The following is a 230,686-nucleotide window of genomic DNA, read 5'->3' as shown; positions in this document are numbered from 1 at the left end:
GGGCGGGTATACGTCCATCCTTAACGGCGACCGCTTTCAGGTGAAGCGTCTGTTCGTAACGCCCGGCAAGAAACTGTCGCTGCAGAAGCATCATCATCGCTCGGAACACTGGATCTGCGTCAAGGGTACGGCAGAGGTGACAGTCGGCGAGGAGGTCACGATCGTGAGGGAAAACGAATCCGTCTACATACCCCAGGGCGAGGTGCACCGGCTCGCCAATCCGGGCAAGATCATGCTGGAGATGATCGAGGTCCAGACCGGTTCCTATCTCGGCGAAGACGACATCATGCGCATCGTCGACGAATTCGGCCGTAACTGATGAAGCTGACTTTGGTCACGGAGGTATTTTCGCAGCAGGATGTGGTGAACCCGAGGCCCAGTTGGTTGAATGCGTCTCAGAAAATTCCGGATATGGGCTTGCGCTGCAACCGGACTCGCTAGGCCTGCAGAAGCCAGAAGAACGCGATATGTGATATCGCGGCATATGTTTTACGGGAACTGGAAGCCGGAACAATGTTCAGTTTTGATGTGGAGCCTGCCATGCCTCATCTTACCAGTGCAAAACGATGGCTGTCTGCTCTGTCAGACAGTGATGTCCACGGCATCGCCCAAAAAATCGATAAGGATGGGATCTATTGCGCGCCCGATTTTCTTTCGGCCGACGATCTCGGCAGACTGCAAGACTTTGTAGCCGCAGCCATTGCTCTTGGAGGGAACCAGTCTGTCTCTCTCGCCAGCAATCAACTCGGCGGGTCCGGGTTGGACGAGCTTGGCAATTGCGACGAATTCAAAGCTCTTTTTTCACGCCTCTATTTCAGCAGTCTTGGACGGCAAGCACCGGAGGTGAAATTCTATCAGATCCTTCGCTGCCTTACGGGAAGGAGCGTTGCCAAACACTCCTTGATGTTTCACTACGATTCTTACGTGATTACCGCGCTGGTGCCCGTGCAAATTCCCCAATCTGGAAAGCGCGGCGACTTCCTGATCATTCCCAATACACGGAAAATCCGGTCGACCTACGTGCTTAATCTCGCCGATAAGGCAATCCTCGACAATGTGTTGATGCAGCGGTTACTTCGCCGCCGCGCTGACGGTGTCAAGATCAACCGCATTTCCATGGTGCCGGGCAATCTGTATCTTTTTTGGGGTTACCGCAGCATTCATACGAATGAGCCGGTCGATGAAGACGCGGTTCGGGCGACGGCGTTGTTTCATTATGCAGATCCGCATGCAGATAGTTTTCTAAAGCGACGACTGCGCCTTCGCTGACAATCGGGATCGCAGAAGTGGCCCTAACGAACCACTGCGATCGCCTTCATGACCAAGGCGGCCCTTGTCGCAGCGTCGAGACTGTGCCGGAAGCTTGCCGTGCTCGCATCGTCGGAGCGCCTCGATTTTCATCATCCGGTCCGCGTCGGAGCGATCGTAGAGGCCATCGCCAGGGTCGTCGCCACGGGAAGAAGCTCGATGACCGTTGGCTTTTCCTTCCAGTGGGCTCGGCCCCAAATGCGGAACTTGAATGTCAGAAAAAGATGCACTATTTTATGACCTATGAAAAGCGCTGCGACATCAGTACCGGATCAGATTATGAAGCGCGTCCGCGCCCGCGGGCGCGGCGGCGTCTTCACGCCAAGTGACTTTTTGGGCATCGCTGGCCGCGCCGCCGTGGACCAAGCACTTTCCCGACTGGTCAAGAGCGGTAAGCTCCGGCGCCTCGCGCGCGGCCTGTACGATTTCCCGAAAGCCCATCCGCAGCTTGGGCTGCTTTCGCCAGCTCCGGACGATATCGCCCAGGCGCTGGCACGGGAGACCGGTTCTCAGTTGCAGATTGCTGGCGCCCGCGCGGCGAACGCACTTGGGCTTACCACGCAGGTGCCAGCGAAGACCACCTACCTCACCGACGGTCCCTCCCGCAAGATCGTCTTGGGAAAGCGCGTCGTCGATCTGCGACATGCCTCGCCCAAGCATTTGATCGCTCCTGGCAGTGCGGCTGGCACGGTCGTGCAAGCGCTTCGCCATGTGGGAGCGATGCGTGCCGGCGACGTTGCGCAGGTTGCAGTGCGCCGCCTGTCAGCCAACGACAAGAAGATGCTTGCGTCCTCTGCGGTTCAGGCCCCAGCCTGGATGAGGCCGACACTCGTATCGATCGCTAACGCGTCAGGTGAGATCGATGGATAGGGTGGCTCTCCTTCCGGCTGATGATCGAGCCGCCCTGTTTGGCGAAACAGGCGCCCTTCGAGGGGTTGACAACACGATCGTCGAAAAGGACTTCTGGGTCTGCTGGACTTTGAAGCGTCTTTTCGGCCTGCAGAAAAAAGATGCAGCCACCCTCGTTTTCAAGGGTGGTACATCCCTTTCCAAGGCATTCGGCGCCATCCGCCGCTTTTCCGAGGACATCGACCTTTCGTTCGATCGAGCGGAGCTCGGCTACACCGGCGACCGCGATCCGGAAAAGGAAGGTATCAGTAAGAAACAAGCGAACAAACTGATTGAAGCCTTGGTGAGTGACGTCGAGCGGCATATTGCCGAGAAGCTTCTTCCGGCGCTCAAGTCCGCGATCGTCGAGCAATTGGGCGAGCCGAGCGAGGGTAAGTGGTCGCTGGAAATAGATGCCAACGACGTGCAGACAGTGAACTTCCACTATCCGCCTGCGCTTGCGAGCTTTGAATATGAAGGCATGGCCTACATCACTCCGCGGGTGAAGCTTGAGCTCGGTGCGCGCGGCGATCCATGGCCGACCGAGCAGAAGTTTATTCATCCCTACGCGGCGGAGGATTTTCCGGATTTCTTCAAAGATCCGGAATGCTCCGTGACTGTTCTTTCCGCGCAGCGGACCTTCTGGGAAAAGGCGACCGCGCTGCACGCCGAGTCGCACCGTCCCGCCGAGACCGCAACGCCGCAGTATTTCTCCCGCCACTATTATGATCTCGCGATGCTCCTCGACACCGAGGAGGGAAAAGCCGCGGCCGGCGATTTCGACCTTCTAGTAACAGTGGTAAAGCACAAGGCGACCTTCTTCCGGTCCAGTTGGGCCAACTATGATACAGCGAGGCCTGGTACTTTGAGACTGATGCCGAGCGAGTCCCGTATCAAAGATTTGCGCGCTGACTATCGCGCCATGGCGCCCATGATGTTTGATGAAAGGCCGCTCTCTTTCGACGACATACTGGCCAAAATTAGAAAGCTCCAAGAAACAATCAATAGCTGATTCAATCCTGCATATTTGGGGGAAGCCCTCACACCGAAGCGGATCATCACCGACAAACTTCGCTCATATGGAGCGGCAAAGCGGGATCTCATGCCTACCGTCGAACATCGATCGCATAAAGGCCTGAACAATCGGGCGGAAAATTCCCACCTGCCGCTGCGGAAACGAGAGCGGGCGATGCAAGGCTTTCGATCCACCGGCGGATTGCAACGGTTCATTTCTGTCTTTTCGGCAATCAGAAATCACTTCGTCCCGTCCCACCAGAAGCACTCCGCAATCGCCATCCACATTCATCGAATCCGCTCTATGGCGCAATGGAAGGCTGTGACCGGCGCGGTCGCTTGATTTCAATCACACCCCTTCGCATGGCTTCAATCGAACAATGTGACATCACCGATCAGCGTGCCCGCCTCGATCAACGGCAGGGACCGCTCCACGGGTCGTTTGTAGAGACGAGACGGAACGTTTTGGTTCACGATGCTGTGGGGAGGCTTGCGGAACCGTTATAGACCGCCGGTATCACGTATCGCGCCGTGACCGGCTGCCGGATCCGCTTCCTGCTTTCCAGAGGCGAAAGGCTTTCGTTTCTCTCAATCTGAGCGGCGTCAGCTGCCAGGATGTCGTCGCGGATGACATGACGGAACCAGGCTGAATAATCGCCCGACCGAAGATGGTGCAGCCAGATTTCGTCATCGACCTCGTCGCTCTGGTGCAAAAACTCGGCTAGGTTGCTGGCCTGGTAGTTGATATCGAGCTGCGGCCCCCGAAAATAGAAGCTCCGCCACTCTCCGACATCGCCTGTCGCATATTTTCCGCGATGCCGGTGATGCGCCTGCTGTGGCTTTTCCTGCTTGAGAACAAGCGGCGGCCGGTTCGTCCGCGGCGACCAGAGCAGGAAGTCGGTGCCCTGCGTCTGAGGTGCATGCGCCGGCCCTGGGATCTTCAGAATGTCTGCCAGATCTTGCAGCAGCCGACCGGCGGAACTTCCCATGGCAATCACCGTCGATGCCTCCGCGAGCGCAGCCGGCGCAAGCCGTGCGGGATCGACCGTGACGAGTATCGCGCCAGCCGCAAGCCGAGGGGCCGCCCTATTGCCGGGATCGTGAGGCGGCAAAAATTGATGTGCTTCATCAACAACGAACCAGTGGGGACGTCCCGAGCTCCGCTGGAGCTTTTTCACGGCCGGAACAAGATCCATGAACATGTGCCTGCGATCGTCGTGGTTGAGCGCCAGCGTGTTCACCACGACGTCTATATTGGCCTGCAACAGAAGCCGAAGAGCTTCTTCGGTAGCGGGTGGGTCCGCAAGTCCGCCGATAGTCACGGCGTGATCAAGGCCGAGATAATCTCCTTCCGGATCGACGACGCAGAATTCGAATCCGCGTTCGGCCATCCGTTCCGTCAGCAGTGTGATGTAGCTGGATTTCCCGCAGCCGGAATTGCCGATGATCAGGATGATGTCCGATGGTTCGATATAGATCTCTTCGCCTTCGAGACTAACGCCGGCGAGGATCGCCCGCTTGGTCAGGGGGAGGAGGAGCCTGTCGTCGCGGATCAGTTTCTCGACCAGTTCCGCGATCCCGTCGCCGTGATCCTTTGACAGGACGAGGTCAGCTTCTTTCTTCAGGGAAGGGACTGCATTGGCGACCGCCGCGGAACAGCCGCAGCAGGCTAGAAAGGCGTGGTCGTTCTCAGCATCTCCCGCACCCACCGTATTGAGGGGCGAGATGCCGAGGGTTGCAAGCGCGTGACGTAGGCCTGAGGCCTTGTTGACATTGGCCGGCAGGACCATGACCGCGCCCTTGTTGAAGATGATCTGCATCTCCAGGCCAAGCTCTTCGATGGCATTCATGACCGCCGTCTCATGCGGTCGCCATGTCGCGATGATTGATCTGCCAACGGAAATGGGCGTCACCTTGCGGTCCGCAAGCATCTGCACCAGCTCGATAGGCGGCGGCGGTGCGAGCCGCGTTTCCTCTTGCGTCCCCGGTTCGAACAGGAGTGCGCCATTTTCTGCGATGACAACGTCGAAGATTTCCAATTGCGTGAATGCATGCTGCAGATCGTTCAGCTCGCGGCCTGTCACCAGAAGCAGCTTTCTTCCGGTCTGGCGCAAGCGCTCCAGCGCTGACACGGTGGCAGGTGTCACATAGCCGTGTTCGGCAATGGTTCCATCAAAATCCACGGCCAGGGCTAAGAAATACATTCGGTCCTCCGGTATTAGGTGGTCCGTCGTGGGCGGCCGCGTTGTGAAAGCAGTGATGCAGGTTCGCCGCACGTGTCACTTGTGACATGCGCTCGTCCGTCGAGCGATCGGGCATCGCATCGAAAGAGGATATGATGCCCGATTGGAAACCGTCTTCACGAAGCCTTTATTTCGATCTGGCGCTCGTTCTTCTTGGCTTCGGCGCTTTTCGGCAGCTTGATGTTCAGGATGCCCTTCTTGAACGATGCTTCTACCTTGTCGGCATCGACGCCGTCAGGGATTTGGAAGGACCGTTGGAAGGAGCCGTAACGCCGTTCGGAGACGTGATATTCCTTCTGTTTGTCTTCTTTTTCCTCCTGCTTTTCACCGCGGATGGTGAGAAAACCATTGGAGAGCATTACTTTGATGTCTTGCTGATCGATGCCGGGAATTTCCGCGCTAACCTCAAAGGCGTCATCCTTCTCCACGACATCAACGGCCGGAGCGACGACCGCCCAGCCGTTTAGGGACGGCATCTCCCGGCCGAACAGGGAACGCCCCAACGGCCGCCAGGAAGAGGGGGCGAAGTCGTCGAACAGACGGTCGGTTTCCGAGCGAAGGGTCTCGAAGGGAGACCAGACGCCCGCCGGACGAACCGATTTTTCTTCGTTCTTGACGGGAAGCTTGCTTGCTGGTTCAGCCATAACCTTCTCCTATTCTGAAAATGGGAGACTGCATCTGAGTATGGTCGAGGACCCGGTGCAGTCCGGTTCTCCGTTCCCGATCAGGAGCGTCGTCATCAAAGGCCGCTAGCCTCGCCGTCACATCGACGCGGATCAAGCACTCATCGCCATTTTGGCGGCTTCGGCATTAAGAATTCCTCAGGATACGGGCGTCGTCTGCTTGTCGTCGTCCCGCTCGACCAGCGCGTCCTTAACGGCCTGTCCGAAATTGCGCAGGATCTCCCAGTCCGTCGCAATTCGTCGCGACGCCGCCTGCCATGCCCTGTCGTCCATGCGGTTGACCAGTGAGCGCGACAACACCGCCCCCCGGTAAAGTGACAGGGTCTTTCCTATCGTGACTTTCCGGTCGAACGCCAGCGCTGTCCGGCGGGCTTTGTTGGCGAGCGCCCGGCGATCGCCGGCTCGACGGGAAAACAGCCAATGCAGGGCGTGTTCGAATTCCGACGTCGAGGCATTGGTAGGAAGAAGCCGACCATTCTGGCGATCCCGAATCATTTCCCGTGCTCCCGGAGCGTCAAGCGCTACGACAGGAACGCCGGCGGTCATCGCCTCGGCGAGCACCATCCCTTGCGTCTCCGATAGAGACGAGAAGGCGAAGACGTCCATCGCGGCATAGGCGTCCGCAAGATCTTGTCCCCGCAGCACGCCCGCAAAATGGACACGATCGGACAGGCCGGACGAACTGAACTGTGCAGCGAGACTATCCTTCATCTCCCCGTTACCGACGACGAGGAAATGGGCATCCGGTTCGCTGATCAGGAACCGTTTTACGGCTTGCGAGAGGTAGGTGAGGTTCTTTTCCGGCGCAAGGCGTCCCACATGCCCGGCGCAGAAAGCCTTCTCAGGGATGCCGGCCGCCGCCCTGCCGCGTGAAAAATCCCCGTTGCCGAAACGATCAGGGTCGATCCCGGACGGGATCACGTGAACGGGAGTCTCGACGCCATTTTTGACCAGGAAAGCCGCCATGCTCTCGCTCGGCGCGATAACTGCATCGCAAAGGTCGCAATAGCCGAGCATCAGGCTCAGCACCAGCTTGCCGAGCGGCGGAACGTCCGTGGCGATGTAGTGGCCATAGAGTTCGTAACGCGTGTGATAGGTATAGATGACCGGCAATTGGCGTTCGGCCGCGACCCTCAGCGCAGCATCTCCCAGAAGGAAGGGGTGATGGGAATGGACGATATCGGGCCGAAATTCATCAAGGACCTCCTGCAACGGTCCGATCAATGGCAGGGGCAGCGAGAAATCCGTCTTGTTGAACCGCTCGATCGCAGGGACCCGCACGACATCCTCTTCCCGCGCGGGCATATCGGGAAATTCGGGCGCGATCACCAGCACGCGATGCCCCATCTCCCGCAGGCCTGCCGAAAGAGAGGCTACGCTGTTTGCCACTCCGCTGACATGCGGCGTGAAGGTGTTGGTGAACATCACGATATTCATGCTGGACGCCGTTGCCGCGCTATAGCCGCCTATCGTGTCAGCGGCGGGCAGCCATCGGCCACAGCAGGTGCAAAGGAAGCGGCAGGCCGTCGATCAGCTTTGCAGTCTGGCCGGGATCGAGTTCCTTCCATAAAAGGTCGAAGACGGCTTCGGTCGTCGTTTTCGGATCGCGCGGAAACTGGGGCGGCAGGCGCTTGTTCACCTCTTCTGCAAACTCCTCGACGGTGCGGGTGTTGTTCTTTTCGGCGGCAAGATGCCAGCCTTCGAAATAGATGCCGCGAACGAGGATCGGCAGTTGAGCGGACAGGTGAACCGCCTGTTCCTCCGTCAACTGGCCGCGCAGTGCCTGAAGCACGGCCCGAAGCGCATTATAGGCCTGTTGCCGGTCAGCAAAATGATGATCGTCCACGAGCCTTTTCAGCCAGATATTCGTCTGCTGGATCGTGTGATCGAGGGCTGCAACCTGGGTATCACTCATTTCAACCTCCATGGTCTGGAAGAACGGCAAGGGACAAGACCGAAGCCGGTCAGGCAGAGACGCGCCAGTTGCGGACGTCCTCGGACGTGACGCGAATGTGGCCGGCCCGGCCGAACTGCTTTTCGTCGAACTTGTTGCTGGCGATCTGGCTGAAGGCCTCGATATATTGCTGCAGCCTGAACTCGTCGGCGCGCGGCGGGTCTGCGATCGCCTCAAGCGCGTTGTAGGAAACCACGACGACCTCGTCGCCGGTCCCGGAATCCATCAGCAGCCGTCCTTCGTCTCCCGACGACGTCAAAAAACCTGACTTTAATTTCAGCGGCATGGCGGCCTCCATAAGGTTGGTATTGGGGCCATGATAACGACATCCGGCAAGCGAACAGTGATCGAGATCAAGCTCAAAGGATTTTGGAATACTCAAGAAAACATTCGCATGCTCTTTTCGAAAGATGTCGTTCGTCGGCCAGGCACACCCGTAGATTATCTCGTGAGCGGGATGATCGTCCTTTCAGTCGAGGCATGGGCGGCCTCCTGTCGCCTGCCGCGCTAGGTTCGTTCATAGCTGACGATATGCGGGTTGCCCGGCGCGGTATGGATGCTATTTGAAGTTGATCGCCCCTCCGGGATCGGCTCTGGATGGGTTGGAAGTCCGTTAAGGCAAGGGCAGGCGGCTGAAGTGATTATGCGTCCCGCGCTCACGTAGACGACCTACGCGTTCGCGGGTCAGAGGATGCGTGCGAAGGAGACGCAGATCAGGCATACGGCGGCCGGGCGAAATGGATTCCCAAAAACGTCCCTCGACGGTCTCCATCTTCATCAACGCCGCGACCAGAGCTTCAGGATCGCCTGTCAGATCTGCGGCAGCCATGTCGGCTTCGAACTCGCGGGTGCGCGACAGCGCCAGTTGCAGCAGGCTGGCGATCGTCGGTGAGACGATCAGCAAAACGATGGTTGGCCACGAAAAATGCATGCGCTCGGCAATAACAAGCGGGATGTTGAACAGCGTAAGCAGGATGCCCGCATTGGCGAAGATGGAGGCCATGCGAGCAAGCATATCGGCGATCGTCGTGATGCGCAGATCGTGGTTGCGCACATGACCGATTTCGTGGGCGATGACGGCCATCAGTTCGCGTCTCGTAAGCAGCCGTATCAAGCCGTTGGAAAGCATGATGGCAGATTTGGACGGCACGCCGACCGTGAGGGCGAGCGGTTTTTGTGTGGGCATGTACCAGAGTTCAGGCGCGTTGGGCAGCGAGGCGTGCACGGATAGCGTACTTACCGCCGCGAACAGGTCGGGCAGTTCGTCGCGGCCGAGGGGGCGGGCGCCGTAGGTGCGGAGGATCGCTTCGGCTGGAAAGGACGGAGCCAGCGCTGAACCGAGTATGACGCCCGAGAAGGCCGCGAACATGCCTTTCCAGCCCCACAAACCGTAGGCACAAAGCGCTGCAATAATGGCCATGCCCAGGATGAGAACAGCCGAATGAAGTGCGGTTCTCAATTGCTTTTTGATGATTTTCCGCCGGTCCATCGCTCTTCCCACTCTTTGCCAGCACGGCAAATCTTAACGGGAGGGCGACCGGGCTGCGTTGAGCGCGGTCAAGATGGCGCAAACGATCCGCCGCATTTTCCACCCCTGGAGGCGGCACCGATTGCGGCGACGGACGCCAGTCGCACTCCGGTTGCGTTGATTAAGGAGGTGCAAGCCAAGGCGTTGAGCAATGTTCCATCTTGCCGCTGATGTTTCATTCCACCTCTGCCGCGTCTGCGAACCTGATGCGCTGTGGGATTTGCTTGCGGCAGGAAGGCAGGCAAACGATCACGATCCTGCATGCCGACCGGGATTGTGAACTTTTTCAATGAGTTCAGTTATAGAGTTTGTACATTTACAGATCGACGCTCAGGGGGCCGGCATCGAGTCGCGGTCCCAGCGGCGACCTATTTCCGGAATACGCGTCGTTATTCCGCATTCGTAGCCGCGTGTAGCGGTACTACGCATGTCGGACTGGCGATTGGGATTTAGTGATATTTCGCATAGCCTTCCCATCATCCCTTCAGAAGCTGGTTGAGACGTTCAAGGGCTGCTGCAAAGCCTTTGAGCGAGACGGAAAGATTGACCGGCTGCGAAGCCTCGAGCGAAATCGCTGTGATGTTCAGTGTCGCGGCAGTCTTGAGGGTCGCGACGTTCGCTGCTGAGAAGTTGACCGGTAGAAGGCATCCGGCGGGGACGCAAGTGGAGAACCTTAGGTTGGGAAGCGGAGGATTGCTATCAATCTTCAGGTTCGCGCCGGCGTCAAGCTGTAATCCGAACGGCATCGCCAGAACGCCTGTGACGCTTCCATCCTTGCTCGGCTGCAGTTCGATTGCGAGAATTCGCTGGCCGTTTTGTTGTTGCTGAAACTGCGACATGGAACAAACTTTGCCGCTTTGAGCGACGCCGCAGGCGACCCTCCAGTCCTGATAGGTCTCCTGCAGTGAGTTGGCGCCGCCCGGCAGGGTGGCCTGCGCCGTCTGGGCAAGAGCTTGATCTTGAAGAGCTGGGAACAGGGACGAGCCCAACAACAACGCTGCGGTGAGGGCGCGTTTGAACGGGTTGTGGATGATCATGTGTTTTGCTTATTCCTTGCGTTTTTTGGGTTCACAGCCGCCTGCATCAATAACGTGCCGTCAGCCTGAGTTTGAAGTCGAAATCACCGGCGCTGAGGCTGCCTTCGTCAACGAGTGCGAATGCCGCTGTGGCGTTGAAATTGAGGTTCTGGGCCAGACTATAGTCGACACCAAAACCGGTTCCGGCAAGCGACAGCTTCTCGTCGGAGATCCTGTCCCATCCGAATCCAAGATCGATGAAGGCGAAGGGCGAAAGCCGGTCGCTGCCAAGCGGCGAAAGTGTGGGGAGCCGCAATTCGTTGCGAAGAATGATGCCGGTGTCGGCTACCGCATCGTTGAGGCCGTATCCGCGCACGCCGTCCAATCCTCCGATCGACAGCCTTTCGGTATCAGGCAAAGACTGGCCCGCCAACTGAAAGACGACGTTGTTGGAAAATCGAAAGCCCGCTGCCAACTCGGTGTCCCGGATAACGCTGCCGGCCAAATAGGCGTAGCTTGTATCGGCGACGGTTCCATTCGAATAGACGTTCCATGCGCGGGCGGTATTGTCTCCGAAGAGACCGCCGGGGTTGGCCTTGATATGGAGATCGATTTCGGTCGATCCGAGATCGTCCGCAAACCTGTGCGTCCAGCCAAAGCCTAATTGGAACACCTCTGCCTGTGCACCTCCGAGGTCTAGCCCGGCGAAGAAGGTATCGCGGGACAGATGCTTGTATTCGACGCCGGCATAGACTTCACCGCCATAAATACCCGGCAGGATGTTGGAAAGCGCACTGCGATAATAAAGCGGAAGTTCGATAATCGTGCTGTCGAAAGTGAAGCCTTCTTCCGTTTGACGCGTGGCGATATAGGATGGGCTGAAATCGATCGCCTGGCGCCCGTCGAGTGGAAGGACGAAGCGAGCCGAATGGCTCAGATAGCGTGCCCGGTCATCGCTATGGTCCGGAAAAAGGCCGCTGAGATCCTCGAAGAGATCTGATGATCCGGTCAGTTGATACGTGCCGAACGCTCCATCGATGCCGGGTATTGCAAGCCCCGCGCCGAGAAAGAAACGGTCATGTCCTGTGGCTTTGGTCCCCGTGTTGGAGTAACCCGCATAGACCTGCCAAGGCTTGCCAGAAGTGACATCCAGAACCAGATCAGAATTTCCGGTCGCCGAACCTGGCGAAAACAGGCCCTGTACGCGCCGGAACGGAGATCGGTTGAGCCAGGCCAGATCCTCGTTAACACTGGCTGAGGAAATCCGCCCGGCTTCAGGGACCCTTACCTGAGCGGCAAGACCGCTCGCGGCTGTGCCCCCCGCACTCCTTGCGGTCACCGAGCCGAATTTGAACTCCATCACCCGAAGATTGACGACACCGGCGGTAATCTCCTGAGGCGGGATCGTTACCGATACGAACGGATAGCCGGCATGCCGGTAGACGCCGGCGATGGTGGATTGGGCATCGGCTATCAGCGACATGGACAGCGGCCGCCCTATGAAAGGTCGAAGGACACGCACTAACTCCGGTTCAAGATTTTTTCCCTCGCCGATGCCGCCGATCACGATACCGCGTGTACGGCCGATGTCTGGCTGTTCTTCGGGCCCGATCAGGCGGATGCCGACGAGATCAGGACCTAAAGGCTGTTCGTCGGCTGCAATCACCGCTTCGTCCGGAAGTGAGACCGTGGGGGCCGCGGCACTGACCGCTGGAGGTAGGTTACGTTCCACCACCGGCGACTGGGCAGCTAGATTGCCTGTTGTGGCGAACAGCGCAACTGCCGCAAACGATGACGACCGGCCGATGAAAGAAGACCAACGAATGCCGGTGATAACAGGTTTGTGAATGATCACCGGAGCGCTCCGACGGTAAGGAACGGGCCGATCGGCAGGTTCGCCGGATGGGGAAGTGATACGCAAGCGCCGCCCATCACCATTCCCGCGGGGCACATAGAGGGGGCGTTGATCCCGGAGGAAGGTTGGCCGCCAAGTCCAAGGGGCTGCGATGGTTCGAAGGCTGGTCTCGGCGGGAGAGGGGGCATAGGTGGTGCCGACGCTGCTGTAATCGTCAACGTTCCCTCAAAGAAGCTCAGCGAATAGTTTCCATCCGCTGAAAGCGTGCCTTGCGTGATGCCGTAGATGCCTACATCGGACGAAGACGTTGCCAAAGTGGCCAGCGTACCGGAGAGCGTGTCAGTACCGACGAGCCCCATGCCGCCGATCGTGTAGGTGAAAGGCGGGTTTGCCTCGCCGTAGACGCGCGACAGGTCGTCAGCCGTGACGGTAATCGATCGTCTGCCGATCGTCAGGTCGCCACCGACGAAGGTCAGATCGTAGTTGGACGATGCCGCAAGCGTGCCTTGCGCAATGCCGTAGGTGCCGACATTGGACGTAGACGTTGCCAAAGTGGCCAATTCGCCGGAGAGCGTGTCGCTACCGACGAGCCCCATGCCGCCGATCGTGTAGGTGAAAGGCGGGTTTGCCTCGCCGTAGACGCGCGTCAGGTCGTCGGCCGTGACAGTAATCGACCGCCTGGCGATCGTCAGGTCGCCTCCGACGAAGGTCAGATCGTAGTTGGACGATGCCGCAAGCGTGCCCTGCGCAATGCCGTAGGTGCCGACATTGGACGTAGACGAAGCGGCCGTCGTGAGCGCGCCGGTCAGCGTGTCGCCACCGAAAAGGCTGCCGGCCGTGATCGAATAGGTCAACACAGGAACGCTATTGCCGTAGGCCATCGTCTGCGCGTTCGCCGTCACCGTCAGCGCAGCTGGCGAGACCGTCAGCGTGCCGGGGAGGTAGGTGATGGCGTAATTGCCAGACGTCAGGCCCGAGGCGGTGATCGAATAACTGCCGACATTCGTCGCTGCCTGCGACGTGCCACCATAGGCAAGTGTGCCTCCGAGGCTCGCCGCTGTATCGCCGCCCACGAAACCGCTGTAGGTCACACCGTTGCCACCCAAATAGGCAACGCCGTCATAGGTCTTGTTTGCATTGTTTGCCGTCACCGTCAGCGCCGCCCTTCCGATCACGAGCGTGCCGGGCGTGAAGGTCATATCATAACCGAATTGGCTCGAATAAAGTCCAGAGAGCGTCAGGCCGGCGCCGGAATAGGTGCCGGCATTGGCGCTGGAAGCCGTGTACGACGCGGTGCCGAATACAAGCGACGTGTCGTAGCCAGAAGGATTATAGACGACCGTACCGACGCTCGAGGAGCTTGCCGAACCGTCATAGGTCTTGGAACTGTTGCCGCCGGTTACGGTGAGGTTCGACATGAAGCTGCGCAGGAGCGGCATGGTAAAACCGTCATAAATGCGCCAGGCCGCGCCTGTGCCGCCCGCGTCGTCGATGTCCCAACCGGCACCTGTGAACGTCGAAAGACTTGACATCTGGACCATTGCCAGTCCCGTTATCCCGCTGGCGGATCCGACCCCGACCCCGAGGTGGGTGCCGGAGGTGGCGGTATTCCAGAAGCTCGCGGTGACAGTGCCGGCATTGTTGCCGATCAACCCGCCATAGGGGGCTGCCGAAGATGGCACCGTACCGGCGGAATAGCTGTTCGCCACGGTTCCGCTATTGACGCCGACGAGGCCGCCGGACGTGGAGCCGCCGGAGATATTCCCTGTGGCATAGGTATTGATGATCGCCGCAGAATTGACGCCCACGAGGCCGCCAGCGGTTCCGGCGACGCCGGCACCGGCCGTGACCGCCCCGGTGGCGAAAGCATTGCTGATATTGCCGGTGGAATTATAGCCTACGAGACCTCCCGCGCGGCCATCGTCGCCCACGCTCACCGACCCGGTGGCGTAGGAGGCGCTTATCGTGCCGCTGTTGGTGCCGGCAACCCCGCCGGCGGTGCTGTCGTCGGCACTGCCCACCGTGGCCGAGGATGCAACGTTGGTGATGGTGCCGTCGTTGATGCCGGCGATGCCGCCAAGGGAACCCGCGGCAATAGAGCCCGTATTGCCCACGCTGCCCGACGTCGCAACGTTGCTGATCACGCCGGCACTTACGCCTGCGACGAGGCCGGCATTGAGACCTCGCACCGAACCTGCGACCGCCAGATCGCTAACAGCGCCACCGCTGCCAATGACCCCGAACAGGCCCGCATCGGTGGTCGGTCTGTTGACGACGAGGCCGCTGATGGTGTGCCCGTCGCCGTCGAGACTTCCGGTGAAGGATGTGGTGGCATCGCCGATGGAGGCAAAGCCCCCGCCCGAATTCCAGCTGGAAGAGCCGGAGGCGTCGATATCCGCGACGAGAACGAAATCCTCTGTAAGCAGGCTCGCCGAGGCGAGGCCCTGCAGGCCGAAGACGTCGACGATCTGGTAAGGCGTCGCCGAGGTGCCGTCGCCGCCCGTGGCGCGCAGGAAGGTGGTGCCGGTGCCGAGGCGGAAGTCGGTGGCGTTGAAGGAGGCGAGTGTGCCGGCGACCTGTCTCCAGGTGCCGGCGGTGAGGGAGAAGAGGCCCACATCGATGGCGCTCGACGTGGTGGCGGTGCCGGCTGCGGAGATGACGAGCGTGCCGTTGGCGGCGCTGACGGCTCCGCCCAGCGTGATGTCGCTGCTGGCGACCGTGGTGAGCCTCAGGCTGGAGGCATCCGACCAGGAGATGGCGTCCGCGATGTCGAGGTCTCCCCCCGCCGACAGTTCGACCGTGCCGCTGACGCCGAAGCTGCCGCCGCTGTCGATCGACAACAGGCCTGCGGAACCGAGATCGGTGTCGAGCGAGTAGTTGCCGGAGGCGTCGAGATAGACGCCGTAGCCGCCCGTCGTGGTGAGCGACGCGAAGGAGGACGGGGAGAGAAAGCCGAGATCGGTGTCGGCATAGCTGCCGAACGTGGCGAGATAGTTGGCCTGAGTTGCCGTCAGCGCGGTCTGGCCCGTAATCAGGTGCGCCGCCATGCCATAGATTGCGACGTTCTGCGCGCCGTTGGCGCCGGCGATATCGGAGAAGGCGCTCCCCTTGGTCGATCCATTGTCGAGATAGGTCAGGACGCCGGTCGAAGCGAGCGAGGAACCGGGGGCGAGCATGATGTAGTAATAGCCGTTGGCGCCAGTGACGGCGCTGCCCATGCCGCTGCCGGCGGATACGGCGGTCACATTCGCACCCGCCAGCGCCGTCGTGCCGGCATCGCTATAGGCGGTGCCCGAAACGGCGACCGGCGTCGCTGCGTATTGCCACTTGAAATACGGATATAGGTTCGCGCCAGTTCCCCATATGGACGAGGAGAAGCCGGCAGGCAGGCTGCCCTGGAGCTGGGCAGTGGTGCGGGCCGTAGCACTGCCGGGGCCGCCAGAGATGCCGACCGACTGTCCGCTGGTCTGGGTGTTCCAGTAGGCGTTGGTGATTGCCGAGGCGCTGTTGTTGTTGTAGCCGGCGAAGCCGCCAACCTGCGCGCCGCCGGTCACGTAGCCGGTCGAATAGGCATTGGTGATGGTGCCGTTGACATAATTCACCCCGACGAACCCGCCGATGTTGGAAGCCGATCCCAGACCGACCACGCGGCCGGTCGCATAGGAATCCGTGATCGTCCCCTCGTTATGCCCGACGAAGCCACCGATGGGACCGGAACTGCCCGTGACCGTGCCGGTGGCGTAGGACTGACTGATGGTGCCGCCGTCGAGGCTATAGCCGTTGGCACCGACCAAACCGCCGATATAACCGTTGCCCGCGCTGGTGCTCGTGCCGGTGACATTGCCCGTGGCGTAGGATCGCGTGATCGTGCCGCCGTTGAGGAGGTAGCCGACAAGGCCACCGACCTGATAGCCGGCACCCGTGACGTTGCCGCTTGCCGAGGAACCGCTCACAGCGCCGCCATTGACCGCTCCGATGAGGCCGCCGGAATTGGCCTCTCCGGTGCTTACTCCCGAAATGGTCGCACTCGCCGATGCCGCCGATACCGAGCCGCCGACCATGTAGCCGATAAGCGCGCCGACGTCGTCATTGCCGATGATGCTGCCGCCGGAGAGCGTCACGTTGCCGATCGTGGCGCCGTTCGTATAGCCGAACAGGCCGACATAATTGGTGCCGGCGCGGTTGATCGTCAGGCCGCTGATGGTGTGGCTCTGGCCGTCGAAACTGCCGGTAAAGAGAAAACTGTTGTCGCCGATGGGCACGAAGCCGGAAGCATGCCACAGGCCGCTGTAGTAACCGCCGACTGCAGTGAATGCGTCCGTCAGGTCTATATCGGCACCCAGCGTGTAGCTTGCCGAAAGGTCAAGCGACATGAGTTGCAGCGCAGCCGGGGTCGCGATCACGGTTGAATATTCGTTGCGCAGTATCGGCCGCGTCTGGCCCGCGATCATCACCCAGGTATTGGTGAAATCGAAGCCGGCATAGGTCGCCTGCGTATAGGCCGAGGCGTTGGAGATGCCCGTGCCGGCGAAGCTCGTGCTCTGCCCGGTGGAATTCACGTCCCAATAGGCGTTCGATACCGTGACCGGGCCCGCCAGCGTTTCCCCGCCGATCAATCCGCCTGTATTGGACGGGCCCGTCACCCTGCCGCTGGCATAGACATTGGTGACAGTGCCGCCCTGATAGATACCGCCTGCAAGGCCGCCGGCATAGTCGCCGGTTGCGGTGACTGAACCCGTGGCGTAGGAATCGGAAATCGAGCCGGCACGCAGACGGCCGACCAGTCCGCCGACTTCGTCCCCGCCACTGACGGTCACGGCCGACGAGGACCCGGAGATAGACCCCTGGTCAAGCCAGCCGACCAGCCCGCCGATCTGGCCCGCCGCGCCCGTCACGCTGCCCGTCGCATGCACATTTATGAGCGAGCCCGCGAGCACGTTGCCGACAACGGCGCCGACCCTTCCGCTGCCGGAGACCGATGCGTTCGACAGGGTCAGGTCCCTGACGGTCCCCCACAAGGCGCCGATCAGTCCGGTGATTGTTTGCCCAGGACGGTTGATGGTCAATCCGTCCACCGTGTGCCCGAGACCGCTCAGTGTATTGGCAAAGGAGGCGATCGGGATGAAGCCGGCGCCGGCGTTCCAACTGGCGGTCGCGGACGCATCAATGTCATTGCCCAGAGCGTAGTTCGTGCCGTCGACCATGGCCTGCAGGCCGGCCACATCGTGGATCAGCGTATAGGCGTTTCCCCCGATGGAGAGGCTCGCCGCCGATCCCGACAGGGTGACGCGAGCACCGTTGTTCAGGCTGTAGCCGGTTCCGTAAGTGAGAACCAGGCCAGCATTGGCACCGGTCGCCGTGATATCCTTATTGATCAGCACGCTGCCGGCGGCGCTCAGCGTCAGAATGGTGTTGGCGCTCCAGGTAATCGGTGTGGCGACCGTGATGTTGCCCGCCTGCGACCCGCTGCTCCCCGTCGTGACGGTGACATTGGCCAGCGCGAGTGCGTTCGTCAGCGTCGTCACATTGAGGACGCTGTCGGCGGCGCTGGCGTCGAAGCCCGACATCCCGCTGCTCGCGGCGCTTGAAATCGTCAGGTCGTAGGGATCGAGGAGCAGGTTGCCGAAGGCGCCGCTCTCGCTCCTGAGATCCGCCGCACCGTCATAGACCAGCACGGCCTTGCCCGATACTTCCGCGTCGCCACCCGAGGCGCTGCCTGCGCCGGTGGCGCTGATGGTGCCGGCAAATGTCGTCTTGTTATCCGACCACACAACGACATTGCCGCCCGCGCCCTGCGTGCCGTCCGCCCGGATGGCAGCGCCCTTGGCGATCGCCACCGTGTCGGCCGTTGCGACCGTCTCGGCCAGGTATTTCGTCGCAGCGTCCTTGCCGCCCTGGTAATCGCCTCCGATCAATACGGTGCCGCCGGTTGCGCCGGAGGCATCCACCGCTGCAGCGGAGCCCAGCTTAATCTTGTCGCCGGTGACGACGACGGTGCCGCCGGAGCCTGTCGTGCCGGTTGCCTCAACCGTGCCGTTGATCGTGACGCTGCCGCCGGAAATGCGGATGTCGCCGCCGCTGTCCGGCCGCGCCTGCGGAACCGGAACGCGCGTCGGCAGGCTGGCGATCGCCGTTTGCGGGCGGGTCGCCTTGAGCTTGCCGGTCACCTGGACCTTGCCGCCTTCCCCCGCCGTCAGGAAGATGCGCCCACCCTCGCTCGTCACGCCGGTCGCCTTGACGACACCGCCGGTATTGCCGGCAAGCGCATAGACATTGCCGCCATTGGCGCGCAATTCCGAATTGGCGGCGGCAATCGCGCCGGAATTCGTCGCTTGCGTATCCGATCCACCGACTACGACCGCGAAGAGGCCGTTCTCGTCGGCCTTATCCTTCGCCAAGATCTCGTAACCGGCCACCAAGCCTACCGTGCCGTTCTCAGCGCTTATGCTACCCTTGTTTTCCACCGCGCGCGCGATCAGCGCGACGTCGCCCGCCTTCGAGCTGATCGTGCCAAGATTAACGACAGAGGCCGTCGACCGGCCCGCAAAGGTCATCGGGCCTCGATCCAGGAAATCTTCATTGGCGACATCGTGAGTGGAGGCAAAGAAACTGCCGCCAGTCGAGATCATGCCACTTTCTCCGACAACGATGCCGGCTCCATTGACAAGATAAAGTGACCCGGTTGCGGTCAGCGACCCGTCGATGCGTGAGCCGAGATTGCCTATGACCCTATTGAGCGTCGCACCCGAGCCGTTATCGAAATGCACCGCCGCACCGGATCCGATCGAGAAGCTACCCCATTCGATAATGCCGGTCGCGCTTGTCTGATTGATGAGCAACCCCGAGGCTGTACCCTCTACAGAGCCGGATCCTCGAATGAAGCTACCGCCGGAAGGAATGACGTCCTGGGAGAACGCAACGGAAGGAACCGCCACTGTTGCCAAGAGCAGGGCCACATGGCGCTGCCATCTAGATTTATGCATTCGATCCCCCAGAGCGGAGCGCGGCGCCCGCTCAAATCAAAATCACGTCAAAATAGATATGAGTCTTCCTGATAAGATAAAGAATCCACCACCCGAGGCAACGCCGACTTCCAAGCTGAGTGAGTAATTTCTAGAGCGAATGCAACAATTTGACGGTGGCTGCCGACCCGCGCTTGTCCTTATTTCCCACATTCGATCGTTTTTCCGTTCTGTCATCGAGTGGATGTCTTGCTCAGAATTTAACGCCGAGTTTGGCGGTAAAACCATGGTCTCGAGCGCCATTTGCGATTTGTCCCTGATAGGCGATAGTGAGGTTGGCGCCGGGTGCGACGTCGACATCGATACCAGCCTCCACCACGGCTGCGTCCCTTGCGATCGGATTGCCTGCCACGGTGAAGGCATCCGAACCGGCGAAGGCATGGGTGACGGTCGGCGTGGTGTCGCCAAACGCACGCCGCCAGCCCAGCATGCCGGTGATGCCGATCTGCATTCGTCCGATCGCAACCTTGTTTTCGGCACGAAGCCCGAGCGTGGTAAAGGTCGTATCGGTTGTTAGGCTGGAGGAGGTGAGGGCGGCCGCACCGCCGGTTTCCCGATAGCCATCTGAGCCGACGCGAACATGGGCAAGATTGACGAATGGCTCCAAGCGGGCGACCTTCGTTTCCATGCCATAGGCGAATTCCCCGAAGGCCTGGAAGGTGGCGGCGTTGTAGTTGGCCCCAAGGCTGTCGGCAAATCCGGTAAAGCCAACAGACCGGTCGGTCTCGATGTCGTTCCAAGTATAGGCGAGGCCGGAGCGGAAGGCAAAATCGCCCGATCGCGAGCCGGCATAAAACCCGACATGATAGTTATCGCCCGAGGAAGACGAGGCGCGATCATTCGTGCTGGAGGACGACTGGCTGTAGCCGGCCAGAAAACCGACCCGCCAAGCATCGGTCAACATGGCGTCAGCTCCGCCGACGAAGCCGCCGACGGAGCGATCGAGATGAGCGGCATTGCCGTTCTCGTCGGTCGATCCCCATGAGCCGAAACCGCTTCCCCAGACGGCGATGCCGGCATCGGCGGAGGCAGGGACGGGGGCAAGTCCATCGGCGCCATAGGCAATGACTGGATCCGTGGAGGCAGCCACTCCCTGAAAGGCCGCCCGCAGGCGGTCGTTGGCGGCGCTGCGGATATGGCGCGAATCCTCAATCAAGCCTGTCGTGACCGAGGCGTGGATCTCACCCGAGATCTGGTCGAAGGCTGCGCGTGCGGTCGTCTCATCGAGCTGGACGATCGCGTCGTAAAGATCATTGCCGAAGGTGAGGCTGTCTGCCCCTTGCGCTGCAGCGATCTGGTTGCGTGTCACGGCAGCCTGTGCAAAATCGATATCGTTCCGGCTCAGCATCAGCGTCACATTATTTGTGCTATAGCCGAGCTTCGGGTCGAGGAAGGCAAACGCGGACGTGACCGCATCAAAGGCGCCGCTTACCCCTTCGTCGGCGGTGATGATCGTGTAGGTGGCGGCCGGATCATAAGCACCTGTCATGCCGATATGGACGACGGTGCCGCCGTTGAGCGTGGCCGATCCGGTCACTTTGATCAAGTCGGTGTCCTTGCCGCCGGGGGCAACTTCCACCTCGTAACGAGAGCCGACATCAAGGACCAGATCTCCATCCACCGTCAGCGTTCCGATCGAGTTACCAGGCGCCAGGGTGGAACCGGGCGCAAGTGTCACCGTCGAGCCGTCGCCCGAGCCGATCGTACCTGAGCCTTGAAGGCGCCCGCCGTTTCCGATCAATGCCGAGCCGCCGAGTGCCTCGTTGACGATCAGGGTCGTGTCAGACACTTCGCTGAAGCCTGTAAAGGCTGCGTTGTCACCGGTGAGCGCGATTCGGCCCCCGCCAAGGAAGCTAACGGTTCCCGATCCCGAAATCGCTCCGTCATAGGTGCCGTCATAGATCTGGTCGAAGGTGAAGCCGGTACCCTGCGCCAGATCGAGGTCGCCTGCGAAGCGGTCTGTCGTCGAAACCATACCACCTTCCTCGATATCCCAGTCGAGCAGGGACACCCCAGTCAGTATAAGCGTGCCAGCTCCACGCTTGATCATCTCGCCCCGGTCACCGCCGAGACCGGCGATGTCGCCGGCAAAGGCGGCATCGGCGTCCTGCTCGAATACCACGGCGCCGGCATTGCCGATCGAACCGCGGATTGCGTCTGCACTACCGGTCAGGGTTCCAGCGCGCACCAGCGTATTGCCCTCATAAAGGTTATTTCCCGCCAGCTTCAATGTGCCGGTACCAGACTTCTCAATCCCTCCCGCTCCCGATATTGCACCGGACAAGGCAAGCTCGCGATCGCCGAAAACGTCGAAACGGCCGATGTCGTCGAGGGTGATCGTACGATTGGAGTTAAAGCCTGTCGCGGTCGCCAGCGTTCCTCCATCAAAGATCAATCCACCCGACGTAGCGCCCAGATTGGCATCCGATGACAGCCATAAGGTCCCGGAGGCAATCCGGGTGCCGCCCGTGTAGGTGTTCTTACCGCTGAGGACCAGGGACCCGGCGCCGGTCTTTACCAGGCGCGACACTCCGCCAAGGGACGCGGATATTCCAGCGGCCATTCCACTGTCCGTTGCACCACCGTCGCCAACCCTGATGATGCTTTCGCCATTTATGCCCAAAAGCGTGACCGTATCGCCTGCGATGCCATACCCGTCGCTTGCAAACTGCATTCCCGTGACGCCGACTGCTCCTGCTGAATTGTCGACAGTCACCGCTCCGGAAGGTCCCTGAAAGATCGCGAAGGTCGGATTGGGTTTGAACGATCCGTTGAACGCACCATCGCCGGAGGTCCAGTTGCGCCCGTCGGCCGACCAGACGCCGGAACCGCCATCTACCGCACCGTTATCGTGCAATGCAGCATTGGCACCATCCCAGAAGCCAAGCTCTGCCCCCGCGGTCGAGATCAGGTTGACCTGACCGCTAACCGCCGTCTGGATCCTCAGATCGTCAGCCACGATCCCTGCCGGTGTCGGGCCGATCCCAAGGCCATGGTCGGTCAAGCTTCCAGCATAGTCGAAAAGCCGGTAGACACCGGCCCCGAACCCGCCCTGATCGGCGACCGCAAGCGTGCCGTCGAGCGTCAAGTTGCCGCCAATGTCGAACAATGCCGAGGTTAGAGTGCCACCGAGGGCGACGTCAATTATCGAACCGTCATCCAAATCGAGATCGCCGCCGATCGACAGCATCGTACCCTGTGCACCCAAAAGAATGCCGCCGTTAGAGAGCGAAAGATCACCGTCAATCGTGCCGGTTCCTGTAACCGTTCCCATGTCAGATGCTGTCACATCGCCGCCGAAACTGCCGTTCACCAGCAGTTGCCCGCCACGAACCGAGGCTGAACCGCCGAACCGATCGGCGACCGTCAAACGGCCCCCCGTGACTTCCGTCACTCCCGTAAAATGGGACCCATTGCCACCCAAGATGGTGTCGCCGCTCTCATGCAGGATCGTTCCGTGTCCACCAATATCCGCAGCGAACTTTACCGACGAACCATCGGCGAGGCCGCTATGATTGAATACCAGCGTGCCGGTTCCTGCTCCGAAGGCAAGTGATGCAACGTCTAGCGTGCCGGCCGCGACCGCGGCATTGCCCGCTGCTGCACCAATGTTCAACGTGCCGATTGAGCCTGCCTGAGCGCCAAGTGTGATTGCGCCCCCTGCGGAGACCTTGCCGTCCTGCTCAATCGTCAGCGTTCCATAGCCCAGATCGCCGATGGCGAGATCCGTGCTGTTGATCCACGTCGAGCCAGCACCCGTCACCGTGGCAGACCCGTTGCTTCCACTGTTCCAGCCCAAAATCCCGAGCGCGCTGGAAACGGTGCCACCTTGCGTTATCGTCAGTTTGCCGGTGCCGACCAGCCCCACGAAAATGCGTTCGCCGGTCCAGGTAGTTTCCTTTCCCTGAACCACGACCTCGCCCGCGCCACCGGAGTGACGAGCGATAAAAGCGTCTTTGTTGATGACCGCGCCACCATGTGCGATCGTCAGGCTGCCTGTGCCCGAACCTCCGATAGTGAGGTCAGCGCTATTGGTCCAGGTCGAGCCAATGCCGGTAACCGTGGCTGTTCCCGTCGCCCCGGTTTCTTTCCCGATAAAGCCGAGGGCGTTTAAAACTTGCCCTCCGTCCTCGACAGATAAAGTGCCCGCACCGTTATTGCCAATCGTGACATCGGCAGCATCGTTCCAGGATGAGCCGATGCCACTGATTGTGATCGCGCCACTTGAACCAGCGAAGTCGCCGATAAACCCGCCGTAGCTGGAGATCCTCCCGCCATTCGTTACGGCAAGTTCGCCGTTGCCGAATACGCCGACACTAAGATTGAGTGCACTCGACCATGAAGAACCGGCCCCTGAAACGGCAGCAGTGCCGACCGCTCCTACCCCGTAGCCGACAAAACTGCCCCAGCCGGTAACGACCGAACCGCCGTCTTCAACGGAGAGCCGACCTGTACCGGAATTGCCAATATTGAGGTCGCCCAGATTGTCCCATTTGGAATGCGCTCCAGTCACGATGACGGTGCCATCGGTTCCAGTGCCGGTGCCGCTGCCGATCACCGCGTAGCCATTGGCGACTGAGCCGCCATCTGCGATCAAAAGCCAGCCGCTGCCACCGGCATCGCCGACAAAAAGACTGTGGGCGGCGGTCCATTGCGAACCGGTGCCGGTGACGGTAACGCGGCCTTCCGCTCCGGACCCGGTGCCGACATAACCGAATCCGCTGCGAACCTGGCCTGCGGCCTCGACAGATAGCGTGCCGGCGCCGCCATCGCCGACAGCGAGATCATCGACCATGGTCCAGGTGGAGCCTGTGCCAGTGACGGTCGCTATGCCAGTGGAGCCGGATTTGGCGCCGATATATCCGTATTTGTTGTTGACGGTGCCGCCGGCCTCGATATCCAGCGTGCCATATCCGAAATGGCCGACATAAAGGTCTTGGCTGTTCGACCAGGTTGATCCGGCTCCAACCACTGTCACCCTGCCTATAGAGTGCGGGCTGAAGCCGACATAACCAATCGTGTTGTCGACAACACCGCCGTCCTCGATCGACAACGTACCATTTCCAGACTGGCCGATGGTCAGCGACCCGGTATTGTGCCAGGTCGAGCCGTTGCCGGTCACGATCGTGGTACCGGTGGAGCCCGAATTGGCGCCGATATAACCGTATGTGGTGTTGACCGTACCGCCGCCTTCGATGTTCAAGGTGCCGGAGCCGAAATAACCGATGGAAACATACCCGTTATTCGTCCAGGTCGATCCGTGACCGATGACGGTTGCCATGCCACTGGACCCTGCCTGATTGCCGACAGAGGCCGAGGTGTTGTTGACAACGCCGCCACCTTCCAGAACCAAGGAGCCGACGCCGACGTCACCGACATGCAGCTCGCCACCGACGTTCCAAACGGGTGACGTCGCTGGAGAGGGATTGACCTCTCCGGACGTCGTCACGCTTTGAGCCGATGCGGGAGCGTTGGCCACCAACCCGGCAAGACAATTCACGAGCGCCGTGGAAGCCAGAAGCGTCCAGGTGCGCGCAGACACGGTCCTTCTTCTCGAAGCTTGCTTGATCATCAAAACTTGATGCCAAGGCCGACCTTTACCGCATGCTGGTCAACATCGACGCTGACCCCTTGCAGTTCCTTTTTTCCAAAGTCGTTGTAACGATATTCGATGCGGCCGAAGATGTTGCCGGTGAAGGCGTAATCCAGACCCGCACCGACCGTGTAGCCGTTGAAGGTTTCTTCGTCCTTGCCCAATCCCGGCACGTCGACGTAACCTTGGGTGGCGGCCCATCCCGCTGTGGCGTAGATGAGAGCGCGATCGAACGCATATCCCACGCGGCCACGCACCGAACCTGCCCAATCGGTGCCGAAATCCGCCCCGAAAATCTCTTGTTCGTTCCAGTTGTATTCGACGTCGCCCTCGATGCCGACCACGAGATCATTGTCGAACTGGTAATTGTAGCCTGCAAAGGCTCCAAACAAACCGCCATTGGCGTCTTCGGAGCTGGAAATGCCGAGGCCGGAGAATTTCCCATTGGCCCAGCCGCCACCGCCCTGGATACCAAGATAGGCGCCCGACCAGGTGTAAGCCGGCGCCTCAAAAGCGACGGAGGGTGCGGGATGTTCGGCAACGACATCAGCAGCCTGTACCGTTGACGCACCGAGCGCAAGGAAAGTGGAAAGAACAAATATTCTCATGGGTGTCGTACTCCGATTGCCGGGAAGCTGGTTGGCTGGAAGAGGTTGTGGATCTGATCGTCGCCTGATGCCGGACGACGAATTTGCGGGACGACGGCTACGCGCCATCGTGGGGCGGGCAACAAGCCATGCGCAGGTTGTGCGATTATCGGCTAAGGCCACCGGGAGTATTGAGCCCGACAGGTCTGTTTGGAAAGACGCGACCTGGCGTCCGGTCAACGAAAGGCGCTCTGGCAATGCCTCGGGTAAGTCTTTCGGCCACACTTCGATTTTCCCCCGGCCCGCCAATCATTGAAAACCATCGCGCTGGCACGCCGTCGTTCTGCGTGGGGGCAGGCGAGGACGCGCCGAGTGCTAGGCGGAGCGAGGCTAAAAAATCAAAATTCTGAAACGAATATAAGAAGCTGCAAGCGCAGTGGGGTAAATCTATCCCAGCGCGCAAACGAGAGCCGATAACATACTCAAAGCGCGCAAGGCGGCGTCACCCATCAAGCACACAGGATCCGTTACCTCCCCATAAGGCGGCGCGAGCGAACCAGCTTTGTGATTCGTTTGTGCCGGATATCCAGTTCCTCTGTGCGACAGCCCGGATCTCGCGTGGCGTGAGTCCATGAAGACGCTGGAAGGCGCGTGTGAAGTTATGGGCGTAGACGAAGCCGTGTTCGAGGCCGATCGCAGCTATCGACTTGTGAGCTTGAGCCGGATCGCGAAGAGCCGAACGCGCCAGCGTCAATCGTCGCCTTTGAAGGTAGGAGGCGACGCCGCCATCGCCGGAAAAGAGGTAGGTGAGCTTGCGTAACGAAATGCCAAAAGCCGCGGCAATGCGGACCGGCGAAAGATCCGTATCAAGTGCGTTTGCATCGATGTAGCGTCGAATTTCACCAAGCTGCACTGCGGCTACGCCTTGCGATGTATCCTCTCTCGCACCGCCGTTGAGGGTGGCGGCAACAAGTTCGGCGGTCGGTAGGGCTAGCGCTGCGGCTTGCTTTTCATCGAGTAGCGGAAGGACCTGCCAAAGAGCGTCGAGGTGATTGCGAAGAAGTCCCACAATTGGCTCATGAGCCGCCAGAACCCTCATATTGTGCTCGTCGGGGCTCATCAACAATGGTGCGAGCAGTGACCGGGGAACGAAGAGGGTCAGATTGGAAAAATCGCTCGCAGATCCCGCGTGGGCTTGCGCGGTATCGTGAATGATCAGGTCTCCCGGTGCGGCGTGTGCTTCCTGCCGTCCGTCTTGGCGGCTCCAATGACCCTTGAGAAAAAACTGTATCTCGAAATGGTCGTAGCCATCCGCGGCAACGCGATAGCTGGAACGGTTCAGCTTTTGGGCGACGCTGATGCAATGGGTCAGCAGCAATTCTCCAAAGCGGAATGTGCAGTGGGTGGTGTGAAATGCTTCCGGTTGGGATATGGTGACGTCATAAAGCGAGCCAGCGGATTGCTGCCAGAATTCAAGAGCCGATTTTAAGGGCATCCCACGCGTGTTCGTCTTGAATAGAAGTGTCGGCCGGTCGCCATTCATCGCCTCATTGTCAGACTTTTCAATCATGCAGCCTCATTTTCAATTGGCAGGGAGATGGGGACCCTGTGATGGCTAAACGGCGACGAGAAAGAATCTTCGCGGTGATACTGCTTCTCTCACAGGCCATCGTCAAAGCTGCCATGCAAGTGACTTCCTATTCCCTCATCTCGCATAAAATAGCGAATGCTTCATAGGGCTTAAGGTCGACATTTTCTCCAAGCGTATCGACCGGCTCATAGTTCCAGATCAGGCATGTTCCCGGATTTGCGAGTTCGCGTGGAAGCGTCAGCTGAACCTTGTGAGGTGCAAAATTGGCGATCACCACCAGTCGGTCCCTGTCGAGCGCGCGGGAATAGACGAATGCATCCGGATGCTGGTCGAGCCAGGACTGATAGAGCCCATAGACGATGACGGGATGCGTCTTCCTGAGTGCGATGAGCTTGCGGTAATGGTTCCAGATCGACCGCTCGTCGGTCATCGCCGCTTCCGCGTTGACGGTCGCATAATTGGGATTAACTTCGATCCAAGGCACTCCTTTCGTGAAGCCTCCATGCGCAGCGGCGTTCCATTGCATCGGTGTGCGAGCATTGTCGCGTGCGCTCTGGTTGGCACCTTTGATGAAATCCTCCGGCGACAGCCCGGCCTCGACATGCAGCCGGTGCATGTTGAGCGTCTCGATGTCGCGATACTGATCGATTGTGGTGAATGGCACGTTGGTCATGCCGATCTCTTCGCCCTGGTAGATAAACGGGGTCCCCTTCATCAGGTGCAGCACGGTCGCCAGCATCTTGGCCGACTGCGAGTGATAACCGGCTGCATCCCCATACTGCGAGACCGCGCGCGGCAGGTCGTGATTGCCCCAGAAGAGCGAGTTCCATCCGTCCTCGGACAGAGCATATTGCCATTTGCTGAGCACAGACTTCAGCTTCACCAGGTCGAAGGCTTTCGGGCGCCACTTACCGTAGATCTCGTCCCATTGCTGGGTGACGTGTTCGAACTGGAAGACCATCGAGAGCTCGCTGCGGTCGCGGCCAGAATAAAGGAGCGCAGATCCCGGCGTGGCGCTCCAGCATTCGCCGACGGTGAGGATGTCGTGGCGTCCGAACGTCCTGCGGTTCATCTCCTGCAGGTATTCATGCAGGCGCGGCCCATCCTTCACCAGCCCCTGGTCGACCTGTTTGCCAATATAATCGATGACATCCATGCGGAAGCCGGCAATGCCGCGCTCAAGCCACCAGTTCATCATTTTGTAGATTTCCCGGCGGACCGCAGGGTTCTCCCAGTTGAGGTCCGGCTGGCGGCGCGAAAACAGGTGCAAATAATATTCGCCGCTCAATGGATCGAGCGTCCATGCTGGCCCACCGAAGGAAGACATAAGATCGTTGGGCGGTCCGCCGTCCGGCCCGGGTCTGCGCCAGATATAGAAATCACGAAACGGATTGCCCGGTCCCTTGCGGGATTCCAAAAACCAAGGGTGTTCGTCGGATGTGTGGTTGACGACGAGATCGAGCATGATACCGATGCCGCGCCTGCGCGCCTCGACAACCAGATGATCGAAATCGGCGAGTGTGCCGAATTCCGGGGCGATGTCCTGGTAATCAGAAATATCGTAGCCGTTGTCATCCATGGGCGACCTGTAGATTGGGGACAGCCAAATCAGGTCAATGCCAAGCGATTTGAGGTAGCCCAGCTTGGAGGTGATACCGGCAATGTCGCCGATGCCGTCACCATTTGAGTCGCAGAAACTGCGCGGATAGATCTGGTAGACCGTCGATACATGCCACCACTTGCGTCCGGCCGGTAAGGCTTCCTGCTCGCTGGCTCGATTCATGGGGTGATCGTGGAACGGATCCATCGGAGGCCTTTCGCAATCGTCTCGTTGAGCCGAACGTCAAGGACGAGTGCTGGTTCCGTCGTTTGGGTGTCTCCCCGAGACCTGCGCACGGAGACGGGCTCGCTTCGCCCGGAACTGACGATAACCAAATCTATCCAAGATAAGCCATCTTGCCGTCTTTGGGGCGGGCATGGTTCCGGGTGCCGAATATCTCCTTGAGCGCCGTCGCACCGGCAAGAAAATCGAGTTCCATGCGGCGGCGGCGGGTTCGTTGCAGGCCATTTGCAATCAGGAAAGCCCCTAGGGGGGAACTTGCCTCGTTTGGAGCCGTTTATGCCCTTTTAACAGGGCAATGACAGGAGATTGCAGGCGTGCCGAACCGGAGCAGCACCTGGTACGAAGAAGCAGTGATCTACTGCATCGATGTCGAGAAGTTCGCAGACGGAAATGGCGACGGTGTCGGTGACTTCGTCGGGCTCACCGAAAAGCTGGCCTATCTTTCCGAATTGGGCGTCACCTGTATTTGGCTTTTGCCCTTCTATCGCAGTCCCGACCGCGACAACGGGTATGATGTCAGCGATTTTTATTCCATCAATCCCAAAGTCGGCACGCTCGACGATTTCTTGACATTTCTGCACGGAGCCGGAGAGCACGGCATTCGTGTGATCATCGATCTGGTCGTTAACCACACTTCCGACCAACATCCTTGGTTTCAGGCCGCGCGGCGTGACGACAAGGCGCGTTATCGCGATTATTATGTCTGGAGCGCTGATCCTCCACCGGTCGCTGCCGGCGCCAAATCGATCTTTCCCGGTGAGGTGGACAGTCTGTGGACTTACGATGAGGTCGCGCGAGCTTATTATTTCCATAATTTTTACGAGTTCCAACCGGAGCTGAATGCCGCCAATCCCCAGGTGCGTGAGGAAATCCTCCGGATCGTGGACTATTGGATTGCCTTCGGGGTCAGTGGGTTTCGGTTGGATGCAGCTCCGCTCATCATCGCGGACAAAGGGCTCGAACATGCCAATCCCCGCGATCCGCACGGTATTCTCAGGCAAATCGGTGGCTATCTGCAAAGCCGCCGGCCAGGCGGCGTACTGCTCGGAGAAGTAAACCTTCCGCCAGAGGCGTCGGACGCATTTTTCGGAGAAGGAGACCAAATCCAGCTTCTGCTCAACTTCATGCTGGCCTGCTATATGTTCGCCGGCTTTGCCAAGCAGGACGCCGCCGCAATCAACCAGGGCCTGAGCCTTCTTCCGGAACCTCCCTTGAACTGTGGTTGGGTCAATTTCCTCCGCAATCTGGACGAGCTCGATTTTTCCCGCGTGCCGCCCGATCTGAAGCAGGCGGTTTTCGACGCCTTCGCGCCGAAAAAGGAAATGCAGGTATTCGGGCGCGGCGTCCGGCGGCGTGTCGCGCCGATGCTGAATGGTGATCAGCGCCGCATCGAGCTGGCATTCAGCATCGTGTTTTCGCTGAAGGGGCCGCCTCTCATCGTTTACGGAGACGAGATCGGTATCGGTGAAGATCTTTCCCAAGCCGGACGGAACTCTGTGCGGGTGCCGATGCAGTGGTCAGGCGAGAGGAATGGTGGCTTCTCAACCGCGAATGTCGGAAAGCTGTGTCAGCCGGTCGTCACCGAAGGGCCGTTCTCATACAAGAACGTGAATGTCGCAGACCAGAACAACGACGCCGGTTCGTTGTTGAACAGGATGAAGCGATTTATCAGCCTTCGCCGAAATCAGCCGATTTTCACGAAGGGCCGGCCGGTGAGGCTGAGTGCGGACGATCCAGCTGTTCTTGTCCACGGGTTCGAAGACGCGGGTGACCTGCTGTTGCTCGTCCACAACCTGGCGAGCCGACCGATCAAAGCCGAGATCAATTTTGGCGGCATGCAGCCCAGATACTTTCGTGATCTGATGGGCGACCTGGAATTCGATGTCGCGAAGAATTCACGACTGGAACTCGAACCTTACGCCTATCGCTGGCTCATTTCCGAAGGCAATGGACAATGACGCTCATCGGCTACCATGCCTCTCATGAACAGTTTCCGCCGAGCGAACTGATCGGCTACGTCCGGACCGCGGAAGCCGCGGGCTTTGGAGCGGTGATGTCTTCGGATCATCTGACCCCCTGGAGCGAGAGACAGGGCCAATCGGGCTTTGCCTGGGCGTGGCTGGGGGCGGCAATGCAGGCAACACAATCCATTCCGTTCGGCATCATCACCGTTCCGTCCGGGTGGCGTTATCATCCCGCAATCACGGCGCAGGCTGCGGCGACGGTCGCCGAGATGTTTCCGAGGCGTTTTCCATGGATGGCAGTCGGCAGCGGTCAGGCCATGAACGAGCACGTGACGGGACAACGCTGGCCGTCGAAGCGGGAGCGGAACGCAAGGCTGCAGGCGGCGATCGGGATCATCCGTGAACTGTGGTCGGGAGAACTCGTCAGCCGCGAAGGACCGATCAGGGTAGACGAGGCGCGCATTCATACTCTTGCCGAAGAAATGCCCCGCATCGTTGCCGGTGCATTGTCGCCCGAGACGGCGGAATGGGCGGGAAGCTGGGCGGATGCGCTGATCACCATCAATCAGCCGCGGGAAAACCTTCGCGATATCGTCGAGGCATTTCGGCGTGGCGGCGGCGAAGGCAAGCCGCTCTACTTGCAGGTGCATATCTCTTATGCCGCCTCCGACGATGAAGCGCGAGCCAATGCCTTCGACCAGTGGCGCAGCAACGCCGTTACCGCTGCGGTCGCCGAGACGCTCCGGCTGCCCGAAGAGTTCGATCAGGCATGTGCCAAAATACGGCCGGAAGATCTGGATGAGCATGTGCGCGTCTCGGCTGATCCGCATCGGCATGTCGAGTGGTTGAGAATGGACGCCGCGATGGGATTTCAGGAAATCTACGTCCACAATGTCGGCCGAAATCAACATGAATTCATCGATGTCTTTGGGCAGGAGGTTTTGCCCCGGCTTAAAGATAGCGGTCCTGAAACCTAAAATCATTGCTGTCCAGGAACTCTTCCCCCTCTCCGCAGTTCGGACAGCCTGCTCGATCGGCAATGGAGGAGAGGGATATGTGGAAATTTCGAAGATCCGGCGCATTCTTCGGGGCATCGTTTACCGGGATAAGCGTCCTGGCGGTCGCAGCCGTTTCCGATCCACTGCCGCCTGATGCTACATACCGGCCATTGCCGACCATGCCATTTTCGGAAGTCCGCAAAATTGACGAGGCGCAGAAGCCGGACGTAATGCGGCGGCAACGCGATCTTCTCGATCGCCGCTACGATCTATCGGACCGGCCGATGCCGGAGGTCATGATGTCTGGCGGGATGAAGCCCGTGCAGGATGGGGTTCGCGTCAAGCTTCCGGCGGATACAAGCTGGGATCAATTAGCGGAGATGACACCGGCCGAGATCAGGGAAAAAAACCTTTTACCGGAAGGATTTTTGCCCCTGCCGCATGTGAAACAGGCGACGGGCGGACAAGTCTTTCCCAACCGTCAGATCGATGAAATCCACGTGCAGGAAATGCGGGATCTTCGCCGGTTCGACGTCGACTTCGATCTTCCCGACAATCTGACGCCGGAGTTTCCTCCGCCCATTTTTTTGACAACGCATCCCGAACTCGGTGACGTGTCGCGAGGACAATTGCTGACGATCAAGAACTTCTACGAGATCATGAACGGCATCATCACGCCGGTGCAGATGGAAGGATTGCGGTTGCTTTTGACCCCTTTTCCGCAGGAGGAGTTCAATCAGACCGAAGATCGCAAGGTTGCAGACCAGAGCACGGGTGTTTCCTGTCTCGATTGCCATTCGAATTTCCATACCAACGCAGCTTTCCACCTGACGCCGGATGTCCGCCCCCAAGCGGATCGTTTCCGGCTCGATACGACAAGTTTGAGGGGATTGTTCAACCAACAGATCCACGGTTCCAAGCGATCACTGCGGTCGGTCGAAGATTTTACCGAATTCGAGCAGAGAACCGCCTATTTCAACGGCGACCATGTCAGTGCGACGCGCAAGGGCGTCAATCTGCCCGATCGGCCGAACCAGGTCGCGATGATGGCGCAGATGCAAAACATCATCGATTTCCCGCCCGCACCGAAGCTCGATCCGTTCGGCCGACTGGATCCGGCTCTTGCCACTGCGCAAGAGTTGTCCGGGGAGCAGATATTCATGGGCAAGGGGCGTTGTGCCGACTGTCACGTGCCGCAGACGGAGTTCATGGACAACAACATGCACGACCTGAAGCTCGAACGCTTCTACAAGATCGGTCAGGTTTTCAACGATTTCGTCACGCTACCCGACGGCCCCATCAAAACCTTCACGCTGCGGGGCATCAAGGATTCACCACCCTATATGCATGACGGACGCCTCATGACGCTTGCCGACACAGTCGAGTTTTTCAATCTGGTCCTGGGAGTCAAGCTGACCGAGCAGGAAAAGAAGGATCTGGTCGCATATCTGCTTACGCTGTGAGGGATAAAGGAGGAGAGCGCCATGTATCGCCATCGTATCATTTTGTTGGGAGGATTGATGTTGCTGAGCGGCAGCGCTGTTGCCCAGATTGGAAACCCAGCCGGAATGGGCGTCGACACGAAGATGTCGAAGCCCGGTGTGCCGGCGCCGCATCAGACCAACAATCAGGACCGGCTGTTTGCGCAACTCATGACCGCAGGCGGACTTGCAGAGGTGGAGTTGGGCAACCTGGCCAGCGGTAAGGCCAAGGCCGATGCGGTCAAGCAGTTTGCCGAGGTGATGGTCCGCGATCACAAGGATGCCAATAGCAAATTGAAGGACCTCGCCGATGCCGCCAAGATCCCGCTTCAGACAGGGCTTGATCCGGATCACCAGGTCGTGCGCGACCACCTGGATAAACTGAACGATGAGGCCTTCGACGTGGCCTATATCAAGGCGCAGATCGTTGATCATCAAAAGACGGCGCAATTGCTGGCATGGGAGATCTCATTGGGCGAGGACGGGGAAATGCAGCGGCTGGCGGCCTCGATGTTGCCCACCGTGCTCGATCATCTCCGGCGTGCCCAGGAAATAAACAGTATACTGACCGGGGCTGCGGTTCGTATTCCGCCGGTCGTGGCGATGAAGGAGCAGAAGCCATAGCCGCAGGAGTGGTCATTTCACTTGCGTCATTCCACGTCGGGAAAGCACGTGGCCGACGGCTCTATGGCGCGTCGTCACATTCGGTTCCCGAACCACGTCGCGTGCGCGACGCAGACGCGTTGGTAGCTTTTAATGTTCCCGCCAGATTCACAGCCCGGCTTGCCGCATGCTTTTGCCTGGGAGAGCCGCTGGGAGTTTCGAAGGCTTTCCGAACGGTGTCGGTGGGGCTTGCAGGACATGATTTCGGCCAGGCTCGCCAAGCGACCTCGTCAATTGTTTTTGAGATCGCGTGAATGAGGCAACCGCTTCTCAGTAGCCCGCCTTCGGCGCTGATAGCGACATCGTCTATGCGTTCGACAGTTGTAGGTTCGCCACGACCTCTGCAACCCGCTTGATCAGCCCGCTAGATCTTTCGGTGACGAGCGCTGCCCCTTCAGGAAAGAAGGTGAGACCCCAGGGCATGTCGAGGTTGGATGCAATCTCGGTCTGACCATAATTTCTTCGCCGGGACACGCTTCCGTCACCTGTGCCATTGGTGACGGAAGCTAGCTGTTATCGACTCAGGGTGGGAATCACTGGGCCGACTAGGCGATGCCTCCGTTCGCGTAGATGGCCTGGCCGTTCACCCAGCGGGCGTTGCCGCTGCACAGAAGCGAAATGACTTGGGCGATGTCTTCCGGTTCTCCCAGCCGCCCATGCGGCGTGCGCTGTACGAAACCTGCAATCTGCTGCTCCGTCTTTCCGTCGGTGAACAAGGTCGTATTGACGACGCCAGGCGCGATCGCATTGACGGATATGTTTCGCCCGGCCAGTTCCTTCGCCAAAACGGTAGCGTAAAGCTCTTGGGCCATTTTCGAGGCTGCGTAGGGTCCGTAGGTTTCTGTACGGAACTTGGCGATGGTGGAAGAAAGAGCAAATATCCGGCCGCCGTCGCGAACACGCCGAGCTGCTTCACGCAACGTGTGGAAGCTTCCGCGTATGTTGACGTCGATCATGTGATTGACGTCCTCGTCCGTCATCTCGGCGAAAGGCGCAAGATGCATCACGCCGGCATTGGCCACGACGACGTCGACGCCGCCGAATGCCTCTTCTGCCGCATCGAACAGCGCTCGCACCGCTGCCGGATCCCGCACGTCCGCCTGTCGCCAGATGGCTTGGCTTCCGTCTGCCTCGATATCTGCGGCCACCCGGGCTGCGAGATCAGTGTTCACGACGCAGTTGACGACCACTCGATAGCCGTCACGGCCAAGCTGCCGCGCGGTTGCTGCACCGATTCCTCTTGACGAGCCCGTTACCAGTGCAACTCCTGGATTGCCGGCAGTCCCCGACGCCGCTCCGGCAGTGGTGGCCGGGGATTGTGCCCGAGCTATGCCTGCTATGGTGGCCGTTGTGGCAAGAACACCGGCTCCGGCCAGCATCTTGCGCCGCGACACTGCAGGGATGACCGGTTCGTTCTGACGATCTGTCATTTTCATCTCCTTTTCGTGGTTGTGTCGACGTTGCGTCGACCGGTAGCGAGGTTCATGGCTCAATCGAGGTCGAAGCCCACGCTTTTCCTGCCTGACCCGCACGGCGGCGGACGTACCGATGAGAGGGCGCCCTCTTTGTTGGGAGATTTTTTACATCGAGGCGGGCTGGGAGACTTGCCGCGGTCTGCGCAAAACTTGCCTAATCCTGCAAGGTTGCTGAAATGCTCGCGCTGACGTGCTAGGTTCACGACAAAAACGGGAGCAAGCGATATGGATGCACTCAAGCAGGCTGTTCGCACGTATGCGCGACATCACGCGAACCGGGAGGGCTTGGCCATAACCCCGGTGCCAGGGCTGCGCATGATGTGCGTTGAAGAGTCTACTGGCGACTTGCACTCCGTCTATCGGCCACTCGTCTGCTTCGTGCTGCAAGGCGCAAAGCGCATGCTTGTGGGGACTGAGGAACGGATAGTCTCTCGTGGACAGTCGGTCATCGTGGCTGCCGACATGCCCGTGGTTGGCCGGATCATCGAGGCGACCCCTGAGGCGCCCTATCTTGCGATTGCCGTGGAACTGGAGATTGCGCTCCTGCGCGAGGTTGCGGCCCAGATCGGCACGGATGCCTCGAAACGTTCATCGGGAACGCAGAAGTTGTTCACGGGCGATACCGAAGCAGCGATGCTGGATTGTGGGTTGAGACTGATGCATCTTCTGGACCATCCGGATGCGACGCCCATCGTGCGGCCCGGCATCATGCGGGAACTGCATTACTGGCTCCTGTCGGGTCCGCATGGTCCCGCACTGCGCACACTTGCAGACCCCGATAGCTATGCCGGTCGCCTGGCTGAAGCTATCGCGATCCTCAGGTCGGAATATCGCGCACGTATTGCTGTCGAGCGCCTGGCAGCCGCAGCGGCTATGAGCCTGACTGCGTTTCACAAGCACTTCAAGATGATGACGTCGCTGACGCCGGGGCAGTACCAGAAGCGACTGCGTCTCATCGAAGCACGGCGCCTCATGCGCGATGAAGGCTTTTCGGCAAGCAACGCGGCGTTCGAGGTGGGATATGAGAGCGTTTCCCAGTTCACCCGCGAATATGGTCGCCTTTTCAAGGTGCCGCCAAAGCAGGACACTTTGCGGGTGCGCCGCAACCCGGCTGCCGAACGTAGACCGGAGGTGCGGGCGGGTGGGCTTACGTAGTCAGCTCGACTTACTCACGCACGCCGTACGGGGTAGCATTGCCATTGTGCCGAAGAGCCCGCTGAACTTTGCACCGGACCTCCAGACAGCTGCTGAGCGTAGGCCATCGCGAACCGTTGCGGTTTGTCCGCACGGACAGATACTCAGGAAGGCGACGGCCTGTTTATCAAAAGCGCAAACGCAGTCGCGAGTGGATGGGCCGATGCGTGCAATCGCGGCAGAGGCCGGCGTGGCGTCGATACCCTTCATCGGCACTTCTTGCGGTGCTCCGACATCATCCAGTGCGAGCAAGCATCTGCGGAGCTAGGCGTTCAGGGCCGCTAGGACCCGGTCGGGCAGGAACGGGTAGTGCCGGAGCCTCGCCCCGCCCGTGAGCCGCGCGACTGCGTTGGCGATTGCCGGCCCCACCGGCGGCAGGCCTACCTGGCCCATGCCTCCAACCGGGCTTCCACTTGTTGGAACCACCGACACCTCGATTTCGGGCGCCTCGGACATACGGATCACTCTATAGGTGTCGAAGTTTCCTTCCTGCACCTCGCCATCGACGATGTTGACCTGCTCGAACAGTGCATGGCCAGTTCCGTTCGTGATCCCGACGATCAACATGCCCTCAATGTGGCGCGGCTGGATCGCGACCCCCGGGTCCACAGCGCACCAAACCTTATGTACCCTGATCACCCCGGTTTCACGATTGAGCGACACTTCCGCAATCTGCGCACAATGAGAGCCAAAGGCATCGGAATAGGCGAGGCCGAGTGCTCGGCCATCGCGCTCCCGATCCCATTCGGCCATCCGGGCGACGGTCTCTATAACGTTGCGCGCCCGTGGCTGGTCCCGCAGCAGCTCCAGCCTGAGTTGCAGGGGATCGGTTCCCCTGGCGGCCGCGATTTCGTCGATAACGCATTCGATACCGAACCGGGTGTAGCCAACCCCGACCGCGAACCAGAAGCCGATGTCCAAGCCGTTATCTTGTCGAATGTACTCGATCCGATGAGCGGGAACGGCGTAGTTGAAATGCGCCCCCTCGGTCACGACGTCGTCGTGACCGCCCGCGTTTGCGAACAATTCGGCGTTGGTTCGAGCGAAGATGGAATCGGCCACAATACGATGCCGCCAGCCGGCGATGTTGCCATCGGCGTCCAGCCCGACCTGAATGTGCTGCGCTTCGAGTGGCCGGAATTTATCATGCCGGATATCGTCCTCGCGGCTCCAGATGACCTTGACCGGGCGTCCCTCCACCTCCTTGGCCAGCGACGCGGCATCGACAATGAAGTCCGCCTCGGCCTTGCGGCCGAAGCCGCCACCGAGCAGGGTCACATTGACCTTGACCTTGTCAGGTGTGGTGCCGATGACCTCCGCGGCAAACCCCTGTGTACCCGTCGGCCCCTGCGTCGGCGCCCAGATCTCCACGGTGTCCCCGGTCACCAGCGCCGTGGCATTCATCGGCTCCATGGTGGCATGGCAGACGAGATCGCTCATGTAGTCGACTTCGATGACAGTCGCCGCATTCGCGATCAGGGCATCTGCGTCACCTTCGGAGAAGGCCTCCACGCCCGTTTGCGAGAGGTCGCCCGCCACGCTGCGATAGTGTTCCAGCAGGCGGGTGCTTGCGTAGTTGCGAACCCGCGACGTCGTGCTCCACGTCACATTGAGAAGGTCCTTTGCCCGCAGCGTCGCCTCGACCGTATCGCCGATGATTCCGACCCCGTAGGAAAGCGGTACAATATGCGTCACGCCCGGCACGGTCCTGGCCGCGGTGTCGTCAATGGCCTCCGGTCGTTCACCCTGGACGGGTGCCCGCAGCACCGCGCCATACAGCATGCCGGGAAGCTGCACATCGATGCCATAGATCGCGGTGCCGTCGACCTTCGCCGGCACGTCGACACGGGGGATGTCACGCCTGCCGATATAGCGCCATTGATCGGCGGGTTTCAGGTCGGCCCCTGTGGCCTGCGGCAAAGGATCGGGAAGTGGACCGGCCGCCGCGATCTCGCCATAGCCGAGCGACCGACCGGATCGTGCATGTACTACGCGGCCTGGTTCCGTCTTGAGCTCGATCGCCGGCACGTTTAGCATTCCGGCTGCACTTGCCAGGATGACCTTTCTGGTCTGCGCGCCGATCAGCCGTAGCAGGTCGTAATAACCACGCGTGGATTCGCTGCCGCCCGTGAGCTGGATACCATAAAAGCCCGGATTGCCGTAGGTTTCCGCGTTGGACGGAGCCTGGACAATGCGGACCCTGTCCCAATCGGCATCCATTTCTTCCGCGATGAGAAGCGGCAGCGTTGTCATGATGCCCTGGCCCATCTCGGAGGCTGGCGACATGATACTGACTATGCCATCGGCCGCGATGGTCACCCAGGCGTTCGGGCGGTAGTCGCCCTCAACGGCTGGCGCCACGGCGGCACCCGATGCATTCCCGGGCAGACCGGCGAATGCAACCGCGACACCGAAGCCGCCCGCCGTGATCAGGAAACTGCGCCGCGAGATCGCGCGGCTGTGAAGCTTGAATGATTGGGTCATGTGTCAGCCCTCCCGTGCAGCGCGCTGAATGGCGCTGATGATCCGCACATAGGTCCCGCAGCGGCAGATGTTGCCATCCATATATTCGATGATCCGCTCACGTGTGGGGTTCGGCTCTGTCTCAAGAAGCGCCGCCGCCTGCATGATCTGTCCGGACTGGCAATAGCCGCATTGCGGCACCTGCTCGGCGATCCAGGCCTTCTGAAGCGGATGGCTGGCATCCGGCGAGAGGCCTTCGATCGTCGTGACCGCCTTGCCGGCGACATCCTCAAGGAAAGTCTGACAGGAACGTGTCGGCTCGCCATCGACGTGGACGGTGCAGGCCCCGCATTGTGCAATCCCGCAACCGAACTTCGTGCCGGTGAGCTTTAGATGTTCCCGGATTACCCAAAGAAGCGGTGTATCAGGTTCGGCTGTGACATCGACCGCGCGCCCGTTGATGGTGAAGGCTGTCATGATTGCTCCAATGAACTTTAATCGGCCGATTGGCCTTCCAGATACTGAATGATCGCCGCTCGCTGGGTTGCATTGGGGATCGCGACAGTCATCCGTGTGCCGCGAACCATGCGGCCCGGCGCCGTGAGAAAGGTGTCGAGGGATTGGCCGTCCCAAGTGATGCCGGAAGACCGCATCGCGTCGGAATAGGCGGCGCCTTCGATGTTGCCGGCAGTCCGGCCGATGACGCCTGACAGGTGCGGACCCAACTTGTTCTGGCCCGCTTCCAGGCTGTGGCAGGTCGCGCAGCGTTGCTGAAACAGGCGCGCTCCATCAGCATCCTGGGCGGCGGCCGGAAAAGGACAGAACAAGCCCGACGATGGCAGAAGGGCTGCCATCAGGGCGCGTCTTTGCCCTTTGCCCCGGTGGTCCCAAAGACCGGATATTTTGCGAAGTATGGTAGAGATCATTGCATCGCCTCCATGGCTAGAGGCACGATAGACAAGCGCGCTGATACGAGCTATTCGTCTCCATCCACAATATCTTTGCGATCGTCCAGGATTACCTCATGGACCCTCTGTCAGACGTGCTTTCGCTCCTGAAACCGCGCAGCTACGTGTCCTCCGGCTTCGATGCGGGCGGCGACTGGTCGATCCAGTTCGGCGATCAGAATGAGCGGATCAAATGTTATGCCGTCGTCTCCGGCGGATGCTGGCTGGCCGTGGAAGATGTTCCCCATGCGGTGCGATTGGAAAGCGGAGACTGCTTCGTGCTGCCGAGCGGCCGTCCATTCCGTCTTGCGAGCGATCTGAGCCTTCGCCCTGTCGAAGCTGGCACGGTCTTTCCGCCGGCCCGGGCCGGCGGTGTCGTCACGGTGAATGGCGGCGGGGATTTCTTTCTTGTCGGCAGCCGCTTTGCCGTCAGTGGGCAACATTCCGGCACATTGCTGCGAACCTTGCCTCCGATCGTGCACATCCACAAAGAGTCGGATCAGGCGGCTCTGCGTTGGTCCGTGGAGCGGATGATGCAGGAACTGCGCGAGCCACAGCCTGGGAGTTTCCTTGTCGCTCAACACCTTGCCCATATGATGCTGGTTCAGGCCCTTCGGCTCCATCTGGCAGACGAGGTGGAAGGCCGTGTCGGCTGGTTCTTTGCCCTCGCGGACAAGCAGATGTCCGCAGCGATCGCCGCCATGCACGCCGATCCTGCCCGTCGCTGGACGCTGCAGGAACTTGCCGAGCGCGCCTGCATGTCCCGATCCGCCTTCGCCATGAAATTCAAGGCAACCGTCGGCGAAACGCCCATGGACTATCTGACCCGCTGGCGGATGCTGCTGGCGGCAGACAGGCTGGCAAATTCGAATGACCCGATCTCAATCATTGCCCTATCGCTGGGTTACGAGTCCGATGCCGCATTCAGCACGGCGTTCAAGCGGAAGATGGGTTGCGCACCGCGACAGTATGGTCGCAATCGAAATCCGGTTCTTGCTTCGTCGGCCGGCGACGGAGCGGCTCGTTCCCAGACAACGGATGGGTATTACTAGTTTCCCTTTTTCGTGGTTCGAATCATATCAAGCGGGCTCGGCCTGGGGGCACAACGCCATGCAGATGATGGCCTAAAGAGCAATCTTGCTGCAATGGGGGCGTGGGGAACTGCGCTCATGGAAAAACACAGGCCGTTTTAAGTTTTTGAGCTGCTTCACGCTGGTTCAAACCAGCGTGGCGCCATCGATCCGCAGCAACGGGAAGGGGGTGATGTAAGATCGAGGAGGTTGGCCAGCCGATTGACCGCAGCGGTGGTGAGAAATCCGACTCTGCGGAATTGAATTTCATGCCGTCCGGTTGGATTCCATCGAATTTCATTGTCCGGAATTTCTTTTCATGACATTTCTTATCCAAGGACAGGATTTCACGGGTCAATATCGAAGTTCATGGCGCATGAGCAAAAGAAGCCATTTTCAGACGCGGTGAGCGTTTTTCACGGGCGCTGGTTGCCCGAGCGAGCGCTCCCTGTCGGCTACGCTGCCCTGATCGACGCTTTCGAACTGCCCGTACCCCTGCCGATCAGCCTTGCCGCCATCGGCCCACGCCACAAGATTTATCAGGCTGACGGGTGGAAGCTTTACACGCCGCGTCACCAACCCGAACCCAATCTCACGGGCCATCTGACCTTCGCGTTGCGTTACGAAGGACTGGATCTGGCCGTGCTCAAGTCCCTGTTTCAGGTGACCGGACCGCAGCCCGTTACCGAGATCGTGCGAGCTGCGCCGACCGGCGCGTATGCGCGGCGTCTCTGGTTTCTCTATGAATGGCTGCTAGACACCAGGCTCGATCTGGATGATGCCGCCCAAGGCTCTTATGCTCCCGTCGTCGATGCCGATCTGCAATGGGCGGTTGATGGGACGACATCGCCGCGCCATCGGCTGAAGAACAACCTGCCGGGAACACCCGCCTGGTGTCCGATGATCTTCCGGACACCCGCCCTGGACGCATTTGTCGCACGTAATCTCGGCGAGGAAGCACGGCGCTTGATTGCAGACGTGCCGGCCGATCTGCTCGCCCGCACCGCCACCTTCCTGCTCCTGAAGGATTCGCGGTCGAGTTTTCAGATCGAGGGCGAAAATCCGCCCCAGGATCGCATCCAGCGCTGGGGGCAGGTGATCGGGGAGGCTGGTCGCCATCCAGTCGACCGGGCCGAACTGGAGCGGTTGCAGCGCATTGTCATCGGCGACGCGCGTTTCGTGCACCTTGGCCTGCGCACTGATGGCGGCTTTGTCGGCGAGCATGATCGCGTGAGCGGCGCGCCAATTCCGGACCACGTCAGCGCCCGCTATGAGGACCTGCCGGATCTGATCGACGGACTGACTGCCTTCGACCGCGGTGCGCGGCAGCTCGATCCGGTTCTCGTGGCCGCCGCGCTCGCCTTCGGCTTCGTCTATATCCATCCGTTCGAGGACGGGAACGGACGCCTGCACCGTTACCTCATCCACCATGTGCTGGCTGAGCGCGGCTTCAATCCGCCAGGGCTGGTGTTTCCCGTCTCGGCCGTCATCCTCGATCGCATCGACGAATACCGGCGCGTGCTGGAGACCTATTCGCGCCGTCTGTTGCCCCATATCCGTTGGCGACCGACCGATCGCGGCAATGTCGAGGTGCTGAACGAGACGGCCGATTTCTATCGCTATTTCGATGCGACGCCCCACGCGGAGTTCCTGTTTGAATGCGTGGCGCGGACAATCGACGTCGATCTGCCCGCAGAGACCGCCTTCCTTAGAGCTTATTATAGCTTTAAGGCCGAGGTCTCGCGGATGATCGACATGCCGGACAGGCTGCTCGACCTCCTGTTCCGCTTTCTGCGCCAGAATGACGGCAAATTGTCGAAGCGGGCGCGGGAACGCGAATTCGCCGCCCTGACGGACGGGGAGGCCATGCGCATTGAGGCCATCTACGCCGATCTTCAACATCCCTGATCAGGATTGTCCCAGCACTGCAAGGCGCCGCGACTCCATTGCCAAGATACTCCCTGGATCAGTTGGGGCATCGAGATCGACCTTCACGGGGTGCGGCTCGGAGCCGCCTTACGCCTCGAGGACGCGCCCAGAACGCTTCGAAGAGGAGCAGGGGTGCTGCCGACTGCGGCCGGCGCACCCTCATTGCAGGCTTGCCTCCTGCCAAGCGAGGTGAAGAATTGGCCCCTCTTGCCTCACCCAAGAATATTAGTGAAGTTGAGGGGGCTGAGATGCCCCCTAATCTTCTCCCAAGGCGATTGCCGATTAGGAAGGTGACACGCATCGCGAACCACTTGCATGATGCGCCGGGTGAACACTAAGGCCACTATTCTCTTGATAGTGGAAATCACTCTTAGGTGGAGAGGTGACGGCCGTTGAAACCTGTCTGGGTCTTCCAGTGTTTTTAGGCGCCTAAAGTTATACGGAAGAGCGGGCGTTGGTTCGATTCCCCAAGAGTCCATGAACGAAATGCGGCGAAATAGCACCGCGCGAAACGCGTAATGACGATATCTTTACGATGCTTGTAAAGATGATGTCGTTACGCTATATAAATGCCTGCAAACAGGAGTTTCCATGCCGACCTCACGCCCGAGTAAAAGTCCAGACGCAAGTGTGCCGCTGAATATGCGCATCAAGCCTGCGACCCGCAACTTGATCGATCGCGCCGCCGAGTTGCTCGGTAAAACGCGCACGGATTTCATGTTGGAAGCTTCCGAGCGCCGTGCCGAGGAAGTGCTGCTCGACCGTATTATCTTCACGGTAAGCCCCGAAATCTTTGCCGAATACCTTGCCCGGCTTGATGCGCCCGCCCCGCTCAATGAGCGTCTAAAACGCACCATGTCGACCAAAGCGCCGTGGGATGAGGCGTGACCCTCAGTGCACCGGCCCCCCTGGCCGATCATCATGAACTGGCCGATTTCAATTCCGGTGTCCCTGAACTGGACGACTGGCTGCGTCGCCGCGCCCGCGCCAATCAAGCAGGCGGCGCATCGCGTACTTTCGTCGTGTGCGAGGGAATCGGCGTTATCGCCTATTACGCGCTCGCCTCGGGCGCGGTAAAACAGCCGGAAGCACCTGGCCGTTTTCGGCGCAATATGCCGGATCCAATCCCAGTCGCTGTGCTTGGTCGCCTCGCCATTGATCAATCCTATCAGGGGCGTGGTATCGGCAGGGCATTAGTGCGCGACGCGGGCCTGCGCTTGCGTAATGCCGCTGAAGTACTCGGCATCCGCGGCGTGCTGGTCCATGCGATTTCCGATGACGCACGAGCCTTCTACGAGGCCGTCGGCTTCCTGCCTTCTCCGTCCGACCCCATGATGCTGATGGTCGGATTGCACGACCTCAACGACGCGCTGAACGGCTAAACGAAACTCATCAAAAATTTCGGTTGAGTCTACTCCATTTCGTCAATAAGTCACTGAAATTACTGATGTAATTCCGACAAGAAATGAGGTGTCGTGGGTTCGTATGCCAGCAATTGCAGCCAGACGTCGATTGACTGTTCTCAGATTGCGCTCCCATCGTGGCGAAGGGCTCGCGGGCTGAAAAAGGCGTTCCGCGACTACGAGCGGAATGACGAGGAGGCATGGCAGTGAAGATTGACCGCCGGATTTCAATCTCATTGCAAAGCGGCATACGAACTGCGATGTGCGCGACATTGGGAACTAGGAGGGGGCGCTGAAACCGGCGCCCCCAAACCGTTGTCGAGACAATTAACGGCTATCCGACAAGCGCATTGTCGGCGCGCTTGATTGCAACGACCGTCGAGCGTGGCAATTTGCCTTCGCCGTCGGGGAAGGGCGCGTCGGGGTGCTGAATGCCGACGAACACCGTCCGCTTGTCCGCCGACCAGGTCATGCCGGTGACTTCCCCGCCCTTCGGGCCGGTCAGGAAACGTTCGATGCGGCCGGTCGCCGGATCTCCGGCGAGCATCTGGTTGTTGCCCTGGCCGAGGAAGTCGCCTTCATTAGTGTCTTCACCATCCGTCTGGATCCACAAGAGGCCAGTCGAGTCGAACATCATGCCGTCCGGGGAATTGAACATGTTGCCGGAGTTGATGTTGGACGAACCGGCATAGGCGTCCTTGTGGACGTCCGGGTTGCCGGCCATCACGAAGAGGTCCCACTTGAACTTGCCGCCGGCATGATCCTCGTTTTCCGGATACCAGCGCACGATCTGGCCGTATGCGTTCTTCTCGCGCGGGTTCGCACCACCGACCGGCATTTCGTCGCCGCCGGCATTCTTCTTCACGCCACGATTGGTGTTGTTGGTAAGCGCGCAATAGGCTTCGATTGCGACCGGGTTGATGGCGACCCATTCCGGACGGTCCATGGTCGTGGCGCCGACCTTGGAGGCCGCCTGGCGGGTAAAGACGCAGATCTCGTCCATTTTCATACCGGTCGTTTCCGGCGTCAGCGCCAGCCACTCGCCGTTGCCGTCATCGACGAACTTGGCAACGTAGAGCGTGCCTTCGTCGAGCAGCTTGGATGTGTCGCCGCCCGGCACGTAGACGCCGTTTGAGACATATTTGTAGAGGAATTCGCCACGCTCGTCGTCACCCATATAGACGACCACCCGGCCATCGCGAGCGATCACGACGGCGGCGTTCTCATGCTTGATGCGGCCGAGCGCGGTGCGCTTGATCGGCGACGAGGAGACATCCGACGGATCGATTTCCACGACATAGCCGGCGCGGCGCGGCTCGTTCGGGTTCTTCGAGACGTCGAAACGGGGATCGAAGGTCTCGTAGCCATATCGCGTTTCGACCGCGATGCCGTAGCGCTTGAAGTCGTCGGGCATGATAAAGTTCGGATCGGTCGAGCCGAAGTAGCCGTTGAAGTTCTCCTCGCAGGTGAGATAGGTGCCCCACGGCGTCTTGCCGGCGCCACAGTTGTTGAAGGTCCCGAGACAGTCCGTGCCGTTCGGGTCGGCTTCGGTCTTGATGAGATCGGAGCCGGCGGCCGGCCCGGCGATCTTCATGGGCGTCAGATGGGTAATGCGGCGGTTGAACGGGCTGTCGAGCACGATTTCCCAGCCGTTTTCGCGTTCGGCGACTTCCATGACGGTGACGCCCTGCAGGTTCTGCAGGATCTTCACGTCGTCGGCGCTCTTCGGCATGCCCTTTTCATTGTGCGGAAGATTGGTTTCGTTGTTCACATATTCATGGTTGACGGCGATGACCTGATGATCGCCAATCACGAACAGTTCCATGCCGTCGGTGTTTTCGCCAAAGACCTTATCCGAGTTTTCGACGCTGACGCCGTTGACAGGATCGATATCCGGAACGTTGGAAAACAGGGGTTGGCCCCACTTTGCGAGCGGCTTCCAGGTATAGCCTTCAGGGACGTGCACGGTGTTGTCCGTGAAGGCCGGGATCGGCTTGAATGCGAAGCGCGAAGCGGCGTCCTGCGCCTGGGCAGAGGTGGGGGACGCCAGATTGCCGAGCGTTCCCATGACGGCGGCGGCCGAACCGACGGCGAGGATACCGCCGAGGAAGCCGCGGCGCGAAATGGCCGATTCGACAACGCGGTCGAAATCGGTCTCGGCCGGGGGCGGATTCTGTAACTCGTCCCATTCGTCCCAAGACAATTTGCTGGTGTCGATATCAGCCATAGCGGTTCTCCTTTGTTGCATTCGGGACAATTCCAACAAAGCCCTTATCTCTTTAAAAACACACCCTTGTGACACGTGAGGGTCCTCTAGCCTCAAGGTTGAAGCTCCTGACCGGCCGCCTCTCAGCGAAAAACCGAGGAAGGACGTGCGCGACGATCTGGCGAAGGGAACGGGTATTTGAGCCGGCATGGTTTACCCGGCGGCCATATGGACTGACTGATGGCGTCAATCCCAGTCCCTCCAACCTTCGCTTGAGCTTTTGCTAATCCGTTCTCTCGATGAGTTCGGTTTTCCGTTGCCTGGCGGATTCGCTTTCCGATCAGCTCCTTGCTGATTTGATCTAACCTGGCGAGGGTTCGGTTCCCTTCACAAGCGTCGCTCGGCCACAAAACAGCGGGTCAACAGCTCCTTCCCCATCCAGGAAAGAGCGCAGGCGGGGCCAAAGTCGCGCTGAGCCACAGTCTACAGGGATAATCCTAATCCAGCGGAGGGAGGTCAGTTGCTCGCCACCGGTGGATTGGCGGGCGCGGTGTCTCGGTCGTTATGTGGCCGTGCTTCGAAAGCTGGTTCGATCAGCGTGATCGTAAGCGTGATTTGTCGCTCTATGGCGATCGCCTCCTGGGTTTCCGTCAGGCGCCAATAACTCCATGTCGCATTCACCAGCGTATAGATGCTGATCCCGAGGTCAAACAACTCGTTCTCGCTCCAAGGGGAGCCTAGCCGCTTGAGCAACTGCACGTAATTGGATGCGAACAATTGCGAATGGGCACGAGCGATGCGCAGCAGGTCCTCGTAATAGTAGGAGGCGTCGACGATGGTCCGGTCAAGTCCGATGCCAAGCTGATAGCTCCATGTGTCGCGCAGGAGATCGGCAAGCTGCGTGCGCCAGGCTTTCCTTTCGATCTTCTGCGATCCTGCTTCGAGGAAACTTCGCACCTGCGCCAGCTTTTCCTCGTAGATCTCTGCGATGATCGCTTCCTTGTTGGGGAAGTAGTCGTAGATCGAACCGACCTTGACGCCGGCCCGTTCGGCAACCGCATTGGTGGTGATCGCACGGATGCCCCGGTCACGCATCACATCATGCGCTGCTTCCATGATGGTTGCCTTGATCTTGCGCGACCGCGCCTGAACCGGGCTTCTCTTCTCCGCCACGCCGTCATTTCCCGTTTATATGCCTTCTGGCCTGGCTTCTTTGCATATTTGGCAAGAAATTTGCACTGCAAAAAACATCCTCTTGCGCCTTTCAAAAATCCGAGTAAATATTCGGATTAGAGGGGCGTGAGGCTCTATATGATCAGGGGCACCACGGAAAACATTCCCTCATAAAAAAGGGGAATTTCATGCTGAATCGCCGTCAATTCACGCTTGCATCGGCCTCGGCCCTGGGTGCGCTGGCAATGGGCATTTCCCAACCGGCTTTCGCCCAGGCCGAAAAAGTGGCGCGTTTTCGCCTAACCATTGATCCCGAGGGCCTTTATAATGTGCAGAGCATCTCGCTCGTGGTCAGTGAGGTGCTCGGAAACTATCTGCTGGAATCGCTCGTCTACCTGGACGAGAAAGGACAAGCGAAGCCCTGGCTCGCTGAAAGCTGGGAGCCAAGCGCCGACGGCAAGGTCATCACCTTCAAGCTGAAGCCCGGCAAGGTCTTTCATGACGGCACGCCTTTCAACGCAGCGGCCGTAAAATTCCATTTCGACACCGTCATGGACCCGAAGAACGCATCACCGTCGCGGGCAATGATCAATCCTCTTCAGAAGGTTGAGACCTCGGACGACATGACCGTTGTCTTCACCTTCTCCAAGCCATTCGCGCCGTTCATCAATCTGCTCGGCTTGTCCTATTTCGGCTTCAACTCGCCAACGGCCGTCAAGGCAGCTGGTTCAGCCTACCCGCGTCATCCGGTTGGAACCGGTCCATTCAAATTCGGTAACTGGACGCCTGGCACCAGCATTGAGCTCGTCCGGAATGCCGAATTCAAGCAATACCGCCCTGACGCCAAGAATCAGGGACCGGCCTATCTCGATCGCATTGTGCTCAACGTGCTGGCCGAAGAGGGCGTCGTCACCTCCGCGCTGCAGACAGGCGAATTGCAGGCGGCCCTTTTGACGGCGGATGCCGTGCGCCCGCTCGAAGGCGACAAGCAGTTCAACATCATAAACGACCAGAACGCCAAGAACCTGATGTTCATGGAGTTCGACTACAAGAAGCCGCCTTTTGACGACAAAGCTTTCCGCGAGGCCGTGAGCTACGCAATCGATCGAGAGTCCGTGTTGGCCGCCGCGTTCGGCGGTAATGGTAAGATCGCGCTCGGCCCGCTGTCGCGCGGTATTCCGGGTTACGATGACACCGTCGCTCAAAAATACGGCACGCCCTACGACCCGGAAAAGGCCAAGGCACTCCTTGATGCAGCTGGCTGGAAGGTTTCTGGCGACATCCGCGCCAAGGGCAGCATGCAGGCCAAATTCACTGTGCGCAGCTATGCCAGCAGCACGACGGAACGCGCCCTTGCCGTCATCCAGGCAAATCTTGCAGATGTCGGCATCCAGGTCGATGTCGGCACCGCCGACTGGGGCACCTTCTATCCGGGGCTGCTGAAACCGGACTGGGACATGGACCTCAACCGTTGGACCTGGCCCGACCCAAGCGTCATGTCGCAACTGTTCCGCTCGCCGGGCCATCGCCAGCTCCTGCCGGCCAATCCCGCCATCGATCAGGCGCTCGATTCTGCCGATGCAGCGCTCGATCCGGCAAAGCGCTTCCAGTTCGTCAGCGATGGGCAAAAGGCAATCCTCGAGGACCGCTTGATCCTGCCGCTGCTGACCGACTGGCCGATAACGGTGGTCCGCAGTGAGCTCGAAGGCTATCGCCTCGACTTCCTCGGCCGGCTCTACGCTTCCGACCTGAAGATCACGGGGTAATCCGCAATGGCGCAGTACGTTGTCAGACGTCTGCTGCTCCTGGTACCGGTGGTGATCGGTATTTTGCTGATCACCTTCCTCATGAAGGCGCTGATCCCGACGGACGCGGTCACCGCGATGTATCAGGGGCAGTTGTCGGAAAAGGAAGCGGCCCAGGCAATCGCCACACTTCGGGCGAAATATCACCTCGACCTGCCGTGGTACCAGCAGTTCTTCATCTATGTCGGCGACCTCATGCAGGGCGATTTCGGCGAGTCCATCCGATTGCGCAAGCCGGTGATCGACGAGATCGGCTATCGCTATGTCAATACGATCCTGCTGACAGCGCTGTCGCTCGTGATCGCGCTGGTATTGGGATTGACGACGGGCATTCTCGCGGCCGCCCGCCGCAATACGTGGCTTGATGTGACGGCGACGACGGTGGGATTGTTCGGCATATCCATGCCGGCCTTCTTCTTCGGCCTGCTGCTGATCCTCGTCTTCTCGGTCTGGCTCAGGATCCTGCCCGTCGTACCACATGGCTGGATGGCGATCATCCTGCCGGCCTTCGCGCTCGGCATCATCGAGGCGGCTCCGCTCTCTCAAGTGGCGCGCAGCAATATGATCGACGTGATGCGGCGCGATTATATTCTGGCGGCACGAGCGCGCGGGCAAAGCGAGACGGCGCTGATCTTCCGCCATGCACTCCCCAATGCTTTGATCGTCGTGCTGACCGTCGTCGGCTTACAGATCGGCAATCTGCTCGGCGGTGCTTTCATCGTTGAGACGATCTTCTCCTGGCACGGCATCGGCGAACTGGCGGTGAATGCTATCCAATGGCGCGATTTCGCGCTCACCCAAGCGATCATCCTGATCAGCGCTGCCACCTATCTCATTATCAATCTCGTGGCCGACATTATGTATGCCTGGCTCGATCCGCGTGTGGAGCTCGTATCATGAGCACCGTCGTCCTCGAAGAACCGATTGTTGCGATCATACCACGCTGGCGGGTCATGGCTGGCAAATTGCTCCGCAACCGTGCGGCCGTTGTCGGTGGCTCGGTGGTGCTTGCGTTACTGCTGCTCGCCGCCTTTGCTGCTTGGATCGCGCCTTACGATCCATTCAAGATCAATCCCGTTCAACGCCTCAAACCACCAAGCTTTCAACATTGGTTTGGGACAGACGAGGTCGGCCGCGATCTTTTGAGCCGCATCATCTTTGGAACGCGCTATTTCCTCCTCATCTGTCTGATCACGGCATCGATCTCGGCAACCATTGGCACGTTGCTTGGACTTATCGCCGGCGCAGGTTCGGCGCTCACTGACAGCATCATCATGCGGATCATCGATATCCTGTTGGCGTTTCCTTACATTCTACTCGTGCTGGTGGTCGTTGCGATCCTTGGCCCGAGCCTTTGGACCGGCATGGCAGCCGTGGGTATTGCAGGCATTCCCGGCTATGCGCGGCTGGTGCGCAGCTCCGTGCTGACGGTGAAGCGTGAGGATTATGTGACGAGCGCAAGGGCGCTTGGGGCAAGTGACGCGGAAATCCTGTTCGGCACAGTCTTGCCGAATGTCATGTCGCCGCTCATCGTCTATCTCGCCTTCGCCACGCCGCTCTCGGCCCTGATCGCTTCTGCGCTCTCTTTCGCCGGGCTGGGCACCCAGCCGCCGGCACCTGAATGGGGCGCGATGCTCGTCAATTCGCGCACGTATCTGTTCTCCGCCTGGTGGGCGGTGGCAGCCCCCGGCATGGCCCTGTTCATCTCGATCTTCGGCATGAACATTCTGGGCAACGGGCTGCGTGACGTCCTTGATCCGCGGAGCTGAGTTATGACAGCAGGAATCAGATCTCCTCATACATTGCTCGATATCAAGGGGCTGAAGACGCAATTCGGTTCCGGACGCAACCCCGTCAACGCCGTCCAAGGCATCGATCTAAAGATCGGCGCCGGCGAGATCCTTGGCCTCGTCGGAGAATCCGGTTCCGGCAAATCCGTGCTGGCGCTTTCCATCCTCAGGCTCATACAATCTCCGGGCCGTATCATCGGCGGCAGTATTCTGTTCGACGGCAAAGATGTGCTTGCCATGTCCAACCGTGAACTGTCCGGTTGGCGAGGCCGCGACATCGGCATCATCTTTCAGCAGCCGCAAAGTTGTCTCAATCCGGTAAGGCGCATCGGCTGGCAGGTCGCAGAGCCTCTGCGCCAACAGGAGAAATTGAGCCGAAAGGCCGCCTGGGACAAAGCCGTGACGCTCTTGCACTCCGTTGGCATTCCAGCACCAGAGGAAAAAGCACTCGCCTATCCGCATCAGCTTTCCGGCGGTCAGGCGCAGCGTGTGATGATCGCTGTCGCGCTCGCGCTGAGGCCTCGGCTGCTGATCGCCGACGAGCCGACAACGGCACTCGATGTCACCATCCAGGCCCAGATCCTCGAGCTTTTGCGTGACAGCTGTCGTGATTTCGGCACCTCGTTGATGCTCGTCACCCATGACCTCGGCGTCGTCGCTCGCCTCGCCGACCGTGTCGCTGTTATGTATGCCGGCCGCATCGTTGAGGAGGGACCGGTGGCTCCGATGCTTACGGCGCCCAGTCATCCCTATGCCCGCGGCCTGCTTGATGCTGCGCCACGGCTAGGCCAGATGGGCGGCCTGCGGCTAAGAGATATCCCTGGCAGCATACCGGATCTTAGCCAGCCGATGCCGGGTTGCGCCTTTGCCCCCCGCTGCGAGCTCCGCGCAAACCTTGGGCTTTCAGCTTGTCTCGGCGAGCTGCCGCCCTTCATCCCGATCTCCGAACACCATTCTGCCCGCTGCTGGGCTCTGCCCCAGGCGGACGGGATATATTCGACCCCGATGACGATGGGAGCCTGATCATGAGCCTGCCTCCACTTCTCGATGTCAACGGATTGCATGTTCGCTACCCCATCCGTAAGGGCCTGTTTGGCGGTGTCGTCGGCCATGTCAGCGCGGTCGATGGCGTCAGCCTGACCCTCAACCGCGGTGAAACGTTGGGACTGGTCGGGGAGTCCGGTTGTGGTAAGTCGACGCTTGGCCGCACTGTCATCGCCCTGCAGAGACCCAGCGCCGGCAATGTGCGGTTCCGCAATCAGGACCTCTTCGCGCTTAGCTCGGCCGAACTGAAGCAGCAGCGCCGCTTTGCTCAACTGATCTTCCAAAACCCACGCGCATGCTTCGACCCGCGCAGGACGGTCGGCTCGTCCGTGCGCATGGGGCTCGATATTCAGGAATTGCTCGACCCCAGCGAACGCGAAGAAGCCGTGGCCGGGATCTTCAGAAAGGTGGGATTGAGACCCGAACATCGGTTCCGTTATCCACACGAGCTATCCGGCGGCCAGTTGCAGCGCATCGGCATTGCTCGCGCGCTGATCCTCAAACCGAGCCTGATCGTTTGCGACGAGCCAGTATCCGCACTCGACGTTTCCGTGCAGGCACAGATCCTCAACCTGCTCAGCGACCTCAAGGCGGAATTCGAACTGGCGCTCCTATTCGTCTCGCACAATCTCGCAGTCGTTGAATATATCGCCGACCGAGTGGCGGTCATGTATTACGGCCGCATCGTTGAAATCGCACCCACTCACGCACTGTTTTCCAGTCCACGCCATCCCTACACGCGTGCTCTGCTCGCCGCGGTACCCACCATGGATATCGCCCGGCGCGACGACCCGGTGCCACGGCTCGGCGACCCTCCGGATCCCGCCAATCTGCCGACCGGCTGTCGCTTCCGCAATCGATGCCCATTGGCCTTCGCCCGTTGCGCCGAAGCGGAACCTTCACTGGTGACGGCAAAAGATGGCCATGGCGTCGCCTGCTGGGCTGCTGAAAGTGCTTCAATCGATGCGGGGCCCATGACGGCCGCGGCATCGAACGGTTAATCGAATACACATAAGGATGGGGAGTAAACTCATGACGGAATGGTTGGATGCAGCGCTCGCCTACGTCGAGCGCTGGATGGGTTTCCAGATGCAGCTGACGGAACAGCCCGGCTGTGTTGTGGCGGTCGCGAAGAAGAGCGAGCTCGTTTTCAGCCGCGCATTAGGGACGGCCGATCTGAGGACCGGCAAAGCACTGACGCCAGAACATCGTTTTCGCGTGGCTTCGCATTCCAAAACCTTCACCGCCACTGGCATCATGAAGCTCCAGGAAGCGGGCAAGCTGCATCTCGACGACAAGATCGGCAAATATGTCCCGGGTCTCGATGCCACGGTGGCTGAAACCACTATTGCGCAATTGCTTTCTCACGCAGCCGGCATCATGCGCGACGGGCGCCGTTCCTCCCATTGGCAAGTCACTGCTCCCTTCTTCGACGATCCGGCGCTGCGCGAAGAATTGGCATTGCCGCTGGTGATCGACGCCAATACCCGCTTCAAGTATTCCAATCTCGGTTTTGGCCTGCTCGGCTTCGCGATCGAAGCAATAACCGGCGAACCCTATATCGGCTGGATCTCCCGCGAAGTCGTTGCGGCCTCAGGCCTGGAGCAGACGACACCGGACATGCCGGTCGCGCCGGGTGCGCCGCTCGCCTTCGGCCATAGCGGTCGTCTGCCCTTTGGTCGCGGCGTGATCAACGGGCACCAGCCGACCTTCGCGCTTGCTGCCGCCACGGGTTTCGTGAGTACCGCAGGTGATCTTGCTCGCTTTTTTGCAAGCCTTGATCCGGCGGCGGAGACAAGCATCCTTTCGCCCGCCAGCCGGCGCGAAATGACGCGGCGGCATTGGCAGGTGCCGCATAGTTGCGAACCACGCTACTATGGCTTGGGCACGATGCTGATGGAAGCCAGCGGCCATGCCTTGATCGGCCACGGCGGCTCCTTTCCCGGTTTCATCAGCCGGTCGGCGACAATCCCGGACTGGGGTATCAGTCTCTCAGTCGTCACCAATTCCATTGATGGTCCGGCAAATGCCTGGCTTGAAGGCATCGTCTCGATCATGGACCGTTTCAGCAAGCATGGCGCCCCGGCGGAGCGCGTTGCAGATTGGGCCAGCCGATGGTGGTCGCTTTGGACCGCTATCGACCTCGTGCCGATGGGGGACAAGGTTTTCATTGCCAATCCCGGCGCCCCTAAACCGTTCACTGATGAGGCTGAACTCGAAATCACCGGCGCGGCCGAAGGAAGAATCGTACTTGCCAACGGGTTCGGCAGTCACGGCGAGCCGGTGAGACTTGGTTTCGATGCGACCGGCAGACCGGACCACCTTTTTCTTGGCGGCGGCGATTGGTCGTCTGATCCGCGACACCTGTCTATCTCTTATGACGGACTGGCCTCAGGTCCGAAATCCACGGCAGCCTGAAGCCGCAATCCCTCTTCAGCCGGTGCTGCACATGCGGCGTCGGCTCGCTACCATCTTTCGCCATCAAGGTTTTCGAACATGCCCGTTATTGAGCGCATCGCTGCTTACGCCCGCGAACTGACCGCCATCCGCCATGATCGTCATCAATATCCGGAAATCGGCTTTGAAGAGGTCCGCACGTCCGGCATTGTCGCCGAACTGCTCGGCAGCTGGGGCATCGATGTTCATCGCGACATCGGCAAAATCAGCATAGTAGGTTTTATGGCGCATATTCTGTCTATGCGCCACATTTCGACCCATATGCGCCATTTAATGGCGTATAGGTTTGATAGTGGCGCTTATATGTGGCTTAATGGCGTATATCCGCAGTTAGATGGCGCATAAAAGTCTATACGCCATCAAGGAGTTAAAATGGCCAAGCCATTGCCAGAGGAGGAGTTGAAGGCAATCGAAGCCATAGTTCGCGCCCAATCGGGCGGTGTTACGCTTGGCCAAATTACAGCGGCGCTTACGGTGAACATTCCGACCCGCACCCTTCAGCGGCACCTTGCGTTCCTAGTTGAGAATGGCCGTCTCCTCCGAGAAGGGGAGCGCCGCTGGACGAAATACTATCCGCCTGCGGAAGCTCGAGGCGAGGCTGCACCCGCTGCTGCCGAAGAAGCGGTGATCCCCTTGTCCGGAGGTGGAAAAGAAGTGCTGGCGTACGTCCGCCAGCCTGTCGAACGCCGCAATCCAGTCGGTTACGACAGGGCGTTTCTGGATTCATACAGGCCGAATGTCAGCACATATCTGGATGAGCGTGAACGAGCACATCTTCAAAGAGTCGGCACAGCTGAAACCGGGGAACAACCGGCCGGCACACACGCCAAACTAATCCTGAACCGGCTGCTGATAGACCTGTCATGGAATTCGAGCCGACTTGAAGGCAACACCTATTCGTTGCTCGATACCAAGCGGCTGATTGACTTCGGTGAGGAAGCCGAAGGAAAAGAGCGTCTCGAAGCTCAGATGATCCTCAACCATAAGGATGCTATCGAGTTCTTGGTGGGTACTGCCGAAGAAATCGGCTTCAACCGCTATACGATTCTCAATCTTCACGCGATGCTGGCCAACAACCTGCTCGCCGATGAAGGTGCAGCAGGACGGCTACGCCATATCAGTGTAGGCATCGAACGGTCGGCATTTCATCCGCTCGAAAATCCTGCCGTTATCGAAGAATGTTTCGATCAGATACTCGCAACTGCGGCGGCCATCACGAACCCCTTCGAGCAGGCGTTCTTCGTGATGGTGCAGCTACCTTACCTTCAGCCTTTCGACGATGTGAACAAGCGGGTTTTGCGGCTTGCTGCGAATATACCGCTCATCAAGCGCAACCTATCGCCGCTTTCGTTTACCGATGTACAGCGCCAGACATACACCGATGCTATACTTGGCGTGTACGAAATGAATCGAATCGACCTGCTCAAAGACATGTTCATATGGGCGTATGAGCGTTCGGCAGCGCGCTATGCTGCGGTGCGTCAATCACTCGGTGAGCCAGATCCGTTCCGCTTGCGCTATCGAGATGCGTTGCGAACCATAGTAGGCGAGATCGTGCGCAACGGTATGAATCGCAAAGCAGCTGTCGCCCATATTGGCTCGTCGGTAACGAAAAACATCGAAGAACCTGACCGCGAGCGGTTTCGGGAGATGGCGGAACGGGAAATTCTCAGCTTGCACGAAGGCAATTTCGCGCGCTACCGCATCCGGCCCTCCGAATTCGCGGCATGGCAGGAAATTTGGGCGGCGGTCCGTTGAAAGGGCAGATTTGGAAGCTAACTGATCCGCTACGCCCTACAAGCGAATCCTCCCATGGACTGTCTTTATTCACTCGTTAAGCAGGCGGATCGCCGCAGGTGCGATGGAAATGCTGACGTGATTGCCCGTCTTGAGTTGATCACTGCGGCTGGAGCGAACCAGGGCTTTGATCGTGATATCGCGATCGACAGTAACCCATAGGTCCAGGTGCGCGCCGAGATTGACGATCTTGGAAATAGTCCCGTCCAAGACGTTGGCACCTTCGGCAGAAGCCTCAGCGCCAATGATCCTGACGTCCTCGGGGCGAATGCAGCAAAATCTCGCCGCCGGTGGGCCGGCTTGATCGCTTCCGACAGCCAGCGAGATATTGCTGTGGTTGATCGTGATCTCCCGCTGATCTCCCGTCGCAGGCACGGCAGACACGGGGAGAATGTTGGATTTTCCGATGAAATCAGCCACAAAGCTGGTGCGGGGCGCATTATAGATATTCTCCGGCTTGTCTTCTTGCGCGATCACGCCGCCTGACATCACGACCACGCGGTCCGACATCGCCATGGCCTCTTCCTGGTCATGGGTGACGTAAACGAACGTCATTGCGAGCTGTTGCTGGATTTCCTTGAGCTCGACCCGCATGGCCTCCCGCAGTTTGAGGTCGAGATTGGAAAGCGGCTCGTCAAGAAGGAGCACCGACGGTCGCGGCGCGATCGCACGGGCGAGCGCCGTGCGCTGCTGTTGTCCGCCGGACAACTCCTTAGGATAACGCGCTTCGAAACCCTCCAGATGAACGCTTTTGAGTGCCGTATTCACAGTCTGGTCGATTTCGGCGCGGGGGGCGCCTTTCATCTTGAGGCCAAAGGCGACATTCTCGGCAACCGTCATATGGGGGAAGAGCGCATAGTTTTGAAAGACCAGCCCGATGTTGCGCTTCTCGGGTGGTACGCCTGCCTGGTTCCTGCCCCTGATCCGGATCTCTCCTCCTGTCGGCTCTTGAAACCCGGCAATCATGTTGAGGGTCGTCGTCTTGCCGCAGCCCGATGGCCCGAGCAGGCTGACGAACTCGCCCTTCGGAATGGACAGGCTGATGTCGCCGACGACGAGGGCGTTGCCGTAGGTCTTGCGGACAGAGATCAGTTCGATGTCGATATCGCTCATTTGCTTCCACCGTGGATCTGTGCGGAAAAGCCGCCCAGTTTTTCGAAGAGGAATATGGTTGTCAGGATGAAGATCAGGGACGCCACATTGACGGCGGCCAGAACCGGGTCGAGGCTGTATTCCATGTAGTTGATGACCGTGATCGGCAAAGTTGTCTGCCCGGGCCGCACGAGGAAGACCGACAGCGGAATGTTGTTGAAGGAAATGATGAATGCAAAGGTCATGCCGGAGAAAAGGCCGGGCTTAATAAGCGGCAGCAGGATGTGGCGGACGCGCTGCCATTTGCTGGCGCCCAGAATCTGCGCCGCCCGATCGAGGTTCTTGTCGAAATTGTAAATGGACGTCGCGATCATTCTCGCCGCAAACGGAAGCGTCAGGACGATGTGCCCGGCAATCAGTCCCGGATTTCCGAGGAGCGTGTAGAGACCGGCCGAAGACAGGAAGAGTACGATCGCCACGCCCTTGACGATTTGCGGTACGGCAAGCGGCGACAGGAGAAAGGCCATGATCGCCTCGCTGCCGGGGCATTTTTCGTATGCGACCGCATAGGCTCCCAGTGCGCCGAGCACACCGCTGACCAGCGAAACGATGACCGCGATCTTGACGCTGAGGATGAACGGGTCGAGCCATTTCGATGCCCACAGCGCGGCGTACCATTTCATGGTCCAGTCGGCCGGCGAAAAGGTCACCATGGACGAGGGGCTCAGCGATGCCGCCACCACGACGAGCAGAGGCAGCGTGATGAAGGCCAGGATGAGGCAGAGCGAAATCCAAAACAGGCCGGAAAGCAGACGGTTCATGGTGCCGGCCTCCTAGACGTTTAGTTTCTTATGGAGGCGGGTCTCCACCCGGCCGCCAGCAAAGGTGATTGCGAGCATCAGAACCAAAAGCACGATCGCCATGACCGCCGCCATGGGCCAGTTGATGTAAAACATGATCTGCTCGGAGATCATCGTCGCCAAAACCTTGAAGCGGGCGCCGCCCAGCAGGGCAGGGGTCGCATAGGCGCTCGCCGCCATGGTGAAGGAGATCAGGAGGGAGCTGACGATGCCCGGTATGGACAGCGGCAGCAGGATGTGACGGATGACCGAAAGGCGCGATGCCCCCAGAATTTGTGCCGCTTTTTCGATATTCGGATCGATGCCCTGAATGCTCGTGAGAAGAGCCAGAATACCGAAAGGAAGAACAACATGGGTGAGCCCCACGACGACGCCGAAAAGGTTCTTCGCCAGGGGAAGCGGTGAGGAAACGAGACCGAGCCAGATGAGGGCGTCGTTGACGAAACCCCTGTCTTCCAAGATGATCAGCCAGCCATAGGTTCGCAGCACCACGCCGGCCAGTTCCGGTGCGATCGCCAACGCGAAGACGATGGCTCTCCAGCGCGATGTCGATCGCGCCAGAAAATAGGCAACCGGGTAGGCCATCACCGTCACACAGATCGCCACGAGCCCTGACATCAGCATCGTGCGGAAAAGGCCGGCGATGATCAGTCCGTCGGTGAGGAAGCGCTGATAGCTTCCGAGGCTGAATTGGGCGGTCTTCGGATCCTGGAAGCTGATGCCGATCATCATGCCGATCGGCACGGCAAAGAAGAGCAGCAGCACGGCGAATGGTGGGAAAAGCGGAACATATCCGCGCAATGCGAACCTGCGGAGTGCCGGCGCCGCAGGTGAATCCGTTGCAACTATCGTCATCAGGCTTGCTTTCAGTTCGCAGCGTGAACGACTTCCCGTTCCCAGCGGTCACCCCATTCCGGAAGCTTGGCGGCCATGATGGAAAGGTCGGGCAGGAGAAGCTTGTCCAGATCCTCTTCGGTGGTGATCTGTTTGGCACGTACGGCATCCGGCACATCGATGTCGCTGCGCGCGCTGCCCACTTTGTAGCCCGTCACCCAGGCTTCCTGGCTGGATTTTTCGAGAAAGAAATTGACGAATTTCATTGCGGCCTCCTTGTTCTGGGTTCCCACCGGAACGTTGAGCGTCGCAATAAGCGGAATTGTCCCCTCGGCCGGCTTGATATAGTCGACCGGCATGCCGGTATCGACGAGCAATTGCGCGCGGCCGTTCCAGAAGGGCATCGCCCATACTTGACCGTCCTTGACGTAGGTCTCCATCACGGCTGAGGACTGCTCGAAACCGACCGACTGTTTCGCAAGCTGCGCCATCGCCTTGAAGCCGGGATCGACGTTGTTCAACAGGTCCCCGCCATTCTTGACGGACAGGACCTGCATGAGGTTTGCCGCCATGATGTTCTGGAACGTCGGCAGGATGACTTTCCCCTTGAGCTCGCTGTCGAACAGGGCGGCCCACGAGCTTGGCGCGGCCTTCAGCTTGTCGGTCCGCCAGAGAAGGGACATGTACTGCAGTTCATGAACCGCACCGCATTCGCCGGCGATCTTGTTGATGGCCGGGCTCAGTTTTTCAAGATTGGGGACTGTCGCGGAGGTGAATTTTTCCAGCAGGCCGTCCTTGCAGCCATCAAGCGATTGAGATGCTGTCATGACGACGACGTCGAAACCTGGCCGACCGTTGGTCGCCTTGATCTTCGCGTAGTCCTGAGAGGACGAGCCTACCGGGTCATAAACGACGCTGATACCGGTCTTGTCTTCGAACGGCTTGATGATCCGCTCCATAATAATAGCTTCATAGGGGCCGCCATAGCTATTAACGATCAGCTGCTCGCAATGGCCGGCCGTGACTGTCGTCAACAATGCCGCCGCGGTGATTGTGGGTGTTTTCATGATTTTTCCCAGTTCCTGTTGGTTCCCGGGATGAATGTCGCGCGTCATCGCGCAGTTCGTCCAATTGAAATTGCATCCGATTTATAAACATCGCCAATCAATAAATGCCAAAGACCTATCAATGGCGATTGCCTGAATGTCGCCGAACAGGAGGGCCATCATCGTTGTCGAGCAATTTTCCTGGCCGGTTAGACGATGCAGCCATGGTTCACTTACAGCCGACGGGAAATGAGTTCTGCGAATTCAACGAAGGGAAGGATCCCAGGGATCGGATTGTCCGCGCGCCAGGCAATTCCCGTGGAAATTTCCTCGCTCAAATCTTCCACACGGCGCAGAACGACTTCGCTATCGACAATGCTCTCGATCCATTCCGGAAGGAAGGTAATCCCCAGCCCGGCCGAAGCCATTGCCAGTGCTGCAGTGGTGCTGGAAACCTTGAAGCTTGAATCCGCTTCGATCCCCGCTTCGATGATCTGGTCATGTATGGCTCTGAAACTTGAAAGCTCGAAGCGCTTCAGCGTGAACACGTCCTGTCCGATGAAGTCCGAAAGTCGCAACGATGGCCTGCGCGCCAGCGGAGAATTCTTTGGGATGACCGCCACGAAGCGATCCGACATGAGCGGGCGGAAACGGATGAAGTTGGCGTTGGTCGGCGGGCGCATGATGCCGATATCATATTCTCCGCGCTCAAGGGCGCGCAGAATCTCCGATGAATCGAAAATCCTGACATCCAGGCGCGTTTTGGGAAAGCGGTTGCGAAAACGCCGCAATATCAATGGCAGAAGCCGATGCGCTGCAGGGCCGATCGCGCCAATCTTGAGTTGTTCGCCGCCAGGCGACATGCCGCCCGCGGCCAGCTTCGACAACAGAACCGCCTCTTCGAGCTTGATCAGCGCTTCGCGGGCAAGAGGCAGAAATGTTGCACCCGAGGGCGTCAGTTCCACGCTTCGGGTCGATCGGATGAAAAGTTGAACGCCAAAAATGGATTCAAGTTTGCGAATTTGCTGGCTGAGCGTCGGCTGGGTCATGTTCAGCCGGGTCGCCGCCCGGCCGAAATGCAGTTCTTCGGCCAGAATGATGAAACACTTCATGCTCCAAAGATCCAGCGACTGGCTCATGCGATACGATGCACCTCCATTTCGATCGAGACTGATTTTCTGACGCGGTTTATCGCGCTGGCGACACCCGGTCGATAATCACTCCAAAGCAAGCAGACCCGCTTTCTAAGCGGCTGTCAAAGTCGAATTTTTCCAGACTGGGCTTGAAAGGCATTGCGGTCCGGCGATTGCTGGTGAAAATCTTGGCCGGCGTCGAGGGCAATCTTCCTGCAATAATCAGCAAGCAGGAACGCGGGGCGCAACTGACCTCGCCCCGCAAGCGGGCGATCATCGAGGCGGAGAAAGGTGTCCTCGTGCTTATGAAGCCTTCATTTTGGTGCCGGAAAGACGTGCTGCTTCCGCTTCGACGACTTTCTGGAGGGTCTCGGGATCGACGGTCTCGCCGGCGGCCAACATGCGGCGATGGACGTTGCCCACGAGTTGGCTGCCAATACGTTGGTCATAGGACAGCGCCATGGACGCCAACTGCCGTCGAATTGCAAGGGGCCAGACCCGGTCCTGCCGCTCCCGTTCGGCGCAGAAAGTGAAATCCGCCTGCCGAGCCCTTATTCGCTTGCTTCTTTGCACGGCCGTTGCGGCTTCGTCGATACAACCGTTCTCATCCAACACAACGGCATAAGCTTCCGCCGCCCGCTCAGGCGAGAGCATGTCATTGTCGATTTCGCCCTGGATTGCGGCAAGGTCGCGTTCCAGAGGGTCGCCGAATCCGCCGCCCGTGGGGCTGGTGATCCGCACCACATCGCCTCGCGACATTTCCAGCACCGAAATTTTCCCGATCGAACGCTCGTCGGGACGACCGGGATTGACGATCGTCGTGCCAAGCAGTCCCTGTTCGCCACCCTTGAAGCCCCAGGGCGCGAAGACAAAGCGATTCATATTGCGCACCGTCATCACGGCGCGGTTGGCGGTGTTTTCAAGTTCCATTTCGAGAGCCGCGCCACTGGCAAAGCGGCCTGCACGGCGGCTGTCCGGAACAATCCGGGTTGCACGCATGATGATCGGCGTTTCGATCTCGACGATTTCGACGGGCACGGCGCGCTGCGAATAACGCACCTCGGTACCGTCGACGCCGTCACTCCCGCGACGGCCGCCACCGCCACCATGAATGGTATTGATGACATTTACCCGATCGCGACCCGTCCGGGGATCGGGTGCCGAAACGACAATGACGCCCGCCATGCCCGCGCCCGCCGCCCCCAGACCTTCAGGCAGCGCCTGGTCGAGGCAGCCCATGATGATGTCGTAAGCGCGTGTTGCGGATGCTGCGCGAGAGCCGCCGGATGCCGGGAAGACCGCGTTCAGCACGCTGCCGCGGGGCGCGTGGGCATGGATCGCCCGCAAAATGCCGGAATTGCGCGGTGTCAGCGGGTCCATCGTCAGGATGAACGTGATGAGGCACTGAACCACGTAGGGATGGGTCGTTTTACCGGTTACCAGATTGTAGGCTGCCGATAGTTGCGGATCGGTACCGGTGAAGTCGACATCGATCTCGCCGTCGTGGACCGTCAGTGTCACGCTGAAATAGGCAAGCTGACCCTCGTGGATCCCTTCGAGATAATCGGAAAAGCTGTAAGTGCCGTTGGGAATGGTCCTGATGACCGCGCGAGCCTTGCCTTCCGCATATGTGATGACGTCGTTCATGCCTTCTTCGACCGCATCGCGGCCATAACGGTCGCACAGCTCGCCGATGCGCCTGTCCATGCTTTTCAGGCCGGAAATCATTGCCTGGATGTCGCCCCAGAGTTCGACGGGGATGCGGCTGTTGTCCTCGAAGATCGATTTGATCGCCTTGTTGAGCACGCCGCCTTCGTAGAGCTTCACCGGCCGGACCCTGAGGCCTTCCTGAAACACTTCCGTGAACGCGGGGGAAATGCTGCCCGGAACGGCACCGCCGATATCCGATGCATGCACGAATGACCAGCCGACGGCGATCAGCTTGCCATCGCGAAAGATCGGATAAAGAAGCGTAACGTCCATCAGATGGGTCACCAGGCCATCGGTTGCGAACGGATCGTTGGTGATGATGATGTCCCCCGGCTTTAAGTTTTCGCGCCCGATCGCGTTGAGTGTCGGTCGCAGGGGCGAACCGATGAAGACGTTCACGCCCGACATCATCGGATAGGCAAACATGTCTCCATCGGCAGTTGCGAGTGCGCATTGGTAGTCCTGAACAAGTTTCACGAAGGTGGTATGCGCGGTGCGATAGACGGCGGCTGATGCCTCCTCGACGATCGCATTGAAACGGTTGCTCATAATGGCTGTTCGGACGGCATCCATAGGTCAGCTCCGGCTCATGAATATTGCGCCATAGGCGCCGACGCGTGCGGTGAAATCAGGCGGCACGACGATTGTCGCTTCGGGCTGCTCGATGACGGCGGGTCCATGGACAGTGTCATTCAAGCTGAGGCGAGCTCTGTCATAGATGCTGACCTGCGGGAAAAACTGCCCCTGAAAACGCATCGGCCGCACGCCCTTCACCGGGTCGCCGCCGTCGAACATCGTCGGAGAAGCAGGCTCGGGGACGGACATGGCCCCCCTTACACGCATGCGCAGATCAACGAACTCGACCGCTGCCGTTCGATCGGCATGGCTGTAGATCCGCTCGTGCTCCCTGTGGAAGGCGTCATGCATCGCTGATAAGTCCTCGCTGTCGACGGCCGAGTTCGGCAGACGGACATCGACCTGGAAGGATTGCCCGACATACCGCATCTCCGCCCAGCATTCGTATGCCTCCGAGACGAGGCGTTCGGGTGGGGATTGTCGCGACAGCCATTCGGCGGCCTGCTCCCGCAGGGCTGCAAACTTCCTCGTGATGAGCGCGCCGTCGATGTCGAGCCCGTGCACGGTTTCCATTGCATCATGGCTGAGTTCAGAGACCAGACCGCCGAGAGCGCAGAAAACGGACGGCGTGGTCGGCACGAGGACGCGGCCGACACCGATTTCCGCCGCAAGGAGAGGGCCCTGGATCGCGCCGGCCCCACCATAAACCAGCAGGGTCAGTTCTTCCGGATCGACGCCCTGGCGCGCAAGATATGGCAGGACGCCAGCCACCATATTCGAACTGGCCACCGCGACGCACATTTCGGCGGCGTTGAGAATGTCGGTGCCTAAGGCTGCAGCGATTGGCGCCATGGCGTGTTCGGCTGCATCCCGGTTCAACTGCATGTTTCCGCCGAGCAGGGCTTGAGGCAGATAACCCGCGACCAGATAGGCATCGGTGAGGGTGGGGGCGCCGCCCCCGCGTCCGAAGCAGGCCGGGCCTGGATAAGAACCGGCGCTTTGCGGCCCTATGCGCAAGACTCCGCCGTCAATCGTCGCGATTGATCCTCCGCCCGCCCCGATTGCCTCAATCCCGGTTACCGGCATGACGACAGGGAAGTCGCCGACTTCAGCGACCGTCGAGGTGAGGGCCTCTCCATCACGCACCAGCGAGATATCCGTGCTCGTGCCACCCATGTCCATGGTGAGGATGTTGCGCTCGCCGATGGAACGGCCAAGATATTGTACGGCGGTCACGCCGGACGCGGGACCTGAAAGAAGCGTGTGGACAGGGTAGTTGCGCGCTTCCGATGCTGCCATCGCGCCGCCGTTCGAACGAGTAACGAAGAGCTGCGAGCCAGGAAGTCTATCAGCGACATAATCCTCGACGGCACCGATATATTCATTCATGCGGCGCCGCACAAACGCGTTGAGCACGCTAACGATCGCGCGCTCATACTCGCCGATGCGCGGCCAGATTTCACTCGAAAGACTGACCTCCGCATCGGCGCCGACAGCCCGTCGGATAGCTCTCTCGACCGCTTTTTCGTGCTGCGGATTGGCATAGCTGTGGAGAAGCGCGACGGCATAACCGGCTGCACCGGCTTTGGCCGCCCGCCGGGCCAGGATTTCCACCGCCGTCTCATCGATTGCCGTTTCGACCGCGCCGCCGCGCAGGAGCCTTTCCTCGACCTCGAACACCATCGCACGTTCGACCAGCGGCTTTGTGCGGTTTTCGAAAATATTGAGCGGGTTGCGCACGCCCATGCGCTGCAGCTCCAGAAGATCCCGGTAACCCTTGGTCACGAAGAATGCGATCTTCGGACCCTTTCGCTCGATCACGGCATTGGTGCTGACAGTCGTGCCATGCATCACCAACGCTGCCTCGCCCGCCTTCGGCGAGAGGCGTTCGAGAAGATTTTCAAATCCCTGCCGGAAGCCATTTTCGAAAGAAGGCGGTGTCGAAGGAACTTTCAGGCTGAAGATCTCGTGCCCACCCTCACGCCATCCACAGAAGTCGGTAAATGTGCCGCCTATGTCGACGCCAATCCTAAGCATAACGCGCGTCTCTCCGCATATTGAACCAGAAGACACATGGATGAAGCCGAGGCGGCTGTCGCCGTTTCGCCTTTCATGAATTTGTCTCCTCGTCGGGGTCAGATAAAAGTGTCGAGGAGGAGACTATGACGACGGTTCTTTGCGAGAGAAGTTGCGATTCCTGAACATTAATTGAAGATTCCAATTAATGCGGGCGTCGGCACGTGGGGCAATCGACAAAGGCCTTTCAGACGTTGCACCCCACGGCCTCGGCATGATGGGCGGCAGGGTATAACCTCTGGGAATGGATATCCCAAAATAGCGACTTTGACACTTATGGAGCCCTGTCCTTAACTCCTGTCAAACAACAAGGAGGCGAACGTGCAAAAAACTGGAAACAGACTGCTGGCAGCTCTTGCGGTGTCATTGATGGCTTCGATTGCCCTTCCACAGACAGGGCTTGCAGAAACGCTAAGAGTCGGAATCAATGCCGCCGACATCACGACGATGGATCCGACCCGGGCGACCGCCACCGCCGACGTGGCTCTTGTCTCCTGGATGTTCAACGGGCTGGTGCGCTTTCAGCCGGGCAGTGCAGATCCGTCGAAGATCGAGCCCGATCTGGCCGAGAGCTGGAGCAGTTCTGCGGACGGACTGGCTTGGACGTTCAAACTGAAGAAGGACGTCAAGTTTCACGGCGATTATGGCATTCTCACTGCAGAGGATGTGGTTTTCTCGCTGACCCGGGCCAAGGACCCGAAAACCTCTTCGTTTTCCAGCGATTTCGCCGCTGTCAAGTCGATCGAAGCTGTTGATCCCATGACAGTCCGCATCACTTTGAACGAACCGGTTCCAGGATTTCTTGGCCTCATCGCCAATTATCACGGCGGCAATATCATCAGCAAGAAAGCTGCGGAAAAGCTGGGAGCCGATTTCAAGAGCCACCCGATTGGCACCGGTCCATTCATGTTCGACCGCGCAATCACGCAGCAGACGGTGCATCTGAAAGCCTTTCCGGAATATTTCCGAGGCGCGCCAAAGATTAGCGACATCCAGTTCGATCTGATCCCGTCCGATTCCAGCCGTGAGCTTGCCTTCCGTTCCGGCGAGCTGGATCTGATCTACGGCAAGCGCGAACAGCGCTGGGTCGATCAGGCCAAGGCTTGGGACGATGCCGTCGTCGATATCTTTGCCCCCGGTGAATACCGGACGATCTTCCTGAACATGGCACATCCGCCGCTCGAAAAGATCAAGGTCCGGGAAGCAATTGCCCATGCGATCAACGTCGACCAGATCGTGCAGTTCGTGGGGGCAGGAGTAGGACCGCGTGGCTGTTCGGTGGTGCCGACGGGTTATCTGGGTGAAGATTGTTCCTGGGCCTACAAGTATGATCCGGCTCTGTCCAGCAAGCTGCTCGAAGAGGCTGGGTTCGCAAAGGGATTGCAGCTCTCCGCCGTCGTTTCGTCGAGTTCGTCACAGCAGCCGATCATGGAGGTCATCCAGGCGCAATTGGCGGAAGTCGGCATCGACATGCAGATGAAGGTCGTCGACCATCCCACTTATCAGGAACAGGTGCGAAAGGATCTCAGCGATTTCGTCTTTTATGGTGCTGCGCGCTATCCGGTGGCAGACAGCTATCTGAGCCAGTTCTATCATTCGGATGCGGCAATCGGAAAACCGACGGCGGTCACAAACTTCGCTCATTGCGATGCGGCTGATGCCGAAATTTCCGCGGCTCGGAAGGCGGTGAGCGACGAGGAGCGGTTGAAGCTCTGGTCTGCTGCACAAAAGAAAATACACGAACAGGTCTGCGGCGTGCCGCTGTTCAGCCTGATGCAGGTCTGGGTGCGCAGCAAGGCAGTCGACTACGGATATGAACTGAAGGGCTCGCTCAATCTTGCGCCACCCATTACCGAACAGACGACACTGAAGCGTTAGCGCGCTCCTGATCCCCGACGCTCCCCGAAACCCGCGACCATCCCCTAATCCAAATGGGGATGGTCGCGGTCGAGGTTGAAGCCCTCGGGCGACATCCTCGACTTTGAAGCCGCCGCATGCACTTCTTCGACGAAGTCGGCGACGAGCTTGCTGTTGCGGGCTCGTATCGGCCGGATGATCTGGTTGTCGATGTTGAGGGTTGGCCGAAACGGCCGAACGGTGACCCGGCCTGCGGCGAACTCCATTGTCAATGGATCGGCGACAGTCACTCCAAGGCCCGCCGCAACGAATTCCGCTATGTTCGGCGCCGTTGACGCCTCGATGACGATCTTGGGTCGCAGCCCTTCAGCCTCGAAGACGGCATCGACCTTCCGACGTGTCAGGCCCGATGGCGCGAAGGCGATGAATGGCTCTTCGGCGAGATCCCTTGGACTGAGCGTCTTTTTTTCGCAAAGACGATGACCGTGCGGCAGCACCACCACCGCCGGAGGGCTTTTTAGCGTTTCCACCTGGATAGAACTGTGTTCAAGGCCGCTGATAACCAGCGCCGCGTCCAGACGGCGCAGTAGAACGGCTTCCGTCAAGAACTGCGAGCTACGTGCTTCCACCGACACGAAAACATCGGGATGACGCGCACGAAACCCCACCAGAACCCGGCTCATGAATGGTCCGGACAATGCGGGCAGCGTGCCCACGACCAACTGGCCGTGCTCTTCCCGGCGAATAGCATCCACAGCGCGCGCCAACTGATGAACGCCGCCGAAAATGCGCTCGACCTCTTCGTAGAGCCGCATTCCGCGGCCGGTCGGGACCAGACGGCCGCTTTCCCGTTCAAAAAGCTGCAGGTCCGTATCCGCCTCCAGATCCTGGATGAGCTTGCTCGCGGCCGGCTGCGATATTCGCAGGATCTCGGCCGCACGGCTGACCGTGCCGGCTTCGATCACCGCCATCAAGGCTTCGAGCTGCCTCAGGCTGGGGTTTCTCATGGTATAACCTGTATGAATAGTGACACAAAGTATTCGACTTTGACTTTCTACCGGCACTTGGCGACCATGACAAGAACTGAGGGAGATCGAATTGGACGCGGACGTCATCATCATCGGCGCAGGAGTGGTCGGCGCGGCACTTGCCTATGGCATTGCCCGGAAGGGGCACAAGGTCCTGGTACTGGATGGGAAGGATCGGGACCTGCGCGCAGCCCGCGCAAACTTCGGCCTCGTCTGGGTTCAGGGCAAAGGTTCCGATACGCCGGCATACACGGATCTTACGCTGCAAAGTTCCGATCTGTGGCCGACCTTCGGGGAGGAACTGGCCGAAGCGGCCGGATCGCGCGTTGATTATTCCCGCCGGGGAGGGCTGGCGTTCTGTCTGAGCGAAGCCGACTACAAGGCTCGCACGGCTCTCATAGAGCGGACGCACAACCGGCAGACGGAAGCCTACACCGAAATGCTCGAGCGGCCTGCGCTCGAGCGAATGTTGCCGGCCGTTACCCTGGGCAATGCCGTCGTGGGCGCAAGCTACTGCAAACTGGACGGCCATACCAACCCGCTGCAGCTCTACGCGGCTTTGCTGGGTGCTGTCTCGGCACTCGGTGGTCAGGTCAGGTTCCGTAATCCCGTCACCGCGATCAAACCCATATCGGGCGGTTTTCAGGTCGATACCCCGCAAGGCAACATCCGGGCTCGGCGCGTCATCGTTGCGGCAGGCCTGGCCACACCCGGCCTCACCGACCCTCTCGGCCTCGTCGTGCCGCTGCATGCCGAACGCGGGCAGATTCTCGTGACCGAGCGCCTGGCACCCATGCTGCCGCTTCCGGCAAGCGGGCTCCGGCAGACCGCGGAAGGTACCGTGATGATCGGTACGACGAACGAGAAGGCGTTCGATACGGGTGTGACGATGCAGTCGGCCATCAAGCTTGCGCGGCGGGCGCAACGTATCATCCCGGCGCTCGGGTCTGTCCGGCTCGTGCGCCAGTGGAGCGGATTGCGGGTACTTTCGCCTGACAAGGCACCGATCTATGCCGAGTCGACCCGCCATGCCGGCCTTTTTGCGGCGGTTTGCCATTCCGGCGTGACGCTTGCGGCGGCGCATGCGGCGATCGTCGGACCTGCCATGGCCGAAGGGCGGTTGCCGCAGAACCTTGCGGCCTTTTCCAATGGAAGATTCAATGTTCAGAAGTGTGCTTGAGGGGTCGGCGGCAGCGCCGGATATGATGGTCGTGGTGAATGGAGTCGAAACACCCGCCTGGAATGGCGAAACGGTCGCCAGCGTATTGCTGCGCGTTCCCAATGCAGGCCGGATATCGCCGGTAAGCGGCAAGCCCCGGCTTCCCTATTGCCAGATGGGGGTGTGCTTCGACTGTCTGGCCGTCGTCGACGGCATCGCCTCCACGCAGGGGTGCCTGGTTCCGGTGAAGCCGGGAATGCGCATTGATATCCAGCGTGGCCCCAGGGAGATTGCCCGATGACCTATGATGTCCTGATCGTCGGCGCCGGGCCGGCCGGCATGTCCGCTGCAGTGCAGTTGAGCAGAGACGGCCTGGCGGTCGCGGTCGTTGATGAACAGCCGGCGCCCGGCGGCCAGATCTGGCGAGGGGTCGAAAGAAATATGTCCGGTCCGTTCTTCCGGGCTCTCGGAGAGGATTACCGCAAAGGCCTCGCGCTCGTTGAGGCGTTCCGGGCATCGGAAGCCGAATACATGCCCGAGACCCAGGTATGGCAGATCGAGGAGGGTTGGAGCGTATTCCTGACGTCTGGCGGCCGCGCGCGCCGCGTTTCCGCGCGAATTGTCCTGCTTGCGACGGGGGCCCAGGAGCGGCCTGTGCCTTTCCCTGGCTGGACCCTGCCTGGAGTGATGACGGTTGGTGCCGCCCAGATCCTCTTGAAATCCGGTGGGATGCTGCCTGAGGGCCGCGTCTGGATTGCGGGGGCGGGACCCTTGCCACTGCTCTACGCCACCCAGGCCCTTGACCTGGGGGGACGGCTTGCTGGTTATCTCGACACGGCCGGCCGGCCGGGTCTGGCCGCGCTGCAAAAACTGCCCGGAGCCTGGCGCGACCTGGCGGGACTTGCGAAGGGCGCGGGCTGGCTTCGCACGCTTCGCCGCAAGGTCGATATCGTCCGAGACGGCAAGGATCTGCGCGCCGAAGGCGAGGGGCGCCTCGAACATATCGAGTGGAGCAGGCACGGCAAGCGCGAGCGGGTGAAAGCCGACGTGCTGCTTGTCCACGAAGGTGTCGTGCCGCGTATTCATGAGACGCTGTCCCTCGGCTGCGCCCACGATTGGAGAGCTGGTCAGGGGTATTTCGCACCGAGGCTGGACTGCTGGGGAGAGACCAGCCGATCGGGATTGTTCGTTGCCGGCGATGCAGGCGGGATTGGCGGCTGGTCGGCCGCGATGGTGTCCGGTGAAATCGCCGCGCTTGGAATTGCGGCGCGTCTTGGCAAAGGCGGCGATGTGGAAGAGCGCCGTCGTCAGGCCCTGCTCGATGACCGACGTGCCCGTGCGCTTGCCTTGCGGCCGCTTCTCGATGCCCTTTACCCTCCGCCTCGAAAAAGGCTTCCGGACGAAACCATCGTATGCCGCTGCGAGGAAGTGACGGCGGGGACGATCCGGGCGGTCACCCGCGCCAGCGTGCCCGATCCGAACGCGGTGAAGGCCGCGACGCGATGCGGGATGGGACCCTGCCAGGGGCGGCAGTGCGGCTATACGGTTCAAGCACTTCTGGCGGAGGTCCACGGCGTACCGGCAGGCGAGGTGGCATTCTTCAACATCCGCCCGCCGCTCAAGCCGATCACGCTTGCAGAGATCGCCTCCCTCGAGGATATGGAGACGGCCGGATGAATGCCGATATCCTCGTGATCGGCGGCGGTCTGCACGGCCTCTCGGCTGCATTGCAGTCGGCCAGGCGAGGGGCTTCGGTCACCCTGGTTGAACGGCATTTTCTCGGTCGACATGCCTCGGGCGCCACGGCGGCCGGTGTGCGTACTCTTGGGCGGCATCCCGCCGAGCTGCCGTTGAGCCTGGAAGCGGCGGGAGACTGGCACCGGATGAGCGAACTGGTGGGCGACGATTGCGGCTTTGTCGCCTGCGGCCAGTTGCAGGTCGCCGAGGACGAGGCGGCGCTCTCGGCGGTGAAAGCGCGCGTCGAGCGGCTGCAGGCAAAAGGTTTCACCCACGAGCGCATGGTCGAACCTGATGAATTGCGGACGCTGGTGCCGGACCTTTCCGCGCATTGTCTGGGCGGAGCCTGGGCAATCGCAGACGGCTCGGCCGATCCGCACCGAACGATCCGCGCTTTCCGTGATGCCGCTTTGGCGGCCGGGGTGCGCATGACGGAGCAATGCAAGGTCACCGCTTTGACGCGGCGTTCGGACTTTTGGCGGGCGGAAACCTCTCAGGGTTCGATCGAGGCGAAGGTGGTCGTCAATGCGGGCGGCGCATGGGCCGCGGAGGTCGCCGCACTGGCGGGCGACCCGTTGCATCATGCAATCCGCACGTCGATGATGGTCGTGACGGAGCGCACGGTGGCACGTATCGGGCCGGTCGTCAGTTCCTTAGGGCGGAAATTGTCCTTCAAGCAGACTGCGCAGGGCACGCTTCTGATCGGCGGTGGCTCGCAAGGCAAGCTCGCTGCCGACAGGCAGTCCGCGACAGTCGATGTCGTAGCGCTGGCAAGCTCGGTCAAGGCGGCCGTCCGTCTTTTCCCCACGGTTGGTGGGCTGCGCATCGTGCGGACATGGGCGGGCATGGAGGCGATGACCGAGGACCATCTGCCCGTGATCGGCTTTTCCCGCAGGGTCGAGGGCCTCGTCCACGCCTTCGGGTTTTCCGGCCATGGTTTCCAGTTGGTTCCGTCGGTCGGCCGCGTCCTGGCCGATCTCGTCTGCGAGGGCCGCACGAAACACGATCTTGCTGCTTTTGACACAAACCGCGTCGCCGCAGAAAGGGCTGCCGCATGATGCACTATGCCATCCGAAGACTTCTTCTCGCGATACCGATCTTGATTGCCATGCTGACTATGGTCTTCATCCTGGTCCGCCTGGTACCGGGTGACGCGGCGGTCGCCATGCTTGGCGACCGGGCGAGTGACGAGGCCTTGCGGGCGCTGCGCGCGGAACTCGGCCTCGATCAGCCGATCGCCATGCAGTATCTGCGCTTCATCACCGACATGCTAAGCGGCAATTTCGGACGCTCTTCCGTTAGCGGACGAAGTGTCCTGGAAGAGGTGGCGCTGGTGCTGCCCTATACCCTCGAACTGGCCTTTGCCGCTGTTGTGATCGGCACGCTCTTCGGGATTCCTCTGGGCATAGTCGCTGCATGTTGGCGCAATCAGTGGCCGGATTATACCAGTCGGCTTCTGTCCCTGCTTGGGCTGTCGTTCCCCGGATTTGTTTCAGCGATCCTGATGCTCCTGGCTTTTGCCGTCTGGTTGCAATGGCTGCCGGTGATGAGCCGCGCCACGACCGACCCGATCAATCATTTGCGCAATCTCGTCCTGCCCGCCCTCAATCTCGGATTGATCATGACCGCCTATATCGCGCGCGTCACACGCTCCTCGATGCTGGACGTGATGGGCGAGGACTATATCCGCACCGCCCGCGCCAAGGGTGTGCGTCCATCGAGGCTGATCCTGCGGCATGCGCTCGGCAACGCGCTGATCCCGATCGTGACTGTCGTCGGCCTGTATTTCGGCACCCTCATCGGCAACTCCGTTCTTACCGAGATCGTGTTTACGCGGCCTGGGCTGGGGAAACTTATCCTCGGCGCGCTGCAGTCGCGCGACTACACGATGCTACAGGGGCTGATGGTGGTGTTCGCGACCTTCGTGATCCTCGTCAACACGGTCACGGACCTCGTCTACGCCCTTGTCGATCCCAGAGTGAGCTACGCAAAATGACGGACGCGACTTTTTCCCTGACCACGGCGGAACGGCAGGCAAATCCCATTCTTATGGCACTGCGCCGCAACCGGTTTTCCTGGATCGGTATCGGGCTGCTGGCTCTCATCCTGCTGGCCGCCCTCCTGGCGCCGGCCATCGCGCCCGACGATCCGCTGAAGCAGAACATATTGCACCGGCTAAGCCCGCCTTCCGCCGAATTCTGGTTGGGCACGGACAGCTATGGTCGCGACGTGCTCTCGCGGCTTCTTCATGGGGCGCGGATATCGCTTTCGGTCGGCTTCCTTTCCGTCCTGATCGCCATGGTCGTGGGCTCCGCTCTGGGGATCGTGGCGGGCTATATCGGCGGCGTTTTCGATCAGCTGGTGATGGGGCTGGTGGACGTGATGCTGTCGTTTCCGACGCTGCTGCTCGGCTTGATGGTCGCGGCAATGCTGGGCGCGAGTTTCGAAAACCTGGTGATTGCCATCGCCATCACGGAGACGGCTCCCTTCGTGCGCGTGGCGAGAGCTCCGACAATCGCGGTGAAGCGACGAGAATTCATCGAGGCGGGCAAGTCCATGGGGTTTTCGCCGCTGCGCATTATGGGCGTCCATATCCTCCCCAACATCCTGTCGGACATCGTCGTCGTCGCGTCGCTGTGGATGGCTTCGGCGATCCGTACCGAGGCTTCGCTCGCCTTCGTCGGCCTCGGCGTGCCTCCGCCGGCCGCGACCTGGGGCGGCATGATCCGCGAAGGTTTCGACAATATCCTGAGCGCATGGTGGCTGGTCGTCTTCCCATCGCTTGCCATTCTCTTGACCGTGCTCGCATTGAACATTCTTGGAGATGCCTTGCGTGACGCGATCGATCCGAAGACGAGGAGCGGGCGATGACAGTTGTTCAAGACAATAGGCATCTGCCAGCAATTCCTCTGCGGGCGGTTCATGGTAACCCGGTGCTTTCTGGCACTGCAATGGAACAGACTGGTAGTTCGGTGACGCCGGTGCTGTCGGTGAAGAACCTTTCCACGTCGTTTCGTGTGAACGATGAATGGCGCACGGTGGTGCGCAATATTTCCTTTGACGTGGCGCCGCGCGAGACGGTGGCGATCGTCGGGGAGAGCGGCTCCGGCAAGAGCGTCACCTCGCTGTCGATCATGCGGCTCCTGCCGAAGAATTCCAGCCGTATCGAAGGCGAGGTATTTCTCAACGGCAGGGAACTCCTGTCCTTGCCGGAAGAACAGATGCGCCAGGTGCGCGGCAACGAGATCTCGATGATCTTCCAGGAGCCGATGACCTCGCTCAACCCGATCTTCCCGATCGGCAAGCAGATCGCCGAGGCGCTCACCGTCCACAAGGACATTTCCAAGGCCGACGCCAAGGCGGAGGTCGTGCGCCTGCTCGAAAAGGTGCGCATCCCCAATGCCAAAAGCCGCTACGACGAATATCCGCACCAGTTCTCCGGCGGCATGCGGCAGCGGGTGATGATCGCCATGGCGCTCGCCTCGAAACCGAAGCTTCTGATCGCCGACGAGCCGACCACGGCGCTCGATGTGACGATCCAGGGCCAGATCCTCGACCTCATCAAGCTGCTGCAGGAAGAGGAGGGCATGTCGGTGCTGTTCATCACCCATGACATGGGCGTCGTGGCTGAGGTCGCCGACCGCACCATCGTCATGTATCGTGGCGACGCGGTCGAGACGGGCGAGACCGGCGACATTTTTCATCGCGGCAAGCATCCCTATACGCGCGCACTTCTATCGGCCGTGCCGCGGCTCGGCTCGATGGGCGACCGCAGGCTGCCGCTGCGCTTCCCGATCATCGACATAAAAACCGGCGAGCAGCAGCCGCTTGCCGACGTCACCGACACGGTCGCCAAGGGCAAGACGCCGATCCTCGACGTCAAGGACCTGACGACGCGCTTCGACATCCATTCCGGCCTGTTCGGTCGCAAGAGCGGCGCCGTGCATGCGGTCGAGAAGGTCTCCTTCAACCTGTTCGAGGGCGAGACGCTGTCGCTCGTCGGCGAATCGGGCTGCGGCAAGTCCACGACCGGCCGCTCGGTCACCCGCCTCATCACGCCGACCAGTGGCGACGTCACGCTCGACGGCTACGAGGTGATGAAGCTCGACCAGTCGACGCTGAGGCAGATGCGGCGGTCGATCCAGATGGTGTTCCAGGACCCGTTCGCCTCATTGAACCCGCGCATGAGCGTCGGCTCGGCGGTGATGGAGCCGTTCATCGAGCACAGTCTCGGTACCAAGCAGCAGGCGCGCGACAAGGCGGCGAGCCTGATGGAGAAGGTGGGCCTGTCCGCCGACATGATGCGGCGTTTTCCGCACGAGTTCTCGGGCGGCCAGCGGCAGCGCGTGGCGATCGCCCGCGCCCTGATGCTCGACCCGAAGGTGATCGTCGCCGACGAGGCGGCGTCGGCGCTCGACGTGTCGATCAAGGCGCAGGTCTGCAACCTTTTGCTCGACCTGCAGCAGAGCCTCAACCTCGCCTTCCTGTTCATTTCCCACGACATGGCGGTGGTCGAGCGTGTAAGCCACCGGGTGGCGGTGATGTATCTTGGCGAGATCGTCGAGATCGGACCGCGGGCAGCGGTCTTCGAGAACCCGCAGCATCCCTACACGAAGAAGCTGATGTCGGCCGTGCCGGTGCCCGATCCGTCACGCCGCCGGATCAAGCGCAACATGTCGACCGACGAGATCAAGAGCCCGATCCGCCCCGTCAACTATGTGCCGCCCAAGCGCGAATACCGAGAGGTCTCACACGGGCATGTCGTCCAGATCGCATGAGGGTTTGGTAAGGAATGAGGGAACACCCTTATGCAGGGAGGGTGGTCGGGTCGGGCGGGATTGCAATGGACTTGCAGAATTGCTCACGGAAAGGGAGCTGCCTCCAGCGTCGGGTGCTCCTGGCCATAGCTTTCTTCTGTTGAGCGGTCTGCTCCTGCTACAAGAGGCGATGATGGGGTTGGATTTCTCTTCAAAGGCGGAAAATTCGAAAGTCGCATTCAGAACAGAATTGCATTGCGGTATCCGACTTAAGCCAAAGTCGTAACATACTCGCGCAATCTCGTGCCTAAGAGCGCGAGATTGGCCTTGAGCTCTGCATAGCCGGCATTCTTTTCGCGCGTATCTTCGTCCATGTAGAGCTTCCGATTCAACTCGATCTGAATGCTGTGGCGCTTGTTCGCCGGGGCAGAATAGGCGGAGACGAGCTCTGCACCACGGAAGGGGACATTCAGCGAAACCGAGTAGCCGAGACCTTCTAGAGTCTCGATGACGAGGTTGACGAAATCCGGCTCGCTCGACTGTCCGTCATAATCTCCGACCACCACATCCTTGCGGACCGTGCCCGGTGGATCGGGTGAAAGCACATGGCCGATCGCGGGCATGGAATGGCAGTTGACGTGATAGACCTTGCCGAAGGTGGCGTAGGTTTCGTCGAGTAGCCGAACGATCTCTCGGTGATAGGGGCGCCAGTAGGTTTCGACCCGCTCTTCGAGCTCCTCCACGGTTAACTTGCGGCCATACATCGGCGTATCGCCCCAGGCGTAACGCCAGGCAAGCCCCATGCCCCGACGGGCGGCGGCGCTGTCGCGGGTCGGGTGCGGCCATTCACCTTCGATCATTTCGACGTCGACGTCCCTCACCGATCGGTTGAGATCGAGGAAACTGCGTGGGAACAGGGCGATAAGCAACGGCGCACCTATCGAGGGTGCGAAGCCGAAAAGATCGTCCACGTAGGTATCAGCTGCAACCCGCACCAACTCGTCGGAGACCGTCCGTTCAAAATCTGGGATCGTCAGTCCGCTATGGGGTGAATCGAAGACAAGCGGGACAGCCGGCGCGGTCGGCGGAATAATCTTCAATACGCCGTCTATCTCAACGGCTGCAAATAATGGGTCCGACATGAGAGCCTCGTTTAGGCTGTGGCAGCGAAAGCGGCCGGATAAGTGATGTCGGGCATTCCGACGAACGATGCTCCGCGACGGCCGACCATGCCGGGCGCAGCGAAGGGGCGAGGATAGACGACCGCTGCCGCCGGCCGGATCTTGGCGATCTTTTCGAGCGCCTCTATCTGATCGGCAGGCATGTCGATATTGAAAATGATGTCGCTATGCGGACCTGTCGTCATGCGCGGGGTGTTCATCGCGTCCTCGATATCAAGGCCCGCATGCACGATCATGCCGGTCAGCTGGGTCAGCGATGGGACGATCTGGTTGCCGCCAGCAGCGCCATAGGCGGCGAATGAACCGTTTTCGTCGGTGATCGCCACGGGACACATATTGCTCGGCGCATAGGCATTCGGTTTCAGCGAATTGGCGCGGCCGGGCGTCGGATCGAACCAGGACATGCCGTTGTTGAGCAGGATACCGGTCGAAGGCGACAGGGCACGGGCGCCGAACCGGTTGAGCAACGTGAAGGTGATCGCCACCATTCGGCCTTCATGGTCAACTGCGTTGACCTGCGTCGTGCTGGTCTTGCCGTTCGTCTCGGCCGGGTTAAGGCGCTTGCGGTGGGCGCCGAAACTTTCCCACAGCGCTTCGGCCATGGCCGTGAAGAAACCGGCGTCGACCGGCCCCCTGCCGCGCTTCCTGTCGAAGTGATCGAGCGCGTCGAAGAGCCGCTGGCCGGCGCTGGTTTCTCCGGCCACATGCACCGTCTTCCCCTGCAGTGACATGGTCCGCGATGGATAGAGGAGGGGCGCATAGTTCGCCATATCCGCAAGCGTGATCGAGCTGCCACCGGCATTCAGATCGGCAACGAGCTTCTCGCCGATCGCACCCCCATAAAGTGCGTCTGGGCCTTCGTTGGCGAGCTGTTCCAGCGTCTGTGTGAGTTGCTCAAGCGGCAGCGTCGCTCCCGGTTCGGGCGCGTGGCCGCCGGGCAGAAAAATGGAGCGCGTGCCGGGGTCCATGGCAAGCTCGCCTTCGGCAATGGCGACCGCCAGCGTCGTGTGCCAGTCAACATACATGCCCTTGCGGGCACGTTCGATCGCGGGCGCCAGAGCCCTGTCGAAACCGATCGTGCCATAGCGTTTCAGCGCCTCGGCAAAACCGCGCACGCAGCCCGGCACGACGGCAGCGGTAAAGCCCCGGACGTTGCGGTTGTCGATCGAGGCCGGGTGGCCGATGAAGGTCCTGATTGTCGGATCGGGCTTGTAGAACTCCTGATCGAAAGTGGACGGCACGCGTCCGGTGAACTCGACCACCTCGACCTTGCCGTCCGGCTCGGCGATGAGCATGTAGCCGCAGGCGGCGAGGCTGGTCATCCATGGTTCGACGGTCTGAAGCGTGAAGGCGGCGGTGACCGCCGCATCGACGGCATTGCCGCCAGCGGCAAGAACCGCAGCGCCTGCCTCGGCTGCCGCATAATGTTGTGACGTGACGACACCATGTTCGCTGACGCCGGCCACCTTGCGATAGATGCCGCGTTCGACGCGCAAATGGTTATATTGCGGGTTTTCCATTATTGGCTCTCCAGCGCGGCGGCCACCATGCGGCTTGCGCCTGAAAGATCGCCGAGCTTTTCGCCCGCCTCGATCCTGTGCTTGTTGCGTCCGGCGCGGGCTTGCCGCGCCATTGCCTCTTCCGCGACTTCTTCCGCTTCATCGGCGGAGATAACCACGATGCCGCTCGCGTCGGAGACCACGACATCGCCCGGCAGGACCGGTACGTTGCCACACGAAACGGGGAGATTGAGCGACCCACCGAGGTCGTTGAGCCGTGTGGTGATGCCGGAGACGCCCCGACACCAGAGCGGCATGCCGAGTTCGACGATTTCCTCGACATCGGTGCACGGGCCATCGATCGCAACGCCGATCGCACCGGCCGTCCTGATGGCAAAGGCAACCCCGCCGCCGATACAGGCGTGCCGGTCGTCGCCAAGCCGGTCGACGAACAGGAAATCCCCCGGACGCAGCAAGCCGACGGCATGATGGAGAAGAGTCGAATCCGTTGCAGGGATCGCGACCGTCACCGCCGTGCCGACCAATGTCTTCTTCGGTTCGACAACCGGCGTGATCGAATGGCGCAGGAACCCGCGATGGCGGAAATGGCCGATCGTCGCGACCTCGACGCTCTCGAATTTCCGGATGAGTTCGGCGTCGACCTGTTTCGGCACAGGCCCGATGTGGTATTTCTTCATGGCGCTTCCTTCCGGAGCATGGATTCTCCGGCCTCGTTTTCAGCCGCGTGATGTTGCCAGCCCTTGCCGGGTACGGCGGCAAGCAGTTCCTTGGTGTAGGTTTCCTTCGGCGCGCCGAAGAGCGAAGCCGGGTCGCCACGTTCGACGATTTTCCCGTTCTTCATGACCGCGATGTTGTCGCAGATCTGGCTTGCGACCCGCAGATCGTGAGTGATGAACAGGATACCGAAGCCGAGCCGGGCCTGCATGTCGGCGAGCAGTTTCAGCACCTGCGCCTGCACCGAGACGTCGAGCGCCGAGACGCTTTCGTCGGCGATTAGAAGCTCTGGCTCGACTGCAAGCGCTCTCGCGATGCATATGCGCTGCCGCTGGCCGCCAGAGAACTCGTGCGGGAAGCGACTGGCCGAGGCCCTGTCGAGTCCGCAGGCTTGAAGGAGGTCGAGGGCGCGGGCCATGGCGGCCTTGCGATCGAGCCCATGAATGATGGGACCTTCGGCAATCGCATCGCCGACCTTTTCGCGCGGGTCGAGGGCGGTATACGGATCCTGGAAGACGATCTGCACTTTGCGGCGCGCTTCGCGCAACGCCTTGCCGGAGAGTTCGGCGAAATCGCCGCCGGAAATCAGGATATCGCCACTTTCCGGCTGCACCAGGCGGATGACGCATTGGGCAAGCGTCGATTTGCCGGAGCCGGATTCGCCCACGAGGCCGAGCGTTTCGCCGCGGCGGATGGTGATGTCGACGTTGTCGACCGCCTTCACGGTGCGGCCGCCGCCGAACAGGCCGGAGCGGGTGAAGGTTTTCATGATGTTCCTCGCGATCAGCACCGGATCGCCGAGCCCTTGGCGCTCCTTGCGCGGCGTCAGCGTCGGTACGGATGCGAGCAGCCGGCGGGTATAATCCTGACGCGGGTGATTGAGGATTTCGTCGCGCGTGCCGATCTCGACGAGGCAGCCCATCTGCATCACCGCGACGCGGTCGGCGATTTCCGCCACAACGCCGAAATCATGGGTGATGAAGATGATGCCGGTGTCATGCCTGGCGCGCAGGTCCAGCATCAGCTTGAGGATCTGCGCCTGGGTGGTGACGTCGAGCGCCGTCGTCGGTTCGTCGGCGATCAGAACCGACGGATCGAGCGCGAGCGCAGTAGCGATCATGACGCGCTGGCACTGGCCGCCGGAAAGCTGGTGGGGATAGGAGTGGTAGATCTGCTCCGGATTGGGAAGCTGCACCTCGCGGAAAAGGTCGATCACCTTCCTGCGGATCTCCGCCTGCGATAGTTTCGTGTGGATACGGAAGGTTTCCGACACCTGTTCGCCGACCCGGAAGATCGGGTTCAGCGCTGCCATGGGTTCCTGGAAGATCATGGCGATGCGCCGGCCGGTGATGCTGCGCCGGGTCGCATCGTCGATGGTCAGCAAGTCCGTGCCTTCGAACATCACTCGGCCGGTCGGCTGCCCGAGGTTGCGGGGCAGGAGGCCCATAGTGGCAAGCGCCGTCAGCGATTTGCCGGAACCGGATTCGCCGACGATGCAGAGGATTTCGCCCTTGCTCACTGACAGCGACAGATCCTCGACCGCAAAACGCCGATCGGCGCCTTCCGGAAGCGGCACGTTCAAATGTTCGATCGAAAGTCGCTCGCTGCTCATGAGGCCGCCTTTGTGTCTTGAGGTGCAAAGGCGGTTGGCGAGCGCATGTCGCAGCCGCGCATATGTCCGACGAAGCGGGCGCAGAAGCCAACAAGATGTTCGACCATTCTTGCGCCTTTCTCCGCACTGGCGAGCAACGGATCACCGCCCAGCATGCCGTCGGCATTCACCTCGTGGCAGTTCATCTGCACATGCACGGGCATGCCCTCGAACTGTATGTTGTTGACGCCGCCGGTCGGGAGGCCGAACGCCTTGGCGCGCACAGATGGACGGGCGAGGTCCATGCGCATCAGTTCGGGGAAGAGATGCAGGTAGATGGAAGTCAGCGGCTCGCCGCCGTGGCCGCGCGCAGCAGCGACGGAACTGCCGTGCAATTCCTTCCAGAGCACGTCGGGGATCGATTGCCAGAGATTGACGAAGGGGATTGAAACCCCGCGTTCCGTGCGGATACGGCGAAGTGTCTGATCGAAGAGCGGTGCGTTGCTGGTATGGCCGTTCAGGATCAGAATATGCTCGATACCGTGATCGAGGAAGGCGGTCACGGTATCCTCGACGACAGCCGAAAACGTCGAAGGCCGCAACTGGATGCCACCCGCTATGGTCTTGAAGAAATCCGCATAACCGAAGGGAATGGTCGGCGCGACGATCGCGTCGGAGGCTTCCGCCACTTGTCCCGCCACCGCCTCGGTCAGCATGAAATCACCCATCGGGGCGTGGGGGCCTTGTTCCTCCTGGCTGCCGAAGGGCAACAGGATGACCGGCTTTTCGGAAAGACGCTCGCGGAATTCCGCGAACGTCATGTCCTTCAGCGCATGCTTGCGTATCCTGGCCATCATACGAACTTGAAGTAATCGCCGTAGATGCGCATTTCGCCGTTCGGCTTGTATTTGAATTCGATGCCGGCACGGTGGGCGCAGTTGTAGACGCTCTTCCACAGGTAGTAGCCGGGCGTCACGCGTTGCCATTCTTCCGAAAGCGCCAGATAGGCCTTCTTGCGCTCCTCGAATTCGGTCGTGGCGTCGAACTTCTTGCCGAGCTCGACGAATTCCGGCGTCGGATCCCAGGTCTTCCAGTTGGCCGTCGAGCGTGATGCGGTCGGGCCCCAGTCGAGCCAGAGCGGCTGGTAGGGATCACCGGGGATGAAGTCCGAGCTCATGGACATGTTCATGAGATGGAACGGGCGGCGATAGACGAGTTCGAAATTGTCGAGCACCTGTGCTTCGACGTTGACGCCGATCTCCCGCCATTGCTCGACCATGATTTCGGCGGCCGCCTCGTAGTTCGGATAGAACTGCCGAGTGATGTGCCAGAGCAGCTTCTCGCCCTTGTACTTCGTCTTGGCGACCAGCGCCTTGGCGGCGGCGACGTCGTAGGGCAGTTTCACCGGCAAGTCAGGATCATAGAACTTGCCGTATTCCTTGAAGTTGAACGGAACGGCCGGATGTTCGGTCGTGCCGTTGAACAGCGCCTGGACAATCGAATCCATGTCGATCGCCTGGACCATGGCGTAGCGCAGATTGGCGTCGACCAGCGGATTGTCTTCCGGATCGGGGCGGGTGTTGAAGGCGAAGGCCGGATAGTTGTCGGCGAGCACGCGCTTCAGCACTACGCCCTTGTAGCTTTCCAGCGTTTTCTCCTGATCGGTCGGGATGTTGACCATGAAGTCGAATTCGCCCGAGACGAGGCCTGCCATGCGGGCGGCGAATTCCGGCACGATCTTCCAGGAGATCTGCTTGACCGGTGGCGGGCCGTCCCAATAATCGTCGAAGGCCTCCAGCACCATGATCTCGCCGGAACGGAAGGTCGTCACCTTGTAGGGACCCGTGCCGATCGGCTTCTGGCCGAAGCCGTCGACGCCCACTTCCATGTAGTATTTCTTCGGCACGACGAAGCCGATATAGCCGGTCAGCTTTGCCGGAATGTTGGGATCGGGACGCTCGGTTTCGATCTCGAACGTATATTTGCCAGTCGCCTCGACCCGCTTGAAGCCGGCCGTGAAAGTCTTGCCGCGCGGTTCGAACGGCTTCTGCCCCCATAGTCGCTCGGGCGACAAGGTAAAGACGGCATCCTCCGACGTCATCTCGGCGCCGTCGTGGAATTTCACGCCTTCGCGCAGCTGGATGCTCCAGACATTGCCGTTCTGCTCCCATTTCGTCGCAAGTTTCGGCGCGAAGAGCAGGCCGTTCTCATCATTGATATAGTCACGGTCGACGAGCGTGTCGTAGAAATTCGGAAAGATGCGGCGTGACGTGGTCGAGATACCGTTGATCGTCGCCATATTGGCCCAGAGATTGTCGACGGCGATCGTCAGCGATGGCCGGTCCGCGGCATTGGCCCGCGGCATGCGGCCGGCGAGCGACAATGCACCGGCTCCCAGAATGAGACTTCCCACTTCGCGTCTGGTATACATGGTTCCACCTTCTCCTATTATGATTATAAGGTTCTATTCATGCGGTTCTGACACGCAGCATCGGGTCGAGCCGGTCACGCAACCAGTCGCCGACGATGCTCATCGAAAGCGTGACGAGGAAAATGATCGATCCGGGCACGACCGAGATCCACCATGCGGTCGACAGGTAGTCGCGTCCGTCCCCGAGGATCTGGCCGAGGCTCGTCTGTGGAGGCTGGATGCCCAGGCCTAAGAAACTGAGCGAGGTTTCCAGAAGGATGATCTGCGGAAAGGTCAGGGTGACCTGCACGATCAGCGCGCTCGCGACATTCGGCAGGACGTGCTTGAGATAAAGCCGGCCGTTGCCTGCGCCGAGTGCGACGATCGCCTTGGCATAGGGCTGGCTGATCGCCGACAGGACCACGCCGCGGGAGAGGCGCGCATATTTTTCCCAGCCGAACAGGCCCATCAGGATCACGAAGAGCGTCATGCTGTTGCCGAAAAAGGCAAGCAGCGTCAAGGTGATGAGGATGAAGGGGAGCGATGCCTGGAAGTCGACGAGCATCATCAGAACTTCTTCCACCCATCCCCTAAAATGTGCGGCGATGAAGCCCACCGCGGAGCCGAAGACCGCTCCGATGATCGTGCCGGCGATCGCGACCGAGAGCGACATCCGCAGTCCGGCGATGACCCTTGCCACCATGTCGCGGCCGATGCGGTCGGTGCCGAGCGGAAAATCCGGATTGCCGCCGGTGAGGAAAGCCGGTGGCCTGAGGCGCGCGAGCAGGTTCTGCTGCGACATGCCGTAGGGCGTGAAGACGTTGCCGACAATCGCGACCAGCACGGCGATGACGAGCACCGTAATGGCAAGGACGAGGATGGGAGAGATGTGCTTCATCCTTCTGTCCTCAATTCTGTACGCGGATGCGGGGATCGAGCAGGCCGTAGAGCAGGTCGACCACCAGGTTTGCGAGCACCATGGTGACGGCCATGATGAGGACGAGACCCTGGACAACCGCCAGATCCCTGGACGAGACGGCGGTCACCAGCAGGCGACCGACCCCCGGCCAGGCGAAGACGGTCTCCACCACGATCGCACCGCCGATCAATTCGCCGAGGTTGAGGCCGATGATCGTCACGAGGGGAATGCTGGCATTCGGCAGGGCATGGAAGATGATGCGCTTCCAATAACTTACTCCCTTTGCAGCGGCGGCCCGGATATAGAGTCTGTCGAGCACTTCCAGCATGGCTGAGCGGGTGAAGCGGGCGAGCGTGCCAGCCGTGAACGTGGCGAGCGTGATCGCCGGCATGATCAGGTGCCAGATGGAGCCCGTGCCCGAACTCGGAAGCCATTGCAGACTCAGGGAGAAGAGCAGAATCATAAGGACCCCGAGGAAGAAGTTCGGCAGCGCGAAGCCGAAGACTGCGGTGGCCATGATGAGATTATCGAAAGTCGAGCCGCGCTTGATGGCGGCGACAATGCCCGCTGGAACGCCGATCAGGATGGCACCGAGATAGGAGAAGAGCCCGAGCATCAGCGTCCAGGGGATGCGCTCGGCGATGATGTCGATCACCTCGCGACCGTCGCGATAGGAAACGCCGAACTCGCCGATCGCCATTTGCATGACGTAGCGCAAGTATTGGACCCATAGCGGGTCATCGAGGCGCCAGAGCGCACGGAACTGTTCGATTTCCTCCGGGGTGGCGTCGGCCCCGACAAGTGCGACGACCGGGTCGCCGGAGGTCCTCAAGACCACGAATGTGAACGTCACGACGAACCAGAGCGTCAGCGCGGTCCGCAGAATCTTCAGCAACCAGAAACGCGTCATAAATGCCCCGTTTCGGGGCCTGGCGACCCCAGCTGTTCCAATTTTTATGTCATTTTTTTCGAAAGCTAATCACGGGAATAGATTATTATCTATTACAAAATCGCGGGATCATTGATATGTATGAAATATGAAATACGGCATCGAATTTCGTCATCTCCACTATTTCGCATGCGTGGCGGAAGAACTGCATTTCAGCCGCGCGGCCGACAAGCTCGGCATGGCCCAGGCACCTCTCAGCCAGCAGATCCGCCAGCTCGAAGAGCGGCTCGGTACCCGGCTCTTTCGCCGCACGACGCGCCGTGTGAAGCTCACGCCGGCGGGTGAGATATTCCTGCGTCACGCACAGGAAATCCTGGGCGGCATAGACAGGGCGGTCACGCATACGCGTTCCATTTCCGGCGAGGACAGCGGAACGATTTGCGTCAGCGGAGTCCATTTGGCGCTATCGCATGTCATGCCGCCTGTCATTGCCGACTTTCGCAAACTCTATCCGGCGATGACGGTCGATGTGCAGGTCCTGGGAACAGCGCAGCAGTTGGAACTGCTGCAGAGCAACAAGGTCCAGGTCGCATTCATCCGTTCGACCAATCCGGCTGGCTTCTTGAAAACGGAACATATTCTGGAGGAGGGCTTCGTGGCGGTTCTGCCGAAAGACCATCGGCTGGCCCAGAAAGACGACCTGACAGTGAAGGACTTTGCCGGTGAGCCGCTGATCACCTATGCGCCGCTTGTCGGCGCGAGCTATTATCACGCAATCATGGACGCACTTCGCCGCGCAGGGGTCTATCCGGTGATCGTGCAGGAAGTCTCGCACACATTAGCAATCGGAACCCTAGTCGCGGCGGGCGTCGGTGTGGCGATCGCACCATCCTGGCTGGCTCACAACCCAAGCCCATATGTGGTTTACCGCCGTCTCAACGATATTCCTGCAGAAGTCGAACTGCTGGTTGCTTGGCATGCGGAGGAAAAATCGAAAACCGTAATCGACTTTATCGAGATCACTCGACAGACTGCGGCGAAAAAAGAGTTCGTCGGAATCTCGAGCTAAAGATGCGAGGCCTTTCTTTGGCGCAGCCGTCGGATTTTCCTCGGCCTCGCCCAGTCGAGCGCAATCCATGACGAAGTGCGTCAAATTCTTAAAGCCATCGCCCCCGCAAGCGTGTGCAGCCTACTTCAAGGAGGCTGGAGATGAACGGGCTTAAAACATATCGCTCTAGTTCGATTGCAATATCCAGTGATCCCAGAAATCGTTGCGGCCGTCTCGGGTATCAACACGAGGGACAACGGACATACCGGCGCGAAGGCGTCCGGCGAGTGTCTTGTCATCAATCGTTATCTTCACAGGAACCCGCTGGACGACTTTCGTGAAATTACCTGTAGCGTTGTCGGCGGGGAGGAGAGAAAATTCAGAACCGCTTCCGGGCGAGAGGCTTTCCACTCGCCCGCCGATTTCAATACCGGGAAAGCTGTCTACCCTAATCGTCACCGGCTGAGCAGGATGGATATCGCTGACTTGGGTCTCCTTGAAGTTCGCGACGACGTAAATCGCATCCAGCGGGACGACTGCCATCAGCTGTGTGCCGGCATTTACGAGTTGACCGATTCTGAGTGTCCGCGCGCCGATCGTGCCATCAACGGGGGCCACAATCTGCGTGTAAGAAAGGTTGAGCTCCGCCTGCGCCACTTGAGCCGCTACGCGGTGACGCTGGGCCACAGCCTGATCTTTCTGTGATTCCAGCACGGGAATTTTATTTCGGGTTGCAATAACATTTGCTTCGTCGCGTTTGACTGCGGCGGCCGCCTGATCGCGCAGCGAAGCGCTTTGTTCGGCACGGGATCGGGTTCCGGCGCCGTTCATAATCAGCTTGGTTGATCTGTCGGCTTCCGCCAGCGCAAAGGCGAAGGCAGCATTGGACGAGTTCAGAGCGGCTACCGCCTGCTCGACCAACGAGTGCTGCAGAGCAATCTGAGCGTCGACATTCCTGATCGCGGCATCCGCAGATTCGAGATCAGCCTTTGCCTGAGAGAGTGCGATTTGGAAGTCCCTGTCGTCAATGCGGGCAATAAGCTGGCCGGCCTTTACCGTGTCGTTGTCTTCGACAAGAATTTCCTTGATGTATCCCGACATCTTGGGAGCGACCGTGGTGAAGTCAGCTTTCACATAGGCATTGTCGGTCTGTTGGACGTAGCGGTTGACAACGAAGTGCCTATATCCGGTATCGACTCCGATCGCAGCTCCGGCGGCAAGGGTGATCGCGAGAATTCCCGTCCGCACCGCTCCTCGTTTGGCGGACTTGCGCGCTGGGGCGCCGGCATTGGGAGGCTCAGGAACTACCGACTCGGTCGTGGCGACGATGCGCAAGCTCTCCTCGGGCTCTTTGGCCTCAAAAGCTCTCGCGCCCGGTAACTCAACCATCTTCCAACTCCTTCACCGTGGCAGACGAAAGACCGTCCACCCGTTCGACGGAATAGATGCCTGCAAAATTTGATCGTGATAATGAGGGAAGATGTAAAAGGATTATCAAGCACAGGTGTAAGGTAAGGACCGATGGATAGGTTGAAGAGTCTCGAGGTCTTCGGTCGGGTTGTGGAAACAGGTGGCTTCTCCGCCGCGGCGCGCAAGTTGAACATGTCAACCACGATGGTGGCCAATCACATACAAGCGCTGGAAGATAGTCTCGGTGTCCGGCTGCTGCAGCGAACGACGCGGAAGGTAAGCGTTACCGAGACAGGAAAGTTCTTTTACGATCGTTCCTCTGCAATCTTGATGGATCTCGAAGAAGCGAACGAAGCCACGGCTGCCCTTTCTTCTATGCCTCGCGGCTCGCTGCGAATCTATACAAACTCCTCCATGATAAAGAGCCTGGGGCCGATCACGGATGAATTCCTGGAGCGGCATCCCCAGGTTACCATCAGCCTGGATGTCGGCGAGCGGATGATCGACATGATCGACGCCGGCTACGATCTGGCGATCCGCATGATCATGCCGGAAGCCAATTTGATCGTAAGGAAGCTGGCGACGTGGAGGCACCTTCCAGTCTGCGCCCCGGAATATATCGAACGACATGGAGAACCTGAAAGTCCGGGCGATCTGCTCGGGCATAACTGCCTGCAATATTCCCTATACGCTTACGGCGATCTATGGCGCTTTATCGGTCCCCAAGGGGCTGTTGTTGAGGCGAAGGTGAAGGGCAATGTCGTTTCAAGCAGTGCAGACCTGCTCCTTGATCTCGCCCTACGCGGGCGCGGGATATTTCTTGCGCCAGCACCTGTCGTCAGTGAGGAAATCGCGGCCGGACGGCTTGTCCACATCATGAAGGCCCATAAGGGCGTAGAGTTTGCTCTTAGCGCTGCCTTTCCCAATCGCAACTACCTGCCCACCAAGGTGAGGTTGTTCATAGACCTGCTGGCTGAGCGGCTTTCGAAATTGCCTCAGTTCGCAGGGTAGCGATTGGGCTTCCAACGCACCGGTCACCGGCGACGGATGGATGGAGCAAAGCTGTTTCAGGCGCGGTCCTTTGCAGGATGGATGCGGCCCAGTGCGATCTTCCACAGGATCAAACAAGGCGCTGCAGCCAGGAAGAAGATCGTGATGGCGAAGAAGGCCGTGTCGAAGGCTATCGTCGTTGCTTGCAGGGCGACCTGTTTGCTGATCAGCGACACTGCCGTTTTGTCAGCGAGGTCGAATTCCAGCCCGTGGTTTGAGAGAAGCCTGCTAACCGAGCCGATACGCGCGATCACCTCTTCACTCCCCGGGTGAATATGCGCAGCCAGCACGGCGCGATTGTAAGCGGTCTGGTCTTCGATAAAGGTCTGCAGAAAAGATATTGCGACCAGACCACCGACCTGGCGGCCGATGTTGAACAAGGCGACTCCGTAAAGGAGAAGTGACTCATCCAGGCTCATGAGCGTAACGAGCGTGATCGATAGGAACAAGAAGCCAAGAGCAAGGCCTCGTATCAGGATCGCAGGGGTCATATCGGTAATGCCGCTGTCACCGCTGGAGGCTGAGAGAAGCCACATTGCGAACATTAAACCCAGTATGCCGAAGGGGACAGTAACAATGCCCGGCAAGTTGAGCTTCTGGATCAAAAACGCCGTCAGAAAAAGTGAGCCGATGAACGTCAGCGTGCTTGGAAGCAACAGACTGCCAGCGGCAACCGGGGTCATCTTGAGAACGGAAACGGCAAACGACGGTATGACGAAGCTGCTTCCGAGCAGCGCAAAACCGGCTGCCAGACTGGCGACGATTCCAAATGCAAAATTGGCGTTTCGGAAAACAGTAAAATTGAAGATCGTGGCGAACGGCTGATCGCAAAACTGGCGGATCAGTTGCAGGCCGAGAGCCGCGAACCCGGCGGCAGATGCGATGACGATGGTGCGATCGTTGAACCAGTCCCACCGGTTGCCTTGATTGAGGACGTAGGTAAAGGAGGACGCGGCAACCGTGAACAGGAGCAAGCCTTCCAGGTCGAACCGCACTCTCTTGCTTTGCACCTCCTGAGAATGAGGTGATAGCGCCAACATGGCGATCCCCGCAATGCCGAAGGGAACCGACCAAAGAAAGATGAAAGACCAGTCGATCCTGTCGAGTAGCCAACCGTGCATGTAAGGGGCGAGGGTGGCTGGAGCGACGACTGCGCCGACCGCATAGATGCTCTGGACAACTGGCTGGTGCTTTCTGGTAAAAGACCGAAACAGCAGCGCCTGCGTGCCAGTTAACAATACCCCACCGCTCATGCCCTGGAGAAGCCGAAGACCAAATAGGAGTTCAAGATCGTTGATATGGGCTGCACCGAAGCAGGCAGCCGTCATCACAACTCCTGCCATCACGACGCATCGGTAAAGGGTGAGCAGTCCCGCTAGCCAAGGCGTGAGTGAGAAGGCGATGAGTTTGGCGGCAGTATAGCCATAGTCCAGCTTCGCGAACTCGTCGGCGGATGCATGCGTACCCCCCATCATGTCGAGGCGAGCCATGGATAGTGCAGTTCCTGCCAACGCGTCCGTTAAAACGATAACCGTTGAGCCTGCCAATAGAAACAGCGGGCCGGCCATTGAGGCGGCAGTGGTGGTCTCGATCGGATGGGAAGTATTTGCCATCTCAGTCTCTCAAGCGCGTGCACCACCAGAATGGGGGAGGTGGTGCGTGGTAGAGATCGACAATGCATTGCGACGACGTCGCTGATAATGGCCGTTTTCGTGGATGCACTCTCAAACGAGGGTTTAAGATCGTTGGATCCCATTTCCTTCCCATAGATTGCGATGGATCGCTGATCGATTTTGGCTGCACTTCGCGGTGAGGCCCAAATTGATGCTTGCCAAGTATAACGCGGACTATTAGGGTCTGCGTTATGGCTCACATGACGGCAGGCGTGGAATACGGATTGCATTGTCTCCTGTGGTTGGCGAGCTCGCCCGAGGCGCCGCTCAGCAGCCGCGATCTGGCTGATTTTCAAGGAATTTCCCCGAGCTTTCTGGCGAAGATATTTCCGAAGCTGGAAAAAGCGGGGATCGTGTCCGCATCGGAAGGCGTAAAAGGGGGATACCTGCTCGCAAAGCAGCCCAGGGACATCACCGTCCTGGAGGTTGTTGACGCAATCGAAGGCAGTAAGCCCTTGTTCGATTGCCAGGAGATTCGCGGCCGCTGTGCCGTATATCGGGAGCGGCCGCCGTCATGGGCGACGAAAGGCGTATGCGCAATCCATGCGGTGATGCTGCGTGCGGAGAAGGCGATGCGGGATTCGCTTGCGAGCCAGACGCTGGCCAATATCGCTGGGGACGTGGAGCGCAAGGCGCCACCGGAATTCTCGAGCGATGTTCGCAAGTGGCTTGCCGATAGGGCGGCGAACCGAGGCCGTGGGCTTGCGGCGGAAGATGGGGCGTAGTCCCGAGATAAAGGCGGACCAGGACTATGAATTGCGGCTGACGAGGTTGGAGATGCGGCCTCTCTGGGAGATGGGGATGTAGAGTGATGAAGGATACATTCATATTGACCCGCAACGGCATTTTTCACTCGCTGGTACGTATCCGCCCGGAGTGCGATGGGGCTAGCGAGCCATGCGTCATCATGTCCGCAATCCTTTGTTCCGGGAGGTGACACGATGGCTAGCTCAACTGTCGCTACAGATAGTCCGTTGGTTCTTGTCGTTGATGATGACGAAGATGTTCGCCACTCCCTTCGGGAGCTTATGGAATCCGTCGGCCTCGACGTCGCCTGTTTTCCATCGCCTCGCGAGTTGCTAAACGCGGGCCTTCCTGATCGGCCCGGTTGCTTGGTGCTGGACGTCCGTATGCCAGGCGCGAGCGGCCTGGACCTGCAAAACCAGCTGTCAACGCGCGGGATCACGAAACCCATCGTCTTCCTTACAGGATATGGCGATATTCCGATGACCGTGCAGGCCATGAAAGCCGGGGCCGTCGATTTCCTGACGAAACCAGTGCGGGACCAGACGCTGCTGGACGCCGTGATTGCCGGCATCCAGCGGGATGTAGAGCAGAGGGCGCAGGCAGAAAACATCTATCAGCAAACCACCCGGTTCGCGACCCTGACGCCGCGTGAACGCCAGGTGCTTCGCGAGGTAGCGCGCGGCCGCCTGAACAAGCAGATCGCTTTCGAGCTTGGAATCAGCGAGATCACCGTGAAACTCCACCGCAGCAATGTGATGCGCAAGATGCGGACTATTTCTGTTGGCGAACTCATTCGCGCTTGGGATTCACTGCCTTCCAGCCTTCGCGAGGCGCCGCAAGCCTGAGCTTGCGGCATCACCGTCTTCGCGCGCCCTGCGTTTATCACTTTCGAAAACAACGGCTCTCGGCGCATAGCGCCGCGACATGTTTTTGCCATTCGTGGGCCTCTCAAGGCTGCGAGTTCACTCCAAGGGTTATGGCGCCTGTCACTGGCGTACCTTGGACGCTCGCAGCGGGAGGCGATTGCACCGAGGCGAGCGGGGCAACTAATCACCCGATCTATCCTACCTGTACTCTGGGACTAGACGGTCGATGCCTCTGTTCGATAGGCCGGCGGCCTGCCGTGACGCATTCTCCTGCTCGGTCGAAAGGCCGCAACAGGAGACATCAGATGCGCGATATCATCAATATTCTGGCACTTGCTGCGACGATCGGCACGGCAGCTGCCACGTCGGTACAGGCTGCGGAACCTCGGGCGAAGCCGGTGATCGTGTTGGTACACGGCGCATTTGCCGAGTCATCGAGCTGGAACGGCGTAATTCAGGCGCTTGCCAAGGACGGCTATACGGCAATCGCAGCCGCCAACCCGCTCCGCAGCGTGACGAGTGATGCCGCGGCAGTCGCAAGCGTTCTCCGCTCGATCCCGGGACCGGTCGTGTTGGTCGGTCATTCTTATGGTGGACCGGTCATCACCGAAGCGGCCAACGGAAATTCCAACGTGAAGGCGCTGGTCTATGTCGCCGCCTTTGCCCCGGACACCGGCGAATCGAGCGCGCGCCTTTCAGGCAAATTTCCCGGCAGCACCCTGGCGGATGCGCTAACGACGACCGCGCTGCCGGACGGTGGCCAGGATCTCTACATCCGGCAGGAGCGGTACCACGATCAATTCGCCGCCGATGTGCCCGAGGACGAGGCGCGGCTGATGGCGGCCACCCAGCGCCCCATCACGCAGGCCGCATTGGCCGAACCGTCGGGCGTCGCCTCGTGGAAGACACTACCGTCCTACGCGATCTACGGCACCGCAGATCGCAACATCCCGCCGGCTGTGATGGGCTTTATGGCGCAGCGTGCGCATGCGGTGAAGACCGTCGTCATCGAGGGCGGCTCGCATGCCCTGATGGTCTCGCATCCCAAGGAAATCGCCTCGCTGATCGAGGAAGCAGCCTCGGCGAGGTAACGCCCGCAGGCAATCTCTTAATCCCGTCATCAACTTGAAACCAGGAGATCGAACATGAAAATCGTCGTCATCGGAGGCACGGGCCTCATTGGTTCGAAGACCGTCGAACGGCTTCGCAAGAGGGGACATGAGGTGCTTGCCGCCTCTCCGAATTCGGGTGTGAACACCGTCACTGGTGAAGGCCTTGCCGAAGCTCTGGCCGGCGCCCAGGTCGTGATCGATCTGGCAAACTCACCCTCCTTCGAAGAAAAAGTCGCCATGGAATTCTTCGAAGCAGCCGGCCGCAACCTTTTTGCCGCAGAAAAGACAGCCGGCGTTCGCCATCACGTCGCACTGTCGGTCGTCGGCACCGACCGTATGCAGACGATGGGGTATTTCCGCGCCAAGCTGCGTCAGGAAGAGCATATCCGCAAGTCAGGAATTCCCTACACGATCGTCCATGCGACCCAGTTTTTCGAATTCGTAGCGGCCATCGCCCAATCGGCAACCGAGGGAACGAATGTTCGCGTGCCGACGGGGGCATTCCAGCCGATCGCAGCAGACAACGTCGCCGACGCCATGGCCGATACCGCGCTGGCCGAACCGGTGAACGGCATGATCGAGATCGCCGGCCCCGAGCGCGCACCAATGAATGAATTCATCGCGCGCTACCTCAAGGCCACCAACGATCCGCGCACCGTCGTCGCTGACCCGCGCGCCCGCTATTTCGAAGTCGAGATCGACGACCGGACGCTGGTTCCAAATGACGGCGCCCGCCTCGGTGCCATTAGCTTTAAAAACTGGCTGCAGTCTCCCGCCGCTCAGAAGAAATAAGCGGTTCCCTCGCGAATAATTCCTCCCCGCCTTGCCGGTCCCTCGGGCCGGCAGGCCCCTGCTCAACAAGGAGACGAAAGATGATCAGGACATTTCTCTGCGCTATGGCTCTCGTATTTGCCTCCGCGGCTGCGGTCACGGCCGATGACGACAGCGACGAAAAGGTGACGCTGGTCTACGACCAACCGCTGCCGACCGTGCCGGGCAAGAGCATGAAGGGCGTGCTCGTCGAATATGCGCCCGGCGGCACTTCGCCCGCTCATACCCATCCCAAGTCCGCGTTCATTTATGCGACGGTTCTGGAAGGGGCGATCGCCAGCCAGGTCAATGGCGGGCCGGTGACCGTCTACCATGCCGGCGAGAGCTTTTCGGAATTCCCCGGCGACCATCACGCCGTCAGCGAAAATGCAAGCAAGACCGAACGTGCTCGCCTACTGGCCGTGTTCGTGGTCGATACGAACGAAACCAATCTGACGACTTACGAAAAATAACCTCGACCCGGGCGCCCAGCGCTCGCGTGACATCAATGACTGAATGGCGCCCGCAGCCGGCGCCATTCCAGCTCCGATTACAACCAACACCGAAATACCCTGCTGTGCCAGCGAGTGCCGTCAGGAGGATCCCATGCGTATCGAAAAACTCTATCCCATGACGTCGACGCGCCTGATGGTGATCGATGTCGCTGCCACGCTGCAGGTCGCCGCGCTGACGCTCTCCAATCCCGGGATCGGACTTGTCGTCGTCAGCGAGGAAAACGGCAAGGCTGCGGGGGTGCTCAGCAAATCCGATCTTATTCGCCATCTGACGGATCGTGAGGCAAAGGCCAGCGTCGAGGCGCTGATGAGCCGCAACGTCATTTCCTGCAGTCCGGCGGACGAATTGCAGGCAGCATGGCAGGTTATGGTTGAAAACCGCATCCAGAACATGCCGGTACTTAGTGCGGATGCAAAACCGCTCGGCGTTCTCGATATCCGCGACGCCCTGAAAGTGCTTTTCGAGCAGGAACAGCTGCAGGAACACATGCTGGCGAACTACATCGCCGGCATCGGCTACTGACTGCCGCACATCGATACGGAACGAACACCATGCTAAACGCGCATCTGGGTGAAATCGCCGGCGCGCCGCTGGTCTGGCTGATCATTCTCGGCCTAACCGGAATGGCGGTGTGGAAGCTCATCGGCCCGTTGCGCTCCAATCTGCGGCTCGTGGTGCAGATCATCTTTTTCACGGCCATGACCTTCGTCCTCGTTCTGGAGGATATTCCGCTCGGTCAATCGGACGGTCTGCGGATTGGCGACGAGCATGCCGCTTTTGTTGTCTTCGCCCAGTCGTTGTGGTGGCTCCATCTTTCCTGGGCCGTCATCGGCTTCGTGCGAATCTATTTGGTCCTGGAGGGAAGGCCGCGCGAGGCTCGCCTGCTGCAGGACATCGTCGTCGGCGTCGTCTATATCTGCGTCACGCTCGCCGCCCTGGCTTTCGTTTTCGGCGCACCGGTCGGAACGTTGATTGCAACGTCTGGTGTTATCGCTATCGCGATTGGCCTTGCTCTCCAGAATACGTTGGGCGACGTCTTTTCCGGCGTCGCCCTCAATCTCGGGCATACCTATGCGCTGGGCGACTGGATCCTCCTTGAGGACGGCACGGAGGGACGCGTCATCGCGAGTACCTGGCGGTCGACGCAAATCCTGACCGGCGCCAACAACATCGTCGTCTTGCCCAACAGCGTCCTTGCCAAGCTGAAGCTTACGAATGTCAGCCGGCCTGACGAAACGCATCTTCTCAAGATGACGGTGCGGGTGGTGCCGGCACACGCTCCCTCCGTTGTCGAGAAGGCCATGTTGACAGTCCTGGCCAGCTGTAACTCGATCATACAGGAGCCGCCGCCGGTGGTCGCGCTCAGCAATCTGGATGCCACCTCACTGGAAATCCATCTGTTTTTCCGGGTGAGCAATCCGATGCTGAGAATGAAGGCTCGCAGCGAGGTGATCGACCGCTTCTATCGCCATTGTCGATCCACCGGATTGCAGCTGGCGATGCCTCCGTCGGCGATCGCTATCGTGAACGGAATTCCGGTTGAGGAAGGCGCGCGGACGCCTGAAGCGATGCTGCAGGAGGTTATCGATGAAAACCCGATCTTCTCTGGCCTGACGCGGCCCGAAAAAGAAAAATTGGCCCAGTCGGGAGTAACGCGCGAATTTCAAAAGGGTGACGTCATCATCTCCAGGGGGCAGGCGCTGCCCCCGATGATGATTATCCGCACCGGCGTCGTATCGATGCAGCACGACGAGCAAGAAAAGTGGCGCCTCTCGTCGGGAGATTTCTTTGGCGAAATCGGGCTTCTCGCGGGAATGGGCGAGGCTTATACACTGCAGGCGCTGACCGCGGTCACCGCCTATGAGATCGACCAGGAAAGCTTTGCCCGCCTAATCGCCGACCGTCCGGCGATAATCGAGGAAATCGCGGCAATGCTGTCCGCATACTCGAGCGACATCAGCCAGCTGCCGCTTACAGCGGCAAAACACGAGCGGAACGCCTCCGCTTTCCTGAAGTCGATCCGGACAATCTTCAGCACCTAGATACCGGCCACTTTGCGTATGCGGCGATCAATCCTGCAGCCGATAGTGAGCGAAGAATCAACTCGGAAAAGCCTTGCCAGCCCCTTGTACCGGCGATTCCGCAGAGTGGGTGCGTGAATTCATGCATCAAATCTTCGTCCTATCCTTCGGAACAGGTGTTTTTGTCGCAAGCTCCCATATACCGTTCTCGCCAGAGGGCCGTGGTGCGGTCCCGGTTTAAGGCACCACGGCGATCTCAAATGCAACGGGATTGGGTTGAGGCATGTCGAGGTTCGCCGGAACGTCGGGGGTAGATGGTGGTGGATCGGCCTGGTCCCCAGATATCGATGCCGTGCAAGCGGCGAAGGTCGTCGAGCGGGTCACCGGCAATGCCTGGGCAACCGATGCCGATGGCAATTTTATCTACGTGACGCCGGCAGCACTCGCTTTTTTCGGCACCAGCCTGGAAAGCCTCAATACACAGCCTGACGAGAACACGTTCGGCTGGAGGCGTGTCATCCATCCGGAAGATTATGACGCCGCCGCTGCCGCCTGGCGTCGGTGCTTGCAGACGGGCGAGCATTACAACGTAGAACACCGGATGCTGCGTGCGACCGGAAGCTATGGCTGGGCCCGCAGCACAGGGCAGCCGATACGCGACGCGGCTGGCACGATCACCGGATGGTACGGCACGGTCATCGACATGGCCCTTCCGTCCCGGATCGGCGAATACCGAGCCAAAGACATCGATGATCGGCTCGCCGATCGATCGGCCCATGATGCGCTTCAGTCGATGGACGCGGTCCATCCGCATGACAGGTCCACCGTCGAGCAGGCGGCGGCACGAGCCTTCTTTCACGGCATCCCTCAGATCAGCAGCTATCGTCAACTGCAGTCCGACGGCAGTTATCGCTGGGTCGAGTTCCGGGTCGAGCCGGACTATAGCATCAGCGTCGATGTCGATCCGGCGGTCGCGCGGCAGGACGAGCCGTGGACGATGGCAAGCTCTTTCGGTGAAACGGGAGATGCGGTTCAGGCAGCTCTCGCCATCGAAAAACTCTATGGCGGCGCTTGGGCAATCGACACAACCGGGCAGTTTACCTATGCGACCCCAACGGCGCAGACCTCGATCGCGATGACGCTCGAGGACCTCAACGTTCTCCTGGACGGAAAGCCTTTTCTTGAAGGTGGGCGGCAGGGCTGGCAGCGCGGCACGCATCCCGACGATAGCGAAAGAGCGGGAGAAACGTTGCGCCGCGCGCTCAAGACGGGCGAGCACTGGAATGTTGAATACAGGGTGCTGCGCGCCAACGGCGCCTATGTCTGGCACCGGGCAGCGGCCCGCCCGACGCGCGACGAGCAAGGACGTATCACCGGATGGTTTGGAACAGCATTGGACATCGACGTGTATAAGAGAACCGAGGCGGCGCTTCGTGAACGCGAACGGCAACTGCAGCAGCTTATAGATACCGTGCCGGCGCTGATCTGGAGCACGATGGCGGACGGAACACCGGCCTTTGTGAACAAGCGCTTCACGGAGGTGACCGGGGCTACGCTTGAAGACATGACGGCACCGGATGGCTCGCCTTCGCTCGGCGTTGTGCATCCCGATGATAGGGTGGCGGCGCGGGAAGCCTTCCTGCATTCGGTCAGGGCAGGTGCCCCATACATTCAGCGCTACCGCCAGCAACGGGCCGGAGGCAGCTATCGCTGGACAGAAACGCGGGCGGAACCGTCACGTGATGAGGCAGGCACCATCGTCCAATGGTACGGCCTGAGCTCCGACATCCATGACCTCATAACCACCCAGGAGGCGCTGCGCGAAAGCGAGCAGCACCTCCAGCAGCTGGTCGAAACGCTGCCTGCGCTGATTTATTGCGCTCTTCCGAATGGCAAGCCGATCTATCGCAGCCAGCGTCTTCGCCAATATCTCGGCTTCAATCTCGAAGACACGGATGGTCTGGGAAAATCCCGATTGGACGGCACGCTCGACGCCGTGATCCATCCTGATGACCTGGCCGTCGTCAAGGAACGGTATGCCCATTCGCTGGCGACTGGCGAGCCCTATTTGCTGCGACACCGACTGCGGCGCTTCGACGGCGTGTACCGCTGGGTTGAGACCCGTGCTTCGGCCATGCGCAATGGCGACGGCGAGATTGTGCAATGGAACGGCATTTGCCTGGATATAGAGGATCAGGTGCGTGCGCAGGAGGAGCTTAGCCGCGCCCAGGAAAATCTCGCCCGCTCCAGTCAGGCGGCCAGCCTTGCGGAGTTGTCGGCGTCTATTGCGCATGAGGTAAACCAGCCTCTTTCGGCGGTGATGAACTATTCCAGCGCCTGCCAGCGCTGGCTCACCGCCGAGCCGCCGAATATCGAACGCGCTCAGAAGACGTTGGAACGCATCGTCCACAGCGCCAATTCCGCCGCTGATGTCGTCAGCCGCATTCGCGCTCTCTTCAAGCAATCGACGGATAAGCGGGACAGCATCGAGCTCGGCGCCGTCGTAAGAGAGGCGCGTGACTTGCTTGCCGAAGAGGCGGGTCGGCGGCGCATCCGGATGGATATCGAGGGCGAGAGCGGCCTCCGGCTAGTCCCGTTCGACCGGGTGCAGATCCAGCAGGTAATGGTCAATCTGATGCGCAACGGTATGGACGCGATGGCCTCCGTTTCGAACGACCGTGTCCTCCAGATCCGTGCCTTCCGGGCGGACGATGTGGTCCGCATCGAGGTCAGGGACCGGGGGTGGGGCATCCAGTTCCCCGACAAGATTTTCGAGCCCTTCTTCACCACCAAGGATGAAGGAATGGGCATGGGGCTCGCGATCTCCCGCTCGATCGTCGAATCGCATGGCGGGCAGTTATGGGCGGAAAAGCACGAACCTCGCGGCGCGAAATTCGTTTTTACCCTGCCGCTCGACGTGGCGAAGATGCCATGACGCGATCGCCGGGCCGGAAGGGGACAGTATGCACAAGCCTGTTGTAGCGATTGTCGACGACGATCCGGACGTGCTTGCCTCACTGGTGGAACTCCTTGAATCGGCGGGGTTCACTGCCTGCAGCTTCACCTCGGGGGAGGCGCTGCTTTCCTCCGGTCTTAAGGGAGTGGATGTGTTGATCACCGATATCGGCATGCCCGGTGCCGACGGGTTCGAACTCCGCGACCTTGCCAGGCGGGAGAACCCGCAACTTCCCGTATTCCTGATCACCGGGCGGCATGAGATAGCGGATCAGGACCGAGCCCGAGGGATTGGCGGTTTTCTGCGAAAACCCTTTGACGGGCATGCTCTGCTTGCGGCCGTTCGCGACGCGCTGGGCGACCGGAAAGGCTGAGCCCGACCCGCGTTTACGTCACTTTCTCGGTCCCGACATTACGCTTTTTTTTGGTAGAAATAGCCGGTTTGACAGGCGCAAGCATCGGCTTGGAGCGCTTGCGTTGATCAACGGCGATCACCGCGCGGCCAGCGCCCACCCTCAAAATATCAAGCGTCTCCGTCCCCATAGCAGAGTAGCCATGACTCAATCCTCGCTCTCGTAAACGAATGGGGCACCTACCCTGTTCTTGGGGCTAGCTCTCCCTCTTCCTCGGCCCAATCGACCGCCAAAACGCGCCCCAATACACTCTGCCGCATGGTCCGTGCCTCGCACGTTCCACCCCCGCAGAACAGGAGCACATCATGACGCAGGTAGAAGCAAATCCCCATATGATGGGTCAGCAAAAGACAGATGTGAGTATGGAAAACATCTCACGTCCCGGTCAGCCGACAACCGAAGAACTGGTTCCATCGCGCTACGCGGTGAAAATCGGCGAGATCGAGGTGTTGGTGATCAGCGATGGCGTACTGCCCCTTCCGACCAAGATGTTGGGGCACAATGTCGACGCAGCAGAACGCGCCGTCTGGTTGGAAAATATGTTCCTGCCGGTGGACGCTTTCGATTGGGCACTGAACGCTGTCGTGGTGCGCAGCGGCGCGCAGACCATCCTCATCGACGCCGGGCTGGGACTGGATCCAGAACTAAACCTGCCGCGGGCAGGGCAGCTGGTCAAGCGGCTGGAGAGCGCCGGAATCGATCTCGCGTCGGTGACCGACATCGTGTTGACCCACATGCATATGGATCACGTTGGCGGGCTGCTCGTCGATGGCGTTAAGGAACGGCTGCGCCCGGATCTGCGGATTCACGTCGCTTCCGCCGAAGTCAAATTCTGGGAAGCGCCCGATTTCACGCATGTAAACATGCCTCCGGGCTTCCCGGATGCCCTTCGCGCCGCCGCCAAACGATTTGCCAAGGAATACCATAACCAACTGCGGCTGTTTGACGAGGAGTATGAGGTTGCTCCAGGCGTCGTCGTCTCCCGCACGGGCGGCCATACGCCAGGGCACAGCGTGGTCCGCGTGGTATCCGGCAACGACCGGCTGATGTTTGCCGGCGACGCCGTGTTCGCGGTCGGTTTCGAACACCCTGACTGGTTCAACGGCTTCGAACACGATCCCGAGGAGGCTGCCCGCGTTCGAGTCCGGCTTTTGAAGGAATTGGCGACGACCGGCGAGTTGCTGGTAGCCACCCACATGCCGTTCCCCTCGGTTGGGCATGTTGGCGTTGATGGCGACGCTTTCCGTTGGGTGCCGGTTTTCTGGGATTATTGACCGCAAAATAGCCGACGTGCCGATGAGGCACCGCGCGCGATCCCGGTCCGCCGGGATCGCCAAGTCTACCCGCCCCAATCGTCAGAGGGATACGACATGACCACGACAGAGACACGCCTATTTGCCGGCATTTCAGTTCCCAAAACGCCGCTTGTCGATTTAGCGATCGACTATGCTCGCGAAACATACGAAACCTACCTGTTCAACCACGTGTTCCGGTCCTGGCTATTCGCGGTCAGGATTGCTGAGCTTCAGGACATCGCCCATGATGGGGAAGTCCTTGCCCTCGGCGTGTTGCTGCACGACATCACTCTTAACGAGAGATTTGCAGGTCCTCGTCGGTTTGAGGTGGAGGCCGCGGATATGGCACGGGATTTTGCAAAGAAGGCCGGATTGGACAAGCGCCGCGCCCAACTAATTTGGGACAGTGTAGCACTCAATTCCACGCCTTCGATCGGGCTCTACAAGGAGGCGGAGGTTATGCTCTGCACGACCGGCATCTGTTTTGATGTCGTAGGCCTAAAATACAGCGTCATTCCGTCATCCGAAGTACAGGCGATTGTCGCTGAATTCCCGCGGCTCGGAATGAAGCAGAAAATGACCGCGTGTTTCTGCCATATCGCGAAAACGCAGCCGGAAACCACCTACGACAATTTCGTCAGGGATTTCGGTGAGCGCCTCGTCCCGGGTTATCGCGTCCCGTCGTCCGTCGATCTCGTCGCGGCCGCCCCCTTCGACGAGTGACGGCGGCATCCGGCGGGGTCAATGTGCCCGCAACACGGCTAAAGGTTCCGCCAGACGACCTGAACCTTTGGATAGGTGGAGAATCCCGAGTTGAATAGCCATCGTTGTTCGCCGGGGGCATTCTCAAGTCATTTCTGAACTATCTGACCCCGAAGCTACAAGCCGGCGAGGGTTTTGGCTTCGCCGGCCATGAAGTCGCAAAATAGCCTTACGCGCGCCGGTACAGTCCGCCCGAAGGCATGCAGGGCGCTGAAGGGCAACGTGGGAAGCGCGAAATCCGGTGCAAGTTCGACAAGCGTACCGGCCAGCAAATCGTTCGTCACAAGGCATCGAAGCAGGTAAGCGGCGCCAAGTCCGCTGCGCGCGGCTTGAATCAAGGCCATTCCCGTATCGCAATCGACCCTTCCCCTTGGAATGAAGTCGGTACCATCGGCGAAGCGGACTGACTGTACCACGCCGTCCATCACGTAACGGGCAAAGGGCAGCCCAGCCAGTTCCTCGATGGATTTCGGGCTGCCCCACGTATCGAGAAAGGCGGGGGAGGCGACAATGGCCATCGGCAGATCCGCCAGGCGGCGGACGATCAGATCCTCCTGTGTCGGGATTCCGGCGCGCAAGGCGACGTCATAATCCTCCCGGACCAGATCGACGAAGCGGTCGGTCAGCCTGACATCGAGCTGGAGATCCGGATAGCTCTTCGCAAATGTGCCAAACAGGCTCGGAAGCAACAGCTGCGCAAGCTCGCCAGGCATGCTGATCCGCAGCCTGCCGGATGGAGCAGTTTGGAGCCGGATGGCATCGTCACTCGCATCGATTTCCCGCAAAAGCGGCGCGACGCGCTCGAAAAACATCTGCCCATCCTGGGTCAGGGTCAGCGCTCGGGTGGTGCGCAGGAAGAGCCGCGAGCCAATTTTCCTCTCCAGCCGCGCCACGCTTTTCGAAACTGCCGATGGCGTCGTGCCAAGGTCGCGCGCTGCCGCGGTGAACGATCCGGCTTCAACGGTCCGCACAAACGCCATCAATCCCGGCGTTTCGTCCAGCAGGTTTGGCATTCGCGTCTCCGTGGCACAGATCATGTGCCTGATCGTGGTCTAATGGCATGCGCTGTCAGCATTTATCTCATCTGCGATGAAAAGCAGGAGATAAACAAATGCAGCATCTCAAAAACAAGGTTGCCGTGATTACCGGCGGCAATAGCGGTATCGGCAAGGCAACCGCGCAGCTCTTCGCAGAGGAAGGGGCGCAGGTCATCATTACCGGCCGACGCCGGGATATTGTCGAGCACGTGGCCGGCGAAATCGGCCACGGCGCCATCGGCATCGCCGGCGACGTCGCCGATCTGGAGCATCACCAAAAACTCGCGGACCTGGTGAAGCGCCGCTTCGGCGAGTTTGACATCTATATGGCCAATGCCGGCGTCATCAACCTTAAAGCTTCCGGCAGCGTCACCCTTGAGGATTACGACCGTCACTTCGCAACGAATACCCGCGGCGTCTTCTTCGGCGTACAGGCGATGGCTCCGCTTCTTCGCGATGGCGGCAACATCATCATTACCAGTTCGCTGGCCGCAACGAAGGTTCTGCCGGACCATGCCGTCTATTCCGGCTCGAAAGCCGCGGTTGCCGCCTTCGCAAGGAGCTGGGCCATCGAGTTCAAACCACGGAAGATCCGCGTGAACGTCCTGAGCCCCGGACCGGTCGAAACCGCAATCCTCGGCAAGCTTGGGGTTTCGGAAGCCGATCGCCCGGCATTTGAAGGTCAGATGGCGTCTCTCATTCCCGCCGGCCGCATGGGGCGGCCGGAGGAACTGGCTCGCGCGGCGCTGTTTCTCGCGTCCGATGCAGGAAGCTTCGTGAACGGCATCGAACTGCATGTCGATGGCGGCATGACCCTGGCTTGAAGGAGCAAAGTTATGAACGAGCAGCATAATTCCGAAATTGCCGCATTCATCGATCGGCTGGCAGAAGCCGGCAGCAATTATCGAATGGAAGAGATGGAGGATTTGTACACCGAAGACCTGGGCTTTCTGGTCCTCACCCCCGACGGCACAATCGCGCGGTTTTCCAAGGCGGAAATGTTTGCCGAATTCCGTGCCCGGCGCGATGGAGGTGAAAAGCCGCTTTCGACCGAGAAAAGGATATTGCACATCGAGCAACAGGGCGATGAGGCGACGGCAGTTCTCTATCGTCGCATGAGCGATCGTGCGTCGCCGGCTTTCTACGAGTTGCGCATGCGACGGATAAACGGCGACTGGAAAGTGTCGGGGGAAACGGTCTTGCCCTGGCCAGACCTTGCCACCGTCAAAGGGTTCCTTCCGCACCGTGAATATTGACACAAAGGGGCGTGTTGCACCTCTCCTCCGTACAACGCACTGCAGCCGGCTTCCGATGAGCCGGCTGCAGTGGTTTCTGCCCGGTCTTGTTTTAAAGGGTGGCCCGGCGCCAATCCCCGGGCGTCGATCCGGTGTGGCGCTTGAACGCCACGCAAAAGGCGGTGAGCGTTGCATAACCAAGCGTTCCGGCGATGTTGGTTATCTGCAGCGCCGGGTTGCGCAGCATCGCCATCGCCTGTTCCATCCGTCGCTGGCGCAGCCATTCATGTGGCGTGAGCCCCGTGCTTTTCTTGAAGGCCCTGCAGAAGTGGAAGCGCGAAAGATTGGCAGCCTCGGCAAGCGCGCCGAGTGAAAAATCCTCCTCGTTTTCTGAGGACAACCGCTCCAGCGACATGCGGAGAATGGCCGGGGAGAGGCCGCCCGAGGCTTTTTCAGCGGTTTGGGCGACACCACTATGGGTCTTGACGAGGTGGATGGCAATCAGACTTGCTAATTGCTTCCGATAGAGTCCTGCCAGATAGGCCGGATCGCTCGATGACTTATGCGTCATCTCAAGCAAGGTTGCCATGACATTGTCCGGTTGCGCTGTGCTCTCGACCAGAGGCCTCGCAGAGCGGGAGCCTTCGCGCGCGACACTGTCGAGAAGCTCCGGCGACAGATAAAGCTGCACAATGTCCATCGGTCCGTGGATGTCCCATCGCGAACTGGAGCCTGCTGGGATGAAGGTGATGCTGCCGCGGCGCCCCATGCCCGTCGAATATTCCCTTCCAGACCGCCGCTCCAAACGCTGCATCGTACCGAGATAGGTCATGAGCACGTGGTCCGACATGGGCTGCACGATTTCATGAATGGGACCGTGCTTCCAGCGCGTGAGCCGGGTATCGAAAGGGTCGTCGATGCATAGGGATTCCACTGGTGCGGTACGCAACACGCGCTGCATTTCGTGGTAGGGCGTCACGCCTGCTTCCAAACGCTTCGTGAATGTCACGGCCGGGTTCGGTGACTTGATATCAAAGGAAGCCATGCTCGATTCCTTCCTGCGGGCTCGTCGTCGAGAACTAGGAAGGAGAATAGAATTCAACCGCTATTGGCGACATTGTTCGCTGGACTGCCAAAACCTGACCCAAAGAATGGGCGCCCAGCACAAGAGGCGTTGGTGGCTTTCGCAAATCGGCGCGATGTCCTATGCCTAAGGATAGCTTTTCCGATCGAAATGCCAGCCGGCAATCAACGATTGCGATATCGCTCTATCGCGGATGGAGTGCCGTTCCAGCTTTAGATCAGATGCCGATCGATGTGTTTGTGAGGCCGATCTTCGGAGGGGCGAAAGTGATGACGGATAGGGAAGCGGCGCCGGCGGCGGATGGCGCCGCTTCCCGACCGACCTAGCTCTGGATGAACGCGAGCAGGTCGGCGTTAATGATCTCGGCATGCGTTGTGCACATGCCATGCGGCAGGCCCGGATAGACCTTGAGAGTGGAATTCTTCAGGAGCTTTGCCGAAAGTGGCGCAGAGTCTGCGATCGGTACGATCTGATCGTCGTCGCCATGCATGACAAATGTCGGCACCGTGATCATCTTCAGGTCTTCGGTGAAATCGGTTTCAGAAAACGCCTTGATACCGAGATATTGCGCGTTCGCGCCGCCCATCATCGACTGGCGCCACCAATTCTGGACGACAGTGTCGACCGTCTTGGCGCCCTCCCGATTGAAACCATAGAAGGGGCCGCTTGCGAGATCGTAATAGAACTGCGCCCGGTGCGCGGCAAGCTGGGCGCGCAAGCCATCTAAGAGCCTGACCGAAAAAGATAGGATATTCGGCTTGCGCCCCACCTCGGACGGTGATGCGGGAAGGTGCTGCGCTTCGAGCTGATGATAGAACGTGGTCTGTCGCGACAGCCACAAGCATCAGGAAAGGAAGCGCAGCATGAAGCACTTTATCGGCCTCGATGTCTCGGTGAAAGAGACCGCCGTTTGCATTGTCGACGAAACGGGCAAAATCTGCCGGGAGGTGAAGGTTCACAGCCACCCCGACGATTTGCTCGCGGTCGTGAAGGATCCGAGCTGGAACATCGAACGGGTCGGGCTCGAGGCTGGGCCCTTGTCGCAGTGGCTTTTCGAGGGGCTTGCAAGCGCAGGATTGCCGGTCATCTGCATCGAGACGCGCCATGTGAAGGCGTTCCTGAAGGCCCAGCCGAACAAGACTGATCGTAACGACGCGCGTGGAATCGCGCAGATGATGCGGGTCAACCTGTATCGTCCGGTGCATGTGAAAACGCTGACGAGCCAGAAGCGGCGGGCGCTCTTGACGGCCCGCAAGCTCCTGCAAGGCAAGGCGATAGCCATCGAGAATGACATCCGCGGCCTTCTGCGCAACTTCGGCCTCAAGGTTGGTGTTGTGGGAACGGTGAAGTTCGACGAGCGCATTCGAGAGCTCGTCGAAGGCATGCCCGACCTGGAAGACCTCATCGGGCCACTGCTTTCTGCCCGGAACAAGCTGCGCGCCGAATTTGCTCGTCTGCACAAGAAGGTGCTGGCGTCCGCCGAGGAGGATGCGACCTGCAAGCGCTTGATGACGATCCCCGGTGTCGGTGCCGTCACGGCGCTGGCCTATACCGCAACCATCGACATTCCGCAGCGTTTCAGAAGCTCCAAGGCAGTGGGTCCCATCCTCGGGCTGACGCCGAAGCTCAACGAGTCCGGTGAAAGCAAGCGTGTGGGCCGCATCTCCCTGTGTGGGGACGGCATGATGAGAACGCTGCTCTATGAGGCCGCACAGACGCTGCTGACGCGCGTGACGAAATGGTCATGGTTGAGAGCCTGGGCAATGAACGTCGCGAAGCGGCGCGGGATGCGCAAAGCCATTGTCGCACTTGCGCGTCGCCTTGCAGTCATCATGCATCGCATGTGGCTGGATGGCGCTGGGTTCCGCTGGACGCGGGAAGCTACGGCCCCGACCATCTGATCCGGACGGCCAGGAAGGAGAGAGACAGAAAGTTCCGCCCCGGCGGACAAGCGTCCTTCGCAGGACGATGGATGAGGTAAGTTCGTACTCAACTCCGTGCCGACCGCACTCGATGACTCGATGTCGGTCAGGACGCTAAAAAAGATAGGACTGCCTCATTCTCCTGATCCTATGCTGGGAGGGCAAAGCGCCGATCCCGTAGAGAAGCAAGGACCTGCGAAAGACGTCGATGCCGGGCACATGGAAAGGCTCGAAGCGCTTGACCTGAACACGCCGAATAGAGAAGAGTTGAGTGAAATCAGCCAGTTGTGATTCCTTCGGATTTGCTTAGGATTCGATGGAGACCGCAATGGGCTGGACTGATTTCACCCGCCGCCAATATGGCCGACGGACGGTGCGTTATGCAAGTGATCTGACGGACAGGGAATGGCTGCTGATCGCTCCCTTTATGCCGACGCCACGCAGGCTCGGTCGACCGCGCAAGACGGAATTGCGTGAAGTTTTGAACGCACTGCTTTACATCGCATCGACCGGATGCCAATGGCGGATGCTGCCGAAGGATTTTCCACCCTATTCAACCGTGCAGGGTTACTTCTACGAGTGGCGGGCGACTGGCTTGTGGCTGCGGATCAACCATCATCTCGTTATGGAGACGCGCGAGCTGGAGGGAAAGGAAGCCTCGCCAACGGCGGGCGTGATCGACAGTCAGAGCGTCAAAACGACCGAAAGTGGCGGGATTGCGGGCTATGACGCGGGCAAGAAGACCAAAGGTCGCAAGCGTCATATTGTCGTCGACACGCTCGGCTTGATGGTGGGGCTCGTCGTTCACGGCGCAGACATTCAAGACCGCGACGGTGCGGCTGCAGTCCTTAAAACCATCCTCAGACGCTGGCCGTGGCTCAGGCACATCTTTGCTGACGGCGGTTATGCCGGTCCGAAACTGCGGGCAGCATTGCAGAAGGTCGCGAAGTTCACGCTCCAGATCGTCAAGCGAACAGACAAGGCAAAGGGCTTCGAAGTGCTGCCGCGTCGCTGGGTCGTGGAGCGCACATTCGCCTGGCTTGGTAGATGCAGGCGACTGACCAAAGACTGGGAGAAATCAATCGCCTCCGCTGAAACCTGGATGCTCATCGCCCACATCCGCATTCTCACCCGGAGGCTCGCAAGGTATTATGTCTATTGAGCTCTTTTCGAGTCAGGCTCTAAGACTTCAAGCGGCAGGCCGCTGGGATTGTCGTTCGTCTTGACCATGATCGGCGGCACGGCACCAATCAGCACCAACTTGGCCACGCGCCCGTTCGGCTGCCCGTGCCTGGCAACATAATGTGTCGCCTCGCCGCCGCCAGTCGAGTGCCCGATATGGATGGCGTTGCGGAGGTCGAGATGCTTGGCGACTGCGGCGAAATCAGCAGCATAATGATCCATATCGTGACCGTCGCTGACCTGGCTCGAACGTCCGTGTCCACGACGGTCATGGGCGATCACCCGATATCCCTTGCCAAGGAAGAAGAGCATCTGTGCATCCCAGTCGTCGGCTGAGAGCGGCCAGCCGTGATGGAAGACGAGCGGCTGGGCATTTTTCGGACCCCAGTCCTTGTAGAAAATCTCAACGCCGTCGGTGGTGGTTACATGGTTCATCTCACGGCTTTCCTTACTGGCCTGGCTGCCTTTGGTGGTGGTGGTTTTGGCTGCAGCGCCGGTGGGCATGGCCGCCAGTACCGAGGCGGAAAGGCCGGCAATCAGCACACTGCGGCGAAGTGGCAGCGATTCTGCAAAAAGATGTTCTTTTGCGTTGGAAGGATCTGGGAAAGAATTTCCGATCATGGCTATCTCCTTGTTCGAGGCATTGCTCGCAGACGTTTTATGCGAGGACGAAAACCCATGACCTTGCGGGATTGCTGTTCGTGTCGCGAGATTGCTGTTCTTTTGATCGGCCAGGCTAATCTGGGAACTGTCCGCTCGACGAATCGCAGGAACTGGGTGTTGCGAGCCCCCCGCAACCAGTTCCGGCATAACGCACTCGCTGCAATCCTTAGAGGATGCGAGAGGCGAGCACCGCGTAGCGCTGGCCGTCCGCTCCGATCTTTCCATTGAGGTGCAGACAACAGCCGACGGTGCCACATGGCTCGATCGCCAGCTTGTCGCTCGCGATCCGATCGATTTCGGCGTGGGCTTCGGGTTGGAAGTGAGCCAAGCGATGGAAGCCAGAACCGAACATCTGGTCGAAGAAGGCCTGGCACGGCGCGAGGGCAAGCGGGTCGTCTTCGCCCGCAACCTGCTTGGTACGCTCAGGCAATGTGAACTCGACGCGCTCGGCGAAAAGCTCTCCAATGAAATGAACATGCCGTACCGCCAATCCGCCGGCGGGGAGTATGTTGCCGGCACCTACAACCGGCGCTTCACCCTTGCATCCGGCCGCTTCGCGATGGTCGACGACGGCCTCGGCTTCAGCCTCGGGCCGTGGGCGCCTTCCGTCGAGAAGCACATCGGCCAGCCCATATCCGGTGTGGCTCGCGCCGATGGCGGTGTTGACTGGAGCTTTGGACGAAAGCGCGGGTTTGGCTGTGAATGAAATGTTCCAGCCTTTCGCTTGATTCAAACCGGCGGAATCGTATATGACTATTGGTGGTCATATGGAGGATTGCCATGAAGGAAATCCAGCTCAAGGACGCGAAGGCTACGCTTTCCGCCGTGGTCGATCGAGCCGTGGCCGGCGAGCCGACCGTTATCACCCGTCATGGTCGCAAGGAAGCCGTGCTGGTTTCCTTCGAGGAGTGGGAACGAGTTTCCAAGGTGCCGGACTTTGCCGATCTGCTTTTAGCCTTTCCCGGTGAGCCGGAGGATATTCCCGGACGATCGGGGAAGCCCGCCCGCGCATTGCGCGAAAACGGTCTCTGATCTTGTATCTTCTGGACACCAATATTGTGTCGGCCGATGCGCCGACCAAGCGCCATGTCGGTGTCGAGGCGTTCGCGGCGTGGGTGCGTGCGAATAGTGACAGGCTGTATCTTTCGGCCATCACCATCGCCGAGATCGAGGCGGGCATTGCCCGCGCCGTCAGGATCGAGGCGACGACGAAGGCGACAAACCTGCGCCGCTGGCTTGCCGCCGTCGAACATTTCTATGCCGGTCGTATTCTACCGTTCGGCGTCGAGGAGGCCAGACATGCGGGCCTGATGCTCGATCGGGCGCGAGCTCATGATCCCGGTTTCGAGGACATCGCCATTGCCGCAACCGCCGCCGCGCATGGTCTCACGGTTCTGACGGCTAATGAGCGTCATTTCGAGCCACTGGGCGTGCCACTCGCCAATCCCCTGAAGCAATTGCCGACCATTCAGTAATGGCCCGTACCGGTATTGGTCGGTTCCGCAACCTGTAACTATTTTACGATGGCTTTCGCCGAGGCACGCTGGAAAGGAGTTCCACCTTGTCAGCTACACGCGTTCTCTGGGGCCAACCCGCCATCGTCCTCCTGATCGCCCGGTCCTTGAATCAGATCGAGAACGCCTACAGCGCGAACAATCCCATCTTCGAAAATTGCCATGCCAGGATGAGCTTTGCGACCAATGACGAGAGGATTGGAGACAGGGTGCCGTCCTCGTCGTGCAGGAAATCGAGGCGCCATCGTCGGCGGATCCACGGGTTCTGGAGAATGTCCAAGCCTTTCCGGCACCGCTGCCGAAGGGGTCTTGGAGCCTTTCGCGGCAAAGCGCTCCGGTCAGCTATATGCTTCATGACTGGAGAGCGCCCAGCCTCATGAAGGCAACGAAGTTGCCGACGACAGGCCGTTTAATGGCGCATTAACCATCGCTCGCTAACAGTTGATCTCGCGCGAAATGACCTCCGCGCCTAACCTCTATGGGGATCAACATGTATGTTGTATCGGTGCTCGATAACGGCGACCAACGGACATTCGTGTCCGAAAATCTGAAAATAATAGACCGTGTTGTCTATGCTACCATTTGCGGCGCTCAGAAGGAGTTCATGCTCTCGGAGATCGTCGATATTGTTCCCGTTGATGCAAAGCCTTCGAAAGAGTCTACCGCACGTCTGCGAGCTTCGCTGACCCAATAGCGCTTGCGGCCGAATTGCGCTCCCGCCAGACGCGGATTGCGCTTTGAGCCTCAACGCTTGACCTATCGCATCGCTTTCACACTCTCATCCCAATACGTCGCTGCCGCCGATCACACATGGGCGAGCAGCTTCGTGGGCTCGCCGGCAAAAGTCGGCGAGCTTTCCAGATGCGGCCCGGATCATTGAGCTACAGCATCGTTCAGCCATTTCCGGAGGAAACGGAAACTGTCCGATCGCAGCTTCGGTTCGGCGAACATGAATACATAATGCTCGCGCACCATGTGGTCCGCAAATAGCGCGACAAGCTGACCTTCCGCCAATTCCTGCCTGACCAGCCTTTGTCGAACGATCGCGATGCCGAGGCCCTCCACGGCTGCAGTCAATTCGAGGCCCGAGCTCTCCAGATCGATGAAACGGGCATTCGCGAATGTTCTCGCGACGCGTGGTCCCAGCCAGCGTTCCCAGTTGCGGGTGAATTCGGCGGAACGCAGCAGGACATGCCGTTCGAGATCGTCCGGTGTATCAAGGGGCGGCGCGCGCCGAAGATAGCCAGGACTACAGACCGGAGTGAGATCCGCATCGGCCAGAACCTCACACACAAAACCTTTCCTGCCGACAGCCTCGCCTACATAAATCGTCCCGTCCGCTCCTTCGCTGTCATGCCCGCCTGTCACGAATTTCACGACAATGTCCGGGTGGCGCGCATAAAGCGTCCCCAGCACCGGCATAATGCATTTTTGCAAAAAGACGCGAGGGCTGCCGATGACGAGCGGTCGCCGGTTGACGCCAACGGATAGGTCGCTGGTAACGGCGCGTATCTCGCCGAGCGAAGCCTGGATTCTGCCCCAATAAACTTCGCCAACAGGGGTAAACGCAATCTTTCGGTTCGTTCGCTCGAAGAGATGGCAGCCGAGAAAAGCTTCCAGGTTTCGGATCTGGCGACTGACGGCGCCCGCCGTGAGGCAGAGTTCGCCCGCTGCCTTGGCAATACTCATATGCCGCCCCACCGCCTCGAATACCGGAAGCGAGGTCATTGGTGGCAGTCCTCTGCGCGATTTTTGCATCTGTTCTCCTCCCGTCTACTCTAGTGTTCAGTTGAGAAAAACTCAATCGATAGGAAAAAAATTCGATTTTTCCTGCAGCCGGCCCACGTTACCGTTCCCTCACGAAATGAATGGGAGGAGGACCATGAAAAGCCTGTCACTAGCATCTTTCGGCGTGGCGCTCGCAGCCGCGACATCGCTTGCGCCGTCTCCGGCTGCGGCCGAACAGTTGCGCGTGGGCCTTGCCGCACTCGCGACCTCTGTCGATCCGCATTTCCACCGAGCCGGCTACAATTTCGATCTTCGCGAGAACATCTCGGATGCACTCGTCTACGCCAATGGCGTCAACGGCAGCGTCGAGCCGCGTCTTGCGAAATCGTGGGAAATCCAGGGCGAGACCAAATGGGTCATCATGCTAGAGCCGGAGGCGAAATTCCAAGACGGAAATGCGCTCGGAGCCGATGACGTAATCTATTCGATCTGCCGGGTGCGCAATGTGCCGAATAGTCCCGGCCTCTTCAGCAGCTTCATCGCCACCATTGCCGATATCAAGGATGCCGGTGAGGGCAGGATCGAGATCGACACCAAGAAACCCGATCCGAACCTACTGCGCAGCTTGAGCAATATCGGCATCGTCCAGAATCCGACCGGCGCTACGCTGGCCTATGACGACAAGACCTGCGGCAACGATAATTGGCTAGAGACGGCCGACTTCAATAGCGGAAAGGTATTGCCTGGCATCGGCCACTACCGCGTCAAGAAGTTCGCGCCCGACGTTGAGATCGAACTGGAGCGCAACGATCGTTATTACGGCGCGCCACCCGCTTACGATTCGGTGCTGGTCAAATCGCTTCCGGACAACAGCGCCCGCATCGCCGCTCTGCTCGGCGGCTCGGTGGATGTCATCAACGCCGTCCCGATCAATAGTATCGACAGCATCCAGTCGTCTGGCAAGTATCATCTGTCGTCCATGCCTTCGACGCTTTTGATCTTCCTGTTGCCCGACCAGGGACAGGAAAAGACGCCGAAGGTTTCCGGTACGGATGGAAAGAACCCCTTCCTCGATCCGCGCGTGCGCAGGGCGCTCAACCTCGCCATCAACCGCGAGCAGATCGCCGAAACCGTGATGGGTGGCATGGCACAGCCGGCGAGCCAGATCATCGTCGAGGGCGTTTTCGGGCACAATCCGGACCTGCAGGCCTATCCCTATGACCCGCAGGAGGCCAGGCGACTGCTGGCCGAGGCCGGCTATCCGAACGGCTTTTCGTTGACGCTGAACGCGCCGAGCGACCGTTATGTCAACGGCGCTCAGGTCGCCCAGGCCGTAACTGCCATGCTCTCGCAGGTCGGGCTGAATGTAACGCTGGAGACCTTCCCTTTCAGCATCTACTTCACCAAGGCGAGCGCATACGAATACAGCCTCTATCTGGCAGGTGCTGCAGCCGACACAGGCGAAGGCCTGAGCCAGATGATCAATCTTGCCGGCACCCGAAATCCCGACCGCGGTTGGGGTGGAGCGAACCGCGGACGATATTCCAGCGAGGTCACCGACAAGGCGCTTGAAGACGCACAATCGACGTTGGACGACACCAAGCGGGAGGAACTGATCCGTGCGGCGGTGGCTGAAGTCTACAAGGACGATGGCTATGTGCCACTCTACCACGAGTTCGGTGTCTGGGGCGTTCGCAATGGCGTGCACTACGACGCCAACGCCAACCTGACCAACATCTTCTACACCGCGCGTCCCGAATAAGACGATACCGGCAAGGCTGGTGGTCAAGCCGGCCTTGCTTTTGTTTTCATGAAAGTGCGAAACCGGATGGGTACAGAATTCAACGACGCGCTCACGTCACAATACGATTACCGAGGACTGCGGGACGCTTTTGCGCCATCGGCCATGTACCAAGCCTTCCTGGACGTCGAGAAGGCCGTGGCGACCGCTCAAGGAGAGCTCGGCATGATCCCCAACGCCTCAGCGGAGGCGATCGCGGAACATTGCCGTTACGAGTATTTGGACATGAGCCGCCTGGACACATCGTACCGGACAACCCGGCACCCTCTCATGCCGGTGATCAACGAACTCGTCCGGCTCTGCGGCCCACAGCACGGCGGATATGTCCACTGGGGTATCACCACGCAGAACGTCATCCAGACCGGATTGCTGCTGCTCGCCAAGCGCGCTCAGGTGGTGCTGGACGAACTGCTCGCGGACATCCTGCGTCATCTCGGCCGTCATGCCCGCACACATGCCAACACCATCATGGCCGGACGCACACATTATCGCCACGCTGTGCCGATCACCTTCGGCTTCAAGGTGGCGGTCTGGATCGAAGAATTCCTTCAGGCGATGGACCGGCTCAAAGAGACCGAGAAGCGTGCCTTCGTGGTCATGAGCGGTGGTGCCGTCGGCTGCTTTTCGGCTCTCGGCAAACAAGGCCCCGCATTTCAATCACGGGTGGCCGCACTTCTCTGCATGGGCGATATGGCCATTCCCTCGCGGGCGATCCGCACCCACATGTGCGAATATGTCAATGCGTTGAGCCTGACGGCGTCCATCTGCCACAAGATCGCCGAGGAGGTCTATCAGAGCTCGTCGGAGGAATATGGGGAATTGCACGAGGGCCGCATCGAGGGCACCATCGGCTCCTCCACCATGCCGCAGAAGATCAATCCTATTCTGTGCTACGGCATCATCGCCAACAGCAACAAGCTTTATTCCTTGGCCGGGATGCTGATGGCGACCGCTCACCGGCCATTCGAGTCGGACGGTAGCGCCAACCAGATGTTCGAGGATGGACTGGCGGAAGTCATCGGTGCCATCTCCGAAATCCTCGTGCGGACCGAACTTCTGGTGCGCGACCTCTATGTCGATACGGAGCGGATGCGGACCAATCTGGATCTGTCGCAGGGGGCCATCTTCGGCGAATTTGCCATGATGCGGCTCGGTGAGACGCTCGGCAAACACAAGGGGCACGAACTGGTCCATGACGCTGCCATGGCGGCGGCAGGCGGCAAAGCTCCTTTCCTGCAGCAATTGTCGTTGCTGCCGGGCGGCCCGGCGCTTCGGGCAGAGATCGAGAATCGGCTTGAAACCGGAAATACGAGCGGCATATGCGCTGAATACGCGGTGCATTTTGGATCGCTGGTTCAGGATATCGGAGCCGGATCGTTTCCGACCGTCGAGCAGCGCAACATCAACGCCTACCTGAAGGTTGACCGCTGATGCTGTCCTTCGTGCTGCAGCGCCTGCTGCAAAGCGTCATCGTCGTGTTCGTGCTGTCGATCGTGCTGTTCGTCGGGGTCTGGCTAATCGGCAACCCGGCGGATATCCTGATCTCGTCGGAAGCTTCGGAGGCTGACCGGCTTGCCGCCATCGCCGCGCTCGGCCTCGACAAGCCGCTTTGGCACCAATACCTGGTCTTCCTTGGCAATGCGGCACAGGGGGATTGGGGGGCCTCTTTCGTCTACAAGGAGCCGGTCGTCAGTATCCTTCTGCAGCGGCTGCCCGCCAGCCTGGAGCTCGGCTTGGTGGCCTTCCTCATCGCCGTTGGCATTTCCATTCCGGCGGGCCTCTATGCCGGTTTGAATCCGGAATCGCTGCTCGGTCGAGGCATCATGGCCTTCTCGCTGATCGGAGTGAGCATCCCGACGTTCTGGCAGGGCATGCTGCTCATCGTCGCATTCGGCATCGCCCTGCCGATCTTGCCGGTCGGCGACCGGGGCCAATTGGCAACGCATTTCGGCATCACCTCAAGCCTCTGGACGCTCGACGGCTGGTCGCACGTCATCATGCCGGCCTTCAGCCTGGCGCTGCTCAAGATGTCGCTGCTGATGCGCGTGACGCGCGCAGCGACCATGGAAATCTCACGCCTCGACTTCGTCAAATTCGCTTATGCCAAGGGCGTGAAAAGCCGCAAGGTGATCGTCGGCCACATCCTGCGCAATGCGCTGGTTCCGCTCGTCACCGTCACCGGGATCGAACTGGGCAATCTTCTCGCCTATGGCGTGATCACCGAGACCGTTTTCTCCTGGCCGGGGCTTGGCAAGCTTCTGATCAACTCGATCAAGGTACTGGACAGGCCGTTGATCGTGGCGCAGCTCACCTATACGGCGCTCCTGTTCATCGCCATCAATTTCATCGTCGACATTTTACACACGGTCATCGATCCGCGCGTCAAATCTGTTCTGAGGCGGCGCACCGCATGAGCACGGCTGGCCTTAAGGATTTTACCGGGCGTTTTGCCGAAAGCCACTCCGCCGTGGTCAGTCTCGCGGTGAGCATCACATTCGTCGCCTGCGCCATCTTTGCGCCACTGCTGGCACCGACGGACCCATACGACCTGACGCAGTTGCAGCTCTCGGACGCGTTGAAGCCCACGGGCTCCAAGCGCATGCTGCCGGGAGAGGAAAGCAGGGCGAATATGCGGATCGATGGCGGCTCTTCATCGGTCGAGCCCGTTTCGCCGGCCAAGACCCGCCTTGCCTTTTTGACCGAGCCCTGCGCACCGAATTGTCTGAGCGTCATTGTTCAGCCGGAGGATGTCCGGCTCGCAAGTTTGCAGATCCGCAACCTGCCGGCAGGCGTGACTGTCGAAGGTGCCAAGAAACACCCGATCCAGCCTTGGTGGACCGTTGACACCCCACAGGGCAGCAAGGTCAGGATCATCTCGAGCGCCCCATTGCCTGCGAGCTTCACTTTTTTGGCTATTGCGAAGTCCATGGAGCAGGAGACGGACTTCATATTTCGTCTCGGCACCGATGGTTTTGGGCGCGACATGCTCTCGGCCATCCTCTACGGCATCCGGATCAGTGTTTTCGTCGGGTTGGTAGCGGCCGGCGTCGCCATGGTGTTCGGCACTGGGCTCGGGCTTCTCTCGGCCTGGCGTGGCGGCGTCACAGACGCGATCGTCATGCGCGCTGTCGATTTTATGCTCGGCCTTCCGGCGCTCCTGGTCGGGCTGGCGATCCTCGCTGTCCTCGGCAACGGCGTCAGCAAAGTCGTGCTTGCCATCGTCATCGTGCAATGGTCCTATTATGCTCGAACCGCCCGCTCTTTCGCCCTTAGTGAACTCGGCAAGGAATATGTCGAGGCGGCGCAGTGCCTGCGGCTGTCGCCGGCGCGCATCATGCTGCGCCATGTGCTGCCAAACTGTATGCCACAGATCATCGTGCTCTTCACGCTCAACATCGCCGCGGCGATCTCGCTCGAATCCTCGTTGAGCTTCCTCGGCGTAGGCCTGCCGCTCACCAGGCCTTCTCTCGGCATGCTGATCGCCAGCGGCTACGAATTCATCTTTTCCCACAAGTATTGGATCAGCATCTATCCGGGTGTGGTGCTGCTGGTGATGATCGTTGCCATGAACTTGCTCGGCGACCGGTTGCGCGATCTCAATAATCCGCGGCTTGATCGCTAGGAGAACCCGCGCGAATGAGTGAACCCTTTTTCCAAGTCGACGGCCTCAACACCTGGTTCTTCACCCGCCAGGGCATGGTCAAATCCGTGCGCGATATTTCCTTTGATCTTACTCGTGGCGAGGTGCTTGGCATCGTCGGAGAATCCGGCTCGGGCAAATCGGTTACCGGCATGTCGATCATGGGCCAGGTCGACGAGCCGGGCCGCATCGTTTCCGGCTCGATCACCCTTAATGGCGAGGAACTGACGACCCTCGATTTCGAGGAGATGCGCCGCTATCGCGGCCGGAGGATCGCCATGATCTTCCAGAACCCGTTGATGACGCTCAACCCTTTGATGCGGGTGCGCGACCAGATGTACGAGGCAATCGGCGCGCATGAGGATGGTTCTCGCCGGAACATGCATGATCGTTGCATCGAGGCGCTGAAGGCCGTCGGCATTCCGTCGCCGGAGGAGCGCTTGAATGCCTATCCGCACGAAATGTCGGGCGGTATGCGCCAGCGTGTCGTCATTGCTATCGCGCTTCTTCTCGGGCCGGATCTGATTATCGCCGACGAGCCGACGACGGCGCTCGATGTGACGATCCAGGCGCAGATCATCTATCAGATCCGCCGGCAGATCGACGAGCGCGGCCTCGGCATGATTTGGATCACCCACGATCTGTCGACGCTTTCGGAACTCGCCGACCGGATCATGGTCATGTATGCGGGGGCGATGATGGAGATCGGCACGACGCAGGAGATCATCGGTTCCGCCCGTCATCCCTATACGCGCAAGCTTCTTGATTCCGTTCCTTCGCGCAACACGCCGGGAGAGAAGCTGAAGCAGATTCCCGGCAACATGCCCTCGCTGCTTGCGCTCGGAAAAGGCTGTCCCTTCACCAGCCGCTGCGAACGGGCGACGGAAATCTGCGGCGAGCCGGTACCGGCGACCCAACTGTCCGGCACGCACCGCATCTGGTGCTACCATCCATTCGAGGACTGACCACTTGAACGAGATGATCTTCGAGGCAAAGGGCCTTTCGCGCAGCTTCTCCGTCGCAGGCAGCCCAATTCGTGAATTTGCCAATCATTTTCTCCGTGATCGGCAGCCAACGGTGCTGCGGGCCGTCGACAACGTCTCGCTGACCCTGCGCGAAGGCGAGACGCTCGGCGTGGTCGGTGAGTCCGGCTGCGGGAAATCGACGTTGGCGCGGATGATCGCCGGTATTCTGCCGGCCTCTTCCGGCGAGCGGTGCTTCCGTGGCGAAGCCTATGACAGCTTCTTGGCCCGCAAACGCGACGCGCTGAAGATCCAGATGGTCTTCCAGGACCCGCTTTCCTCCCTCAATCCGCGCCTGAGGGTAGGGGAGATCGTCGGCGAGGCAGCGGTGTTGCACAGACTAGTGCCGCGTTCGAAGGCAAAAGACTATGTCGTGGACATTCTCGCCCGCGTCGGCCTGCCTGCCGACAGCATCAATCGCTATCCGCACCAGTTTTCCGGCGGCCAGCGCCAGCGCGTCGGCATCGCCCGGGCGCTTGCGGTCAAGCCCCACATGCTGATCTGCGACGAAGCGGTTGCGGCTCTCGACGTCTCGGTGCAGGCGCAGATCATCAACCTGTTGATGGACATCAAGCGTGACAGCGGCCTTGCGATGATCTTCATCAGCCATGATCTCGGCGTCATCCGCCATCTCTGCGACCGGGTTGCGGTGATGTATCTCGGCCGCATCGTGGAGCTCGCCGAAACGAAGCAGCTCTTCGCCTCGCCGACGCATCCCTATACGCGTATGCTGCTCGACGGCATGCCCAAGATTTCGCTGCAACGCCGCCGGTTCATGCCGATCCAGGGCGAAATACCTTCACCGCTCCATCCACCCTTCGGCTGCCATTTTCATCCACGCTGTCCGATCGCCACCGAACACTGCAGTCGCGTCCGGCCCGAGCTGCGACAGATCGTGCCGGGCCACGTTCACGCATGCCTGAACATCGAGTGTTGCTCAGCCTCAGGCGAGATCTAGCTGCAGCCGCCCAGGCGTTTGAGCCAACGGCGATTCCATCGCGTTGCGCAAACTGCGTGGAGGGCATGCCCAGTGGGCAACGCGAATATAGCCTTTTAAATCCTTCAGATCTTTCCGAAACTTCACGGTGTCGCGGGAGATGCGGTGGAAATGGCGATCGCACCGCGCTCCTGCCCGAGGCGGCTGACTTCGACTATGGGCGGTATTCGCTTGCGGAGGCCGGCACCTTTTCGATGCAGGCCTGAAGCAGCTCGTCGGTCGAGCATCATATCGGGCGGGGCGTCGCCAATAGTGCCCGAGCGGGAAACGAGGGCCAGAACATGGCCCTCGAAACTTCGGGTGCGGATGTCTTCACGCGACAAGATTCAAGGACGGGCGAGATCCCAGACGCCAAGAACGCCGTCGCCGGTGACATCGCCCTGCTTCATATCCTTGACCCAGTAATAAAGCGGCATGCCATCCTTCGCCCACTGCTTCTTGCCGTCCTTCCGGGTGACGATCGAATAGCCGTGACCAGCCTTGGCGCTCGCCTCAGCAAACAATGGCGGCCAATTCTTCTCGCAATCGCCATAGCAATTGGAGACATCCTTCTTGTCGTTCCTGAAGGTGTAAAGGCTCTTGCCCTTCTCGCCGGCAAGGACTTTGCCCTTGGCGGTATCGACACTGGTGACCGACGGGGCAGCCAGGGCGGCCGTGGCGGCGAATGCGGCGACGGCAAACGCCGACAGGAATTTCATGGACTTCATCGTGTGTCTCCTAAGGTTCTGACATGCGTTCTTGCGATGCCGACCATAAGACACATGACGCGGCGATTTTATTCCCTCGTACGGTCGATAATTGTAGTAAAAACAAAAGGATGAGCCATTCGCCGCATGCAGGTAGACCCCGGGCGAAACTATCTCGCCCGGGGTTGGTCTTGTATTGAAAGCGGCCAGCAGACGATCAAGCCTCGCCCAGAACCTGCTTGCGAATCTCGTCGGCAACGGGGTGCAAGGCCTCCGAAGGAAGAGAGCCAACGAGACTATAGCCCATCCCATTCGACGCCCAGCTCCAGCCGTCAACCTTGCCTTGAGAGTGCGGCGTCATCGTTCGCGTCTGATCCACCACCATAGGCCTCGTCAACATGACAAGGCGCGTGCCATGATCGTTGTCATACATCAGCATCAGGCCGGCACCGTGAGGCGTGGAGACGACGCGGCCGCCCATCAGCCGGTATCCGGATTTGGATAAGTCCGGCAGGACAGGCTTCTGTCCCATCCGCTCGGTCGCCCAATCGACCAGCTCGACCATGTTTTCGGCCCGTAGCTCGACCGGCCTGATCCTGTCGGCTGCATAGGTGGCGAAACTGTCAGAGGCTTCCCGGGCAAGGGCGACCACACCTTCGGTGGGATGGGTCATCATACCGTGCATGTACCAGCCACCGGAGCCGCCTGCGAACAGGAGCACGATGGCCGCTGCCGCAAGCCTCAGGGCGGAGACACGGTTCTGTCGTTGCGCGGCGATCATATGATTGAGATTGAGACTGATGGGGATTGGCTCTTCGGTGACAGGATCGAATACGGAGCGTAAAGTGGTGCGCTGGGCAGAATAGGAGGCAAAACGGTTGGCGACATCCGGGTGCCTTTCGAGATAGATCGCGACCTCGGCACTGCGGGCATCGTCGAGCCGACCGTCTACATAGGCGTGAAGGTCATCTTCTGTGATTGGCCTGTCAGTCATTTCACTCTCCGCAGATGCGAACCTGGTCTAGCGACGCTCGCAGGATCCTCCAAGATCTGCCGCAGGCGCTCGCGTCCTCGCGACAGCCGAGACATGACGGTCCCGATGGGGATCGCCAGCACTTCGGCGACCTGGGCATAGGACAGGTCCTCGACCGAGACCAGCAGAAGTACGCTGCGCTGTTCTTCCGGCAATCGCTGAACCGCCGCCATGACGTCCGCCTTCGTAAGTCCGTCTTCTTGCGTCGGGTTGTGCGCTATAAAACCCTCGCCAATGTCGTCGATCCTGACATGCTCTCCGCGCCTGGAGGCCTGTCTGAGGCGATTGACCGCAAGATTGTGCAGGATCGCGAACACCCAGGTGCGGGCATCATCGTTTCGGCGCCGGTGCCAATGAGAAATCACCCGTTCAAGGCAGTCCTGTACGAGATCGTCAGCTGCAACCGCGTCGTGGATGAGACCGCGGGCATAGCGCCGCAGCGCCGGGATCATCGGTTCGACTTGAGAGAGGAGATCATCCATAACGCACCTGTTGCCGGTGGATGGCCCGCCTCGAACGGGCGGGCCACTATACTTACTCCGCCTGGACCTGCACAACCTCGCCGGGCTTGCCATCGGCCGAGGTCGCGACGACGAGATATCGCTTCTCGTCCTTGTGCCTGGCCTCGACGATCTGTCGGATCGGACCGACCGCGTTGACGATGGCCGAACCGGCAGGATTGGTCATGAACGTCGCCAATCCCTGGAGTTGACCGCTGCCATCGGGCTTGTCGGAAAGAGCAAGGACGTAGGGTTTCTTGGGATCAAGGCCGGCGACGGCAGCCTGCAGCACCTGCGTCAGCCCCTGATTGAACAGGGTAACGCTCGTCGACTGCTTTTTGTCTTTGTCTCCCGTGGCTGCAAGCTTCAGGTGAGCGGCGTCTCCGGCAGCGCCGAGCGGCACGAGGTTTTGCATTCCGTCGCCTTCGGGAACAGCATTCGGGACATAGGCGACCGCCTGCGGCGCCTGACCGATCGGAATATTGGCGATGACCTTGCTCTTCAGCGTGTCGATGACGGCGAACTGATCGGCGTTTTCGAGGCCGACATAGACGCGCGTGCCATCGCCCGACGGCCAGATGCCGTGCGGCAGATTGCCGACCGGGATCGTCGCGACCTGCTCGAAATTGTCCGTGCGGAACACTTTCACTTCGTTCAAGCCACCGACGGTTACATACGCAAAGCTGCCGTTCTTGTTGATAACGAGGTTGACGTGGTTGGTAATCGGTCCGGTATCGATGGTCTTGACAAGATCGAAGGGGGCCTCGGCATTGAAGACCTGTGTCTTGCCGATATCCTTCAGCGTGAACCAGACCTGCTTGCCGTCGGCCGAGGCGGCAATGTTGGGGCAAAAGGGGCTTTCCTGCTTCACGTGGCCGACGATCTTGTGGTCGGCGACAGTGACGACTGCGACGTCCGGATTGAAGGACGAGCAGATGTAGCCGTATTTGCCATCCGGCGAGAAGATCTGCATGCCGGGGCCTGGAGCAACCTTGATGCGGGTCTTTTCTTCGAACGTGTTCGCGTCGATGACAGAAATATAATCCTCGCCCCGCACCGTGACCCAAACCTCCTTGCCATCGGGCGTGTAGAAGGCCTCGTGCGGCGAGCGACCAACATAGGTCGTGTGCTTGACGGCGTTGGTCGCGGTATCGATGAAGGTGACCGAGTTGGAACCGATCGAGACGACGGCAAGCGTCTTGTGATCGGGCGAGAAGCCCATGCCGTGGACGAGGACCTGCCCCTTGTAGAGCGGGCTCAGGTTGCCGGGCTGCGGATCGCCGAGCTTGATGACGCCGAGCAGCTTGTTGTCGACCGGATCGGATACCGAAACCGTGTTGGAGAATTGCTCCGCGGCATAGATGCGATCCTTGTGGCTGATCGGAATGTCCGGATCGGAGGCGAGGCCGGGCGCCTGACCGGCAAAGGCTGCCATGGGTAGAAGCATGGTGCTTGCAAGCAAAGCAAAGATCTTCAGGTTGGTTCTCATATCTCGGTCCTTTTCAGTTGGCCGGTTTCATCATCATCTGGATGGTCGGGGCCCTTGATGATGTCTCTTCTTCGGAACTTTGTGTTGTCTTTGCCCCACCTGATTTGACCTGCGTCGGTACGGCATCGGATGCAGGCAACGGATCGCCAACTGCAATACGCATGGCGGCGATTTCCTGCTGCTGATCGACGATGATTTCCTGCGCGAGGCGCTTTAGCTGCTCGTTATTGCCGTAGCGCAGATACGCGACGGCCATGTCGATAGCGCCCTGGTGATGGGGGATCATCATCTCGACGAAGTCGCGATCCACATCGCCGGTCGGCTTGACTGCCATATCGTTCATCATTTTCACCATCGCGGCGTCGTTTTCCTGCAGGAACGGACTTTCGTCCGCCGTTCCAGCCGCGGCTTCGTGGTGATGAGCCGGCGCATCATGGGCAAAGGCCGATACGGAAATGACGGCGAGGAGGGATGTCGTCGCAAGAACGCGGGTGCTGCAAAAGCAGTGAGTCATTGTTGTCTCCTGATCCTTCTCGAAGAGTTCAGGAGGGTAGACATCGTGCTTTTCAGATTATTCCCACCGACGGGATCTTTTTCATGGGTTCGTTTCGACGGTAGCAGCCATGGCGCATCTTTGCTCCCACGCATATGCATTGGTGAAACCGGTTTTCTCTTGGACTTGCGGTCGGTCAGCCGTGACCCCGATGGCCCGAGATGTCGGAGGCCAAGCAATCTGATCGCGCCGCGTGCAGAGGTCATGATCAAGGCGCGGCGAAACAGGCCGGCGCGGCGATCGGTTGTTCCTGCCTGCTGCCGTTATTCCGTTAACTCTTCCACCTTGTGCGCGAGGTCGGCGATATAAGCTGCCGTCGACAGATCGGAACCGGTCGCATCCATCAGCAGCTGGCTCGGGCTCTTTGAACGGCCGAACTGATGGACGTTGTCGTTCAGCCATGTCTTCAGCGGCAGGTAGTCGCCCGCTTCGAGCCCGAGTTCCACCGCGGTCTCTTTGCGGGCGGCTGCGAAGAACTGCGAGGACATGATGTTGCCGATCGTGTAGGTCGGGAATGACCCGACCATGCCAGCCGACCAGTGCACATCCTGCAAGACGCCGAGTGTATCGCTCGGCACATCAAGGCCGAGATAGACCTTGATCCTCTCGCGCCATATGGACGGCAGGTCGGCGACGCGGATCTCGCCCGTCATCAATCCCGCCTCGATTTCCGAGCGCAGCATGATGTGGAAATCGTAGGTCAGTTCGTCCGCCTCGACGCGAATGAAACCGGGACGCGCCGCGTTGACGGCGCGCCAGAAGTCTTCGGCCGAGACATCCGAAAGCTGGTCGGGGAAGGTCTTCCTGAGGTCGGCAAAGTTCAGTTCCCAGAAGCGCCGCGAGCGGCCGATGCGGTTTTCCCAAAGGCGCGACTGGGATTCGTGCGTGCCGAAACTCGCCCCGCCGACGGCATAGAGATTGACGAAATCGGTGGCGAAGACCGAACGCGAGAACTCTTCGGGAATGCCCTGTTCATACATGCCGTGGCCGGCCTCGTGCCAGACGGCGAAGAGCCCGCCCGGCAACCAGGTTTCGCGAAAACGGCCGGTGATGCGCACGTCGGAGCGGGTGAAGGAGATTTCGAAAGGATGGACGGTGTCGTCGAGGCGGCCGCGGTTGAAATCATAACCAAAGCGGGAGGAGATCAAGCTCGAAAAGGCCCGCTGCCTGTCGACCGGATATGCTCGGTCGAGGATTTCGGCACGGACATTCGCTTCTTTCACCTCGGCGAGCAGGGGCAGAAGGGCTTCGCGCAATTCTCCGTAAAGACCACGCAGGCGATTCCAAGTCATGCCCGGCTCGTAGGTCGCGACCAGCGCGTCATAGGGATGATCGTCATAGCCGATCGCCGAGGCGATTTCGCGCTGCATATCCATCGTGCGTTCAAGCATCGGGGCGAAGGCCGCGAAGTCGTTGGCGGCTCGCGCCTTGCTCCAGGCCGCCTGGGAGACGGTCTTGAGTTCCGCCGCGGCGCCGACGAGCGATGCCGGGATGCGGGAAAGCGTGCCGATTGCATCGGCCGCCTGTTCGACGGCAAGAAGGCGGATATCACCGGGAGCGACGCCGGAAAGCTCTGCGCGGGCCTCCTCGATTGCTCGCTGCAAACCGTCGCCGGTCGCGATATCCCGGGCGAGGCCGATCAGGGTCGCGATCTGCTTGCCACGCGCATCGACGCCGCCCGGCGGCATCATCACCCGCGAATCCCAGGTCAGCAGGTTCACTGCGCAAAGGATGTCGTTGACCTTGGCGACCTCGCTTTTGAAGGCTGCGTAGCTCATGGAAGCAATAGTCCTGTTGGATCGTTTGCGTTTGGCGCCGGCGTGCCGAAATCGGTCAGATGGCAGGCGGCGAACTGACCGCGGCCGCGGGGCGAAAGAAGCGGCCGCTCGGTGCGGCAGCGGTCGAAGACATTCGGACAGCGGCCTGCGAAGGGACAGCCGGGCGGCAGGTTGAGCGGGCTCGGCAGTTCGCCGCGCAACGCGACCTTGCGATTGCGCTGGCCCGGGTCGAGCTCGGGCGCGGCTTCGAGCAGCGCCTTGGAATAGGGGTGGCGCGGCGCGGTGAACAGGCCTTCCGAGGTGTTCACCTCCATCACCTGGCCGAGATACATGACCGCCACCCGGTGCGAGATATGCCGCACGAGGCGCAGGTCATGAGCGACGAAGACAACAGTGAGATGGAGCCTTGACTGGAGCTGCAGCAGCAGATTGATCACCTGCGCCTGTACCGAGACGTCGAGCGCTGAGACGAGTTCGTCGGCGACGATCACATCGGGTTCCACAGCGAGCGCCCGGGCAATGCCGATGCGCTGCCGCTGGCCGCCGGAGAATTCATGCGGGTAGCGCGCCGCCGCATCCTGCGGCAGGCGGACGAGGTCCAGCAGTTCGGCGATGCGGCCGGGTATCTCCGGTTTCGACCGCATCCGGTGGACGAAAAGCGCTTCACCCAGGATCTGCGATACGGTCATGCGCGGGTTGAGCGAGCCGTAGGGATCCTGAAAGATCATCTGCACCCTTCTGTTGAAGGCGCGCCGTGCGTCGCCACGCAGGAGCGCGATGTCCTTGCCCTCGAAGCGCACCGCCCCGGCATCGGCCTCGTGCAGGCGCACCAGGCAGCGCGCAAGAGTGGATTTGCCGCAGCCGGATTCGCCGACGATGCCGAGCGTCTCGCCGCGATGGACTTCGAGCGTCACGTTGTTCAGTGCGTGCACGATGAGTGGCGGTTCGCCTTTCAGGCGCCGCATCAGCGAATAAGGGCCGCGAAACCGTTTCGAGACGCCGTCGATCGAAAGAATGGGAAGGGTCGCGTTCACAGGATCGCCTCCGCCGCCGCCACTCGCTCGTGGTGGAAACAGGCGACCGTGCGGGTTGGCGAGGTCACAGCCTCCAGCACCGGGCGTTCCTTGAGACACATATCCGTAGCGAAGCTGCAGCGCGGATGAAAGGCGCAGCCGGTCGGCAGGTTGGTGAGGCTCGGCGGCGTGCCCTCGATCGATTGCAGCATGGTGCGCGAAGTGCCGGATCGGGGCACGGAGCCTAGCAATCCGCGCGTATAGGAATGACGCGGCCGAGCGAAAACCTCCGCAACCGTGCCCGTCTCGACGATGCGGCCGGCATACATGACCGCCATCCGGTCGCAGGTCGCGGCAACCACGCCGAGATCGTGGGTGACGAGCACGACGCTCATCGCCATCCGGTCGCGCAGATCGAGCAGCAGTTTGAGGATCTGGTCCTGGATCGTCACGTCGAGCGCCGTCGTCGGTTCGTCGGCGAGCAGAAGCTTCGGCGAACAGGCGAGCGCAATCGCAATCATCACGCGCTGCCGCATGCCTCCAGAGAACTGGTGCGGATATTCGTCGAGACGCCGTTCGGCGGCGGGAATGCCGACGATGTTCATCAGCTCCAGTGCTCGCGACCGCCGCTGTCTGGCGGTGAGCGTCGTATGGGCGATCAGATTCTCTTCGATCTGCATGCCGACCGGCAGGACCGGATTGAGCGCCGTCATCGGTTCCTGGAAGATCATCGCGATCTCGCTGCCACGGATCCTGCGGAGTTCCTCTGCCGACATGGCAACGAGATCGCGGCCGCGCCAGTCGACATGGCCGGTCGTGCGTCCCGGCTTGCGGATCAACCCCATGATGGAACGCAGCGTGACGCTCTTGCCCGAACCGGATTCGCCGACAAGCCCGACGATCTCGCCCGGTGCCACATCGAAATCGACATCGGCCGCGGCGATCGCCAGCCCGCGCGGCGTATCGAACGTCGTGGTCAGGCCGCGCACGACGAGCCCGGCATTCTCGTTTCCGCCGGTGTTTCCGTTCGGCCCCATGTTTGCGGACATCGCCATCACCGCCGCACCCTCAGAAGGTCTGCGACCCCGTCGCCGGCGAGGCTGAAGCCGAGACCGGTCAGGACGATTGCCACGCCCGGGAAGACTGAAATCCACCAGGCCGTATTCATGAAATTCTTGCCGTCGGCGATCTGCACGCCCCATTCGGCGGCTGGCGGCTGAGCGCCGAGGCCGAGATAACCAAGGCTGGAGCCGAGCAAGATCGCCAGCGCCATGTCAGTCATCCAGTAGACGATCGCTGGCGTAATCGCGTTGGGCAGCAGATGCCGGAAGATGATGCGCAGCGGCGTGTAGCCCATCACCCGGCCGGCATCGGCATAATCGAGCCGTTTCTGAACCTTGATCTCGGCCGCCACCAACCGGGCATAGAAGACCCAGCCAACGACGCCGACGGCGACATACATGTTACCAAGGCCGGGCCCGAGTACGGAGACGATGGCAATGACCAGGACCAGGAAAGGGAAAGTGATCGTCGCATCGACGATGCGTCCGAAGATCGCCTCCGAGATGCCACCGGCATAACCGACGAAAGCGCCGACGATCGTGCCGAAAATGAAAGGCCCGATGGTTGCGAAGATCGCGATCTGCATGTCGATCGTATAGGCATGGATAACGCGCGAGAACACGTCACGGCCGAAATTGTCTGTGCCGAAGGGATGCGCCCAGCTCGGCGGCGCGAGCAATGCGCTGTAGTCGAACGCGGTCGGATCATAAGGTGCCAGAAGAGAAGGCCAAAGCGCCAGGACAAGGCTGAGGCCGAGAATGACGCCGCCCGATACAAGCGATCGCGGCAGCACCTTCAGGCGAAAGGCGGATCTTGCCGCAGCCCAGGCGGCGCTCATCGGGCAATCCTTGGATCTAGCCAGGCCTGAACTATATCGGTGATCAGAAAGGTCAGCGAGACGAGAACGGCGAGCGCGATCGTCAGCCCCTGCAGTACCGGATAATCGCGGCCGTAAATGCTGTCGATCAGCAGGCGGCCGGCGCCGGGCACGGCGAAGACCGTTTCGGTGATGACTGCGCCGCCGAGCAGCGTGCCGATTTGCAGGCCGAAGAGGGTGACGGTGGAGATCAGTGCGTTGCGTAGGATATGCCGGAAGAGGATGACCCGCGAGCGCAGGCCTTTGGCCGTAGCGAAATCGACATATTCGGCATTCATCACCTCGATGATCGAGGCGCGCAGGTTGCGCATCAGCACTGCGGCGAAGCTCAGCGCCAGCGTCAATGCCGGTAGGAAGAGATGGTAGAGCCGGTCGCCCAGCGTGTCGCCATAGCCGCCGACCGGGAAGAGTTTCAGCTGGGCCGCAAAAACGGTGAGAAGGACGATGCCGACATAGAAGACCGGCATGGAGAGCCCCATCTGGAACGCACCGCGGATGATGCTGTCCGGCAGCCGCTCCCGTTTCGACGCCGCTACGAAGGCGAGCGGCACGGCAAGAACAAGCGCGATCAGAGCCGACATGCCCGTCAGCATCAATGTCACCGGCAGGCGCTGCAGGATCAGTGACGAAACCGATACCTTGAGGCCGATCGAATTGCCAAGATCGCCGGTGACGACGCGCCTCACGAAATAGAAGAATTGCACGACGACGGGTTGGTCGAGGCCGAGCTGGCGGTTGATCCGCTCCACGTCTGCGTCCCGGGCGCGGTCGCCGAGCATGGCGCTGGCGGGATCACCGGGAAGAAGACGCACGAGGATGAAGGTGACGATGAGGATGAAGATCACCGTCGGTATCATCTGGAGCAGGCGGCGAATAACGAAACTGAAAAGTGGCAAAAGCCTCTCCCGGACTTTCTATCGGAAAAAGGCCGCAGGCCTCGAAAGCGAGGCCTGCGAAGCAGGCTCGGAATTATTTCTCTTTCCAGGTCTTGGCGAAGATGTTGTTGCCAAGCGGAATCTGCAGGAAGCCGTGAACCTTCTTGCTGAGCGCCACCGGATAGGGCGTCTCGTAGAGCGGCACGGTCGGACCTTCCGCGTTGTAGATCTCCTGCATCCGGGCGTATTGCTCGGCCCGCTTCTTCGGATCCATCTCCTTCTGCGAGGCTTCGAAGAGCTGGTCCGCCTCGTCGCTCTTCCATCCGGTATGCAGAGCGTCGATAGTCTTCGAATAGACGAAGTAGGAGGTGATCTCGTTCGGATCGGCGATGTCGTCGGTCCAGGCGGCATTGCGCATCACGAAGGTGCCGTCGCGATACTGCTGTGTGCGGGTCGGGTTGTCGACCTGCTGCAATTCCAGCTTGATGCCGATCTGCGCCCACATCTGCTGCAGCGCTGTCGAGGCGGCGATCTCGTCCTGGTTGCCGGCGAGCACGAGGATGCTGGTCGAGAAGCCTTCCTCGAAGCCGGCCTCCTTCATGAGGACCTTCGCCTTGTCAAGGTCGTAAGGATAAAGCGGCTTGTCGCCGACATGCAGCGGCGTCGCGGTGGACATATAGGAGGTCTGCGGTTTGCCGACGCCGTGGGTGACGATCTGGATGATCGCTTCCTTGTTGACGGCAAAATTCATCGCCTGGCGCACTTTCGGGTTGGACAATGGATTGTCCTTGCCGCCGAGCTGCGGGCGTACATTGAGCGTGATGTAGGCGACGCGTGTGGAGGGGAAGAGCTCCATGTCGAGGTTGCCCGAGGACTTCAACTCGTTGACGCGGGAGTAGGGGATGAATTCGGCGCCGTCGATCTCGCCGGACGTAAGTTTCAGAATGCGCGTGGCGTCATCCGGGATCAGCTCGAAGTTGATGCCGTCGAGATAGGGCAGCGGCTGGCCGTCCTCGCCTTTGGCCCAGTAATATTCGTTGCGGACGAGCTTCATGCTGGAGCCGCGATCCCAGGATTTCAGCACGAACGGGCCGGAACCGATCGGATGCTCGGCGAAGGCCTTGGCCTTTTCCTCGTCGGTTGCGCCCGGCGAAGCCTCGAACTGCTTCTGCGGCAGGATCGCGGTATTGAAGACGGTCAGTGCGGCCAGGATGGCTGGGTCCGGATGTTTGAGCTTGATGAGGATGGACTTATCGCCTTCGATCGTCACATCGTCGATGGACTCGATCATGAAGCCCCATATGCCGTTATCCTTCTTGGCGGCACGCTTCAGCGACCATGCGACATCGGCAGGCGTGATGGGCGAGCCGTCGGAAAACCTGACGCCGTCGCGCAAGGTCAGCGTGAGGTTCATGCCGTCGTCTGCGAGCTTGTATTCGCTGGCGAGCCCCGGCTGGACTCCTTTGCCATCGTCCGTCGGCAGAAGCAGAGTGTCGTAAAGGTTGGAGAGAATCCAGATGTCGACATTGGCGTCGTTCAGGACCGGGTCGAGAAAAAGGCTGTCGGCGTAGCGGCCGTAGGTCAGCGTGCCGCCCCGTTCCAAGGCGAATGCCGAGATGCTGGTTCCCAAAAGAAATGCAGCGGTAAACACCGCCCTAGCGATTGTTTTCATGGCCATTCCCCTGGTTATTTTACGAAAACTGTTCTTGTTGGTAATAACGATTTCATGCGCTGGAAACGCTGTCAACTGAATTTCCGCGCCGAACGTTGGATAGTTCTTGACCACGCCTTCTGTGGAGCGATAATCGTTATATTCAACTATAACGGACAATGACGAACAGCTTCATGGAATTTTTCATCGACCGAGAGCTGCCGGTGCCGCTGCGCACGCAGCTTCAGGGGCTTATCGAATACGGCATCACCTACGGGGAACTGGCACCTGGGGAAGCCTTGCCTTCGGTGCGGGAGCTTGCCGAGAAGATCGGTGTTGCGCCGATGACGGTAAGCCAGGTCTATGCCGATCTGAAAGCTGCAGGCCTCATCGATACGAGGCCGGGCGCCGGCACTTTTGTCAGCGACAGCCAGCAGGCGCGGGTGGCTGGCAGGACCGAGGCCAGCGGGTTACGCCGGCATATCGATCAGCTGATCGACGAAAGCCGGGCGCTCGGCATCCGGCCGACCGAACTCGTCTCGCTAGTCAGTGCCCGTGTCTTCTACCGCGACAGCGTCGGACCGCGCCTCAGGATTGTCATGATCGGTCTGTTTCAGGACGCGACTGCGAGCTATGCCCGTTTCATCGCCGCCCGGCTGGGGCGCGATGTCACCGTGGAGCCGGTGACGGTCGCGGCCCTGGAGCGGGATGCCAAGATCAAGGCGCTTGCCAATTCCGCCGACCTCGCCGTCACCATCGCCAACCGGCACCGAGACGTGGCGATGCTGGTGCCGAATACGAAGGTCGTGACGATCAGCTTCACGCCGTCGGAGGAGACGCGTCGGGCGCTCGCCTCGCTGGACTCGCTTGCCCGCATCGCCGTCATCTCGCGGTTCCCTGAATTCCTGCCGATCATGAAGAGCGGCGTGCAGCGCTTCGCGCCACATGTGGGGGAGGTTGCCGCCGGCGTGCTCGATACGCCGGGCCTCGATGCGGTGATCGCGAATGCCACCGTCGTCGTCTACGCCTCCGGGGCGGAAAGCATTCTCGCTGACGTTCCAGAAGGTGTGCCGGCGATCGAATATCGCCATGCGCCCGATACGGCCGATATCGAGCGGGTGATCGTGCCGATCATACGCGCTGCCGGCGTCTCGCCGCAGCCCGTGGACGACGCGAAACGAGCGCCGATCGATGTGCAAGGATAAGGAAGGCAGACGGAGATGAGAATATCGGAATGTAACTGGCAGCAGATCGAGGCCTATCTGAAGACTGACGACAGAGCAGTCCTGCCGCTCGGCAGCACCGAGCAGCATGCAGGACTTTCGCTATCCGTCGATTCCATCCTGTCGGAAAAAGTGGCAGCAGAGGCGACCGCGCCGCTCGGCATTCCGGTCTTTCCCGTGGTGGCCTATGGCATCACGCCCTATTTCCTTTCCTATCCGGGCACCATCAGCATCCGCCAGGAAACCTATGTCCGTCTCGTCCGCGATATCCTCGACGGGCTGAGGCGGCAGGGTTTCCGCCGCATCCTGATCGTCAACGGCCATGGCGGCAACCAACCGGCCGGGAGCCTCGCGGTGGAATGGATGGCGGATAATCCGGACACCGCCGTCAAGTTTCACAACTGGTGGAACGCGCCGAAGACCTTCGCCAAGGTGCAAGAGACCGACACCGTCGCCTCGCACGCTTCCTGGATGGAAAATTTTCCCTGGACGCGACTTGAGGGCGTCGCGCAACCCTTGCAGCGCAAGCCCATGATCGACACGGCGCGGATGCGGGTGATGTCGCCGGAGGCCGTCAAGACCTATCTCGGCGACGGCAATTTCGGCGGTTACTACGAGCGGCCGGACGAGGAGATGCAGGCGATCTGGGACGTGGCGATCGAAGAGACGCGCGCGCTTCTCGAAGGAGACTGGGCATGAGCGGGCCGGTCCTGATCTGGGGTGCCGGCGCGATCGGCGGGACGCTGGGGGCTGCCTTCATCCGGGCCGGCGAAGAGGTGATCTTCGTCGACAACGTCAAGGAACATGTGGACGCGATCAACGAGAAAGGGCTGAAGATCGTCGGTCCGATCTTCGAGGACGTGGTGAAGGCAAAGGCCTATCTGCCGGAAGAGCTCGAAGGCCAATATAAGCGCACCTTCCTCTGCGTCAAAGCCCATCACACGGAAGAGGCGGCGAAGGCGCTGGTCAGACATCTCGCGCCGGACGGTTACATCGTCTCGGCGCAGAACGGCCTGAACGAACGGGTGATCGCCCGCATCACCGGCGATAGCCGGGTGATCGGCTGTTTCGTGAATTTCGGCGCCGATTATTTCGAGCCCGGCGTGGTGCAATATAGCGGCCGCGGCGCCGTCGTCATCGGCGAGCTCGACGGCCGTTTCACGGACCGCTCCGAAAGCATCTACCAGCTCATGAAGACCTTCGAGCCGAAGGCGCTGATCACCAACAATATCTGGGGCTTCCTCTGGGGGAAGTTGATCTATGGCGCGCTCTTGTTCGGCACGGCGCTCACCAATGACAGCATCGCCGACGTGCTCGATAATCCGGTCGCCCGGCCGGTGCTGCGCAAGCTCGCGCTGGAAGTGGCGACCGTCGCGGCCATCAACAATATCAAGCCAGAGGCCTTCGACGGCTTCGACCCCGCAGCCTTCGGGCCGCTCGCGACGCCGGAACAGACCAACAAGTCCTTCGACGATATGGCGGCGCATAACCGCAGGTCGGCCAAATCCCATTCCGGCATCTGGCGGGATCTGGCAATCCGCAAGCGGAAGACCGAAGTGGACGCGCAGGTGCTTCCGGTGGTCGAGATCGGCCGGGAATCCTGCGTGCCGACGCCGCTCGCCGCTCGCGTCATCGAGATGATCCATGAGATCGAGGACGGCAAGCGGCCGCTTGACATGGCCAATATCGACGAACTTGCGAGGGCTGCGGCATGAACATTTCCTTCGACGGCAGGATAGTCATCGTCACCGGCGCGGCGCATGGCTTCGGCCGAGCGATCGCACAAGGGTTCGCAAGCCGCGGAGCAACGGTGCATGTCTGCGACATCAATGCGGCGGGGCTCGAGGAAACGGTAAAACTCTGCGGCCCGAACACGTCCGCGCACGTGCTCGATGTGGGCAGCCGCGCCGATGTGCAGAAGCTCGTCCCGGCCTTCGGCGACGTCGATATCCTCGTCAACAATGCCGGCGGTGTGCGCGGCCAGGTCGGCCGGCCGATCGAGGAGATTTCCGAAGGCGACTGGCAGACGATCTTCGACGTCAACCTTTCGGGCGCCTTCTTCATGGCGCAGGCGGTGGCGCCGGCGATGAAGAAGAAGCGGGCGGGGCGCATCATCAACATTTCCAGCGGTGCCGGCATCGGCATTTCGCTGACCGGCATCCAGGCCTATGCCAGCGCCAAGGCCGGCCAGATCGGACTGACCCGCCAGCTCGCCCACGAACTCGGCCCCTGGAATATCACCGTCAACAACGTCGCGCCCGGCTTCGTGCGCTCCAACCCCACGACGGAAAAGCAATGGGAGGCGATGGGCGAGGAGGGACAGACGCGGCTCCTGCAGAACATCGCGCTGAAGCGCCTCGGCTCGCCCGATGATATCGCCGCCATGGTGATGTTCTTCGCGTCGGACTATGCCGGCTGGATTTCCGGCCAGATCGTCAGCGTGGACGGCGGCAAATGAGCGTCGAGGCCTTTCTTGACGCGAATTATACGGCCGCTCTTGAGGATCTGAAGGCTTTCTGCCGCATCCCGAGCATCAGCACCGATCCGGCCTATGCCGAAGGCATCAAGGCGGCCGCGCGTTTCGTTGCTGACCGGCTCACCCGCGCGGGCTTTTCCGGCGTCGAATTGCTGGAGACCGGCGGGCATCCGGCCGTCTTCGGCGAGATCGCAAGCGACCCGTCGCTGCCGACCTTCCTCGTCTACGGTCACTACGACGTTCAGCCGCCGGATCCGCTCGACAAGTGGAAAACGGCGCCTTTCGAACCGGATGAACGCGACGGACGGCTTTATGCCCGCGGCGTCTCCGACGACAAGGGACCGCTCCTTATCCCGATCCTCGTCGCCGAGGCTTTCATGCGCGAGGAGGGGCGGCTGCCCGTCAATCTCAAGGTGCTGATCGAGGGCGAGGAGGAATCCGGCAGCCCGCATTTCGAGCCGATCCTTGAAAAGTACCGTGAGAAGCTTCGTTGCGATCTCGTGCTTTCGGCCGACGGTGCGATGTGGCGGCCGGACAGGCCGTCGATCACGGTCGCAAGCCGCGGCCTCGTCGCGCTCGATGTTACTGTGACCGGTGCCGCGAAGGACCTGCATTCCGGCCGCCACGGGGGCAGCGCGCCGAACCCGATCGCGGCGCTTGCAGCGCTGCTGGCGTCGATGCACGGACCGGACGGCCGCGTCAACGTCGACGGATTTCTCGACGGCACGAGCCCGCCGGATCCGCGCATCGTCGCGGCGATCGAGGCGGCGGATTTCGACAGTGATGCCTATTATCGTGAGATCGGCGTTCCGGGAGCGGCCCCGATCGGGACCGGCCGGGAACTGCTAATCCGGCAATGGCTGGAGCCGACGCTGGAATTCAACGGCATTTCCGGCGGCTACCAGGGCAGGGGCACCAAGACGGTCATCCCGAATTCGGCAAGCGTCAAGATCACCTGCCGGCTGATCGCCGGGCAGAAGCCGGACGCGGTGGTTGCCGCGATCACTCGCCATCTCGAAAAGCGCCTGCCGAAGGGATTTGCGCTCGAAGTCCACCGCCACGGACCCGGCAGCGAAGCGGATTTCATCGATCCGGACCTGCCGGCGCTCAAGGTCTCGGAAGACGTGCTGGGCGAACTGCTCGGCCAAAAGCCGCTGCGCGTCGCCATGGGCGCGACGATCCCGATCGGCAGCGCCTTCCGCAGGCATCTCGGCTGTGCGTCGATCTTCTTCTCCTTCTCGACCGCGGACGAGGATTACCATGCCCCGAACGAGTTCTTCCGGCTGGAGAATTTCCGGCTCGGCATGAAGGCCTGGACGATGCTGCTGAGAAGGCTTGCAGAAACGTCCTGATGCCGTTCGCGGGGCGAAGGATGTGGCAAAGGGGAATGAGCTTGGAAGGGATGCTACCCATGCCGGAAGACGATATCGGTTTTCTCGGGGTGGAGGAGCTTGCCGCCCGCTACCGGAACGGTTCCCTCTCCCCCGTCGAGGTGGTCTCGCGGGCGCTGGAGCGTCTCGAGGCACTCGAACCGCGCCTGAACGCCGTCGCCCACGTCATGCCGGAGGAGGCGATGCGCGATGCGGAGCACGCGGCCGCGGAACTTCGTGCGGGCAAGGATCGGGGACCGCTTCACGGCATTCCGGTCGCCATCAAGGATATCATCGGCGTTCGCGGCATGCCGACCGGTTTTGCAAGCCGTGTCCGAAAGCCGGTAATCGCTGTGGACGATGCCCTCCTCGTCGCCCGGCTGCGCGCCGCTGGCGCGATCGTCCTCTGCAAGACCAATCTGCTCGAATATGCCTATGGCATCGCGCATCCCGACATCGGCCAGACCAACAATCCGCATGATCCCGCGCGCACCTCCGGCGGGTCGAGTGGCGGTTCAGCGGCGCTCGTCGCAGCAGGCATCGTGCCACTTTCGGTCGGCACGGATACCGGCGGCTCGATCCGCATCCCGGCCTCCTATTGCGGTATCGTCGGACTGAAGCCGAGCTATGGGCTGGTGCCGACGGAGGGCGTCTTTCCGCTTTCCTGGAGCCTCGACCACGCCGGGCCGCTGGCGCGTAGCGTCGCCGATGCGGCGTTGATGCTCAGCTGCCTTGCCGGCCGGGATATCGCGCTGTCGCCGCCATCGCTTTCCGGCTTGCGGATCGGCCTTGCCAGCTATCATTGCGACAGCCCCGAACTCACGCCGGCGGTGGCGCAGAACCTTCGCGATGTCGTTGCGACACTGGAGACGAAGGGAGCGATCGTCAGGACGATCGATATTCCCGAGCTGTCGCGGGCCAATTCCATGCTGCGCCATATCATCAAGCCGGAGGCGTCGCTCATCCACGCGGACCTGCATCTCGAAAATCCGCGGGGTTATGCGCCGCGGACGCTGGCGCAGGTCATTTCCGGCTTCGAGACGCCTGCCGTCGACTATCTGAGGGCACAGCGGTTCCAGGCAAAGCTCCGACAAGCGGTCGAAGCGTGTCTTGCGGATGTGGATGTGCTGCTCAGCCCGAGCGTTCCTTTTCCGGCGCCCGTCGAGGATCCGGAATTCACCGAGGACGGCGAGGAGGGAGAAATGCTGGCGAGCGGCTTTGCCAACATGACCGGGCATCCTTCGGTCAGCATTCCAAGCGGCATGGACGGCCATCTGCCGCTCGGCATTCAATTGACAGGCAGGCTCGGCGAGGACGAAAAGCTGCTGCAGGGCGCGCATTCCATTGAGGCGGCGCTCGGCGCCTATCACCGGCCGGTGATTTAAGAAATTTAAGAGTGCTCCGCTTCAGATCCTGCGGGGCAGAACAATGGAGCATAAAGCCATGCTATATAAAGTGCCGGCATCCTCGACCAATTGTGCCTGGGGTTATTTCGATCCCGCCAGAGAGCCTGTGCTGACAATCGACAGCGGCGATACGGTGGTGATGGAGACCGTCTCCGGCCCGCCGGAAGTGCTGCCGAAGGAGGGTTTCACCATCCTTCCCGAACATCTCGAGATCCACGAGAACTGCCTGCCGATCATGCAGGGCCATATTCTCACCGGTCCGGTCGGGGTGCGGGGCGCCAAGCCCGGCCATGTGCTGGAAGTGAAGATCCTCGATATCGAGCTCCGCCAGGACTGGGGCTATAACGTCATCCGCCCGCTTGCCGGCACGCTGCCCTATGATTTCGAGACTTCGCGGCTGCTGAATATTCCGCTCGACGCGGAGAAGGGGGTCGCGCGCCTGCCATGGGGCCTCGACCTGCCGCTGGCGCCCTTCTTCGGCGTCATGGGTGTCGCGCCACCTCCGAACTGGGGGCGCATCACCTCGATCATGCCGCGTGCCCATGCCGGCAATATCGACAACAAGGAACTCGTCGCCGGCACCACGCTTTACCTGCCGATCTTCAACGAGGGCGCGCTGTTTTCCTGCGGCGACGGTCACGGTGCGCAAGGTGACGGCGAGGTCTGCATCACGGCGATCGAGACAGCGTTGCGCGGCACGTTCCAGATGACCGTGCGCGACGACCTCGATTTCGTCTATCCCCGCGCCGAGACGCCGACCCATTACATCACCATGGGCATGGACCCGGACCTCGACCAGTGCGCTGTGATGGCGCTGCGCGACATGATCGTGCTGCTCGGCGAGAAGGGCCGGCTGTCGCGGGAAGACGCCTACACGCTTTGCAGCCTGGCCGGCGACCTGCGCGTCACGCAGACGGTCAACGGCTGCAAGGGCATTCACATGATGATGGCGAAGAAGCTCGTCCACCGGGAGGCCTGAGGGAAAGGGCCGGCCTGCTGCCGGCCCTTCCGGGAGGATCAGACCGGGACCTATGAGGCCCTGGTCATGCCCTTGATGCTGATCAGGCCGGTCGGCAGTGGCGTAAAGCCCTTCAGGTTCTTGGCAAGTACGAAAGGCCATGGCTGGTGGTAGAGATAGATGATCGGCAGTTGGTCCTGCAGGATCGACTGGGCGTCGTCATAGAACTTCTTTCGGGTCTCGAAATCGGCCGTCACCTTGGCGGTGTTCAGGTCCTTGTCGACCTGTTCGTTGCAGAAGCCGGCATAGTTGAGCGATGCCTTGCAGGTGACGAACTGATGCAGGTTGCCGTCCGGATCGTAGCGACCCGACCAGCCGGTCAGCACGGCATCGAAATCGCCGCTCTGGGTCTGGGCGAGCATCGAGGTGAATTCGACGGCGCGCAGCTTGATGTCGAAGCCCGCTTCCGCCGCCATGGCCTGGATGAGTTCGGCGACCTGCTGGCTGGTCGTGGAATTGGCGAAGAGCAGTTCGAACGAAACCTTTTCGACGCCCGCTTCCTTGAGAATCGACTTCGCCTTGGCGACATCGCGGGCCGTTACCTTGATGTCCTTGTTGTGATAGGGGCTGACGCCGGTGAACGGCTGCTGCGCCGGCTGAAAGATGCCCGAGCCTACCACGTCGTTGATGACGTTGCGGTCGATGGCGAGTTCGAGCGCCAGCCGGATGCGCTTGTCCTTGGCGAGCAGACCCTTGGCGCGGGTTGTACCGTTGCCGACATTGATCGTCATGCCCTGGTAGCCAACGCTCGTGACCTGCGCGAGCTGCAATTTGTCGTCCGCCTTGACCGAGGGAATGTCGGAGGGGGCGAGACGTTCGAGCATGTCGAGCGCGCCCGATCTGAGGTTCGCGAGCCTGACAGTCGTGTCCGGGATGATCATGAATGTCAGCTTGTCGAAATGGTAGTCGGCCGCGTTGCGGTAATCGGCGAACTTCTCCAGGTCGATTTTGTAGTTCTGCTGGCGGGCGACGAACTTGTAGGGGCCGGAGCAGGAGGGCGCGGTCACGGCTTTCTCGAAGCTCGCCGGCGACAGCATCATGCCGGCACGGTTGGAAAGCTGCGGCAGCAGGGTCGGATCCGGCCGCTTCAGCATGATCTTGACCGTCAGACCGTCGACCACCTCGACGCCTTTGACCGATTGCAATTCCGATCTGCGCATGCTGTCGGGCAAAGTGACGGCGCGGTCGAGATTGGCCTTGACGGCGGCAGCATCGATGGCGCTGCCGTCATGGAATTTCAGGTTCGGGAAAAGCGTCAGGGTCAGCTCGGTGCCGTCGGCGTTCCACGACCACTTTTCGGCGAGTTCGGGTTTGACGACGAGATCGGCCCCTATGGCGACGAGGCTGTCGCACAGGGATTCGAATACGACCTCGCCGACGAAGGTGCGCGAGCGGGCCGGGTCGAGACCGTCAAGATCGTCCTGCAGACCGATCTTCAGGTCGTCGGCCTGGGCGCCGGCCGCGATGAATGCAGTCATCACGGCAGGCAGCAGCGACGAAAATCTCATTTTCATTCTCCTCTGGTTGCTGGTTTTTCACCAGGAAGGTGCCGGTCCGATGTTCCTTGCCGGCCTTCTTCCGGCGGGCCGGGCGGGAGGTGACACCGGTGGCGCCGTGAAGGACCGGAAGGACATCTGAGTCGGTTCAAAATCTATAATCGTTATACATCTTTATAACAGAACAGGCGGTTGAGCATGTCAATAGGAACCGGTCGTTTCGTCGATTTCAAATTTTTATCGGATGATTTCCAAAAATGACCAAGAAAATTCTAAAAGAACAACAGTGATAGAGCCCATAAAATGGGCAATGCACGAGATTGTGCATTGCTGTTCTCTTATGCTAGTACAATTTTAGAGCTGCTTTCCGGCAGCGGGTACCTTCCGCAAACAAGAGAGAGGTATTGTCCATGATTTCCATGACCGGGCGGCGCGACATCGGATCGATGTCCGCTTTCCTTGCCGCAATTCTCGTCACCGCTTCCGCTTCGGCGGCAGACCTGAAGATCGGCCTCAGAGCCGATCCGGATGCTCTCGACCCCGCGACAGGAGGCTCGGTTGCCGGCCGCGTGATCTTCGCGGCACTGTGCGACAAGCTGATCGATACGACACCCGAAGGCACGTTCCAGCCGCAACTCGCCACGTCCTGGTCATGGTCGCCGGACAGTCTGACGCTGACGCTCAAGCTTCGCGATCAGGTGGTCTTCCACGACGGGCAGCCGATGGATGCCGCTGCGGTCAAGGTGAATCTCGACCGCTACCGCACCGATCCGATCTCCAGGCGCAAGACCGAGCTGAAGCCGGTGGCGAGCGTCGATGTCATTGATCCGCTGACCGTGGCGATCAAGCTCAGCCAGGCCTATGCGCCACTCGTCAGCGTGCTCGCCGATCGAGCCGGCATGATCATGTCGCCGGCGGCGCTCGCAAAAGACAGCGCCAATATCGGAGCGCATCCCGTTTGCGCCGGCCCGTTTCAGTTCGTGGAGCGCGTGTCGCAGGACCACATCACTCTGAAGCGCTTCGACCAATACTGGAACAAGGACGCGATCTCGCTCGATTCCGTCACCTACCGGATGATCCCGGACGATGCCGTGCGCCTGCTCAGCCTGCGTTCCGGCGACCTCGACCTCATCGAGCGGCTGTCGCCGAGCGATGTCGCGGCGATCAAGGACGACAGGGGCGTCAAGGCCATCGAAGGGCCATCGATTGCCTTCGACGTCATTTCCATCAACATCGCCCATGGCGAAAGCGCCGACAATCCGCTCGGCCGGAATGCGAAGGTGCGCCAGGCGCTGGAGCTTTCGATCGATCGCGGCGCGATCAGCGAGGTTGTCTATGAGGGCCTGTTCCCGCCGGCCAACCAGACGGAGCCCGTCGGGGCGCCCTATTACGACCCGACCCACGCACTGAAGGGCCGCGATGTCGCCAGGGCGAAGATGCTGCTTGCGGAAGCGGGGGTGACGAGCCCGTCCTTCACGCTTTCCGTCGCCAACAGCCCGACGCTCGCCCAGGTCGGCCAGATGGTTCAGGTCATGGCTGCCGAGGCCGGCTTCGACGTGAAGATCCAGTCGCTCGAATCCTCGACGCTCGCCGCCAATTCGGATGCCGGCAAATATCAGGCCTCGATGGCGATCTGGAGCGGGCGGCCCGATCCGGACGGCAATATCAGCCCGTGGGTCGCCTGCGACGGCTTTCTGAACTGGGGGCGCTACTGCAATCCCGCGTTGGACAAGCTGCTCGCCCAGGCGCGGCAGGTCACCGATGAAAAGGAGCGCGCCAAGCTCTATGCGCAAAGCGTCGGCATCTATCTCACCGACGTGCCGTTCATCCCGCTCTATCACTACAAGTCGATCTGGGCGGCACGCAGCAATGTCGACGGCTTCGTTCCTTATCCGGACGGGCTTATCCGGCTGCAGGGGGTGAGGAAGAGCTGACCAGCTCCGCCGGGAGAGACGCCGATTTCACGGAAGGCGCTCGAGCGCCTTTCGCCGAGCAGGTTCAATCGCTTTGAGGATTTTGTTCGATGAACGTCTTGCCAGCTCTTCGTAGCGGGAAGCCGCGTGTGGAATTCGGCTATGTCCGTCCGACGGAGGAACTCGAAATCCCCTTCGCCATCATTGAAGGCGCCGAGCCGGGTCCCTGCCTGCTGATCACGGCCGGCGTACACGGCTCGGAATATTGCTCGATCGAAGCGGCTGTCCGCCTGATGCAGACGAGGCCGGTGGAGATCAAGGGGACGCTGCTGATCCTGCCGATCCTCAACACGCAGGCGTTCCGCAAGCGCAACATCTACATCATGCCGCAGGACGGCAAGAACCTGAACCGCATGTTCCCCGGCAGGCCGGACGGCACGACCAGCGAGCGCCTCGCCCATTGGCTGGTGACGGAAGTGTTTCCGAAAGCCGACGCCTATGTCGATTGCCATGGCGGCGACCTCGACGAAGGTCTTCAGCCCTTCACGATCTTTCCCGCCGGATGCGAGAAGTCGAAGGCGCTTGCGGCCGCCTTCGGCATTCCGGTCGCCGTCGCGACCGGCGGAGCCGGTTATACAGTGGATGCGGCCCACAAGCTCGGAGTCCCGAGCATCCTGCCGGAGGTGAGCGGCAACGGGCTATGGGGAGACGCGACCGTCGCCCAGATGACGGACGGCATTCGTGGCGTCATGCGGCATATCGGCATGCTGCCAGGCGCGGCTCCGGTCACGCCGCTCGACGTCGTGACGATGTGGGTGCCGGTAGCGCCCGCGACCGGGCTCTGGTACCCGCGGAAGGATCTCTGCGAACCGGTCGCCCAGGGCGAATTGCTCGGCGAAATCCGGACCGTGTTCGGCGAGGTGCTGGTCAGCATCCATTCTAAAAAGGAAGGCTTCATTCTCTACCGGCTGACGAGCCTGTCGGTGAACGAGAAGGAAGCGTTGCTCGGCGTCGGCACGCCGGTTTGAAGATGACGCCTCGATCTTCCTTCTATGGGGAAGGGGGCTTGCCGCGCCCTGTGGATCAGCCAAGGGAGTCTTTCCATGTCATCGACCACCACGGACGCGGTCGCCCGCGACGATCTCGCGCTCCTCGAACTCACCCCGACGGGAAGCCTGCGGATCGGCATCGTCGCCGCACCGGCACCATCGGCCCTGTTCGCCGTCTTTGATGCAGGGAGCCAGGCTTATCGCGGCGTAACCCTTGATATCGGCGGGGCGCTCGCCGCAAGGCTCGGTGTCGCGGTGGAGATCGTCAACTTTCCGAATTCCGGCGCCTGTACGGATGCGGTCGAAAACGGAACGATCGATGTGAGCTTCATGCCGATCGACGACGAACGGCGCCGGCGCGTCGCCTTCGGTCCGATCTATTACGTCCTCGAAAGCACCTATCTCGTGACCGCCTCGTCGGGCATCACAACCTTGGAAGAGGTCGACCGGGAAGGCGTGCGCGTCATAGGCATCGCCAATACGACGACGATCCGCAGCGCCGCACGTTCCCTCAAGACGGCAGTCCCCGAAGCAGTGGAAACGATCGCCGAAGCCATCGATCGTCTGCTGCAGGGAAAGGCGGAGGCCCTGGCGCTTTCCCGCGACGCCTTCCGAACGCTGCTTGCGAAACTTCCGGGCGCCCGCGTCCTCGACGGCGGCTTCCAGCAGACGGGCATTGCGATCGCCGTCGCTCACGGCAAGCCGTCCGCTCTCGCTTTCGTCAGCGCATTCCTGGAAGAGGCGAAGGCTTCGGGCCTCGTCCGCAAGGCGCTCGACGACGCGGGCTTTGCGGACGCGCCCGTGGCACCGCCGGGCGCCTGATGCGCAATCCTGACCGGATTGGATCCGTGTGGCGGAAATCGAGGTTCTATAGCTCCTGCCGGGAGTTCAGCACTCCTCAGCCCGCGTCGGCGGGCTGCTTTTTGCTCTCATCGGAACCATCGAAGCTCTGCGTGTTGACTTCCGCTAGGGGGCCAACTTCAACGCTCGGAAAATGCCCTCGACATACTGTCGGTGATCGGTTTCACGATATAGCTGAAGAATGTCCTGACCGAAGTCTGGATCATGATCTCCGCCGGCAACCCGGGTTGCGGGGTGAAGCCCCTTACGCGGGCGATTTCGTCTAACGAAAGGTGGATGCGCGCGATATAGACGTCGTGGTTGACAACGCCGGCCTTGCTGTCCTCCAGCGCGTCGGCGGAAACATAGAACACCTCGCCGTTCAGGATCGGCGTCGTCCGCTGGTTCAATGCGGTGAGCCGAACGGTCGCCTTTTGACCGACCTTCACATTGTCGATCTCGTTGCGGGGAACCTTCGCCTCGATGATCAGCGGCACGCCCGCGGGTAGTATCTCCATGATCCCTTTGCCGCTTTCGATAACGCCACCGGTCGTATGGTAATAGGTCCGAACAATGGTGCCGGAGACGGGCGCGACGATGGTCGTGCGACGCAGAATGTCATCAGCCTCGCGCGACTGTTCCCGGGCCGCGTCCCGCTCACCCTGGATGGATTGCAGCCGATCAAGAGCATCCTCCCGATAAGCCTCTTCGGCATGGGCTACTTCCTGCTGGGCCTTCAGCAATTGTGCGCCCGTTTCAGCGATTTCGGAGTTGAGCCTTCCGATCTGTCCCTCAGCATCCGCCATTGCACGCTGAAGCGCCTTGACCTCTGTTGCCCGAAGCAGGCCCTTGGCCAGCAGGCCTCTCTTCGTCTCATACTCCTCCCCCAGCAAAACAAGCTGACGGGAGATTGCGTCGCGATGTCGGGTATAGCCTTCGCTCCGGAACTCCAGCGCCTTCATGTTCTGCCGCAGCAAGGAAAGCTCGGTCGCGAATTTAACGCGCTGGGCCTTGAAATTGAGTTGCTGGGTCAGCAAGATCGATGAGACATCCTGGTCATTCTTGAAGTCGCCGAGGATATCCGGGATTTTGATGACATCAGTGCCTTCAGCCTGGGCAACAAGACGCGCCGCGGTTGCTTCCAGCCTGATACGCCGCAGGAAAATCTCCCGCCTCTTCGAAAGGGCGGCGGTCTCGTCAAGTTTGACCAGCGGCTGGTTTTCGACGACCTGGTCGCCTTCACTCACCAGCAGTTCCTTGATGATCCCGCCCTCGAAATGCTGCACGACCTTGTTGCGGCCTGTTGCAACAAAGCTGCCCTGAGCAATGACCGCGGCCGCGAGCGGGGCGGTCGAAGCCCAGGTGCCGAAACCGCCGAAGGCGACGATCAGGAGAACCAGACCGGCCAAGGTCTGTTTCCAAACCGATCTTGGGACTTCTTCATACCATTCGAGATCGTGAATTTTTGCAACGGAAGACATGATTTCCGCTCCCCCTATTGCAGTTGATGACCGAAAGAGCCGGTGTTGAGGTTGATCCCCCGGGCTTCGATAGCCTTCAGGACATCCATGCGCGTGCCGAACAAGGCAACCGTACCGTTGACGAGCAGGAGGATCTTGTCCACGTTGTTCAAAAGCGCCGGCCGCTGGGTGATCGTCGCAACCGTTATCTTGTTTTCCTTGGCATGCTGGAGCGCCCGTAGCAGCGCGGCATCGCCGGCGTTGTCGAGGTTGGAATTCGGCTCGTCGAGTACGACCAGATGGGGATCCCCGAAAAACGCGCGGGCAAGGGCTATGCGTTGTTTCTGGCCGCCCGAGAGAGGCGCGCCGTCGGCTGCGACCACAGTCTCATAGCCATGGGGCAGGCTTGCGATCATCTCATGAACGTCCGCCAGCATGGCCGCACGGTAGATCTGCTCATCGTTCGCGTCCTGTCGCATGCGTGCGATATTGGCCTTGATCGTGCCGGGGAAGAGCTGCACGTCCTGCGGGAGGTAGCCGATGTTCTCGCCGAACTGCCGCTGGTCCCAGTTGCGCAGGTCCATGAGATCCAGCCGGACGTTGCCCGATGTCGGCAGGATCGATCCGACAAGCATTTTTCCAAGGGTCGTCTTTCCCGCGCCGGAATTACCGATGATCGCCAGGGAATCGCCCGGTTGGAGGGAGAGGGATATGCCGTTGAGCACCACGCGTTTCGTGCCTTGCGGCACATAGAGCAGCCTTTCGACATCCAGTCGCCCCTCAGGCTTGGGAAGGTTCAACCGCTCGAAATTGAAGGGAGACGACGTCAAAAGCGTCGCTATGCGGCCATAGGCGGCCCGGGACTGACTATACTGATTCCAGCCATCGATGGCGCCTTCGATCGGCGCCAGCGCACGGCCGGCGATGATGGAGGCCATGATCACCATCCCGCCAGTGATCTCACCTTCGACCGATAGGAACGCGCCCCAGCCCAGCATGGCGATCTGCGTCAGGAGCCGGCAGGCTTTTGAAATAGCGGCGATGGTGATGTTGCGATCCTGCGCGATGACCTGAGACTTCAGGGATGAAGCTGTATCCTTGCCCCATATCTGGACTGTCTCGGGGATCATCGCGAGAGCATTGATGATCTGCGAGTTGCGGGACATGGATTCCAGATGCAGGTTGGCTTTCACCTGTGCGGTATTTGCCTCCGAAAACGGTTCCGCCGTCATGCGCTGGTTGAGTTGGGTGAAGATAAGCAGCAACACGGCCGTCAGGACCACGATAAATCCGAGATGCGGGTGAATCAGGAATACGGCCAGGACGAACAGCGGTGCGATCGGTGCGTCGAGGAACGAAAGAAGCGTTCTGGACACCAGGAAGGAACGGACCTGCTGCAGGTCGTTCAGAATTTGATATTCACGCCCGTTTCCGTAGAGGGATGCTCGGGCGGCAGCGCTGAGGATCGGAGCGCCCAGCTGCGCTGCGACTTCCACTGCGGTGCGCATCAGAATAAAGCGACGAAGCGCATCGAATGCCGCTTGCAGGATGACGGCGGCGACGATCACAACAGTCAACATGATCAGAGTATCGATCGACCGGCTTGTAAGAACGCGGTCGGATATCTGGAACAGATAGACCGGGATCGCGAGCACCAGGATGTTGCTTGCAACAGTAAACAGCATCACGATGCCCAAATTCACACGCACGGCTTTGATGCCGGCCCTCAGACTTGCCGAAAAATCGATGGGTGCGAGACGCTTGTGAAATGGTGTGCCGCCGTTGCCCGAGCCGGTGCCTCCGCCTGACGAAGGAGATTTGCCGATTGTGCTGCTGTCGATCCGGAGAGGGCCTGTGTCGCCATCGATGGTGATCATGCCCTCGGGGCTCTTCGCTTGGGGGGCTTCCCGCGCCGGTGTTCTGGATTGAATTCCGATTTCCGTTTCGGTGACGTTGTCTGCTGTCGGCAAGGGCACGACCTCAGCATTTCCGGTGTGTTCCTCCTTTTTGGAGGTATTCTGCGGGGTGTCCTTGGGGTCCAGTCGAGATATTGTTGCCGATGTCGCCGCGTTATTTGTTGACAGCTTCAGGCAGTCTTCCACGGCGCGCTCCAGCGTTGCATAGATTTCCTCATCGCTAATTTGTGGGTCCCGAAGACCCGAAGCCTGCAGGCGTTCTGCCCGCCTTTGTGTGTCCGACATGCTTCCCCCCTCTATCCGAGCACATGTTGTAATCCGTCGTTTTGATAGTGCCCGTCATGATCTGTGGGCATCGAAATGCCCGGTGCCTCGTAGTCCCCTTCCAGCATCGTTTCGTCCAGGAAGACCACCGCCTCGTTGACGAGTGCATCCGGATTCCGCGTAAGGAGCTCCGGCTGATGTGAAATCAGTTCCGCCTGAAAGAGTGTTTCCTGGGAATATTGCCCACCGCCGACATAGGTTTGACCGAAGGAGTCGAGATCCAGAATGGCGGCCTTGTTTATCAGCACGTTGCCACCGGTTGAAACAGACCATGTGGCATCGGCGCGGGGATCGATCGCATTCATGGCGAGCGCGATCTGATCACTATCTCCGACAATGTTGGTCTGGCTGACATACTGGATGTTCAGCAGGTCGCCGCTGACATAGAGAACCCGCAATCCGGGGAGATCGGCGAACATGGGATCCGTGAGAACGCCGCTGGACAGCTGATAATTCCCCGCCGCGAAATCGTTCGCGGCGTCCAGATACGCGGAGGGCAACGTTTCGAAGCGGTCGGCTCCCCCCACATTTTGGATGTAAGCCTGGTTCCAGAGCAGATTGCCTGAACTGGCGATGCCTCCTTCGCCGCTGGTTTCAAAACCCGAGACCGCGCCGACGACGTCGTTGTCGATCAACACATTCGTCTGGTGGATGATATTGGCGTCATAGAGGGAGCCGCCCACGATTATGAGGTCATAGGAGAATCCGAGCTCGAAAATCGATGTCTGGTTGGCGCTGGTGTTGTCTCCGGCAATGACCTGCGTCGTAGTGCCTGATGCGGATAGGACACCGACATCGTTGTCGGACATGAACACATATTGCTCGAGCCAGTTGGTGATCAGCAGATCGCCCTGGATTTCGGCAACGGCCCAGGCGGCGGGAAACCCTCCCGCGGCTGCCTCCGTGTCTGGAGCATCCTCCAGCGGATCGTCTCGCTTGAAGGTCGCTATATTGAAAACCTCGTTCGCAGTGTCCTCGCTCGTCCAGTTATCGACGGCGGAGGTCACGGAATCCGTATCCCATAAGGCATTTGTCTGAACGATCGTATTGACTTCGACATGGTCGCCGACGACTGCCGTAACGGTTCCCGCCGTCCAGAGATTTTGGATCACGGCTTCGTTGACGGCTGTGTTGTTTCCTGCGACGAGCTCGACGGAGTTCTTGACAGTGACAGAACCATCTTCGGAAATGACGACATTGGATGGCTGACCGTCATCCTCCTCGGCGTCTCCATCGGCAATTTCGTCCTGCTCGCCGCCGTCAGTCGCATTGCCTGCGTTCTCGTCTTCAGGGGCTTCCTCGCCGAAAGAATGGTAGTCTTCCAGCTGGGGTGTCTCCTCGACAATCTCGCCATTCACATAGATGCCTTCGATCGCCTCGGATTGCTGGACGGAGATATTTGTCGGCCCTCCTGAGGTCACGTTCGCCAGAGCCTTGAGTTGAGACGCAACGTTGTTGATGATCTCGATGAGCTCGACATTGGTAGCCGGCATATCGAGACCGTCGATCGGCGCTTGGGAGAACACCTCATCCGCAGCATCCAAAAGGTCTTGATCGCTGACGGGCTGCGGATTGAACTCGATATTGCTTCCGCCGACGTTGAAATTGTCGTCATCGGAAAGCGACGCTGCCTGCACAATGTAATTTGCGACCGAACCGGGGGGCTCGATCGTCAGCATCTCGGCCGGACTACCGGTATGATGTCCGGGCAGGTCTTTTTCCGGATGATACGGCGGGGGGGCGGGGGAGACATCCTCGACAGACGGGATTGAAGAACGATCATGCCATGACAGAGGCTTCGTGTGATCGATCGGCCTCAGATAAATCGGCGCTTTGTAGGAGATTTGCGGATCGAAGCCGATAAATTCATACGGCGCATCAAAATCCGAGAGGGCCACCGGTTGGGAATGCAGATTGCTCTTCTGGGCGTGATAGGAGAAATCGGGATAAGCGTCCCGCAGGCGGGCCTCCTCGATCCTCATGTGAAAGAGGCCGATGAAATGCGCAATTTCGTCGGTAATCTGATCCATCGCCGTCATGACATGGAGCCTTGTGTCGACATTGCCTGCTGATCAAACTCAGCAAAGGTTGGACTGCGCAGCGATGCGCAGTCCATGGCGTGCTCCCGCTCCAATGAGCGGAGTTGAGCTATGGTTCAGGATGTGCTTTCGTCGCCGTCTTCGCCGACCACGGTGCTCGTGAGGCTGCCGCCGACGACCGTCATGTCGATCGCGTTCTGCTGCAGGTTTGCACCGAGGACGATTTCCTGGTTGAAGGCATGCGTCTCGACGAAGGCATCGGCCGATGCGCTGCTCGTGCCGGTGACGAAACCGTCGTCACCATTGCTCGAGCCCCATGTGCCGCCGTCCCCGCCGGCCCCACCGAAGCCGGTGGTGGCGATGCCGCCCATGCCGCCCGCAGCACCAGAGCCGCCGATTGCCCAGCCGCCGACCGCACCGCCGCCGGTTCCATCGGCCCAGGCGCCGCTCAGGGCGTCTCCGCCCTCGCCGCCGTATGCCAGGGCATCACCGCCCAGGGCATCGCCACTGGTCGCAGCGCCGCTGACACCGGCCCCGCCGGTACCAGCACCGCCTGCGGCGCCATTGCCGCCGGCACCGCTACCGGCACCTGCACCGAACCCAGCGCCGAGGCCTGCACCGAGGGCGTCGCCGCCGGCACCGCCAGAGCCGCCAAATCCGCCAACGCCACCGTTTCCGCCATCGGCATCGCCGCCTTCGCCGCCTTCGCTGTCTCCGCCGTCGCCAGCGTCTCCACCTTCGCCACTTTCATTGTTGACGAAGATCGGATTGATGAAGCCGAGGCTGCCGCCGACGAGAGCGCCCGCATCGCCGCCGGTGGAATCGCCGCCGGTACCGCCGTTACCTGCGTTGCCGCCATCGGCATTTCCGGCATCTCCGGCGTCTCCGCCATCGGCATCACCACCTTCGTCGCCATTGCCGGCAAATGCCAGCCCAGCACCGAGGCCCAGGCCCAGGCCGAGGCCGAGGCCCAGACCGTCGCCGCCGTTTCCGCCGCGACCACCATTGCCGTTTCCGCCATTGGCTTCGCCGCTGTCAGCTTCACCGCTGTCGGCATCGCCACCATCGGCATCTCCGCCGTCGCCTTCACCGCCGGCCGCTACACTTGCCGCCAGGCCGCCGAGGCCAATACCGCCAAGGGCAAAGCCGCCAAGGGCTGCGCCGCCGCTTCCACCGTTGCCGCCGTTGGCGTCAGCATTGCCGCCGCCGTCGCCGCCAGCGGTATCGGTGCCAATGCCTTCCGACGCGATCGCAATGCCACCGTCCGGATGAGCATCAAGATCGAAGGAGCCGCCATTGTTGACAGACGCGCTGCCGAGATGATCATTGTCCTGGATGTTGGCGACTTGCGAGATGACATTGGCGACGTCGTTGCCGGCGCCGGTCAAGGCGTCGTTCAGAACATCGTCGATGCGGATGTTGAACATTCCGTCGATATCGCTGTTGTCGATATCGGCAAAATCGTTGTCCTCCGGCAGATACTCGTCAAGATCCAGCTCTACATCGACGGTTACATCGACGGTCGTCTCGCTGACATTTTCGTTGAAGTTGGCATTGCCGTTGAGGTTAGCGTTGCCATTGCCGTTAAGGTTGAGGCTGCCGTTGCCGTTGAGGTTCAGGTTGCCGTTGCCGTTGCCGTTGTGATTGACCGACTCGCTGCTCTGGCCCTGATACTGGCCCTGGCCCTGATCGGACGACTGCTGCTGCTGCTGGCGTTCTTGCTGCTCCTGCTGTTGGCGTTCTTGCTGTTGCTGCTGCTGTTCTTGGCTGTCATCGTCGAACAGATCGTAAAAGCTACGCTTTGCCATGACATTGTCCTTTAAATAGAGCGACGCCACGACCACCATTCATCTTCTTTGGAGGCCTTTGTTCGTCGCTGTTGAAGCAAACATGCTTAATCGAGGCGATAGGGCGCGCATTGACGCGGCCATCAGCCGGCTCTTTGTCCATGATGTCTGTTTTTCGTCTCCTCCTCTATTCTCCCCGGTCCTCCCGAAAGGCCTTGAGCGGGCGCTCGCTTGACCGCGTACTCGCGACATCGCGTCCATGAAGCAGCGTCCGTTCTTCAAACGCTTCGGACGGCGCATACTGTGGCGCGATTGGGTAGAAGAGATAAGGTAATATATCGATCTAGCGCGGCTGGCTGACCGGCGGCGTAGGATAATCAAATAGGTGTAGGGGACATGACCAAGAAGACGTAAGGTCTGGCTTCGGTATTTCTCCCTGCGAACGAGCAGATTTTTTGCAAAACGCAAAAGAGATCATAAATTCATGTTTTGTTCCGGCGCAAATAAGCTTTTTGGCTGTAACGCATCATCAATTCGATCTATTTTATAGCTTATTCGGTCTATTCCCAACCCTCTGGTCCTGGTTTACCGTCTCCCGGAAAAAGAGGCGAGAAGTGCGTTTCGCACATGCGCCCGACAAACGGGAGGGAATTTCCTCATGCAAGTTTCGCATACTGTTTCGCAACATGCCGGCGTGGATCTGACAGGTTCTTTGTCGACGATGAATGCTGCCCGGACACTGCTTTTCATCTGCGCACCCGGGACGATATCCACCGCAATGATTGCCGCTATAGAGAGTGAATTTCCCTGGCTCTCGGTGAAAACAGTCTCCGATCTGCAGTCCGCTCTAATAGAGCTCGATATCTCGGTTCAGCTTGTGCTGGCGGATACCGTATTTGCTCCGGCCCTCCGCGAGCATTGGCCGAAACTCGCAAGGCTTCATCATAATGTCAGTCTTGCGCTCATCGGCAACGGCGACGATATCACTTCAAGTGAGTTCGGAATGCAGGGCACGGACATCATCCAGGGTATCGTGCCGTTCAACGTCAATCTGGATGTTTTTCTGTCGATCCTCCGCATCATATTGAAGGGCGGTCGATATTTCCCTTCGAGATTTCCTCTCTCGCAGCAGGACGCGCCTTTGGAAAAAAGCCGCGATGGCTCCGAAACCCAGTTCCGGCAGCAGATTTCCAGCGTTTCCCCTGTTCGAATGCTTGACAGGCTGACAAAGCGCGAGAGGGAGATCCTGGCCAGGATAGCGATGGGCAATCAAAACAAGATCATTGCCGCCACCCTCGGCCTGTCCGAACATACGGTCAAAATTCATATTCACAACATCATCACCAAGCTCGGCTTACACAACAGGACTGAGGTCGTCGCTCTGTATTTTGAGCAAAGACGCAAGGATACCGCTGGCAATGCACACGATCCCAACCGTCGCCAAGGCGGCGGCAAACGCTCAGATAACGAATAGCAGGCTTCAGGCGATCCTGCTCCTGATCGGGCAGTTGAACTATACCTGGACCAATACCGAAAGCCTGCTCATTCACATGATTGCCGGCCTTGCCAATGTGGATAAGGAAACGGCGATCGTCATTTTCCTGACTTTGAATACGACCCGGGCGCGTATCGATCTCGTCGAGCGTCTGACCAAAATGAAGAAGACGCCGGCGACCTGCCGCCGAGAAGTCCTCGATGCCACCCGCCGTCTGTCAGACGAGGCAAAACTTCGCAACAAATACAATCACTGCATCTATTCTTTCGATCCCGACAGTGGTCGCAGCATTACGCAATCAATGCGGATCTTCGAAAGCCGGGATGAAATCAAATACGGAAAGATAGAGGAACTCGACGGAGCGGAAATCGGTCGAATACAGGAAAGCATCAATTCTCTCGTCAGGATCAATCGCATGTTCTGGGACATCACCGAACGTTACGGCTTTCCGAAATAGATCGGGTGGTCTGGTCCGGGTATAGGTCGTTTGAACAACTTGCGACCTGCGATCTCGACCGGCCCTTATACGCCGTGCGGCCTGCGGGCCGATTCGCTCTGGGCGCATCCGGACGGTCCGGATGGTATCTCGTATCAGTCGCGTCACGACTCGGGGGAGATTTGTGTCGCCTTGTTCGAGCGCGACGACATGCGGTTCGCCGTCGACGCGGCGACGCCGTTTTCGGCACCGTCAGTGGCGATCGCCGGCATGCTGGATAGCCATGGCAAGTCGCCGTCGCCAGGCGCAGGCCCGTAGGCGAAAGAAGAGAGGCCACCCATCATTCAGGGCCAGCGGTTCTTCCCACAGTTGCCATCGTAGAACGACGATGCCGCTCTTCCAGCGTCTCGAAATGGTCAGCGATCTCCCGGCCTGTCGCGATCCAGACGTCGGATTTCTGCCGAGCATGGAGGAGGAAGTCGCGCAGCAGATGCCAGCGCATCGGGCGGCCGGAAACCTGCGGATGGAGCACCATCGTCGTCACGCCACCCCAGGCATGGGTGGCTTCGAACTCGTCGATCCACAACGACAGGACGGCATCCCGGCCGAAGATCGGCCGCGGGCTCGTCCGGCTCGACATGCCGAAGTTCCAGTCGTCGAAAGCGAAATTCACCGGGATTTCGACGAGGCCCTCCTGATCGCCTTGGCCGGCATGCCGATAGGGCAGAATATCGTCGCGGAAGGAACTGGAGTAACGCACGCCGCTCTTGGCAAGGTAGGCGAGCAGTTCGGGGAAATTTTCGCCCGACGGCGCCCTGTAGCCGACCGGGCGGACGCCGAGTGCGGTCTTCAGTGCGTCGAAGCCGCGGTCGATCTCCTCGAAGGTTTCATCAAGGCGTTCGCGATCCGGCATCTTGTGCAGGTAGCCGTGATGGCCGATCTCGTGGCCGCCCTTCAGGATGTCCTCGCAGGCGGCCTGATGGGCAAGCGCCGTCCAGCCGGGCGTGAAGAAGGTTGCCTTGAGCGACAGTTCGTCCATCAACTGGAGGATTTTGGCGATGCCGACGCGTGCGTCGTAGCCGCCATGGGAGGTTGTCACCATGCGGTCGACATTCGATGGATTGTTGCCGATCCAGGCGGTCTCCGCATCGACGTCGAACCCGATGAAAAGCGCGCTTCGGGCACCGTTCGGCCAGATCATCGGCGGAGCTTTGGGAGCCGGGTTGAGAGGCCGCGGAGAGAGATCGTAACTCATCCTGTCTCCTTAGAGGAAAAGCGTGCGTTGGTCGGCATTGCCGGCGAGGAGGGGAAGAAGGGCGCTGGCATCATCCAGCGTATCGAGGGCGCGAATAGCTTGCCATAGCTTCTCGGCTGAACCGGGCGTTATGCGCATCGTGGCAAGCACATGGAACTTGGCGGCGACGTCCTCGGAAGACATTGGTCGTTCCGCCGATCCGGTCGCGCGAGGCACCATGCGCGACATCCGCGCTCCATCCGCAAATGCGAGCGTCACGACGGGCTCGTCCATGGGATGCATCGTGTCATCGACGGAAAGCTGCATGCGCTTCATCATGGCGGCAATGCGCGGGTCAGCCCGACGCTCCTGCGCATAGGCTTCCAGCCCGGCGCTGCCGTGGACGCAGCGTGCGGCAAGGGCATAGGGAAGGCTCATCTGGGTTGGCGCCATCGCACCGTTTTCCTTGGCGCCGCACATGCCCATCAGCATGGCGCTCATGGCAAGCTCGATCTGTTTGATATCGCCCGCCGCTCGCCCGCTTTCGGCAAGCATGTCGTTCAACGCGTCGATGGCCGAGTGAGCGCCGCGGCAGGACGCATAGGGCTTGAGCACGGCGCGGCGGACCTTGAAATTCTCGCCGAGCGCCTCGGTCAGTTTCTCCGGTTCGCAGGCCGCCTTGTTGAAGGTTCGGAAGAAACCGCCCCAGACGTCGTCGAAGACCTGCGAGGGGCCCGCAAATCCGTCCGCGGCCAGCTTGGCAGCCAGAAGTCCGCCCTCGGCCGCACGGCCCGCATGGATTTTCTTGGCCTGCGAACCGTCATGGATGAACGCCCAGAGGCCGGAGGAAAAACTCGTCGAAAGCGTGATCGCATCACGGGTCGCGGAAGGATCGAGGTTGAAAATACGAGCCGCCGCGGCGGCTGCCGCAAACGTGCCGCATGTCGCGGTCGAATGCCAGCCGAGGCTGTTATGGGCGTCGTAGCCGCCAGCGGCCTCCAGTATGCGCCTGCCGGCATCGTAGCCGGCAACGACGGCTGCAATCAGTTGTCTGCCGCTCACCGGCCGCGCCGCCTCGCTCATCGCCGCGAAGACGGCTGGAACGACGACCGCGCCGGAATGGTCGCAGCCACCGGAATCGTCGAGTTCGAAGGCGTGGGCGGCAACGCCGTTGACGAGAGCCGCATCGCGGGCATTGAGCTTGCGGTCGGTGCCCCAGACGAGTGCGGTCCCAGGTGCATTGGCAACGCGACTTGCAGTTCGGAATTCTTTCGAGCGGGTGCCCGCAAGTGCCGCCGCAAGCGTATCGGCGAGATGGGTCTTGGTTTTTTCGACCACGTCGCGCGGCAGATCTTCGAACTGCAGCATCGAGATAAACTGGGCCAGCCGGTCGATAGGCCTCATGTCCGACATGAAAGACATGGTCTATATTCCTGAATAAACTCGCATAATCTTTCGCAGATCAGGGATCGGTTCTGCGTCGGCCGCCGCCCCGGAGAAGGAAGGCTCCGGCTTGATGCCGGAGCCTCGTCATCATTACTTCGCGGCTTCGCCGTTGACATAGATGCCGTCGAGCATCGTGCCTTCGAGGCCATGGGCGGCGAAGATCTTCTTGTATTCGCCGTTGTCCATCAGCGCCTTCAATGCTGCGGCATAGGCGTCGCGTAGTTCGCTGTCCTTCTTGGCAAAGCCGATACCCTGATAGACGGCGGTGAAGGGCTCGCCGACAAGCGCGTAAGTGTCTTTCTCCAGCGTCATCAGATAGGGCAGGGTTTCGGAACCCTGGACGGCAGCGTCGACGCGGCCCTGCTTGAGCTGGGCACGGGCGTCGGCGGAACCTTCGGTGCCGACGACCTTGATTGCCGGCTTGCCGGCTGCTTCGCAGTTGGCGGCGCTCCATTTTGCGGTTTCATCCGGGAAGGATGTGCGGCGGCTCATGCCGACGGTTTTGCCGCAGAGGTCGGCCGGCGACTTGAACTCGTCCTTGCGCGCGGCGGCAGTGTAGAACTGGGCGCCGGACTTCATATAATCGACGAAGTCGAGCGTGTCGCGGCGCTTCGGCAGGTCGCTCATGCCGGAGTGGATGAGGTCGACGCGGCCGGTCGTCAGCGAGGAAATCATCTGTTCGAAGCCGATGTCCGACCATTCCACCTTGACGCCGAGTTGCTTGGCCAGCGCCACGCCGAGGTCGATGTCGACGCCCTTGAGTTCGTTGGTCGCCGGATCGCGATATTCCATCGGCGGGTAGTTGGGCTGGTTGGCGACCACGACCTTGCCGGCGGACTTGACGCGCTCAGGCAGTTCCGCGGCGATCGCGGATGTGGCGGCGAGGCCTGCCACGGCGAGTATGACGAAATGTTTGTTCATGAAGTTCCCCTTGCTGGTCTCATCTGGGACGACGGCCGATTATGCCGTCGCTGCTTGCCTCAGCTTTGAACGGCCTTGATGAATTCTGCCGTTCTGGCGCTTTTCGGAGTGCTGAGAACCTCCGATGCCAATCCTGTTTCGACCACCTTGCCGGCTTCCATGAAGGTCACGGTGTTGGCGACGTTGCGGGCGAAGCCCATTTCGTGGGTGACCACGATCATCGTCATGCCGGAGGATGCGAGGTCGCGCATCACGTCCAGCACTTCCGAGACGAGTTCCGGATCGAGGGCGGATGTCGGTTCGTCGAAGAGGATAAGGTCGGGCTGCATGCCCATGGCCCGCGCGATCGCCACCCGTTGCTGCTGTCCGCCGGAAAGCTCCGAGGGGTAGTGGTCCTTCTTGTCCGCGAGGCCGACGCGTTCGAGCAGCGTTTCTGCTCGCTCGCGGGCTTGCCTGGCTGGCTCGCCAAGGACCTGGACTGGACCTTCGACGATGTTTTCGAGCGCCGTCATGTGCGGGAAGAGGTTGAAGCGCTGGAAGACCATGCCGATGCGGCGGCGCTGCTGCGAGATCTCCACATCGGAGATTTCATGTAGCCGGTCGCCCTCGCGGCGGTAGCCGACCAGTTCGTTGTTGACCCAGATCGCGCCGCCGTCCAGGCGCTCCAGCAGGTTGATGCAGCGCAGGAGGGTGCTCTTGCCGGAGCCCGAAGGGCCGATGATGCAGCTCACCTCGCCGCGCGTTACCTCGAGATTGACCTTGTCGAGAGCCAGAAAGTTTCCGAAATGCTTGGTGACGTCGACGGCCTTGACGATGATGTCGTTGCTCATGTGATCCTCCTTCATCAGACCGAAGACCGGATCGATTTGATGCCGCGACCGAAGTAGCGCTCGATATAGTATTGGCCGACCGAAAGAATGGAGACGACGAACAGATACCAGAAGCTCGCAACAAGCAGCAGTTCGAGCACGCGGGTATTGGCGAAATAGATGATCTGCGCGTTATGCAGGATTTCGGAATACTGGATGACGCTGGCAAGCGACGTCAGCTTGACCATGCCGATGACTTCGTTGCCGATCGGCGGGATCATCACGCGCATGGCTTGCGGCAGCACGATGCGGCGCAGCATCTTCATGTGGGTCATGCCGATTGAGCGCGCGGCTTCATACTGGCCGCTGTCGACGGAGAGAAGTCCGCTCCGGACGACTTCGGATGTGTAGGCGCCCTGCGAGATTCCGAGCCCCAGCATGGCGGATACGAAGGGCGTCATGATGTCGACGGTCCGGAATTCGAAGAGGCCGGGAATGCCCATGGTCGGGAAGATCAGTGCAAGGTTGAACCACAGCATCAGCTGCAGAAGTGCCGGTGCTCCGCGAAAAACCCACACATAACCGACCGCAATCGAGGACAGCACCGGATTGCCGGAAATACGCATGATGGCGATGACGACGCCAAGCACGATGCCGAGTGTCATGGCGGCGACGGTCATCAGCAGCGTGTTGCCGAGACCGGCGATGATGGTCGGCGCGAACAGGAAGTCGCGCACATAGCTCCATTCGATCTGGCCGACGCTGAAGGCGCGGACGAGGGCTGCGAAAAGCAGCAGCACCACGGCGGCTGTGACGGTTCGGCCGATGTGCCGTTTGGGTACCAGCGTGAGATGGGCAATCTCGTATTTGCCAATATCGCCTGTGGTCCTGATCGTCGTGGCGTTCATCGGGCGACCTGCTCCTTTCCCGCCTTGTCGCCACGCGGAGACGGCGATGCGGCGGTCGATGCGGCGGCGAAGGCGCGGCAGGTTTCGAGCGTCTCGGAGAAACGGTCGATCTGCTCCCGCACGCGTTGCGGTGCGGTCGAGCCGTAGCCGGTCCGGCTGGCGAGTGCATGTTCGAGCGTGATGGCTTTCAGCATATCAGGCGTCAGCCGCGGATCGATGTTCGGAAGGTCTTCCGCAGTCAGGCCGGAGAGATCGTGGCCGCGCTCTTCACAATAGCGAACCACGGCGCCGGTGATCTCGTGCGCCTCGGCGAACGGGACGTTCTGTCCGACAAGCCAGTCTGCAACTTCGGTTGCCAGCGTGAAGCCGCGAGGCGCTTCCTGCTTCAGCCTGTCCACCTGGAAGTCCAGCGTTTCGACCATTCCGGCAAAGGCCGGCAGGATGAGTTGCAGGACGTCGATGGTCTCGAAGAGGGCCCGCTTGTCTTCCGCGAGGTCGCGATTGTAGGCAAGCGGCATAGCCTTCATCGTTGCCAGGAAACCCGCGATGTTGCCGATCAGCGTCCCCGACATGCCGCGCGTGAGTTCGGCGATATCGGGGTTCTTCTTCTGCGGCATGATGGATGAGCCGGTCGAATAGGAATCGTGCAGGCGCACCCAGCTGAACTGTTTGGAGCTCCAGATGCAGATTTCCTCGGCGAGCCGCGAGAGATCGACCGCGACGAGCGAACAGATGAACAGGAATTCCGCCACGACGTCGCGCGAGGCGACCGCATCGATCGAGTTCTCGCAGGCTGCCGAATAGCCGAGTTCAATGGCGGACAGGTCAGGGTGGCAGGCAATGCCGGAGCCGGCAAGCGCTGCCGCGCCGAGCGGCGACCGGTCGAAGCGGCGGTCAAAATCGATGAAGCGCTGCAGGTCCCGAAGCAGCGACTGGGCATGCGCCATCAGGTGATGGCCGAGCACGACGGGCTGCGCCGGCTGCAGGTGGGTGAAGCCGGGCATCACCGTTTCGGTGTGCAGTATCGCCTGCTTTCGGATCGCCTCTTCGACAGCGATGATGCCGGCGCTCAACTCGCGCGCCATCCGACGCAGGTAGAGGCGGGTGTTGTTGGCCGTTTGATCGTTGCGCGAGCGGCCGGCCCTAAGCTTGCCACCGAGCGTGCCGAGGCGTGCCATGAGGAGACGTTCGAGGAACGTGTGAACGTCCTCATCCCCCGGGATCGGTGTTTCGCGTCCTGCGGTAACGTCCGTTTCGATATCGTCGAGCGCCTTGCGGATCGCGGCAAATTCGCTTTCGTCCAGAACGCCGGCCCGCTTCAGCTCGGAGGCATGGGCTCGCGACCCTGCAATGTCTTCGCGGTAGAGACGGAAATAGGAGGCAGGTGCCCGAGACAGATTCGCCAAGGCTTCGGATGGTCCGGATTTGAAGCGTCCGCCCCAGAGCTGCGTGGGTTCAGCCATTCATCTTCCCCTGTTTGTCTAAACTTTTGGCAAGGCTTGCACGTGCTCCTTTGTTGAACAAGCGAAGTTATTTCGTGGTCCCTATGACGAAAGCGACTAGCTCCAATATGCCATTCGGCCTACTGTGATCCTTGGACGGATTTCCCTTGTGAGGACGGAATACAGCGCGGGCAGACATGGCGTGGAGACAGGAATGACTTCGGGGCGGCAACTGCCTTCAACGACGGCGCTGAGGGTCCTGCTGGCGGTTGCGGAGCGCGGTTCGACCAGTGCTGCCGCAGACAGCACGAACCTTACGCAAAGCGCAGTCAGCAAACAGCTGTTATCGCTCGAGAGGCTGATCGGCAGTCCGGCTTTCGTCCGGACACCGCGCGGCATGGTTCCGACGGAGGTGGGGACCATCTATATCGAGCATGCGCGCACGGCGCTGAAGGCGATGGAGGATGCGGCGCTCAGGGTTGCGCGGCTGAAGCCCGGCCCTCGCGTCCTGCGCCTGCAAGTGCCGCCGATCTTTGGCGATCGCTGGCTCCTGCCGCGTTTTGCCGGATTTACCGCAGCTCATCCCGAAATCGAGGTGCAGTTCACGACCTTCGTGTCGCCGACACAGTCGGAAGTCCCTGACGGCATATTCCGTTTTCTCACCCAACCCTTGCCGGGCGAACACACCCGCTACCTTTTTGGTCGCGACGTCCTGCTCGTGAGCGCGCCGTCCTACTGGCAACAGGTTGGGCATCCGCAAACTATCGAGGAACTGGCGAGCGGCGTCATGCTGGAGCATCCCCAGACGCCGCTGCATTGGCGCCATTTTGCGGCAAGCTCCGGCCATCCGGGGCTTGAAGTGCGGCATACGACAAGGTTTGGTTATTATACCATGGTCATTCGAGCGGCACTCGCGGGGCAGGGGATGGCGCTCATCCCCCGCGGCCTGATCCTCGAAGACCTCGCCGCCGGCCGGTTCGTCAATCCGCATGGATTCGCCTATCGAAGCGACTACGGTTACTGGTTCGCGCGGCCCGAGAACATCGCCTCGAGCGAATCCATGTGCATCTTCGAAAAATGGTTAAGTGCGATCGCCGAGGATATGCAGGACTAAGTTGTCCGCGTCATTGCTCTGCAGCTTCACCCATCGCATCCGCTAGGCGATCAAGGGCCGATTTATCCAAGCGATAGAACAGCTTGTCCGGTTTCCGGCTGCCGCCGATATCGTCGTAGAAGGACAGGAGTCTGAGGTTTTCCGGATCCGCCGTCCAGTCAATACGGGAAAGTCCCCGATCGCGGGCTACGCTGGCCAGGGCCTGCATGAGGAGGCGACCATAGCCCTTACCTCTATGCCGGTTGCCGACATAAAGTTCCTTCAGGAACAGGCCGGGCCGCAGGTACGGGCCAGGATAGATTCCGGAAAAAGCCGCGAAGCCGACAAGAGCGTCGTTTTCAGCTGCGATCAGGATTTCCGCCCCAGGCGGCCGTCCCTCGATGCCGGCGACTATTTCCGGATAGGCAGGGCTGGGTACCTGGTAGTGGTCCTGCATCTCCTGCATAACCGTGGCCAAGCTTGAGATGAGAGAATCTCGGGGCTCCAGCAAGCGAATGACAACGGACATCGCGTCTCCTCCTGAGCAGTTTCGATTGTAACAGGAGGCCGGATATTGCATTACCCCGCGGCCATCATGTCTCACTGAAGTCCGTACTGCTATCCTTGGCACGGGCGAGGCGCAACCTGTCAAGTCGCACAGATCCGGGCATCATCGACTACCAGCCAGTTGTCGAGATGATTTATGAGCTGTTCGATGTCGCGCGGGGCGCAAATTCAGGTAGGCTGGTGAGAATTGCCGTTAGTGCGGCACTGCGGCGAAGAGGTCGGTTATCCAGTACAACCTTGGTCTCCGGCGGCGGCGGAAGTTGCAGGCAGACAAGAATGTCCGTATCGGCCAAAATAGGTTACCGAGGTTCAAGAAGTATCTCTTAGCTTTAACTCGTCCCTTAAGCGCAACAGTTCGGCGAAATAGTATCGCTCGCCCGTTTTCTTTGCGAGAGCGAGAGCCCGTTGCACCGTATCTGACGCTTCCGCAATCCGACCCAATCTAAGATAGGTTTCGGCAAGGACACCTAGATAACAGGTTTTGTCGATCTCCTGCTCGCCCATGTTGTCGCAGATGTGCCGCATTTGATCGAGGCCGGATGCATCCTGGCGAGTTACCACGAGCATCCAACCCTGAAAGAACGTCGCCATGTTCAGCCAGAGCTGAAATCCATTCTTTCTCGCCAACGGTATCAGTTCGTTGATCATCGGTTCGAGCATTGTCGCATCATGACGAAGGGCCATGAGGATACAGCCGTTGCCGAGACATGCCGCAAGTCGGTAGTCGGTTTGCTGACGTGCCTGCGCTTCGGCCTGCTGGAAGAGCGCCAAGGCTTCCTTTCCCTCGCCAAGAAGCTGCAGTGTCCAAGAGAGATAGATCATAGACATGCTGGGGAAGTCGCTTCCTATCTCTTCGGCGGCCGCTTGATATGCCAGTGCTTGCTCCAGATATGGCCGGGCCTCATCGAACCGCCCCCGTGAGAATGCACACATGCCCAGAAACTGCATGCCCAGAACAAGGGCTCTGATGTTTTGCCGGTTTCGCCCTATGTCGACTAGCTGATTGCTTGCCCATTCGGCGTCATTGAAGCGGGCAGAATTAAATGCGGTGCCGAATAAACCATCCAATGCTCGGATAGCGGCCTCCGCGTCACCCAATGCCTCGCTAAGCCGCATCACATTGCGGTAGGCAGCGCTTCCCTCGCGCGTGACGTACCCGTATGTTGCATACAACACATCGCCGCGTTCTAGCTCCAATCGCAGTTCCCTGCGGTCTCGATCGCTGGACGGCGGCAGCTTTTGCAGACAAGCCAGCCCTTTGGCAAACATGTTTGCAGCTTCAACTTTCGCCCACGTCTGCCCGAGTTTCAGTCCTGCATGCAGCCACTGATCGGCGGCGCGCTCGAATTGCCCCGCCTCATATAAATGCTGCGCCAGTACCTCCGGATGTTCAATGGCGGTGCTTGGCTCCGTTTCTTCGATTGTCTGGGCGACCCGCGCGTGGAGTAGTCGCCGCTTCTCGCGGAGCAGCGCTCCGCAGGCAGCCTCCTGCAACAATACATGTGTGAATGCGTATCTCGGCCAATCGGCGAAGGGCTGCGGTGATATCAGGCCAACCTCGGTCAAACGTTCCAGTTGCAGCTTCAGCGCGTCCACAGGTACATTGGCAACTCGTGACAGCATCCTCATGTCAAATTCGCGCCCGATGACCGCGGCAACCTGTGCGATTGTCTTTCCCTGCCCAAGTTTGTCGAGTCTCGCGAGCAGGGCGGACTGAAGATTGTTGGGAACCTCGATGGGAGTGTCGCTTGCGTTCGCAGGGGCGCCAAAGGCTGTTAACTCCGCAGCAGATCTTGCAAGCTCTTCCACGTATAGCGGCACCCCCTCCGCCTTCCTGAGCAGCGATTGGGTTACCGCCGATGCGAGCTTGATCCCTTGGGTGGCGCTTTCGATGAGCGCACCGGTTTCTTCGCGGCTGAGGCGTCCGAGTTTCAGGCAATCTATGGCCGGTCGCCGGTCCCCGAACCTCACCACGTCGTTACGCGAGGTTATCAGAACAAGCGCAGGAAAATCGCGGGCCTTGAAAAGCCCATCCAGGAGGTTGCTTGAAGAGGGGTCAATCCACTGCGCGTCCTCGATGGCCAGCAAGAGCGGACCTTGCAGCGTCATGTGGCGGAGCCAATCCACAAAGACCTGGCTTACGATCGACTGCTGCTCGCTCGATGTGAGTTCGGAGGGCGGATAGTCCATTTGCTCGAGGAAGAGCAGCCTGGCAAATATCGGAAACGAGACTGACAATGGAACGCCGCTCGTCACGAGGGCGGTTTCGAGCCTTCTCGCGGCATCGGCTGGCGGCAGCGCATTGGTGATACCGGATTCTTGTCTGAGCAGTTGCAGGAAAGGGAAAAGGGCGCTGTTGCTGTAAGCGGCGGAACACTGCGCAATTAACGTTTTTCTTGCCTGTATTCTCTTGGCGACTTCGAATAGGAGCCTTGATTTCCCAATTCCAGGTTCTCCGCAGATCAGCAGCCAGCGCGCGACACCTTGCTTGGTGATCAGCCTCCAAAGGGCAAGAACCTGCTCGATTTCGCTCCTTCGCCCGATCAGTCGCGTAATCCGGGCTTTGCTAAATCTGTCGCTGCTCGGCAGGGCTTTGCTGGCACGCCAGATGTGGATCGGCTCGGCAAAGCCCTTCACAACTGTAGCGCCAAGATCCTGAAATTCGTAGGCGCGACGGGCCGATGCGTATGTGCTCTGATCGACGAGGATCGTCTGCGGAGGCGCCAGCACTTGTAGTCGCTGTGCGAGATTGGGTACCGGTCCGAAAGCCACGGTGGGCAAACCAGGCGGTGCCCCCTCGACGTCGCCCATGACGACCAGTCCGCTGGCGATCCCAATCCGAATGTTCAGCGGCGTTTGGTCAGGGACCTCGATCCGAGGAACTGCCAGCAACAGTTCGAACGCAAGATCGAGAGCGCGCTCCCCATCATTCTCTTCCGCGATTGGATAGCCGAACAGAACCTGGAGGGCATCGCCAGCGTAGTTGGCGACGAAGCCGCCATGCGATCTGGCAAGACCGCCGCAGCGGGTAAGGTAGCTCTGTGTCAGATCACTGAAATCTTCCGGATCAAGCCGCGCCGCATATTCTGTCGATCCCACCATGTCGCAAAACAGAATGGTCACCTGGCGGCGCTCTGGCGGACTGCGTTGCGCTTTCGCATCGCCCGGCTGCTCCATTGCTGCAATAGCCGCCACCAGCTTCCGCCTCGGGCCAATCGGGATTCGCAACTCGCGCAAATCTCTGTCGTTGAGCAACCTCAGGCTGTCGAGATCGATCTGGGCGCGAGCGAACTTCTGCGCAAGTTGCGCTAGTCCCACAGCGGTCAGCCATTTTTCAATGTCGCTCACAGTGCCTCCTTCATAGGGATGAAGGTTGCTAACTTAATTGCGCTCTAGATAGCCTCAGGCTACATTAGTAAATTGAGATATCCAAGAAGTAGGCCCGGCATGCCCAGTCTATAACGAGCGCAGAACACTTCGCACGCTCGGCCGCCATTATACTGACGCAGCACACGATCATCGCACGGCAGATTATCATCTGAACTCGCAGCTTTTCAAATCTGCAATCGATAGACGCTATGGAAGAGGTGTTCGAATGTGGGAGTTAGTCAAAGTCGCGACATTCGCGACCTTTATCGCGATCATTGCGCCTCAGGTTCTCCTGGCGCAGGAATGTCCAACCCAGGATGAGAAAATTTGGGCAGAATTCTCAGGCGTGGGTTCAAGCTATCGGCCAGTAACCATCGAGGAGCGTAATGCTGTCATGGATACTCTGGCCCGATATGCATGGGCAATGGACAATAGAGATTCCGCAATGCTTGCGCAGGTCTTTACCGAAGACGCGGAATACTATCTTTGCGGCCTCGATTCGGACTCTGCTCAGGAACGCGCCGCGCTCTTGAAGGGCATCTCAAGTCATTTTGGCAGCGTGTTTGCAAGGCTAGATGTGGGGCATGCACTGGCTCGCAGATCGTTTACGAACGCCTTGATGGGCAAGAAAGCGGATGGCGACATCGATGTAATCGTATCTGTCGTTGTCTTCATACAATCTCTGAACATCAGCAGCCCGCAAGTCGACTACACGGCAAACCTGATCGCCACGCTTCGACAGATCCAAGGGATCTGGAAGATCAGGATTCTGAAGGTGATCACAGACGACACGGGCATCAGGATACGAGCGAGATGAAGCCGGCATCGGCCGCAACCCATGGCCGACCCTCGCCTACGACACGCCGCGCTCCAGTAACAATCGCCGGCCTGTTTTTTGTTCTCGTCGGGACAGGAAGCCCCGCGACGCCCGCATCGGTGGGCGACGAGATCGGAACCAGTGTCTTTGCGCTCGAAGACAATCGGCGCTTTGGCGAGATTGTCGAAGCATGGAATGCCGACATCCTTTGGGAGCCGGCCGCGGTTAGCCAGGACCCGATCACGAAATTTGGGGACGAAGCCAGAGCGGTGTTTGGGCCCATTCCGCCAGGCGACTGCAATGCCCCGGATTCAAGGCGTCTGATCCTGGAGGTTGATGGCAACAGCGTGGATCTGGCACCGAATCTGAGCAAGCCCGGATTTCCCCTGGAGTTCGAACACAGGGATGTCGACGGCAATCTGGTCAGAAGAACGACAAGCCTGCCAAAGTGTGACAAGCCCTCGCTGGCGGCGTCAGCCTACTGTGCCATGAACTCTCGGCTGGCTCGTGTAAGCCTTGATCACGTCTCGTGGACGTTCCTGTGCAGGAAGTCTTCAAGCAGTCTGGAAGTAGACAATATCGATTATTGGAGGTCCACCGATCCCAGATTCGCGCTCTACGGTGCAATCGGCTTCAACGATCTGACGGGAGAGATCGCGTTCATCGATGGAAGAAAAGATCGGGACACCTTCGATTGGTCGACGCCTTTTGTTCCTCCAGGAGGGCAGTCCTACTCGGATGTAGCCGGTCGTGCTAGCGCTCGGGAACTTTACGACAAGACATTTAAGGTCGACTGTCATGCGTGCCACGACAACAAGAAGCCCTATGTCATAGATCCGCATGTCAAGCAGGCCAGGATCGCGTACGCGCCTGGCGATGCAGACGGCAGGGCTGCGGCATTTGCACCAGGTAAATTTCTTCCGCGACGCACCGCCAGGGCCGAGGCACCTTTTCGGGTTATCGGCTCCGGCTACACTGCCGGACGTGCGTTCGAGATGACGCGGGCGAAAGCGGTGGGTTTTCCAGGGCATCCATGCACATCCTGCCATAGCCTTACGACATTGGAGACCGGTCGCCGTTTTGCTGCGGACGCGGCGGGGAAAATGCCGATGATCGCTCGTCCTACTCCAGGACAGCTGGACGCCTTGTTCGAGCAGAAGGTGCTTCTCACCAACGTCAAGAACCACCGTACTGATTGGGGCCTCCGCTCAGGAACAGGCAAGCTTTACCCATGGATGCCTCCGGCCAACGAGGGCGAGCTGTCAACACTGTCGCCGGAAATCAGCGATGAGGACTGGAACCGCTTGAGCCAGTGCCTTTGGGATGCAGGAGGGGAAGAATGTGGCTATCGGTCGCTTTACACCGCTTGCCCTGCTCCTGGCAAAGACGGTGACGGGTTCGACGCGAAGGATTTCACGACGGAGGTGAACTGGCAGCCGCAAGACCGCGAGCGCCCGGCGCTTCGCTTGAAATGGCGATACTGGAACGGTTATGGAGAGGTGCCAACACGTGACGACGTTCGCTTCAACGTCGCTGTAATTGTAACCGATCTGCCCCCGGATGCGCGCCTGCCTTTCGATTTTGAGTTTCCACCAGTGCCTGCAGCGAGAGGAAGTCAGTTTACCACCACGCGCGGAGAGGTCGGCGTATCCGGTTCGGCCATCGTCTTGAAGAACGCGTCGTTTGCAGGACACAGGAAGTGGACTGATCCCTCACCAGCCATCGCCATGCGAGATTATGCGATTGATGTACCAGCCGTCTGCGGCAAGAGATACCTCTTCCGAGTGCTGCCAAAGCGCTTCTGCTTCGACTATAGCGGGGTTGTGTATGGCTCCGGCTACACGGTTCACGCGGATATTGCATGCGGAGGCAGCGCATCGCCACTCAAACCGTCATACCGATCGAAGTGAAACGGAAACGCGTGTCGCTCCGCCCAAGCGCGACATCGAGGATGCTCGATGAAAGCTGGCATCTTCGCCCGGGAGTTCAACGGGTCGTGAAGGCCAGGTTCTTACAATATGCTTTCCATCCGCCAAAGGCGGTGATGTCGAGAGCATTCTTAAGCCCGAGCGGCTCGGCGAGGAAACCCTTGGCCGAAGTTCCATCCGACAGTGTCACTGTGCCGATACTCAGCGGGCCGGGGATGGCCGCAACGAACAGCCCGAAAGCCGCCGGCGTCAGCTTCCAGACTTCCACTTCGATCTCGCCGCCTTCGCCTTCCTCTACGCGGATCATGCCGGGTTTCGGCGGCGCGGTGTCCGCCAGTGCATAGAGCCTGTAAGCTGCCGATGTCCGTGCGACGCGGGAGAATTTGCCATCGAGCCTGGTGAGTTGATGGTTTAGTGGCATGCCGGAAAGATGTGCGCCGATCACGACAATATCGATCAACTGGTCGTCTTCGGGTGCCGAGATGATTTCCGCCGCTGCGGGTAGCGGCCAGCCGGTAGCGCCGAGCGTCAAGCCGCTCGCCCGATGGAGATCGCGGGCGAGCGAGGCAGTCAGCCCGTCGCGGCCGGAGGGAGCCAGAAGCGTGACGCTGGCCGGCAGGCGGTCGGCGCGGGTGCCGGCCGGTACGGAGATGCCACACATATCGAGCAGGTTGACGAAGTTCGTATAGGTGCCGAGGCGGGAGTTCTCCCGGATCGGTTCCGCTTCCAGATCGGCAAGGGTGTAATGCGTCGGAGCAGTCGGAACACAGAACAGATCGACCGAGGCGACCAGCGGTTCGATCTTCTTTTTCAGCTCCTGCAGGGCATAGAAGCCATTGAAGGCGTCGGCGGCCGAGAGTGTCTTGGCGCCACCGTAGATCTTGCGCGTCACCGGATGGAAGCTGGCCTCCTTCTCATCGAAGAACGGCCTGATTGCCGCATAACGCTCCGCCACCCATGCGCCTTCATAAAGCAGGTTTGCGACCTTATAGAAATCGCCGAACGATACTTCGACCAAATTGTGGCCGAGCCTCGCTAGTGTCGAAAGTGCATCGAAATAGGCGGCCTCCATTACTGTATCGCCGAAGAATTGCAGGTCTGTCTTGGCCGGCACGCCGATCGTCAGCATCGGCGGTGTTGGGCCGTAGCCCGTGGCGGGGATGGATTTCGAATAGGCGTCGGTCTCGTCATATTTCGATGCAACAGAGAAGACCTTCCAGGCATCGTCCACCGTCAGTGCGAAGATCGAGACGCAATCCAGTGTACGGCAGGCGGGAATGACGCCGGTGGTGGAGAGTACACCGACGCTTGGCTTCAAGCCGACGATGTTGTTGAGACCGGCGGGAATGCGGCCCGAACCGGCGGTATCCGTGCCAAGCGCGAAGCTGACGATGCCTTGGGCCGTCGCCACCGCCGAGCCGGAGGACGAACCGCCGGGGACCAGGCCGGGATCGATGGCATTCTTCGGGATCGGGTAGGGCGAGCGGACACCTACGAGGCCGGTGGCGAACTGGTCGAGATTGGTCTTGCCGATGACGAGCGCGCCCGCTTGCTTCAGCAGCCGGACGACGGTCGCATCCTTTTCCGGCAGATAGGCATAGTCGGGGCACGCAGCGGTGGTCGGCATGCCGGCGACGTCGATATTGTCCTTTAACGCGAAGGGAATGCCGAAGAGCGGTTTTTCCAGATCGAAACCGCCAAGTTTGGCCGCTTCCGCAAGGACCGCGTCCTTCTGCGCCAGATGGATGAATATGCCGGGATCGTTCACCTCCGCGATGCGGGCGAAGACACCCTCGACAATGTCGGCGACGCTGCCGCCATCCCTGTAGAACGCGTGCAGCGAGGCGATATCGAAAGCCGGTGTCGTTAGCGGGGGCATGCCATTTCCTCTTCGAGTATTTTCACGGGCCGGTCCCACTGGATCAGCACGACGCAGCCGGTATCGCTCCAGACCGAATGTTCGCTGCCTGGCGCGTTGACGATGTAGCTGCCGTAGCCGTAGTCGCCGGCCTCGTCGGATTGCACGCCGTCGAGCACCAGGATGGTTTCGAGCCCTTCATGCCGATGGCGCGGCACGGAGGCGCCGGCTTCGTACTTCAGCAGTGCCACGCCCGGCTGATTGCCCTCGAAAGGGCAAATCCAATGGATTGTCACACCTTTACGGAAGGGACCGAAGTCAAGTTTCTTCCAGCCCCCTGGGGTCAGCAGTTCCCGCGTCGTTTCAGGCATGTCCGATCCTTTTCGGCGAGATCCCTTCCAGAATATCGTCCACATGGGCCGTCCAGCCGACGATCGCGCCCTGGGCGCGGATCATGGCCATGGCGGCCTCCTTGAATTCGGGAAAGTAACTCTCCGTCGCTTCCTCGGCGAGCAGGCATTCGTACCCCCGGTCGTTCGCCTCGCGCATCGTCGTCTGGACGCAGACTTCCGTCGTCACGCCGGCAAAGACGAGCTGCCTGATGCCCTTTGCCTTCAGCACGTCGCCGAGCTCCGTGGCATAGAAGGCGCCCTTGCCGGGCTTTTCGATCACCACTTCGCCATCGATTGGCGCAAGTTCCGACAGGATTTCGGTGCCTCGCTCGCCGGAGATCAAAATGCGGCCCATCGGGCCTTCGTCACCGATCCGGAGCGAGGGGTTGCCGCGGTCCCGTTTTGCGGGCGGCAGATCGGAGAGGTCAGGCCTGTGGCACTCCATCGTGTGGATGACCGGCAGACCGGCGGCTCGAAAGCCTTCAATCAGGCGTTTGACGTCCGGCACGATCTTCATGATGCGGCTGACATCGTTGCCGAGGCTGGCGCCGAAGCCGCCGGGTTCTGCGAAATCCCGCTGCATGTCGATGACGATCAGCGCCAGTGCTTCCGATATCGCCGGGAAGGCGAAGGGTTCCGCCTTGATGTCGCCCATCAGTGATGCCCCGCCATATGTGCGCCGATGATGCCGACATCCGCCCCGAGGGCCGGTGTTTCGTAAACCAGTTTACCCTCCGAGATGACCATGATGCGGTCCGACATTTCGAGCAGTTCGTCGAGATCTTCGGAAAGCAGCAGCACGGCCGTGCCGGAATTGCGGGCTTTCATGATGCGTGCACGGATCTCCGCCACGGCGGAAAAGTCGAGGCCGAAACAGGGGTTGGAGACGATCAGCAGATCGACGTCGCCGGTCAGCTCGCGGGCGAGTACGGCGCGCTGCACATTGCCGCCGGAAAGGGCAGCAATCGGCGACGACGAGGAGGCCGTCTTCACCTTGAAATCCGAAATGAGCGCGGCCGCCCGCTTTTTCATTGCGCCCCTGGAAAGCCAGATCGCGTCCCTGCCATTCGGCTTGAGGTCAAAGGTGCGGAAGGCGAGGTTCTCGCTCACCGTCATTTTTGGCGCGCAGGCGTTCTGCAGCGGCTCTTCCGGAATGAAACGGACGTTGTTCTTGCGGGTTTCCGGACGAGTGGCGCCATAGGTCTCACCGTTGACGGCGATGCGGCCCGTATCGGTCGGCCGCTGTCCGGCAAGAATTTCCGTGAGCTCTTTCTGGCCATTCCCGGAAATGCCGGCTATGCCTACGATCTCGCCGGAGCGGACCGCCAGGTCCGCGATTTCGATCGTCTTCAGACCCGAGCGGTCCGGCGCCTTGACCTGGCTGACCTTCAATACTGGTTTCGCTGCTTCCGATACGGGGCGGCGGCTGTCGAGCTCGGCGAGCTTGACGTCGCCGATCATCATCGCCGCCATGTCGGCGGTGGAAAGCTCGCCGATCCTGCCGGTGCCGACCAGCTTGCCGCGCCTGAGGATCGAGACCGCGTCGGTGAATTTCGTCACTTCGTGGAACTTGTGGGAGATCATCAATACGGTCAGTTCGCCGCGCTTCGTCATGCCGCGCACAAGCCCCAGCATCTCGTCGGCTTCCGCGGGTGTCAGCACCGAGGTCGGCTCATCGAGCACGAGGAGCGAGCGGCCGAGATAGAGCTGCTTGACGATTTCCAGCTTCTGCTTTTCGCCGGCGGCGAGTTCGCTCACCGGCCGGTCGAGCGGGATCTTGAACGGCATGCGCTCCATGAAGGCTGCCAGATCCTTCCGTTCCTTTGCCCAATTGATCACGGCCGGCACTTCGGCGCGGCTGATGACGAGGTTTTCCGCGCCGGTCAGCGACGGGACCAACGTGAAATGCTGATAGACCATACCGAGCCCGTAGGTCGCGGCATCCTTAGGCGAGGTGATCGCAACTTCGCGGCCATCGACCGACAGCGAGCCTGAGGTTGCATGGTAGAAGCCCATGATGCATTTGACGAGCGTCGACTTGCCAGCGCCGTTTTCACCGAGTAGCGCATGGAACGAACCGGCCGGCACGCTGATCGAGACATTGTCGAGCGCGGTGAACGAGCCGAAGCGCATGGTCATGCCAAGCGTTTCGATGCCGACCGCCCTGCCGGTCTGAGGGAGGGGCGTATCACGGACGACGGTGTTCATGGCAGCGCCTCGATGAGTTTTGCCGAATTGGAGACGGAACCGAACACGCCGCCCTGCATCTTCACCATCTTGATGGCGGCTAGGTGGTTGCCGTAGTCGGTCGCACCGCAGCAGTCTTCCAGCAGCAGGCATTCGAAGCCGCGGTCGTTCGCCTCGCGCATCGTGGTCGAGACGCAGACGTCGGTGGTGATGCCGGTGAGGATAATGTTCTCGATCCGCTTCTGGTTGAGGATGAGTTCCAGATCGGTGGCGCAGAAGGAGCCTTTGCCGGGCTTGTCGATGATCGCCTCGCCCTCGATCGGATAGAGCTCGGGGATGATGTCCCAGCCGGGCTCGCCGCGCACCAGGATGCGGCCGCAGGGGCCGGGATCACCGATACCGGCGTGGATGCGCTGCGAGCGCCAGCGCTTGTTGGCCGGCAGGTCGGCAAGATCCGGCCGGTGGCCCTCGCGGGTGTGAATGATGTGGTAGCCCTTGGCCCGCATGGCGGAGAGGACCTTTCTGATCGGCTCGATCGGCGCCTGCACCAGCGACAGGTCATAGCCCATGTGGTCGACATAACCGCCCCTGCCGCAGAAATCCGTCTGCATGTCGATGATGATCAGGGCCGTGTTGTCGGAGCGAAGCGCACCATTATAGGGCCATGGATAGGGATCGGCGTCGATAAAATGCCCTTTGGCTTCGACCATTGCGTCCATCGTCCTGTCTCCTATTCCGCAGCGGGTTTGTGGGTTTTGCTGTAACGGCGTAGCGGCTTGTCGAAGCCGCAGGAGGTGCCGTCGGTCACCTTTACCCCGGCCTCCCAGGGCAGTCGGTATTTCCCGGCGACGAGATCGTGCATGTAGCTGTAGGGCGCATCGCCCGCGCCGCCGGCAACGGCCACATAACCGCGATGGCCGAACTGGTAGATGTTGTTCTCGACGCCCCAGCCGAGCCGCGCTTCACGAACGAGGTCCGGCCGTACTTCGGCGGTGACGATCTCGTTCACCCGGCCGGACGTGCCGTGAGCGATGATCGTGCCGTCGAAATTGCAGATCATGCCTTCGCCCATCGAATCGAACGTGCCGTCCGAACCGCACATGCAGACACTTGCCGTCACCATCAGATTGCAGAAGGCGTTGGACTGGTTGGTGAAGCGCCAGGCCTCGCGGATTGGCGCCGTGTAACCGGCGGTGCGGATCATGATCTCGGCTCCCTTGTAGGCGCATTCGCGCGCCATTTCCGGGAACATGCCGTCATGGCAGATGATCAGTGCGAGTTTCGCGCCCTTCGGTCCGTCGATCACCGGAATGCCGAGATCGCCCGGCTCCCAGGGTTCGACCGGCACCCATGGGTGCATCTTGCGGTAATAGAGCTTCAGTTCGCCCTGATCGTCTATGACGATGCCGGAATTGTAGGGCATGCCGCCGGGATTCAGCTCCATGATCGAGAAGCAGCCCCAGATCGCATTGTCCTTGCAGGCTTTCTTGAAAGCGGCAACCTCCGGTCCGTCGAGTGTGCACATGATTTCCGGATTGGTGTCCATGGAAAGCCCGTGCAGCGCATATTCGGGAAAGACGACGAGGTCCATGCCGGGCTGGTTGCGCCGCGCTTTGCCGACGAGATCGACGATCACCTGCCTCTGCCTGGCGAGATCCGCTTTGGTGACGATCACCGGCAGCTGGAGCTGGACGAGGCCGATGCCGACGCCGTGTTCGGATTTGTTGAGACCGCCTAAGCCATTCATCGGAAAACTCCATTATTTTGTCAGTGACAGTGCGCCAGGCGCGCCCGCCAGAGAGCGGGTCGGTGAGGAGGTGATGATCAAGATGATGAGGGTGAGCACGTAGGGCGCCGCATAGAAGAGGTAGTAGCCTTGAGTGACGCCGACCGATTGCAGCGCCGGACCGAGCGCGCCCGCGCCGCCGAAGAGCAGGGCGGCCAGGAAGCAGCCGATCGGGTTCCAGCGGGCGAAGATCACGAGCGCCACGGCCATCAACCCTTGCCCGGAGGAAATGCCCTCGTTCCAGGAGCCCGGATAATAGAGCGAGAGATAGGCGCCGCCGACCGCCGCCAATGAGCTGCCGACGGCGGTCGCCAGCAGGCGCACCGTATCCGGGCTGAGACCCATGGCACGGGCGGCATCGGTGCTGTCTCCGACGACCCGCAGGGTGAGGCCGATGCGGGTGTTCTTGAAGGCCCAGAAGAGGAACACTGCCAGAGCCGCGCCGATGAAGAAGAGCACATTGATGTTGAGCGCTGCCTGCACCTGCGGAATGCCGGACCAGCCGCCGAGCGGGATGGACGGAAGTTTCGGAGCCGCCGGCTGGATGAACGGCTTGCCCAGGAAAAACGCCACGCCGAGGCCGAACTGCATCATGGCGATGCCGATCGCAATATCGTTCACCTTCGGGAACTTGCAGATCCAGCCATGGACCAGGCCGAAGACCGAGCCGGTCGCCATAGCCGCCAGCACGCCGAGCCAGGGAGAACCAGTCAGTACCGCGACCGCATAGGCGGTCATGGCGCCGAAGACGAGCGTGCCTTCAAGCCCGAGATTGATGCGGCCGGAGCGTTCGGTGATGGTTTCGCCGAGCGAGACGAAGATGAAGGGGGTGGAGACGCGGATGGCGCCCGCGAAGATGGCGAGAGGCACGCCCCATATGCCGATGCCTGTCTCTTCCATCACTGGCTCCTTTTCCAGAGGTCGGGATTGAAGATCTTGAAGCGACCATAGAAGGTTTCGCAGAGGAGGATGACGATGAAGAGCGTGCCCTGCAGCACCAGCACAGTGGCATCTGGTAGGCCCATGCGCCGCTGGATGAGGCCGCCCGAGGCTTCGATGCCGCCGAGCAGGATGGCGACCGGAATGATCGCCAGCGGATTGTGGCGGGAGAGGAAGGCGACGAGGATGCCTGTATAACCGTAGCCGGCCGCCAGCGAGGCATTGGCGCTGCCCTGCACGGCAGCCACTTCCATCATCCCGGCAAGTCCGGCGAAGCTGCCTGCTATTGCAGTAAAGCCCGTGATCAGCCTGCCGACTGGCAAGCCTTGAATCTGCGCGGCCCGCACATTGCCGCCGGCGATACGGGCCGCGAAGCCGTAGCTGGTCGCCTCGATCAGGACCCAGGAGAGGATACAGGCGAGGATGCCGATGATGAGGCCCCAATGAACGTCCATGCCGGGAATGTCGCCCATCATGTAGTCGGCCGGCAGCGGTTTGGTGGACGGCTTGTTCAGGCTGCCTGGATCGCGCAGCGGCCCTTCGACGAACTGGTTCATCAGGGCGATTGCGATATAGGCCAGGAGCAACGAGGAGATTGTCTCGTTGACGCCGCGATAGTGGCGCAGGAAGCCGGCAAGCCCGATCCAGATGCCGCCGATCGCCATGGCGGCAAGCCCCATGAAGACGAAGAGCACGACCGGCGGAACGAGGCCGACCAACGGCAGGGCTGCCGCTGCCGCCGCTACGCCGCCAAGCACTACCGCACCTTCACCGCCGATGATGACGAGGCCGAGCCGGGCGGGCAGGGCGACGCAGAGCGCCGTCAGGAGCAGGGGAGCGGCGCGCGAAAGACTGTTCTGGATCGAGAACCAGCTTCCAAAGCCACCCGTGTACATGAGCCGGAAGAGGGTGACCGGCGACTTGCCGATCACCAGGATGAAGATCGAAAAGAGCGCCAGGCCGATCAGGATCGCCAAGAGCCCGATCGCCACAGGTTCCGCCCGCCGCGCAAGCCACTCGATAAGGGGACGCACCGAGGGACCGCTTCCCGCCGCTATGGATAGTCCCGGATCGTTTGCCTGACTCGTCATGGCGCTCTTCCCTTCACGTTACATCAGGTCCGCCGCGTCAGGAGGTCGATCCGACAACGCCTTCAACCAGATAGGCCATGCTTTCGAGATCGATCGCATCTTCGGCATAGGCCTTGTCCGCGGTGATCACGACATTGCCCTTGTTGTCCTTCAGCGGCCCCTTGAAGACCGAGAGCTTACCGGCCATGGCTTCGGCGAGCGTCGCCTCGAACTTCTTGCGGGCCTCGGCGGAAACGGCCGGACCAAGCGGGCTCATCTTGACGAAACCGTCCTTCAGGCCGCCGCGGACGAAATTGCCGAGCTTGCCGCCGCTCTGGGCCGCCTTGATGAAATTCGTGTAGACATTGCCCCAGGCCCATTCCGCACCGGTCAGGTACTTGTCCTTGGCGAGCGCGCTTTGGTTGGCGTGGTACCCGCAGACGAAGGCACCGCGGCCGGCAGCGGTTTCGACCACCACCTTCGGGCTGTCGACATGGCAGGTGATGACGTCGGCGCCCTGGTCGATCAGCACGTTGGTGGCTTCCGCTTCCTTGACGGCGAGCGACCATTCACCCGTGAAGATAACCTGACAGGTGATGGCCGGATCGACGGAGCGGGCGCCGAGAAGGAAAGCGTTGATGTTCTGCAGCACCTGCGGGATGGGCTTGGCGGCGACGAAGCCTATCTTCTTGCTCTTCGAGGCATAGCCGGCGGTGACGCCGTTCAGGTACTGGCCCTGATGGATATAGCCGAAATAGGAGCCGGTATTGGCCGGATGTTTGCCTTCCTGCCACAGGCCGCCGCAATGACGGAATTCCGCATCCGGGTATTTTGCTGCCATGGCCAGCATGTGGGGATCGAAGTAACCGAAGGAAGTCGGGAAGAGCAGTGCGGCGCCGTCGAGATTGATCATCGATTCCATCGTCTTCTGAACGTTGACGGTCTCGGGGACGTTTTCTTCCTCGACCAGGGTAATGCCCGGCATGGCCTTGATGACGGCAGCACCTTCGGCATGCGCCTGGTTATAGCCGTAGTCGTCCTTCGGCCCGACATAGATGAAGCCGATGGTGAGCGCTGTCTGGGCGGCCACAGGCGAGCCGGCCAGGCCCGGCACGATGCCGGCCAGCGCGCCGGCGGCGGAGGTTTGGAGAAAATTGCGGCGATTCATGGAAAGGAGTCTGGTCATCGGGAATCTCCTTGCGGCGTGTGGCCGGGTTTGAACGGGTGCCAAAAAGTGCATGCAATGTGCATGCCAGAATTCAAGATATTGTTTTAGTTGCAGAAAATCTCATTTTGATCCATGCCTTATGAAAAGTGCATACAGATTGTCCATAATTTCGATTAAGAAATGGCCAATGATTATTATTTAGCCGTGCGGTTGGCTTTCAGGCGATACGGCAATTGCTGAGGGCGGAACTGCGCGATTAGAAAGTTGAAAATTACCAGTGCCTTCTGGACGTCATTTGACTTATCAGCTGCGGAGCGGCATCTGTATGCAGAACGTCGAATCGAGCAGAGAGTAGCGTGAGCCAGATCAGACGCAGGGAAATCACCCGAACCGGAACCACCGTTGAGCAAATGGTGCGGGCGATCGCCGACATGATCGTTACTGGTGCGGTGCTGCCGGGCGAGAAGCTTGACGAGGTTTCACTTGCTGCCCGGTTCGAGGTGTCCCGAACACCCGTGCGGGAAGCCCTGCGAGAACTTGGGGTGATGGGTCTGGTGGCGCGCGAACCGAACCGCAGCGCCGTTGTCACCAACGTCACCGAGGCCTATCTGCATTCGATGTTCGAGGCGATGGCTGAGCTCGAAGCGATCTGCGCAAGGCTCTCGGCTGAGCGGATGACCGTCGACGAAAGGCGGGCACTGGAGCTTGACCACCGAGCATCCATAAAGCTGGTACATACCGGCGCGGAAGAGGATTATTCGGCGCACAACACAGAGTTCCATACGCGGCTCTATCGTGGCGCGCACAACGAGCATGTTTTCGAGCTGGTGACCCAGACTCGTGCTCGGCTGGCGCCGTTCCGTCGCGCGCAATTTCGTCTGCCGGGACGCCTTGCAAGGTCTTATGAGGAGCACGACGCGATCGTCACCGCGATCATGCGAGCGGACGGTGCGGCCGCGGGCCAGACGGCTTATTCGCATGTTGCCATCGTCAGCGATGCCAGCACGGTGTTCGCGGTTGCGAAGACAGGCAATCGGCACGTGTGATGGGGTGAGCGGCTGCGGATAAGCTGGTTTTCATCGAGTCTGGTTCTCCGGATGGAATTCGGCGCCACATATGGCTCGCGGGGGCGGCCTCGGCCTAGTTCCAGTCAAACGCCTCCACCGCGATGAGGACGAGGCGTTCCACGCGAACGGGGTAGTCGGGTGCTGTAGCTTCTTCGCCAGCACCGGGTCGTCCCCGGCATCGATGATGCTCGTGTGACCAAAGATCTTCAGACGCCGCGACCGCCGGAGCGGACCTCAGTTCTGTAGGGCCCAGTCTGCCACCTGCCAGCGCAACTGCCCGCGGTCGGCGACGACACGACCGAGCCCTGGGAAGGGCATGTGCGTGGCGGCGATGAGCGCGCCTTCCGAAGCGGCGCGAGGAAAAAAGCGGTCGCGCATCGCTTTGGCCGCTGCAGGGTCCTGCTCGAACAGGAAAAACACATCGGTCGCCCCGGGATGCACGACCGGAAAGATCATATCCGAAACCATGATGAGGCTCTGCCCGCCATCTTCGACCCGCACGCCGATATGGCCGGGTGTATGGCCGGTAAGGTCGACAATGGAGACGCCCGGCGCAATCTCACGCTCGCCGTCGATCGCCTGGAGTTTCGGGTAGAGGCGCACGACCTCCTCCGCCATCTGGAAGCTGGTCTGCAGATAATCGGGCGCGCCGCTGCGCTTGGCCGGGTCTGTCCAATGTCTCACGTCGCGACGATCGATGTAGAGTTCCGCCTTGGGGTAGTTTTTCTTGCCCCCGACGATCAGACCGCCCATGTGATCCTGATGCATGTGCGTCACGATCACCGCGTCGATCTGGTCGCGCTGCAGACCGAGCGCGCCGAGCGCCTGCGGCAGTTCGCCGGTCTGCCCGATCGAGCCCGCTGGACCGGCATCGATCAGGATGCGACGCTCGCCATCCTCGACGAGATACTGGTTGAAGAGGAACCGCACGCCGCTCGGCCGGGCGGTGAACTGCGCGATTGCCGCCTGTTCGACCTCGGCCGCGGTGCGTCCTGGGAAATAATCGTAGGGCATATCGGCATACCCGTCCGTCAGGGCAGTCACCGTGAAGCGGCCGATGCGGATCTGCGCTAGCGGCGTAACGCTGACCGGCGTCTTGGCGACATCCTGCATCGCGGCCAGGGCGGGCACGGAAGCGCCACCGATCAGGCCTCCCCCGAGGAGGCTTCCCCCGGCGAGGCCTAGAGGAAGGGCGCTGACAAAGGAGCGACGAGATAGTTGAGGCATGACTTCTTCCTCCGGATCATTGGATATACGGGGAGCCGGCCGGCGTCCCCCCTAGGCGGAGTGAAAGCTATGCTATCCAAAACGAATAGGGTATCCTGCCATTTAGAGAGCTTTCCTCTCAAATTCTGGAAGGATTCGATGGATCGGTTCGAAGCAATGTCGGTGCTGCTGGCGGTGGTCGAGGCCGGCAGCCTCTCGGCCGGGGCGCGGCGACTGAATGCACCGCTCGCCACGGTCAGCCGCAAGGTCGCTGATCTCGAAAAGCACCTTGGTGTGCGCTTGGTCCTGCGCACCCGCCGCGGCCTCGCCATGACGGAGGAGGGGCGCGCCTTCGTTGCCGCGTCACGTCGCATTCTGGAGGAACTGGACGTGGCGGAGCGGCAGGCCAGCGGCGATCATGGCGCGCTGCGTGGCGGGCTGCACGTGACCGCACCGATTGCCTTCGGCGAGCGACATCTGCTGCCAATTGCGCTGGAGTTCCTGAAGGAGCACCCGGATATCAACCTGCGCCTGACGCTGGTCGATCGGCAGCTAAGTCTGGCGGATGAGCACGTCGATGTGGCCCTGCGGATCGGGCATCTGGCGGACAGCGCGCTTATCGCAACGCGCGTAGGCGCCGTCCGCCGGGTGATCTGCGCGAGCCCCGGCTATCTCGCCCGCCGAGGAGTGCCGCGTCAGCCGGATGACCTCGCCCAGCATGACGGCATAAGCTTCCAGGGCTTCGCGACCGCGCCGGAATGGCGCTACCGCCGGGACGGCGCGGCCTTTGCCGTCGAGCCGCGCTCCAAACTCGCGGTCAACACGACGGAAGCTGCCATTCAGGCTGCACTGGCCGGTATCGGCATTATCCGCTTGCTGTCCTACCAGATCTCCGATCAGTTGCGCTCCGGCGCGCTGCAGGAATTGCTGACGGAGTTCGCACCGGAACCGCTGCCGGTGAACGTGATCCATGGAGCAGCCGATCCCCTGCCGCTGAAGGTGCGATGCTTCCTCGACTGGATCGGGCCCCGCCTACGCGCGAGGATGGCTCTCTAGCGTCCCCACTATCGAGGCACACCTCCGTTGATGGCGGTCAGGTGCGCCGGTGCGAATGCTGCAACGTACCATTCGCCTTCCCTAAGCTCCTAGCTGTCGGCTTTCCACCGGTCTTGGCGATTGGTATGCGCGTGAACTGCGGATCAGCCATGTTGCTTTCCTCAGGCTGTTTCAAGGCAGAAACATCATCTCATATCTGTAGTTCCGGCCCACGCGGCCGCCTCGCTCCCCGTTTGGCCTGCCTTTCCACCGAACCGCCGCCGCTCCGATGTCCTGGGCCGTTATTCAGCGTTCTTCATCACTCAGCATGTGATCCGCCAGGTGATAGCAGTGGCTCGCCTGATAGGCGTTCCGGCCCCGGTTCATATGCGTCAGGTTGAACGCCCGGATGGCCAGCAACGCTCGGGGCTCCGCGAGGAATTTGCCGATCGAGGAGAAGCCGCGAACCCTGATGCCGAAAATGTCGTCGCCTCGCGGGAAGAAATAGCTAACGTCTTCCGGCATCACGACACAGCGCTCAAGAAAAGCTTCATCCACTTGGTCGTGATCGAGTGAATGGTCGGTGGTGAAATTGGAAAGATGCACCACGAAAAGCGCGCGGACGCCCGCGCCGTCCGCATAGAGCGAGAAAAGCTCCATCCAGCTCGCATTTATGCGAACGAGCGCCTTTCCCGGCGTCGACGGTAGACAGGAAACCGACCAATAGTGCCGTTCGGTCCGGCAGGGGATCGGGATACAGTCGCGGCCGTAACGCCTGAGAATCTCCAGAACCTCTGGCGCCTGCGGTCGGCCCAGCAGCTTCTCAAACCGGACGAGATATTTGAAGCGCAGTTCCAGTGACTCCGAACGCTCGTCGGCGTCGCACAGGGTCGTCTTGCCCTCCATCCAATCGCGCTGCTGCTGGAGATCCAACAATTGGCTCAGACCGGTGCTGCTTGGTCGGCGAGCGGCCTTCATCGGCGGTCCAGCAGTCTCGTCACCGCCTCGCAGACAAGGGCGGGGACGCTTTCAGTGTCATCCAGATAGGCACTTTCCAGCAGGCCGTCCGAAAGCGCGACGAGAAGGGATGCGGTGACGGAGGGAGCGGGGTCGCCGTCCTCTATAAGAAGGTTCTCGAGACTGTTGTGATACCAGACGCGGCGCGCATTGATCGCTTGTCGCACAGGGCTGGCTGGATCGGGATATTCGGCCGCCGCGTTGAGGAATGGACACCCCCGCCAGCCTCCCGCGGTCACAGCCTCGCTGATGCGCCCCATGATAGCCAGGATCATTTTCCGAGGAGGTTGCTTGTGAAGGGAGGCAACTGCCGCCCGGCCGAGCCGGTCTATCTCTTGGAGATAGGCGACGACGAGGTCATCCTTCGAGGGAAAGTGGTTGTAGAAAGTCGCCTTGGCCACGCCGGCTTCTGCGATGATGCGGTCGATACCGACAGCATGGATCCCCCCCTCGTAGAAAAGTCGCGTCGCGGTTTCCAGCAGACGACGGCGCGCGGACCCGGCTTCAGGTGGGGTTTCAGATGTACGTTGTTTCATGGGTTGACTTTAACAGACAGGTCTGTACAGTGCAAGAACTAGACAGACCTTTCTGTATAGGAGGAATATTATGCCGCCCCGAGAGACAGCCGAAGTCATCCGTCGGTTCAACCAGGCGTTTGAGGAACACGATCCTGTGATCTTCGAAGACCCGATCGCACCGGATTGCGTCATGGAGTCGATCCAGCCGGCGCCGGACGGCACGCGCTATGCAGGCTACGACGTCAACCTGGCATTCTGGCAGGCCATGGCGGCCGACCGCGTCAACCGCTTCGAGGTAGAAGAGACTTTTGTCATGGGCGATCGCGCCAATATCCGCTGGCGCTTCCATTTCGGCGACGGCGGCTCGGTGCGCGGCGTTAGCCTGATCCGTGTCCGCAACGGCCGGATCGTCGAGGCCCTGGCCTATGCCAAAACCCCTGGTCAATCGGCGCCCTTGCTGGAGTAACCCGCAGCCAGAACGACAAGACAAGCGAGAGTCGCAAGCATCGTCGTTTTTCTTTGTTCAACCGCAGCCCCGTTCATCATCGACCACTCGCTCGGGATAGACGACGGTTTCATCACGCAACGAGGTGAGAACATGACCAGTGACACCAAAATTACCCGCGACATCGTGGAACGCTTCCACAACGCATTTGAGAAGCATCGCCCCGAAGACCTCGATGATTTGGTCGGCGAGGGCTGTATTCTCGAAAATACGGCTCCGGCCCCGGATGGAGCGCGCTACGAAGGGCGTGAGGCTTGCCTCACTTTCTGGAAGAGCGTGGCGTCGTCCGCCAATCTTGTCTTCAAAGCTGAGGAAATCTCCGCGATGGGCGACCGCGGGATCATCCGCTGGCAGCTTCGCTGGAGCGAGCGCGAAGCGGACCGGGTTCGAGGCGTCAACCTCATGCGGGTTCAGGACGGAAAGATCGTCGAGGGGCTGGGATACGTGAAGGGAGGCTGACGTTCCGATCGCGAACCGACGATCCTTGCGGGCGCCTCTGCGTCTATCGCAAGAAGATAATCATCTCCACCGTGCTGGCCGGACAAAAACTCGGCATCAAGGAAGTCGACGACGGTATTTGGCTCGTCAGTTTCATGCAGACTGGAACCACTTCAAAACTCGTTCGGGCCGAAAGTGTTACCTATGTCTTAGGGACGATCCGTTACCTATGTGTCCGGGTCGGACACTACAGAATTTGTGGCGCTTGCCATCAGCGTACACTGACACCCATAGAAATCATTGAGCTTTTCGGATCAGCCTCTCTTCGAAACGTACACCGGGCTTGCCAACAGTGTACACCGAGACCGCGCTGCTTGGCATGAGTGTACACCGAGGAATTCTGAACTTGTTCGGCCGATTTCAAGCGACGATGCCCGACCGACATTGTGTGGGGCTGGCTACTGGAATCACAGTAAGGCCGCTGATAGCCTTGGATGGCGGTCTTCGAAAGCAACGAGCTTTTTGACGGTCTCCTCGTCGCCGTGTTTCCGCACAAAGGGCGCTGTCGCTCGATACTGCGGGAGCAGGACTTGATCGCTGCAAGCCTCGTTGATGATCAACGCCTGCAATGAGGATCGGGCGCTGTCCACTCTCGTTTGATCTGGCACATTGTACTCCTTGTTTCGTCCATTATCCTGTTTCAGCCGGCGGGACCGCACAAGGTCACGCTAACCTATACGGACTTCAATGATCGACTGCCTTCACGCCTACGCCGACGGCTCCTTCGATGCCGCCTCCAGCTCCGGAGGCGGGGCCTTCGTGGTCATGGACGGCGAGCGACAGATCCACGCCGCCGCAGGTGCCGTGACAGGTTCATCGAACAACACCTTCGAAGTCCTGTCTGTCGTCCAAGCGGCATCCTGGTTAGCGAGCGAAGCGCCGACGGCGGCCGCAGTGATTTGGACCGACTCCGCTCACGTGGTCGAAGGCTGCAGCAGATGGCGGCACATCTGGCGTGGCAACGGATGGAAACGGGTGAGGGCGAACTCGCGTGAGAGGCGTCGGGCGATCCCGGAAGTCAGGCTCTGGCAAGAACTTGATGACCTGCTGCTCAGGAACCGCGAGGTTAGGATTCAGTTGTGCAAGGGGCATTCGGGGAACCTAGGCAACGAGCAGGCTGACGCGGCGGCACGGGCGGCTCTCGCAACCTGCACCCAATAGTTCCGCGTCTGCGAAAACCTCCGCATTGTGGCTCAACCAAGGGGTCGCGTACTCTTCTACCCGTTTGACTTTACCCAATATTTGAAACAACCTGCGGGAATATTTGGCGGGTAGAGGACTCAACCATTGTGACGCCCTCGGCGGAATTTACGACGTAATCAGGTTGCGTCGAATGCCGCCGGCGATGATCCTTGGTTCATGGCGCTTGGGGTAATCGAATTGAGGGGCAGGAAACAGGTCGAGCTGCCAATGCTTGCGGTGGCAAAGGCGGCCGCGCGCGCGTTATCGAAATCCATTTCAAATGGGAGTGACCTCGGAAAAGTCTGCCTTGACCTGAGCTCGTACGATCTTCCCGAGGTAATCAGTTTCCGCTCCCGGGTGTCTGCGCTCCGCTCCAGCGAACGCAACTACTGGATCGGCACGCTCTACACGCTAATGATCTCGGCAGAGAGGCGCCGCGCGCAGGCGACCTACTTCACCCGCCCGGATCTCGCGGAAGCGGTAATCAACCTCGCCATTGAGCATGGGTTCGACCTCGAGAAACATAACGTGCTGGATCCCGCTGCGGGCGGTGCCGCTTTCCTTTCTCTCATAGCACAGAGAATGTTCGCACAGGGTGTCAGTCCTGCCGTTGCCGCATCGAGGTTGAATGGGAACGAAATCGACGCCTGCCTGGCAGAGATGTCTGAATCCTTGATTTCCGATGAACTCGATGGGTTCCGGGACCGAAAGATCGTGACGATTGGCGACAGCCTCCGTTCTGAGTTTCCTGCGGCCTACGACCTCGTCATCGCGAATCCCCCCTACGGAAGAGTTCGTCTTAAGGATCTGGACAACGATTATTGGACGCGGGTCTCGCACAGCGGCCACATCAATAAGTATGCAGTCTTTACTGAGCTTTGTTTCCGCGCTGCGAAACCTGGCGGTCTTATAGCTCTTGTCATCCCATCGAGCTTCAAAGGTGGCCCGCTTTACAATCTGATGCGATCATTCATCGCGAGCCAGGGGCAGATTCTCGTTCTCGGCACCGTTATCAATCGCGAAGATGTGTTTGCAGACGTCACACAAGATATCAGCGTTCTCTTAGTAAAGAAGGGGGCTTCGCATCGCCACAATGCCCCCGTGAAGTTTCCTTCGTTTGTAGCCGGAGGCATTTCTCATCCGATTCCGCAGGGTAGTCTCCCGGCAGACCTGTCTTCGCCTTGGCTTGCTCCAGGGGACGCAGGGCGTGACCGGGGAGGTGCGACCATTGCAACATATGGTGGCTCCGCAAAGGCTGGATACTTCGTCTGGAACCGTTCGCAAGACAAGTTCTGCGAGGCAAGTGATCCATTGGCTATCCCGCTCTTCTGGGCGAAGAACGTCCGCCCTGGTAAAGCATGCAGCCCCGTTAACAGACGAGGCGACGGAATTGATTTCGTCCAAGTCCCCTCAGGTAGCCCGGCAATTATCGGCGGTCCTGCCATCATCATCCAGCGCACGACCAACAGCAGCCAGCCCCGGCGGATCGTCGCGGCCGTTGTCGATCAGGATTCGATTGCTGGACGGCAAGGATTCGTGAGCGAGAACCACACGATCGTCATCACAGGGGGCACTTCAGAGGAGATTCACCTACTTGCGACACTACTGAACACAAAAGCTGTTGACGAGCGGTACCGGGCAGTCTCTGGGACAGCAACCGTTTCAGTCACGCTCCTCAGGGAGCTTGATCTCCCCCAGCCTGAATTTTTCCGTGCGGCTTTGAGCCGCGGATACAGCGCAGAAGATGCCGCCGCCATCTCGTATCGAACTGGCCGTCTACCACGCTTGGCGGAGGCATCCTAATGAAGGGGGACAGCAGTCGTTTCGGCCGTGCACCAGGTACGTCGCTTTCGGATCGCCTTCGGCAGCAGCAAGAACAGGCGCGACGCCGTCCCGAGATGCTGGCCGCCCAAGCAGCGAGAGCCGCGGCCCGCGGCACCCTATCGCAAGATCCAGCCAACGAGAACCTCGCCAACGCGAGAAACGTTGACGCATGGATCGCCGCGCTAAGAACGGTGCCTCTCAGAATGGTTGGCGGTGAAGTTCTTCCCTTATCGAGCGTTTATGAGGAAGTGCTGCGCAGCGCCATCGGATCCATGAACAGCCGCGAGCCGACTGTCCTGATGACTTGGCCCGCTCGCGACGTCTGTCTATCGGCGGTCACGTCGCTACTTGCTCTTGCCGATGTAGCAGTGTGCCCAGAGGCAGAAATTGAGTTGTACGGTAGCAAGATGAAGTCCTTCGAAAGACCGAGGGGATTCAAGGCTCTCATCTATCCCTATGCGCGGACTACCCATGAGTCTGCTCGCGATATCCAAGTGGATCGAGACTACCTTCATCGTACGCATCTCGCCCACGTCACGAGACATGCGAGCGGAAACGAGGACGGCAGGTCTCTGCAAGATTACCATTACGTTCTAAGCCGAGTAGGTACGCTCAACGGAAAGGGCAGAGATGGCACGGTCCGGCCCGAGTTCGAACATCCGACGCTAGACGAGATCATGCCTCACGGGAATTGCGAGGGATCCGCCCACCCGCACGGAACGCTGCTTTGGAGAACAAGTTCAAGGACCGACCTAAAGGCGCACAACACGGTCCGCACGCATACCGACATCGGTAACGACGCAAGCTACTACCTCTACGGGGCCAGGAAAGGTGATGAAATCACTTTTCGTAAGATCCGCGGCGGCCTCGACCTCATCATTTTCGACCTCACGAGGACTGGTCGAGGCAGGCTCGGTGATGACTGGGTGACAGCGGCGACTCGAATTTATAAGGTCATGCGCAAGCTCTTCCCGGATTCCGGTGTTATCGCCGTTACAGAGGACCCATGGGCTTTCGATAAGGCTCGGTTCGAAATCTTCAGCGAGATCAGCGTTGCAAGAGGCCGCAGCGTGCGGCCGGCCATGTCGCGGACAATCACATCCTTAAACTCATCCGCTCTCGTTGACGCGGACTCCATCCGGAACTGGTCGGGCTGCGGCGTGGTAGACGCGAAGGGATTCAACGGCGACGGGAGGACAGTGGCTGATAAACTTCGCCCAGTCCTTGCTCGACTACGCCGGACTCGTGACAGAGATGGCGCCGCCGCCGTCAGCGATATCATCAGCAAGCTTCGACGAGCAGCGTCACTGCCAGGATCGTTGAGAGCGTTCGATGACTATCTTGAGGACGAGCATGGTCAGACGGCAGCCATCGATGTGATGGATAATTACCGGATCACGAAACAGGTGCGATATCTGCAAGATCCGGCGTCTGCCGCCTACGTCATTGGCGGCGACGAGTTGGCCTCACCATTGCGAGATGCTCAGGCAGTCATGACGAGCCTCGCCCGTGCCACGCCTATGTCCTTCGTGTTGGCTGCAGTGGTGGGTTCGATCCTGAATTCCTCCTCAAAGGCGCTTTTCATGTTCCGTAAGCAGACCCTCGCGGAATTCGCCATGACAGCCCTGTGCAGGCAGATACCGGAGCTCCAGAGCCGTCTCGACAAGGAAATGATCGTATTTTCCGGACCCGGCGGTCTTTCAGATGTCGCCGGCCTCCCAGTATCCGAACGAAACAAGTTCAAACGGATATACGTCGTCGCTCCAGCGCGCGACGGTGTTCTAACCTTTTTTGCAAGAGATTGGCTTCCTTCCGAGGTCTACATCCTCGCCGACGGGGACACACTTTCCTTCTCATCGAGGGATGCGTTCCGACTTGCCGACCAGATAAAGGAGCCGGAGATTGCTTCTCGGCTCAAGAAGTATGCCACTGCGGCAGACGCCGATCTCGCGGGACTTGGAATCTCTCCGATCAAACTGACGGAAACTCCTCCACTGCCTGAAGAGCTTCAGTTTCCCTCGGAGTCGATCATCAATCTTGCGGGCAACGTTGGCAAAGGTGACGGAGACCTGCTCGAGTTTACGATGGACAGCGGTCAGAAAATCATCGCGCGACCGGGCACTGCGCTCGTTCGCCTTGATCGATCCAAATCGATGGAAACCTTCCGCCAGATCGAGGCGAAGGATGTCAAGACCGCGGAGAGTATCTGCGTCATCAGTTCGGGTTTTATTGATCGCGCGCGGATACTCCTCAGCATCCACGCCAATGCCTCCGAGGCCATTCGGGGCTACCACGAAGACGTTGTACGGCGCTTCGCTACGCTCCCCGGCTACAGCGACAATGACAGGGTCCGTACCATCATCGAAAGGATGGGCGATCCTAATCTTCAAATTCCGACCGTTAGACGATGGATTCATCTCGAGAAGCAACTTCACGCACCTCTCCATGAGGTTGTGACGCAAGCCCCTCAAAAGCTTGATACCTTTCTCAAGTTCACTGCTGCACTGGGAATAAACAAGGATCTAGCCGAGCGTTTTTGGCATTGGGGTGTGAAGGCGCAGCGCAGTTCCAGAATGAAAGCTGGAATGGAGTTCCATGACGCATACCGAAACATCCTTACCGATCCGCACGCAGCGCTTGCATTCGCAGGAGATGCCAAACGTGCATCTGAGATCGCGAAGTTGCTAAGGCTAGCAGAGGAATATGTCTGTCAGGTGATCTCTGTGAGAAAGTTCAAGCCATGATGAGACCAAAGAACGCCACCGAACTCGGCAAGATCGATGTCGAACTCAAAGAGGCTATCTGCGACGCTCTGGTGAACATGATCACTCAACGATCCAGCGGGTCGGACGAAGCTGGGCGTGTCGTCTACGGGAAGTCTCCGAGCCGCAGTGTATTCTCCGGCCAACTTCTTCCACGTCTCCGAGCCGATGTGGACGAAACCTCAGACATCCGCATCGCCGCCATTGGCATTGACTTCAATATGGATGCTGCCGCCACCTGCACACTGGAAGTGAAACCGAAATTCTCGATCTATGTCCGAGTGCTACCCACCTGGGAAGAAATCTCGAGTGACCGATATGGGATACCGATCGATTTCAAAATCCGAAAGGACAAAAAGGCAGAGATCGACAAGACAATCCGGGAACGCCGCGAAGAAATCTTTCAGCGCGAGAACCTGTCTCGGCCTGATTGGGGCGCACTGGATCCAGACCAGAAGGAGAGCCTCAAACGTCGGCGCACGGAGATCCAGGACGACATTCGCAAGAACGTCTACGCTGAGTACGGTATCCCTATCGACGGAGCAGACGGTCTGATCTTCAATAAGCCCGAAATCAGCGAGAGCGAAGAAGAGAATATCACCACGCCTGCCGAGTCTCCGGAAGCTACTACTGAGTTCGAGGCAAATCCTGATCTGGGACGTTTAGTCACAAGCGGCGCTACGATCCCTGAATCCATGTACTCCCCAGCGCCGATCCCACCGAAATGGATCCGCATCGACCTTGATCTGCCGACTTGCACATGGGCCGCGGATATTCATGGCGATGCGCTGAAATCCGCTTTCGCGGAATATTCCGCATCCATGCAGCCGCTGATTCGTAGTCAGATCGACGACTGGTGCAACGCTGGCGGAGATAAGATCTTATGGAGGGACCGTACCGTCACCCAAGCCGATGCGGCGAGCGAAGCAAGCTGGAACAGCTTTACCGAAAAGCTCGGCAATGCGCCTGTGGAACCCAAGGTTTTTCCTAATCTCAACGGTGTCGTTATGCGGGCCGAGCGGCAGCGTGACTTCATGAATCCAGAACGCGTGTCCATGAGACTGACGCTGGACAACTCTTGCGCAGAACTCAGCAAGACCGATGCCCGGTTCCAGTGCAATTCCATCTTCGGGACCGGTTTCACTCTCCGCCTGGATCGCAACGCACACCGACCTGTCAAACTGGACCGGGTGGAGCCGTCGTATCGCTTTCGAGACTATATGGCGTATCCCGCCATCGGCCTTAACTGTGGCGTTGAAGAGAACGAACCTGCCGAAGACGTGATCGAATTGAAGACAACGTGGGCGCCTCGATTTAGCCAGCCCAGAGTGGTGCCACGTAAGATCGACCTTGAATACCGTTTCAGACCTCTGGCAGATGGCTACGACGTCGAGAAACTCCATGTGCTTGTCGAGGACTACAGAGCCTGGATCAACCAGCAGGAAGTTGCGCTCAAGGATTTGATCATCCGCGAGCTGTCGACCGATGATGCTGATCGAGAGCGAGCCCGGTTTGCTGAGGACCTTGCAGGGCAGCGGGCCGAGGCGCGGCATATCGAGCTTGGGATCGAGATACTGGTGGCCTCCCGCAAGGCATTTCTGGCGGCAACGAATGCTTCCGGACCTGAGCGAGAGCGGTTGATCCGGAGATCCGCTCCCTGGCGCGCCTGGCTTATGATGAATGAATCCTTTGCGCGTCGCGATGCCAAGCATTTGGACAGGGGCTGGAGGCTCTTCCAGCTTGCATTCATCCTCGCGCACATTCCGACATTTGCCTCAAGGATCGAGGAATTCTCTGGCTTCTTCGACGCGGACAGGGATGAGATGTCGGCTAGCCTTCTGTACTTCCCAACGGGTGGTGGCAAGTCAGAAGCCTTCTACGGGGCTCTCGTATTTTCGATCTTCCTGGACAGACTTCGTGGGAAGAATCGAGGCATCACAGCCATGATCCGTTATCCTCTACGTCTTCTCACTTTGCAGCAGGCGCAGCGTCTACTCAAGCTCACCGTCTGGAGCGAGATCGTTCGAAAAGAGATGAGTGCGGGGTCGTGGCCGATCGAGATAGGCTTTTGGGTCGGAGCGTCGAACACCCCGAACCGCTTTAGCCACATGAGGCCGGATCTTCCAGATCTCGGCACCGACGCTGACGGGGACAGTCTCGCCACGGGCAACAGCTCCGAGGCGAAAAGATATCAGGACGTGCAGGCTTCCTACAACAAGGTGCCATCGTGCCCTTGTTGTGGCGGCTCAACGGGCCTCAGAAGGCACAGGACAGTTGGAGGCAAGGAGCGCGCCGTTATCGTTTGCTTCGACAAGTCCTGTGAATGGAACAAAGCACATGGCGGCGTCGCTCCTCTCCCATTTCTTCTCACTGACGACACCATCTATCAACGCGCGCCAGCGATCCTTCTTGGAACCGTCGACAAGCTCGCCATGCTTGGTCAGAGCACGCAAACCATTACCGACATACTCGGCATGTTCGGCCTTGCACGGTGGATCGGGCCGGATGGCCATCTTGCAAATCCCCGCGAACAGCAAGACCTTTCAAAGGGACCCTCCAGCAGTGGCGCCTCAGCAGTCTATCCTGCCTACGATAGCGGCGAGCGGGTATTCTACGACCCTTTCCCCAGTTTGATCATCCAGGACGAAGCTCACCTGCTCGAAGAAAGCCTTGGTACGTTCAGCGGACTGTTCGACAGTCTATTAGAAAAGACTTTCAGTTCTATCGATGACATCTGCGGAAGCAAACTAAATGTGGCGCGGTATCGCAATGAGGACGGGCAGCGGGTGCCGCGTCTTCCCAAAATCATTGCGGCGACCGCGACGATCAGCGATCCGGAGAGACAAATTAAAACACTCTACCAGCGCAAACCTCTGAGGTACCCATATCCGGGCCCAGACATCTATCGATCCTTCTTCTCGGAACCAGAGCAAGCGCCGCGATTGAACAGCGAGCGCTCCACCTTGTCGCTAACTATGCCCCATCATCTCGCCCCGGAAGCGACATCTCCATTGATGCGGCTCTATGTATCTCTCATGACTAACGGGGCTACCCACACCGTGACAACGGTCGGAGTGCTGGGTTCCTTCCACACGATCATCACCCATCTCTGGCAGGATCTGCTCGAACCCACGAAGGCGCAGGCCGCTGTTGCCGAAATCGCGATGGCAGTATCCCCAGGCAGGGCGGGCGCTTGGCGACGGGCGGCAATTCAGCGTGCCGTGGACGACGGCCGAACAGACGAGATCATGGCTCTCATCGATCTTCATCGCATCGCCCTAGCCTACGTCACAAACAAAAAGGGCGGAGACCAAGTCATCGATGCCCTCCATACAGCGGTGTCCCAAAAGCATCTCACCGCCGGACTTCCGCATGACGTGTTCGTGAGCCGACTGATTTCCGGCGGTATCGATATGCAGGAGATACAAGCCGTCATGAAGCTTGCCGAGACCTCATTCGGCAAAGGGCATTACCCAGACGTTGGCGAGACCCTGCGGAACATAGTCGCGACTTCCGCTATCAGCCACGGTGTCGACGTGGACAGATTCAACAGCATGTTCTTCGCGGGCCTTCCGTCGGACGTTGCCGAATATATACAGGCCTCAAGCCGAGTTGGCCGTACTCACGTCGGCTTCGTCATGCTACTTCCCACACCTCAGAGCCGCCGAGATCGATATGTCGTCGAGACCCATGACATCTTCCATCGTTTCCTCGAGCGCATGATTGCCCCGCCGGCCGTCGAAAGATGGTCTGAATTGGCGATTGATAGGGTGCGCCCGTCCTACGTCCAGACATGGGCAATGCTGAAGGATGCGCGCGACTTCATCGGACTCCCGGATCACCAGAAGTCCGAATTCCTGACGCACGACTCCACCAAGATGCTGAACAAGCTGTCCCGACGAGACACCGTGGCATTCGCGGACGAGCTCGGAAGCTTCATGCTCGAGGCAATGGGCATTGGTGGTCGTGGCGCTGACGGGATCGGCGCGCCTACAGCAAGGGACTTCTATAGGGCTCGTACCGACGCCGCCGCCCTGGCACTCGGGAGATCGATGAAGGACTTGGACATCAGCGCCCGTCTTCGCCAGTTCTGGGAAGAGCAGGATTCGAAGCTGCAAATGCCTATGACCTCCCTACGTGACGTAGACGAGGCCGGACTTATCCGAGCATCCGATTTCGACCGTGGATCCAGAGGGCACTCGAGGGAAATGAGCCTTGAGGACGTCGCCACGGCGATGAAGATCATCCGGAGGCAGCGCGGGGACACTTCGGAAACGGATATGGATTTTGACCACATGGCAGGAGATTAACATGAAGGGAGGAAAGACGCTCGATATGGGGCGCCCGCTCAGAAAGCAGTTTTCAGCGCCGGACGATGCCAAAAAGTCTGGGCCGCCAATGATGCAGCGCTCCCGCGCGCAGATCGCGACGTCATATGCGCCAGGTGTGCTGATGACTTGGGAGGGCGGCCGAGGCATCTGTAGATCGGTTCCAATCAAGAAGGCTTTCCCCGAAAGGCTTCCGCGCAACGTTACCGATACGATATTCGAAGGGATCACGCAGTTCGCACAGAACTGGCGGGTGAGGGCGGCAGAAGCATGCCCTGCGGCTCCGGATGAATTCATCCTCGACGATGCATTCGTCGATAGTGAGAGTGGCGAGATTCGCGTTGATCAGACCCGGTTTGTCCTCAATCAACCGAACGTCGTCGGGTACGTACCTTATCCTCTGCTCTTCCAGTGCGGCGAATGTGGAAGGGTGCACGAATTCAAAAGCGTTGCCGAACTAGCCAAGAAAAAGCTTCCCGCGAGGTGCAAGGATCACACGTCGAGATGGACGCAGGTCGATGTCGTCTATGCTCATTGGTACGGTACGGTGGAGCCTTTAAGCCCCTACAACTGGACGGTCAGTGATGACGGCAGCGAGACGCGTCAAATAGAACGTTGTACGTGCGGTTGGCAGCAGTTCATCCTGAAGAACAAGGCACCTGTCTTCTCAGAATGGCGATATGTCTGCGAAGGCTGCGGCACGCAACGCGATTTGAAAAAAGCCGAACGCGATGTCCTCCAGAAACTTAAGAAAGACAGCCTCAAACCCGGCGGTCAGCCGTTCGAGTACATCCAGGTCGACATGCTCCCCGTCTCTTATCGGGCAAGCAGCGCCTTCTATCCTCAAAGAGGCAGCTTCATCGAAGTTCGGGAGACTAAGGTCGTCCAACTCATGAAGCATGACAAGCAGGACGAACTCTTACAAAAGCTAGCGGTCATCCATTCAATTCCATACGAAGAACCTTCCGATGCCGAAATTGAGCAGGCCTTGAGACAGGCCGGCCGACATGGTGAATGGATCGGCTATCAGAGCGCACTCAGCTTCATGGCAACCTTCGCACCTGATAGCCCCATGAGACGGGCTGTCGAAGATGGGGCTAGATCAACGCGCGAAAAGTGGTTCACGGACGGGATTGCTGAGCGCGGCAGACTAGCTAGTGACGAAATAGCGATCGCTGCCGAAACGCGCAAGGGTTGGGCTCAGAAGTTCGATCCCATTCGCCTGACTGTCGAGCATGCCGCATTCGTTGAAGAGCATATCGTCGAAGGACAGAACGGTCCACGAAAGACCGCAATCAGTGTGGCTCAGCCCGACATCACTCTGTACGAGAAGGCCGGTGTCGCCGAGGAACTTATCCGTTATCAGGCTGAGGTGAAAAGCGTGCTGAAGGCGACCGGCATCGGCGAGATGTACATCCTTCGCAGCCTGCCGATTTGCGAATACAGCTTTGGCTTTACACGTGTCTCGGCAACACCTGTCTACGAGCGGGTGACAAACAATCGCACCGTGCCCATGCCAGTTCGGCTCGTCGCTTTCGACACCATGAAAAGCGGCGAGCGGCCGATCTACGTCACGCAACAGAAGAACGAGGCTCTTTACATCAAGTTGGATGAGGCGCGAGTTCTCAAGTGGCTGGAAGTCAACGCGGTTGTTGGCCTCCCCACGCAAGGCGAGAGTCTCGCCCGGAGGTATCTTGAAACCTATCAAGACTTTGGCCAGTTCCTTGATCGCTTCAAGGACAAGGAGCGTCAAGGGATGTCCCGTGAACTCGCGCCATACGTCTACATGCTGCTGCATTCGCTCTCGCATCAGCTCATCCATTCGCTCGCCGATGCATCTGGACTGGATCGTGACGGCATCGGCGAATACATTTTTCCAGCAGATCTCGCCTTCACCATCTATCGCAAGGGCATGACCGCCGACCTCGGCAATATCTCTGCTATGTGGCGCAACCATGCGATGGACTTTCTCAGACGCTCGATCGATCCGAGAATGTTGAGATGCGGATCTGGCAGCCTTTGCGACAGCCGCGGCGGAGCGTGTCCAGCATGCATCATGGTTAGCGAAGTTTCTTGTAACGCGGGCAACTTGCTTCTCTCCCGTTCAGTCCTGAAAGGCGGGCCGGCGCCGCAATGGGAGGCACCCGAATCCGCCGAGATCATCGGCTACTTCGACCCGATGCTGAACTCATGACCTCAATCCAGCTCGCCCCTAAAGGGACTGCGCGACTGGTGGTGACCATGCCGCCGTCCCCTAGTCGAATAGAGAAGGTTCTCGCCGCGACACCTGCAAGCGCTCTGCTCGCATTCACCGTTACCGCTGATGCCTTCCGGCATCTTTCACGGAAGGCACAGAGACGGCTCGTTGTAATGACCCCGTACCTTGATGCTACCGGATGCGACTGGGTGCTCGACATGTTCTCTCACACGACAGCTCCCGAAAGGATCCTGATCGTCCAGTCAGCAGACGATTTGAAGAAGTCCGGGGTGGATGAGATCGCTCTCCGGGAAAGTTCGACCGCTATCCTTTTCTACGGCGGGGGAGAGACCGATGAAACATTCCATTCTAAGATCGTGCTGGCCGACGGAAGCGATGCTTACGTCGGCTCGGCGAACTTTCTCTGGAGATCTAAGAAGGCAAACCTTGAGTGTGGGCTGCTTGTGGATGGTCCTGTGGTTTCCTCAATCACAATTCTCGTGGATGCGGTAATTTCTACATTCGAGCCATCTTTTGCATTAAAGGAAGCCGACTGAACCGCACTCAGACATTGCCACTCCTGATGTGGAACCGGCCTTGACGCCCTCCTGCATGTTCTATATTCGTTCCCGCCCATGAACACCTCCGCGCGCCACTCGATACGAATACGCTGACGCACTCCGGCTAGTCCGGTGCCGCCCTGTTCTGCGTTTCGTTTTCGAGGGATGCCATGAAGGTAGTCTCAGGTGACCGAAGGGACGATGCTGTCCCGCACAAGGTCACGCTTTCACCGATCTACACACCGATGGCGACCATCAAGTGCGATGGCCGTGCACAATTCCGGTCCCAGCAGGCGAGGGACTTCGCTTGCCTGCTGGATCTCGACCCCGACGTCGCTCGATGGAATACAGCACCGCCGCCGCTCCGGAATGGCGACGACGAGTATCAAGTCGATTTCATCGTCCTGACAGAGGGCGGATCCTTCCTGATCGATGTGGGGCAGGAGGAACCGATGCCGCCGATCTGGCTGTCCGCCCAGATCGAATCCATGGGGCATCGATACCGATCTGTGGCCATGGTCGACTTCGCCGAAAGCGTCCGCCTCCAGAACGCGAAGGATCTTCTCCGGTACGGGTTCTATCGGCCGCCGCTCGGCGACAGGATTCGTCTGCTGGCCGGCATCGAGGAGATGGGGTCGCTTACCATCGCAGAATGCCTGTCGGCGATCCAAGAAGGACGACCGATGCCGACACTGGCGTCGCTGATCCTTCAAGGATTCCTGGAGGTCGATCTCGATGACGACCTGCTAAGCCCAGAGAGCCAGGTTCGCCGGATACGAGGATGACGCAACGCGCCCATGAGCGCCTACCGCATCATCTTCAATTCGGGATCACACAATGAAAAACGTACTTCGCGACCGGGCAGGCTTCTCGCTGCCGGAATTCCTCGCCTATTCAAGCGTCAGCCGGGCCCTGCGGCCATACAGACGCGTTCCGCACTTCGCCATCGGTCTCGTTCTCGAGAACTGGGAACGCAAGACCAGCTACGTCCAGGCTGCGGTCATGTTCATCGATAGGAAGTCGGACTACCGCTACCAGGAACACGTCAAGATCTTCGACGAGACCCGGTCGAACGATCACATCGAGGCTGTGATGGACATGCTGCAGCACAAGCAGACCATCATCTTCTTCCGATCCGGGGATGCGATCCCGAAAGATCTACGCTTCGCTCTCGACATCGTCATCAAGATCGAGCCACCAGACATCCGCCAGGCGCGCGGGGTGGTCAGGTGGGGCTACAGGACAACGGTCACCGACGATCAGGCAGAGGCCTTGATCAACTGCGACTGGCGGCGCCTCAAGCTTGCGATGACATGGGGCCGACCCGTGCCTCGCGTTCTCGCCATCGTCGAGAAGATGGTACAGGCAGGCGCACCAAGTGTACCAAACGCACCAAGTCAGGCGGGCGAAATCCTTTCCGATATCAGGCTCGAGGATATGGAGGGATACGGCGATGCCAAAACATGGGGTCTCGATCTCGCTCGAGATCTCGAAGACTGGCGCGGCGGGAAGATCGCTTGGGACGACGTCGACAAAGGAGTATTGCTATCTGGTCCTCCTGGAACCGGAAAGACCATCTTCGCCAAGGCGCTTGCGGCTACCTGTAAGGCGAACCTCGTCGTCGCGTCCTATGCGAAGTGGCAAGGCAAGGGCCACCTTGGCGAGTTCCTGAAGGCGATGCAGAGAAGCTTTCAGGATTCGAAGAAAAACGCTCCGGCCATCTTGTTCATCGACGAGATCGATGCTTTCGGATCGAGGGACAGTGTCAGCACGCAGAATGAATCCTATGACACCAAAGCAATCAACGGCCTGCTGGAGCAGCTCGATGGCCTTGAAGGGCGCGAAGGAGTCATTGTCGTCGCCGCCACCAACAATCCGCACAAGATCGACGCCGCGATCCTGCGCTCCGGTCGCTTAGATCGACAGGTGAGGATCCCGCTTCCGGATCTGAAAGCTCGGGTGGCCATTTTCCGAATGCATCTGCGAGATGCGTTCGACGAGGGCCGCTGCCAGTCTTTCGCCGAACTTTCCGACGGAGCCTCCGGTGCCGACATCCAGAAGATCGTTCGTAACGCCCGCCGCCGGGCAAGGGGGCTTCGAAGGCCCGTCACGATGGCGGACGTTCTCCTACACCTTCCGATCCCGGTGCAGATCCCTCCGGAGACGTTAAGGGTCAACGCCGTTCACGAGATCGGTCATGCGATCGTCGGCGTCGCTCTCGGCATGGAACTGATCAGCGTCGAGATCTCAGCACGGATCCTTCTAACGACGCAGAACCAGCCCGTCGGCAAGGCGACATTCGGACGCCGTTCCTGGGCGCGTCGGACCAAGGCGCACTATCTCGATGCCATCGCCATGGGATTGGGAGGCATGGCCGCGGAACAGTTGCTGTTAGGATGTCACGATGATGGCGTGGCTGGGGGACGGGGATCGGATCTGTACGACGCGACCCGCACAGCAATCCTGCTGGACCGATCTTTCGGCATGGGCGATGGCCTTGCATCGCTCGGCGACATCTCAGATGCACCGATCCTCGACATCAGTCGCATGGATCGCAGCGTTCTCGATAGGGCCGACAAAATGCTGCGGGAGCAGCTTGAGCGCGCGACGGAAATCCTGGAGCGGCATCGTCCGGCGTGCGAGAGGCTGGTGGATGCCTTAGTGGCCGGGCTCGAATTGTCGGGACAGGAGGTCTTGGATGCATTGGATGAAGAAGCTCACTCCGAGCCAAGGGCGCTGGGCAATCCGGCTAGGCGCATCTCCCGCTAATTGACAGTCCTACATCAGACGCCCCATATCGAAGCCGCGTTCTGTAGTGGACATGAATACAACATCAGGGAGCCACAGCTTGGAGATGTGCAGCGTGCCTTCAGACGACAGTCTCCTGATGTTCGAAACCCTTTTCCGGAAGCACGGCGACTTTCCCGAAATCTTGAATTTCTCCGTCCAACTGCGCCGATATCCTCATGACTCGGATATCGGCGGGCCTGTCCTTGCGGAACTCAAGGGCTTTATTGTTCAACCCGGCTACATTCCCGAGCCGGATGACGGTTGGTACTTCGACGTGTTTGACATGCGGAGCCAGCATGCGATGAACGCCTACCACGTCCTTGCCGACGAGCACGCTCTGTTGAAGAAGGCTCTGGACACACCTGATCTCGACTACCTGGGGGCGGTCGCACACCTGGAACGGGCTTGGGTGAGCCCCTCACTCAGGGGACGCAAGATCGCGCTACGACTGATGCGGGAAGCTCATCAGGCACTCGGTCGATATGGCCTACTGGTCGTCTTGAAGGCCCATCCCGACGGCGACAAGGTCTCGAAAGCCGAATGCCTGAAACTCGCTGCTTATTATCAGAGTGACACGCAACTCGGGCTTCGCGCGGTGTCGAAAAGGAAATATCCGGGATGGCTGGTTGCCATCTGGGATGAGTCCATCGTCAATGATGACGACCAACTCTTCCTTCACGACGACGAGGAGCTTCCAGATGCTGCCGATGAGGCAGGCGAAGAGGAATCCGCCCTCGGAAATACAACAGGCTCCACATGAAGAATGTCAGACGCGATCTATCTCCCGAACAGCCATCCGAAGAACCCTCGGCGCCTCTTCTCTTCAGGAGGCGCGGTAGGTTCAGAACGCTCCTCGGCGATCTCGCGGTACAGATTGCCGAATAGACGTTTGCTCCGCTCGTCCCGTTCCTGCTCCTCATCCGCTTTGATCCTCTGGATGTCAGCGGCCAGCATATCCTCGTAGAGTTCAGAGGCTGTGGATTGGTCTTCGGCCTCGCCCCAAAGTTCCCGCATCCATTTGCAATCGGTGACGCCGAGAAGAGATAGGCGGTCGCATCCGATACGTTCATATGAGAGGTCGAACGCGGCAAGACGGGCGTAAGGAACGCGCTGGATGTAGCCATACCCGGCGTATCTGTCCATCGCTGCCAGGAAGGTGGCGACGTGCCATCGCGTACCGTTTGTCGGGATCGTCCTTGATGCGGTTGAGCCCGTCGTACCAGAATTCACCGCTTTCGGGAGCAGGCCCCGCAGCCTGTGCGACAAAGGTACCATCGGGCTGCTCACTGCCCACCATCTCCCACATCCCGCGATCAAGGGCGCGAGCCTCTTCATCTGTCGTGGTGTCGACCCAGAGCATATCCATCACTTGCTTCTCATGCTCGGAAGCCCAGCAATGCCCACCGTATCGCCAAGCCGAGCATCAATAGGATGACGGGAGGCAGAACGGCGCCCCACAAAGCATCCCGCAGGGTCTTGAACCGGGCCTTCCTGATCTTTGCGTCCTGGAGCGCTGTGGCCTTGGGAATGTAGGCCTCGATTGCCTTGAGGTTTTCCTCGTGGAGCGAAGCGGCCGGGAAGAAGAATGCCGTCTCCCGAAGCGCTGTTTTGTCGTAGGCAATCTCGTACTCAACGAGCAGCTTTCTCGACTTGAGTTCGCGGGCGGCGGAGATTTTTTCGCCGTATGGCTCGAGATATTCGGGTTCTCCCTGGCCCATCTTGAAGCCGCCCCAGGCGATGTAGGGCTTCGCCACGCTCTGCCACATGAAAAGCGTCACGACGATGATCCAGAGAATGGTGAGAACCGCCCAGACCCTGAAAAGACCTCTTCCCCACGTCATCACAATTTCCCCACCCACACGCCGCCGGGATCATGCTCAAAACGACCTTGGTCGGCAATAGGCATGGATGCCTGGTACGGCTCTGGATTCCTATTGCTCAAGATCCCATCTCAATGGGTATCAGCCAGATCAGGGAGGTTGCGATGCCCGGACCCTCCGCGCGCGCCGTCGAACATCTTTTCATGGAAATTCTCGCGCCTGTCCGGCGAACATCCAGAAGGGCACTCATCTGCGACTGTTGTCGGCTTCTTCGAGAAACGGCCGATTTCGATGAGGACGGGTGCGGCATCTGTCGATCCTGCTTGGAGTGCGACGCCATCCTCGTGGAAACGGAGGCGGAACCTAACCTGCAGAGTTCGCCGTCTCGGTGAGCAAGGGCCTCCATTCCCGCTCGCGAGCTAGCTGGTCTTAGCCCGGCAGATCAATGGTGCGTAGTTCATTGAGCCGCTGGTCGTATACGGCGTTCAGGCATCTCGCTTCACCGCCGCAACCGTTGCGATCCTTGAGCCAACTGCGCTGAACCTCAAGGAGACGCTTGCGAACAGATTTCTCCACGTTGTTGCGAACCCACATGTAAATGGAATTCATGGCGCGATCTTTGGCCCATAGTTCGGGCTGGCGGCACAACGACAATTCGGTGGGTGTCGTGGCAGCGGCGCACGAAAAGCTCGGCCCATAAATGCCCGTTTCCTGCCCTTGCCGGCGAAGGCTGGCCTCGGTCTCGATGCAGATCAGGAGTGCCCCCTTGTTATTCAGACCGGACTTCGCGTCTTCAAGGAGCCGGGTCCACAAGTCGATCCACTTGTCGGAGCCGACGAGCTTGTTACCCTCTGCGAAGACCTCCTCTTGAGAGCGTTTGACCGCTGCGGTGTCGAGCTGAAGAAAGGGTGCGCACCTGGATTGAAGCAGGGAGAGCGAGACAAACCTGTCCGCATAGACATCCACGGTGGGGGCTGCCGACGGGGTGGTGATGTTGGCCCCATCGATCTTGTATGTCTCGATGCCGAGCATGCGCGCTCGATCCGGCGTGAGTAGGAGGAAATCGTTCGGTCCGGCCGCAGTGAAGTATCGGATGGCTTCTATCCGCAGACCAAGGTGGGTCAGATAGGAACCGATCTCCGCATTGGCGATGCCGCTCTCACGATACTCACCATTCTCTTGCCGATAGGCAGCATGAAATCCAATCTGAGAGGTATCTGACATATACCGCCGGACACCTGACACCCAGATGAGCCCGCATGCGGAGAAGCATTCCTTATCCGCGGGCACCATCGTCGCAAAACCCTCGATCCGGATCGTCGCGCCAATGTGTAGTGCCTCTTTAACGAGGCCGCCCGGGCTTTGAAGAATGACAGATGCCCTGTTCACCCCACGGACGACGGTCTCGAACTTCTCCCCGTCACCTGCTTCTATCGGACCTCGTATGCTGACGAATGGAACCGCGATGCCCGGGAGATCGAACTTCTCGATTTCAGCCGCGCTCGCAGGTTCAACGCCACAGAGAAGCATTGCGGCCGCGAGAGCCAGCCATCCCATCCTGAACATTACTGACACCCCCATGCCATCCGTGTTGGAACCCGCCTCGATTATGAGCATACAGCGAGACGTTTACCAATGTGCCCCTTAATCGAGACACGGGAACCGCGTCCCGCATCGATCCCCGTCCTCGCTGACCAGCCGTTCACATCCCATCGCCGCCATCCGGCGCAGTCTCGAGAAGGTGACGGCGGCTCCGTGCTTCTTCACCAGCGCGGCCCTGTCGAGAGTTCCTCGACGGCCGCATGTCCGACATTCGACTGCGATAACTGGATCGCGCACTTGACGCAGCGTCGCTGTTAGATCGCGTGGAGAGGGATCCCGGCTCATCGGCGAGCCTCGTTATCCTCGATGCCGGAGCAGCCGCTCCCGATTGCGTCTCTCACCGATGGTGATGCGTGCTGTGCTGGCTGGGCGAAACCCGGATTTCGCCAGAGCCTCGGCGAACGACGGCTTCCTCCGGCGGAAGAAATCGATAATGCGCGCGAGCGAGACGACCATGTTGCGGCTCCTGGAACGAAGGTATGAAGCGGACATCCGTCAGTCCGCGCGGCCGACAATATCCTGGTGCGGTGCTGGTTCAAGGTCCTGATCGCCTCTCTTTTGTGCGTCAACGAAATTTTCTTCAATAAAGCCGGTCACTTACCTGCATGTTCTAGCGATCTGATTCAAAAAGAAAATCTGTGGAATCGCTAACGGAATGTGACGATATTCCTAAGATCGACCGGCTTGACTCCGTTCCTATGAAGGAACAGAAGAAGAACATCAAGCATTCCGGCGCATGAAGTCGCCTGTCCTAAACCAACGCAATCTGAAAGGATTCCGCGAACGATGCCGGCTGTCCTGCGTGATCAAGTCCTTGCTGATCTACGCGAACGCATCTCGTCCATCGAGGGAGAGGGCGCGAAGAAGTCAGGCTGTCTTCCGTTCGGAGTGACGGAGATCGATGACATTCTGCCCGGCGGCGGTCTGGCCCATGGAGCGCTGCACGAGTTCGCGGGTGGTGGATCCGGAACGGTCGATGGCGCTGCCGCGGCGCTGTTCGCCGCCGGGATCGCCGCCCGGACGAAGGGGCCGATCGTCTGGTGCCTGACGCGACCGGATCTGTTCTTCCCGGCGCTCGCGCAGGCAGGACTGCATCCGAAACGGGTCGTCTTCGTCGAGAGCGACAAGGAGGAGGATGTCGCGGCCAATATGGAGGAAGCGCTGTCATTCGGCGGCTGTGGTGCTGTCGTCGGAGAGATGGTCAGGCTGCCGATGGTCGTGAGCAGGCGGCTCCAGCTTGTCGCGGAGCGTACAGGGACTATCGCGCTGGCTGTGAGGAGGTGGCGGAGGCAGACGGAAGCAAACGACTTCGGTCAGCCCACGGCATCGACCACCAGGTGGCGGGTCAGCGTGATGCCGTCGGAGGAGCTTCCGGTGCCCGGTGTCGGGAGACCAAGGTGGCTGCTTGAACTGATGAGATCGCGTGCGGGCGAGTGTGCTGAGTTTTACGTCGGAGCGTGTGATGGCCAGGGTCGTATCAATATTTCTTCCCGATCTGCCGACCGACCGGGTCAGGCGGGACGATCCCGCCATTCCGGCTGAGCAGGCGATCGCAGTGATCGCGAGGTCGGGATCGAAGAGATGGGTCTCCGCCGCCGATGCCGCAGCGAGAAAGGCTGGGTTGCGCGTCGGCATGCCTGCAGCAAAAGCGCAGGCTCTGTTCCGCGGCCTGATGATGGTCGACGCGGAACCGATCGCCGATGCCGAGGCGCTCGAGAAGATCGCGCTGTGGGCGCTGACCCAGTATTCCCCGATCGTCGCCGTCGATGGCACGGACGGGATCGTCATGGACACCGAGGGCGCCGACCATCTGCAAGGTGGCGAGGAGCCGATGCTGACCGGAATTGCCAACCGTTTCCGCGGCAAGGGCCTCACGGCACGCGTCGCCATTGCCGATACGTGGGGAGCCGCCCATGCCTGCGCCCGCGCCATTAGCCGCGACACCGTCATCGTTCCACGCGGCGAGACCGTCCGTGCCGTCGAAAGGCTTCCGATCTCGCTGCTGCGGCTGCCGGATAAGGTCGTAGGCGATCTGCGCACGCTCGGCTTCAAGACCATCGGAGAACTGTCGAATAAACCACGCGCGCCACTGACGCTGAGGTTCGGGCCGGAGATCGGACGAAGACTGGATCAGATGTTCGGCCGTGCGGGAGAGCCGATCGATCCCATCCGAGGGCCGGAAATCATTTCCGTCGCCAGATCCTTTCAAGAACCAATTGGGGCCGCGGAGACGATCAACAAGTATGTCGGCCGCCTCGTGGTCCAGCTTGTCGACGAGCTTCAAAAGAAGGGTCTGGGTGCCCGGCGCGTCGACCTCATCGTCGACAAGGTCGATAACACCCGGCAGGCCATACGAGCCGGAACTGCGAAACCCGCCCGCGACGTCGCGTGGCTGACGAAGCTGTTCAAAGATCGTACAGAGAAGATCGAACCCGGATTCGGCATCGAGAAGCTGACGCTGGTCGCGGTGTGGGCGGAGCCGCTCGACGAGACACAGAAGGTGTCGTCGCTCGTCGAAGAGGAGGTGACCGACATCACGCCGCTGATCGACATCTTCGGCAACCGCGGGCAGCGGGTCTATAGGGTCGCACCGTTCGCATCCGACGTTCCTGAGCGTTCGTTTGCGCAGGTCGATGCCGCATCGGAACCGGAGGACGCCACCTGGTCAGGCCATTGGCCACGCCCGGTACGGCTGCTTCCCTATCCGGAGCTTGCCGAGGTCATCGCCCTCATGCCCGATCACCCGCCAGTTTCCGTTACCTGGCGTGGCAAGCGCCGCAAGGTGAAGCGTGCCGACGGACCTGAGCGCATATTCGGCGAATGGTGGCAGCGTACATCGGAGTGGGCAGCCGTGCGCGACTACTTCGTCATCGAGGATGAATCGGGAGAAAGGCTCTGGATTTTCCGGTCGGGTGACGGGGTCGACGGTGAGACCGGATCCCATCGCTGGTTTGTCCAAGGGATCTTTGGATGAGGTACGCGGAGCTCCAGGTCACGACCCATTTCAGCTTCCTCCGCGGAGCGTCCTCGGCCGCCGAGCTTTTCGAACGTGCCAAGGAACTCGGCATCGACGCCATCGGCGTGGTCGACCGTAACTCTTTGGCAGGGATTGTCCGCGCACTGGAGGCCTCTCGGGCAACCGGGATCAAGCTCATTGTCGGCTGCCGTCTTGATCTCCAGGACGGGATGTCCGTACTCGTTTATCCGATCGACCGCGCGGCGTATTCCCGGCTGACGCGCCTGATCACATTGGGGAAGTCCCGCGGTGGTAAGAACAACTGCATCCTGCACTGGGACGACGTCATCAACTACTCGGCGGGCATGATCGGGATCCTTGTTCCGGATCTCGCCGACGACATCTGTGCCGTGCAGCTCAGGAAGATGTCGGAAGTATTCGAGGATCGAGCCTATCTGTCCCTCTGTCTGCGCCGACGGCCGAATGATCAGCTCAGGCTTCACGAGCTGTCGAACATGGCAACGCGGTTCAAGGTGAAGACCGTCATAACCAACGATGTCCTGTTTCATGAACCCGGGCGGCGGCAGCTACAGGATATCGTCACCTGCATCCGCACGGGCACGACGATCGACGAGGTCGGTTTCGAACGAGAGCGCCATGCCGATAGATATCTCAAGCCTCCGGAGGAGATGGAGCGTCTCTTCCCTCGGTATCCCGAAGCGCTGGCCCGGACGATGGAGATCGCCAACCGATGCAAATTTTCGCTGGAAGAACTCACCTACCAGTATCCTGAGGAAGCCATCATTCCCGGCAGGACGCCGCAGGAATCCCTTGAGCATTATGTATGGGAGTGCGTTCCGAACCGCTATCCCGAAGGACTTCCGCCCGACGTCCTGAAGATCGTGCGGCATGAACTCGACCTGATCCAGAAGATGCGGTACGCACCGTATTTCCTGACGGTGTTCTCGATCGTCAGGTTCGCGAGAAGCCAGAACATCCTCTGTCAGGGCCGCGGTTCGGCAGCCAACTCTGCTGTCTGCTATATTCTCGGGATCACCAGCATCGATCCGTCGACCAACGACTTGCTCTTCGAACGCTTCGTCAGCCAGGAGCGTGACGAGCCGCCGGATATCGACGTGGATTTCGAGCATGAACGCAGGGAGGAGGTCATCCAATGGATCTACAAGACCTACACGCGCGAGAAGGCCGCCCTCTGCGCGACCGTCACCCGGTACCGCGCGAAGGGTGCTATCCGGGACGTCGGCAAGGCACTCGGCCTCCCGGAGGATCTGATCAAGGCGCTGTCGTCGGGCATGTGGTCGTGGTCGGAGGAGGTCAGCGACCGGAATGTCCGTGAACTCAATTTGAATCCCGACGACCGCCGGCTGGTGCTGACCCTGCAACTCGCGCAGCAGCTCATGGGAGCACCCCGGCATCTCGGCCAGCACCCCGGTGGTTTCGTCCTGACCCATGACAGGCTGGACGATCTTGTCCCGATCGAGCCGGCGAGCATGAAGGACAGGCAAATCATTGAGTGGGACAAGGACGACGTCGAGGCGTTGAAGATGATGAAGGTCGACGTGCTCGCGCTCGGGATGCTGACCTGCATGAGTAAGGCGTTCGATCTCATCCGCGAACACAAGGACGAGGATCTGGATCTGGCGACGATCAAGCAGGAGGATTCCGCGACCTACGCGATGATCCGCAAAGCCGACACTCTCGGCACCTTTCAGATCGAATCCCGCGCTCAGATGGCGATGCTTCCCAGGCTCAAGCCACGTACATTTTACGATCTCGTAGTACAGGTGGCGATTGTCAGACCGGGGCCGATCCAGGGGGACATGGTACATCCGTATCTTCGCCGCCGAGAGGGTAAGGAGAAGATAGAGTATCCGACGCCGGAACTCGAGGCGGTGCTCGGCAAGACCCTCGGGGTTCCACTTTTCCAGGAATCCGCGATGCGCGTCGCGATGGTCTGTGCGGGATTTACAGGCGGCGAGGCCGACCAGCTTCGCAAGTCCATGGCCACGTTCAAATTCACCGGTGGGGTCAGTCGGTTCAAGGAGAAGCTCGTAAGCGGCATGGTGCGGAACGGGTACACCCCGGAATTCGCGGAGAAGACGTTCTCGCAACTCGAAGGATTCGGGAGCTACGGCTTCCCGGAAAGCCACGCGGCGTCGTTCGCCCTGATCGCGTATGCTTCGAACTTCGTCAAATGCCACCATCCGGACGTGTTCTGCGCTGCGCTCCTGAACTCGCAGCCGATGGGCTTCTATGCCCCGGCGCAGATCGTCGGCGATGCGCGGGCGCACGGCGTCGAAGTCAGACCTGTGTGCATCAACCGTTCCCGATGGGACTGCACGCTCGAAAGGATCGGCAACACCGACCGCCATGCGGTCCGGATGGGCATGCGCATGGTCAAGGGACTGGCCGCCGCCGATGCCGCCCGGATCACCGCCGCCCGGATGGTGACGGACTTCGACAGCGTCGATGACGTCTGGCGGCGGTCAGGCGTTCCTGCCGAAGCTCTCGTACAGCTCGCGGAGGCGGATGCATTCCGTCCGTCCTTGGAGCTCGAGCGCCGCGATGCTCTGTGGGCGATCAAGGCACTGAGGGACGAACCGCTGCCGCTGTTCGCTGCCGCCGCCGCGCGCGAGGAGCGGACGATAGCCGAGCAGCAGGAACCCGAGGTCACGCTCAGGCAGATGACCGATGGTCACAATGTCATCGAGGACTACAGCCACACGGGCCTGACCCTACGACAGCATCCGATCGCCTTCCTGCGCAAGGATCTCGAAAAGCGGAATATCGTAACCTGCGAGGCGGCCATGAACGCCCGAGATGGCAGGTGGATCTGCGCGGCCGGGTTGGTTCTCGTCCGCCAGAAGCCGGGGTCCGCGAAGGGCGTGATGTTCATTACGATCGAGGACGAGACCGGCCCCGCCAATATCGTCGTCTGGCCGAAGTTGTTCGAGAAGCGGCGGCGCGTCGTTCTGGGCGCGAGCATGATGGCGATCCACGGAAGGATCCAGCGCGAAGGCGATGTCGTCCATCTCGTCGCGCAACAGCTTCTGGATCTCTCCGGAGATCTGTCGGCGCTGGCCGACCGCGACATCGATTTCAAGCTGCCGTCAGGACGCGGCGATGAATTCGCCCATGGATCACCCGGAGGAGGGGATTCCCGCGATCGGCCTAAGCCGAAGCCGATACCGGAGGCGAGGGACATTTACGTCAGGGATCTGCACATCGACACGTTGAAGGTGAAGGCGCGCAACTTCCATTAGCGTTTCGCGGGCACCGGGAATCTCGTAAAGTCTGGATCATGGACGTTCACAAGCAGCATCAGCTTGGCTTCGGGGTGAGGAAGTCCGATCATCGACTGTCCTCCCTGAAGCTCCGCACGCTCCGGCCCTCGCTGGAGCCATGGACCGATCGTAGCGCCTTGCCAGTCGACACTGCGCTTTCGATGGTACTCGGCACTTCAATTATCGGAAGCCGCGTGAGGCGGCCGTGGCATGTGCCCGGAGCAGTTTACCGCAGAAGCCCATCGACATCGAACTCATCCCAGCCATGTAGCTCGGTGGCCGCTTCATCGGTCGCTGTCCCGGGCGTTTTCGGTGCCTTGGCGGCCTTCCTAAGTGAGCGGGTGAGTTTCGCTCTATAGGCTGCCTGACGTCGGTTTTCGGCCCTTGTGGCAATATCCTCCTCGCGCCATTCATCCACAATGCCCCGGTCGAGGAGGTCTTCTACTACACGGGGATCGAAGACGTGGAATGTTATCTGTCTCGCACGACCACTGAGCCTCACCGTCCTTGTTCCGGCACTTTGAAGACGGCCGTCCTTCAGCCAGCGATGGCGCTCACCCACTGAAATGCCCAGGATGTCCTGGATTTCGCGCGGAATGACGGGGAGGTTTTCAATTCCCTCAAGTGCCTTGATAACCGCGGACGATGTCGAGGCAAATTCATCCTCGCAATCATCCGCCATTCCGAGGATCAGCGTCATCCCGTCCACGTCCAGAGACTTCCGTACTGCTATCGGCAGGCCCGCTCGAATCTCCAGCAGGATACCCTTGGCGCGGACGGCCGATCCGAACGATGCCGTCGACGACAGCATCCACGTCCGAACGAGGGAAGGGGGAACGATGATCTTCTTCTTCGGCATCCTGCGTAGATGGGTCGGGCTTGGTCGAGCTTCAACACTCGGCAGGATGCGTTTCGAGTACAAAATCCTAACGATCATTGTCTCTGTCATACTGCCCACAGCCACTCCATCCGCTGGGCGCCACGATGATCTGGAACATTCCTTCTAGCGGGTCGTTAGCTGATTCCCACAACCTGCACGGAGAAGAATTCATGGTCACTATGGTCGGAAACGAAGGCAATATCGAAAAACTCGTCAAGGATCTGCTTTACCTGGAACACGACGCCATCGCCGCATACGACTCCTGCATCGAGCGGCTGGATGACAAGACGCTCAGCGCGAAGATCGCCGAGTTCAAACAGGATCACCTGCAGCATGTCGTCGTCCTCAACGAGATGGCACGCGAACTCGGAATCGAAGCGCCAACGGAAGGCGACATGAAGCAGATGCTGACCACCGGCAAGATTGCGCTCGCCGACCTCATGGGAGATTCAGCTATCCTTAAGGCAATGAAGACGAACGAGGACGACACCGTGACAGCCTACGAGCGCGCCTCCCGGCATGAGGATGCGATCCCGCAGTCGAAGGCCTTCTTCATGAAGGCGCACGAAGACGAGCTTCGACATCGCGCCTGGATGGAAACAACTGCGAAGTCAATGTGATCTTGAAAAACAGGTCGGCGATCCTCATCTAGGGATCACCACCCACATTGCCGACAGCCTGCAGCGACCATGATGGTTGCGCGTTCGCTGTCGCGGGTGACGAGGGCGCTCCCCATGATGGGTCGAGCGCCCTCAGTTCGTTTCCACGAGGCTGAGATTGGCGGCTGCTCAGGCAGCCTTAGCAAGCGGTGACCTCGGCCCCCGAATGATTTCAGCCCGCCTTCCGGCCCTTGAGTTCGTCTGCGAGCGACTTCCGCAACGCATCCATGATATTGATCACATTCGACTCCGGTTCGCCGGAGGCAGATTTCTTCCCCTTCGTCGCTTTCCTCGGCTTGAGCGCCTTCTTTTTCTCGGCAATGAGTTTCAGCAGACTTTCCTGGATGGGATCGCTGACCATGTCAGGCGACCATCGTGCCGTCTTCTGCTTGATCAGCTTCTGGACGAGCGGGATCAGATCGGGGTCGGCTTCGTCGTCTATGTCTTGGAAATACGCCTCTTCTGGTCGAACCTCGTCGCCGAAGCGAAGCGACCACAGGACGATGCCGTCATCGCGGGGTTCGAGGACAACCGCCTTTTCCCGGCGGCCGATGACGAGCTTCGATATTCCTACAACCTTATCGGCCTTCATCGCATCACGGATAACTGCGAAGGCCTCGTTGCCTACCGCGTCATCCGGCATCAGATAGTGAGGCTTCTCCAGATAGACCCATTCGATGGAGTCGGCTGGAGCGAATTTCTCGATGTCGATCGTCTTCACCGTGTCGAGCGCGACGTTGTCGAGGTCGTCGTCCGTAAGGATGACGTAATCGTTCTCCCCGCGCGCGTAGCCCTTGGCTTCGTTCTCGTCTTTGACAGGTTTGCCCGTGACAGAGTCGATGTACTGGGAGACGACGCGATTGCCTGTCTCTCTATTGAGGGTATGGAAGCGAACCTTCTCGGATTCGGAGGTGGCGGGTGTCATGTTCACCGGGCAAGTGACCAGCGACAGCTTTAGATAGCCCTTCCAGTATGGTCTAAGCGCCATGTCCGTCTCCTCACCCTGCCTTGCGCTGCGGGGCAGCCTTCGAAGAGGCGGTCTTCGGTGCCGCCCCGCGCGCGGCACGCTGCCTGCCGACACCAGCGTTAGCATTGGCGGCGGTGCGTTTCGGTTTGTCTTCCGCGGCCTTCATCCGGCCTGCACTCTCCCGGAGCGCGGCCAGCAGGTCGTTCGGCTTGGAGATTTCGACCTTCTTGCGTTTCGGCAGCGCCTTGCCCTCGATCTTCGCCTTCACCATCTCCTCAAGTGCGGCTTCGTATCGATCGTCGAAGGTTGCGGGGTCGAATTCGCCCTTCTTGGTGCTGATGATGTGCTTCGCGAGTTCGAGCATCTCGCCTTCGATCTTGATCTTCGGCATTCCCTCGAACGCCTTCTTTGAGGAGCGGACCTCATAGTCAAAGTTGAGAGTGGTGGCGACCATCCCCTTGCCGTGCGGGCGGATCAGGACAGTGCGCATTCGGCGGAAGAGGACGGTCCGGGCAATGGCTGCGACCTTTGACTTCCGCATACCGTCTCGCAACGCGGCAAACGCGTCGGATCCCATCTTGTCGGGTGTGAGGTAGTAGGGTTTGTCGAAGTAGACGTCGTCCACGTCCGAGCATGGAATGAACGCCTCGATCTCGAGCGTCTTGTTGCTCTCCGGGATCGTTGCTGCGACTTCGTCGGGGTCGATGATGATGTACTGACCATTCTCGATCTCGAAGCCCTTCGTTTGAGCTTCTTTCGGGACGGCCTCATCGGTCTCACTATCGATGAAGACGCGGTTCACACGATTTCCGGTCGCCTTGTTGATTGTGTTGAAGGTGATGCGGTCAGATGTCGAGGCCGCGGTGTACAAGGCCACACCTGCAGAAACCTCGCCAAATTTGATGAAGCCCTTCCACTGTGCACGCTGGCCTGCCATCGAACTCTCCCACGCAACTGACGCAACTTCCGCGATTCAACCGAATCAGTTGGCGAATGGTTCCGAGGCGAAAAGCGACTCTTTTTCAATGACTTGATTCAGTTTTCCACCACAACCAGAGGAGTCGGACCAAGCCGCTGGAATCGATGCATCTTTTCGTGCAGTCGCGAGTTATTGTCGTACCGCAACCGCAGGAGAGTCCCATGAGCAAGCGCGAGCTGATCGATACTGGAACCGACAAGCGATACGTCCGCCGTGACGAAAATGGCCAGTTCAAGGAGTCTGTCGATGTTGGCAGATCCCTGTCCGCTGACAAGCGCCACGAGGCGAAGCACGATGCGAAGCCGGGTGAGGGTGACAAAGGCGACCACAAGCGCAAGTGAAGGTCGCCACATACAACGTCAACGGCGTGAACGGTCGGCTCGATGTGCTGCTTCGCTGGTTGGCCGAGGCGGCCCCGGACGTTGTCGTGCTCCAGGAACTGAAGGCACCTGATGCCAGGTTTCCGGTGAGGGAGATCGACAAGGCCGGATACGGGGCCGTGTGGCACGGCCAGAAGTCCTGGAACGGGGTCGCGATACTCGCCCGCGGTCAGAATCCTCTGCTTACAAGGAAGGGGCTACCGGGTGATCCGGATGACGAGCAGAGCCGATACATCGAGTCGGTCATCGATGGCATCGTGATAGGGGGCCTTTACCTCCCGAACGGCAACCCATACCCCGGCCCGAAATTCGACTACAAACTACGCTGGTTCAAGCGCTTGCACGATTATGCAGCCGAACTGCTAGAGCTTGATGTGCCTGTCATCCTGGCGGGGGACTACAACGTCATGCCCACGGAGCTTGATGTCTACAAGCCGGAGCGGTGGAAGGATGATGCGCTCTTCCGCATCGAAGTGCGTGAAGCTTTTCGCGAGCTGGTCGGGCAGGGCTGGACCGATGCTCTCCGGCAGCTACATCCGGGAGAACGCATCTACACGTTCTGGGACTATTTCAGGAATGCGTATGGGCGGGATGCCGGACTTCGTCTGGATCATTTCCTACTCAGCCCCGATCTTGCCGATCGGCTCGCGAAGGCTGAAGTGGACAAGCACGTCCGCGGATGGGAGCACACAAGCGACCATGCCCCGGTTTGGATTGAACTCGCCGATAAGCCAATCAACAAACGGAGGAAGTGATGAGCACAGAATGGCGGGCCGATCTGCGGCTCAAGCTAGAGGATCTGGTAGATAAATTCGTCGTCGACGGAGCGGAACATAAGGACGTCATCGAGGCGGTCTGTGAGGAGATCGAACATCTCCGCAAGGCCTATGAAGATGATCCCGCTGACGATGACACGGTGATCGACGAACCCGCGAACGACTGGCCTGCGGCTACCTGAACAATCGCATCCTACCAAGCTCGCTCGACCTCGCCCGACGGCGGCGAGGTCGATCAGGGATCTGTAAACCGACGGACAGCGACAACCTTCTCTAGGAGCTCCATGAACTTCCCGTTCTCCTGCGAGCACTTCCAGAAATTCACAAAACGGCAGACGAGCTGGACGTTCTCCGGCTCGTAGTGCCCGTTGCTGTCGATCCGATCCACCGAAGCGAGCATGTCGTAGTCCAGGTTTTCTTGACCGTCGACATGCAGAGGTAGCCCGGTGATGGCGCAGAGGGCTTTTTGCTCGATCATGAGATGAGCAAGGCGCGCTTTCATTTCCGGCTCAGGGCAGAGGAGCCTCTTATCCTTGAGAGTACGGAGAACCTGCTGACCATTCGAGTTTCGCACAGTGTCCCTGATCGTCATCATCATACGGGAAAGTACCAGTTCCGAAAGCTCGACATTGCTTCCAAGGCTCTTCCCTTTGTCGGCGCCAAGGCGGTTTCTCCACTCCCGGAGCTGGTGCCATCGGTCGAGGTCACCGCCGTCGATCAATGCCTCGATGTATTCCTTCATCATCGGATCGGCCACCCGGAAAACGGCCTGCTGCGTCGTCAGGTAGTCTTTGGCCTTGGGATGGATCGAGTTCCAAGTGAGGGCAACTGTACGGCGGTTGCGGCGTGACCAGGGCGTGACGGGTTTCGCGATCATCACCTTCCCGTCGTACTCCTCAAACACCGGATCGGCTTCTGTCGTGGTGGCCCAGTAGAGGTCGTTGCCAGCACGGTGGAGCCAGACGTCGTTCTCGCTTTCAGCGATCCGCGTTGCTCTATTGAACCAGGTGGTGGCTCGGCCTTTGACGTCGCTCTCGGTCACACCCTTAGGTGCCGCCTTCATTTCCAGCCGGAGAAATTCCTCCCTGTCTCCGGCGCGCCATGCCTCGAAGTAAGGCTTGTCGTAACTGAGAGCCACGAGCTTCCGCTCCAGGCAATCCGCCCACAGCTCGTTCGCGTCCCCCGTCATTGCAATCAATATTTCGCCAGCCATGCCACCCCTCCAGATCGCCATTTTGTTTGCAGAAATTCCCGTCAGGTGCAAGCGGAGGCAAAGTGACAGGGTCGATGTCGGGCATCAGAATTCGGATTCTGCACCCTCCGGGTGGGATTTCCTGCTCAGGCGATAGTCGTCATCCTTGAGCATCGTCATGATTTCCTTGCGTTCCTGCGGATTATTGATCCGCCGCTCCACTTCCAGTTCGAAGGTAAGCCTTTCAAAGACATCCTGGCGGGCGTCGGGATACTTCGCGGCAAATTCCATCTGCCGCTTGAATGTCGACCTGAGGCTGGAGAACGCGGACAAAGCTTCGCCCGCATAACGGTAACGGAAATTCGCCTTGGCCAACTCCGATGCCAATTCGAAATTGATTTCGTGGGGCATGTGGCTCTCAATGCTAGCGAGCACGGCCTTCATCTGATCAAGAGTTAAGTGTGCGTCGGGCAGATCGCGATGGATCTGCTTGATCCTCGGAATGATGTCAGCGCAGTCCGAGCAGACCTCGACCCAGACCATTTCCTTCAGATGCATCTCGTTAGGAAAATCCGGGAAGAGGCGCTCACGCAATACGATCTCATCATCGTCCTGGAGGATTGGATATTGGGCTACGTTACGTATCGCGCCCGACCACTTCTTCTTCGCACTCATCCTCATGGACGACCGCTTCGTGCGCGCGCAACACGGACATGTCCAATCTTCTGCAGTCCCGGCCCACGCCTGCGGGGCCGTTTCCGGCATGTACGCCCGGTATTCCTCATCTGTAGGGATACGGGTGTCAGTCTTTCGTTTCGCCCGCTTCGGGATGTCCTTCCGAACGGATCTGGCAAGGAAGTCTGCTCTTAACCCGCTGAGCTGGCCATAGTTCTGCGTTCCGCGAGAGGCGCTCCAGAATGCGCTGCGTAATGTCTCCTCGATCCCGACACGAGACATCAGTGGCCGACCGGCGGGAATCGCGCCTTCGCGGCATCTCTGCAGATGTCCGGCGACGAGGTCATCGACCAGGATTTCCAGAAGCAGAATACGTCGCTCAAAACTCGGGCGCTGTTCATCCCATATCTCCCGCGCGCAATCGAGATCGATGTCGTGATCCCGATTTGGGGCGGGTTTAACGAAACGCCCGATCTCGGCAGCGGAGTAGCTGAAGCGTGGATCCACCTGCAAGGCCCGTTTCGCCTTGCCGTCGGCGGCATTGCATTCAGAGCAGATCAACGAGTCCTCGAAGCGGACCACCAGCGATCTGATGTTCTCGACAACGAACGGGGCGCCATCTGCAAGAATATCTCGCCAGTCCGCCCCCGCCACCATCGCTGGCCTCCGGGTGGCCACCTCCCATAGATGATCGTGGTGGAGCTCGAGTTTTGCGAGCAAGATGTCGCTCGAGGATTTGCGGAACACTTCGGGCTTGGATCGTGCGCAGCCCGGGCACGTCCAGTGCTGACGTTCAAGCGCCCAGTTCGAGTTCAGCTCCAGACCGACAGCGCCATGATCCCGCATTGCTCGCTTGGTCTGAGCGCTCCATTGGCCGTCGAAGTCCTGGAAATAGGCCCCCATCTGCTCATCGTTCAATAGGGATATGTGCGGGAACACCAGAACTTCTGTCCAGAGATGATCAAGCATGCCATCGGGCGCTTCACTCATATGATTCCTCGTCGTGATGCGGCGAGATATGTATCAGATGAAACGCAAGCACGGAGCCCTGGTCGTGCTGCGACGGAATTGCGCTGACGCACAGTTGGCGACAAGACGTCGGGTTCGGCTAGGAGTTAGCTTGATCGTGGTGCACGAAGATAGTGTAGCGGCCGTCGTCCCCCCTCCATATCCTCATGACCTGATCTTCTACAATCTCCTCAACGATATCCCCGATGGTTTCGAACCCCGCCTTGTCGGGCCACTTGCCGAACTCCTCGAATAGATCCGAACATGAATTTTCGATCTTGAAGAAGTACGGGCGAAACCAAGAATCTTTCAGCTCAGCCGTGATCCGTTCACCAGGATCTCCCTTGCGCCCAGAGGATGCGAGCGTGCCTAAGAAGTAGCAGGCAAATTTTGCCAGGTTTCCATAAGCACCGAAAATGGCACCGACAAAAGTGTCGGTCTCTTCCGCGCTGCCACCACGGAAGCCTCTCACTAATTCGGCAACCTTTTCATCGACCTGTCCGAGCACGGCGACAAACGTTTCCTCGTAGCCCGGCATCGGATTATAGCCGATGGTTCCGGAAATCCGGGTGGCCGCGTATTCGTCCCAGCAAGCCGAGAAAACCTGTTCATGGTAAGCATGGAGAAGAGTGGGGTGCGTCGCTCGCAGAAGTTCGCCAGGGAAACAGGTGTCATAAGCAGCGGTGATTTCCACGTGAGCGCATTCGTGCGCGATGGTGTGGAGCGCCATCTTGAACTGCTCCTCGTCGTCGCTCAGGATCATTTTGGCGACGTGCGCATGCATGAGAATGTGGCTCTTCAGATTTCCTTCGCGCAGCACCGATGGGGTCATTGCGACCCCGGTTCCGACATCCGTCGTCCTCGTCAGGACAAAGGCCGTTTCATAGCCTCTATCAAGCTCGGCCAAAGCCTCGTCGTAGTCGTAGGCGATCGTAACACCGTCCAGATTTGAGACGTCGATAATCCGACCGAGTTCACGCAAACAAGAGCCGAGGTTGTGGGCGAGCTTTCGTGCATCGGCCTCTTCAATTCCACGGATCGAAAACATCGTGTTTTCGGGGAATGTTGACGGAGCAGGTTCCTGCGGTGACTCGCTTTCGACCGCTTCCTGCGGGGGCGTGCTTTCCATTGATTCTCCATATTTTTGAAAAGACTATGGAGAAATCTCGATCGGTTCAATCGAGCGTTCTCGTTCGCACAACAAGGCGCTGACAGATAATTCACCGCTTCGGCAGCTTCCTCGGGTTCTTGAAGTGCATGTAGAGGCTTCGCAGCGCCACGGCCGCAGCTTCGACATCCCAGTCCGTACTAATCCTGAATTCCGCGGTGACGGATTCCCGCGCGGTCTTTTTCGACCATGTGAATACCGACCATTCCTCCCGGATCTGCCACTGGTTCGCCACGAAAACAGCCCACTCGCGGTGAGCGCCCTTTCTGAACGTCTTCCGGACGATCAGGTCACGGCCGTCCCGCAGCAGCTCGACGTAGGTCACTCTCGTCGCCGTATACGCTTTCACGTCTCGGCCTCCCATCGACGCCGGTAGAACGAACGAAGGGCAGACGTTGGCCAGTTCCTCACGGAACCGCGGCCAGATTGCCGGATCGCCACCGTGCGCCAAGGATCCGATTGCGCGCTCCATCGACTTCCGCTCGACAATGTAGACCTTGTTGCGGGTAGGCAGCCTGGCATGGCGTCTCAGGATGCCCAACTCTAGTAAGCGGGCTTCGAGCTGATCCTCTCTGCATCCCAGACGATCAAGGTAGAGCTTGGCGTTCACGTACTTCCGATGGAACGCCTCGAACGAATCTCGATCGAGGTAGACCCGCCCGTCTTCCCCCTTCCGGGTCTTGATCAGGTTCGCGTCAACCAGGATTGTTACGACCTCGGGCTGGTAGCCCATGAGTTCGGCGGCTTCGATCCTTCGGATTTCCCGGTCTCCCACTTGCCGCCGGAACGGCTTCTTATGGACGACGGCCTCGAACTGCCAGGCTGAGATCCCTTTCCGCCTCCGATCGACCCTGCACACCGACATCTTCCCGGCAAGGACGGCTTCGACGATCTGGGCATCAGTCCACCCGATCTGTCGGGCGAGATACCCAATGCGATGCACCTGCCCGGACCCATCTGTGCAGGTGACATCGCGAATGCTTTGAGCGAAGCTGTCGATCTCGGATCCTCGCAACGCGAGTCCATGCCCTGCCGCGCCGAACAGGCGCGTATTGTTGAAGGCCGTGATCGCACCGCTTTTCGCCAGCTTCCGGACGCACTGCTGGCTGCATCCCAGACGACTGGCGGCCTCGCTCACGGAAATCAGGTCTCGCGCGACAGCATGAAGCATGTCGACTCGCTCTCGGCTGAGAAAGGCACGGGATGCGGCCGTCGCATCCTTCGGCACCAGACCTGCCTGCTGGGCGAGTCTCCGGAGGCCACGGACGTCGGCTCCGAACTCGCCGGCGGCTTCCTTTATTGTGAACTCCTGGTGCGGCAGCTCGATCTTGAGGTTCTGTCGACCGATACGCCCGACGGACGCGAATGCGCGGCGAGACGCGATGTCGACATCCGACCATAGCGCTGCTCGCCGGAACCATCCGTAAGCATTCTTGACCCCTCGATTGCGTTCGTCCTGTGAGACATGCTCTTCGAGCCAGTGGACGAACGCGGCCTCGACATCGGTCGCGGATCCACGCAAGGTCTCGAAACCACGGCGGCAGTCTCCGGGAGCCGCTCGAGGTGTCTTCGTTGTCCATGGATTCGATACAAGACGACCGACCATTGCGCAGGCGTCAATTACCTCGTGGAGCGGGGCTGAATCCAAGACCGGGCACTCAGCGCTGGCCACTACGCCCAAGCGCGACAATACGTACCATTCGAATCCGTCGAGTTCCTCGGCGCGAGGTTGAGGACGAGGGAGGTATTCACCGTCGGGAGCGCTTTCGAATGACGGAAACCACCACTTGATGCGATCTCCGGCCGACGTCTCCTGTTCGATGGGCACACTGTGCAGAGGGCAGATCTTGAAATCGACGATGTCCCACCACGATCGATGATAAGGCCCCTCCGCCAGGCATGCCCGGCAAAACCGCCGATTATAGAAGGACACGTGCCTTTTGCGGAGAGTCTCACCCGCAAGGCAGTGAAAGTTGCCGTTCCAGATCGGTGTCCATCTGACGAGGGATTGCTTCCTGTCTTCCGGAAGAGGGAGGAGTAGCAACTCGTTGAGGATTTCCTTCAGGACGATGTTGCGGCCGTTCAGCTCCATTTCATTGGCGTGGACGCGCGCGCTGGACTGATAGCCTTCACCGACAAGACGGGCGAAATAGTCCTGTGCTGGTTCGCCCGTTCCGTTTTTAGTCTGCCAGGAAGCAAAGGGAAGGCGGCCTTGACGGATGGAAAGGTTCATCTCACCCCTCCATCTTGAAATATTCCCGGGTATCGCCCGGTCGCTGCCGGATGGCAGCCTGCTCATACAGATGATGGGGAAGAATCCGCGGGGCATCGTCGTTTAACGCCTGCCAGGCGGCTGGACGTACGACGTTGAATACTTGCCCGATCGCCCCTGACGTGAAATCAAAGAGGTCGCGCGCGATGGACTTGCTGGCCAGTCCAGAGGACTCCGCAAATGGAAGCCGGAGATCAACCTCCCGCAGCAGGAGCCGGAACTGATCGAAAGCATTCTCTCCGAATGGCGCGAGGATCATTTTGGGAAATCCGCCGCGGCCGGCCAGCGGCGCATTGGCCTGGATATAGCCGTAGATGTCTTCCTCGCCGACCAGCAGCACGTTGAGAACTTCTGTGTCGGCGAGTTGCTTTAGGAAGCTGAAAAAGTCTCTCCTATGGTTCTTGCTGCGCTCGTGGAAGAAAAACTGGGCATCGTCGATGATCACCAACTGTGTTCTCGCGCGGACAATCCTGGCGACCGCATTTCTCATAAGACTGGCGACTTTGATTTTCGGAGCGGTTCCCGGACCCGTGGCTTCATAGATCATTTCAGCAAGGCTTTGCGGGGTATTTTCACCCGTGACCGGCAGGTAAATGACTGGATGAACGACGCCATCGTCACTGTGAAATGGCGGCCACCGATTGCAGTAATGCTTGATGATATCAGTCTTGCCAGCACGGGTTTTACCCATCAGCCCAGCGACCATTCGGGTACCATGACTGCCGCCTGCAACAGGATAATGCAGCTTCTCGATGAAAGCGGTGATGTCATCGAAGACCGGATAGGTAACGAGGAGAGTATCGATCAGTGTTTTCCGCTCCAGGCGGCCAAGCATACTGACGGCATGCCGGGCTACCGGGGTTTCGAATTTGGTGGTGTGAAATTGAGTGATCATGGCTACTTTTTCCATCCTGGATTTCTGGCGAGGAGGTCATCGATGTCGTCGTCATCATCGGGAGCAGGCGGCGGCGTAACCTTTCGAGGAGGTGCCTTCTGATGGCTGTCGTCAGCCTTCTTCCGTTTGCGTGTGTTCGGAGTTTCGGGCTCCAGCACTACGGGGGCGGATGGTGACGCATCGTCCGTGATATCGATCGGGACGGTGTAGACGTTGGTGTTTACCACTGCCGCAGTTGCCATGTGGTATGTGCCATCCGCGTCACGACGAGCGAGTTCCAGGACTTTGCGACGGTGGTCGGCGATGAAATGGCGCTTGAACAATTTCGCCAGCTTGCCACGGAGGTTCATTTTCTTTCGATACTGATCGATCAGTTCGACGAGCATCTGGTGCATCATCTGCCGGGCCTTAAGAAGTGTCGGCACCTCCCGTCTTGCTTTAGCCTCCTTTCTACGAAAGCTTTGGACAGACTTGTGCACGTCAAAACTCATGTCTGTGCAGTATTCTAAGTCAGGCCCTACGGCCTGAACTTCGATGAGTTCATGACGGTAGGGATCAACGACCCAAGCCTGAGCGATGTTGAACGGATTGATATGAAGATCAAATTTTGTGCTGTCGCGCCCGGTGACGGCACGCTTGGTTTTAGGATGCAGAGAGAGGGCCAGCAGGCCCGGTGCATTCCAAGTCACGTCGTGAGCCCTCACGCCATCCTTCTGCACCGTAACGCGCGCATGCTTTCCGGCCAGACGCGTGAAGATCGTTCGGTCGAGAAGAGGACGTCGGGGGATTGAGGCCTCGTGCTTCGTCCACAGTTCAGCAGGCACTCCCTCGTGTGTCGTCAGGTCACCGCCAAGACCCTGGCGCGGTTCCTGATGATAGACGTTTGCGATCCAATACTGGATCACGGTCTCCACCTCCGATAACGCAAGCAGAGGAACCGCCATGTCGCGATCCTCGCCGAACATCTGGCGGATCTTTGGAGACTCCATCGTGGAGCCTGGCAACATATGGAAGACATCCCGGCTGAGGGTTCCGAGGAATCTCTCTAAAGCACCCTTGTCGCCGGGTTTCGCAGGCCGATGCTCGATGATGTCGAACCCCAGCGACTTAGCGGCTTCCTTGATGGAGTCAGAGATGAAGTGGAGAGCGTTGTCGACGCCCAACTTGTTGAATAGGCCAAACCAAGGCCAGGATACGCCCGCTCGAAGCCGCCCTTCCATCCCGAAGATGGCAAGCTCCAGCCCACGCGCGAATGTGGTATATGAAGGGTCGCCAAAGGAAGGAACCGCTGCCAGAATGACACCGGACATCCTTTCTCGGAATACGATGAGATCGAGGCGACCGAAGGCCAGCGGATTTTCATCGAGATAGGCGACCAGATCAGTCTTGAGGTGGTCGACATCGACGATGTCCATCAAGCATTGAGGTCGATGGATCCGGATGTACTGCTGGTTCTCGTTGGCGGCCTGTTCCGCGCCGAAACGCAGGAGAGCCCTGGTGTATTTATCGACGGAACCAAGCCTCTCGTCGAAGGTGCTCTTGCTGATCAACGACGCGCCGCTGTCCTTGATACCGAGATGCCGGACAGACGCGAACCGCTCATCGTTCATCATGAGCGAGATGAAGTGCTCACGCAGCGTCTTGTAATCACCGCTCGGCTGCGACCAGGCAAAGTGAGCGGCGATTTCTAGCGCTTCATGGATCAGCAAGGGGAGGCGAAGGGACTCGTTGCCTCTGCGCGGTTTCCTTGCGAAATTCATCACGCGATCGAAGCCGGTGCCGCCCCGATCCCTTCCAACCATCCGTAAAAGCCATTCATAACTCGGTGGCGGCTCACCTCTTTCCTCTGCAATTTCGGTCAGAAAAGCCTTCGTCAACTCACGTGAGAGGCCCCTGTTGGCGCGAAGGGTTTCTTTGTACCGATAGTAGCGGTCCACGTAGTCCATCGCCCGCTCTGCGGCCTCAAGATCGGCGGGAGGCAAGGTCATCCAAGAACCGGGGGCATTATGCCTGCCGTTCGTCCCGACAGGACGAATGCGGTGGGCCCGTTCCAGTTTCCGAAGCCCAGCGTTGGAGATGGTGATCTGCTCGTTGCTCTCCAGACGGACGAAGACTGCGAGTTTCCGGGAATTGCGGCTGAGTTGAAGCCACTCTTTGAATCTGACTTCGGTATACCTCTGATGATCATCGGAGAGGATGATCGAGCGATCGCCGGGCCTGAGATCAAACATCTGGCCGTCGACCTCGTGCACATCATACATCGGCAGCTCGAGATCTTGCGCGGTCTGGACCGGCTTCAGGAACTCGAAGTGACTAGATGAAAAAGACATGCTCAGACCCTCCGGGAGATAGTGGTGGAGGGGCCAAACGGGCGGCTCAGGTCGAGTTCGACCTTGCCCATGTATGCCAACCGGAGGCATGAGCTGGAAACGACGTGCACGCCGGCGACTGGTTGTGCTGACTCCCGCGCTTCGTCATTCCAGCGTTCTAGGAGGGCATTATAAGGCAACGCTTCGGACAGTCTCTCGACGGTCATGGGAAGCGGTTGTTCGAGAATGCTTCGCTCCATCATCGACAGATCGACCTCACCCCACCGCGGTCGATTGGCATGGATGAGGTTGCGATTGTAGAAAAGTGGCTGGCGCAGGGTCTCTGAAGCCCGGATCATTTGATACGAAGCGCCGCAGTCCTTCGATAGCGAGAGCGCCAGTTCTTGTGTGCGCTGCTCGCATTTCTGCGCATCGAGGTCATGCTTGTAGTCGATAAAGCCCACGGTGCCGTCCCGTCGGAGCACCGAGACCGCAGGAATATAATCCTTCCACTCGGTGTCTTTTCTATCGGGCGTGGCCGCGATATACCTTAAAACGATCGGGTATGCGGCGATCGCAACGATATCGGGATCGCCATCGAGAAGCGTCAACCCATTCAGGAGCCAGCTACCACGAGCGGTGAATACACCCCCTGATCTGATCTTTCGTGACGTGAACCTGAAACGACTGTGCTCTCGGACGCGCGCCGGGAACGAAACGAGCGGCTCGTGTTCCTGCGAGAAGATGTAGTCGAACGTCCGGCGCAAGTGCTCCGGCCGCCATTCGTTGCCATGAGGGATGCACTGCAAGAGCACCTTGTAGTCATCCAGTTTTGATCGCTTGCGGTCGTCCGATGGCAACGGTTTCGTCACACGGGCAGGCTTCTTCAGTTTTCGGGTAGGGCGATGAGGACTTGGCATTGTGGACTCTCCTTTTGACGTGAAAGAAGGACAGCTCACCGACGTCCGCTTGCGCGGGGGCAGGGGAGGCGACCAGTGGGGTCAGCTCTCTCAGCAAAATCGTCGAGATTCCGAAATTTTCGAGATCTTCATTGTGGATCTTCATGACCCCCACGGATGAACTTTGAGCATGACTGATCATTGGCAATACCTCTCCGTTCACGCCCAGGGTGCCGGAGCGCGTTCGATGAACTATCTGTTGACATCGGCCAGAACGGGTAGATTTCGCCTGGCGCGCATGCAAGGTCCCACAGGTCTGACCGCTCGGCAAGAGCTATGGAGCCGCTAACAAATTGATAAGATTGAGGATTCGACGATGTATCCTTGAGGCGTGCGCCAAGTATATCGCGACAAGCGAGTCCTGCACCGAGTCCTTCCTGGGACATCGTTGCAAGTAGATCGCAAGCACCGACAGGCTCTGCAACCGAGACTGCGTAGCATCTGCGGAAGTCAAACGACCCGACGGCGCAAGCCGCGGCAGGGACGATGTGGTGCCTTTGAATCTTTGAAGTCTTGCAGTCGCGTGCGAACGCGCGGCCTTAGGCTCGCGGAGGGATTCCTATTCGTATTCGCATCGTGTGCATCGCCATGTTTCCTTCATGGAATCCTGGTGGCTCGGCTGTGGCATCATCATGATCCGAGAGCCGTATGGATTGCGAGAAACGATATGTTCCGTTTTCGTTCTGACGTCAACGGGCCCTGTTACTTATTTTTAGAGCTTCGTCCTTGATCGACGTTGCAGGCGCGCCGCGGCTACCGAGCCAGGTTAGGTCCGGATGCTCGTATGGTTTCGAACGCTTCCTCGACATGATCATGGGTGAGGTGGAGCCGCGAACTCGCGGGCGAGGAGCCTTTTGACGAGGGAAACATCGTGAAGAAGTAGTCAGGGCGCGCGGCTACAAGATCCGGGTTGATACTGCCGCTGTTGTGCTTGAGCATGTTGTTGAGCAGATTCAAATTTGCCAGTTCCGGGCTGACTGGATACTTTTTGACGCTCTCTGCCAGCAATTGCGGAAAGAAGTCGCGTCTGCCGTGAAGTCCTGTCCATGTTCTGGCGGAGCGCTCCCAGTAGTGAAAGGCGCTCGTGACGAACGCCTCTCGCACGACAACGGCCGCCTGAAGTGCGGCCATTTCATCCTGAGCAAGCGAGCTTGAGACTGACCACAGCAGGATCCCGTCTTCATCGTGAACTTCGTCTTCAGGTCCGCCGTATTCATACTCCGAATGTGCCCTCGTAGCCTCGGCCATCGCGGCGGTCATCGTATTGGCTGAGGCCCGGTACGCTTCGCAGATCCGGTCGATGCCACTCTGGTACTGGTACGCTTTGAAGCTTTCGGGAAGAATCGCCATGGAAATGTCTCGTCAATGTGACAACTGAATGGAGTGTGGGACATGATGACGTCGAATCTTTCCGACACCAAGCCATGACCTGGGCGTCGTTAGCAATCATCGCGATCACGAGCGGCTTCGAAGCTGGGCTCTTTGGAAGGACTGGCCGAAAAATGCCCGCGGGGAGTCCTTGTCAAGTAAAATAATGAGACTCTGGAAATCACCTCGCAAACGCAATGTTGCTCAGGAACTGATTTCAGCTATGAATACATGCTATTTTCCGAGATGTTCTTTATTTTTCTTGTTGTCAACAAATACCGACGAATCAACGATCCGAGTATTCTATCGTCGGATTGGATCGGAAACGCGTCCCGGAACCCCGTCTATCTCGAACGAGGTGAACGAACGCGGAACAACTTTATTTTCATTGCTTGAAGGCTAACGGAAGGCGAGCGGCCTAAACGGGAAGGATTAAATCCTTGAGGCCAGATATCGAAGGAGTGGGCTGGAGTCGCTGAAACTGCGCGCGTTTAGCCCCACTTTTCCATGGTCGGTAGGATATCAGGTCCTGACCAAAACGGATGCCATTCATGGATAGATACCTTCCATTTCCAGGATGAGTGGCGTAAGGGCTGAAAACGCCCAGCGAACCCTAGAAAATCGGGACCGTTATTGTTTTTGTTACGTTTTTCGGATTTCGGTGTACGCTGATGGCAAGCTCAGTGCACGTTGTTGGCAAGCTGGTGTACGCTGTTGCCAAGCACTACAGAATTTGGCGCACCCGACAGGATTCGAACCTGTGACCTTTGGAATCGGAATCCAACACTCTATCCAGCTGAGCTACGGGTGCTAACCGTGCGATGCGATGACTCGCCGCGTCCGATGGCTGGTTCTTAACCCAGGATTACGGCCGCATCAATCGCCAATTTCAAGAGAATGGGCGGAACCGGAAAAGATCACCGGTTCCGCCTTGCCCCGCCCTTCCACGGCGGCGGATCGGGAAGGGAGGCGCTGCAGCGTTTTCAGATCGATCACGCCACTTTCATGGCGCCCGGTCCCGGGCTGGCGCCAGGCGGTACCTTGCCGAGGATGATCATGCCAAGCACTTCGTCCTTGGTGACGTCCCCGGTGCGGGCGTGGCCCACCACCTTGCCGTTCTTCATCACGAAGACGCGGTCGGCGAGATCGAAGACATCGTGGATGTCGTGGCTGATCAGGAAGATGCCGATCCCCTCCCGCTTCAGCTGCTTGATGAGATCACCTACCTGGGCCGTTTCCTGCGGTCCGAGCGCTGCCGTCGGCTCGTCCATGATCAGGATGCGGGCGTCGAAGAGGATCGCGCGGGCAATCGCGACCGATTGCCGCTGGCCGCCCGAGAGCGCCTTCACGGGCTCCTTGAAACGCCTGAAGTTGGGGTTCAGGCGCCCCATTACCTCGCGGGTGCTCGCTTCCATGGCAACGTCGTCTAGCGTGCCCCACTTGGTCCTGAGTTCGCGGCCGAGATAGAGGTTGGCGGCGGCGTCGACGTTATCGGCAACCGCGAGCGTCTGATAGATCGTCTCGATACCGTATTTCTTCGCGTCACGTGGATTGCGGATATCGGCGGGTTCGCCGTTGATCAGGATTTCGCCCTCATCGCGCCGGTAGGCGCCGGAGAGAATCTTGATCAGCGTCGATTTGCCTGCGCCGTTATGTCCGAGCAGCGCCACGACCTCGCCGGGGAAGAGATCGACCGAAGCGTTCTCGACCGCATGAATCCCGCCGAAGGAGATGGAAATGTTCTTCATTTCCACGAGCGGAGTGGTTTGTTCCGTCACGATGAAAACTCCTATCTATTTGGCCCGTTACTTGGCTTTGGCGCGGTAGACGGTGTCGAGCCAGACGGCGAGCACGAGCACGGCGCCGACGACGATGCGCTGGAAGGGCGTGTCGATGCCGAGCAGCACCATGCCGGATTGCAGCGACTGCATGAGAAGCGCGCCGAGCATGGCGCCCGCAATCGTGCCGACGCCGCCGGAAAGCGACGTGCCGCCGATCACGGCCGCGGCGATGGTGTAGAGTTCGTCGAGCTCACCTTGAGCGTTGGTCGCGGCGTTGAGACGGGCCGTGGAGATCGCCGCGGCGATGGCGCAGAGAATGCCCATCAGGGCGAAGATCTTGACGGTCACCCAGCGGGTCTTGATGCCGGCGAGTTCGGCAGCTTCCGGATTGCCGCCGATCGCGAAGACATAGCGGCCGAAGCGGAGCCTTGTGGCGATGAACGTCATGACGATGCCGACGGCGATCGCGATCAGCACCGGCACGGCGATGCCGTGGGAGATGAAGAGCCCGCCTTCCGGCCAGGGGATACTGTTTGCTTCCGCATAACGGCGGGCGATGTTGATCGGCCAATAATAGTCGTTGGCGATCGAAACGACGCCGAGCACGATGATGCAACCCAATGCCGCCAGCACGTATTCGGCCCAGATCGGCCGGCGCGGAAAGTGGAAGCGTTTGCGCTGGCGTCGGCCGTTGATGATCGCGGCGACGATCGCCAGACAGGCGAGGATGCCGACGATCCAGCTCCAGGTGGCGCCGATCGAACCGTCCGTGCCACCGCCCATCAGGCGGAAATTGGCATCCATCGGCGCGACGGTCTGGCCGCTCGTCACGTACCATGTCGCGCCGCGCCAGACGAGCAGACCACCGAGAGTGACGATGAAGGACGGGACATTGAGAAAGGCAATGATCGCGCCCTGGAAGGCGCCGATCAGGCCGCCGACGATCAGGCCGCCGGCGAGCGCGATCGCCCAGGTGGCCGGATGGTTGAAGCCGAGCACCTGGGGCAGGAGCTGCGCCTGCAGGACCCCCATGATCATGCCGGTGAAGCCGAGGATGGAGCCGACGGACAGGTCGATGTTGCGGGTGACGATGACCAGCACCATGCCGGTCGCCATGACGGCGACGGAAGCGGTCTGCACCGAGAGGAACCAGAGGTTCCGGGGCGTCAGGAACAGCCCGCCGGTCATGATGTGAAAGCCCACCCAGATGATCAGCAGTGCGCCGATCATGCCGAGCAGACGCGTGTCGATCTCGGTTGCACGGAAGAAGCGTGCGACGAGGTTGCCCTCGGCCTGTCCTGTTCCTCCCGATGTCGCGGAATTCGTTGTGGAATGTGCCGTGTCGGCCATGTCTTGCCGTTCTCCACCGTTCTTGAGGCCTTTCGGTCTGGACTGACGTCCGACCGAGCCTCCGGATGACGCTCCGCCGCTTCTTTCTCGTCTCGTGCGACTGCGCCATTTTACGCCGAAAACCAGCGCCGCGGCAGGGGGCTGCGGCGCCGGACTATTTTATCGGCCCGAAATAGCCTGCTCAGTTGCAGGCGGCGACTGTGCCGGCTTTGACGCCCTGGCAGGCTTCCGCCTTGCTGATCCAGCCGGCCTCGATGACGACGTTCAGGTTATCCTGAGTGATCGGCAGCGGCTTCAGGAAGACCGACTGCATCGGCTGCTTCTTCGGTCCGCCGTTGAAGGTCTGGACGTTCGGGATCTCGGTCATCTTCTTGCCGGAGGCCAGTGCAAGCGCGATCTCGGCGGCAGTCTTGCCGAGTTCACGCGAGTCTTTCCAGACGGAGACCGTCTGGGTGCCGAGCGCCACGCGGTTCAGCGCTGCCTTGTCGGCGTCCTGGCCGGAGACCGGAACGGAGCCTGCAAGACCCTGGGCGTCGAGTGCTGCGATCGCGCCACCGGCCGTGCCGTCGTTCGAAGCCACGACTGCATCGACCTTGTTGTCGTTCTTGGTCAGGAACTGTTCCATGTTCTTCTGGGCATTTTCCGGTTTCCAGCCGTCCGTATAGGCTTCGCCGACATTCTTGATCTTGCCCGCGTCGATTGCCGGCTTCAGCACTTCCATCTGGCCCGAAAACAGGAAGTCCGCATTCGGATCGGCGGAGTTGCCCTTGATGAAGACGTAGTTGCCTTCCGGCTTCACCTTGAACACGCCCTCGGCCTGCATGCGGCCGACTTCCTTGTTGTCGAAGGTGATATAGAAGGCTTCCGGATTTTCGATCAGGCGGTCGTAACCGACGACCGGGATGCCTTCGGCGGCCGCCTTTTCGATCGCCGGCCCGATCGCATCGCTATCCTGAGCCAGAACGATCAGCGCATTGGCCCCCTGAGAGATCAGCGACTCGACGTCGGTGAGCTGCTTGGAGGCAGAAGACTGGGCGTCGGCGGAAATATACTTTGCCCCGGCCGCTTCGAGCGCCTTCTTGATGGCTGCTTCGTCGGTCTTCCAGCGTTCTTCCTGGAAGTTCGACCAGGATACGCCGACGACGACCTGCTGCGCCATGGCGACGGTGTGCATGGAAACGAGGATGGCCGCGCCGGCCATTAACTTTACAAACGATCTCATCATGTCCTCCCGAGTGACGGCGGATGGGCCTCAAGCCTCCGTGCTCTCCCCCCGCCAGATTACCTGCCGGAAAAACGCCAGCGCTTTTTTCTCGACAGTCGAGAAATCAGATGTCAGAGATTCAGAGGACTGTCAATCGGCACTTGTGGAGGACAAGACACTGCCGTATCGACAGAATGAGCGAGGAGGAACAGCGGGGTCCATGCTGGCGAAATCGAGCACGGAATTGGTCCGGCAGCAGAACAGTGCGCTTGTGCTGGCTGCGTTGCGTCGCCGTGGCCGGCTGGCCCACACGGAAATCTCCGATGCGACGGGTCTGGCCTCGGCAACCATTTCCGCCATCACCGCTGATCTCGAGCGTGCCCGCATCATCGAGAAGAGCGAGCAGCAGGCAACGGC

188 protein-coding genes, 1 tRNA gene and 6 pseudogenes (2 of these 195 running past the window's edge) are annotated in these 230,686 nt (G+C 59.9%); 96 read left to right on the top strand and 99 right to left on the bottom strand.

The genetic code is table 11. The features are described 5' to 3' along the window. From QEO92_RS14260 to QEO92_RS14235, 6 genes and pseudogenes are all read left to right on the top strand, one after another. A protein-coding gene (locus QEO92_RS14260; RefSeq protein ID WP_227703493.1) for a mannose-1-phosphate guanylyltransferase/mannose-6-phosphate isomerase crosses the window boundary here: on the top strand, positions 1-319 show its final stretch. 1,109 nt of this gene lie to the left of the window's left edge; the window shows 319 of its 1,428 coding nt (coding positions 1,110-1,428); the start codon falls outside the window, past its left edge; its stop codon occupies positions 317-319. Between the two features lie 194 nt (positions 320-513). Beyond that, entirely contained in the window at positions 514-1,269 is a 756-nt protein-coding gene (locus QEO92_RS14255) for a hypothetical protein (RefSeq protein ID WP_227703492.1), read from the top strand. 48 nt (positions 1,270-1,317) lie between these two features. After that, a complete protein-coding gene (locus QEO92_RS14250; protein ID WP_227703491.1) occupies positions 1,318-1,548 on the top strand; it encodes a hotdog domain-containing protein in 231 nt (76 codons plus the stop codon). 39 nt (positions 1,549-1,587) lie between these two features. Beyond that, the gene (locus QEO92_RS14245; protein WP_037146528.1) at positions 1,588-2,178 is read left to right on the top strand and encodes a DUF6088 family protein; all 591 of its coding nucleotides are present in this window, start codon (positions 1,588-1,590) and stop codon (positions 2,176-2,178) included. Beyond that, the gene (locus QEO92_RS14240) at positions 2,171-3,208 is read left to right on the top strand and encodes a nucleotidyl transferase AbiEii/AbiGii toxin family protein (RefSeq protein WP_227703490.1); all 1,038 of its coding nucleotides are present in this window, start codon (positions 2,171-2,173) and stop codon (positions 3,206-3,208) included. Before QEO92_RS14245 ends, QEO92_RS14240 begins: the two co-directional genes overlap by 8 nt. Before the next feature lie 21 nt (positions 3,209-3,229). After that, a pseudogene (locus tag QEO92_RS14235) lies at positions 3,230-3,553 on the top strand (DDE-type integrase/transposase/recombinase); the annotation flags it as partial. 127 nt (positions 3,554-3,680) lie between these two features. On the opposite strand, the gene QEO92_RS14230 reads toward QEO92_RS14235, so the two are convergent. The 13 genes from QEO92_RS14230 to QEO92_RS14170 all read right to left on the bottom strand — a co-directional run bounded on the left by QEO92_RS14230 (position 3,681) and on the right by QEO92_RS14170 (position 29,065). Further along, a complete protein-coding gene (locus tag QEO92_RS14230) occupies positions 3,681-5,414 on the bottom strand; it encodes an HAD-IIB family hydrolase (protein WP_052182659.1) in 1,734 nt (577 codons plus the stop codon). A 155-nt stretch (positions 5,415-5,569) separates the two neighbouring features. After that, entirely contained in the window at positions 5,570-6,097 is a 528-nt protein-coding gene (locus QEO92_RS14225) for an Hsp20/alpha crystallin family protein (protein WP_227703489.1), read from the bottom strand. 177 nt (positions 6,098-6,274) lie between these two features. Continuing rightward, positions 6,275-7,573, bottom strand: coding sequence for a glycosyltransferase (locus QEO92_RS14220; protein ID WP_227703488.1), 1,299 nt, complete (start codon positions 7,571-7,573; stop codon positions 6,275-6,277). 37 nt (positions 7,574-7,610) lie between these two features. Next, positions 7,611-8,051 (bottom strand): DUF2267 domain-containing protein, encoded by a 441-nt coding sequence (locus QEO92_RS14215; RefSeq protein WP_227703487.1) that lies wholly within the window; start codon positions 8,049-8,051, stop codon positions 7,611-7,613. Between the two features lie 49 nt (positions 8,052-8,100). Next, on the bottom strand, positions 8,101-8,376 hold the full coding sequence (locus QEO92_RS14210) for a hypothetical protein (protein WP_227703486.1): 276 nt from the start codon (positions 8,374-8,376) through the stop codon (positions 8,101-8,103). Between the two features lie 327 nt (positions 8,377-8,703). Further along, complete coding sequence (locus QEO92_RS14205) at positions 8,704-9,579, bottom strand: zinc metalloprotease HtpX (protein ID WP_227703485.1); 876 nt, start codon at positions 9,577-9,579, stop codon at positions 8,704-8,706. A gap of 515 nt (positions 9,580-10,094) precedes the next feature. Next, complete coding sequence (locus QEO92_RS14200; RefSeq protein WP_227703484.1) at positions 10,095-10,655, bottom strand: invasion associated locus B family protein; 561 nt, start codon at positions 10,653-10,655, stop codon at positions 10,095-10,097. 46 nt (positions 10,656-10,701) lie between these two features. Continuing rightward, positions 10,702-12,489 (bottom strand): ShlB/FhaC/HecB family hemolysin secretion/activation protein, encoded by a 1,788-nt coding sequence (locus tag QEO92_RS14195; RefSeq protein ID WP_227703483.1) that lies wholly within the window; start codon positions 12,487-12,489, stop codon positions 10,702-10,704. Beyond that, positions 12,486-19,472 carry an MBG domain-containing protein gene (locus tag QEO92_RS14190; protein WP_227703482.1) on the bottom strand — a complete coding sequence of 2,329 codons (6,987 nt, stop codon included), beginning with the start codon at positions 19,470-19,472 and terminating at the stop codon, positions 12,486-12,488. The genes QEO92_RS14195 and QEO92_RS14190 overlap by 4 nt, the downstream gene beginning before the upstream one ends. Before the next feature lie 232 nt (positions 19,473-19,704). Further along, on the bottom strand, positions 19,705-25,053 hold the full coding sequence (locus QEO92_RS14185) for an autotransporter domain-containing protein (protein WP_227703481.1): 5,349 nt from the start codon (positions 25,051-25,053) through the stop codon (positions 19,705-19,707). A 29-nt stretch (positions 25,054-25,082) separates the two neighbouring features. Next, positions 25,083-25,712, bottom strand: coding sequence for an outer membrane protein (locus tag QEO92_RS14180; RefSeq protein ID WP_037146518.1), 630 nt, complete (start codon positions 25,710-25,712; stop codon positions 25,083-25,085). Positions 25,713-26,193: 481 nt separating this feature from the next. Next, the gene (locus tag QEO92_RS14175) at positions 26,194-27,261 is read right to left on the bottom strand and encodes a helix-turn-helix domain-containing protein (protein WP_227703480.1); all 1,068 of its coding nucleotides are present in this window, start codon (positions 27,259-27,261) and stop codon (positions 26,194-26,196) included. A 127-nt stretch (positions 27,262-27,388) separates the two neighbouring features. Continuing rightward, complete coding sequence (locus tag QEO92_RS14170; RefSeq protein ID WP_052182671.1) at positions 27,389-29,065, bottom strand: alpha-glucosidase; 1,677 nt, start codon at positions 29,063-29,065, stop codon at positions 27,389-27,391. A 374-nt stretch (positions 29,066-29,439) separates the two neighbouring features. Between QEO92_RS14170 and QEO92_RS14165 the strand changes: the two genes are divergently transcribed. From QEO92_RS14165 to QEO92_RS14150, 4 genes are all read left to right on the top strand, one after another. Beyond that, positions 29,440-31,083, top strand: coding sequence for an alpha-amylase family protein (locus tag QEO92_RS14165; RefSeq protein ID WP_227703479.1), 1,644 nt, complete (start codon positions 29,440-29,442; stop codon positions 31,081-31,083). After that, on the top strand, positions 31,080-32,066 hold the full coding sequence (locus QEO92_RS14160; protein WP_037146511.1) for a TIGR03885 family FMN-dependent LLM class oxidoreductase: 987 nt from the start codon (positions 31,080-31,082) through the stop codon (positions 32,064-32,066). Before QEO92_RS14165 ends, QEO92_RS14160 begins: the two co-directional genes overlap by 4 nt. Before the next feature lie 77 nt (positions 32,067-32,143). Next, complete coding sequence (locus tag QEO92_RS14155) at positions 32,144-33,550, top strand: cytochrome B6 (protein WP_227703478.1); 1,407 nt, start codon at positions 32,144-32,146, stop codon at positions 33,548-33,550. A gap of 21 nt (positions 33,551-33,571) precedes the next feature. Continuing rightward, positions 33,572-34,192, top strand: coding sequence for a DUF4142 domain-containing protein (locus QEO92_RS14150; RefSeq protein ID WP_227703477.1), 621 nt, complete (start codon positions 33,572-33,574; stop codon positions 34,190-34,192). Between the two features lie 584 nt (positions 34,193-34,776). On the opposite strand, the gene QEO92_RS14145 is transcribed toward QEO92_RS14150, so the two are convergent. Continuing rightward, the gene (locus tag QEO92_RS14145; protein WP_052182655.1) at positions 34,777-35,667 is read right to left on the bottom strand and encodes an SDR family oxidoreductase; all 891 of its coding nucleotides are present in this window, start codon (positions 35,665-35,667) and stop codon (positions 34,777-34,779) included. Between the two features lie 264 nt (positions 35,668-35,931). Between QEO92_RS14145 and QEO92_RS14140 the strand changes: the two genes are divergently transcribed. Beyond that, complete coding sequence (locus tag QEO92_RS14140) at positions 35,932-36,861, top strand: AraC family transcriptional regulator (RefSeq protein ID WP_052182654.1); 930 nt, start codon at positions 35,932-35,934, stop codon at positions 36,859-36,861. A gap of 303 nt (positions 36,862-37,164) precedes the next feature. Here QEO92_RS14140 and QEO92_RS14135 read toward each other — a convergent pair whose 3' ends face one another. From QEO92_RS14135 to QEO92_RS14125, 3 genes are read right to left on the bottom strand one after another with little or no spacing between them, the layout of a single operon-like run. Next, a complete protein-coding gene (locus tag QEO92_RS14135) occupies positions 37,165-39,384 on the bottom strand; it encodes a xanthine dehydrogenase family protein molybdopterin-binding subunit (RefSeq protein ID WP_037146504.1) in 2,220 nt (739 codons plus the stop codon). Between the two features lie 3 nt (positions 39,385-39,387). Beyond that, entirely contained in the window at positions 39,388-39,840 is a 453-nt protein-coding gene (locus QEO92_RS14130) for a (2Fe-2S)-binding protein (RefSeq protein ID WP_037146502.1), read from the bottom strand. Positions 39,841-39,857: 17 nt separating this feature from the next. Further along, positions 39,858-40,217, bottom strand: a complete 360-nt coding sequence (locus QEO92_RS14125; protein WP_037146500.1) for a c-type cytochrome — start codon at positions 40,215-40,217, stop codon at positions 39,858-39,860. 170 nt (positions 40,218-40,387) lie between these two features. Between QEO92_RS14125 and QEO92_RS14120 the strand changes: the two genes are divergently transcribed. After that, entirely contained in the window at positions 40,388-41,362 is a 975-nt protein-coding gene (locus QEO92_RS14120; RefSeq protein ID WP_037146498.1) for an AraC family transcriptional regulator, read from the top strand. A 115-nt stretch (positions 41,363-41,477) separates the two neighbouring features. Here the strand turns inward: QEO92_RS14120 and QEO92_RS14115 are convergent, their stop codons facing one another. Further along, entirely contained in the window at positions 41,478-41,738 is a 261-nt protein-coding gene (locus QEO92_RS14115; protein ID WP_152601039.1) for a hypothetical protein, read from the bottom strand. Positions 41,739-41,749: 11 nt separating this feature from the next. Between QEO92_RS14115 and QEO92_RS14110 the strand changes: the two genes are divergently transcribed. The 3 genes from QEO92_RS14110 (at position 41,750) to QEO92_RS14100 (ending at position 44,691) form a co-directional block, all read left to right on the top strand. Beyond that, on the top strand, positions 41,750-43,288 hold the full coding sequence (locus QEO92_RS14110; protein ID WP_037146497.1) for a Fic family protein: 1,539 nt from the start codon (positions 41,750-41,752) through the stop codon (positions 43,286-43,288). A gap of 612 nt (positions 43,289-43,900) precedes the next feature. Next, a complete protein-coding gene (locus QEO92_RS14105) occupies positions 43,901-44,197 on the top strand; it encodes a type II toxin-antitoxin system TacA family antitoxin (RefSeq protein ID WP_037146495.1) in 297 nt (98 codons plus the stop codon). Continuing rightward, a complete protein-coding gene (locus QEO92_RS14100) occupies positions 44,194-44,691 on the top strand; it encodes a GNAT family N-acetyltransferase (protein ID WP_227703476.1) in 498 nt (165 codons plus the stop codon). Before QEO92_RS14105 ends, QEO92_RS14100 begins: the two co-directional genes overlap by 4 nt. A gap of 355 nt (positions 44,692-45,046) precedes the next feature. Here the strand turns inward: QEO92_RS14100 and QEO92_RS14095 are convergent, their stop codons facing one another. Both QEO92_RS14095 and QEO92_RS14090 read right to left on the bottom strand, forming a co-directional pair. Continuing rightward, positions 45,047-46,939 (bottom strand): PhoX family protein, encoded by a 1,893-nt coding sequence (locus QEO92_RS14095; protein WP_227703475.1) that lies wholly within the window; start codon positions 46,937-46,939, stop codon positions 45,047-45,049. A gap of 495 nt (positions 46,940-47,434) precedes the next feature. Continuing rightward, positions 47,435-48,091 carry a TetR/AcrR family transcriptional regulator gene (locus QEO92_RS14090; RefSeq protein WP_052182652.1) on the bottom strand — a complete coding sequence of 219 codons (657 nt, stop codon included), beginning with the start codon at positions 48,089-48,091 and terminating at the stop codon, positions 47,435-47,437. A 188-nt stretch (positions 48,092-48,279) separates the two neighbouring features. Here QEO92_RS14090 and QEO92_RS14085 point away from each other — a divergent pair, with 188 nt between their 5' ends. From QEO92_RS14085 to QEO92_RS14050, 8 genes and pseudogenes are all read left to right on the top strand, one after another. Next, positions 48,280-49,857 (top strand): ABC transporter substrate-binding protein, encoded by a 1,578-nt coding sequence (locus tag QEO92_RS14085; RefSeq protein WP_037146490.1) that lies wholly within the window; start codon positions 48,280-48,282, stop codon positions 49,855-49,857. Between the two features lie 6 nt (positions 49,858-49,863). Then, a complete protein-coding gene (locus tag QEO92_RS14080) occupies positions 49,864-50,796 on the top strand; it encodes an ABC transporter permease (protein WP_037146488.1) in 933 nt (310 codons plus the stop codon). Continuing rightward, positions 50,793-51,665, top strand: a complete 873-nt coding sequence (locus tag QEO92_RS14075; RefSeq protein ID WP_200883912.1) for an ABC transporter permease — start codon at positions 50,793-50,795, stop codon at positions 51,663-51,665. The genes QEO92_RS14080 and QEO92_RS14075 overlap by 4 nt, the downstream gene beginning before the upstream one ends. Positions 51,666-51,668: 3 nt before the next feature. Next, positions 51,669-52,709, top strand: coding sequence for an ABC transporter ATP-binding protein (locus tag QEO92_RS14070; RefSeq protein WP_227703474.1), 1,041 nt, complete (start codon positions 51,669-51,671; stop codon positions 52,707-52,709). Positions 52,710-52,711: 2 nt separating this feature from the next. Continuing rightward, a complete protein-coding gene (locus QEO92_RS14065; RefSeq protein ID WP_052182651.1) occupies positions 52,712-53,731 on the top strand; it encodes an ABC transporter ATP-binding protein in 1,020 nt (339 codons plus the stop codon). A 31-nt stretch (positions 53,732-53,762) separates the two neighbouring features. Then, positions 53,763-55,148 (top strand): serine hydrolase domain-containing protein, encoded by a 1,386-nt coding sequence (locus QEO92_RS14060; protein ID WP_081952703.1) that lies wholly within the window; start codon positions 53,763-53,765, stop codon positions 55,146-55,148. A 78-nt stretch (positions 55,149-55,226) separates the two neighbouring features. Then, positions 55,227-55,412 (top strand): annotated as a pseudogene (locus QEO92_RS14055) (amidohydrolase); the annotation flags it as partial. 147 nt (positions 55,413-55,559) lie between these two features. Then, a complete protein-coding gene (locus tag QEO92_RS14050; RefSeq protein WP_227703473.1) occupies positions 55,560-56,945 on the top strand; it encodes a Fic family protein in 1,386 nt (461 codons plus the stop codon). 69 nt (positions 56,946-57,014) lie between these two features. Here the strand turns inward: QEO92_RS14050 and QEO92_RS14045 are convergent, their stop codons facing one another. The 7 genes from QEO92_RS14045 to QEO92_RS14015 all read right to left on the bottom strand — a co-directional run bounded on the left by QEO92_RS14045 (position 57,015) and on the right by QEO92_RS14015 (position 66,272). After that, complete coding sequence (locus QEO92_RS14045) at positions 57,015-58,097, bottom strand: ABC transporter ATP-binding protein (RefSeq protein ID WP_227703472.1); 1,083 nt, start codon at positions 58,095-58,097, stop codon at positions 57,015-57,017. Next, entirely contained in the window at positions 58,094-58,897 is an 804-nt protein-coding gene (locus tag QEO92_RS14040; RefSeq protein WP_227703471.1) for an ABC transporter permease, read from the bottom strand. The genes QEO92_RS14045 and QEO92_RS14040 overlap by 4 nt, the downstream gene beginning before the upstream one ends. Positions 58,898-58,909: 12 nt before the next feature. After that, positions 58,910-59,791: an ABC transporter permease gene (locus QEO92_RS14035; RefSeq protein WP_227703470.1), complete on the bottom strand. Its 882-nt coding sequence runs from the start codon at positions 59,789-59,791 to the stop codon at positions 58,910-58,912. Positions 59,792-59,802: 11 nt separating this feature from the next. After that, positions 59,803-60,837 (bottom strand): ABC transporter substrate-binding protein, encoded by a 1,035-nt coding sequence (locus tag QEO92_RS14030; protein WP_227703469.1) that lies wholly within the window; start codon positions 60,835-60,837, stop codon positions 59,803-59,805. 212 nt (positions 60,838-61,049) lie between these two features. Next, a complete protein-coding gene (locus tag QEO92_RS14025) occupies positions 61,050-61,955 on the bottom strand; it encodes a LysR family transcriptional regulator (RefSeq protein WP_037146480.1) in 906 nt (301 codons plus the stop codon). Between the two features lie 297 nt (positions 61,956-62,252). Then, positions 62,253-64,208, bottom strand: a complete 1,956-nt coding sequence (locus QEO92_RS14020) for a hydantoinase B/oxoprolinase family protein (protein WP_244446833.1) — start codon at positions 64,206-64,208, stop codon at positions 62,253-62,255. A 27-nt stretch (positions 64,209-64,235) separates the two neighbouring features. Then, complete coding sequence (locus QEO92_RS14015; RefSeq protein WP_037146476.1) at positions 64,236-66,272, bottom strand: hydantoinase/oxoprolinase family protein; 2,037 nt, start codon at positions 66,270-66,272, stop codon at positions 64,236-64,238. 360 nt (positions 66,273-66,632) lie between these two features. Between QEO92_RS14015 and QEO92_RS14010 the strand changes: the two genes are divergently transcribed. Further along, positions 66,633-68,189, top strand: coding sequence for an ABC transporter substrate-binding protein (locus QEO92_RS14010; RefSeq protein ID WP_227703468.1), 1,557 nt, complete (start codon positions 66,633-66,635; stop codon positions 68,187-68,189). A 44-nt stretch (positions 68,190-68,233) separates the two neighbouring features. On the opposite strand, the gene QEO92_RS14005 is transcribed toward QEO92_RS14010, so the two are convergent. Next, positions 68,234-69,139: a LysR substrate-binding domain-containing protein gene (locus QEO92_RS14005; protein WP_244446832.1), complete on the bottom strand. Its 906-nt coding sequence runs from the start codon at positions 69,137-69,139 to the stop codon at positions 68,234-68,236. Between the two features lie 127 nt (positions 69,140-69,266). On the opposite strand from QEO92_RS14005, the gene QEO92_RS14000 reads away from it, so the two are divergent. The 7 genes from QEO92_RS14000 to QEO92_RS13970 all read left to right on the top strand — a co-directional run bounded on the left by QEO92_RS14000 (position 69,267) and on the right by QEO92_RS13970 (position 76,870). Further along, entirely contained in the window at positions 69,267-70,376 is a 1,110-nt protein-coding gene (locus QEO92_RS14000) for an NAD(P)/FAD-dependent oxidoreductase (protein WP_081952702.1), read from the top strand. After that, positions 70,357-70,656, top strand: coding sequence for a (2Fe-2S)-binding protein (locus QEO92_RS13995; protein WP_037146470.1), 300 nt, complete (start codon positions 70,357-70,359; stop codon positions 70,654-70,656). Before QEO92_RS14000 ends, QEO92_RS13995 begins: the two co-directional genes overlap by 20 nt. Further along, the gene (locus tag QEO92_RS13990; RefSeq protein WP_227703467.1) at positions 70,653-72,032 is read left to right on the top strand and encodes an FAD/NAD(P)-dependent oxidoreductase; all 1,380 of its coding nucleotides are present in this window, start codon (positions 70,653-70,655) and stop codon (positions 72,030-72,032) included. The genes QEO92_RS13995 and QEO92_RS13990 overlap by 4 nt, the downstream gene beginning before the upstream one ends. After that, a complete protein-coding gene (locus QEO92_RS13985) occupies positions 72,029-73,150 on the top strand; it encodes an NAD(P)/FAD-dependent oxidoreductase (protein ID WP_227703466.1) in 1,122 nt (373 codons plus the stop codon). Before QEO92_RS13990 ends, QEO92_RS13985 begins: the two co-directional genes overlap by 4 nt. Next, entirely contained in the window at positions 73,147-74,088 is a 942-nt protein-coding gene (locus tag QEO92_RS13980; protein WP_227703465.1) for an ABC transporter permease, read from the top strand. The genes QEO92_RS13985 and QEO92_RS13980 overlap by 4 nt, the downstream gene beginning before the upstream one ends. After that, positions 74,085-74,963 (top strand): ABC transporter permease, encoded by an 879-nt coding sequence (locus QEO92_RS13975; protein ID WP_227703464.1) that lies wholly within the window; start codon positions 74,085-74,087, stop codon positions 74,961-74,963. Before QEO92_RS13980 ends, QEO92_RS13975 begins: the two co-directional genes overlap by 4 nt. 80 nt (positions 74,964-75,043) lie before the next feature. Beyond that, the gene (locus QEO92_RS13970; protein WP_227705165.1) at positions 75,044-76,870 is read left to right on the top strand and encodes an ABC transporter ATP-binding protein; all 1,827 of its coding nucleotides are present in this window, start codon (positions 75,044-75,046) and stop codon (positions 76,868-76,870) included. A gap of 248 nt (positions 76,871-77,118) precedes the next feature. Here the strand turns inward: QEO92_RS13970 and QEO92_RS13965 are convergent, their stop codons facing one another. The 8 genes from QEO92_RS13965 to QEO92_RS13930 are packed head-to-tail and all read right to left on the bottom strand — an operon-like array spanning position 77,119 to position 86,094. Continuing rightward, positions 77,119-77,991 carry an N-formylglutamate amidohydrolase gene (locus tag QEO92_RS13965; RefSeq protein ID WP_227703463.1) on the bottom strand — a complete coding sequence of 291 codons (873 nt, stop codon included), beginning with the start codon at positions 77,989-77,991 and terminating at the stop codon, positions 77,119-77,121. An 11-nt stretch (positions 77,992-78,002) separates the two neighbouring features. After that, positions 78,003-79,550, bottom strand: coding sequence for a gamma-glutamyltransferase (locus QEO92_RS13960; RefSeq protein WP_052182759.1), 1,548 nt, complete (start codon positions 79,548-79,550; stop codon positions 78,003-78,005). After that, complete coding sequence (locus QEO92_RS13955; protein ID WP_227703462.1) at positions 79,550-80,227, bottom strand: RraA family protein; 678 nt, start codon at positions 80,225-80,227, stop codon at positions 79,550-79,552. Before QEO92_RS13955 ends, QEO92_RS13960 begins: the two co-directional genes overlap by 1 nt. Beyond that, positions 80,224-81,876, bottom strand: coding sequence for an ABC transporter ATP-binding protein (locus QEO92_RS13950; RefSeq protein ID WP_037148398.1), 1,653 nt, complete (start codon positions 81,874-81,876; stop codon positions 80,224-80,226). Before QEO92_RS13950 ends, QEO92_RS13955 begins: the two co-directional genes overlap by 4 nt. After that, positions 81,873-82,712, bottom strand: a complete 840-nt coding sequence (locus QEO92_RS13945; RefSeq protein WP_037148396.1) for a creatininase family protein — start codon at positions 82,710-82,712, stop codon at positions 81,873-81,875. The genes QEO92_RS13950 and QEO92_RS13945 overlap by 4 nt, the downstream gene beginning before the upstream one ends. Then, on the bottom strand, positions 82,709-84,286 hold the full coding sequence (locus QEO92_RS13940; RefSeq protein WP_037148394.1) for an ABC transporter substrate-binding protein: 1,578 nt from the start codon (positions 84,284-84,286) through the stop codon (positions 82,709-82,711). Before QEO92_RS13940 ends, QEO92_RS13945 begins: the two co-directional genes overlap by 4 nt. Before the next feature lie 37 nt (positions 84,287-84,323). After that, positions 84,324-85,163: an ABC transporter permease gene (locus QEO92_RS13935; RefSeq protein ID WP_227703461.1), complete on the bottom strand. Its 840-nt coding sequence runs from the start codon at positions 85,161-85,163 to the stop codon at positions 84,324-84,326. Positions 85,164-85,173: 10 nt separating this feature from the next. Continuing rightward, positions 85,174-86,094 (bottom strand): ABC transporter permease, encoded by a 921-nt coding sequence (locus QEO92_RS13930; protein ID WP_037148391.1) that lies wholly within the window; start codon positions 86,092-86,094, stop codon positions 85,174-85,176. A gap of 127 nt (positions 86,095-86,221) precedes the next feature. Between QEO92_RS13930 and QEO92_RS13925 the strand changes: the two genes are divergently transcribed. Beyond that, on the top strand, positions 86,222-87,142 hold the full coding sequence (locus QEO92_RS13925) for a LysR family transcriptional regulator (protein WP_227703460.1): 921 nt from the start codon (positions 86,222-86,224) through the stop codon (positions 87,140-87,142). A gap of 165 nt (positions 87,143-87,307) precedes the next feature. Here QEO92_RS13925 and QEO92_RS13920 read toward each other — a convergent pair whose 3' ends face one another. Beyond that, positions 87,308-88,510: an HlyD family secretion protein gene (locus QEO92_RS13920; protein WP_227703459.1), complete on the bottom strand. Its 1,203-nt coding sequence runs from the start codon at positions 88,508-88,510 to the stop codon at positions 87,308-87,310. 132 nt (positions 88,511-88,642) lie between these two features. Here QEO92_RS13920 and QEO92_RS13915 point away from each other — a divergent pair, with 132 nt between their 5' ends. Further along, positions 88,643-89,542: a LysR family transcriptional regulator gene (locus QEO92_RS13915; RefSeq protein WP_227703458.1), complete on the top strand. Its 900-nt coding sequence runs from the start codon at positions 88,643-88,645 to the stop codon at positions 89,540-89,542. Between the two features lie 56 nt (positions 89,543-89,598). On the opposite strand, the gene QEO92_RS13910 is transcribed toward QEO92_RS13915, so the two are convergent. Beyond that, on the bottom strand, positions 89,599-91,194 hold the full coding sequence (locus tag QEO92_RS13910; RefSeq protein ID WP_227703457.1) for an MFS transporter: 1,596 nt from the start codon (positions 91,192-91,194) through the stop codon (positions 89,599-89,601). Between the two features lie 251 nt (positions 91,195-91,445). Here QEO92_RS13910 and QEO92_RS13905 point away from each other — a divergent pair, with 251 nt between their 5' ends. The 9 genes from QEO92_RS13905 (at position 91,446) to QEO92_RS13865 (ending at position 100,655) form a co-directional block, all read left to right on the top strand. Further along, on the top strand, positions 91,446-91,979 hold the full coding sequence (locus QEO92_RS13905; protein ID WP_037148383.1) for an RrF2 family transcriptional regulator: 534 nt from the start codon (positions 91,446-91,448) through the stop codon (positions 91,977-91,979). Positions 91,980-92,195: 216 nt separating this feature from the next. Beyond that, positions 92,196-92,846 carry a response regulator transcription factor gene (locus QEO92_RS13900; RefSeq protein WP_037148381.1) on the top strand — a complete coding sequence of 217 codons (651 nt, stop codon included), beginning with the start codon at positions 92,196-92,198 and terminating at the stop codon, positions 92,844-92,846. A gap of 344 nt (positions 92,847-93,190) precedes the next feature. Next, a complete protein-coding gene (locus tag QEO92_RS13895) occupies positions 93,191-93,958 on the top strand; it encodes an alpha/beta fold hydrolase (RefSeq protein ID WP_407722093.1) in 768 nt (255 codons plus the stop codon). 54 nt (positions 93,959-94,012) lie between these two features. Next, positions 94,013-94,771 carry an SDR family oxidoreductase gene (locus QEO92_RS13890; protein ID WP_227703455.1) on the top strand — a complete coding sequence of 253 codons (759 nt, stop codon included), beginning with the start codon at positions 94,013-94,015 and terminating at the stop codon, positions 94,769-94,771. Positions 94,772-94,851: 80 nt separating this feature from the next. After that, the gene (locus QEO92_RS13885) at positions 94,852-95,262 is read left to right on the top strand and encodes a cupin domain-containing protein (RefSeq protein ID WP_227703454.1); all 411 of its coding nucleotides are present in this window, start codon (positions 94,852-94,854) and stop codon (positions 95,260-95,262) included. A 133-nt stretch (positions 95,263-95,395) separates the two neighbouring features. After that, positions 95,396-95,827 (top strand): CBS domain-containing protein, encoded by a 432-nt coding sequence (locus QEO92_RS13880; protein ID WP_227703453.1) that lies wholly within the window; start codon positions 95,396-95,398, stop codon positions 95,825-95,827. Between the two features lie 29 nt (positions 95,828-95,856). Beyond that, positions 95,857-97,347 carry a mechanosensitive ion channel family protein gene (locus tag QEO92_RS13875; protein ID WP_227703452.1) on the top strand — a complete coding sequence of 497 codons (1,491 nt, stop codon included), beginning with the start codon at positions 95,857-95,859 and terminating at the stop codon, positions 97,345-97,347. Positions 97,348-97,609: 262 nt separating this feature from the next. Then, the gene (locus QEO92_RS13870; protein ID WP_227703451.1) at positions 97,610-100,261 is read left to right on the top strand and encodes a PAS domain-containing protein; all 2,652 of its coding nucleotides are present in this window, start codon (positions 97,610-97,612) and stop codon (positions 100,259-100,261) included. A gap of 28 nt (positions 100,262-100,289) precedes the next feature. Continuing rightward, positions 100,290-100,655, top strand: coding sequence for a response regulator transcription factor (locus QEO92_RS13865; RefSeq protein WP_227703450.1), 366 nt, complete (start codon positions 100,290-100,292; stop codon positions 100,653-100,655). A 13-nt stretch (positions 100,656-100,668) separates the two neighbouring features. Here QEO92_RS13865 and QEO92_RS13860 read toward each other — a convergent pair whose 3' ends face one another. Beyond that, positions 100,669-100,845: a hypothetical protein gene (locus QEO92_RS13860; protein WP_227703449.1), complete on the bottom strand. Its 177-nt coding sequence runs from the start codon at positions 100,843-100,845 to the stop codon at positions 100,669-100,671. A gap of 184 nt (positions 100,846-101,029) precedes the next feature. Between QEO92_RS13860 and QEO92_RS13855 the strand changes: the two genes are divergently transcribed. Both QEO92_RS13855 and QEO92_RS13850 read left to right on the top strand, forming a co-directional pair. Further along, positions 101,030-101,968, top strand: a complete 939-nt coding sequence (locus tag QEO92_RS13855) for an MBL fold metallo-hydrolase (RefSeq protein WP_407722091.1) — start codon at positions 101,030-101,032, stop codon at positions 101,966-101,968. 96 nt (positions 101,969-102,064) lie between these two features. After that, entirely contained in the window at positions 102,065-102,712 is a 648-nt protein-coding gene (locus tag QEO92_RS13850; RefSeq protein ID WP_037148365.1) for an HD domain-containing protein, read from the top strand. Positions 102,713-102,867: 155 nt separating this feature from the next. On the opposite strand, the gene QEO92_RS13845 is transcribed toward QEO92_RS13850, so the two are convergent. Then, positions 102,868-103,764, bottom strand: coding sequence for a LysR family transcriptional regulator (locus QEO92_RS13845; protein WP_227703448.1), 897 nt, complete (start codon positions 103,762-103,764; stop codon positions 102,868-102,870). A 98-nt stretch (positions 103,765-103,862) separates the two neighbouring features. Here QEO92_RS13845 and QEO92_RS13840 point away from each other — a divergent pair, with 98 nt between their 5' ends. Together QEO92_RS13840 and QEO92_RS13835 are read left to right on the top strand one after the other, a co-directional pair. Continuing rightward, entirely contained in the window at positions 103,863-104,612 is a 750-nt protein-coding gene (locus tag QEO92_RS13840) for an SDR family NAD(P)-dependent oxidoreductase (protein WP_227703447.1), read from the top strand. Positions 104,613-104,624: 12 nt separating this feature from the next. Next, complete coding sequence (locus tag QEO92_RS13835) at positions 104,625-105,044, top strand: nuclear transport factor 2 family protein (RefSeq protein WP_227703446.1); 420 nt, start codon at positions 104,625-104,627, stop codon at positions 105,042-105,044. 91 nt (positions 105,045-105,135) lie between these two features. Here QEO92_RS13835 and QEO92_RS13830 read toward each other — a convergent pair whose 3' ends face one another. Both QEO92_RS13830 and QEO92_RS13825 read right to left on the bottom strand, forming a co-directional pair. Then, positions 105,136-106,068: an AraC family transcriptional regulator gene (locus QEO92_RS13830; protein WP_280107516.1), complete on the bottom strand. Its 933-nt coding sequence runs from the start codon at positions 106,066-106,068 to the stop codon at positions 105,136-105,138. A 361-nt stretch (positions 106,069-106,429) separates the two neighbouring features. Beyond that, positions 106,430-106,831: pseudogene (locus QEO92_RS13825) on the bottom strand (alpha/beta fold hydrolase); the annotation flags it as partial. A gap of 139 nt (positions 106,832-106,970) precedes the next feature. On the opposite strand from QEO92_RS13825, the gene QEO92_RS13820 reads away from it, so the two are divergent. From QEO92_RS13820 to QEO92_RS13810, 3 genes are all read left to right on the top strand, one after another. Continuing rightward, positions 106,971-108,008, top strand: coding sequence for an IS110 family RNA-guided transposase (locus QEO92_RS13820; protein ID WP_210058920.1), 1,038 nt, complete (start codon positions 106,971-106,973; stop codon positions 108,006-108,008). A gap of 120 nt (positions 108,009-108,128) precedes the next feature. After that, positions 108,129-108,320, top strand: a complete 192-nt coding sequence (locus QEO92_RS13815; RefSeq protein ID WP_227701876.1) for a hypothetical protein — start codon at positions 108,129-108,131, stop codon at positions 108,318-108,320. A gap of 37 nt (positions 108,321-108,357) precedes the next feature. After that, the gene (locus tag QEO92_RS13810) at positions 108,358-109,191 is read left to right on the top strand and encodes an IS5 family transposase (protein ID WP_210058921.1); all 834 of its coding nucleotides are present in this window, start codon (positions 108,358-108,360) and stop codon (positions 109,189-109,191) included. A gap of 17 nt (positions 109,192-109,208) precedes the next feature. Here the strand turns inward: QEO92_RS13810 and QEO92_RS13805 are convergent. Further along, positions 109,209-109,646 (bottom strand): annotated as a pseudogene (locus QEO92_RS13805) (alpha/beta fold hydrolase); the annotation flags it as partial. A gap of 385 nt (positions 109,647-110,031) precedes the next feature. Between QEO92_RS13805 and QEO92_RS13800 the strand changes: the two are divergent. The 3 genes and pseudogenes from QEO92_RS13800 to QEO92_RS13790 form a co-directional block, all read left to right on the top strand. Continuing rightward, positions 110,032-110,580: pseudogene (locus QEO92_RS13800) on the top strand (DUF3363 domain-containing protein); the annotation flags it as partial. 74 nt (positions 110,581-110,654) lie between these two features. Next, positions 110,655-110,906, top strand: a complete 252-nt coding sequence (locus QEO92_RS13795; protein WP_037148358.1) for a type II toxin-antitoxin system Phd/YefM family antitoxin — start codon at positions 110,655-110,657, stop codon at positions 110,904-110,906. A 2-nt stretch (positions 110,907-110,908) separates the two neighbouring features. Then, the gene (locus tag QEO92_RS13790; protein WP_037148356.1) at positions 110,909-111,349 is read left to right on the top strand and encodes a type II toxin-antitoxin system VapC family toxin; all 441 of its coding nucleotides are present in this window, start codon (positions 110,909-110,911) and stop codon (positions 111,347-111,349) included. A gap of 912 nt (positions 111,350-112,261) precedes the next feature. Here the strand turns inward: QEO92_RS13790 and QEO92_RS13785 are convergent. Beyond that, positions 112,262-113,116: a LysR substrate-binding domain-containing protein gene (locus QEO92_RS13785; RefSeq protein ID WP_037148352.1), complete on the bottom strand. Its 855-nt coding sequence runs from the start codon at positions 113,114-113,116 to the stop codon at positions 112,262-112,264. A gap of 154 nt (positions 113,117-113,270) precedes the next feature. Here QEO92_RS13785 and QEO92_RS13780 point away from each other — a divergent pair, with 154 nt between their 5' ends. The 6 genes from QEO92_RS13780 to QEO92_RS13755 all read left to right on the top strand — a co-directional run bounded on the left by QEO92_RS13780 (position 113,271) and on the right by QEO92_RS13755 (position 120,537). After that, on the top strand, positions 113,271-114,878 hold the full coding sequence (locus QEO92_RS13780; RefSeq protein ID WP_227703444.1) for an ABC transporter substrate-binding protein: 1,608 nt from the start codon (positions 113,271-113,273) through the stop codon (positions 114,876-114,878). Between the two features lie 66 nt (positions 114,879-114,944). Beyond that, on the top strand, positions 114,945-116,348 hold the full coding sequence (locus QEO92_RS13775; RefSeq protein WP_227703443.1) for a class-II fumarase/aspartase family protein: 1,404 nt from the start codon (positions 114,945-114,947) through the stop codon (positions 116,346-116,348). Beyond that, complete coding sequence (locus QEO92_RS13770; RefSeq protein ID WP_227703442.1) at positions 116,348-117,331, top strand: ABC transporter permease; 984 nt, start codon at positions 116,348-116,350, stop codon at positions 117,329-117,331. Before QEO92_RS13775 ends, QEO92_RS13770 begins: the two co-directional genes overlap by 1 nt. Continuing rightward, entirely contained in the window at positions 117,328-118,539 is a 1,212-nt protein-coding gene (locus tag QEO92_RS13765) for an ABC transporter permease (RefSeq protein ID WP_227703441.1), read from the top strand. The genes QEO92_RS13770 and QEO92_RS13765 overlap by 4 nt, the downstream gene beginning before the upstream one ends. A gap of 14 nt (positions 118,540-118,553) precedes the next feature. Next, on the top strand, positions 118,554-119,522 hold the full coding sequence (locus QEO92_RS13760; RefSeq protein WP_037148346.1) for an ABC transporter ATP-binding protein: 969 nt from the start codon (positions 118,554-118,556) through the stop codon (positions 119,520-119,522). A 13-nt stretch (positions 119,523-119,535) separates the two neighbouring features. After that, a complete protein-coding gene (locus QEO92_RS13755) occupies positions 119,536-120,537 on the top strand; it encodes an ABC transporter ATP-binding protein (protein ID WP_227705164.1) in 1,002 nt (333 codons plus the stop codon). A 365-nt stretch (positions 120,538-120,902) separates the two neighbouring features. On the opposite strand, the gene QEO92_RS13750 is transcribed toward QEO92_RS13755, so the two are convergent. The 11 genes from QEO92_RS13750 to QEO92_RS13700 all read right to left on the bottom strand — a co-directional run bounded on the left by QEO92_RS13750 (position 120,903) and on the right by QEO92_RS13700 (position 132,114). Continuing rightward, the gene (locus tag QEO92_RS13750; RefSeq protein WP_227703440.1) at positions 120,903-121,283 is read right to left on the bottom strand and encodes a COG4315 family predicted lipoprotein; all 381 of its coding nucleotides are present in this window, start codon (positions 121,281-121,283) and stop codon (positions 120,903-120,905) included. A gap of 196 nt (positions 121,284-121,479) precedes the next feature. Continuing rightward, positions 121,480-122,256 (bottom strand): anti-sigma factor family protein, encoded by a 777-nt coding sequence (locus QEO92_RS13745; RefSeq protein WP_227703439.1) that lies wholly within the window; start codon positions 122,254-122,256, stop codon positions 121,480-121,482. Beyond that, positions 122,253-122,777, bottom strand: a complete 525-nt coding sequence (locus tag QEO92_RS13740) for a sigma-70 family RNA polymerase sigma factor (protein WP_227703438.1) — start codon at positions 122,775-122,777, stop codon at positions 122,253-122,255. The genes QEO92_RS13745 and QEO92_RS13740 overlap by 4 nt, the downstream gene beginning before the upstream one ends. Before the next feature lie 52 nt (positions 122,778-122,829). Next, positions 122,830-124,284, bottom strand: a complete 1,455-nt coding sequence (locus QEO92_RS13735; RefSeq protein WP_227703437.1) for a YncE family protein — start codon at positions 124,282-124,284, stop codon at positions 122,830-122,832. A 13-nt stretch (positions 124,285-124,297) separates the two neighbouring features. Next, on the bottom strand, positions 124,298-124,798 hold the full coding sequence (locus QEO92_RS13730) for a DUF305 domain-containing protein (protein WP_227703436.1): 501 nt from the start codon (positions 124,796-124,798) through the stop codon (positions 124,298-124,300). A gap of 302 nt (positions 124,799-125,100) precedes the next feature. Continuing rightward, positions 125,101-126,615, bottom strand: a complete 1,515-nt coding sequence (locus QEO92_RS13725; protein ID WP_227703435.1) for a gluzincin family metallopeptidase — start codon at positions 126,613-126,615, stop codon at positions 125,101-125,103. Further along, entirely contained in the window at positions 126,612-127,649 is a 1,038-nt protein-coding gene (locus QEO92_RS13720; protein ID WP_227703434.1) for an ABC transporter ATP-binding protein, read from the bottom strand. The genes QEO92_RS13725 and QEO92_RS13720 overlap by 4 nt, the downstream gene beginning before the upstream one ends. Beyond that, entirely contained in the window at positions 127,646-128,683 is a 1,038-nt protein-coding gene (locus tag QEO92_RS13715; protein WP_227703433.1) for an ABC transporter ATP-binding protein, read from the bottom strand. The genes QEO92_RS13720 and QEO92_RS13715 overlap by 4 nt, the downstream gene beginning before the upstream one ends. Next, on the bottom strand, positions 128,683-129,528 hold the full coding sequence (locus QEO92_RS13710; protein WP_227703432.1) for an ABC transporter permease: 846 nt from the start codon (positions 129,526-129,528) through the stop codon (positions 128,683-128,685). Before QEO92_RS13710 ends, QEO92_RS13715 begins: the two co-directional genes overlap by 1 nt. Further along, positions 129,525-130,463: an ABC transporter permease gene (locus tag QEO92_RS13705; RefSeq protein ID WP_227703431.1), complete on the bottom strand. Its 939-nt coding sequence runs from the start codon at positions 130,461-130,463 to the stop codon at positions 129,525-129,527. Before QEO92_RS13705 ends, QEO92_RS13710 begins: the two co-directional genes overlap by 4 nt. Positions 130,464-130,536: 73 nt before the next feature. Further along, positions 130,537-132,114 (bottom strand): ABC transporter substrate-binding protein, encoded by a 1,578-nt coding sequence (locus tag QEO92_RS13700; RefSeq protein WP_227703430.1) that lies wholly within the window; start codon positions 132,112-132,114, stop codon positions 130,537-130,539. 173 nt (positions 132,115-132,287) lie between these two features. Between QEO92_RS13700 and QEO92_RS13695 the strand changes: the two genes are divergently transcribed. From QEO92_RS13695 to QEO92_RS13665, 7 genes are read left to right on the top strand one after another with little or no spacing between them, the layout of a single operon-like run. Continuing rightward, on the top strand, positions 132,288-133,298 hold the full coding sequence (locus QEO92_RS13695; RefSeq protein ID WP_161784748.1) for a GntR family transcriptional regulator: 1,011 nt from the start codon (positions 132,288-132,290) through the stop codon (positions 133,296-133,298). A 15-nt stretch (positions 133,299-133,313) separates the two neighbouring features. Further along, the gene (locus QEO92_RS13690; protein WP_227703429.1) at positions 133,314-134,015 is read left to right on the top strand and encodes a creatininase family protein; all 702 of its coding nucleotides are present in this window, start codon (positions 133,314-133,316) and stop codon (positions 134,013-134,015) included. After that, the gene (locus tag QEO92_RS13685; RefSeq protein ID WP_227703428.1) at positions 134,012-135,031 is read left to right on the top strand and encodes a ketopantoate reductase family protein; all 1,020 of its coding nucleotides are present in this window, start codon (positions 134,012-134,014) and stop codon (positions 135,029-135,031) included. The genes QEO92_RS13690 and QEO92_RS13685 overlap by 4 nt, the downstream gene beginning before the upstream one ends. Further along, positions 135,028-135,774, top strand: a complete 747-nt coding sequence (locus QEO92_RS13680) for an SDR family NAD(P)-dependent oxidoreductase (RefSeq protein WP_227703427.1) — start codon at positions 135,028-135,030, stop codon at positions 135,772-135,774. Before QEO92_RS13685 ends, QEO92_RS13680 begins: the two co-directional genes overlap by 4 nt. After that, a complete protein-coding gene (locus QEO92_RS13675; protein WP_227703426.1) occupies positions 135,771-137,144 on the top strand; it encodes a dipeptidase in 1,374 nt (457 codons plus the stop codon). The genes QEO92_RS13680 and QEO92_RS13675 overlap by 4 nt, the downstream gene beginning before the upstream one ends. Positions 137,145-137,203: 59 nt before the next feature. Continuing rightward, positions 137,204-138,547: an amidase gene (locus QEO92_RS13670; RefSeq protein ID WP_227703425.1), complete on the top strand. Its 1,344-nt coding sequence runs from the start codon at positions 137,204-137,206 to the stop codon at positions 138,545-138,547. A gap of 58 nt (positions 138,548-138,605) precedes the next feature. Beyond that, the gene (locus QEO92_RS13665; RefSeq protein WP_227703424.1) at positions 138,606-139,547 is read left to right on the top strand and encodes an acetamidase/formamidase family protein; all 942 of its coding nucleotides are present in this window, start codon (positions 138,606-138,608) and stop codon (positions 139,545-139,547) included. 50 nt (positions 139,548-139,597) lie between these two features. Here QEO92_RS13665 and QEO92_RS13660 read toward each other — a convergent pair whose 3' ends face one another. Next, on the bottom strand, positions 139,598-141,094 hold the full coding sequence (locus QEO92_RS13660) for an ABC transporter substrate-binding protein (RefSeq protein ID WP_227703423.1): 1,497 nt from the start codon (positions 141,092-141,094) through the stop codon (positions 139,598-139,600). A 398-nt stretch (positions 141,095-141,492) separates the two neighbouring features. Here QEO92_RS13660 and QEO92_RS13655 point away from each other — a divergent pair, with 398 nt between their 5' ends. The 3 genes from QEO92_RS13655 (at position 141,493) to QEO92_RS13645 (ending at position 144,866) form a co-directional block, all read left to right on the top strand. Continuing rightward, positions 141,493-143,016, top strand: a complete 1,524-nt coding sequence (locus tag QEO92_RS13655; protein WP_227703422.1) for an ABC transporter substrate-binding protein — start codon at positions 141,493-141,495, stop codon at positions 143,014-143,016. 89 nt (positions 143,017-143,105) lie between these two features. Continuing rightward, positions 143,106-144,023, top strand: coding sequence for a succinylglutamate desuccinylase/aspartoacylase family protein (locus tag QEO92_RS13650; protein ID WP_227703421.1), 918 nt, complete (start codon positions 143,106-143,108; stop codon positions 144,021-144,023). 75 nt (positions 144,024-144,098) lie between these two features. Next, on the top strand, positions 144,099-144,866 hold the full coding sequence (locus QEO92_RS13645) for a transporter substrate-binding domain-containing protein (protein ID WP_052182746.1): 768 nt from the start codon (positions 144,099-144,101) through the stop codon (positions 144,864-144,866). 158 nt (positions 144,867-145,024) lie between these two features. Here QEO92_RS13645 and QEO92_RS13640 read toward each other — a convergent pair whose 3' ends face one another. From QEO92_RS13640 to QEO92_RS13625, 4 genes are all read right to left on the bottom strand, one after another. After that, positions 145,025-146,365 (bottom strand): HlyD family type I secretion periplasmic adaptor subunit, encoded by a 1,341-nt coding sequence (locus tag QEO92_RS13640; protein ID WP_037148314.1) that lies wholly within the window; start codon positions 146,363-146,365, stop codon positions 145,025-145,027. 14 nt (positions 146,366-146,379) lie between these two features. Next, positions 146,380-148,545 (bottom strand): type I secretion system permease/ATPase, encoded by a 2,166-nt coding sequence (locus tag QEO92_RS13635; protein ID WP_227703420.1) that lies wholly within the window; start codon positions 148,543-148,545, stop codon positions 146,380-146,382. An 11-nt stretch (positions 148,546-148,556) separates the two neighbouring features. Further along, positions 148,557-150,623, bottom strand: coding sequence for a hypothetical protein (locus QEO92_RS13630; protein ID WP_227703419.1), 2,067 nt, complete (start codon positions 150,621-150,623; stop codon positions 148,557-148,559). A gap of 116 nt (positions 150,624-150,739) precedes the next feature. Continuing rightward, positions 150,740-152,431, bottom strand: coding sequence for a hypothetical protein (locus QEO92_RS13625; RefSeq protein WP_227703418.1), 1,692 nt, complete (start codon positions 152,429-152,431; stop codon positions 150,740-150,742). Between the two features lie 637 nt (positions 152,432-153,068). Here QEO92_RS13625 and QEO92_RS13620 point away from each other — a divergent pair. From QEO92_RS13620 to QEO92_RS13610, 3 genes are read left to right on the top strand one after another with little or no spacing between them, the layout of a single operon-like run. Next, positions 153,069-153,884: a response regulator transcription factor gene (locus QEO92_RS13620; protein ID WP_227703417.1), complete on the top strand. Its 816-nt coding sequence runs from the start codon at positions 153,069-153,071 to the stop codon at positions 153,882-153,884. Next, positions 153,829-154,362 carry a hypothetical protein gene (locus QEO92_RS13615; RefSeq protein WP_227703416.1) on the top strand — a complete coding sequence of 178 codons (534 nt, stop codon included), beginning with the start codon at positions 153,829-153,831 and terminating at the stop codon, positions 154,360-154,362. The genes QEO92_RS13620 and QEO92_RS13615 overlap by 56 nt, the downstream gene beginning before the upstream one ends. 30 nt (positions 154,363-154,392) lie before the next feature. Continuing rightward, positions 154,393-154,659, top strand: coding sequence for an RES family NAD+ phosphorylase (locus QEO92_RS13610; RefSeq protein WP_227703415.1), 267 nt, complete (start codon positions 154,393-154,395; stop codon positions 154,657-154,659). A 22-nt stretch (positions 154,660-154,681) separates the two neighbouring features. On the opposite strand, the gene QEO92_RS13605 is transcribed toward QEO92_RS13610, so the two are convergent. The 6 genes from QEO92_RS13605 to argH form a co-directional block, all read right to left on the bottom strand. Further along, on the bottom strand, positions 154,682-155,596 hold the full coding sequence (locus QEO92_RS13605; protein ID WP_227703414.1) for a polysaccharide deacetylase family protein: 915 nt from the start codon (positions 155,594-155,596) through the stop codon (positions 154,682-154,684). A gap of 9 nt (positions 155,597-155,605) precedes the next feature. Then, complete coding sequence (locus QEO92_RS13600) at positions 155,606-156,997, bottom strand: MmgE/PrpD family protein (protein ID WP_227703413.1); 1,392 nt, start codon at positions 156,995-156,997, stop codon at positions 155,606-155,608. A gap of 114 nt (positions 156,998-157,111) precedes the next feature. Continuing rightward, positions 157,112-157,942 (bottom strand): ABC transporter substrate-binding protein, encoded by an 831-nt coding sequence (locus QEO92_RS13595; protein WP_227703412.1) that lies wholly within the window; start codon positions 157,940-157,942, stop codon positions 157,112-157,114. Positions 157,943-158,001: 59 nt separating this feature from the next. Further along, on the bottom strand, positions 158,002-158,772 hold the full coding sequence (locus tag QEO92_RS13590; protein ID WP_037148305.1) for an amino acid ABC transporter ATP-binding protein: 771 nt from the start codon (positions 158,770-158,772) through the stop codon (positions 158,002-158,004). Between the two features lie 14 nt (positions 158,773-158,786). Further along, positions 158,787-159,659 (bottom strand): amino acid ABC transporter permease, encoded by an 873-nt coding sequence (locus QEO92_RS13585; RefSeq protein ID WP_227703411.1) that lies wholly within the window; start codon positions 159,657-159,659, stop codon positions 158,787-158,789. Beyond that, a complete protein-coding gene (gene argH, locus QEO92_RS13580; RefSeq protein ID WP_227703410.1) occupies positions 159,656-161,122 on the bottom strand; it encodes an argininosuccinate lyase in 1,467 nt (488 codons plus the stop codon). Before argH ends, QEO92_RS13585 begins: the two co-directional genes overlap by 4 nt. A gap of 193 nt (positions 161,123-161,315) precedes the next feature. On the opposite strand from argH, the gene QEO92_RS13575 reads away from it, so the two are divergent. Next, a complete protein-coding gene (locus tag QEO92_RS13575) occupies positions 161,316-162,215 on the top strand; it encodes a LysR substrate-binding domain-containing protein (RefSeq protein ID WP_227703409.1) in 900 nt (299 codons plus the stop codon). A 10-nt stretch (positions 162,216-162,225) separates the two neighbouring features. On the opposite strand, the gene QEO92_RS13570 is transcribed toward QEO92_RS13575, so the two are convergent. Continuing rightward, a complete protein-coding gene (locus QEO92_RS13570; protein WP_227703408.1) occupies positions 162,226-162,723 on the bottom strand; it encodes a GNAT family N-acetyltransferase in 498 nt (165 codons plus the stop codon). Between the two features lie 347 nt (positions 162,724-163,070). Then, positions 163,071-166,109 (bottom strand): AAA family ATPase, encoded by a 3,039-nt coding sequence (locus tag QEO92_RS13565; protein WP_227703407.1) that lies wholly within the window; start codon positions 166,107-166,109, stop codon positions 163,071-163,073. Positions 166,110-166,356: 247 nt separating this feature from the next. Between QEO92_RS13565 and QEO92_RS13560 the strand changes: the two genes are divergently transcribed. Continuing rightward, on the top strand, positions 166,357-166,947 hold the full coding sequence (locus tag QEO92_RS13560; protein ID WP_227703406.1) for a nuclear transport factor 2 family protein: 591 nt from the start codon (positions 166,357-166,359) through the stop codon (positions 166,945-166,947). Beyond that, positions 166,944-168,857 carry a hypothetical protein gene (locus tag QEO92_RS13555; protein ID WP_227703405.1) on the top strand — a complete coding sequence of 638 codons (1,914 nt, stop codon included), beginning with the start codon at positions 166,944-166,946 and terminating at the stop codon, positions 168,855-168,857. Before QEO92_RS13560 ends, QEO92_RS13555 begins: the two co-directional genes overlap by 4 nt. Before the next feature lie 76 nt (positions 168,858-168,933). On the opposite strand, the gene atzF is transcribed toward QEO92_RS13555, so the two are convergent. The 10 genes from atzF to QEO92_RS33230 all read right to left on the bottom strand — a co-directional run bounded on the left by atzF (position 168,934) and on the right by QEO92_RS33230 (position 178,449). Continuing rightward, positions 168,934-170,754 carry an allophanate hydrolase gene (gene atzF / locus QEO92_RS13550; protein ID WP_227703404.1) on the bottom strand — a complete coding sequence of 607 codons (1,821 nt, stop codon included), beginning with the start codon at positions 170,752-170,754 and terminating at the stop codon, positions 168,934-168,936. Continuing rightward, positions 170,742-171,104, bottom strand: a complete 363-nt coding sequence (locus tag QEO92_RS13545; protein WP_227703403.1) for a cupin domain-containing protein — start codon at positions 171,102-171,104, stop codon at positions 170,742-170,744. The genes atzF and QEO92_RS13545 overlap by 13 nt, the downstream gene beginning before the upstream one ends. Further along, positions 171,097-171,780, bottom strand: coding sequence for a cysteine hydrolase family protein (locus tag QEO92_RS13540; RefSeq protein ID WP_227703402.1), 684 nt, complete (start codon positions 171,778-171,780; stop codon positions 171,097-171,099). Before QEO92_RS13540 ends, QEO92_RS13545 begins: the two co-directional genes overlap by 8 nt. Further along, on the bottom strand, positions 171,780-173,333 hold the full coding sequence (locus QEO92_RS13535; RefSeq protein WP_227703401.1) for an ABC transporter ATP-binding protein: 1,554 nt from the start codon (positions 173,331-173,333) through the stop codon (positions 171,780-171,782). Before QEO92_RS13535 ends, QEO92_RS13540 begins: the two co-directional genes overlap by 1 nt. Then, positions 173,330-174,031 carry a biuret amidohydrolase gene (biuH, locus tag QEO92_RS13530; protein WP_227703400.1) on the bottom strand — a complete coding sequence of 234 codons (702 nt, stop codon included), beginning with the start codon at positions 174,029-174,031 and terminating at the stop codon, positions 173,330-173,332. Before biuH ends, QEO92_RS13535 begins: the two co-directional genes overlap by 4 nt. A gap of 11 nt (positions 174,032-174,042) precedes the next feature. Beyond that, the gene (locus QEO92_RS13525) at positions 174,043-175,059 is read right to left on the bottom strand and encodes a formamidase (RefSeq protein WP_227703399.1); all 1,017 of its coding nucleotides are present in this window, start codon (positions 175,057-175,059) and stop codon (positions 174,043-174,045) included. Between the two features lie 12 nt (positions 175,060-175,071). Next, a complete protein-coding gene (locus tag QEO92_RS13520) occupies positions 175,072-175,998 on the bottom strand; it encodes an ABC transporter permease (protein WP_227703398.1) in 927 nt (308 codons plus the stop codon). Continuing rightward, complete coding sequence (locus tag QEO92_RS13515; protein ID WP_227703397.1) at positions 175,998-177,128, bottom strand: ABC transporter permease; 1,131 nt, start codon at positions 177,126-177,128, stop codon at positions 175,998-176,000. The genes QEO92_RS13520 and QEO92_RS13515 overlap by 1 nt, the downstream gene beginning before the upstream one ends. Positions 177,129-177,165: 37 nt before the next feature. After that, positions 177,166-178,293, bottom strand: a complete 1,128-nt coding sequence (locus QEO92_RS13510; protein ID WP_227703396.1) for a BMP family ABC transporter substrate-binding protein — start codon at positions 178,291-178,293, stop codon at positions 177,166-177,168. 102 nt (positions 178,294-178,395) lie between these two features. Continuing rightward, positions 178,396-178,449, bottom strand: coding sequence for a hypothetical protein (locus QEO92_RS33230; protein ID WP_425272379.1), 54 nt, complete (start codon positions 178,447-178,449; stop codon positions 178,396-178,398). A 182-nt stretch (positions 178,450-178,631) separates the two neighbouring features. On the opposite strand from QEO92_RS33230, the gene QEO92_RS13505 reads away from it, so the two are divergent. After that, positions 178,632-179,321, top strand: coding sequence for a GntR family transcriptional regulator (locus QEO92_RS13505; RefSeq protein WP_227703395.1), 690 nt, complete (start codon positions 178,632-178,634; stop codon positions 179,319-179,321). Positions 179,322-179,576: 255 nt separating this feature from the next. Here the strand turns inward: QEO92_RS13505 and QEO92_RS13500 are convergent, their stop codons facing one another. Next, positions 179,577-180,569: an MBL fold metallo-hydrolase gene (locus tag QEO92_RS13500; RefSeq protein ID WP_227703394.1), complete on the bottom strand. Its 993-nt coding sequence runs from the start codon at positions 180,567-180,569 to the stop codon at positions 179,577-179,579. A gap of 138 nt (positions 180,570-180,707) precedes the next feature. Between QEO92_RS13500 and QEO92_RS13495 the strand changes: the two genes are divergently transcribed. Then, a complete protein-coding gene (locus QEO92_RS13495) occupies positions 180,708-181,604 on the top strand; it encodes a LysR family transcriptional regulator (protein WP_227703393.1) in 897 nt (298 codons plus the stop codon). Positions 181,605-181,889: 285 nt separating this feature from the next. On the opposite strand, the gene QEO92_RS13490 is transcribed toward QEO92_RS13495, so the two are convergent. Then, positions 181,890-182,561, bottom strand: a complete 672-nt coding sequence (locus tag QEO92_RS13490; RefSeq protein WP_227703392.1) for a hypothetical protein — start codon at positions 182,559-182,561, stop codon at positions 181,890-181,892. Further along, positions 182,558-183,136 (bottom strand): TetR/AcrR family transcriptional regulator, encoded by a 579-nt coding sequence (locus QEO92_RS13485; RefSeq protein ID WP_227703391.1) that lies wholly within the window; start codon positions 183,134-183,136, stop codon positions 182,558-182,560. Before QEO92_RS13485 ends, QEO92_RS13490 begins: the two co-directional genes overlap by 4 nt. A 70-nt stretch (positions 183,137-183,206) precedes the next feature. Between QEO92_RS13485 and QEO92_RS13480 the strand changes: the two genes are divergently transcribed. The 12 genes and pseudogenes from QEO92_RS13480 to QEO92_RS13425 all read left to right on the top strand — a co-directional run bounded on the left by QEO92_RS13480 (position 183,207) and on the right by QEO92_RS13425 (position 200,524). After that, entirely contained in the window at positions 183,207-183,584 is a 378-nt protein-coding gene (locus tag QEO92_RS13480; protein WP_227703390.1) for a nuclear transport factor 2 family protein, read from the top strand. A gap of 132 nt (positions 183,585-183,716) precedes the next feature. Continuing rightward, positions 183,717-184,082, top strand: coding sequence for a nuclear transport factor 2 family protein (locus QEO92_RS13475; RefSeq protein WP_227703389.1), 366 nt, complete (start codon positions 183,717-183,719; stop codon positions 184,080-184,082). A 26-nt stretch (positions 184,083-184,108) separates the two neighbouring features. Next, positions 184,109-184,274: pseudogene (locus QEO92_RS13470) on the top strand (IS481 family transposase); the annotation flags it as partial. 534 nt (positions 184,275-184,808) lie between these two features. Next, complete coding sequence (locus QEO92_RS13465; protein ID WP_227703388.1) at positions 184,809-185,282, top strand: RNase H family protein; 474 nt, start codon at positions 184,809-184,811, stop codon at positions 185,280-185,282. Between the two features lie 198 nt (positions 185,283-185,480). After that, positions 185,481-187,106 carry an Eco57I restriction-modification methylase domain-containing protein gene (locus QEO92_RS13460; RefSeq protein WP_227703387.1) on the top strand — a complete coding sequence of 542 codons (1,626 nt, stop codon included), beginning with the start codon at positions 185,481-185,483 and terminating at the stop codon, positions 187,104-187,106. After that, positions 187,106-189,871, top strand: a complete 2,766-nt coding sequence (locus QEO92_RS13455; protein ID WP_227703386.1) for a hypothetical protein — start codon at positions 187,106-187,108, stop codon at positions 189,869-189,871. The genes QEO92_RS13460 and QEO92_RS13455 overlap by 1 nt, the downstream gene beginning before the upstream one ends. After that, on the top strand, positions 189,868-194,199 hold the full coding sequence (locus QEO92_RS13450; RefSeq protein WP_227703385.1) for a DEAD/DEAH box helicase family protein: 4,332 nt from the start codon (positions 189,868-189,870) through the stop codon (positions 194,197-194,199). The genes QEO92_RS13455 and QEO92_RS13450 overlap by 4 nt, the downstream gene beginning before the upstream one ends. Before the next feature lies 1 nt (position 194,200). Next, entirely contained in the window at positions 194,201-196,411 is a 2,211-nt protein-coding gene (locus QEO92_RS13445) for a hypothetical protein (RefSeq protein ID WP_227703384.1), read from the top strand. A 47-nt stretch (positions 196,412-196,458) separates the two neighbouring features. Next, on the top strand, positions 196,459-196,971 hold the full coding sequence (locus QEO92_RS13440; protein WP_227703383.1) for a phospholipase D-like domain-containing protein: 513 nt from the start codon (positions 196,459-196,461) through the stop codon (positions 196,969-196,971). A gap of 173 nt (positions 196,972-197,144) precedes the next feature. Then, positions 197,145-197,759 carry a hypothetical protein gene (locus QEO92_RS13435; RefSeq protein ID WP_227703382.1) on the top strand — a complete coding sequence of 205 codons (615 nt, stop codon included), beginning with the start codon at positions 197,145-197,147 and terminating at the stop codon, positions 197,757-197,759. A gap of 52 nt (positions 197,760-197,811) precedes the next feature. Continuing rightward, positions 197,812-199,743, top strand: a complete 1,932-nt coding sequence (locus QEO92_RS13430) for an AAA family ATPase (RefSeq protein ID WP_227703381.1) — start codon at positions 197,812-197,814, stop codon at positions 199,741-199,743. Between the two features lie 94 nt (positions 199,744-199,837). Next, positions 199,838-200,524: a hypothetical protein gene (locus tag QEO92_RS13425; RefSeq protein WP_227703380.1), complete on the top strand. Its 687-nt coding sequence runs from the start codon at positions 199,838-199,840 to the stop codon at positions 200,522-200,524. Positions 200,525-200,541: 17 nt separating this feature from the next. Here QEO92_RS13425 and QEO92_RS13420 read toward each other — a convergent pair whose 3' ends face one another. From QEO92_RS13420 to QEO92_RS13410, 3 genes are all read right to left on the bottom strand, one after another. Further along, on the bottom strand, positions 200,542-201,051 hold the full coding sequence (locus QEO92_RS13420; RefSeq protein WP_227703379.1) for a hypothetical protein: 510 nt from the start codon (positions 201,049-201,051) through the stop codon (positions 200,542-200,544). 89 nt (positions 201,052-201,140) lie between these two features. Then, the gene (locus tag QEO92_RS13415; protein ID WP_227703378.1) at positions 201,141-201,605 is read right to left on the bottom strand and encodes a hypothetical protein; all 465 of its coding nucleotides are present in this window, start codon (positions 201,603-201,605) and stop codon (positions 201,141-201,143) included. A gap of 408 nt (positions 201,606-202,013) precedes the next feature. Next, positions 202,014-203,150, bottom strand: a complete 1,137-nt coding sequence (locus tag QEO92_RS13410; RefSeq protein WP_227703377.1) for a hypothetical protein — start codon at positions 203,148-203,150, stop codon at positions 202,014-202,016. An 822-nt stretch (positions 203,151-203,972) separates the two neighbouring features. On the opposite strand from QEO92_RS13410, the gene QEO92_RS13400 reads away from it, so the two are divergent. Genes QEO92_RS13400 through QEO92_RS13390 form a run of 3 tightly spaced genes read left to right on the top strand, consistent with a single transcriptional unit; the run spans position 203,973 to position 209,426 of the window. Continuing rightward, positions 203,973-204,728, top strand: a complete 756-nt coding sequence (locus QEO92_RS13400; RefSeq protein ID WP_227703376.1) for an ImuA family protein — start codon at positions 203,973-203,975, stop codon at positions 204,726-204,728. After that, complete coding sequence (locus tag QEO92_RS13395) at positions 204,649-206,160, top strand: Y-family DNA polymerase (protein ID WP_227703375.1); 1,512 nt, start codon at positions 204,649-204,651, stop codon at positions 206,158-206,160. The genes QEO92_RS13400 and QEO92_RS13395 overlap by 80 nt, the downstream gene beginning before the upstream one ends. Beyond that, positions 206,157-209,426, top strand: coding sequence for an error-prone DNA polymerase (locus QEO92_RS13390; protein ID WP_227703374.1), 3,270 nt, complete (start codon positions 206,157-206,159; stop codon positions 209,424-209,426). The genes QEO92_RS13395 and QEO92_RS13390 overlap by 4 nt, the downstream gene beginning before the upstream one ends. A gap of 247 nt (positions 209,427-209,673) precedes the next feature. On the opposite strand, the gene QEO92_RS13385 is transcribed toward QEO92_RS13390, so the two are convergent. Then, a complete protein-coding gene (locus tag QEO92_RS13385; RefSeq protein ID WP_227705162.1) occupies positions 209,674-210,306 on the bottom strand; it encodes a hypothetical protein in 633 nt (210 codons plus the stop codon). A gap of 191 nt (positions 210,307-210,497) precedes the next feature. Here QEO92_RS13385 and QEO92_RS13380 point away from each other — a divergent pair, with 191 nt between their 5' ends. Then, the gene (locus tag QEO92_RS13380; protein WP_227703373.1) at positions 210,498-210,947 is read left to right on the top strand and encodes a DUF892 family protein; all 450 of its coding nucleotides are present in this window, start codon (positions 210,498-210,500) and stop codon (positions 210,945-210,947) included. A gap of 211 nt (positions 210,948-211,158) precedes the next feature. Here the strand turns inward: QEO92_RS13380 and ku (QEO92_RS13375) are convergent, their stop codons facing one another. Both ku (QEO92_RS13375) and ku (QEO92_RS13370) read right to left on the bottom strand, forming a co-directional pair. After that, positions 211,159-211,974, bottom strand: coding sequence for a non-homologous end joining protein Ku (gene ku / locus QEO92_RS13375; protein WP_227703372.1), 816 nt, complete (start codon positions 211,972-211,974; stop codon positions 211,159-211,161). 10 nt (positions 211,975-211,984) lie between these two features. Then, positions 211,985-212,890, bottom strand: coding sequence for a non-homologous end joining protein Ku (gene ku, locus QEO92_RS13370; protein WP_227703371.1), 906 nt, complete (start codon positions 212,888-212,890; stop codon positions 211,985-211,987). A gap of 203 nt (positions 212,891-213,093) precedes the next feature. Between ku (QEO92_RS13370) and QEO92_RS13365 the strand changes: the two genes are divergently transcribed. Genes QEO92_RS13365 through QEO92_RS13355 form a run of 3 tightly spaced genes read left to right on the top strand, consistent with a single transcriptional unit; the run spans position 213,094 to position 214,270 of the window. Further along, on the top strand, positions 213,094-213,273 hold the full coding sequence (locus tag QEO92_RS13365; protein WP_150841196.1) for a hypothetical protein: 180 nt from the start codon (positions 213,094-213,096) through the stop codon (positions 213,271-213,273). Continuing rightward, positions 213,270-214,067, top strand: coding sequence for an exodeoxyribonuclease III (xth, locus tag QEO92_RS13360; protein ID WP_227703370.1), 798 nt, complete (start codon positions 213,270-213,272; stop codon positions 214,065-214,067). Before QEO92_RS13365 ends, xth begins: the two co-directional genes overlap by 4 nt. Continuing rightward, entirely contained in the window at positions 214,067-214,270 is a 204-nt protein-coding gene (locus QEO92_RS13355) for a hypothetical protein (RefSeq protein ID WP_046664999.1), read from the top strand. Before xth ends, QEO92_RS13355 begins: the two co-directional genes overlap by 1 nt. Positions 214,271-214,323: 53 nt before the next feature. On the opposite strand, the gene QEO92_RS13350 is transcribed toward QEO92_RS13355, so the two are convergent. The 12 genes from QEO92_RS13350 to xylF all read right to left on the bottom strand — a co-directional run bounded on the left by QEO92_RS13350 (position 214,324) and on the right by xylF (position 230,287). Beyond that, a complete protein-coding gene (locus QEO92_RS13350; RefSeq protein ID WP_227703369.1) occupies positions 214,324-215,301 on the bottom strand; it encodes a hypothetical protein in 978 nt (325 codons plus the stop codon). A gap of 84 nt (positions 215,302-215,385) precedes the next feature. After that, entirely contained in the window at positions 215,386-216,945 is a 1,560-nt protein-coding gene (locus QEO92_RS13345) for a hypothetical protein (RefSeq protein WP_227703368.1), read from the bottom strand. A gap of 118 nt (positions 216,946-217,063) precedes the next feature. Beyond that, positions 217,064-218,092 carry a hypothetical protein gene (locus tag QEO92_RS13340; RefSeq protein ID WP_227703367.1) on the bottom strand — a complete coding sequence of 343 codons (1,029 nt, stop codon included), beginning with the start codon at positions 218,090-218,092 and terminating at the stop codon, positions 217,064-217,066. 91 nt (positions 218,093-218,183) lie between these two features. After that, on the bottom strand, positions 218,184-220,364 hold the full coding sequence (locus QEO92_RS13335) for a TniQ family protein (RefSeq protein WP_227703366.1): 2,181 nt from the start codon (positions 220,362-220,364) through the stop codon (positions 218,184-218,186). A gap of 1 nt (position 220,365) precedes the next feature. Next, entirely contained in the window at positions 220,366-221,313 is a 948-nt protein-coding gene (locus QEO92_RS13330; RefSeq protein ID WP_227703365.1) for a TniB family NTP-binding protein, read from the bottom strand. Further along, on the bottom strand, positions 221,301-223,628 hold the full coding sequence (locus QEO92_RS13325) for a hypothetical protein (RefSeq protein ID WP_227703364.1): 2,328 nt from the start codon (positions 223,626-223,628) through the stop codon (positions 221,301-221,303). The genes QEO92_RS13330 and QEO92_RS13325 overlap by 13 nt, the downstream gene beginning before the upstream one ends. Before the next feature lie 2 nt (positions 223,629-223,630). Beyond that, entirely contained in the window at positions 223,631-224,527 is an 897-nt protein-coding gene (locus tag QEO92_RS13320; RefSeq protein WP_227703363.1) for a hypothetical protein, read from the bottom strand. Between the two features lie 792 nt (positions 224,528-225,319). Continuing rightward, positions 225,320-225,916 carry a hypothetical protein gene (locus tag QEO92_RS13315; RefSeq protein ID WP_227703362.1) on the bottom strand — a complete coding sequence of 199 codons (597 nt, stop codon included), beginning with the start codon at positions 225,914-225,916 and terminating at the stop codon, positions 225,320-225,322. A 752-nt stretch (positions 225,917-226,668) separates the two neighbouring features. Beyond that, positions 226,669-226,745: transfer RNA gene (locus tag QEO92_RS13310), tRNA-Arg, on the bottom strand. 181 nt (positions 226,746-226,926) lie between these two features. Further along, a complete protein-coding gene (locus tag QEO92_RS13305) occupies positions 226,927-227,712 on the bottom strand; it encodes an ATP-binding cassette domain-containing protein (protein ID WP_227703361.1) in 786 nt (261 codons plus the stop codon). A 27-nt stretch (positions 227,713-227,739) separates the two neighbouring features. After that, a complete protein-coding gene (locus QEO92_RS13300) occupies positions 227,740-229,065 on the bottom strand; it encodes a sugar ABC transporter permease (protein WP_227703360.1) in 1,326 nt (441 codons plus the stop codon). A 181-nt stretch (positions 229,066-229,246) separates the two neighbouring features. Then, complete coding sequence (gene xylF, locus QEO92_RS13295) at positions 229,247-230,287, bottom strand: D-xylose ABC transporter substrate-binding protein (protein WP_037148272.1); 1,041 nt, start codon at positions 230,285-230,287, stop codon at positions 229,247-229,249. A 202-nt stretch (positions 230,288-230,489) separates the two neighbouring features. On the opposite strand from xylF, the gene QEO92_RS13290 reads away from it, so the two are divergent. After that, a protein-coding gene (locus QEO92_RS13290; RefSeq protein WP_227703359.1) for an ROK family transcriptional regulator crosses the window boundary here: on the top strand, positions 230,490-230,686 show its beginning. 1,030 nt of this gene lie beyond the right edge of the window; the window shows 197 of its 1,227 coding nt (coding positions 1-197); its start codon is at positions 230,490-230,492; its stop codon lies beyond the right edge, outside the window.

The organism is Neorhizobium petrolearium (assembly GCF_029854435.1).
GTDB classification, from domain to species: Bacteria; Pseudomonadota; Alphaproteobacteria; order Rhizobiales; family Rhizobiaceae; genus Neorhizobium; species Neorhizobium petrolearium.
The sequence above is the reverse complement of the archived record's forward strand: the minus strand, read 5'-3'. Positions and strand labels throughout refer to the sequence as shown.

What these genes read in the sequence shown, in the direction of transcription:
- QEO92_RS14255 (WP_227703492.1), top strand. Translation starts at nt 514, where the DNA reads ATGTTCAGTTTTGATGTGGAGCCTGCCATGCCTCATCTTACCAGTGCA.
- QEO92_RS14250 (WP_227703491.1), top strand. Translation starts at nt 1,318, where the DNA reads ATGACCAAGGCGGCCCTTGTCGCAGCGTCGAGACTGTGCCGGAAGCTT.
- QEO92_RS14245 (WP_037146528.1), top strand. Translation starts at nt 1,588, where the DNA reads ATGAAGCGCGTCCGCGCCCGCGGGCGCGGCGGCGTCTTCACGCCAAGT.
- QEO92_RS14240 (WP_227703490.1), top strand. Translation starts at nt 2,171, where the DNA reads ATGGATAGGGTGGCTCTCCTTCCGGCTGATGATCGAGCCGCCCTGTTT.
- QEO92_RS14230 (WP_052182659.1), bottom strand. Translation starts at nt 5,414, where the DNA reads ATGTATTTCTTAGCCCTGGCCGTGGATTTTGATGGAACCATTGCCGAA.
- QEO92_RS14225 (WP_227703489.1), bottom strand. Translation starts at nt 6,097, where the DNA reads ATGGCTGAACCAGCAAGCAAGCTTCCCGTCAAGAACGAAGAAAAATCG.
- QEO92_RS14220 (WP_227703488.1), bottom strand. Translation starts at nt 7,573, where the DNA reads ATGAATATCGTGATGTTCACCAACACCTTCACGCCGCATGTCAGCGGA.
- QEO92_RS14215 (WP_227703487.1), bottom strand. Translation starts at nt 8,051, where the DNA reads ATGAGTGATACCCAGGTTGCAGCCCTCGATCACACGATCCAGCAGACG.
- QEO92_RS14210 (WP_227703486.1), bottom strand. Translation starts at nt 8,376, where the DNA reads ATGCCGCTGAAATTAAAGTCAGGTTTTTTGACGTCGTCGGGAGACGAA.
- QEO92_RS14205 (WP_227703485.1), bottom strand. Translation starts at nt 9,579, where the DNA reads ATGGACCGGCGGAAAATCATCAAAAAGCAATTGAGAACCGCACTTCAT.
- QEO92_RS14200 (WP_227703484.1), bottom strand. Translation starts at nt 10,655, where the DNA reads ATGATCATCCACAACCCGTTCAAACGCGCCCTCACCGCAGCGTTGTTG.
- QEO92_RS14190 (WP_227703482.1), bottom strand. Translation starts at nt 19,472, where the DNA reads ATGCATAAATCTAGATGGCAGCGCCATGTGGCCCTGCTCTTGGCAACA.
- QEO92_RS14180 (WP_037146518.1), bottom strand. Translation starts at nt 25,712, where the DNA reads ATGAGAATATTTGTTCTTTCCACTTTCCTTGCGCTCGGTGCGTCAACG.
- QEO92_RS14175 (WP_227703480.1), bottom strand. Translation starts at nt 27,261, where the DNA reads ATGATTGAAAAGTCTGACAATGAGGCGATGAATGGCGACCGGCCGACA.
- QEO92_RS14170 (WP_052182671.1), bottom strand. Translation starts at nt 29,065, where the DNA reads ATGAATCGAGCCAGCGAGCAGGAAGCCTTACCGGCCGGACGCAAGTGG.
- QEO92_RS14160 (WP_037146511.1), top strand. Translation starts at nt 31,080, where the DNA reads ATGACGCTCATCGGCTACCATGCCTCTCATGAACAGTTTCCGCCGAGC.
- QEO92_RS14155 (WP_227703478.1), top strand. Translation starts at nt 32,144, where the DNA reads ATGTGGAAATTTCGAAGATCCGGCGCATTCTTCGGGGCATCGTTTACC.
- QEO92_RS14150 (WP_227703477.1), top strand. Translation starts at nt 33,572, where the DNA reads ATGTATCGCCATCGTATCATTTTGTTGGGAGGATTGATGTTGCTGAGC.
- QEO92_RS14145 (WP_052182655.1), bottom strand. Translation starts at nt 35,667, where the DNA reads ATGAAAATGACAGATCGTCAGAACGAACCGGTCATCCCTGCAGTGTCG.
- QEO92_RS14140 (WP_052182654.1), top strand. Translation starts at nt 35,932, where the DNA reads ATGGATGCACTCAAGCAGGCTGTTCGCACGTATGCGCGACATCACGCG.
- QEO92_RS14135 (WP_037146504.1), bottom strand. Translation starts at nt 39,384, where the DNA reads ATGACCCAATCATTCAAGCTTCACAGCCGCGCGATCTCGCGGCGCAGT.
- QEO92_RS14130 (WP_037146502.1), bottom strand. Translation starts at nt 39,840, where the DNA reads ATGACAGCCTTCACCATCAACGGGCGCGCGGTCGATGTCACAGCCGAA.
- QEO92_RS14125 (WP_037146500.1), bottom strand. Translation starts at nt 40,217, where the DNA reads ATGGCAGCCCTTCTGCCATCGTCGGGCTTGTTCTGTCCTTTTCCGGCC.
- QEO92_RS14120 (WP_037146498.1), top strand. Translation starts at nt 40,388, where the DNA reads ATGGACCCTCTGTCAGACGTGCTTTCGCTCCTGAAACCGCGCAGCTAC.
- QEO92_RS14110 (WP_037146497.1), top strand. Translation starts at nt 41,750, where the DNA reads ATGGCGCATGAGCAAAAGAAGCCATTTTCAGACGCGGTGAGCGTTTTT.
- QEO92_RS14105 (WP_037146495.1), top strand. Translation starts at nt 43,901, where the DNA reads ATGCCGACCTCACGCCCGAGTAAAAGTCCAGACGCAAGTGTGCCGCTG.
- QEO92_RS14095 (WP_227703475.1), bottom strand. Translation starts at nt 46,939, where the DNA reads ATGGCTGATATCGACACCAGCAAATTGTCTTGGGACGAATGGGACGAG.
- QEO92_RS14085 (WP_037146490.1), top strand. Translation starts at nt 48,280, where the DNA reads ATGCTGAATCGCCGTCAATTCACGCTTGCATCGGCCTCGGCCCTGGGT.
- QEO92_RS14080 (WP_037146488.1), top strand. Translation starts at nt 49,864, where the DNA reads ATGGCGCAGTACGTTGTCAGACGTCTGCTGCTCCTGGTACCGGTGGTG.
- QEO92_RS14075 (WP_200883912.1), top strand. Translation starts at nt 50,793, where the DNA reads ATGAGCACCGTCGTCCTCGAAGAACCGATTGTTGCGATCATACCACGC.
- QEO92_RS14070 (WP_227703474.1), top strand. Translation starts at nt 51,669, where the DNA reads ATGACAGCAGGAATCAGATCTCCTCATACATTGCTCGATATCAAGGGG.
- QEO92_RS14065 (WP_052182651.1), top strand. Translation starts at nt 52,712, where the DNA reads ATGAGCCTGCCTCCACTTCTCGATGTCAACGGATTGCATGTTCGCTAC.
- QEO92_RS14060 (WP_081952703.1), top strand. Translation starts at nt 53,763, where the DNA reads ATGACGGAATGGTTGGATGCAGCGCTCGCCTACGTCGAGCGCTGGATG.
- QEO92_RS14050 (WP_227703473.1), top strand. Translation starts at nt 55,560, where the DNA reads ATGGCCAAGCCATTGCCAGAGGAGGAGTTGAAGGCAATCGAAGCCATA.
- QEO92_RS14045 (WP_227703472.1), bottom strand. Translation starts at nt 58,097, where the DNA reads ATGAGCGATATCGACATCGAACTGATCTCTGTCCGCAAGACCTACGGC.
- QEO92_RS14040 (WP_227703471.1), bottom strand. Translation starts at nt 58,897, where the DNA reads ATGAACCGTCTGCTTTCCGGCCTGTTTTGGATTTCGCTCTGCCTCATC.
- QEO92_RS14035 (WP_227703470.1), bottom strand. Translation starts at nt 59,791, where the DNA reads ATGACGATAGTTGCAACGGATTCACCTGCGGCGCCGGCACTCCGCAGG.
- QEO92_RS14030 (WP_227703469.1), bottom strand. Translation starts at nt 60,837, where the DNA reads ATGAAAACACCCACAATCACCGCGGCGGCATTGTTGACGACAGTCACG.
- QEO92_RS14025 (WP_037146480.1), bottom strand. Translation starts at nt 61,955, where the DNA reads ATGAGCCAGTCGCTGGATCTTTGGAGCATGAAGTGTTTCATCATTCTG.
- QEO92_RS14020 (WP_244446833.1), bottom strand. Translation starts at nt 64,208, where the DNA reads ATGAGCAACCGTTTCAATGCGATCGTCGAGGAGGCATCAGCCGCCGTC.
- QEO92_RS14015 (WP_037146476.1), bottom strand. Translation starts at nt 66,272, where the DNA reads ATGCTTAGGATTGGCGTCGACATAGGCGGCACATTTACCGACTTCTGT.
- QEO92_RS14005 (WP_244446832.1), bottom strand. Translation starts at nt 69,139, where the DNA reads ATGGCGGTGATCGAAGCCGGCACGGTCAGCCGTGCGGCCGAGATCCTG.
- QEO92_RS13995 (WP_037146470.1), top strand. Translation starts at nt 70,357, where the DNA reads ATGTTCAGAAGTGTGCTTGAGGGGTCGGCGGCAGCGCCGGATATGATG.
- QEO92_RS13990 (WP_227703467.1), top strand. Translation starts at nt 70,653, where the DNA reads ATGACCTATGATGTCCTGATCGTCGGCGCCGGGCCGGCCGGCATGTCC.
- QEO92_RS13985 (WP_227703466.1), top strand. Translation starts at nt 72,029, where the DNA reads ATGAATGCCGATATCCTCGTGATCGGCGGCGGTCTGCACGGCCTCTCG.
- QEO92_RS13980 (WP_227703465.1), top strand. Translation starts at nt 73,147, where the DNA reads ATGATGCACTATGCCATCCGAAGACTTCTTCTCGCGATACCGATCTTG.
- QEO92_RS13975 (WP_227703464.1), top strand. Translation starts at nt 74,085, where the DNA reads ATGACGGACGCGACTTTTTCCCTGACCACGGCGGAACGGCAGGCAAAT.
- QEO92_RS13970 (WP_227705165.1), top strand. Translation starts at nt 75,044, where the DNA reads ATGGAACAGACTGGTAGTTCGGTGACGCCGGTGCTGTCGGTGAAGAAC.
- QEO92_RS13965 (WP_227703463.1), bottom strand. Translation starts at nt 77,991, where the DNA reads ATGTCGGACCCATTATTTGCAGCCGTTGAGATAGACGGCGTATTGAAG.
- QEO92_RS13960 (WP_052182759.1), bottom strand. Translation starts at nt 79,550, where the DNA reads ATGGAAAACCCGCAATATAACCATTTGCGCGTCGAACGCGGCATCTAT.
- QEO92_RS13955 (WP_227703462.1), bottom strand. Translation starts at nt 80,227, where the DNA reads ATGAAGAAATACCACATCGGGCCTGTGCCGAAACAGGTCGACGCCGAA.
- QEO92_RS13950 (WP_037148398.1), bottom strand. Translation starts at nt 81,876, where the DNA reads ATGAGCAGCGAGCGACTTTCGATCGAACATTTGAACGTGCCGCTTCCG.
- QEO92_RS13945 (WP_037148396.1), bottom strand. Translation starts at nt 82,712, where the DNA reads ATGATGGCCAGGATACGCAAGCATGCGCTGAAGGACATGACGTTCGCG.
- QEO92_RS13940 (WP_037148394.1), bottom strand. Translation starts at nt 84,286, where the DNA reads ATGTATACCAGACGCGAAGTGGGAAGTCTCATTCTGGGAGCCGGTGCA.
- QEO92_RS13935 (WP_227703461.1), bottom strand. Translation starts at nt 85,163, where the DNA reads ATGAAGCACATCTCTCCCATCCTCGTCCTTGCCATTACGGTGCTCGTC.
- QEO92_RS13930 (WP_037148391.1), bottom strand. Translation starts at nt 86,094, where the DNA reads ATGACGCGTTTCTGGTTGCTGAAGATTCTGCGGACCGCGCTGACGCTC.
- QEO92_RS13925 (WP_227703460.1), top strand. Translation starts at nt 86,222, where the DNA reads ATGAAATACGGCATCGAATTTCGTCATCTCCACTATTTCGCATGCGTG.
- QEO92_RS13920 (WP_227703459.1), bottom strand. Translation starts at nt 88,510, where the DNA reads ATGGTTGAGTTACCGGGCGCGAGAGCTTTTGAGGCCAAAGAGCCCGAG.
- QEO92_RS13915 (WP_227703458.1), top strand. Translation starts at nt 88,643, where the DNA reads ATGGATAGGTTGAAGAGTCTCGAGGTCTTCGGTCGGGTTGTGGAAACA.
- QEO92_RS13910 (WP_227703457.1), bottom strand. Translation starts at nt 91,194, where the DNA reads ATGGCAAATACTTCCCATCCGATCGAGACCACCACTGCCGCCTCAATG.
- QEO92_RS13905 (WP_037148383.1), top strand. Translation starts at nt 91,446, where the DNA reads ATGGCTCACATGACGGCAGGCGTGGAATACGGATTGCATTGTCTCCTG.
- QEO92_RS13900 (WP_037148381.1), top strand. Translation starts at nt 92,196, where the DNA reads ATGGCTAGCTCAACTGTCGCTACAGATAGTCCGTTGGTTCTTGTCGTT.
- QEO92_RS13890 (WP_227703455.1), top strand. Translation starts at nt 94,013, where the DNA reads ATGAAAATCGTCGTCATCGGAGGCACGGGCCTCATTGGTTCGAAGACC.
- QEO92_RS13885 (WP_227703454.1), top strand. Translation starts at nt 94,852, where the DNA reads ATGATCAGGACATTTCTCTGCGCTATGGCTCTCGTATTTGCCTCCGCG.
- QEO92_RS13880 (WP_227703453.1), top strand. Translation starts at nt 95,396, where the DNA reads ATGCGTATCGAAAAACTCTATCCCATGACGTCGACGCGCCTGATGGTG.
- QEO92_RS13875 (WP_227703452.1), top strand. Translation starts at nt 95,857, where the DNA reads ATGCTAAACGCGCATCTGGGTGAAATCGCCGGCGCGCCGCTGGTCTGG.
- QEO92_RS13870 (WP_227703451.1), top strand. Translation starts at nt 97,610, where the DNA reads ATGTCGAGGTTCGCCGGAACGTCGGGGGTAGATGGTGGTGGATCGGCC.
- QEO92_RS13865 (WP_227703450.1), top strand. Translation starts at nt 100,290, where the DNA reads ATGCACAAGCCTGTTGTAGCGATTGTCGACGACGATCCGGACGTGCTT.
- QEO92_RS13855 (WP_407722091.1), top strand. Translation starts at nt 101,030, where the DNA reads ATGGGTCAGCAAAAGACAGATGTGAGTATGGAAAACATCTCACGTCCC.
- QEO92_RS13850 (WP_037148365.1), top strand. Translation starts at nt 102,065, where the DNA reads ATGACCACGACAGAGACACGCCTATTTGCCGGCATTTCAGTTCCCAAA.
- QEO92_RS13845 (WP_227703448.1), bottom strand. Translation starts at nt 103,764, where the DNA reads ATGCCAAACCTGCTGGACGAAACGCCGGGATTGATGGCGTTTGTGCGG.
- QEO92_RS13840 (WP_227703447.1), top strand. Translation starts at nt 103,863, where the DNA reads ATGCAGCATCTCAAAAACAAGGTTGCCGTGATTACCGGCGGCAATAGC.
- QEO92_RS13835 (WP_227703446.1), top strand. Translation starts at nt 104,625, where the DNA reads ATGAACGAGCAGCATAATTCCGAAATTGCCGCATTCATCGATCGGCTG.
- QEO92_RS13830 (WP_280107516.1), bottom strand. Translation starts at nt 106,068, where the DNA reads ATGGCTTCCTTTGATATCAAGTCACCGAACCCGGCCGTGACATTCACG.
- QEO92_RS13820 (WP_210058920.1), top strand. Translation starts at nt 106,971, where the DNA reads ATGAAGCACTTTATCGGCCTCGATGTCTCGGTGAAAGAGACCGCCGTT.
- QEO92_RS13815 (WP_227701876.1), top strand. Translation starts at nt 108,129, where the DNA reads ATGTCGGTCAGGACGCTAAAAAAGATAGGACTGCCTCATTCTCCTGAT.
- QEO92_RS13810 (WP_210058921.1), top strand. Translation starts at nt 108,358, where the DNA reads ATGGGCTGGACTGATTTCACCCGCCGCCAATATGGCCGACGGACGGTG.
- QEO92_RS13795 (WP_037148358.1), top strand. Translation starts at nt 110,655, where the DNA reads ATGAAGGAAATCCAGCTCAAGGACGCGAAGGCTACGCTTTCCGCCGTG.
- QEO92_RS13785 (WP_037148352.1), bottom strand. Translation starts at nt 113,116, where the DNA reads ATGACCTCGCTTCCGGTATTCGAGGCGGTGGGGCGGCATATGAGTATT.
- QEO92_RS13780 (WP_227703444.1), top strand. Translation starts at nt 113,271, where the DNA reads ATGAAAAGCCTGTCACTAGCATCTTTCGGCGTGGCGCTCGCAGCCGCG.
- QEO92_RS13775 (WP_227703443.1), top strand. Translation starts at nt 114,945, where the DNA reads ATGGGTACAGAATTCAACGACGCGCTCACGTCACAATACGATTACCGA.
- QEO92_RS13770 (WP_227703442.1), top strand. Translation starts at nt 116,348, where the DNA reads ATGCTGTCCTTCGTGCTGCAGCGCCTGCTGCAAAGCGTCATCGTCGTG.
- QEO92_RS13765 (WP_227703441.1), top strand. Translation starts at nt 117,328, where the DNA reads ATGAGCACGGCTGGCCTTAAGGATTTTACCGGGCGTTTTGCCGAAAGC.
- QEO92_RS13760 (WP_037148346.1), top strand. Translation starts at nt 118,554, where the DNA reads ATGAGTGAACCCTTTTTCCAAGTCGACGGCCTCAACACCTGGTTCTTC.
- QEO92_RS13755 (WP_227705164.1), top strand. Translation starts at nt 119,536, where the DNA reads ATGATCTTCGAGGCAAAGGGCCTTTCGCGCAGCTTCTCCGTCGCAGGC.
- QEO92_RS13750 (WP_227703440.1), bottom strand. Translation starts at nt 121,283, where the DNA reads ATGAAGTCCATGAAATTCCTGTCGGCGTTTGCCGTCGCCGCATTCGCC.
- QEO92_RS13745 (WP_227703439.1), bottom strand. Translation starts at nt 122,256, where the DNA reads ATGACTGACAGGCCAATCACAGAAGATGACCTTCACGCCTATGTAGAC.
- QEO92_RS13740 (WP_227703438.1), bottom strand. Translation starts at nt 122,777, where the DNA reads ATGGATGATCTCCTCTCTCAAGTCGAACCGATGATCCCGGCGCTGCGG.
- QEO92_RS13735 (WP_227703437.1), bottom strand. Translation starts at nt 124,284, where the DNA reads ATGAGAACCAACCTGAAGATCTTTGCTTTGCTTGCAAGCACCATGCTT.
- QEO92_RS13730 (WP_227703436.1), bottom strand. Translation starts at nt 124,798, where the DNA reads ATGACTCACTGCTTTTGCAGCACCCGCGTTCTTGCGACGACATCCCTC.
- QEO92_RS13725 (WP_227703435.1), bottom strand. Translation starts at nt 126,615, where the DNA reads ATGAGCTACGCAGCCTTCAAAAGCGAGGTCGCCAAGGTCAACGACATC.
- QEO92_RS13715 (WP_227703433.1), bottom strand. Translation starts at nt 128,683, where the DNA reads ATGGCGATGTCCGCAAACATGGGGCCGAACGGAAACACCGGCGGAAAC.
- QEO92_RS13710 (WP_227703432.1), bottom strand. Translation starts at nt 129,528, where the DNA reads ATGAGCGCCGCCTGGGCTGCGGCAAGATCCGCCTTTCGCCTGAAGGTG.
- QEO92_RS13700 (WP_227703430.1), bottom strand. Translation starts at nt 132,114, where the DNA reads ATGAAAACAATCGCTAGGGCGGTGTTTACCGCTGCATTTCTTTTGGGA.
- QEO92_RS13695 (WP_161784748.1), top strand. Translation starts at nt 132,288, where the DNA reads ATGGAATTTTTCATCGACCGAGAGCTGCCGGTGCCGCTGCGCACGCAG.
- QEO92_RS13690 (WP_227703429.1), top strand. Translation starts at nt 133,314, where the DNA reads ATGAGAATATCGGAATGTAACTGGCAGCAGATCGAGGCCTATCTGAAG.
- QEO92_RS13685 (WP_227703428.1), top strand. Translation starts at nt 134,012, where the DNA reads ATGAGCGGGCCGGTCCTGATCTGGGGTGCCGGCGCGATCGGCGGGACG.
- QEO92_RS13680 (WP_227703427.1), top strand. Translation starts at nt 135,028, where the DNA reads ATGAACATTTCCTTCGACGGCAGGATAGTCATCGTCACCGGCGCGGCG.
- QEO92_RS13675 (WP_227703426.1), top strand. Translation starts at nt 135,771, where the DNA reads ATGAGCGTCGAGGCCTTTCTTGACGCGAATTATACGGCCGCTCTTGAG.
- QEO92_RS13670 (WP_227703425.1), top strand. Translation starts at nt 137,204, where the DNA reads ATGCCGGAAGACGATATCGGTTTTCTCGGGGTGGAGGAGCTTGCCGCC.
- QEO92_RS13665 (WP_227703424.1), top strand. Translation starts at nt 138,606, where the DNA reads ATGCTATATAAAGTGCCGGCATCCTCGACCAATTGTGCCTGGGGTTAT.
- QEO92_RS13660 (WP_227703423.1), bottom strand. Translation starts at nt 141,094, where the DNA reads ATGAGATTTTCGTCGCTGCTGCCTGCCGTGATGACTGCATTCATCGCG.
- QEO92_RS13655 (WP_227703422.1), top strand. Translation starts at nt 141,493, where the DNA reads ATGATTTCCATGACCGGGCGGCGCGACATCGGATCGATGTCCGCTTTC.
- QEO92_RS13650 (WP_227703421.1), top strand. Translation starts at nt 143,106, where the DNA reads ATGAACGTCTTGCCAGCTCTTCGTAGCGGGAAGCCGCGTGTGGAATTC.
- QEO92_RS13645 (WP_052182746.1), top strand. Translation starts at nt 144,099, where the DNA reads ATGTCATCGACCACCACGGACGCGGTCGCCCGCGACGATCTCGCGCTC.
- QEO92_RS13640 (WP_037148314.1), bottom strand. Translation starts at nt 146,365, where the DNA reads ATGTCTTCCGTTGCAAAAATTCACGATCTCGAATGGTATGAAGAAGTC.
- QEO92_RS13635 (WP_227703420.1), bottom strand. Translation starts at nt 148,545, where the DNA reads ATGTCGGACACACAAAGGCGGGCAGAACGCCTGCAGGCTTCGGGTCTT.
- QEO92_RS13630 (WP_227703419.1), bottom strand. Translation starts at nt 150,623, where the DNA reads ATGACGGCGATGGATCAGATTACCGACGAAATTGCGCATTTCATCGGC.
- QEO92_RS13625 (WP_227703418.1), bottom strand. Translation starts at nt 152,431, where the DNA reads ATGGCAAAGCGTAGCTTTTACGATCTGTTCGACGATGACAGCCAAGAA.
- QEO92_RS13620 (WP_227703417.1), top strand. Translation starts at nt 153,069, where the DNA reads ATGCAAGTTTCGCATACTGTTTCGCAACATGCCGGCGTGGATCTGACA.
- QEO92_RS13615 (WP_227703416.1), top strand. Translation starts at nt 153,829, where the DNA reads ATGCACACGATCCCAACCGTCGCCAAGGCGGCGGCAAACGCTCAGATA.
- QEO92_RS13605 (WP_227703414.1), bottom strand. Translation starts at nt 155,596, where the DNA reads ATGAGTTACGATCTCTCTCCGCGGCCTCTCAACCCGGCTCCCAAAGCT.
- QEO92_RS13600 (WP_227703413.1), bottom strand. Translation starts at nt 156,997, where the DNA reads ATGTCTTTCATGTCGGACATGAGGCCTATCGACCGGCTGGCCCAGTTT.
- QEO92_RS13595 (WP_227703412.1), bottom strand. Translation starts at nt 157,942, where the DNA reads ATGAACAAACATTTCGTCATACTCGCCGTGGCAGGCCTCGCCGCCACA.
- QEO92_RS13590 (WP_037148305.1), bottom strand. Translation starts at nt 158,772, where the DNA reads ATGAGCAACGACATCATCGTCAAGGCCGTCGACGTCACCAAGCATTTC.
- QEO92_RS13585 (WP_227703411.1), bottom strand. Translation starts at nt 159,659, where the DNA reads ATGAACGCCACGACGATCAGGACCACAGGCGATATTGGCAAATACGAG.
- argH (WP_227703410.1), bottom strand. Translation starts at nt 161,122, where the DNA reads ATGGCTGAACCCACGCAGCTCTGGGGCGGACGCTTCAAATCCGGACCA.
- QEO92_RS13575 (WP_227703409.1), top strand. Translation starts at nt 161,316, where the DNA reads ATGACTTCGGGGCGGCAACTGCCTTCAACGACGGCGCTGAGGGTCCTG.
- QEO92_RS13570 (WP_227703408.1), bottom strand. Translation starts at nt 162,723, where the DNA reads ATGTCCGTTGTCATTCGCTTGCTGGAGCCCCGAGATTCTCTCATCTCA.
- QEO92_RS13560 (WP_227703406.1), top strand. Translation starts at nt 166,357, where the DNA reads ATGTGGGAGTTAGTCAAAGTCGCGACATTCGCGACCTTTATCGCGATC.
- QEO92_RS13555 (WP_227703405.1), top strand. Translation starts at nt 166,944, where the DNA reads ATGAAGCCGGCATCGGCCGCAACCCATGGCCGACCCTCGCCTACGACA.
- atzF (WP_227703404.1), bottom strand. Translation starts at nt 170,754, where the DNA reads ATGCCCCCGCTAACGACACCGGCTTTCGATATCGCCTCGCTGCACGCG.
- QEO92_RS13545 (WP_227703403.1), bottom strand. Translation starts at nt 171,104, where the DNA reads ATGCCTGAAACGACGCGGGAACTGCTGACCCCAGGGGGCTGGAAGAAA.
- QEO92_RS13540 (WP_227703402.1), bottom strand. Translation starts at nt 171,780, where the DNA reads ATGGGCGACATCAAGGCGGAACCCTTCGCCTTCCCGGCGATATCGGAA.
- QEO92_RS13535 (WP_227703401.1), bottom strand. Translation starts at nt 173,333, where the DNA reads ATGAACACCGTCGTCCGTGATACGCCCCTCCCTCAGACCGGCAGGGCG.
- biuH (WP_227703400.1), bottom strand. Translation starts at nt 174,031, where the DNA reads ATGGACGCAATGGTCGAAGCCAAAGGGCATTTTATCGACGCCGATCCC.
- QEO92_RS13525 (WP_227703399.1), bottom strand. Translation starts at nt 175,059, where the DNA reads ATGAATGGCTTAGGCGGTCTCAACAAATCCGAACACGGCGTCGGCATC.
- QEO92_RS13520 (WP_227703398.1), bottom strand. Translation starts at nt 175,998, where the DNA reads ATGGAAGAGACAGGCATCGGCATATGGGGCGTGCCTCTCGCCATCTTC.
- QEO92_RS13515 (WP_227703397.1), bottom strand. Translation starts at nt 177,128, where the DNA reads ATGACGAGTCAGGCAAACGATCCGGGACTATCCATAGCGGCGGGAAGC.
- QEO92_RS13510 (WP_227703396.1), bottom strand. Translation starts at nt 178,293, where the DNA reads ATGACCAGACTCCTTTCCATGAATCGCCGCAATTTTCTCCAAACCTCC.
- QEO92_RS13500 (WP_227703394.1), bottom strand. Translation starts at nt 180,569, where the DNA reads ATGCCTCAACTATCTCGTCGCTCCTTTGTCAGCGCCCTTCCTCTAGGC.
- QEO92_RS13495 (WP_227703393.1), top strand. Translation starts at nt 180,708, where the DNA reads ATGGATCGGTTCGAAGCAATGTCGGTGCTGCTGGCGGTGGTCGAGGCC.
- QEO92_RS13490 (WP_227703392.1), bottom strand. Translation starts at nt 182,561, where the DNA reads ATGAAGGCCGCTCGCCGACCAAGCAGCACCGGTCTGAGCCAATTGTTG.
- QEO92_RS13485 (WP_227703391.1), bottom strand. Translation starts at nt 183,136, where the DNA reads ATGAAACAACGTACATCTGAAACCCCACCTGAAGCCGGGTCCGCGCGC.
- QEO92_RS13480 (WP_227703390.1), top strand. Translation starts at nt 183,207, where the DNA reads ATGCCGCCCCGAGAGACAGCCGAAGTCATCCGTCGGTTCAACCAGGCG.
- QEO92_RS13475 (WP_227703389.1), top strand. Translation starts at nt 183,717, where the DNA reads ATGACCAGTGACACCAAAATTACCCGCGACATCGTGGAACGCTTCCAC.
- QEO92_RS13465 (WP_227703388.1), top strand. Translation starts at nt 184,809, where the DNA reads ATGATCGACTGCCTTCACGCCTACGCCGACGGCTCCTTCGATGCCGCC.
- QEO92_RS13460 (WP_227703387.1), top strand. Translation starts at nt 185,481, where the DNA reads ATGGCGCTTGGGGTAATCGAATTGAGGGGCAGGAAACAGGTCGAGCTG.
- QEO92_RS13455 (WP_227703386.1), top strand. Translation starts at nt 187,106, where the DNA reads ATGAAGGGGGACAGCAGTCGTTTCGGCCGTGCACCAGGTACGTCGCTT.
- QEO92_RS13450 (WP_227703385.1), top strand. Translation starts at nt 189,868, where the DNA reads ATGATGAGACCAAAGAACGCCACCGAACTCGGCAAGATCGATGTCGAA.
- QEO92_RS13445 (WP_227703384.1), top strand. Translation starts at nt 194,201, where the DNA reads ATGAAGGGAGGAAAGACGCTCGATATGGGGCGCCCGCTCAGAAAGCAG.
- QEO92_RS13440 (WP_227703383.1), top strand. Translation starts at nt 196,459, where the DNA reads ATGCCGCCGTCCCCTAGTCGAATAGAGAAGGTTCTCGCCGCGACACCT.
- QEO92_RS13435 (WP_227703382.1), top strand. Translation starts at nt 197,145, where the DNA reads ATGAAGGTAGTCTCAGGTGACCGAAGGGACGATGCTGTCCCGCACAAG.
- QEO92_RS13430 (WP_227703381.1), top strand. Translation starts at nt 197,812, where the DNA reads ATGAAAAACGTACTTCGCGACCGGGCAGGCTTCTCGCTGCCGGAATTC.
- QEO92_RS13415 (WP_227703378.1), bottom strand. Translation starts at nt 201,605, where the DNA reads ATGACGTGGGGAAGAGGTCTTTTCAGGGTCTGGGCGGTTCTCACCATT.
- QEO92_RS13410 (WP_227703377.1), bottom strand. Translation starts at nt 203,150, where the DNA reads ATGTTCAGGATGGGATGGCTGGCTCTCGCGGCCGCAATGCTTCTCTGT.
- QEO92_RS13400 (WP_227703376.1), top strand. Translation starts at nt 203,973, where the DNA reads ATGCCGGCTGTCCTGCGTGATCAAGTCCTTGCTGATCTACGCGAACGC.
- QEO92_RS13395 (WP_227703375.1), top strand. Translation starts at nt 204,649, where the DNA reads ATGGCCAGGGTCGTATCAATATTTCTTCCCGATCTGCCGACCGACCGG.
- QEO92_RS13390 (WP_227703374.1), top strand. Translation starts at nt 206,157, where the DNA reads ATGAGGTACGCGGAGCTCCAGGTCACGACCCATTTCAGCTTCCTCCGC.
- QEO92_RS13385 (WP_227705162.1), bottom strand. Translation starts at nt 210,306, where the DNA reads ATGCCGAAGAAGAAGATCATCGTTCCCCCTTCCCTCGTTCGGACGTGG.
- QEO92_RS13380 (WP_227703373.1), top strand. Translation starts at nt 210,498, where the DNA reads ATGGTCACTATGGTCGGAAACGAAGGCAATATCGAAAAACTCGTCAAG.
- ku (WP_227703372.1), bottom strand. Translation starts at nt 211,974, where the DNA reads ATGGCGCTTAGACCATACTGGAAGGGCTATCTAAAGCTGTCGCTGGTC.
- ku (WP_227703371.1), bottom strand. Translation starts at nt 212,890, where the DNA reads ATGGCAGGCCAGCGTGCACAGTGGAAGGGCTTCATCAAATTTGGCGAG.
- QEO92_RS13365 (WP_150841196.1), top strand. Translation starts at nt 213,094, where the DNA reads ATGAGCAAGCGCGAGCTGATCGATACTGGAACCGACAAGCGATACGTC.
- QEO92_RS13355 (WP_046664999.1), top strand. Translation starts at nt 214,067, where the DNA reads ATGAGCACAGAATGGCGGGCCGATCTGCGGCTCAAGCTAGAGGATCTG.
- QEO92_RS13350 (WP_227703369.1), bottom strand. Translation starts at nt 215,301, where the DNA reads ATGGCTGGCGAAATATTGATTGCAATGACGGGGGACGCGAACGAGCTG.
- QEO92_RS13345 (WP_227703368.1), bottom strand. Translation starts at nt 216,945, where the DNA reads ATGAGTGAAGCGCCCGATGGCATGCTTGATCATCTCTGGACAGAAGTT.
- QEO92_RS13340 (WP_227703367.1), bottom strand. Translation starts at nt 218,092, where the DNA reads ATGGAAAGCACGCCCCCGCAGGAAGCGGTCGAAAGCGAGTCACCGCAG.
- QEO92_RS13335 (WP_227703366.1), bottom strand. Translation starts at nt 220,364, where the DNA reads ATGAACCTTTCCATCCGTCAAGGCCGCCTTCCCTTTGCTTCCTGGCAG.
- QEO92_RS13330 (WP_227703365.1), bottom strand. Translation starts at nt 221,313, where the DNA reads ATGGAAAAAGTAGCCATGATCACTCAATTTCACACCACCAAATTCGAA.
- QEO92_RS13325 (WP_227703364.1), bottom strand. Translation starts at nt 223,628, where the DNA reads ATGTCTTTTTCATCTAGTCACTTCGAGTTCCTGAAGCCGGTCCAGACC.
- QEO92_RS13320 (WP_227703363.1), bottom strand. Translation starts at nt 224,527, where the DNA reads ATGCCAAGTCCTCATCGCCCTACCCGAAAACTGAAGAAGCCTGCCCGT.
- QEO92_RS13315 (WP_227703362.1), bottom strand. Translation starts at nt 225,916, where the DNA reads ATGGCGATTCTTCCCGAAAGCTTCAAAGCGTACCAGTACCAGAGTGGC.
- QEO92_RS13300 (WP_227703360.1), bottom strand. Translation starts at nt 229,065, where the DNA reads ATGGCCGACACGGCACATTCCACAACGAATTCCGCGACATCGGGAGGA.
- xylF (WP_037148272.1), bottom strand. Translation starts at nt 230,287, where the DNA reads ATGAGATCGTTTGTAAAGTTAATGGCCGGCGCGGCCATCCTCGTTTCC.